Genomic DNA, 230686 nt, shown 5'->3' with positions numbered 1-230686 from the left:
TACACCCAGGTGCTGCCGCCGTCCATGCTCACCTGCACGAATTCACCCGCGCCCAGCTCTGCGCCGAGCGTTCCGTGCAGCGTGTACGAGGTCGAACTGGTCAGGAAGTCGTTATTGTCGAAGCCGGTATCCACGGTGATGTTATCCACGGTCACCGTAATCGCCGCATCCGGGGCGACCGTATCGACGGTCACCTGCTGATGGGCGCTGGCCCCCACGTTGCCCGCCGCATCCACCACGCGAACGTAGTAGTCATAGGTCTGGTTACCCAGCGTGCGGCTATCGACGTAGTACCAGCTGTTGCCTGTGACAATCACGTTCTGCCAGGTGACGCCGCCGTCGATGCTGATCTGGGCATATTCGCCGTCGGCCAGCGTCGCGCCGAGCGAGCCGTGCAGCGTCAGGGACGTATCGTTAGTAACAAAGTCGCTGCCGCTCAGGCCGGTATCGTCGCTGATGCTCTCGATGGCGATGGTTTTGCTCGCGTCCGGCGCAACCGTATCAATGGTCACCACCTGGCTGGCGGTGGCGCTGATATTGCCCGCGTCGTCAATCACGCGCAGCTGGTAGTTGTAATCCCCGTCGGCCAGCGTGCGGCCATCGACATAGGTCCAGCTCAGGCCGCTGACGCTGACGTCTGTCCAGGTAACGCCGCCGTCGAGGCTGATCTGCGCGTGGTCGCCGCTGCCCAGCGCCGCGCCGAGCGTCCCTTTCAGGCTGATCTGGTTATCGCTGGTGATAAAGTCGCTGCCGGACAGGCCCGTATCCTGCGTGATGGAATCCACCGTAATGGTCGTCGCCGCAGGCTTCGTCTGATCGATCACCACGTCCTGGCTGTCCGTCGCCCCCACGTTGCCCGCGTTATCGATAACGCGCACCTGGTACTGATACGTACCGTCCGTCAGGGTGCGGCCATCGGTGTAGCGCCAGGTGGTGCCGGTCACGGTCAGGTCAATCCAGGTGGTGCCGCCGTCGAGGCTGATCTGTGCCTTCTCGTTATTGCCGAGCTGCGCGGTCAGCGAGCCGTTGACCACCACCTGAGCGTCGTTGGTGATGAAATCACTCGCGCTGAGGCCGGTGTCGTTTTGCAGCGAATCAATGCTGATGCCCATCGACGGCGCGGTGAGATCCACGGTCACGGTGTGGTTATCGCTGCCGCTGTTGCCGATGGTGTTGCTGACCTGCGCGTTAATGACGTACGAACCGCCGTCCGCCAGCGCGGCCACGTCTGCGCTGCCCACCGTATAGCTCCAGCTGCCGTCATTCTGGACGGTCGCCGTGTAGGTTTTACCGTTCAGCGTGATGGTCACCGTCTGGCCCGCCGGGGCGTCGGTGGTACCGCTGACGACCAGCGGCGTACCGTGCTCGGCGGCGTTGACGATATCGTCCTGCGCAAAGGTGTTGATGGTGATGGTTGGGACATCGCCGTTCAGCGTCACGTCGTGCGTCGCGCTGCCCGGGTTGCCCGCCCTGTCGCTTACCGAAGCGGTGATGGTGTAATCCCCGTCGCTCAGGCCAAGGAAATCACGGCCCGGCACGAAGACCGACCACGAACCGTCCGCCCCGACGGTCGCCTGATAGCTGTGCCCGTTGAAGGAGACGGTCACCGTCTGGCCCTGTTCCGCCGTGGTGGTGCCGCTGATGGTCTGGCCCGCCAGCTGCTCCGCGTTGTTGACGATATCGTCATCGGCCACGGTGCTGATGGTCACGGTTGGCGCGACGGTGTCTACCGTTAAGGTGTGCGTGGTCTGGCCGTTATTACCCGCTTTATCGTCGACCGAGGCGGTCACCGTCAGCGCGCCCTGGCTCAGCGCAGCCAGATCGGCTGCAGGAACATCCAGCGTCCACGTCCCGTCATTCGCGACGGTGGCAGTGTAGGATTTGCCGCCCAGCGTCACGGTGACGGTCTGGCCCGCTTCCGCGCTGGAAGAGCCGTGCACGGTCAGCGGCTGCTGCGCTTCAAGCGCGTTCAGCATGTCGTCACCCGACAGCGTCGCAATGCTCACGACCGGCGCGGTGGTATCCACGCTGATGCCGTGCGTCGCCGACGCGCTGTTGCCCGCGCTGTCCTGTGCCGAGACGGACACCTGGTAGCTCGCGCCATCGGCCAGGGCGCCCACGTCGGCGGCCGGTACGGTGGTCGTCCAGCTGCCGTCGCTCTGGATGGTGGCCGTATAGCTCTTGCCGTTCAGCGTCACGGTGACCTGCGTCCCGCTGGCGAACTGGGCGCTGGAGCCGTTAATCACCAGTGGCGAACCGGCTTCAGCCGCGTTGATGACGTCATCGCCGCTGAGGGTATTGATGGTCAGCGCCACGGAGGCCGTGTTCACTACCATGTCGTGGGTCTGGGTGCTGCTGTTGCCCGCGCTGTCGGTAATCGTCGCGCTGAGGGTCACGGTGCCGTCGGTCAGCGCGGAAATCACGCTGGCCGGCACGCCCACGCTCCAGTTACCGCTGGCGTCAACGGTGGTGGTGTACTGGTTCGAACCGATGGTGATGACCAGCTTATCGCCGACGCTCGCGCCGGTTGCCGTGCCGCTGACGATCTGCGCCTGCCCGTGCTCCACGCTGTTGATGACGTCATCGCCCGCGACAGCGTTAAAGCTGACTGTCGGTGGCGTGGTATCAAGCGTAATCGCTTTGCCCGCGCTGCCCGGGTTACCCGCGGCGTCGCTCACGCTGACCTGCACGGTGTAGCCGTTATCCGCCAGCGCGGACAGGTCGGTGCCCGGCACGTTCACGCTCCAGATGCCGCCCTGCTGCACCTGCGCGGTATAGCTCTTACCGCCCAGCGTCACGGTGATCGTCTGACCGACTTCCGCCGTGGTGGTGCCGGAAATGGCCACGCCCGCAGCCGCTTCGCTGGCGTTAATCACGTTATCGCCTGCGACCGTATCGATGGTCACGGCTGGCGCGGTGGCGTCCACGCTGTACTCGCGGCCAGCCGAGGCGCTGTTGCCGTGCGCGTTGGTGACGCTCACCTGCACGCTGGCATCGCCGTCTTTAAGGCCCGCGAGATCCGCAGACGGCACGGTGGCCGTCCAGTTACCGTCGGCATCGACTTTCGCGGCGTACGTCTTGCCGCCGAAGGTGATGGTAACGGTCTGGTTTTCCTCCACGTTCGAGGTGCTGCCGGACAGCACCAGATCCGCGCCTTTCTCCGCCGCGTTAATGACGTCGTCGGTGGCAATCGCATCGATGCTGATAGCCACCGCCGACAGATCGACGGTCACGTCATGGCTGATGGTCACCGGGTTGCCCGCCGCGCTCTGGCCTGCAGCGGTCACCGTGACCGTGCCTGCATTCAGCGCGCTGACGTCCGCCGCCGGGATCGCCGCGCTCCATGTGCCGTCTGCCAGCACGGAGGCCGCATAGGTTTTGCCGTTGACGGTCACGGTGAGCGTGGTGCCTGCCGCCAGCCCGTCGCTGGAGCCGGTAACGATCAGGTTCTGCCCGTGCTCGATGCTGTTGATCACATCGTCGCCCGCCACGGTATCAATGCGCAGTCCCGGCAGGCTGGCGTCGATAGTGATTTCGCGCTCGCCCACGCCGGTATTGCCGTGGCCGTTGGTGACGGATGCTGACACCGTCAGGTCACCGTTGCCCAGCGCCGTCAGGACGGATTCCGGCACGTTCACGGACCAGGTCAGATCGCTCTGCACCGTTGCGGTGTAGCTGTTGCCGCCAATGGTGACGGTGACAGTATTGCCCGCTTCCGCGTTCGCTACCTTACCGCTGATGGTCTGACCCGCGGCCACTTCCGCCGCGTTGATGACGTTATCGCCCGCCACGGTATTGATGGTGACGGTCGGCAGCGCGGTGTCCACCAGCAGGGTCGCCGTATTACTGACGCTGTTGCCCACGCCGTTGGTTGCAGTCGCGCTCAGGGTGTAATTCGCTTCGCCCAGACCCGCCAGATCCGCTGCCGGAACGGTCAGGCTCCAGGTGCCGTCCGCCGCCGTCGTGGCCGCGTAGTTTTTGCCGTTGAGGGTTACGGTCACCACGGTGCCTTCCGCGAGGTTGGCGCTGGTGCCGCTGACGCTCAGATCCTGACCTTTTTCAACGGCGTTCAGCACGTTATCGCCGCTGATTGAGTTGAACGCCACGGATGGCAGGCCGGTATCGACGATCACGTTATGGCTGCCGGTGCCGGTGTTGCCCGCCGCGTCGGTGACTGACGCAGTCACGGTCACGGTGCCGTCGCTGAGGCCGGAAATCACGCTGGCCGGTACGCCCACGCTCCAGTTCCCCGCCGCGTCCAGCACGGTGGTGTAGGTCTGGCCGCCGATGGTCACGGTGACCTTATCGCCCGCTGCCGCGCCGGTGGCGGTGCCGCTGATGATGTGCGCCTGGCTGTGTTCTGCGAGGTTAATGACGTCATCGCCCGCCACGGTGTTGATGGTCACCGCAGGCACGGTCACGTCCACCGTCAGATTGCGATCCGCCGACGCCGGATTGCCCGCCTTGTCGCTGACGCTCGCCGTCACGGTGACGCTGCCGTCGCCGAGCGATGCCAGATCCGCCGCCGGAACGTTCAGCGTCCAGCTGCCGTGTGCGCCTGCGGTTGTGGTGTAGTCTTTGCCGTTCAGCGTCACGATCACGGTCTGGCCCGCTTCGGCGGTGGTGGTGCCGCATACGGTCAGATCGGACTGCGCTTCTGCGGCGTTCAGAATATCGTCAGCCGCAAGGGTGTTGATGGTCACGGACGGCGCGGTTGCATCCACGCTGTACTCGCGGCCCGCCGAGGCGCTGTTGCCGTTAACGTTGGTGACGCTAACCTGCACGCTGGCGTCGCCGTCCCTGAGGTGTGCCAGGTCCGCAGAGGGTACGGTGTAGGTCCAATTACCGCTGTCGTCTACTGTCGCGCTATAGATTTTGCCATTCAGGCTGATGGTCACGGTCTGCCCGGCTTCCACGTTGGTGGTCGCACCGGACAGCACCAGATCCGCGCCCTTCTCTGCCGCGTTAATTACGTCGTCGGTGGCGATGGCGTTGATGCTGATGGCAACGGTCGCCAGATCTACCGTCACGTCGTGGCTGATGGTAATCGGGTTGCCCGCAGAGCTGTCGCCGGTCACGCTGATTTTGACGGTGCCTTCCTGCCACGCGCTCACGTCGGTGGACGGGATCGCCGCGCTCCAGGTGCCGTCCGCCAGTACGGTCGCCGCATAGGTTTTACCGTTGACGGTGACGGTCAGCGCCGTGCCTGCCGCCAGCCCGTCGCTGGAGCCGGTGACGATCAGGTTCTGCGCGTGTTCGATGGTGTTGATCACGTCATCACCCGCGACGGTGTCGACGCGCAGGCCCGGCAGGTTAGCGTCGATAGCGATCTCGCGCTCGCCGGTGCCGGTATTGCCGTGGCCGTTGGTGACGGTCGCCGTTACGCTCAGGTTGCCGTTGCCCAGCGCGGTCAGCACGTCGGACGGCACGTTCACGGACCAGGTGAGGTCGTTCTGCACCGTTGCGGTGTAGCTGTTGCCGCCGATAGTCACGGTTACCGTGTTGCCCGCTTCGGCGTTCGCCACGGTGCCGCTCAGGGTCTGGCCTGCCGCCACTTCCGCCGCGTTGATGACGTTGTCGCCCGCCACGGTGTTGATGGTGACGGTCGGCAGCGCGGTGTCCACCAGCAGGTTCGCGGTGTTGCTCACGCTGTTGCCCACGCCGTTGGTGGCGGTCGCGTTCAGGATATAGTTGGCCTGGCCGAGACCGGCCAGATCCGCTGCCGGGACGGTCAGGCTCCAGGTGCCGTCCGCCGCCGTCGTGGCAGTATAGTTTTTGCCGTTGAGGGTCACGGTCACTACGGTGCCTTCCGCCAGGTTGGCGCTGGTGCCGCTGACGCTCAGATCCTGACCTTTTTCTACCGCGTTCAGTACGTTGTCATCGCTGATGGCGTTGAAGGCCACCGATGGCAGACCGGTATCGACGGTCACGTTATGCGTGCCGGTGCCGGTGTTGCCCGCCGCGTCGGTGACTGACGCCGTTACGGTTATGGTGCCGTCGCTGAGGCCGGAAATCACGCTGGCCGGTACGCCCACGCTCCAGTTCCCCGCCGCGTCCAGCACGGTGGTGTAGGTCTGGCCGCCGATGGTGACGGTCACCTTATCGCCCGCTGCCGCGCCGGTGGCGGTGCCGCTGATGATTTGCGCCTGGCCGTGTTCTGCGAGGTTAATAACATCGTCGCCCGCAACGGTATTGATGGTCACCGCAGGCGCGGTGATATCTACCGTCAGGTTGTGATCCACGGACGCCGGGTTACCCGCTTTATCGCTGACCGATGCGGTGACGGTCACGCTGCCGTCGGTTAATCCAGCCAGATCCGCCGCCGGGACGTTCAGCGTCCAGCTGCCGTCTGCGCTGACGGTTGTGGTGTAGTCTTTGCCGTTCAGCGATACGGTCACGGTCTGGCCCGCTTCGGCGGTGGTGGTGCCGGATACGGTCAGATCGGACTGCGCTTCAGCGGCGTTCAGAATATCGTCAGCCGCCAGGGTATTGATGGTCACGGACGGCGCGGTCGCATCCACGCTGTACTCGCGGCCCGCCGAGGCGCTGTTGCCGTTCACGTTGGTGACGCTCACCTGCACGCTGGCGTCGCCGTCTTTCAGCCCCGCCAGATCCGCAGACGGCACGGTTGCTGTCCATTTTCCGTCGGCGTCCACCGTGGCGGTGTAGTTCTTGCCGCCAAAGGTAATGGTAACGGTCTGGTTTGCTTCCACGTTCGAGGTGGTGCCGGAGAGCACCAGATCCGCGCCCTTCTCGGCCGCGTTAATCACGTCGTCGGTGGCGATGGCATCAATGCTGATGGCAACGCTCGCCAGATCCACCGTCACATCGTGGCTGATGGAAACCGGGTTACCGGCGCTGCTCTGGCCCGCAACGGTCACGGTAACCTTGCCTGCGGCCAGCGCACCCACGTCCGCCGCCGGGATCGCCGCGCTCCAGGTGCCGTCCGCCAGCACGGTTGCCGGATAGGTTTTGCCGTTGACGGTCACGGTCAGCGCCGCGCCAGCCGCCAGCCCGTCGCTGGAGCCGGTGATAATCAGGTTTTGAGTACGTTCGATGCTGTTGATCACGTCGTCACCCGCCACGGTGTCGACGCGCAGGCCCGGCAGGTTAGCGTCTATCACGATTTCGCGCTCGCCCGTTCCGCTATTGCCCACACCGTTCGTGACGCTGGCCGACACCGTTAAATCACCGTTGCCCAGCGCGGTCAGCACGGATTCCGGCACGTTAACGGACCAGGTGAGATCGCTCTGCACCGTGGCGGTGTAGCTGTTACCGCCAATCGTCACGGTCACGGTGTTGCCCGCTTCGGCATTCACCACCTTACCGCTGATGGTCTGGCCGGCTGCCAGCTCCGCCGCGTTAATCACGTCGTCGCCCGCAATGGTGTTGACGATCACGCCCGGCAGAACGGATTCCACGTTTACGGTGTGCGACGCGCTGGTATTATTGCCGACGCTGTCCGTTGCTGAGGCGGTGACGGTATAAAGCGCCTCGCCCAGCTGACCGACCTCGTTCGCCGGAACGGTAGTCGTCCATTTTCCGTTATCGTCCACCTGCGCGCTGTACGCTTTGCCGTTCAGCATCACGGTCACCACCGCGCCTGCCGCCAGGCCGGAAGCCGTACCGGAGATCGTCAGATCCTGGGTTTTCTCGGCGTTGTTGATCGCATCGTCACCGGAAACGGTGTCAATGGTCAGCACCGGCGCGGTCAGGTTCACCTCCACGCCGTGCGTGGCGCTGTTGCTGTTGCCCGCTTTATCGGTCAGCGCCGCGGTGATGGTGTAATCCCCTGCGGCTAGGGCGGTAACGTCCGCCGCAGGCACGCCCACGCTCCAGTTGCCTGAGGCATCCAGGGTGGCGGTGTACGATTTGCCGTTGAGGGTGACGGTGACCACATCGCCCGCCGCCGCACCGGTCACAGAACCCGTGACAATCAGTGCCTGCGCATGCTCGGCGCTGTTGATCACGTCGTCGTCAGAAACGGTGTGGATGGTCAGCTGCGGGACGGTGGTATCGACCAGCACGTCGCGATCCGCTGAGGCCGGGTTGCCCGCCTTATCAGACACGGCGGCGCTGATGGTGTAGTTGCCGTCGGTAATACCGCTCAGATCCGCGGACGGCACGGTCACGCTCCAGCTGCCGTTTGCCTGCACGGTGGTGGTGTAGTCCAGGCCGTTCAGCGTCACGGTGACGGTCTGGCCCGCTTCGGCGTTGGTCACGCCGTTAACGACCAGATCCTGCTGCGCTTCGGCGGCGTTGATGATGTTGTTGTCGCTGACGATCTCGATAGATACCGTCGGCGCGGTGGCGTCCACGCTGTACTCGCGGCCCGCCGACGCGCTGTTGCCGTTCACGTTGGTGACGCTCACCTGCACGCTGGCATCGCCGTCTTTCAGGCTGCCCAAATCGGCGGACGGTACGGTCGCCGTCCAGTTGCCGCTGGCATCGACCGTCGCGGTGTACGACTTGCCGCCGAAGGTAATGGTGACGGTCTGGTTTTCTTCCACGTTGGTGGTTGAGCCGGACAGCACCAGGTCCGCGCCTTTCTCAGCCGCGTTGATTACGTCGTCCGAGGCAATCGGGTTAATGCTGATGGCGACTGCCGCCAGATCCACCTTCACGTCGTGGCTGATGGAAACCGGATTGCCCGCCGCGCTCTGGCCTTCCACGGTCACGGCAATCGTGCCCGCATTCAGCGCGCTGACGTCTGCCGCCGGAATGGCCGCCGTCCAGGTGCCGTCTGCAAGCACGGTTGCGGCGTAGGTTTTGCCGTTGACGGTCACCGTTAACGCCGCGCCCGTTGCCAGGCCTTCGCTGGAGCCGGTGATAATCAGGTTCTGAGCGTGCTCAATGCTGTTGATGACATCGTCGCCCGCCACGGTGTCGACCCGCAGGCCAGGCAGGTTAGCGTCTATTACGATTTCGCGCTCGCCGGTGCCGGTGTTGCCGTGGCCGTTGGTGACGCTGGCTGACACGGTCAGATCGCCGTTCCCGATGGCGGTTAAGACCGTGGACGGCACGTTGACCGACCAGCTCAGATCGTCCTGAACCGTCGCGGTCCAGGTATTGCCGCCGATTGAAATCGTGACAGTGTCACCGCTCGCCGCGCCGCTCACTTTGCCGCTCAGGGTCTGCCCGGCAGCCACTTCCGCTGCGTTAATGACATCGTCCGTGGCGACAGGGTTGATGGTGACCTGCGGCAGCGCGCTGTCAACCAGCACGCTGTGGCCGGTGCTTGCGCTGTTGCCCGCCGCGTCGGTTACGCTCGCCGTCACGACGTAGCTTGCTTCGCCCAGCGCGGAGACATTTGCCGCCGGAACGGTGATGCTCCAGTTCCCGCTGGCGTCGGTGGTGGCCGTATAGCTGATACCGTTCAGGGTCACCGTAATGGTGGTTCCGTCCGGCTGGTTGCTGGTGCCGGACACCAGCAGATCCTGGCCTTTCTCGGTCGCGTTGATCACGTCGTCAGCCGCCAGGGTATTGATGGCAATCACCGGTGCGGTCAGGGAAACGTCAAACTCGTGCGTCGCGGTGGTGCTGTTACCGGCTTTATCGGTGAGGGTCGCGGAGATGGTCTGTTCGCCGTTAACCAGCGCGCCTACGTCCGTCGCCGGAACGCCCACGCTCCAGCTGCCGGACGCGTCCAGCATGGCGGTGTAGTCTTTGCCGTTCAGGGTCACGGTAATCACGTCACCCGCCTGCGCGCCCGTGACCTTGCCGGAGACGATCAGCGCCTGGCCGTGCTCGGCAATATTCACGACGTCGTCGCCCGCGACGATGTTGAACGAAATCTGCGGTACGGTGGTGTCGACCAGCACCGAGGAGCCCGCGCTGGCCGGGTTGCCTGCCTTATCGGACACGGTCGCCGTGACCGCCGCGCTGCCGTCGGCGATGCCTGCCATATCCGCCGCCGGAACGTCGAGCGTCCAGCTGCCGTCGGCCTGCACCTGCGCGGTGTACTGATTGCCGTTGAAGGTCACGGTGACCGTCTGGCCTGCTTCGGCAGTAGAGATGCCGCTCAGGGTCAGATCCTGCGCCGCCTCTGCCGCGTTCAGCATATTGTCATGGCTGATGGTGTTGATGGTCACCGTCGGCGCGGTAGTGTCGACGCTGAATTCCTGCGCCGAAGACGCCGCGTTGCCGTTCACGCTGGTGACGGTTACCTGCACGCTGGCGTCACCGTCTTTCAGGCCGCTCAAATCGGCTGCCGGAACGGTCCAGGTCCAGTCGCCGTTAGCATCCACCGTCGTGGTATAGGTTTTACCCGCAAAGGTGATGGTCACGGTCTGGCCCGCTTCCACGCTGGAGGTGGTACCGGAAAGCAGCAGATCCTGGCCTTTTTCCGCCGCGTTGAGCACGTTATCGTCGGTCACGCTGCCGATGGTGATGGCGACAGGCGCGAGATCGACGTCCACCACGGTGCCGATAGTCACCGGGTTGCCGGAAGCATCCTGCGCGCTTGCCTTGATATCCATCGAACCGTCCGCCCACTGGGACACGTCGGCCGCCGGTACCGCCGCCTGCCAGGTGCCGTCCGCCAGTACCGTTGCCGAATAGGTTTTGCCGTTGATGGTCACGGTCACGGCGCTGCCCGCCGCCAGATCGGTGCTGGTACCGGACACAATCAGGTTCTGAGCGTGTTCAATCACGTTGATCACGTCGTCACCCGCCACGGTATCAATACGCAGTCCCGGGAGCTGGGCGTCGATGGTGAAGTCGTGAGAAGAAGAGCCGGTATTGCCGTGCGCGTTAGTCACGCTGGCGGATGCGGTGAGGTCGCCGTTGCCGAGCGCGGTTAACTGGCTCTCGCTTAACGGCAGGCTCCAGGTCAGATCGTCCTGCACGGTAGCCGTGTACGTCTGGCCGCCAAGGATAATAGTGACAGTGTCACCTGGCGCCGCATTCGTCACCTTACCGGTCAGGGTTTGCCCTGCCGCCACTTCCGCTGCGTTAACGATATTGTCGCCCGCCAGGGTGTCGATCGTTACTACCGGCAGCGAGCTGTCCACCAGCACATCGTGCGAGGTTGAGGCGCTGTTGCCTGCGCTATCCGTGACGCTCGCCGTCACGGTGTAATGGGCTTCTCCCAGCGCGCTTACGGCGGAGGCCGGTACGGTCACGCTCCAGTTTCCGCTGGCGTCGGTGCTGGCGGTGTACTGAATGCCGTTCAGGGTCACCGCAATGGTCGTGCCTTCCGGCTGGTTGCTGGTGCCGGAGAGCAGCAGATCTTCGCCCTTCTCGGTCGCGTTGATCACGTCGTCCGCCGCCAGCGTGTTGATACCGATGACAGGCGGCACGGTATTCACCACCACATCCAGCGAACTGCTTCCGGTGTTGCCGGACCTGTCGGTCACGGAGACGTCGATAGTCCAGGTGCCGTCAGTCAGTCCCTGCACGACGGACGCCGGCAGGCCAAGGCTCCAGTTCCCCGCCGCATCCACCACGGTGGTGTAATCGACGCTGTTAATGGTGATGGTGACCAGGTCGCCCGCGGCCGCACCGGTGACGGAGCCGCTCAGGATCTGCGCCTGTGAATGGGCGAGCTGGTTAACGGTGTTGGTGTCGGTGACAAAGTCGTTAATGGTCACCTGCGGTACGGTGGCGTCCACCAGACCCACGCGCTCGGCGCTGCTGGCGTTACCCGCCACGTCGCTGACGGTGGCCGTCACGGTCACAATGCCGTCGTTAAGGTCACCGACGTCTGCCGCCGGGACGCTCAGCTGCCAGGTACCGTCCGTCTGGACCGTGGTCTGATACGTTTTGCCGTTCAGCGTCACGGTGACCGTCTGGCCCGGTTCCGCACTGCTGCTGCCGCTTAACAGTAAATCCTGCTGCGCTTCAGCGGCATTGATGATGTTGTCGGCGGTCAGGTTATCGAGCGTAATCGCCGGAGGCTGCGTATCCACCGTGACCACACGCGCGGCGTCGGCGCTGTTGCCGCTGACGTTAGTGACGCTGACGCTCACCTGCGCGCGCCCGTCGATCAGGGTTTCCATAGCGCTGGAGGGTACGGTCAGGCTCCAGGAGCCATCCTGCTGCACCAGCGCGGTGAAGGTCTGGTCGGCGAATTTCACCACCACGGTCTGCCCCGCCTCCACGCCCTGCGTCTGGCCGGAAAGAGTTAAATCACTGCCTTTTTCTGCCGCATTCAGCAGGTCATCGCCGGAGACGGTATCAATGGTGACCGCCACGGCGTTCAGATCGAGTTCAATCGGGTGTTCAGCCGCAACGGGATTGCCCCAGGCATCTACCGCGCTGACGCTAACCGTCATGCCGCCCGCCGTCCAGGCCTGCAGGTCCGCCGCCGGAACGCCGATCTGCCAGCTGCCGCTGGCGTTAACCGCGGTGACGTACTCCACATTGTTGATGGTGACGACAATCTGCGTGCCCGCGGCCAGATGGGTGCTGGAGCCGGTGACGCTCAGATCCTGCTGCTGTTCGATGGCGTTGATCACGTCATCGCCGGAAATGGTGTTCACGCGCAGGCCCGGCAGCTCCGCGTTGATGTTGATATCACGCTCGCCGGTGCCGGTATTGCCGTGCCCGTTGGTGATGGACGCGGTGAAGGTTAAATCCCCGTCGCCGAACGCCTGAAGATCCGCTGACGGGATTTTCACGCTCCAGGTCAGGTCGCTGCCAACCGTTGCGGTGTAGCTCTTGCCGCCTGCGGTGATGGAGACGGTATCGCCCGCCGCCGCGCCGGTAACGCGACCGCTGAGGGTTTGATCGACGCCCGCTTCGGCGTTATTAACCAGGTTGTCGCCCGCAAACGTATTGATAATGACCTGCGGAAGAACGGTATCCACCAGCAGATTCGCCTCGGCAGAACCGCTGTTACCCACGCTGTCGGTCCCGCTGACGCTGACGGTATAAAGCGTGTTCGCCAGATTCAGGACGTCGGAAACCGGCACCTGGACCGCCCAGATACCGTTTTCGACGGTGGCCTGATAGCTGACGTTGTTCAGCGTCACGGTGACGGTGGAGCCGTCCGGCAGGTTGCTGGTGCCGGTCAGGCTCAGCGGCTGCATCGCCTCCTGGGCATTAAGGACGTTATCCTGGCTGATGGCGTCAATCGTAAATTCCGGCGGGTGTCCGCTCAGCGTAATGCCGTGCGTGGCGCTGCCGGTGTTGCCTGCCGCGTCAGTGACGGAAACCGAAAGCGTGTGGTTGCCTTCACCCAGCGCGCCCAGCACGGACGCCGGAACGCCCACGCTCCAGCTGCCGTCCGCCAGCACCACGCCGGTGAAGGTCTGGCCGCCAAGCGTCACGGTGACCACATCGCCCGCGCCGGCACCGCTCGCCAGGCCGGAAATAATGTGCGCCTGGCCCTGCTCGCTGATATTGAGGATATCGTCGCCCGCCACGGTATGGATGGTGACGACCGGCGCGGCGGTATCCACCGTGAAATCTGCCGTTACGGACGAACCGTTGCCCGCTTTGTCGCTCACGTTAACCGTCAGGGTGTGATTACCCTCACTCAGCGCCTGCACGTTGTTCACATCAAGCGTGACGGACCAGGCGCCGTCGCTGCCCACGGTGGCGTTAAAGTTTTTACCGTTCAGGGTGACCGTGACGATCTGACCGGCTTCCGCATTCGTTTTACCGGTCAGGGTCAGCGGCTGATTGTGCTCAGCCGCATTAATGATGTTGTCCTGCGCGAGGGTATCGACAGAGAGGGTTGGCGCGGTGGTATCCACCCCAATCGTCTGGCTTCCGCTGACGGTGTTACCCGCCGCGTCTTTACCGCTCACGTTGACCGTCCAGGTACCGTCGCCCAGCGCCTGCGCGTCCGCCGCAGGCACGTTAACACTCCACGCGCCGTCTGCCCCGACTTCAGCCGCGTAGGTTTTGCCGTTCAGCGTCACGGTGAGTGCGGTACCCTGCGCCAGGTTTTTGCTGGCACCGGAAAGCGTAAAGCCCGCGGATTGCTCGCTGGCGTTCAGCACGTTATCGCCCGCCGTGGTGGCCAGCGTAATGGCGGCGTCGGCGGTAGAGACCGTCACGGTGATACTGCCCGCAGAGGTGGTTTTATTGCCGTCGATCTGCACGACGGACCAGGTGTGCTCCCCGTCCGTCTGGGTCGGTAATATTACCGTCCAGGTGCCGTCTTTACCGACCATGGCGCTGGCAATGGTGCTGCCGCTGCTGTCTTTGATCTGGATGGTCGCGCCCGGCTGACCGGTGCCGCTAAAGGTTGGGTTGCTGTCGTCCGTGATCTCATTTGCGCTCAGCACGCCCTGCTTGTCACCCGCTTTATCCGACAGCAAGAAGGTCGGCGTGGCGCTTTCAACTTCTTTTGTATTATCAATGACTTTTGTTTTAGTTTCGCCGTCACCGCCGTTTGCCAGCAGTGCCCCGATGGCACCGCCGCCTAACGCAGCCCCCGCAATCCAGCCCCACGGCGCGTCGCTTAAAACACTTTCCTGCTCGAGGAAAGGTTGAATGCTGCTAATCGGTGTGGCCTGCGCGGTTAACTCGGTCACCGCAGCGCCTGACGCTTCCCCGGCATCGGCAAAAGAAATATGCGTCAGTTCCTGACGGTCGTTGAACACCAGCTCTGACTGATTATGCGTTTCTGGATCTTCGACAAAATAGTTATTGCAGCGAATAACGCTGCCATCTTTCATATAAATGAGGAGATCTTTACCCTGGCGGACATAACGCGCCACATCCTGAGCAGAGCCCTGGATTTCAATCACGCTCGGCGATGAAATAGAAACCGACAGATTTCCTTCGCCGGTTAATTTCGTTTTCTCCGCCGTTTTGCGAATGATGACATCAACAACTTTCATGTTACTCATATTCTTCTCCTTGCAGGTGTACGGATTCCTGTGGATATGTCCACCAGACGGATGTAGCTATCCCTGGGAAAAAACACCCATTATTTTCAGTCTTACTTTGCGCAACACTGCGCGTCTTTTATTAACTCAAGTCGGGTAATTTTGCGGCAGCGTTTTTCTCTATTCCAATAAGCGGCATTAAATTATCAACCGCAGAAGCATAATTAATTGCCGAACTCCAGCCGTCATACTCGGCGATTATTTTCGCTGAAGTGGCCTGCCAGACATCCTGCTCAACGCTTAGCAGATCGTTAATGCTCCGCTTGCTCAGGGTGTATTCATTTTTATAAACATCGCGGGCCCGCAGCGCATTTTCCAGCTGTTGCTTCCCCGCCTCCATTCGTCCCCGCGCGCCGGTCCAGTCAGCCTGCGCGACGGAGGCCTTTTGCAGGACATCGAAACGCGCCTGATCGACCTGAGAGGAGGCCATGGCCCGTGCGCCTTCCGCCTGTCGAACGCGCGCGGAAACCGCGCCCCCCTGATACAGCGGCGCGTCGATATTGAGCTGTATCTGGTCGTCCCAGTAGGAACGGTTGTCCGATTCATAACGGGTGCGCCCCCCCTTCAGGCTTAGCGTCGGCCAGTGCTGGGACTTCGCCGTTTCCACGCCATACTGGGCCGAACGTTCCATGTTCTGCGCGGCCATCACCGCCGGTATCAGGGAATAATCGATGCGGTTGAGCGAGTCCGGCTCCACGGCAAGATTCGCGGGCACCGGCGAATAGGCCTCTGCCTGCATTCCGGTTAATACCGCAAGCCTGGCGCGCGCGCTGTTTAAGGCGGCGTGATACTGCGCGACCGTCGCCTGCATGCCGGCAATGCGCGTGCGGGTCTGAAGCTCATCGGACGTAGAACTCACGCCCGCGTCTGCGCGCAGCTTTGCCAGCTGCTCGACGTTCTTGAGCGCCTGTACGTTATCTTTTGCCGCCTGCAGCAGATCGGAATAGCGTTTGACCTCGACATAGCTCAGCGCCGTTTTTTCCGCCACGTCAGAAAGCGTGCCCATCAGCTGATAGCGGTAGCTATCGCGCTGGGCGGAGGACTGGCTGATGCTGTTATTGGTCTTGCCAAAATCGTACAGCAGCTGCGTCAGGCTCAGCCCCCAGGCGGCTGAATTCTTCAGCGACCCGCTGGAATCGGTGGTCTGGCTGTGCCCCGTACTTCCGTTCAATGATATTTGCGGCATCCAGCCGCTGCGCGCTTCATCTATTTGTGCCTGGCCAATACCTAATTGCGCGGCCTGCTGGCTAATTGACGGATCGCGATCGATCGCAAAAAGAATACTTTCTTTTAAGGTTGTGGTTGCCACCGGGGCAATACCCACCTGATTACTATTGGCGAAAGCCATATTTATGGCTAATGAAATGAATGCCAGTGCTGCTGTAAATCGGCGTAACATAGGCTTTCGTAATATCGTCATGTTATCTCCCTGACTCTGAGTGATACTCAAGCAAATACCCAAAAAGAGGTACAGATAATTAGACAAATATCTTATTTAGCTACCTTGCTGAATTTCAGGTAATACTCCCCATACCCATTTCCATCGGAGATGAGATCTGCCCGCATCTTATTTCAATTAAGAATTTACTTATTTCTTAAACTGGTTAGCAGCATAACAAAATGTGTTATACCCCACTACAGCCACAATGTTAATGTGGTGTTACAAGCAAGAAAAAATATGGGGTTTCTGGACAAAACTCTAAAAGTATCCTTTCAGATGAAACATATAAACTCTCTGTTATCTAAGGAAAATTCTTAATTCCCTCCGTGCACATTTTTGCGTTAATTTCAGAGCGAGTCAGACACAAAGATTTTCAAAGAAGTGTCAGTTTACGTAGCCAAAGGGATATATTTAAAATTAAAAACTATTAAAAAACCAATTAAAGCAATTAAAACCTGCATAATTTCAATTAAACAGCACTTAACACCACGCAATGGCGTTACGCTGGTTACATAACCCAAATCGTTAAATAAAACATAACAATAACATTGTGATTAACATTCAAAACGGCTTCCTTATACCTGCTTAATAAAATTTTAATAATCACCTATCTGAATTATCACGCCGCCGCACATCGTCCTGAGGACATTCCCCTTCTCTCTGCGTCAAAATGCTGTATTATGCAAACTATTGCGACATTTTGCAGGAATGTACCCCATGCACAAAACCGCTCGTCAACGCTACGTCCTGGATATCCTCAGCGAGCAAGGCCAGGCAAGCATCACCGACCTGGCTGAAAAGCTGCAGGTTTCGGCGGATACCATCCGTCGGGATCTGACCGACCTGGAAAACCAGGGCCTTGCGCAGAAGAACCACGGCGGCGCCATCGCGCTCAACCTCTCCGCCATGAACCGTCAGGGCCGCAATACGCTGCTGCCCGAGACCAAACAGCGCCTGGGTAAACAGGTCGCACAGCAGGTTCCACCGGGCTCCACCCTGTTTCTGGATGCCGGAAGCACGGTGATGGCCGTCGCCACCTTTCTTCAGGGGCCGCTCACCGTTATTACCCCCTCGCTGGATATCGCCCAGCATTTTAGCGACCGGGAAGACGTTGAGCTGATCCTGCTAGGCGGGAAATGGGACCACAAGCAGCGACTGTTTGCCGGCAGCGCCACGCTGTCTTTGCTGTCCCGTTATCGGGCAGATATCGCCATTCTTGGGGCGTGCGCCATTCATGCCGAACTCGGTTTGAGCGCCGGTAAAGAAGCGGATGCCGAGGTGAAACGCGCGATGCTGGACGCAAGCCATGCGCACTGGATTGTCGCCGACCACCTGAAAATTAACCGCTGCGAGCCGTATCTGGTTTCCGGGTTATCCAGCATTCAACAACTCTTTTTAGATCGTCCCTGGCCTGAGCTTGGGGACCATAGCGCACTGCAGGTTACGGTATGCGCGAATTAACGTGGAGAAGGTCATGAGTAAAGTTCAAACAATCAACATTGCGCTGATCGGGTATGGATTTGTCGGTAAAACCTTCCATGCCCCGCTGATCCAGTCGGTGGACGGGATTAAGCTGGCCGTGGTCTCTTCTCGTGATGAAGAGAAGGTTAAACGCGATCTGCCGGACGTACAGGTGGTGGCGACACCGGAAGAGGCTATTCAGCATCCTGATATCGATCTGGTGGTGATTGCCTCCCCCAACGCCACGCACGCCCCGCTGGCGACGCTGGCCCTGAACGCGGGTAAACACGTGGTCGTGGATAAGCCTTTTACCCTCGACATGCAGGAAGCCCGAGACCTGATTGCGCTGGCGGATGAAAAGCAGCTGCTGCTCTCCGTCTTCCACAACCGCCGCTGGGACAGCGATTTCCTCGGCATTAAGCAGATTATTGACCAAGGCACGCTCGGCAAGGTTAAACACCTGGAATCGCACATCGACCGCTTCCGCCCGGAAGTGCGCGTGCGCTGGCGCGAGCAGAACGTCCCCGGGAGCGGTCTGTGGTTTGATCTGGGCCCTCACCTGATTGACCAGACGCTACAGCTCTTTGGACTGCCGGAGTCGGTTCAGGGGAATATCGCGACGCTGCGCGACGGCGCAGAAATTAACGACTGGGCGCACGTGGTCTTAAACTACCCGGAGCATAAGGTCATTCTGCACGCCAGCATGCTGGTTGCTGGCGGTACGGCGCGCTTTACCGTCCACGGGGACAAGGGCAGCGTGGTGAAAGCCAGAATCGACCAGCAGGAAGCGCAGCTGCTCGCAGGAGTGATCCCCGGCAGTGAAACCTGGGGCGAAGACGGCGACAGCATGGTGTTCTTTGGGGCCGACGGCGCACCGCAGACGATCCCTACCCCGAAAGGCGATCAGCGCCAGTATTACGTCAACGTACGTGATGCGCTGCTCGGGAAAATCACCAACCCTGTCCACCCTGTTGAGGCACTGGCGGTCATGGCCGTGCTGGAAGCGGCGGTGAAGTCGTCGGAAACGGGGTCAACGCAGGCGCTGGCGTTAACTGCCGAAGAGCGTGCGCTGCTGGGTTAAAAAAACAAGCCGGGTGGCGCTGCGCCACCCGGCAAGCGTTAAAGACTACGAACGCTTTTTCGGCATCATGCGCAGAAGAGTATTATCTTTCCAGAAATAGTGATGCATCAGCGCCGCCGCCGCGTGCAGGCCAATCACAAAATAGCCCAGGTTCGCCAGCGTCTCGTGCCACTCTTTCAACATATCAACCAGGTCGAAATTGGACTCCGCCGCATGCGGCATCGCCATGCCAAAAGCAAACCAGTCGCTGCCCCGGTTGTACATCATCACAATGCCAATCAGCGGCAGCGCAATAAACAGCAGATACACCACCAGATGCCCAAGGTGGGACATCCCCGTCACCATCGCTTTTGGCTTCGGCTGAATCGGTGGCGCGCGGAATTTCAGGCGAACCAGCAGACGCGTCACCATCAGCACCAGGATACTGATACCGCACGAGACGTGGATCATATTGATCGCTGGACGCGCGGTGCGCGGGAAGAAACCTTTGAACTCCATGGCGCAGTAGGCGACGATGATTAACAGAAACACCAGCCAGTGGATGCCGATTTGCAGGCTTGTATATTTAGTGCGCATGTGATTTCCCGATTAAAAACAGTTACCGCGCCAACATAATCTCCTTTCCTTAAAAATTCATTAACTTTTCTGTATGGTTTTTCAAATACTTCCTCCCGCATGAAGCATCTTCAATTGCCGCCCTGCCCGTGATGGTCTAAGCCTGGATGAGTTCAAACTGTCGCATCGACACGTTTACAGGAGAACACCATGAGTAAAATTGGCATTAACGGCTTTGGACGCATTGGGCGCCTTGTACTGCGCCGCCTTCTTGAAACCCAGGACAGCAATACCGTCGTCGCCATCAACGACCTCACCTCACCGAAAGTGCTGGCCTACCTGCTCAGGCATGATTCCAACTACGGTGGCTTCCCGTGGAGCGTCGATTTCACCGAGGATGCGCTGATTGTCGACGGTAAAACCATTGCGGTGTACGCCGAAAAAGAGGCGAAGCACATTCCGTGGAAAGCCGCAGGCGTGGATATCGTCGTGGAGTGCACCGGCTTTTATACCTCTGAAGAGAAATCACGGGCGCACCTGGACGCCGGCGCGAAGAAAGTGCTGATCTCTGCGCCTGCGGGCGAGATGAAAACCATCGTCTACAGCGTGAATGACGACACCATTGACGCCAGTGACACCATTATTTCCGTCGCATCCTGCACCACCAACTGCCTCGCCCCGCTGGCGAAAGCCCTGAACGATGCGTTTGAAATAAAAGTGGGCACCATGACCACCATTCATGCCTATACCGGTACGCAGGCGCTGGTGGATGGCCCGCGCGGGAAAGACCTTCGCGCCTCGCGGGCGGCGGCAGAGAATATCATTCCCCACACCACCGGTGCCGCAAAGGCCATCGGTCTGGTGATCCCGGCGCTCAGCGGCAAGCTGAAGGGCCACGCGCAGCGCGTGCCGGTAAAGACGGGTTCAGTCACCGAGCTGGTGGCGATTCTGGGCAAGAAAGTGACCGTTGAGGAGATCAACGCCGCGCTGAAAAAGGCGACGCAGGGCAATAAATCGTTCGGGTATACCGACGAAGAGATTGTGTCGTCCGATGTGATTGGCTCGCATTATGGTTCGGTGTTTGACGCCACGCAGACGGAGGTGTCAGAAGCGGGAGAGCTGCAGCTGGTGAAAGCGGTAGCCTGGTATGACAACGAGTACGGTTTCGTGACGCAGCTGGTGCGGACGCTGGATAAGTTTGCGGCGCTGTGATTCTATGCCTTTATTCAGGGCTAATATGAGCAGTGAAGCATCCCCTCTCCCTGTGGGAGAGGGTTAGGGTGAGGGGAACATACGGGTGTGGTGGTCATTCCGTTCACTTTATGTTCCTTGCTACTCTTTAACGACATAACCGGTGAACGTGCCAGGGTGGCTCAATCGCCGCCACCCTGGCAACCCGGGCTCCCGGCGATATACAGCCGGACCAGGACATTGCTGTAAGCCAAAGGTTATTCTGAAGCGGTTGTTATCGCTTCTGATTACACCCTTAAATCGAGCGCCTGGACAACGCATCCGCGAGAACTGGGTCCTGCTGTAACTGTTCCCATGCGGCAATCACAGCATCCGGGAATTCAACGTGCGCGATAAAATCCCGCCCGGCCGGACCATAGCCGTTAACGTCATCATACAAACGCGGCAGCTCCCCCAGAACCAGTGACAGGTAGCGGTCAACGGGCCACAGTCCGCTATTGCCCGCACTAAACTCCACGCCCTCTTTGCCATTGTGCAGCACTGGCGTAAACCCGGGATGGCTTATCCACTGCGGTGACACGGGCTCATCCCGACAAACGCGGGCAAACGTCGCCATCGTACGGCGCTGCATCGTCGGATCCTGCACCACCAGCACCCGCCCGGTCGCTCGCTGATGCTGTTTCAGCATATTCCAGCTAAAACGCGCGTTCTCACCGCAGTTGGTGGATTGATCCTCAATCCACAGGCGCGTCTCGGGGATCTGCCAGAACTCCCGCGCAATGTCGGCAAGAATGCTCGCTTCCGCCCGCCCTTCGACGGGCAAGGTGTGATAACGCGGATGACTGCCGATAGCGGCATATAAAAACGCGGTTGAATGACCAATACCGCCGCTAATCAGGAGCGGGATATCTCTCTGCGCGGCAATACGGCAGGCCGCCTCAATGGTCGGGATCACCGCGTTTCCTGCCAGGATGACCGCATCGACGTCCGGGGGCTGGCGGCTGCCGCTCAGGTCGTCCTGCGCCAGCCATTCACCGACAGTATTGATGGCCGCCAGCGTGGCATCCGGCAGGATGGGAAAATGGGGCTGTTCCATGATGAACTCCTTCTCTCTATCCCTTCAGGGTAGCGACTTCAGGTTCTCAACACAACGGCGACATCGGGCCGCTCTTTTTCCTTAAACTTCCCTTCTACATTTGATTAACATGCGTAAATCATATTCACTTGAATTATCATTTGCGGCAGACGTAGAATCGCTAGCCCGCTAATTATTCAATTATTTCTAAGGTAAACGACGTTATGCGCCTGCCCGAACGCGACCCTTATGCTCCTCGCGAGTGGCAGCCACATGAGAAACCCGCCCTGCTGGGTTCGCCTTCCACACCCGAGCACAGTACGCCAAAACGCATTGCCTACGGCGTCGTTGGCCTGCTGGTGTGCCTGACGGGGGCGCTGGGAAATGCGGTGGTGACCGCCAACCTGCAAAACCTGCAGGGGACCTTTGGGGCCTGGTCGACCGAGATCGCCTGGCTTCCCGCGGTCTACGTCATGACCAACATCTCTATCAACCTGCTGCTGGTCAAGTTCCGCCAGCAGTACGGTCTGCGCGCCTTCACGGAAGGTTTTCTGGTGCTGTACGTGCTGGTGACCTTTTTCCACCTGTTCGTTAACGATCTCAGCTCGGCGCTGATGGTGCGCGCCGCGCACGGGATGGTGGCCGCCGCGCTCAGCTCGCTGGGGATTTACTATCAGATCCAGGCCTGGCCTGCGAAGCACCGCCTGAAGGCGCTCACCATCGGGATTACCGGCTCATCGCTCGCCATTCCTCTGGCCCGCCTGTTTTCCACCGAACTGCTGCAGCTGGACGAGTGGCGCGGGCTCTATTTCTTCGAGCTCGGGCTGGCGCTGATCTCCCTGGCCTGCGTGATAGCCTTAAAACTGCCCCCGGGCGATCGGCGAAAGGTCTTTGAGAAGAAAGACTTCATCACCTTCTTTTTAATGGCCCCCGGAATGGCCCTGCTCTGCGCCGTGCTCTCGTTGGGCCGCCTTGACTGGTGGTTCGAGGCGCCGTGGATCGGCTGGTCGCTGGCGCTATCGCTTGTATTAATTGTGGCTGCGATCGTCTTTGAACATAACCGCGCCAACCCGCTGCTGAACACCCGCTGGCTGTCGAGCGGCAGCATCGTCCGTCTGGGGCTCATCATGCTGCTGATCCGTATCGTGCTGGCAGAGCAAAACACCGGGGTCATCGGCTGGCTGCAGTACGTGGGGTTACAGAACGAGCAGATGACCCACCTGGCGTGGTCCATTTTCGCCGGGATCGTCTGCGGGATTGTCACCAGCTGCCTCACGATTAAGCCGACCAAACTGGCGTGGCCAATCATCACCTCCCTGGCACTGATGATTGTTGCCTCGCTGCTGGACAGCCAGTCCAACAACCTGACCCGGCCGGATCAGCTGATGCTAAGCCAGTTTCTGCTGGGCTTCGGCAGCGCCTTCTTCCTGGCGCCCGCCATGCTGGCCGCCATTGGCGGGGTGATCGCCGACCCGCGCAACCTGGTCAGCTTCTCGGTGATGTTCGGCATGAGTCAGAACCTCGGCGGCCTGCTGGGCTCCGCGATCCTCGGAACCTTCCAGACCTGGCGCGAAAAGTACCACTCCAGCCTGCTGGCGGACCAGCTCACCACGCTCAATCCGCTGGTCAACGAGCGTATCCAGATTTACACCCAGATGTACCGGAGCCTGATTGGCGACAGTTCGCTGCTTGGAACGCAGGCGATCACGCAGCTGCAAACGGTGACGACGCTTGAGGCGAATATTCTGGCTTACAACGATACTTATCTGCTGACGGCGGGCATCGCTGCCGCCACGCTGGTCTGGATTTTATGGCGCTTGCTGCGCCTGCGCATCACTGCCCGTATGGCGCTTAAGAACGCCACCGGCAACAAATAATTGAAATATTTCTGGAGAGTTTATGAGTCAGCAGGATGCCGCCAAAGAGCAGGCCAACACCCGCAAAAATGTGCGCATTGTTTCCGTTTTCACCGCCGCTGCCATCGGTATTGTCGGCGTGCTGGTGATCCTTTACGCGTGGCAGCTGCCGCCGTTCACCCGCCACGCGCAGTTTACCGACAACGCCTACGTGCGCGGTCAGACGACGTTCATCAGTCCCCAGGTGAATGGCTATATCACCGAGGTGAAGGTTCAGGACTTTGTACAGGTTAAAAAAGGCGACCTGCTGCTGCAGATTGATGACCGTATCTATCGTCAGCGCGTGCATCAGGCCGAGGCACAGCTGGCAATGAAAATTGCCGCGCTTAATAACAACCTGCAGCAGCGTAAAAGCGCCGAAGCGACGATCGCCAAAAACGACGCGGCGCTGAAAAATGCCCGCGCCCAGAGTCTGAAAACCCAGGCGGATTTAAAACGCGTGAAGGATTTGACGGCGGACGGCTCGCTTTCCATTCGCGAGCGCGACGCGGCGCTGGCCAGCGCGGCCCAGGGCAGCGCCGACATCGAGCAGGCCAAAGCCTTGCTTGAGATGTCGCGTCAGGATCTGCAGACGGTAATTGTGAACCGCGGCGCGCTGGAGGCGGATGTCGAAAACGCCAAAGCGGCGCTGGAGCTGGCGCAAATTGACCTGCAAAACACCCGCATCATCGCCCCGCGCGACGGCCAGCTCGGCCAGATTGCCGTGCGTCTCGGGGCGTACGTGACCGCCGGGACCCACCTCACCACGCTGGTTCCGCCGCAGCACTGGGTGATCGCCAATATTAAAGAGACCCAGCTCGCGGAGCTGCGCGTCGGCCAGCCTGTCAAATTCACCGTCGATGCGCTGAACGACAAAGCCTATCAGGGCCGCGTGGAGAGCATCTCGCCGGCAACCGGGGTTGAATTCAGCGCCATCACGCCGGACAACGCCACCGGCAACTTTGTCAAAATCGCCCAGCGTATTCCGGTGCGCATCGAGGTGCTCGGCAAGCCTGAGGAGTCCGCCCTGCTGCGCCCGGGCATGTCGGTGCAGGTGACGATTGATACGCGGGAGGGCAAACAATGACCCTTCGCCCGATAGCCGGTCTGGTGCTGGCGGTAATGCTCACCGGATGCCAGTCCGTCGACGTAAAACCGGCGCAGCCAACGCTGCAAATCCCTGCGCAGTGGCGCGCCGATTCCGGTCCTGCCAGCCCGGCGGAGCAGCTCTGGTGGCGCAATTTTCATGACAACAACCTCAACCGCTACGTGGATCGGGCGCTAAAGAACAACAGCGACGTGCTGATCGCCCGCGAACGGATTAACGAGTATCAGGCGCGGGTCTTTGCGGCCGACGGCAGCCTGTTTCCGTCGCTTGATGCGGGCGTAACGGGGACGCGCGCCCGTTCGCAATCCGCCGCGACCGGGCTGCCGGTCTACGGCACGCTGTACAGAGGTAGCCTGACGGCGAGCTACGATGTGGATATCTGGGGCGTCAACCGCAGCACGGCCAGTGCCGCCGAAGCCTCGCTGGAGGCGCAAAAAGCCGCCGCTGCCGCCGCGGATTTGACCGTCGCGTCCTCCGTTGCGTCCGGGTACGTCACCCTGCTCTCGCTTGACGAACAGCTGCGGGTGACCGAATCCACGCTGAAATCGCGCGAAGAGGCATTTAACCTCGCGAAACGTCAGTTTGAGACGGGCTACAGCTCGCGTCTGGAGCTGATGCAGTCGGATTCCGAACTCCGCTCGACGCGAGCGCAGGTTCCCGTGCTGCAGCATCAGATTGCACAGCAGGAGAACGCCCTCAGCCTGCTGCTGGGAAGCAATCCCGGCGCGGTAGCGCGCAGTGAAAGCTTTGAGGCGCTAACGCCGCTGAGGCTGCCGTCACAGCTGCCTTCTACGCTCCTGAACCGTCGCCCGGATATCGTTCAGGCCGAACGCCAGCTGGTTGCGGCCGACGCCTCGCTTGCCGCGTCGCGCGCGAGCCTGCTGCCGTCGATCAACCTGACCGCAACCGGATCGATACAGGATCGCACCCTGTCCGGCCTGCTGGACAACCCGCTTCAGCTCTGGAGCGTCGGGGGCAGTATTCTCGCCCCGCTGCTGAACCGCCAGGCGCTGAATGCGCAGGTGGATATTTCCCAGTCCCAGCGTAACCAGGCGCTGTACGCCTATGAAAAAACCGTGCGCAACGCGTTTGCCGAAGTGAACAACAGTCTTGATGCTATTACGCGCTATCAGGAACAGCTGACCGAGCTGCTTGCCCAGCAGGAGGTGGCGCAGGAGACGCTGCGCATTGCGCAGAACCGCAATCGCAACGGCTACTCCTCCTATCTGGACGTGCTGGACGCGCAGCGCACGCTGTACTCGGTTCAGACCAGCGTAGTGCAGGTGAAAAATAACCTGCTGCTGGCGCAGATCGATTTGTACAGGGCGCTGGGCGGCGGCTGGAAGAGCGCGTGAACCCCCTTGCGCGCTGATGCCCTCACCCCGACCCTCTCCCACAGGGAGAGGGAGAAAAACCCAAGGAGTCAATCTATGCATCAACAATGGTCTGCAGTAGATAATTACATGATTTCTTCGCTGATCCCTGACGATGACGTGCTTCATCAGGTGCTGGAAAACAACAAACGCGCCGGGCTACCCGAACACGATGTTGCGGCCAATCAGGGGCAACTGCTGGCGCTGTTCGTGCGCATGACCCAGGCAAGACGCATCCTTGAGATTGGTACGCTGGGCGCCTATAGCTCAATCTGGATGGCGCGAGCCCTGCCGCCGGACGGAAAGCTGATTACGCTCGAGGCTGACCCGACGCATGCCGATGTGGCCCGCCAGAATATTCACCTCGCGGGGCTGAACGAGCGCATTGAACTGATTGAAGGCCCGGCGCTGAGCTCACTGGAGAATTTCGGTGACGTTCCGCCGTTCGACCTGATCTTTATTGATGCCGATAAGCCGAACAATCCCGGCTATCTGGAGTGGGCGCTGCACTATTCACGTCCCGGCACGATAATCATTGGCGATAACGTGGTGCGCGATGGCGAAGTGATTAACGGGCAAAGCGACGACGCGCGCGTGCTGGGGGTGCGGCGTTTTATCGAAATGATTGGGGATAACCCGCGCCTAACCGCCACCGCGCTGCAAACGGTGGGGGTTAAGGGATGGGATGGGTTTACGCTGGCAATGGTGAACGGGTGAAAATTGTGCGGCCTGATGCCCTCACCCCGACCCTCTCCCACAGGGAGAGGGAGAAAACCGGGCAAGGATTTTAAGCGGAAATCTGCTCCATCGCCTGCAGAATACGTTTATCCGAAATCGGATACGGCGTACCGAGCTGCTGGGCAAAGAAGCTGACGCGCAGCTCCTCGATCATCCAGCGGATCGCCTGCACGTCTTCATCGTCGCGGCGCGCCGGCGGCAGCTTGTTTAGCCACTGCTGCCACGCCTGCTGCACGCTCTCCACTTTCAGCATCTGCGCGCGATCGCGGTGCGGGTCGATAGCCATTTTTTCCAGACGTTTTTCAATCGCCTGCAGATAGCGCAGCGTATCGCCCAGACGCTTAAAGCCGTTGCCGGTGACGAAGCCGCGATAGACCAGCCCCGCCATCTGCGCCTTCACGTCCGACAGCCCCAGCGCCATGGTCATATCCACGCGCCCCTTCAGGCGCTTGTTGATATTGAACACGGCGGTGAGGATCTGCTCGACCTGTTTGGCTATCTCCACCACGGTGTCGTTCAGCTCTGCGCGCACCTTTTCATGAAGCTGAGCAAAGCCCTCTTCCGTCCAGACCGGACCGCCCGCCTCGTGGATCAGCTTGTCCACGCCGCAGGAGATGCAGTCGTCAATCAGATCCAGCACCTTGCCGTACGGGTTAAAGTACAGCCCGAGCTTAGCCTTGTTCGGCAGCTTCTCGTGCAGATACTTGATCGGCGACGGGATGTTGAGCAGCAGCAGGCGACGCAGCCCGCGCCACATCATCTGCTGCTGTTCCTGCGGATTATCAAACAGTTTGATCGCCACGCTGTCGCGCTCGTCCACCAGCGCAGGCCAGGCTTTGACCTTATAGTTACCGCGCTTCTGTTCGTAGCTTTCCGGAAGCTGACCAAAGCTCCAGATATGCAGCCCGCTCTGCTCGATACCGTCGTCCGCCACCGCAGAAAGCGTCTCCTGAACTTTCCCTTTCAGCGACTCTTTCAGCTCGCTCAGCGAACGCCCTTCCAGCAGCTTTTTGTTTTTATCATCCACCACGCGGAAGCTGATTTTCAGGTGATCGGGCACCTGATCCCAGTTCCAGTCTTCGCGGTCGATGGTGGTGCCGGTCATGCGGCGGAACTCGCGCTCCAGCGCGTCCAGCAGCGGCAGCTCCAGCGGCGTGACGCGGCCTAAAAACGCTTCCGCATAGTTTGGCGCAGGCACAAAGTTGCGGCGCACCGGTTTCGGCAGGGATTTGATCAGCGCAATCACCAGCTCGCGGCGCAGGCCGGGAATTTGCCATTCAAAACCGCCCTCATCGACCTGGTTTAGCAGCGGCAGCGGAATATGAACGGTCACGCCGTCCGCGTCGGCACCCGGTTCAAACTGATACGTCAGACGCAGCTTGAGGTTGCCCTGATGCCAGAAGTTCGGGTAGTCGAGCTTGCTGACCGACTCCGCCCCCTCTTTAATCAGCATGCTCTTTTCAAAGTTGAGCAGGTCCGGCGTCTCTTTGCTGGCCTTCTTCCACCAGCTGTCGAAGTGGCGGGCGGAGATAACATCGTGGCTGATGCGCTGGTCGTAAAACTCAAACAGCGCCTCGTCGTCCACCAGAATGTCGCGGCGGCGGGACTTGTGCTCAAGCTCCTCCACTTCCGCGCGCAGCTTCAGGTTTTCGCGGAAGAAGGCGTGGCGCGTCTGCCAGTCACCCTCCACCAGCGCGTGACGGATAAACAGCTCGCGGCTGAGCGCCGGGTCAATCTGGCTGTAGTTGACCTTACGCGCGGCGACCACCGGCAGGCCGTAAACGGTCACCTTCTCGGTCGCCATCACCGCGCCCTGCGCGCGCTCCCAGTGCGGTTCGCTGTACGAGCGTTTCAGCAGGTGCTGCGCCACCGGCTCCACCCATTCCGGATCGATACGCGCGGCAATGCGCCCCCACAGGCGGCTGGTTTCCACCAGCTCGGCGACCATGGTCCATTTCGGCGGCTTCTTGAACAGGCCGGAACCGGGGAAGATGGAGAAACGGGCGTTGCGCGCGCCGGTATATTCCTGCTTTTCGGCGTCCTTCATCCCAATGTGGGACAGCAGGCCGGTCAGCAGCGCGATATGAATCTCGCGGTACTCCGCAGGCTCGCTGTTGACCGGAATGCCCAGCTCTTTCACCACCTGGCGCAGCTGGGTGTAGATATCCTGCCACTCGCGCACGCGCAGGTAGTTGAGGAAATCCACGCGGCACTGGCGGCGGAACTGGTTCGAGGAGAGCGCTTTCTGCTGCTCGCCGAGATAGTTCCACAGGTTCACGAAGGCGAGGAAGTCGGACTCTTTGTCGTGGAAGCGACGGTGCTTTTCGTCAGACGCCTGCTGCTTGTCCATCGGACGCTCGCGCGGATCCTGAATGGAGAGCGCCGAGGTAATGATCATCGCCTCGCGCACGCAGCCGTGCTTTTGCGCTTCCAGCACCATACGGGCCAGGCGCGGATCCACCGGCAGCTGGCTGAGCTGGCGGCCCAGCGGCGTTAGCTTGTAGACCGTCGCCTGCTCGTCGGTGGTAATGGCGCCGAGCTCTTCCAGCAGACGCACGCCGTCCTGAATGTTGCGTTTATCCGGCGCTTCGACGAACGGGAACGCCGCGATGTCGCCCAGCCCCAGCGCGGTCATCTGCAGGATAACGGACGCCAGGTTGGTGCGGAGAATTTCCGGGTCGGTAAACTCCGGACGCGACAGGAAATCATCTTCGGAATAGAGACGAATACAGATCCCTTCCGACACGCGGCCGCAGCGGCCCTTACGCTGGTTCGCGGACGCCTGGGAGACCGGCTCAATCGGCAGCCGCTGGACCTTCGTGCGGTAGCTGTAGCGGCTGATGCGCGCCGTGCCCGGGTCGATCACGTATTTGATACCCGGCACAGTCAGCGAGGTTTCCGCCACGTTGGTCGCCAGCACGATGCGTCGCCCGCCGTGCGGCTGGAATACGCGGTTCTGCTCGCTGTTTGACAGGCGCGCGTAAAGCGGCAGGATCTCCGTGTGGCGCAGGTCGCGCTTGCTGAGCGCATCGGCGGTGTCGCGGATTTCGCGCTCGCCGCTCATGAAGATCAGAATGTCGCCCGCGCTTTCGTTGCCCAGCTCGTCAACGGCGTCGAAGATGGCCTGCAGCTGGTCGCGCTCGGTATCGTCCGCCTCTTCCACAATCGGGCGATAGCGCACTTCCACCGGATACGTGCGTCCTGACACCTCGATAATCGGCGCATTGTTGAAATGCTTCGAGAAGCGCTCCGGGTCGATGGTCGCGGAGGTGATGATGATTTTCAGATCCGGGCGACGCGGCAGCAGCTCTTTCAGGTAGCCGAGCAGGAAGTCGATGTTCAGGCTGCGCTCGTGCGCTTCGTCAATGATGATGGTGTCGTACTGCATCAGCAGACGATCCTGCTGGATTTCCGCCAGCAGAATACCGTCGGTCATCAGCTTGACCATGGTGTTATCGCTAACGTGGTCGCTGAATCGCACCTTGTAACCGATGCAGCCGCCCGGCTCCGTCTGCAGCTCTTCGGCAATACGGTTCGCCACGGTGCGCGCCGCCAGTCGACGCGGCTGGGTGTGGCCAATCAGCCCTTTTAGCCCGCGTCCCAGCTCCATACAGATTTTCGGCAGCTGGGTGGTTTTCCCCGAGCCGGTTTCCCCCGCAACAATCACCACCTGGTGGTCGCGGACGGCCTCAAGGATGTCCTGTTTTTTCTGGCTGACGGGCAGGTTTTCCGGGTAGGTAATTGCCGGACGTGCGGCTTCGCGCAGCACAACTTTCCCTGCCGCCTGTTCAATCTCTTTCGCCATCTCCTGGTAAATGGCCTGTTGTGCATCAGGATTTTTAACCTTCTTCACGCCGTGCAGACGGCGGGCAAAGCGCTGTTTATCGCGCAGCATCAGAGAATCAAGCTGTTGCAGGAGCATCGGGAAGGTTAATTTTTGTTGTTCTGTCATAGCGTTAAAGGGCAGTACACGCCCTGATAAACTCTCTTTTTAATGATTGCTATAGAGTACCACATCGACGCCTTTCGCGCCTTATTCAAAAAATTCGAACATAGACTTCGATATATTGCGCTATCTCTGTGGCAGGATTGTGAATAGAGTGTCAACAAGCAACGGGGCAACCCCCTTCAATCAAATGCAACAACAGGAATCACCCATGAGCAAAGTATTAGTTTTGAAATCCAGTATTCTGGCAGGGTACTCTCAGTCTGGTCAGCTGTCTGATTACTTCGTTGAACAGTGGCGTGAACAGCATTCCGCTGACGAAATCACCGTGCGTGACCTGGCTGCAAACCCAATTCCTGTGCTGGACGGCGAGTTGGTTGGCGCGCTGCGCCCAAGCGATGCACCGCTGTCTCCACGTCAGCAGGAAGCCCTGGCCCTGTCCGACGAGCTGATTGCCGAGCTGCAGGCGCACGACGTTATCGTCATCAACGCCCCAATGTACAACTTCAACATCCCTACCCAGCTGAAGAACTACTTCGACCTGGTGGCGCGCGCTGGCGTAACCTTCCGTTACACCGAGAACGGCCCTGAAGGTCTGGTGAAAGGTAAACGTGCGATCGTCCTGACCAGCCGTGGCGGTATCCATAAAGATACCCCAACCGACCTGGTTGCGCCGTACCTGAGCCTGTTCCTGGGCTTCATCGGCATCACTGACGTGAACTTCGTGTTCGCTGAAGGTATCGCTTACGGTCCGGAAGTGGCGACCAAAGCGCAGACCGATGCGAAAGCCGCCATCGACAGCCTGGTAGCAGCCTAAGATTTTGCCCTCTCACCGCCTGGTGGGAGGGTTTTTCTTTTCCCCCGCATTTCGTTATCATCCGCTCCCACTCTCCAGTCGGGCGGCCTGATGTCTGCGATTATTGATTCTTTTATTGCCCCACCGTGTTACGACGACATTCAGATCCTCTGGCAGGATGAACATCTGCTGCTGATCGATAAGCCTTCCGGTCTGCTCAGCCTCTCGGGCAAAAATCCGCAAAACCTTGATTCCGTCCATTATCGTCTGGTCCAGACGTTCCCCGGCTGCACGCTGGTACACCGTCTGGATTTCGGCACGTCCGGGCTGATGGTGGTTGCGCGCAATAAGGCCATCAACGCGGCGCTGTGCCAGCAGTTCAGCCAGCGCAGCGTGGAGAAGGTCTACAGCGCCCTGCTTTGCGGCCATGTGGAAAACGACGAGGGAATAATAGACGCGCCAATTGCCAAAGACCCGGCGCTGTTCCCGCTGATGTCGATTTGCGCCATCAACGGAAAACCCGCCCGCTCCCGCTATCGGGTGGTGGAACGGTTTTATCAGGGTACGGGACTGCCGTTAACGCGGGTGATGCTTACGCCGGAGACCGGGCGAACCCATCAGCTGCGTATTCACTGTCAGCAGCTGGGGCACCCGATTCTGGGCTGCGATCTGTATGGCGGTCTTGAAGCGCCGGGGGCGGAGAAAACGCCCCGGCTGATGCTGCATGCCAGTGAGTTGAATTTTATTCATCCCGTGAGCGGAGAGCCGGTTAACGCCCGTCACGCCGCCCCGTTCTGAAGGCGGTTTACCACATCAAATCGTCAGGGATTTTGAAGTCCGCGTACGGATCGTCTTCGTCCTGCTCTTCCTGGCTGAGCGCGCTGTTTAACACGATGCTGTCGGCATCGCGCTGGGCAATTTTATCGGCCACCACCGCCGGAATAATCGCGTATTCACAGTCGCCGCTGGCGTTAATGACCAGACGGGCAATCGCCAGACGGCCGTTGATCAGCTGAGCCTGGGTTTGCTTGTCGACCTCGATTTTTTTGATCAGATTGCCGTCGGTGAAGTTAAAGGTGATGTTGCCCCTTGAAACGGTGATGCGGTTCATCTCAATCAGCTGCTTTACCTGTGCCTTAAACTCTTTCGCCAGCACGGTCTGCTTCTGCTGCTCGCTCAGCAGCTTGTCGCGCTCGATCTGTGCCTTTTTGTTCTCTTCTACCGCTTCCCGGGCCTCACGCGCCTGAACGCGTGATTTCTTTGCCGTGCGCTGCACTTTTGCCGCTTTTTTGCTGCTGACCAGGCCCGCTTTCAGCATCTGCTCTTGTAAGGTGAGTTTTGTCATGATTGTTTCTAAACCGGTTGGAAATTTTGGGGATTATAGCGGGAATTGCGGAGAGTGTGCCAGAGAAGTAGGCATGGCGCTTTGTCGCCTGAGCTTTGTTTATTATTTATTCAGCGTTTACTAACGTTACAGCCGCAAGAGTGATTAAAAATTGTCAGGTCATTTTCTTAAAAAAAATCAGCAACTCATAAATATGATGTGAGTTGAATATCTGTACCGGCTTCAGGCGTAGGCTGCTTTTCTCTTATTAAAAGAGTAAGGAGAAAATATGGCCTTAAAAGGAACAATGCTGCTTAACGATGCTGACTATGCGCCTTTTAACCTGCACGGCGTTGGTGTGTTTATGGCCCATTCCGGGCAGGGAATTTACAGAAACAATGGATTATGTGGTGCTGTTAAAGGCTCAGGTCCAATTCCCCCTGGGAAATACTGGATTGTTGACAGAGGGACTGGAGGTTTCTTTTCAGGTTTAAAAGCGAAGGTTCAGGATCGGTGGAACAAGGTTAGATCCGGGGCAGAATTTGGCCGCGATGAGTGGTTTGCTTTATACAAGGATGACTGGGGTATCGATGATGGCACCTGGATTGATAACGTCTATCGGGGTTTGTTTCGGCTGCATCCGGGTACGCTATCTGAGGGATGTATCACGATTGCCCATGATTCTGATTACGCATTGATCCGCAATGCTCTGATGAGTACGGAACTTATTCAGGTTCCCTGTATGCGTTCACTGATGGCACGCGGCTGGGTTGAGGTGATTGAAAGTGGCTACACCAACACTTGTCCGTAAATGGGGCATCAGGCTATTCAAAACGGTTTGGTTTCTATGCATCAGCATTATAGTAGGCCGCATATTGGGACCCGCTGAACGCTATCTTGATCATGATGTGGCCTCATCTATATGTGATTTTATTTATGGCGACGTGAATGCTGAAACAATATATGACACATATACCAATATCGATATTTTAATCGTACTGACCCTCGCCACGGTTATTTATCGCTTAACAACACTGCTACTCAAGAAAATAAGGAAATAAAGAATGCCAATTCCTCCCTACATGTGGCTAAAAGACGATGGTGGAGCAGATATTAAAGGTTCCGTTGATGTTCAGGACCGTGAAGGTAGCATTGAAATCATAGGGCTGAGTCATGGCCTTAACCTACCGGTAGACAGCGCTAACGGCAAGATCACCGGCACGCGTCAACACTCATCCATGCGGATTGAAAAGGAAGTTGATAGCTCCACGCCGTATCTCTATAAAGCAGCCTCTACCGGTCAGGCGCTTAAAAGCGCTGAAATCAAGTTCTATCATATCAATGATGCCGGACAGGAAGTCTGTTATTACACCGTCTTGATGGAGAACGTAAAGGTTACGGGTGTTAACTGCAGCGTGCCGAACGTGAAGATCGCTGCCAACAATAAAATGAACCATGTTGAAAGCGTAAGTCTCCAGTACGAAAAAATCACCTGGCGCATTGTCGACGGCAACATGATACACAGTGACGCCTGGAACGAACGTCCTACAGCATAACGCTAAGGGGCGCGATGCCCCTTACTCTTCCTATCCCAGCATGTGCGCGCAACACTGTTCATGAACTTCGCTCATGTTGCATTGAAATTAAGTCACTTCCCCTGCGCCGCGGGCTCAGGCATAAATTATGCATCGGTAACTTCTTAGCAACATGAACTTAGGATGCATAACCACAATGAGCAAAGCTTTCACATATACCCTTAAGCGCAGTTGCTTCGATGAGAATTACAACCCGTCAGAAAATACGCGTACGACCACCAACTTTGCGAACCTGGCGCGCGGGGAAAAACGTCAGGAAAACCTGCGCAATACGCTGGTGATGATCAACAACCGCTTTAACGCCCTGGCGCGCTGGGATAACCCAAACGCCGATCGCTACGCGGTTGAGCTGGAAATCATCTCTGTCGACTTGAACATTGGCGCGGAAAAACCGTTCCCGGCCATTGAGATATTGCAAACCACGATTGTCGACAAAAAAAATAACCTGCGTATCCCTGGCATCGTCGGGAATAACTTCTCTTCTTACGTGCGGGATTATGATTTCAGCGTGCGCCTGCTGGAACACAACAAGAACCAGCAGCACTTCAGCATTCCGGAAAAGTTTGGCGAACTGCACGGCAATATTTTCCGCCACTTTGTCAATTCGCCGGAATACAAAGAGAACTTCAGCAAGGGTCCGGTGATCTGCCTGAGCGTCTCCAGCAAAGACACCTATCGCCGCAACGGTAACCAGCACCCTGTGCTGGGCGTTGAGTATCAGCCGGATGGCGAGTCGCTGACGGAACAGTACTTCGCGAAGATGGGGCTGCAGGTTCGCTATTTCATGCCGGAAAACAGCGTGGCGCCTTTCGCGTTCTTTTTTACAGGGGATTTGCTGAGTGACTACACCGATCTGGAGCTGATTGCCACCATCAGCACGATGGAGACGTTCCAGAAAATCTATCGCCCGGAAATTTATAACGCAAACTCGGCGGCGGGACTGTGCTACCGACCGGATCTGAACCAGCAGGATCACTCCTTAACCAAAATTGTTTATGACCGGGAAGAGCGTAGCCGACTGGCGATTGAACAGGGTCGCTTTACCGAAGCGTACTTTATTAAGCCTTACCAACACATTCTTGAGCAGTGGTCTGATAACTACACGCTTTAATTCATCAAAAAAGGTCTTTTATTATGAAAACATTGCTCCCGACTTCTACGGCTGGCAGCCTGCCTAAGCCGACCTGGCTTGCACAACCTGAAACGCTGTGGTCACCCTGGAAATTACAGGATCAGGAACTCCTGGCGGGTAAACAGGACGCGCTGCGCCTGTCTCTGGATGAGCAGATCCGCGCGGGTATCGATATCGTCAGCGACGGAGAACAGACCCGCCAGCACTTCGTCACCACCTTTATTGAACACCTGAGCGGCGTGGATTTTGAAAATCGCCAGACGGTGCGCATTCGTAACCGCTACGACGCCAGCGTGCCGACCGTGGTTTCAGCCGTTGCGCGTCAGAAACCGGTATTCGTGGACGATGCGAAATACCTGCGTCAGCTCACGGACAAGCCGATCAAATGGGCCCTGCCCGGGCCGATGACCATGATCGACACCCTTTACGACGCGCACTATAAAAGCCGCGAAAAGCTGGCCTGGGAATTCGCCAAAATCCTCAATCAGGAAGCGCGTGAGTTAGAGGCCGCAGGCGTCGATATTATCCAGTTTGATGAACCGGCATTTAACGTCTTTTTTGACGAGGTGAACGACTGGGGTATCGCCGCGCTGGAGCGCGCCATTGAAGGGCTGAAGTGCGAAACCGCGGTACACATCTGCTACGGCTACGGCATCAAAGCCAATACCGACTGGAAAAAAACGCTCGGCTCAGAGTGGCGCCAGTACGAAGAGGCCTTCCCTAAGCTGCAGACCTCTAATATCGACATTATCTCCCTGGAGTGCCACAACTCCCGCGTGCCGATGGATCTGCTGGAGCTGATCCGCGGTAAAAAGGTGATGGTCGGCGCGATTGATGTGGCAACCAACGCCGTTGAAACGCCGGAGGAAGTCGCCGATACGCTGCGTAAAGCGCTTCAGTTCGTCGATGCCGACAAGCTTTACCCGTCAACCAACTGCGGCATGGCCCCGCTTTCACGCCAGGTGGCTAACGGCAAGCTGAAAGCGCTCAGCGCCGGCGCAAAGATTATCCGCAAGGAGCTTGGCGCGTAATCCCTTACGTTTGCCAGTAGAGCGGCGTACCGAAAAACGCCACGTAATAATCAATCACCGCCCTGACGTTCAGGGGCGGATGACGTGCGTTAGGATAGATCGCCGCAATATTGAGTTGCTCCGTGTTGATGGCGCACGCCATTTCCGGCAAAAGGGCGACCAGCTCCCCCCGCTTCAGCCTGTCGCCAATCAGCCAGTCCGGAAACAGGACGATCCCCATCCCACCCAGCGCGGCAATAAGCAGCGATTCCGCATTATTAGACGTCATCAGCGGCGCGACGGGATAATGCACCCAATTCTCCCCTTTGCGACGTACGAGCCAGCGGTTAGGCCCGGACGAACCGCGATAGACCAGACATTTGTGCTGGCTCAACTCGGTCGGGTCGGCCGGGACGCCGTGTTGACGCAGATACGCGGGCGATGCGGCGAGGTGGTAGCGCTGCTGCCCAAAAACACGGGCGTGGAACGTCGAATCCGTCAGCGTGCCGATGCGGAAGATGAGATCGGCGGCATCCCGATGCGGGTCGATAAAGTCATCGGTCAGCGTCAGCTCAATGGTTAACCGTGGATAACGCTCGGCCAGACCTGCCAGTCCGGGCGCAACGTGTCTCTGTCCAAAAAATACCGGCCCGTTTATGCGGACCGTGCCGGAGGGTTCGGTCGAACGTTCATCCAGCTCACGGCGCGCCTCTTCGAAGTTATCGACCATCGCCCGGGCATAGCGGATAAACAGATGCCCGCTTTCCGTGGGGATCACCGCCCGGGTATTGCGATAGAACAGCTGCTGGCCGAGCGCGTCTTCAAGCTGATGAACAATGCGCGACACCTGCGAGGCGGATATTCCCTCTCGTCGCGCGACGACGGAAAAGTTCTGCGTTTCATAGACGGCAATAAACAGCAGCAGTGAGCGAAGGTTCATGCTTCCGGCATCTGACATTAATGCATTTCCTGCAAAGGTGTTTCCTGCATTATGGCATTTTTCTCACGGGTCTACCGACGTAATCTTCTTCGCCTGAAAACGGAGGAAGCGTAATGCAGTTTGTTTTGATTTTACTGGTGATTGCCGGCGGGATGGGCCTCTCCGTCGAGGCGGGGCTACTGGGGCCATTAGGGGGAGAAGTGGGCGATTTATGGGCGACATTCAGCATTTTTGGCGTCGGCGCCGCGCTGACGTTTCTGCTGATGCTGTTTTTCAGCCCGCGCAGCAGCCCGTCGTTTTTCGCCCAGCCCGGCTGGCAGCTGCTCGGCGGCGTGCTTGGCCCTGTTTACGTGGTCATTCTGACGATCGCCACGCCGACCATCGGCATCGCTCTGACGATGATTGGCATTCTGGCTGGTCAGGTTTTTAAAAGCCTGATCATTGACCACTTTGGCCTGCTGGGTACGCCGCACAGGAAGATAAACGCAAAACGTATCGTGGCGCTGGTTTTTATTATTGCGGCACTGGTACTGGTCGCACAGGGGTGATGATATGACGCTGATAATGATTCTCCTGGCCGTCTGCGGCGGCGCAACGCTGAGCATTCAGGCCGCGATTAACGGGCAGCTCGGCAGCAATGTCGGGGTATTTAAAAGCGCGTTTCTGACGTTTTCCGTCGGCGCGCTGGTAACCGCCCTGCTCATTTTCTTCTTTGAACCGAAGCAGGCGGTCACGCTGCTGGACGTGCCGAAATGGCAGCTCATCGGGGCGATGTTCGGCGTGCCCTACATTGTGATCATGGTCGTGGCGGTGCAGCGCATCGGCACCGCCGTCGCCACGGTGGCGGTGATATTCGGCCAGCTCGCCATGAGTATGTTGATTGATAACTTTGGCTGGCTGGGGAATGCGGCCATTCCGTTTTCGACGAGCCGTCTGGGGGCAATTGTCTGCCTGGGGATTGCGCTTGTCTTTATTTACTCGGGTAGTAAAACCCGTTCTGCCGGGACATGACACCACACCTTGCGGACACAGCGTAGACACGAAACAGTTCCCTCGCCCCTTTGGGGAGAGGGTTAGGGTGAGGGGAACATAAGGCTGTAGTGGTGATTCCGTTCACTTTATGTTTCTTGCTACTCTGTTACGACATAACCTGTGAACGTGCCAGGGTGGCTCAGTCGCCACCACCCTGGCGACCCGGGCTCCCGGCGGTAAATCGCCGCTTCGCGGTCCCTTCGGCTTATTCCTTCCGGCTTATCGGGGACGGGCGGAGGTAACGTCCCTGTAAAGCCCGCCCTCTCGGCGCATCCATGCGCCTCGCCCCGGCCTGCAGGAAACGCCTCAGCGATTTACAGCCGGACCAGGTCATCGCTGCAAAATAATCATGTCATTTTAAAAAACCTGAATCGCTTCTGATTAAGAATTGAGTGGGATTCCTTATCCCTTGGTAAAGAACAGCGTCACCGTGGCGACGGTGACGCCCAGCTTCTTCATCTCGGTTTTATTAAATAGATGCTTCTCATCCTGCAAATACATCCAGTCGTCGAAGTTCAGTAGCCAGGTGCTGCCGTTGGCCTTCACGTTCATGCTGTAATGCCAGTTAAAGGCGTTGCCTGCAGCCTGCCCCGTGGCAACCCCTTCAATATCCCCTGCCGTTCCCTCGTAGCGATCGTTCCCCACGCGCCGGATGTGCCAGACCCGCTGCTGCTTCTCGCCATCGTCGTAGACAAAGTGCTCATTCAGCGTCAGCGTATCGCCGATAACGTCTCCGGCAATCTCAACGTGGAAACGGCGGATCTGCTTGCCGCTGCGATCCTGCACCATCCCCCACGCTTCGGTTTTGCCCTGGAAGTAGTGAAAGATATCAAGCCGCGGCTGCTGCTGGCGATACTCGGCCACCTCGGTGCTACAGCCCGCCAGCAGCATTGTGAATGCCAGCGCCATCATCAGGATACGTTTCATTTTTGGCCTCCGATTAACTGCTGACGCAGCTCAGGATATTGCGTTCGGGGATCGAGCCAGATGGCCAGAAAACGGGTGCTGAACGCTTCCGACTGGCGCGGTCCGAGTGGAATAAAGGATGTTTGCGCCGCTGACGCGCGATACCAGAACTGCCCCTGCTTATCGTTGAGAACAAACGCCAGCTGTGAGCCCGGGCGGACATCCGGCCACAGCGACCGGAGCATCCGCAGCCAGGCTTCGCTTTGCGGTTCCTGGGCCAGGATCCCCTGCGCCTGCCACTGGTCGCGGGTCGCCTCAACCAGTTCATCGCGATCGATGTCTCGCGCATAGGTAATAATCAGCGCCTGATCCTGATTATCCCGGCTATAACGGCCATCCGGGGTGCGTAGCTGGGAGGTATAGACGGTGAACGGCCCCCAGGTGAGCGTGGCGTCCCCCACCTTACTCCAGGCAAGCCAGTCGGCGGCCTGGGCGACAGGCACAACCAGCGTCAGCCAAAGCAGCAAGACTATAGATCTCATTTTTGTCTCCCTATCAGCAGGTGGAAAAACAGCATCAACACCAGCCAGCCCGGCGCCATCCAGCTGACGACGATAAAGGTCGGTTCCAGAAACGTGATGCCCCCCAGCCGCTCGCCGAACAGGTAGGCCACCGGTCCACCCACGGCGGCCAGCAGGGTCAGCAGCCAGCCGGGTAGCGTGGTGGTGCGCGTCAGCTGCGTCCAGACCGTGGCGAACATCAGCCATAGTGCCACCATCCATAACGGCATCAGGGACTCGCCCGTAAAGGCAATCAGCCCGGTCAGGGCCCAGAGTGCATCCAGCAAACTGCCCGCCGCGGCCAGCCCAATGGCGTAAAACCGGTAAGCAGGCGGCAAGAGCAGGCACGCCAGGATCGCCAGCGCGAGCCAGATAATCAGGCCCTGTTCGCGAAAGAGCACCACCAGCGCCCAGTAGAGGTCGAACGCGACGGCGAGCAGGAAGACCTGAAGGTAACGTCTCATACGCGCTCGGCGGTCAGCTGCACCACGCTGATGGTGCGAGCGTTAAACCCGGCTTCGCAGTAGCCAAAGTAGTACAGCCACATGCGGCGGAACCGTTCATCGAAGCCGAGCTTTTCGATCTCCTGCCAGGCATGGACAAACCGCTGCCGCCAGTGGGCCAGCGTGCGGGCGTAGTCGGGGCCCATGTCGAAAAGATTGCGCACCACGAAATCGGTGTGGCGCGTCATCAGCTCGTTCATCGCGGTGATGCTCGGCAGGAAGCCGCCGGGAAAAATGTAGCGCTGGATAAAATCGACGCTTTTGCTGTAGTCGCGATAGCGCTGGTCCTGAATGGTAATGGCCTGAATCGCCATCCGTCCTCCGGGGCGCAGCCGCGCCTGGCAGGTGCGGAAGAACGTGGGCAGATAGCGTTGCCCGACGGCTTCAATCATCTCAATTGAGACCAGCTTGTCGTACTGTCCGGTGAGGTCGCGATAGTCGCAGAGCAGTACCTCAACGCGATCCTGCAACCCGGCGCGGGCGATCCGCTCGGTCGCCCAGCTATATTGCTCCTGCGACAGCGTGGTGGTCGTCACCCGACAGCCGTAATGACGCGCCGCGTATTCCGCCATCGCGCCCCAGCCGGTGCCAATTTCCAGCAGGTGGTCACCCGGACTTAGCGCCAGCTGGTCACACAGGCGCGCCATTTTGGCCTGCTGGGCCGCCGTCAGATCCTGCTCGTCAGCGGTAAACAGCGCGCTGGAATAGAGCAGCTCTTGATCCAGAAAATGGGCGTAAAAGGTATTGCCCAGATCGTAATGGGCGGCAATATTTTCGCGCGCCTGCATGCGGGAGTTACGCCGCGTCCAGTGGCGTATCCGCTCCAGCGGCCTGCCGAGCAGACGGAACCCGTTTTCCAGACGGCCAAGCACCTCGCCGTTGAGCGCCAGCAGTTCCAGAAGCGGCGTAAGGTGCGCAGTTTCCCATTCACCGTCCATCCAGGCTTCTGCCGCAGCAAGGCTCCCGCCCGTTAAGACGCGCCAGTAGACGCCGGGCGTGAGGATCTGCACGTCGGCGTGCAGCGCGGAGGATGTCTCGCCAAAATGAAAGGTCTGCGCCCCTTCACGCAGCGTGAGCGAGCCGCCGCGGATACCGCTTAACAGACGAAACAGCAGCCATCGCGCGATGCGGACGTTGCGCGGAATATCGGGTTCTAACGCAAAGACGGGATCGGTCATGAGCGTTCACTCCTGCTGACGGGATGGTTATACAGCGGCACGCGCTTGAGCCACAGGCGCAGCGCCTGCCAGTAAATGGCAAAAACGGTTTTCAGGGTCATGAGCGGAATGCGCAGCAACAGCGAGCGCAGCGCGGAGCGCGTCAAAGGCTCCCGGCGCAGCGCCAGCGTGGCGTCAAAAACCTTCGCTTCCTGATGATTTTCAATGTGCATATGCAGCGTGTTATCCGGGTCGTTAAAGCGCCAGTGGTAGATCATGTCCATCGGGTTGAAGGGGGAAACGTGAAACGCTTTTTCCGTGGGCTGCGCATCCTGTCCATTGACGGCATAGTAATGACGTTCATTCCACGGCGTGTTGCGGACCTCTGCCAGCACCCAGCGCAGCGTCTCCTTCCCGTCGTAGCAGTAGTAAAAGTTGACCGGATTGAAATGAAAGCCGAAATAGCGCAGCTGCGTCAGGAGCATCACCCGCCCGTCCGGACGTTCCCCGGTCAGGCTCTCCAGCCTGCTGAGCACGTTCTCTTTAAGCGGCGCGCCGAGCGGATAGTCAGCGTCGTGGAACGAGGCGCCGGCAAAGCGATTGCGCCGCACGCCGACTGACGGCAGCAGCGGCAGTTCATCGAGATCCAGCCAGGCCATAAAGACGCTGTAGCTGAATTCATGGGTTTTCGGCTGAAGGCGGCGGTGGCGTAATACGCCGTGGTAGAGGCAGCTGTTCATCTCAGTTCCCCTCTCCGGCCGCTATCGCGTTGACCACGTCCAGCGCGCTGCGCACGCCATCTTCATGAAAGCCGTTGTACCACCAGGCACCGCAGTACCAGCTCCGGTTATGACCGTTGATCTCGCCGCGCCGCGCCTGCGCCCGCCAGCTTTGCGGGTTAAACAGCGGATGTTCATAGACAAAGCGTTGCAGAACGAAGCGTTCATCCACCGGCGCGTCCGGGTTGAGGGTGACGCAGAACAGCGGACTGCCCTCAGGCAGCCCCTGCAGGATGTTCATGTTGTAGGTGACGCAGGCGCTGGCCTGTTCCTGCGCGCTCAGGCGGTAGTTCCAGCTGGCCCACGCGCGCCGCCGCTCCGGCAGCCAGCGCGGGTCGCTGTGTAAAACGACCTCGTTGCGCTGCCAGCCGATATCGCCCAGCACCTCGCGCTCTGCGGGCGTCGGGTCATCAAGCATCGCCAGAGCGCTGGCGGAGTGGCAGGCAAAAATCACCCGATCGAAAGTATGACTGCCGTTTTCAAGCTGAAGCGTAACCCCGTGCTCGTGGCGGCTCACCCGCTGCACCGGAGAATTTAGATGCAGATTCAGACGGTCGCCCAGCTTGTCGAGCATGGCGCGGATATACTCCCGCGAGCCGCCCGGCACCACGTACCACTGCGGGCGCTGGGTGATATCCAGCAGCCCGTGGTTCTGGAAGAAACGTAAGAAAAGCGGCAGCGGGAAACGCTTCATCTCCTGCAGCGACGAGGACCAGATGGCGGCCCCCATCGGCAGAATGTAGTGGCGCGCAAAAAACGGCGTGAAGCCGTGCTGTTCCAGAAACGTTTGCAGCGTGGCGTTCGGGTCCACCTCCCCGTCCAGCGCCTGTTTCGCCAGACGATTGAAGCGGACGATCTCCCCGAGCAGCCGCCAGAATGCCGGATTCACCAGGTTTCGGCGCTGGGCAAACAGCGACGTCAGGGTGTGTCCGTTGTACTCCAGCCCCGTCGCCGGGTTGTGCACCGAAAAGCTCATCTGCGTTTTTTGTCCGCTGATGCCCAGCTCGCTGAGGAGGCCCATAAAGCGCGGATAGGTGCGATCGTTGTAAACGATAAACCCGGTATCGATCGCGTAGGTACCCTGTGGCGTCGGGACGTCAACCGTTGCGGTATGGCCGCCGGGCGTGGCGCCCGCTTCAAACAGGGTCACCTGATGGTGCCCGGCCAGGCGCCAGGCGCAGGTCAGCCCGGCGATGCCGCTGCCGATAATCGCAATGTTCATGAACGCACCATCCTGCGCAGCAGCGCGCGCTGAAGAAACGCAGGCAGCCCGGAGAGCAACCGCAAAATAAAGCCGAACCCGTCAGGAAACGCGATATGCATTTTCCCTGCCGCCAGCCCGGTACGGATCGCCTTGACCGCCTCGTCGACGCTCACCCTGCCCGGCATGGCAAAGTCGTTTTTGCGCGTCAGCGGCGTATCAACAAAGCCCGGGGAGACCACCGTGACGGCAATTCCTTTTGGCTCCCAGTCCAGGCGCAAACTCTCGGCAAACCAGCTCAGGGCCGCTTTGGACGCGCCGTAGGCTTCTGCCCGTGGGAAAGGCAGCCAGTGGGCCATGGAACTCACCAGCACTACGCGGTTGCCAGCCGTCAGCTGGGGCTGCAGCGCGTCAAGACAGTTCACCGGGCCGAGGAAATTTGTCGCCATAACCCGCTCCACCAGCGCCGCATCCACCACGCCTCCATCGAGATATTCGCAGGTACCGGCGCAGAGAATAATCAGATCGGCATAGCTGCCGGTCAGCGCCTGGCGACAGGCATCCCTGTCTGTCATATCGAACAGGCGAACGGTGAGATTGGGGCAGGTCTGATGCAGCGCTTCGAGGCGCGCCGGATCGCGTCCGCAGGCAATCACGTGGTAGCCGTCTGCGGCAAAGGATTTCGCCAGCCCGGCGCCAATGCCCGAGCTTGCTCCGGTGATCAGCACCGTTTTCATGATTTGACCCTCCGCTTCACGCCGCGTACCGCCCAGCCCAGCAGAGGAAGGTGTTCGTAGATCATCTCTCCCGCATCGTAGTAGTCGCGCTGGTGCGTGATGAGATCGTTTTCCGTGTCCACCACCGAACATCCCGGCAGTTCGAGCGGCTCTCCGCCGGCAATGCGCGGATGCGACCAGTGCATTACCCAGGTCACAGCAAACCGGTTCCCGCTGCACAGCGGCGTATCGATGGTAAAACGGCAATGCTCGACGTTGGCCAGCAGATGGGTGAAATAGCGCTGAAGCGCGAAAATCCCGTCATGCTCGCCAAACGGATCGATAAGCGTGGCATTCGAATGGTAAAGCCCCACCAGCGCGGACGGCGGCTGGCTATCCAGTGCGGCGTAGTACTCAATAAACCGACTCACGACAGAGGGCAAAGTGCTCATGGGTCACATCCTGGCTGTAAACAACGTGGCGTAATCGCATAATTAAAACTTACACAATTAACGTTATTTGTCCAAGTTTGTGATGATTTATTTTTTATTTTAACTATATATCAATAATTTAATAACAGTAAAAAAGTGAGTTTTGTAGACCGGGTAAGGAGTGGCCGCCACCCGACTTTAACTTTCAGGATTTCCTTAAGGCAAACTCGCCGGTCTTCTTCCAGGCTTATCCTTTTTATTCATAAGGATGCCTGCATGAAACGTTTCTTTCTCTCCCTATTCTCAAGCCCGGAATCCTTACTGCAGGTGATGAGCCAGCAGGAAATCATAGAAGCCGTCGAAGATGGCGATCGCATCATTATCGACCAGGACGGGAACGCCTCGGTGAACTACAAAAGCAACGAAGTGCGGCAGGATTTTCTGCGTCACGTCAATATGCTGAAGAGGGCCTGATATGGGAACGGCGATATTTATGGTGCTGATGGTATGCGGGTACTGGTACACCAGCCGCGACCTGTCGACACGCTTTAAAATCAAGCGTTCATTTGGCTGGGACGTCTATTTTCTTGTGGCGCTGTACGGCTGTATTTTCGTTCTTCAGGGCGTGATTGCCACCGGTCTGCTCTGGCTGCTCCTGCTCGCCCTTTCTGCGGCCAACAACGCTTTTCACTTTGCCTCGCCGAAATATACCGACTGGCAAATCGACTTTATGAACTGGAGCTTTTTAGGCATTCAGGCGCCGGTGGTTGTGATGCTGGCGTTTGCCATCCTGTTTTGTCTCTACCGCTCTAACTGGGCAGGCAGCGCCAGGCTGGACGGCGAAAGCCGGAAAAAGCTCTACAAACGTCTGGCGCAGTCGAGCGGTATTGAACAGCTGCTGTATCAGTGTATGGAGCAAGGGGAACTGGCGCAGGTCACGCTGCGGTCGAGGCGGATTTACGTCGGCATGATCCACACCGCGACGCTGGAATATGAAAAAACGGCCAATATCGTGCTGATTCCGATGTTAAGCGGGTACAGAGATGCGAAGACGATGAACTTTCGCATCGAGAATAACTACAGCAAATGGTATGCGGAGCATGACATCACGCTCGACTCCGAACCCCGCAGCGCCATGTCATTCCGGAAGGTGATTTTACTCAATCAGATTGAGAGCCTCTCGCTGTTCGATCCCGCCAGCGCCAGCGCGCTGTCGCTGGCACAGCGCGACGAGAGCTCTCGCTCTAAAGAGACGTCCCCATAATTCTGAGAATGCTCTGCTGTGAAGCGGTTTCGAAAAGGACGTTCTTAACGCAGAGCATGCCCTGCTTCTGGTAGAACCGGTACGCTCCCGCGTTCTGCTCAAGCACTTCCAGCCAGAGATAGTCTTTCCCCCTGCTCCGGGCCATGTCGGTGATGTTGTTGAACATCACCTGGCCATAGTTCTTGCCGGTCTCGGCGGGATCGAGGTAGAGCTTGTTGAGGAGAACGCCCTTCTTGTCCGTTTCCGGGAGCAGGGCTTCCCAGGTCACCTTCATGAATCCCACTGGCCGATCGGTCTCGGCAACATACCAGGAAACAGCGTTCTCTTTCAGGCTCTGTTCAAGTACGGAAAGCGCGTACTCGCCGTCAAGAAAATCCTTCATCTCTGCGTCTGACACCCACAGATGCTGAAAATGGGCGGGATAGATTCGGTATCCCAGCTCGCTTAAGAGCGCGGCATCGGCACGGGTGGCCTGTCGAATTCGAAGCGTCATGGAAAGTCTCCCTGGTAATCACCCACGTTGGACATTTTGGTAGAGATCCCAGCGGTTGCCGTAAATATCTTCAAACACCACTACCGTACCGTACTCTTCCTCACGAGGTTCTTCGCAGAAATGGACGCCTTTGTCTTTCATGGCAAGGTAATCGCGCCAAAAATCGTCCGTCTGAAGGAAGAGGAAAACTCTGCCGCCGCATTGATTGCCGATAAAGCTTTCCTGCCTCTCGTTAGAAGCGCGAGCCAGCAAAATATTGCAATCACTTTCCGGGTTGGGTGAGACGACCACCCAGCGTTTACCCGGTTGAGGCGTATCCTCTACGAGGGTAAACCCCAGCTTGTCTGTGTAGTATTCAATGGCGCGATCGTAGTCATCAACCACAATAGCCACGCAGCCGAGGCATCGCTTCTGTGTTCTCATTTTTCGTTTCCTTTGCATGAATGGGTACGGGCACGCTATCCCATTGCAGCGTGCTGGCCGCCGGGGTTACTGGCTTGCGTAAGCCTCGCGCTTTTCAGCCCATTTCAGCATGGCATCAAGCGCCGGACATAATGCCTGCCCCCAATCGGTGAGGCGATATTCCACTTTCGGTGGCACTTGCGGGTAGACCATCCGCGAAACGATACCATCGGATTCAAGTTGCCTGAGCTGCTGCGCCAGCATCTTCTGGGAAATACCGGGGATCAGTTTTTCGAAATCAGAGTAGCGCTGCACTTTTCCGTCGAAAAGATGAAAAAGAATGATTAATTTCCAGCGGCCTTCCAGCAGCCGTAACACTTGCTCCACGCCGCTCGCGGCAGATTCCGGACTATATAACTTACTCATAATTCAGTAGCTCACTTTTTCGTGCGTACTTGTCAATTTCTCAGTCTATGTTGAATATACCTGTACTGTAAATAACGGGAGTGCAAGGTCATGTCATTAGATATTGATTTTAAAGGCAAACGCGTGCTTGTTACCGCGGGCACGAAAGGGCTCGGAAAAGCGGTCGTCGGACTTTTAAAACAGCTCGGTGCAACGGTATTCACCACTGCGCGCCACGAGCCGGACGTAGATGTCGCAGATACTTTCGTCGCCGCTGACCTTACGACGGTCGCTGGATGTTCCGCTGTCGCATCTGCGGTTCAGGAGCAGATGGGAGGCGTCGACGTGATTATCCATGTTGCGGGCGGTTCAACCTCACCCGGTGGCGGTTTTGCTGCGCTTGGCGAGGAAGAGTGGCAGCAGGAGCTCAATCTTAATTTGTTGCCTGCAGTACGCTTAGATCGCGCCCTGCTTCCCGGAATGCTCGCGCAGGGAAATGGGGTGATTATTCACGTGACGTCTATTCAGCGCGAGCTGCCGTTACCGGAATCAACAACGGGTTATGCGGCGGCTAAAGCAGCCCTCTCAACCTACAGTAAAAGCCTTTCAAAGGAAGTCTCACCGAAGGGCGTTCGGGTGGTGCGCGTTGCGCCCGGCTGGATCGAAACTGAAGCGGCGGTTGCACTGGCGGAGAGGCTGGCAAAGCAGGCAGGTACAGACTACGAAGGCGGCAAGCAGATTATTATGAAGGCGCTAGGTGGAATACCGCTCGGACGCCCTGCCAGACCGATTGAGGTGGCCAACCTCATCGTCTTCCTCGCTTCATCGCATGCTGCGAGTATCACAGGTACTGAATTTGTGATTGATGGCGGCACCATTCCGACAGTGTAACGCGGGTGCTTAATCGGCTCGGTGCGAGAGTTGATTAAGCACCAGGGAATATCACTGTTCGGACAGTTTCTCCAGGCCCTTTTTTAACGCATGTCTTACCATTTCTGAATCCATGCCCATCTGTGCATGAATAATTGCGCCGTCAATGAGCAGCATGATTTCATTGACGACGCGCTCATCAGCACTCTTCGTCAGCAAGGCAATAATTTTCTTTGTTTCTGATTTATGACTGCGGCATATCTCTTTTATTTCGTTTTCAATATCTTCCGATTTCGCCTCTGCGCTGGCGTTAATAAACGCGCAGCCGTGGAACTCGGGCGAAATAAACCATTCGTAAAGCGTTGCGGATATCGCATCAGCAGGTATTTCGCCTTCATCGAGATGTCGACGCAGCGTGGTCTCAAACCAGTTAATCCATATTTCATGCCGGTAGTTCAAATAGGCAAGAATAAGCAAACTCTTGCTGGGAAAATGGCGATAGAACGTCACCTTGGTCACTTTAGACGCTTTAATCAGCGTATCCACCCCCGTCGCCCTGAAGCCCGTGGAATAAAACAGATCGTGCGCCGTGAGTAATATCTTATCTCTGACGCTAATTTTAGTATCGTTGTCTGCGGGTTCTGTTTTCACTTTTTGGTAGCCTCTAAAATAATGTTGACAGCGTTATTTTACAGGCATAGATTACCGCAAGTAGACAGACCTGTCTACATAATATAACACTGAGGTAATCGCCATGAACACACGTCCTCCTTTACCGCCCTTCACTCGTGAAAGCGCCATCGAAAAAGTCAGACTGGCAGAAGATGGCTGGAACAGCCGCGACCCGGCGAAAGTCGCGCTTGCCTATACGCTGGATACCCAATGGCGTAACCGCGCAGAGTTCGCCACCAACCGTGAAGAAGCCCAGGCGTTTCTGGAGCGGAAATGGAAAAAAGAGCTGGACTATCGTCTGATTAAAGAGCTCTGGGCATTTACGGAGAACCGGATCGCGGTGCGCTATGCCTATGAATGGCATGATGATTCCGGCAACTGGTTCCGCTCTTACGGCAATGAAAACTGGGAGTTTGAGCCGGACGGACTGATGAAGCGCCGCTTTGCCTGCGTAAACGATATGCCAATCAAAGCCTCTGAGCGTCTGTTCCACTGGCCGCTGGGCAGACGTCCGGACGATCACCCTTCGCTGAGCGATCTTGGCTTATAGGATTTTTGCATTACTCCGGGCCGCCCCGGAGTAATGAATTTACAGCGCGCCCAGCTGTTTCATCAGCGTCAGGTTGTCCTCAATATGCCAGTTAGCCACAATTTTACCGTCAGCAATCTTATAAAGATCCGTGGCGATGAAATCTATTTTCTGCCCCTGTCCTTTCAGCTTGCCAAATGTTCCGGTGAACGTGCCGTGAAAATGTAAATGCGAAACCACGCGATTGCCTGAAATAATCATTTGCTCAACGTCACAGCGCAAATCAGGCACGGCCGCGCGAAACGCGCGGGACGCTAAAATAGCGCCTTCCGGCCCCTGCTTACGCCCTTCCGGAGGCGTTTTATCAATAAAACCTGCCGCCAGGGCATCACGCGCCAGGTTTTCATTACCCGTGTTCCAGAATGAAGCATATTCTCTGGCAACGGCTTCATTCACCTTTAATTGCGCCTGCGGCAGGCTGTTGTCCACTATAAGCTGTTTCGGCTGCAGCCATTCCCCCTGCGCGGAAATCGCATTGCCCGACAGACCTGCAAAAATAACCATCGCTACCGCCGAATGAAAATACGTCGAATATTTCATGATATCTCTCAATAGAGTATTACATTACCCGCAGTCGATTTCCTGCAGTTCAAATCAGACAGGGTTAGTTAATTAACGCCCCGCCCTCAATATCAATGACCGACCCCGTGACAAAGGGATTATCAATGGCGAAAAGATATCCTTGCGCCACGTCCTCCGCCCTTCCCCAGGCTTTGGCTGGCAGGGTTTCCGCCGCGCCAGCGAGCATTTTTTCCCGCGCGGCGGCGTCCATGCCCGCATACGCTTCCGTGTCTGTCAGCCCCGGACTCACGACGTTGACGCGCAGCGGTGAAAGCTCTTTCGCCAGCACTTTTGTCGCGGCCTCGATGGCGGCATTCATCGTCGTTTTAACAATGGCGCCCGCCACGGTGCGACGCGCCACGAACCCGCTGGTGAACGTCAGCGTACCGCCGGGGGCGATGTTCCCGCAGAGATAGCGGGCGACATTGATGCTTCCCCAGAATTTTGTATCAAAAGCCAGCCTTGCCGCGCGGAGATCCAGCCCGGAAAGAAGCCCTCCCGGTGCCTGTGAACCCGCCGTAACGACGATATTATTGACCTCACCCAGCGTTTCACCGAGTGCGACAAGCTCTGCCTCACGGCTGATATCCAGCACGAGGGTATGAACAGACGCGGCGTGGGCGCTCAGCCGTTGCCGCGCAGCGTCCAGCTTCGCGCCGTCGCGGCCCGCGAGAATAATCTCCTCGCCGCGCCCGGCAAGCAGGCTGCCCACGGCGAAACCGATGCCGGAAGCGCCACCGATAATTAAGGTTTTACGGGTCATAACGTTTTCTCCTGCAGGGTGTAAATGGGGTAATCGGTATATCCCGTCGCGGTGCCGCCAAACAGCGTGGCGGGATCGCGCACCTGGGCCAGAGGCAGCTGGTGCGCCAGACGGTGGGGTAAATCCGGGTTGGCAATAAACGGCCGTCCGAAGGCAATCAAATCGGCATAGCCGGCAGCGAGGATCTTTTCCGCTTTTTCAAGGTCATAGTTCCCCGCGACGATAAGGGTTCCGCTAAATGTCTCGCGTAGCGATTGTCGGAACGGCTCAGGCACCTGCGGCGCATCGTCCCAGTCGGCTTCCGCCAGGTGGATGAACGCAATCCCTTCTTGTTCACACCAGGCCGCGAGAGCGAGTATGGCTTCCGTCACCTGCGGATCGTTCATCCCGCGCTGGGTAATAAACGGGGAAAGGCGAATGCCCGTACGCTCGCGGCCAATGGCCTCGGCAATGGCGCTTAACACCTCCTGAGCAAAGCGGATCCGGTTCGCCAGCGTGCCGCCGTACTCGTCCGTGCGTTTGTTGGAGGTTTGACGAAGAAACTGGTCGATCAGATAGCCGTTTCCGCCGTGAACCTCCACGCCGTCAAACCCGGCCTGAACGGCATTCAGTGCCGCCTGACGATAGTCCGCGATGATGCTGAGGATGTCCTTGCGCGAGAGGGTTCTCGGCTGTGGGCAGTCAACCATTTGGCCTTCGCCTTTTTCATTCACCACCCACACCTGCGCGTCCGGCGCCAGTGCTGACGGGGCGACCGGCTGACCATCCTGATGAAAGCTGGCGTGCGACATTCGCCCGACGTGCCAGAGCTGCGAAAAAATCACCCCGCCCGCCTGGTGCACGGCGCCCGTGGTGAGCTGCCATCCTGAAACCTGCTCAGGTGAATGGATGCCGGGCGTCCAGGAGTATCCCTGGCCCTGAGGCGAAATCTGGGTGGCTTCCGTGATGATTAATCCGGCGCTGGCCCGCTGCCGGTAATACTCCGCCATCAGCGCCGAGGGAATATTTCCCGGCTGAAGGGAGCGCGCGCGGGTCATCGGCGCCATGACGATACGGTTCTTCAGGTCTTGCTGACCCAGCCTGTAACGTTCAAAAAGTGAGGTACGTTGCATGTTTTCATCCCTTATGGTTTGGATGAAATCACTTTACAGTCGGCATCTGATTTTGATAATTACGCTAAAATCAGATGCACTTTTCGGAATATATGAATAATGGGTAAACTCGAAGACATGGCGTTACTGGTGGAAGTTGCCGAGGCCGGCGGTCTTTCTGCCGCCGGGCGACGCCTGTCGCTTTCTCCCGCCACCATGACGGCCAGGCTGAAGGCGATTGAGGAGCGTTACCAGACGCGCCTGTTTCACCGCTCAACGCGATCCATCACGCTGACCCGCGCCGGGGAAGAGTTTTACCATGCCGCGCTGCGCGTGCTGGAAGAAGTGCATCACGCCGAGTCGTTACTGACGCAAAAGGAAGGCGTGCTCAGCGGCAACATTCGCCTTTCTGCGCCCTCGGACTTTGGCAGACAGTATCTTAGCCCCGCCGTCGTGGAATTCTCCCGACGCCATCCCGACGTTAAATTTTTCATCTCGCTAAGAGAACACGTTGAGGATCTGGTCGCTAACCGGCTGGATATGAGCGTGCGTTTCGGCAACCTGCCGGACAGCAGCCTTGTCGTCAGAAATATCCGCCCGAACCATCGGGTGCTGGTCGCCTCCGGGGAGTATCTTAACGAACGCGGCATCCCCGCCACGTTTGCCGATTTAGCTCAGCACCGGTGCCTGGCGCTTGAGTCTCAGGGCGTGGTGATGAACGAATGGCGCTTTGAAAAAGATGGCGATGAAAGCGTCGTTCGCGTAGAGCCAGCCATGGTGTGCGACGACGGGGCTTTGCTTCGTCAGTGGGCACTCAGCGGGGCTGGCATTGCGGGGAAATCGTGGTGGGACGTCAAAGACGATGTTGAAACCGGAAGGCTCACGGTACTGTTTGCCGACAGCTTCACCGGCTTTAGCCGATACGATCGCAAAGATGTCGGCCTGCAGCTTGTTTACCCCCAGCGCAAACTGCAGCCGCTTCAGGTCACGGCGTTTAGCCAGTTTTTTCTCGACTGGCTAAAAAAACAGTAAAATTAAATCGCGTCAGGCATCTGCGGTTAATTTCTCGCCAAAATAAGAGATGGCGCGCATTTCGTTGACAACCTCAGGACTACTCTGTTTGCGGTTTTCAGGAGGTACAAAATATGAAAAAGCTTCTGATCTGTTGTTTGTTTGGTAATACCGCAAACTCTCTCGCAAAAAAAATGCAGTCTCTGGCAGAACGCGAAGGCTATCCGCTGATGATTAGCGCTGTTGGGCTGGATAACTTCGCCAGCGTCGCTCCCGCTTTCGATGGTTTCCTCATCGCGCCGCACATTCAGTACAAACTCGATGAGATAAAAGAAACGGTGGGCAATACGCGTTCAATCGCCATTATTGAGAGCCTGCCCTATGCCTCTCTCGACGCGAGGAACGTATTGAATTTCGTGAAGGAACAGATGCCTGAACTGGCTGCCTGACAGATAAGGCCGCATCGGTTTTGCGGCCTCCTCTCACCCGGCGATCAAAACGTGTCGACACAAGGCTGCCCGACCTTATTAAGGGCGTTTTTCAACCTGGCTCTGAGTTCAATTAACGCCGCTTCTTTCTCTTCAAGCTGCTGCAGCTTGCGGCGCAGAGACGCCTGTTTTTGCTCAGCGGTAAATTTGTCGTCAACCCAGACAGCCAAAACCTCTGAAATTTCAGCTAAGGTAAAACCCAGCATTTTGGCATGCTTGATCATGTTTAAACGCTGTAAATCGACGGCGGAATAGACTTTATAGTTATTGCTGCGATTGGGTTGCGGGATATTCTCTAACAGCCCCTGTCGCTCATAGTAACGCACCGTCTCTTTCGACAATCCCGTTTTCGCACACAGTTCACCAATTCGCATCGCGTCGCCCTCACCTTGTAAAAATCACGCTTGACCGTGTACCTAAGTGCACGGTTTATGCTGTGCAGCATACATTAGGGAAACGGGATTAAATATATGAACTCTTTTGATTATACCGGAAAAACAGCGCTGATTACCGGAGCGTCGTCGGGCATAGGCCGTGATTTTGCCCGGCAGCTCGCCGCCCGCGGCGTGGCCTTGATCCTGGTCGCCCGCTCCGAGCCAAAGCTGCAGGCGCTTGCCGTAGAGTTAGTCAGAAAGCACGGCGTCTCCATCACGATTATCGTGCAGGATTTAGTGAAGCCGGAAGCCATTCCCCACATTGTGGAACGGCTTGAAACCTTAAGACGCGTCCCCGACATTCTGATTAATTGCGCCGGCTTCGCCACCTACGGGCCATTCGAAAAGCTGTCGATCGACAGGCAGCGTGATGAGATAAACGTAAACTGCATCGCCCCCGTGGAGCTGACTCACGCCTTGCTGCCGGGAATGCTGCAGCAAGGTTCCGGGGTAATTATTAACGTTGCCTCAACGGCCGCGATGCAGCCGGATCCCTATATGGCGATTTATGGCGCAACCAAAGCCTTCCTGCTCTCGTTTTCGAACGCGCTGTGGGGAGAGTATCGCTCAAAGGGCATCCGCGTCCTGGCGCTTTGCCCCGGCGCAACGGATACGGCCTTTTTTGATGTGGTGAATGCTGAGGAAGCCTCGGTCGGTAAACGAATGCCCGCTGACAAGGTGGTCACCCTGGCGTTGAAGGCCGTGGAGAGTAACCGTAACTACCTGATTACCGGATGCGGTAACTGGCTTCTGGGGCAGCTACACCGGTTCGTGACGCGCAGGCGTCTGGTGCTTATCGTTGAAAAAATATTGCGTCCGCGCTCGGCCTAAGCAAAAACGGCTCTGTTCAGCGCAAGGGAGTTGCGCTGAAATCCTCGCTTATCGCAGGCAGATAGATGCCATAGTGCACGAAAAACAGTGATACACTTACCGCATCTGGTTGATCGTCCCGTCTGAACGGCGCATGATGAATGACGGTAACCAAATCTCAAAATGGTCACTCGTTGTTAATCGTAGCCCGTCACGCTAAGCTTAAATAATGACTAAAAATATGAATCCCCCATCATCACGTGGTCCCCTTGATCACGCTGTCAGAGAGCAAATCGTCGAAGCGGCTTTTGAGCACTTCGGCCACTACGGCTATGAAAAAACCACCGTCGCCGAACTGGCTAAATCCATTGGTTTTTCAAAGTCCTACATTTATAAGTTTTTCGATTCCAAACAGGCAATCGGCGAGGTGATCTGCGCTAACCGCCTGGAGCTGATCATGGCGGCAGTACTATCCGCCATCGAGGATGCGCCGTCGGCAAGCGAAAAATTACGCCGCCTTTTCAAAGCGCTCACCGAGGCGGGAAGCGAGCTGTTTTTCCACGACCGTAAGCTATACGACATCGCCGCCGTCGCCGCGCAGGAGCAGTGGCCTTCCACGCAAAAGTACAGCGAAAGCCTGATGAAGCTGATTGAGAGCATCATTATCGAAGGCAGGCAGGCCGGCGAGTTTGAAAGAAAAACGCCGCTGGATGAAGTCACCTGTGCCGTCTACATGGTGATGTGCCCTTACATTAATCCCGTTCAGCTACAGTACAACCTCGAAATGGCCCCCACGGCGGCAGTGCTACTCTCTTCACTGATTTTAAGAAGCCTGGCCCCCTAATTTGTGACCATTGACAATTTTGGTCACCAGTCAGAGAATGCGGATACCGTCCTGTTACGTCAAAAAGGTTTCCCATGCTCAGGCTCACTTCAGCCCGCGTTGCCGTTTGTCTCCTGCCGTTTGCCCTGGTGGCCTGCGGCGATATTTCAGCGAGTGACGATCCGCGCACCAAGCCACCGCTCGTCAGATCCGCCTCCGTCGAGCTTGCGAACAATACCGCCCGCGCCTTCACGGGCGTGGTGGTCGCAAGAACGCAAAGCGATTTAGGCTTCAGAGTTCAGGGAAAAATCCTTGAGCGACTGGTCGATACGGGCCAGACCGTCAAACAGGGCCAGCCCCTGCTGCGCCTGGATCCGGTTGACCTGAAGTTACAGGCTCAGGCGCAGCAGCGCACGGTAGATGCGGCCCAGGCGCGCGCGCGAAAAGCCACCAGCGATGAGGCGCGCTATCGCGGTCTTGTGGCGTCCGGCGCGGTGTCTGCCTCGGAGTATGACCAGATCAAAGCGGCGGCCGATACGGCCAGGGCCGATCTCAGCGCCGCCCGGGCGCAGGCCAGCGTGGCGCAAAACGCCACGGGGTATGCCGTACTGCTGGCGGATTCAGACGGCGTGGTCATGGAGACGCTCGCCGAGCCGGGTCAGGTCGTCAGCGCCGGACAGGTGGCGATCAGGCTCGCCAGAGCCGGACAGCGTGAAGCGCTCGTCCAGCTTCCGGAAACGCTGCGCCCTGCCGTCGGCAGCGAAGCGCAGGCCACGCTGTATGGCAATGAAAAACATCCTGTCACCGCAACGCTGCGCCTGCTGTCTGATTCGGCCGATGCCGCGACCCGCACGTATGAAGCCCGCTACGTGCTGGATGGACTGCTGGCTAACGCGCCGCTGGGGGCGACCGTCACGCTGAACGTTCAGGACAACAAAGCGGAAGGTCAGGTCATGCAGGTCCCGCTGGCTTCACTCTATGATGCAGGAAAAGGTCCCGGCGTCTGGCGCATTTCCGCCCAGCCGGCAAAGGTCGCATGGACGCCCGTCAGGGTGCTGAGCGTGGGTGAAGATGCGGCGCAGGTCACGGGCGGCGTGAAGCCCGGTGAGAAGATTGTTGCGTTAGGCGCCCATCTTCTGCACGAAGGTGAGGTCGTCAGGCTTGCTAAGCAGCGCAATGCCGCCCTGGCGGAGAACACGCCATGAGCGGAAGCCGCTTTAACCTGTCGGCGCTGGCCGTCCGTGAACGTTCCGTCACGCTGTTCCTGATCGTTCTGGTCACGATTGCCGGAATTTACGCCTTCTTTGGGCTCGGGCGGGCGGAAGATCCGCCCTTCACGGTAAAGCAAATGACGGTGATAACCGTCTGGCCGGGCGCCACCGCGCAGGAGATCCAGGATCAGGTCGCCGAGCCGCTGGAAAAGCGCCTGCAGGAACTCAAATGGTATGACCGTACCGAAACCTATACCCGCCCCGGCATGGCGTTTATCACGTTGTCATTGCAGGACAAGACCCCTCCAGCCGAAGTGCAGGAGGAGTTCTATCAGGCGCGTAAGAAGCTCGGAGATGAATCTCAGCGTCTGCCGGCGGGCGTCATCGGCCCGATGATCAATGACGAATTCTCGGATGTCACCTTTGCCCTCTTTGCCCTGAAAGCGAAAGGCGAACCGCAGCGGCAGCTGGTACGCGATGCCGAAGGCCTGCGCCAGCAGCTCCTGCACGTTCCCGGCGTGAAGAAAGTGAACATTATCGGCGAACAGGCCGAGCGGATTTACATCTCCTTCTCCCACGACCGTCTGGCGACGATAGGGCTCTCACCCCAGGACATTTTCAACGCCCTCAACAGCCAGAACGCGTTAGCCGCGGCGGGCTCCATTGAGACCCGAGGCGCGCAGATTTTTATCCGCCTGGACGGCGCGTTCGATGAACTGCAGAAAATCCGCGATACGCCTTTTGTGGCTCAGGGCAAAACGCTCAAGCTGTCCGATGTGGCAACGGTTGAGCGAGGCTACGAAGATCCCCCGGCGATGCTGATACGCAATCAGCATGAGCCCGCCCTTCTGCTGGGCATTGTGATGCGTGAAGGCTGGAACGGTCTGGCGCTGGGGAAAGCGCTGGATGCGGAAACGGCAAAAATAAATGATAGCCTGCCGCTGGGCATGTCCCTGACCAAAGTCACCGACCAGTCCGTGAATATTCGCTCGTCGGTCGATGAGTTCATGATCAAATTCTTCGTCGCCCTGCTTGTGGTCATGGTGGTGTGTTTTGTCAGCATGGGCTGGCGCGTGGGTGTTGTCGTTGCGGCGGCGGTACCGCTGACGCTGGCGGTCGTTTTCGTGGTGATGGAAGCCGCGGGGATAAACTTTGACCGCGTGACGCTGGGCTCCCTGATCCTCGCCCTCGGCCTGCTGGTTGATGATGCCATCATCGCCATCGAAATGATGGTGGTAAAAATGGAGGAAGGTTACGACAGAATCAAAGCCTCGGCCTTCGCCTGGAGCCATACCGCCGCGCCCATGCTGGCCGGTACCCTGGTGACGGCCATTGGATTTATGCCGAATGGTTTTGCCCAGTCGACCGCAGGGGAATACACCAGCAATATGTTCTGGATCGTCGGCCTCGCCCTGATTGCCTCGTGGTTTGTCGCGGTGGTGTTCACGCCCTATCTTGGGGTGAAGATCCTGCCGGCGATCCCCAAAGTCGAAGGGGGTCATGCCGCCATCTATAACACGCCTCGCTATAACCGTTTTCGCCGGCTGCTGGCCCGCGTTATCGCCAGAAAATGGCGGGTGGCCGGCTCGGTGGTCGCCATTTTCATCCTGGCCGTGCTCGGCATGGGGCTGGTTAAAAAACAATTCTTCCCGACCTCCGATCGCCCGGAAGTACTGGTTGAGGTGCAGATGCCCTACGGTACCTCGATTGAGCAAACCAGCGCCGCAACCGCAAAAATAGAAGCGTGGCTGGGCCAGCAGCCCGAAGCCAAAATTGTCACGGCCTATATTGGTCAGGGTTCACCCCGTTTTTATCTGGCGATGGCGCCAGAACTGCCCGACCCGTCTTTTGCGAAAATTGTGATCCTGACGGACAGCGAGACGTCACGCGAGGCGCTCAAGCTCCGGCTGAGAGAAGCGGTCGCCAACGGCCTTGCCCCTGAAGCGCGCGTGCGGGTAACGCAGCTGGTGTTTGGCCCGTACTCGCCCTTCCCGGTTGCCTGGCGCGTGTCGGGGCCGGATGTCGAACAGGTGCATGACATCGCTGACCGGGTGAAAGCCGTGCTTCAGGCGAGCCCGATGATGAGAACCGTCAACACCGACTGGGGGTCGCGCGTTCCCGTCCTGCATTTCACCCTCGATCAAAACCGCCTGCAGGCGACCGGCTTGACCTCCAGTGCCGTTGCCGATCAGCTTCAGTTTCTGCTCTCAGGCGTGCCCGTCACCTCCGTGCGGGAGGATATTCGCTCGGTGGAGGTTATTGGCCGCGCGGCGGGAGACATCCGTCTCGATCCGGCAAAAATCGAGGGTTTCACCCTTGTCGGCAATGCGGGACAGCGCGTTCCGCTGTCTCAAATCGGCAAGATTGAGATCGGTATGGAAGATCCGATCTTGCGCCGTCGCGATCGCACCCCGACGATTACCGTGCGGGGCGATATCGCTAACCATCTTCAGCCACCGGATGTGTCGGGCGCCGTCATGAAGCAGCTCCAGCCGATTGTTGACGCGCTGCCGGCCGGATACCGTATCGACATGGCGGGTTCGATTGAGGAATCGGGCAAAGCCACGCAGGCAATGATCCCGCTGTTTCCGATCATGATTGCCCTGACGCTGCTGATCATCATTTTGCAGGTGCGCTCAATCTCGGCGATGGTGATGGTGTTCTTAACCGCGCCGCTGGGGCTGATTGGCGTAGTGCCCGTGCTGTTGATTTTCAATCAGCCGTTTGGCATCAACGCGCTGGTCGGCTTGATCGCCCTTTCAGGCATTCTTATGCGCAATACGCTGATCCTGATCGGTCAAATCGATCATAACCAGAAGCAGGGCATCGAGCCGTTCCAGGCGGTGGTTGAAGCGACGGTCCAGCGCGCGCGCCCGGTCTTGCTGACCGCCATGGCCGCCGTGCTGGCGTTTATTCCCCTGACGCATTCGGTGTTCTGGGGCACGCTGGCTTACACGCTGATAGGCGGAACGCTGGGCGGGACGATCGTCACGCTCGTCTTCCTGCCCGCGATGTATGCGATATGGTTCCGGATCCGTCCTGCGGAACAACGGGTGCAGCACTCTGCATAAAACGTGTAAACTACCATGAGTAGATAACACTTCTGAGGAAAGCATGGTTGTTAAGCGCTTAAGAAAAGAGGACCGCCGCGTGCAGCTGCTGGAGGTTGCGCGCGGAATCGTTCGTCAGCAAGGCACGGAGGCGCTGACCCTTGGCTACCTGGCCGAGCGGGCCAACGTGACCAAGCCTATCCCCTACGATCACTTTGGCGATCGTGAAGGGCTGCTGATGGCGCTGTACCAGGATTATAGCGACCGGCAGCTGGCGAAGTTCCGCGAGACGCTGGCGGTCGACAGCAAAACGCTGGAGAAGACGATCCGCTTTTTCAGCGCCGCCTATATCGACTGCGCCATTAGTGCCGGGCCGGAGACCGGCCCAATCGCCGCGGCGCTGTCCGGATCCCACGCGCTGCAGACGTTTCGTGAGGCATGCGTGGCCGAATGCGCCGACTGCCTGCGTACCGCGCTTTCCCCGTTCGTCGCGCTGAAAGGCGTTCAGGGAGAAGCGGTACTGACGGCCATCATTGGCGCGGCGGACGCGCTCAGCACCGCCGCGGGCAACGGCGTGCTCGCCCGGAACGTGGCGGAAGATACGCTCAGCGGCGCCATGACCGGCGTGCTGGAGACCTACGTGAATAGCACAAAATGATCGCTGGGGGCGAATTGACACCTAAGTTACCAATAGTAATATAGGCATCAGTTCTCACCCATTCGAGGTCGCTATGTCTGCTACAAATGCCATTAATAACGCACTGATCGTGACGGCACATCCTGTCGACAATTCGTTATCCCATTCGCTGGCAGCCCGTATTGCCGGAAAATTACGCGAGCAAGGTACGCAGGTTGAGATTGCCGATCTGCATGCTGAAGGGTTTAATCCGGCGATGACCCGCGCCGATCTCGATTTGTATCACGGCGATCCGAGCGCCCTTCCCAACGATATTCTGCGCGAGCAGCAGCGCGTCGAGCGAGCGGATATGCTGGTGTTTGTCTTCCCCGTGTACTGGTGGTCGGTCCCCGCGCTGTTGAAAGGCTGGTTCGATCGCGTATTAACCCTGAACTGGGCGTATAAGGTGGCCGACGATGGCCGGATTGTGGGCAGCTTACGCGACGTTCCTGTCCGCCTGATCGCTACCGGCGGCAGCGATCTCACCGGATTCGACAAACACGGCTATTCGACGGCGATTCAGACGCAGATAATCGAAGGCGTGTTTGGCTTCTGCGGGTTGAAGAACGTTAAGCTCGATATCCTTTACCAGGCAGACACGGCGACGCCTGAGCAGGTAGAGGATTTCCTGCAGGGGCTAGAGAGTCTTAAATAATCCCGGCTATCCAGTCACAGCAAAGGCGCGCCTCCTTCGCCAGAAGGAAGCGCGTGTCTCGTTATCACCTACCACCGTCAGGGGCGATCTTTTAATCCTGCTGGCTAACCGGAACTCTCTTTCCAGCGATTATTCAAAAAATAACGAGAAAAGGCCAATCGCCATCACTACGCTCATAATCACCTGAATCAGAATAATAAAAAAAGCGACCCCACCCAAGACTGTGATTTTTCGACGCAGAATGAAAGTAATGCCGGAAAGTACAGCACTGAACAGAATGGCTTTAAGGATATAGGAAAGCGGAACCATTGCCGGGTGACCGGTATGCACTCCAGCAAGCCCAATGAGACCCAGCAGAAAACCTCCGCAGAATCCCCATCCCCAGAAAGTCATCGGTAAGCTCATCTGCCCCGCGACTAATCTTTTCAACATACGCACATCCTTTTTGTGATTATTTTTATCAAAATTCACCGGTTTACAGGGTAAAACCCCCGTCACCCACCTGCGCCTGGGCGTACCATTTCATCAGCTCCGCGCAACCGGGCGCGTTCTCAGCCGGTGACCATGGGGCGGTATCGTGCTCCGGAACAGGCTGATAGCCGCCGTGTTTTACCTCGAAAATGACGCCGCCTTTATCCAGCGACAGCACGGCATGCCAGGTACCGGCATCCATCTCCAGCACTTTGCAGTCTTCACCTAACACCACGCGCTGGGTCACGTTACCGCCGTCATCAAAATTCAACACCAGAAAGCGACCGCTCAGAGCCGTCAGCAGTTCAAACGTGTGCGGGTGGCGATGAGGGCGAACATAGGTCCCAGGCTCCATCGCGATAGCCAGGCGCTGTACCGGGTCGCTCAGCTCGGGATGTAAATTGCGGTGCGCGCGTAAGCGAGGAGAATTGGCAGCCTGCTCGCTTTGTTGCTGCAGGTCACTGAACGTAATTTGTTTCATATACACCTTTGTGAATGGAGTCAGCGGACGGCACCCCTTTAGCCGCACGACGTTATACCATTCTGGACGGTCGATGAGCGATGGCATTTGTGAAACAAATCGCTGCAGCGTGAGGATGCGTGCGATCGCCCCCAAAGCGCAACGTTGAGTAAAACTCACATTGATTCCCACTATTTATCGTTTTTAAAAAGTGACGCACCTGAAATACCATCCATTCACCCCTGGGATAGAAAAATAAATAATACTAAGCCTGTATGGAGCACCTATGACACTCGATGTTTTATTCCCTGTATTGAATATTATCTCGCCTCATAAATATAGCCCTGATGCAAATGTGCATGAGCTGATAACGTTACTTTCAGCAGAAAAGGAAAGCTCAGAAGCGCTATCATCTTTCATACATCGACTGCATCTTTTGGCTTTCGCCCAAAGCAATCCGGGTAACGCCGAAGAGTTGCTCTCAGCGCATTTACCAAAAGAGGATGGGATCCTTCCGCTGCTGGACTTTGCGGACTGGCCAAAGGTGCGTTACGCCGCGTCAGGCGAAGCTCAGACGCGTGAATCGCAGGAGTATTTCCGTGACATGACCTCGGCTGCCAATCTGTTACGCACTGCGCTGGTCGACGCCGAGCGAGCAAAGGGAACGCCTGCGCTTTATATTCTGGATAAATTACTCAACCTGAACAGCGCCCTGCCGGAGCGATATAAACAGATGGCGAATATTCCCTACGCGTAAATATGTTCTATATGCGGAATATCCTTCACTAAATATTCCGCTATTTATTAAACCCGATTTTCATTGTAATCAAGACAGACGATATCCAACGAAGGCAGCACCGGCGCATTAAGGTTAAGCCACGCCAGCAACCGTTCAATACTCTGTCTTCTGAGCGAATTTTTCGGCCAGACGAGGTAGTAGCCATCGCCGGTTGCGATAGCTTCCCTGAAGGGCAGCGCGAGCAGGCCGCTTTTCAGCGCGTCGAGCGTGAGGCGGAGGTCGGCCATCGCCACGCCGTGACCGTGCATGGCGGCCAGGCTTCCCTGCTCCAGGGTGTCGAACACGATTCCACGACTCACGTCGAGCCCGGGGAATGACCCGGTTCTTTTCAGCCATCGCTTCCAGTCCCGTCTGTCCGGAGAGGGATGGATAAGATCGCACTCTGGGAGCTGATGCCGGGCAGACTCAAGCAGCGACGGGGTACAAACCGGAATGAGCCATTCACTGAAGAGCAGCCGGCTTTCCGTAGACTCGCCGAAATAGCCATTACCGAGCAGGATCGCACAATCGTAGGGCTCACGGCTGAAGTCAACGGTGTCGAAGTCCATCCAGACGCTGGCAATTTCAATTTTTGGCTTCGCATGGTTCTCGCGAAAGGATTTAAGCACATTCAGCAGCCACCGCATCGTCAGGGTGCTGGGGGCTTTGAGGCGCAGAAGGTGGTTTTCGCTTCTGAATGCGCGACAGGCCCACTCAATATTCGAGAAACTTTCGCTGAGCTGTCCGGCCAGAATACGTCCGGCATCACTGACCTCCACTCGCGGCCCCTGGCGTTTAAAGAGCTCACAGTCGAACCACTGTTCAAGCGTCCGGACATGCCTGCTGACCGCGCCCGGCGTGATATTCAGTGCTTCAGCCGCTTTGCTGAAGGAGTTCAGCCGCGCGGCAACTTCAAAAGCGCGCAGCGCATACAGTGGTGGTAAAGACATACATTCCCTTTCTGTGAGGTTTAGCTATGCAGTTTTTGTATTATCGGCACTCGGTGACTTGTCGCTCAGGTCCTCAGACGGGAACGTCATCAGCAGCTCCCTGAGCAGGGACTCAAGCTGCGCGCGCTGCGCGTCAGATAAGTTGCTCAGCAGCGCATTTTGCGTTTGTGTATGGACGATCAGCGCCTGTTCGATGCGCTCCTGCCCGTGCGGTGTCAGGCTTACGAGGGTGCTGCGCTTGTCATCCGGATCGGCAATTCGCCTGATAAGCCCAAGCTGTTCGAGATGGCTGAGCCGGTTCGTCATCGCCCCTGAGGTTACCAACAGCGATTTATAGAGCTGCGTGGGTGAAAGGCAGTACGGCTCACCGGCGCGACGCAGCGTGGCGAGCACGTCAAACTCGCCCTCGCGAAAGCCAAACTGCGCCATCGCCTGCGCCCATTCTTTTCCCAGATGCTTCATCAGCCTGAGCATTCGGCCAAAAATTTTCATCGACGAGGCGTCCAGCGCCGGCATGGCGCGGCTCCACTGGCCGACAACGAAGTCTACGTGATCTTGCATTTTCACCCCTGATGGCGTGCGAATTTATCCTGTTGTGCGGTACATCTTACGCAAAAACATATTTTATCTTAACGTTAAGATAAATGCTCGTGGCAATTTGCCCGGGCCATTCACAACCGAAAAGGACTCCATGTTGAAACGCACGTCGCCTTTACTCTTCGCCGTTATCGCTTTTATCGTCGGGCTGAACCTGCGCCCCATTCTGGCTTCTGTCGGACCGCTGTTTTCCGTGCTGCAGCGCGAAGCGGGGCTGACCGCTACGCAATTCAGCCTGCTAACCACCCTGCCGGTCGCGATGATGGGGCTGGCCGCCCTGTGTGGCCCCTGGCTTTTAGCCCGAGTCGGCGCCGTACGAGGCATTATGCTCGGGCTCTTTATCCTGCTTGCGGCCTGTTTGCTGCGCGGTTTTAGTGCCTCACCGGAGAGTCTTATGGGCACCGCGTTACTGGGCGGGGCCAGCATAGGCACGATCCAGGCGTTAATGCCTGCCCTGATAAAAAAGGAATATACGCAAACGGCCAGCACGGTGATGTCGCTCTTCAGCACGGGCATTATGGCCGGAGCGGCAGTCGCCGCCGCCAGCGCAGAGCCGTTGTTCTCATGGCTCACGCTGAAGCCCGCGCTGGCAATGGCCGGGCTGTTAGCGCTGCTGGCGCTGATACTGTGGTTAACCCTGGTTAAGCATCCTCAGGAGGAAAAAACAGCACGCGAAACCGTTACGCTCTCGTCCTCCCGAACAGCGCAACTGCTGCTCTTTTTCGGCGTGGGAACGGGCGCCTACACGCTGGTATTGGCCTGGCTGCCCCCGCTCTATATTCAGGCGGGATGGTCCGCACGCAGCAGCGGCTACATGCTGGCCTGGCTGACGTTAACCGAGGTTGTCGCCGGGTTTGCCGTCTCCGCGCTGATCGGTAAATTCCCCGATCGTCGCGTACCGCTGATTGCCGTTTTGCTGTTGCTGCTGGCAGGATTACTGTGTCTGGTCTTTGCGCCGGGTACGACGCCTGTATTATCCACGTTGCTGCTTGGCACCGGGATCGGCGCCCTCTTCCCGCTGTCGCTCATCGTCACGTTCGATCATGCGCGAACGCCCGCCCAGGCCGGGAAGTTGCTGTCTAAAGTTCAGGGAGGCGGATACACGATCGCCGCGCTTATGCCGTTAATTGCGGGGATCGTTCGCGACAGTTCGGTCTCGTTGACCAGCGCATGGCTGATCATGAGTGCGGGAGTCGTGCTGCTGATCGTTATCGCGCTAAATTTTAATCCCGTCGTGGACGTGCAGGCACGGTGAACGCGATACCAGTTTTGAGAGTCGTATTTCCGCCGATCGTAAGATAAATTCAGGGTGAATTTCACCTCATTCAGGAGTGGATATGTCGCAGACGTTACCGGAAATTGATGTCTTGTTCGTCGCCGGGTTCGGGCCCATTTCGCGGGATACGGAGTCCAGCACCGCGTTTTATGTCCAGACACTCGGCCTTCCGCTTAAGCCGATGGAGGGGAATACCGATTATCTGCTCACTGAAGAGGGCCAGCTGGAAGGCGTGAAGCATTTCGCCGTCTGGCCGCTCGCACAGGCGGCAACGTCCTGTTTTGGAGAAGAACAGTGGCCAGTTGAGCACCCGATACCGCAGGGATGGGTTGAGTATGAGGTACAGGATTTGGACTCGGCTACACGCGTTCTGAGCGAAAAAGGCTATCGGATGCTGGTGGCTAACCGTTTGGAACCGTGGGGGCAAACCGTCACTCGCCTGCTCAGCCCGGAAGGCTTGCTTACCGGGCTGACGATTACGCCGTGGCTGCGGGGATAATGGGGTTTTGGAAAGCAGCATTGTGGTGGGAAACGCCTGCTTTGAGCGAACAGTGGGCGTACCCTTATGCTATTTACACCAACGTTGTGAGTCTATTTCTGGGTACTTCAGCCGGCACTGCGGGCAAGCTCATCTATTTTTGTGCCAAAAACCCGATGATAGTTAACACTCTTGATAACCTGAGCACCGAAAGACTCATAAAACTTTTGCGCCAGTGGGTCTGCTGCCACAGATAACCAATCGAGTTGTAAACACCCCCGCTCTTGAGCCCGGCTGGCTATAAAACTCATCAGCTTTCTACCCACTCCAGCCCTCCTGAAAGGTGCTGAAACAAAAAGCTCTTTGATAAACATTTGCCCGCTGAAACGTGGTGAAGGGTACATCACTGAGACACATGAAAACGCAGCTATTACTCCTTCACAAACCACTTTGTGAACTTCAGTATGAGAGTCGACTGCAAGGACCTTATCCCTCAGATATGCGGTCATGTCACTCCTGGACAAGCAAACATCCTGGTTATAATAGTTTTCCATCTCGATAAAAATATCAACCAAATCAGGATATTCGTCTGGTTTGCAGATGGTGATGTTCACGCATATCTCCTTAAGCAAATAGTACCAATTTAAATTAACACAAAAGCAATAAAGCTATATCAATAAAGGTTACTACCGCAAATTGTTAAATAACGCAGTTGTTTCATAGTTCCTGAAGCAGTTTTGAGCTCGGAGCGGACACTCAGTATATAAGTGAAAAAATTGCTGATTTTGCATTCAGGCCCTGTTAAGTTGAATGACGATGAAAACACACTCAGTCCTAACCTATTCAATGATTATTATCACCTGTCTGACTCAGGTGGGATAACGTTCGCCATTTTCCCGCCGGTAAGGCGGGCCTTACCGGTAACAATTCAGTGAGGTAAAGAATGGACACAAATGCAGTAACGACGCCTGAAAAACCTGTCTTGCACTTGTTATGTGGAAAAATTGCATCCGGAAAATCCACATTGTCAGCAAAATTAGGATCATCACCTGGGACTGTAATTGTCAGCGAGGATCGCTGGCTGGCTGCCCTCTTTACCAATGAAATGCAATCCATATCTGATTATGTGCAGTATTCATTAAGACTAAGAAATGCCATGAAGCCTCATCTGGTGTCACTACTCAACGCTGGTTTATCAGTGGTTCTTGATTTCCCGGCAAACACACAAACAAATCGTGAATGGATGATGAGCATTATTAAGGAGTCAGGTGCCAGTAATCAGCTGCACTATCTGAAAGTTTCTGATGAAGTATGTAAATCCCGCTTGCGCGCCCGTAATGCAGAAGGCGTGCATGAATTTTCTGCCTCAGATCAACAATTTGACATCATAACGCGCTATTTCGAAGAGCCAACGGCTGATGAAGGGTTTGATATTACCGAATACAGCTAAATTTACCTTCCTGCACAAAAGCCGCCAGTTGGCGGCTTCATTATTTTCCATCTCATACGGTTATAAACGGTACTACAGCTAACTAAAAGTCCGCTCCTGGCACAAAGCGGACATCGGGTATTCCGGAAGTGCCCGACTCATGGTTAATTCCATTCACCAAAACTCTCACCTCCCCAAAGCCTCCACAATCGCCCTCTCCATTTTCTCTGGCGTGGTCATCGGTGCAAAACGCTTGAGTGGTTTACCGTCGCGGCCGATCAGAAACTTAGTAAAGTTCCACTTGATCCGCCCTCCCAGCACGCCGGGCAATTCGTTTTTCAGATAACGAAACAGCGGGTGCGCTGCGTTACCGTTAACTTCTACCTTCTCAAACATCGGGAAGCTCACGCCGTAGTTGATGTGACAGGTTTTCGAGATTTCGTCGGCGCCGCCGGGTTCCTGTTTACCGAACTGGTTGCAGGGGAAGCCCAGCACCACTAGTCCTTGATCGGCGTATTTCTTGTATAGCGCTTCAAGGCCCGCATATTGCGGCGTAAAGCCACACTGGCTGGCGGTATTGACGACCAAAACCACCTTTCCCGCATAGTCGGCCATTGAGATAAGGCGGCCATCCAGGCGGGTGGCGGTAAGTTGATAAAAGCGAGTCATACTGAAATCCCTCAAGGCTGGCCGAAAAGTCACGGTGACCATCAACAGGGCCGCCGCCGTTTAGAAAGTTTACATTCAGGCAGGCTATTTGTGATACATTCCTGGCGCGCCAATGACCACCACACTCGCTATCAGGTATGCAGAACATAACAAAAAAAATTCGCTGGCTTCTGCTTACTCTCCCACTCCTCAGCGGTTGTGGCACGCTCTCACAGATGTCCTCCCCGGAAGGTACTCAGGAACTTCTCACCCATGATTCGCTGGATGGCGACGTTGACAGCGTGGTGCGTCACTATATGGCGCAAAAATCCGTTCCCGGGATGACGGTCGCGGTGATCCATAATCACGGCTCGCCGCAGTTTTACACATGGGGCGTAACCGATGCGGTCAATCGCTATCCGGTCAGGTCCGACACCCTGTTTGCGCTCGGCTCGCTCAGCAAAGGGATCACGGCGGAAGTGGTGGCTTGTCTGGTGAATGAAGGGCAACTGAACTGGAACGATAACCTGGCGACATTGCTACCGCCGGGGACGCCGCTTAGCGCGGATGCACAAAAAATCACCCTGCTTGAACTGGTAACCCACACCTCCGGCCTGCCGCGTCAGAATATGGATGTTCCGATGCTTGGGAAATTCATCGGCTATTTAAGCACGGGCGAAAATTTCTATAGCGAGCTGGACAGCGATAACGTGCTGCGCTACCTCGCCGACTGGCGGGCGCCAAAGAATAAAGTGCCGCAATATTCCAATACCGGCTACGCCCTGATCGGCTATATCCTGAAGCACAAGACCGGCGAAGATATCCAGAGTTTAGCCTCGCGCTATATTTTCCGTCCGCTGCAAATGGCTAACAGCAGCTTTATTCCCCAGCGGCTCAAAGGCTACCCGCAGCGTGCGCTCGGCCACGCGGGCGATCAGCCTAAATTCATCCCGCGCGGGCAGCTCACCCCGGACTGGCATTTTTCCAACAACATGGTGGCGGCAGCGAGCTTGTACAGCAACGCCGAAGATCTGGCGGCCTATGCCCGCTATCACGTCTCAACGACCCACAATCCCCTGCTGGACAATGTCTTTGCCGAAGTGAGAAATACCGATATTCAACGCCCTGACGGAGTGCAGGGTATTGCCTGGACCACCGACTTTATCGGTCTGGAAAAAATCACCTATCAGGTCGGCTATATCGGCGGTTACTCCAGCTTTATCGGCTATGACAAAGAAAAAGGCAATGCGGTGGTGGTGCTGCAAAATACCTTTAACTGGAGTAATTACATCGGCATCGCGCTGTTGATGGATATGGCGAAAAAAGACGGTCTGAGCCCTACACCGCCGACTTCGGCCTTAAGTTCTCATCAAACGCCAGCCGTTTCCGGTCAGGCTCAACGTCTCGCAGCGGCTCCACCTGGTGCATAGTTAGCTTGCAGCGCTCCACCAGCACCTGATACTCCCGCGTGCCCTGCTGCTTCCACGCCAGCTCCTGCTCGCTCAGCTCGCGAATCGCTTTGGCCGGGCTGCCGATGATCAAATGGTTGGCGGGCATCTCCGCTTTCGCCTTCACGAACGCCGCCGCGCCGACGATGCTGTTTTCACCGATGACCGCCCCGTCCATCACCACCGCGTTCATGCCCACCAGCGCATTGCGGCGGATCACGCAGCCGTGGAGAATAGCGCTGTGGCCGATATGCCCGTCCTCTTCCACCACCGTGTCCTGCTCCGGGAAGCCGTGCATCACACAGTTATCCTGAATGTTGGCACCGTCTTTCACCACGATACGGCCAAAATCACCGCGCAGGCTGGCGTTAGGACCGACGTAAACGCCTTTGCCCAGAATCACGTCGCCAATCAGCACCGCCGTCGGGTGAACATAGCTCTCGTCCGGCACGACCGGCGTCAGACCGTCAATTTGATAAACTGGCATCTTCGCTCCTTATGCGCTTGTAAGACCACCAAAGCGTTGATAGTAAAGCGTGCCGGGCACGGGCAGTTCGCCCACGGAGGTTTCGCCCTTCTCACTGACAAACGCCAGCGCCCCCGGCGCGACACGCTGATAGATGTTAATGCAGAGCTGTCGGGCGCTTTGCCCCGCCCAGTGCGCGGGCAGCAACTCTTCCGGCAGCAGCGGATCTTTCAGCACCACGCGACGATAAAAGTGAATCAGCAGCAGCTGGATCTGGAAACAGCGTTCCGGCGTCAGCTCCTCCGGCGCGGCCTCTTTCAACAGCGGCAGCAGCGGGCGGAATGAATCGATGAACGTCTCGTACATCGCGTTTTGCTCGGTTAGCTGCCAGCACTCCTCCACCCGCGAACGCAGCGCGGCACGGGAGAGCGCCAGCGGCGAGTGGGCTTCAAAGAAAATCACGTTTTCCGCCACGCCGGCATCGTGAAGCAGGGACTGCACATCCGCCAGATGCTGCGACGGCGAGGCCATCAGGCTCGGCGCCAGCGTGCCAAACCCCTGCCAGATCAGCTGTTTTTTGACGTCGGCAAGGGTGGTTTTATCCAGACCTTCGGAGAGCAGCAACAGCCATTTGCCGTCCCAGGCGGGCAGTTCCGCGCGGTAAATCTTATTCTCCGCGCGACGCGTCAGGCGAAGCCCTTTATCGCTCAGGCGGTAAAAGCTGCGACGCCCGATGCGGGAAACGTCCAGCCAGCCCTCTTTGTTGAGTCGAAACAGCGCGGTACGCACGAAGCGCTCGCCAAACCCCATGCCTTCCAGCAGGGCGGCCAGGCTGCCGAGCCAAATCTCACCGCCGCGATGGGAAAGCGCGTCACCGTATAACGAGGAGATAAGCGAGGTCCCGCTGACGGGAACGGAGCTGACCGCGTGCTGGATAAAGGCGTCGAGTTTATTCATGTGATTCATTCTGTTGTTATTTTTGTCCTGGATGAATCATAGCACAGGATTCTGAGGTTTCTCCCTCACCCTAACCCTCTCCCTTTGGGAGAGGGAACTGTTTACACCCTCTCCTTTTGGGAGAAGGAACTGTTTACACCCTCTCCTTTTGGGAGAAGGAACTGTTTACACCCTCTCCCTTTGGGAGAGGGCCGGGGTGAGGGAAAACTTAGCCGTTGGCCGCAGCTTTACGCAAGTCAAACACCCGGCAGGCTTTGCCCTCCGAGCGCGGGATGCTGCCGCAGTTAACGATCATTACGTCGGTGGAAATCCCCACCATCGACTTAATGCGGTGGCGAAGCTGGTGGCACACCTGGCAACGCTGCTCATGGGTCAGCGTGAGGCTACTCTCTTTCAGCTCCACCTTCACAGAAAGTGAATCAAGATGACCGCGACGGTTCACCTCCAGCTGATAGTGCGGAGAAAGGTGTTCGAACTTGACGATCTCCTCTTCCAGCTGCGACGGGAAGACGTTGACGCCGCGGATGATCAGCATATCGTCACTGCGCCCGCTGATGCGGTCCATGCGGCGCATGCTGCGCGCGGTGGCCGGGAGCAGGCGCGTCAGGTCGCGGGTGCGGTAGCGGATCACCGGCAGCGCCTCTTTGGTCAGCGTGGTGAACAGCAGTTCGCCCTGCTGCCCGTCATCCAGCGGCGTGCCGTCGTTCGGGTTGACGATCTCCGGGTAGAAGTGATCTTCCCAGATGGTCGGGCCGTCGACGGTTTCGATACACTCCATCGCCACGCCCGGCCCCATCACCTCGGAGAGGCCATAAATGTCCAGCGCCGTAATGCCTAAGCGTTTTTCAATTTCGCGCCGCATGGCCTGCGTCCACGGCTCGGCGCCGAAGACGCCCACGCGCAGGGAACAGCCGCTGGCATCGCCGCCCATCTGGCGCTCCAGCTCCTCAATCAGGTTGAGGCAGTAGGACGGCGTCACCATGATCATATCCGGCTGGAAATCACGGATCAGCTGCGCCTGTTTCTCCGTCTGGCCGCCGGACATCGGGATCACCGTCGCGCCTAAACGCTCGGCGCCATAGTGCGCCCCCAGCCCGCCGGTAAACAGGCCGTAGCCATACGCCACGTGAATTTTGTCCTTCGCGCTGCCGCCCGCGGCGCGCAGGGAGCGGGCCACCAGATTGGCCCAGTTGTCGATGTCGCCCTGCGTATAGCCGACAACGGTCGGTTTGCCGGTGGTGCCGGATGAGGCGTGAATACGCACCACCTGCTCCATCGGCACGGCAAAGGTATCGAACGGATAGTTATCCCGCAGGTCCTGCTTGGTGGTGCACGGGAATTTGCGGATATCCGCCAGCTCGTTGAAATCGTCAGGGTGAACGCCCGCGGCGTCAAACTTGCGTTTGTACATCGGCACGTTGTTGTAGGCGTGATGCAGCGTCCATTTCAGACGCTCGGTCTGCAGCGCCTGTAGCTCGTCAAGGGAGGCCGTTTCAATCGGATCAAGCTTTGTTGTATTTGTCATTGTAGGGTACTCACATTGTTTTTATGCTCAAACACGCTCAAGGATCATGGCAATGCCCTGACCCACACCGATGCACATCGTACACAGCGCGTAGCGCCCGCCGCGTCGGTGCAGTTCGTTGCTCGCGGCCAGCGCCAGTCTGGCACCGCTCATGCCCAGCGGGTGGCCCAGCGCAATCGCGCCACCGTTCGGGTTGACGTGCGCGGCATCATCCGGCAGGCCTAACTGACGCAGCACGCCCAGCGCCTGCGAGGCGAAAGCTTCGTTAAGCTCGACAACGTCCATATCGTTAATGCTGAGTCCGGCGCGTTCCAGCACCTTGCGGGTCGCAGGGACCGGGCCGAGCCCCATCAGACGAGGCTCCACGCCCGCCGTCGCCATCGCCACGATCCGCGTGCGCGGGACCAATCCCTGCGCCAGCGCCATCTTCTCGCTGGCGACGATCAGCGCCGCAGCGCCGTCGTTGACGCCGGAGGCATTCCCCGCCGTAACCACCCCGTTCTTACGAAACGGCGTTTTTAGCCCGGCGAGCTGTTCGAGCGTGGTGTCCGCGCGCGGATGTTCATCCACGCAGAACTCAGTGACCGCCCCTTTTTTGCCCGGCACCGGTACCGGCACGATCTCCTGCGCCAGAATGCCGTTCTGCTGCGCCTGCGCGGTACGCTGCTGGCTGCGCAGCGCGAACGCGTCCTGATCGGCACGGCTGATATTTAACAATTCAGCTACATTCTCTGCCGTTTCCGGCATACTGTCAGTTCCGAATTGCTGATGCATGAGCGGATTCACAAATCGCCAGCCGATGGTGGTATCAAAGATTTCCGCCTGACGCTGAAACGCGGCGGTGGCTTTGCCCATCACAAACGGCGCGCGCGACATCGACTCCACGCCGCCCGCAATCAGCAGCTCGCCATCGCCCGCCTTAATGGCGCGGGCAGCAAACCCAATCGCGTCCAGACCCGACCCGCACAGGCGGTTGATGGTGGTTCCGGACACCGTCTGCGGCAGCCCGGCGAGCAGGGACGACATGCGCGCCACGTTGCGGTTATCTTCCCCCGCCTGGTTGGCGCAGCCGAAAATCACGTCGTCAATCCGCTCGAGATCGAGCTGGGGATAGCGGGCCAGCAGCGCGCGCAGCGGCACGGCACCGAGATCGTCGGTCCGGACTGCGGCAAGCGCGCCGCCGTAGCGACCCACCGGGGTTCGAACGCCATCACAAATAAATGCGTCACGCATCAGGCCTCTCCTGTCACGCTGCCGCCGATGCGGTGAGATTTCCCGCGAAAAAGGGCGACGGTTTTCTGTTGTTGGTTCTGGATTTCAATGTCGTACACGCCGGTCAGCTTGCCCTGATGCATCACCCGCGCGGTGGCGGTGAGCGTGTCCCCGGCAAAGCCCGGACGCAGAAAATCAATCGAGCAGCCTGAGGCTACCGCCGCCAGCCCCTGGCTGTTGCAGGCGTAGGCAAAGGCGGTGTCTGCCAGCGAAAAAAGCTGTCCGCCGTGGCAGGTTTTATGGCCGTTAAGCATCTGCGGGGTGATGGTCATGGTCACCACCGCGTAGCCCTCGTCCATGTCGACAATGTCCATTCCCATCGCCTGCGCGCAGGCGTCCCGTTCGTACATCGCGCGGGCGTTATGCCAGGCGTTATGACTCATAGCTACTCTCCAGAAGCGCGCGCTGGCGCAGCAGGGAACAGGGGCGGTAGCGCTCTTCACCGTAATGACGCTGCAGGTTCTCCAGCAGCGTCAGCAGGCGCTGCCAGCCCAGCCGCTCGCCCCAGGCGATCGGCCCGCTCGGGTAGTTCACGCCCAGGCGCATGGCGGTATCGATGTCCTTCTCGCTGGCGACCCCTTTTTGCAGGGCATCCAGCGCTTCGTTGGCAATCATCGCCAGCGTGCGCCAGACCAGCAGGCCGGGATAATCGGCAATTTGCACCACCCGGTTACCCTGCTGTTGCAGGTAGCGGATGGCCTTTTGCGTCGCGGTGTGCGGGTTGCTGGCGGCCGCCGCAATCACCGCCACGTCGCGCTCAATGCGGTCCACCACCACCACCGGGCCGTTGAGCCGCAGCGCCAGCGCCTGAGCGGTTTCGCCCTGCGTTTCAATCAGGTACACATCATCAATTTCGGTGACACCGTCACGTCTTCTTTCCACGCGCATCGGGCTGTAGCTGTCGTTCACGGCCGGCACCCACTGCACGGCGGGTTTGTCACTCTGCCAGTCGTAGACGCCCTTCCCGCTCTTTTTGCCCAGCCTTCCCGCCAGCACCAGCTCCTGCTGAACCAGAGAAGGCAGAAAACGACGCTCCTGCCAGAAGGCGTTAAATACCGAGCAGGTCACCGCGAAATTCACGTCCTGACCAATCATGTCGGTCAGCTCCAGCGGCCCCATCGGGAAACCGCCGCCGTCGCGCAGGGCGGCATCAATCACCTCCGGCGGCGCGACCTGCTCTTCCAGCGCGCGCCAGGCTTCGGAATAAAACGGACGCGCGACGCGGTTGACGATGAACCCCGGCGTTGACTGGCAGCGAACGGGCTGTTTGCCCCAGTTCAGCGCCAGCTCGCACAGCGCGTCGGCCACTTCCGGAGAGGTCGCCAGCCCGCTGACCACCTCCACCAGCTTCATCACCGGCGCCGGGTTGAAGAAGTGCAGCCCTGCGACGCGCTCCGGGTGGTGGACGTCCGCCGCAATCGCCGTAACGGAGATGGATGAGGTATTGCTGGTCAGCACCGTTTGCGGCGGGCAGATCTCAGCCAACTGAGCAAACAGCGCCTTTTTCACCTCCAGACGCTCGGAGGCCGCTTCTATGACCAGATCGGCCGCGGCGAGCGCCTCGATATCGGTGACCGGAAGCAGCCGGGCGAGGATCTGGCTCCCGGCATCGGCGGAGAGTTTTCCGCGCGTCACCCGGGAGGCCAGACGCTGGCGGATCCCGTCGATGGCCCGCGATATCGCATCGCTGGAGATGTCGTAGATCAGCACCTGATGCCCATGGCTGGCCGCGACTTCGGCAATCCCTGCGCCCATCGTGCCGCTGCCAATCACGGCGACAGTCCGTATGTTCAGCATCTTATTTCCCCGCAAAGTTCGGCGCGCGCTTCGCCAGGAAGGCGCTAACGCCCTCGCGGTAGTCGTCGCTGCGCCCGGCCAGGCGCTGGTAGTCGCGCTCCAGATCGAGCTGGGCGTCCAGGGTGTTGGTTTCCGCGGCATTGATCGCCTGCTTGATCAGCCCCAGCCCGAAGGTCGGTTGAGACGCAAAGTGCAGCGCCATCTGCTGCGCCGTAGCGGAAAGCTGTTCGTCATCCACCACCTGCCAGATCATTCCCCACGCCTGCGCCTGTTCGGCGCTGAGCTTGTCGCCGAGCAGCGCCAGCCCCATGGCGCGGGCGCGTCCGGCCACGCGCGGCAGCAGCCAGGTGCCGCCGCAGTCCGGCACCAGGCCGAGCTTGCTGAAGGCCATCACGAAGTTGGCGGAACGAGCGGCAATGACCATGTCGCACCCCAGCGCCAGCGTGGCACCCGCGCCGGCCGCCACGCCGTTAACGGCACAAATGACCGGTTTCGGCAGCTTTGCCAGGCGACGCACCAGCGGGTTATAGAAGGTTTCAACGGACATCCCCAAATCCGGCGCCGTGCCGTTGGGGTCGACGTTGCGGTCGTTCAGATCCTGACCCGCGCAAAAGCCGCGTCCCGCCCCGGTGATCAGCAGGCAGCGAACGGTGTCATCACGCTCGGCCTGTTTCAGGCACTCGGCAAGCTGCTGGTGCATCACGTCGTTAAAGCTGTTCAGACGCTCCGGACGGTTCAGCGTAATGGTCATTACGCCCTGCTCAACATGACTGAGAATAAATTCCACAATTAGCGTCCTTTAAAGTCGGGGGTGCGTTTTTGTAAGAAGGCGTCGATGCCCTCCCGGCGATCCTCGGTGGCAGAAAGCAGCGTAAACAGCTGACGCTCCTGCGCGAGTCCGGCCTGGAGCGGCACCTCCTGAGACTGGCGCAGCGCCTGTTTCGCCGCCTGCAGCGCCAGCGGAGAGTTGCGCGCCATCAGCGCCGCCTGCTTCAGGGCATACTCCAGCGTCAGCGCTGGCGGGAAAACGTCGCTCACCAGCCCGGCGCTTAGCGCCTGCTGCGCGGAGATACTCTCGCCGGTCAGCACCATTTTGCTGGCAAGGGATTTACCGACGCTGCGGATAAGACGCTGGGTGCCACCCGCGCCGGGCATAATGCCCAGCGTAATTTCCGGCAGGCCAAAGCGGGCGTTATCGCCAGCAATGACTACGTCGCACAGCAGCGCCAGCTCGCAGCCTGCGCCCAGCGCGAAGCCGTTCACGGCGGCAATCAGCGGTTTAGGAAAAGCGTTGATGCGCGCCCACAGCTGCGGGCGGATATCGTTCAGCGTGGCGGGCAGATCTTTCTCCGCCATTTCGTTGAGATCGGCCCCGGCGGCAAAGCAGCGCTCGCTGCCGTAAATCACGCAGACGGCGATGTCGGCATCTGCTGCGGCGTCCTCAAGCTGCTCGGCAATCTGGGTTAACAGCGCGTTATTGAGGGCGTTGCGCGCCGCCGGACGGTTTAGCGTCAGCTGAAGCACGCGGCCATGGCGGGTAACAATCAGTTCGCTCATGCCATCCCCTTCGCGTCGAAGTCGACAATCACGTCGGCGGTTAACGGCAGCGACTGGCAGCTCAGCACGTATCCGGCGGCCAGCTCGTCCGGCTCCAGGCTGTAATTGGTCGCCATGTCCACCTTCCCACGCAGCACTTTGCATTTACAGGTGGCGCACACGCCGCCCTTGCAGGCATACGGGAGATCCGCCCCCTGACGCAGGGCGGCATCCAGGATGCTTTCATCGTCCGCCGTCAGGGTGATTTCGCGGTCGCGCCCGTCCTGGCGCACGGTCACTTTCTGTCCTTCCGCCTGGACATGCACCGCGCGTTTAGCGGTGGTTCCCGGGGTGTTGAAGCGCTCAAGGTGAATGGATTTGTCCGGCATCCCCAGCGCCTTCAGCGTCGCTTCGGCGTCGTCCATCATCGCCGACGGTCCGCAGATAAACGCCTCGTCGTACTGGCGGAAGTTAATCAGGGTTTTCGCCAGCGCCTGCAGCTTTTCCCCGTCGATGCGGCCATAAAGCAGATCGCTGTCCAGCCGCTCCTGGCTGAAGATGGAGACCAGCTGCAGCCGCTGCGTGTACTTGTCCTTCAGATCCGCCAGCGCCTGGCGGAACATCATGCTCTGGCTGCTGCGGTTGCCGTAGATCAGGGTGAAGTGGCTGTTGGGTTCGGTCGCCAGCGTAGCGGAGATAATCGCCAGCATCGGGGTGATCCCGGAGCCTGCCGCAATCGCCAGATAGTGGCCTTCACGTTCAGCCCGGGGCTGGTAGCCAAACTGTCCCTGAGGCACCATCACCTCCAGCGCCATGCCCGCTTTGATCTCATCCCGCGCATAGCGGGAAAAGCGCCCGCCGTCGATGGCTTTGACCGCCACGCTGATTTCGCCCGGGGCGGTACTCCGGCAGATGGAGTAGCAGCGGCGCAGCTCGTCCCCGCCAAGCTTCGTTTTTAACGTCAGGTGCTGGCCGGGGCGGAAGCGGTAGGCGTCCTGCAGCGCCTGCGGCACCGCGAACGTGATGGTCACCGCGTCGCGGGTTTCGGGTTCCACTTTTGCCACTGTTAATGAATGAAACGTTGTCATGGCAGCCTCAAATGCATTTGAAATAGTCGAAGGGCTCGCGGCAGGTGTTGCAGCGGTAGAGCGCTTTGCAGGCCGTCGAACCAAATTCACTAATAATGGAGGTGTCAGTGCTGGCGCAGCGCGGGCAGCTCACCTCCACAGGCGCGTGCGCGTGGCAGCTATGCCCCACGGGCGGGCTGATGCCGTACGCCCGCAGGCGCTCGCGCGCGTCGGCGGTCATCCAGTCGGTGGTCCAGGCGGGCTCAAGCTGGAGCACAATATGCACCGGGGTAAAGCCGTTCGCGGTCATCGCGTCGCGGATCGCCCCCAGCAGGTGCTCCGTTGCCGGGCAGCCCGAGTAGGTTGGCGTGAAGCCAATGACCCAGCCTTCCCCCTGCGCCTTCACGCTGCGCACCATGCCTAAATCGGTGATGGTTAATACCGGCACTTCCGGATCGGGGATCTGGCTTAACAGCGACCAGATCTGCGGGATTTGCGCGGGCGCGATGTCGACGAGGCGTTGCATAGCGTTCTCCTTTACCACTGCTGACCGGGATACGCGCGCTGGAGATACTGCATTTCCGCCAGCATCGGGCCCAGATGTTCGGTATGCAGCCCCCTCTTGCCCCCGGTGCGGTACGCCACCTCTGCGGGAACCTGCAGGCAGGCCTCATTGAGACCGGCAAAGACTTCGCTTTCCCACGGCTGGCGCAGGACGCGCGGGTCAACCGCCACGCCGGCGTCAATCAGGGCCAGCTCGACGTCATCGGCTTCAAACAGCTCCGCCGTAAAACGCCACAGGTTGTCGATAGCCTGCTGCATTTTTTGCGCGGACGTTTCGGTCCCGTCGCCCAGACGCACCAGCCAGCCGCGGCTGAAGCGCAGGTGGTAGCGCGCCTCTTTAATCGCTTTGGCGGCGATGGCCGCAAGCTGGCCGTCGCTGCTTTGAGTCAGCCGTTCGTACAGCGCCACGTTCCAGGCATCCATCAGGTACTGTCGGGCAATGGTGTCGGCGAAGCTGCCGTTCGGCTGCTCCACCAGCAGGACGTTGCGGAACTGGCGCTCGTCGCGGCCAAACGCCAGCGTGTCTTCATCGCCCTGGCCTTCCCGCTCCGCGGCATAGGTCAGGAAATTGCGCGCCTGCCCCAGCAGGTCGAGGCCGATATTGGCGAGCGCGAGGTCAATTTCCAGCTCCGGCGCGTGGCCGCACCAGGCGCCGAGACGCTGGGAGAGCACCAGACCGTTATCGCCCAGACGCAGGGCATAGGCAGTCACTGAATTCATTCTTTGCCTCACATATGCTCGATGCCGTCGGGGATGGTGTAGAACGTCGGATGGCGGTAAACCTTGCTTTCCGCCGGGTCGAAGAACTCACCGCTCTCTTCCGGCTGGGAGGCGACAATCTCACTCGCCTTAACCACCCAGATAGAACACCCTTCGCTGCGACGGGTGTAGGCATCGCGCGCATTTTCCAGCGCCATGCGATCGTCGGCGGCATGCAGACTGCCCACGTGACGGTGGGATAACCCTTGTTTGCTACGTACGAACACTTCGTACAGCGGCCAGTAGACGTTGCTCATCGTGATTCCTCTTAAGCCACTTTGCGGGCGTGTTGTTTTTCCGCGTGCGCCAGTGCGGCCTCGCGCACCCACGCCCCCTCTTCCCAGGCTTTACGTTTGGCGGCCAGGCGCTCGTGGTTGCAGATGCCGCGCCCGCTAATGACCTCGTCAAACTCATGCCAGTCGATCTCGCCGAAGCGATAATGACCGCTCTCTTCATCAAATCGCAGGTCGGGATCCGGCACCGTCATGCCCAGCATCTCCACCTGCGGCACCGTGTTGTCGACAAAGCGCTGGCGAAGTTCGTCATTGCCGAAGCGTTTGATTTTCCACGCCAGGCTGCGGGCGCTGTTCGGCGAGTTGTCGTCGTTCGGCCCGAACATCATTAGCGCTGGCCACCAGAAGCGGTTGATGGCGTCCTGCAGCATCTGGCGCTGGGCCTCGCTGCCCTGCGCCAGCGCCATGCAGGCCTCAAAGCCCTGGCGCTGGTGGAAGCTCTCTTCTTTACAGATTTTCACCATCGCGCGGGCATACGGACCGTAAGAGGTCCGGCACAGCGCCACCTGGTTGACGATAGCGGCGCCGTCCACCAGCCAGCCGATCACGCCGATATCGGCCCAGCTCAGGGTCGGATAGTTGAAGATGGAGGAGTATTTCATCCTGCCGTCGAGCATTTTCTGGTAGATGTCTTCCCGCGCGCAGCCCAGCGTTTCCGCCGCGCTGTAGAGATAGAGTCCGTGCCCGGCTTCGTCCTGCACTTTCGCCAGCAGGATCGCTTTTCGGCGCAGCGTCGGCGCGCGGGCGATCCAGTTCCCTTCCGGCAGCATGCCGACAATTTCGGAGTGCGCATGCTGACCAATCTGGCGGATCAACGTCTTACGGTAGGCGTCAGGCATCCAGTCCTGAGGCTCAATCGCCGTCTCCTGCGCTATGCGCTGCTCAAACCGTTGTTCTTGCGTCACGTCATCACCTTTATGATTCGTTAGTTTGCAAATTAAGGCGTAATGTTGAATCACTTTGTTTTTTAGAAGTTACACATAGGTTAAATATAACCCCAAGAATTGTTTCCTGGTTTTGTGATGCTGCTCGCAAGGCTTTTGCATCAGGCCTTTCAGAAAGCGTCTTCAAGCGATGCGATTCATCCAGCCAGATCACAACGTTAACAATTCATTAAAAACTCAGCTTGATTTTTATGATTCACGATCAAACTATTAATGAGTAAATCACGTAACATTTGGAGATAAGCGATGCAGCAGTTAGCCAGCTTCTTATCCGGTACCTGGCAGTCTGGCCGGGGCCGCGAGCGCACTATTCATCACGCCATCAGTGGCGAAGCCCTGTGGAGCGTGACCAGCGAAGGTCTGGACATGGCGGCCGCCCGTCGCTATGCGATTGAGCGCGGCGGGGAAGCGCTTCACGAGATGACCTTTATCGAACGTGCTGCCATGCTGAAGGCGGTGGCAAAGCACCTGCTTAGCGAGAAAGAGACGTTTTATGCCCTGTCGGCCCAGACCGGGGCGACGAAGGCGGACAGCTGGGTGGATATTGAAGGCGGCATCGGCACCCTCTTCACTTACGCCAGCCTGGGCAGCCGCGAGCTGCCGGATGACACCCTGTGGCCGGAAGACGAGTTAATCCCACTGTCGAAAGAAGGCGGCTTTGCGGCGCGCCACGTCCTCACCTCCAAATCCGGCGTGGCAGTTCACATCAACGCCTTTAACTTCCCCTGCTGGGGGATGCTGGAAAAGCTGGCGCCGACCTGGCTTGCCGGGATGCCCGCCATCATCAAACCCGCTACCGCTACCGCACAGGTGACGCAGGCGATGGTGAAATCCATCGTCGACAGCGGGCTGGTGCCGGACGGCGCCATCAGCCTGATCTGCGGCGGCGCGGGGGATCTGCTCGACCAGCTCGACAGCCAGGACGTCGTGACCTTTACCGGCTCCGCCAGCACCGGGCAAAGCCTGCGCGTGCACCCGAATATCGTGGCGAATTCGATTCCGTTCACGATGGAGGCCGACTCCCTGAACTGCTGCGTGCTGGGGGAAGACGTTACGCCGGACCAGCCGGAGTTTGCCCTGTTCATCCGGGAAGTGGTCCGCGAGATGACCGCCAAAGCCGGGCAAAAATGTACGGCCATTCGCCGGATTATCGTCCCACAAAACCAGATTGACGCGGTGAGCCAGGCGCTGATTGCCCGTCTGGAAAAAGTGGTGGTGGGCAACCCGGCGCAGGAAGGGGTGAAGATGGGGGCGCTGGTCAACGCCGAACAGCGCGCGGACGTGCAGGAGAAGGTGGATCAGCTGATCGCTGCAGGCTGCCAGATCCGTCTGGGCGGCAAAGCGGATTTGCAGGCCGCGGGCGCGTTCTTCCCGCCGACCCTGCTGTTCTGCCCGCAGCCGGATGAAACCCCGGCGGTGCACTCCACCGAAGCCTTCGGCCCGGTTGCGACGCTGATGCCGTATCGCAACGCGCGCCACGCGATGCAGCTTGCCCGCGCGGGCGGCGGCAGCCTGGCCGGTACGCTGGTCACCGCCGATTCGGCGATTGCCCGCCAGTTTATTGCCGGCGCGGCTCGCGCCCACGGTCGCATTCAGATCCTTAACGAGGAATCATCAAAAGAGTCTACCGGCCACGGCTCCCCGCTGCCTCAGCTGGTGCACGGCGGCCCGGGCCGCGCGGGCGGCGGCGAAGAGCTGGGCGGCCTGCGCGCGGTGAAGCACTATCTGCAGCGCACCGCGATTCAGGGCAGCCCGACGATGCTGGCGGCCATTGGCAAACAGTGGGTGCGTGGCGCAGCGGTGCAGGAAGACCGCGTGCATCCGTTCCGCAAATACTTTGAGGAGCTGCAGCCGGGCGACAGCCTGCTGACGCCGCGCCGCACCCTCACGGAAGCGGACATCGTGAACTTTGCCTGCCTGAGCGGGGACCACTTCTACGCCCATATGGACAAGATCGGCGCGGCGGAGTCGATCTTTGGCGAGCGCGTGGTGCACGGCTACTTCCTGATCTCCGCCGCGGCGGGACTGTTTGTTGATGCGGGCGTCGGGCCGGTTATTGCCAACTACGGCATGGAAAACCTGCGCTTCATCGAGCCGGTTAAGCCGGGCGATACCATTCAGGTGCGTCTGACCTGCAAGCGTAAAACGCTGAAGAAACAGCGTACCGCCGAGGAAAAACCGACCGGCGTGGTGGAATGGGCGGTTGAGATCTTCAACCAGCACCAGCAGGCCGTGGCGCTCTACTCCATCCTGACGCTGGTAGCGCGCCAGCAGGGTGATTTCAGCTAACGCCCCTTTCCCTTTACCACAATGGCTGGTGGCTCCCGGTAATTTGACGCTGCTTACAGATTCACTGGGGGCCTTTAGCAAGGCCCTCAACATAAAGTGAAGGGAATGACCACCACAGCCGTATGTTCCCCCTCACCCCAGCCCTCTCCCTCAAGGGAGAGGGGGCCGTCTGTGCTGACATCATTTGTGGGGTTACCTCAGCCTCAATGGGGAGAGGAAATGGCCCGGCCTGTGATTTATCCCCGCTCTTTTTTTAACCTGGCAAGGCTGACAAATAATCTGGCAGATGCAGGCAAACGCTTTTCTCAGGCGCCTGTCAGGATAAGGCTGTCACAACACAATATCCCCTAAATAATTCGAGTTGCAGGAAGGCGGCAAGGGAACGAATCCCCGGGAGCGTACATAAGTACGTGACTGGGGTGAGAGAGTGCAGCCAACGCACCTGCAACTTGAAGTATGACGGGTATAAACACAACAAGATGAGGTCTACGATGGGAAGCAATTCTTCTTTTTCTGCCCGTAGAACGGCGCTGGCCATGGCCGTTGCGCTGTGTTGCGCCTGGCAATCCCCTGTTTTCGCCCACGGCAGTGAGGCGCATATGGTCCCGATGGACAAAACGCTGCAGGACTTTGGTGCGGACGTTCAGTGGGATGATTACGCACAGATGTTCACCATTGCGAAAGACGGTGCCTTTGTGAAGGTCAAGCCGGGCGCAAAAACCGCCATCGTCAACGGTAAAACCCTCAGGCTTGAGGTGCCGGTGGTGATGAAAGGCAAGAAAGCCTTTATTTCCGATACCTTCATCAACGATGTTTTCCAGTCCGGCCTTGACCAGACCTTCCAGGTTGAAAAACGCCCTCACCCGTTAAACGCGCTAACGGCGGACGAAATTAAGCAGGCCGTTGAGATTGTGAAAGCCTCGGCGGACTTTAAGCCAAATACCCGCTTTACCCAGATCGCCCTGGCAGAGCCTGAGAAAGCCAAAGTGTGGGACTTTGTGCTCAACGGTACGGCAGTGGATGCCCCTCGTCAGGCGAAGATCGTCATGCTCGACGGCAAGCACGTTATCGAAAGCGTGGTGGACCTGAAGGATAAAAAAATCCTGCGCTGGGAACCGGTAAAAGACGCGCACGGCATGGTGCTGCTGGATGATTTCACCGCGGTTCAGCAGATCATCAACGAAAGTACCGAGTTCGCCGAGGTGCTTAAAAAACACGGCATCACCGACCCGAAAAAAGTGATTACCACGCCGCTGACCGTCGGCTATTTCGACGGTAAAGACGGCCTGAAGCAGGAAGATCGCCTGCTGAAGGTGGTGAGCTATCTGGACGTGGGCGACGGCAATTACTGGGCGCACCCGATTGAGAACCTGGTGGCCGTGGTCGATCTTGAACAGAAAAAGATCCAGAAGATTGAAGAAGGCGCCGTGGTTCCGGTTCCCATGACCCCGCGTCCCTATGATGGCCGCGACCGCATAGAGACGCCGAAAAAACCGCTCAACATCACTGAACCGGAAGGCAAGAACTACACCATCACCGGGGATATGGTGCACTGGCAGAACTGGGATTTCCACCTGAGCCTGGATTCCCGCGTCGGCCCGATGATTTCAACCGTCACCTATAACGACAACGGCAAAAAGCGCCAGGTGATGTATCAGGGGTCGCTCGGCGGCATGATCGTCCCTTACGGCGATCCGGACGTGGGCTGGTACTTTAAAGCCTATCTCGACTCCGGCGACTACGGTATGGGCACCCTGACCTCACCGCTGGTGCGCGGTAAAGACGTGCCGTCCAACGCCGTGATGCTCAATGAAACTATCCCGGATTACACCGGCGCGCCGATGGAGATCCCGCGCGCGATCGCCATTTTCGAACGCTACGCCGGGCCGGAATACAAACACCAGGAGATGGGTCAGCCAAACGTCAGCACCGAGCGCCGCGAGCTGGTGGTGCGCTGGGTGAGTACCGTGGGCAACTACGATTACATCTTCGACTGGGTGTTCCATGAAAATGGCACCATCGGCATTGATGCCGGCGCGACGGGTATCGAAGCGGTGAAAGGCGTTCAGGCGAAAACCATGCACGACGCCACCGCCAAAGACGACACCAAATACGGCACGCTGATCGACCATAACATCGTCGGCACCACGCACCAGCACATCTACAACTTCCGTCTTGATATGGACGTGGACGGCATCAACAACAAGCTGGTGGCGATGGATCCGGAAGTGAAGCCGAATACCGCCGGGGGCCCGCGGACCAGCACCATGCAGATCAATCAGTATGATATTGATACCGAGCAGCAGGCGGCGCAGAAATTCGACCCGGGCACCATTCGTCTGCTGAGCAACACCAGTAAAGAGAACCGCATGGGCAACCCGGTCTCATACCAGATTATCCCTTACGCGGGCGGTACGCACCCGGTAGCGACCGGCGCGAAATTTGCCCCGGACGAGTGGATCTACCATCGCCTGAGCTTTATGGACAAACAGCTGTGGGTGACCCGCTACCACCCGGATGAACTCTATCCGGAAGGCAAATTCCCGAACCGCTCCATCCACGACACGGGCCTGGGGCAGTACAGCAAGGATAACGAGTCGCTCAACGGTCAGGATGACGTGGTCTGGATGACCACCGGCACTACCCACGTCGCCCGCGCGGAGGAGTGGCCGATCATGCCGACGGAATGGGTACATACCCTGCTTAAGCCGTGGAACTTCTTCGACGAGACGCCAACGCTAGGGAAAAAGAAAGAGGAACAGAAATAAATAACGTACCGGGCGCAATGCCCGGTTTTTTTTGCCTCTGCATTTGAGGATCGTCCTGGCTTGCTTATAGTTACTGATATCTCACCTGCATGATTTATCCCCCGGACGGGAAAGGGCTTTATGGAAAAAAGAAAAAAACCGACACTTGAACGGGCAACCTGGCCAACGCGCCATGCTATGGTTATGCACGGGCTGGCGATGAACCTGCCGTGGCTGGCCTTCGTGAATATCAGCTTCGCGGTGATGATTCTGCTGCGACACGTTTTGCTTAATACCAGCGATCCCCTGTATCCCCATTCGCCGCAGCTGACGAGAATAGTTGATGCCTCCATGCTCGGCATTATCATCCTCTCCGCTGCGCTGATCCTGATGGCCTGGCGGCGCATCGCCGGCATCAGCGTGGTGTTGTTTATCTGCAGCGCCATCTGGTCGGTCTCCTGCTTCTGGTTTATCACCCAGCTGCTGCTCCCGCACGTCTGGCCGCTGTGCGTCATTTTATTACTCGCCGGCTTAACGGCGCTCTATTTTTATCCTGAAGGGCTACTCGCCTTTGTGCTCCCGCTCTGGATCACCCTGCCGGTAGCAAGCTGGATACGGAACGATGGCCTCAACCTTCACTTCATTGTTATCTGGAGCGTCTTTACGCTGATTCTGATTTGCGGACGTTTCATCCTGCTGAGCTGGTTTGACGAGGCCTGGCGACGTAACCAGCAAAATCAGCTATTGATCTCCAGGCTGGATGCGCTGGCGCATCAGGATCCGTTAACCAAAACCGCCAATCGCCGGAAAATGGAAGTGGTGCTGGAGAACGCGGTTGAGCAGAAAAAAACCTTCTCGGTGATTATGCTGGATATCGACTATTTCAAACGCTACAACGACACCTACGGGCACCAGGCGGGTGACGACTGCCTGACCCGCGTGGCGCGGGTGCTGAAGCAGTCGGTGCGCACGCCTGACGATGTGGTGTCACGCTACGGCGGCGAGGAGTTCGTGGTGATCCTGTTTAACTGCCCGGAAAACATTGCGGAAAAGGTGGCCTTACGCATTCAGGACGGCCTGCGTACAGAAGCTATACCGCACAGTGCGTCAACCGTTAGCGATCGTGTCACCGTGAGCATGGGGATTGCGAGCATGGCGGAGGGGTTAGCGGGCACCGAGATCATCGCCCGCGCCGATGCGGCGCTGTATCGGGCGAAGGAGGCCGGGCGGGATCGGTGGTCGCTGTAAACATGTCGGGTGGCGGCTACGCCTTACCCGGCCTACAAAATTCGCCCGGTGCAGCCTGATGCCCTCACCCTGACCCTCTCCCACGGGAGAGGGAACAAACACAAAAAAGGCAACCTCCAGGTTGCCTTTTGCTTTTACTAGTAGCGCACGCACACCGATTTGGTTTCACACCAGCCGTCCAGCCAGTCCGGACCAAAGTCACGCCCGGTGCCGGACTGCTTCATGCCGCCGAACGGCAGGTTGGCGTCAATCAGCGTATGGCTGTTCACCCAGACGGTGCCCGCCCGCAGCCGGTCGGTGTACTCCAGCGCCTTGCTGATATTCTGCGTCCAGACGCTGGCCGTCAGGCCATACTCGCTGTCGTTTGCCAGCTGGAGCGCCTCTTCCCCGTCGGCGACGCGTACGAGGTTGACCACCGGGCCAAACACCTCTTCGCGGGTCAGGCGCAGTGAGGCATCCGGGTTCACCACCAGCGTAGGCGAAACGTAATAGCCTTTGCCTTCCGGCCCCCGGTTACCGACGATCAGCTCCGCGTTGCGCGACTTCGCTTCGTCAAGGAAGGTCTGCACCTTGTCGCAGTGCGCGCGCGACACCAGCGGGTTGATAAACGCCTCCGGCGACATGCCCGGCCCGACGCTCAGGGATTTCACCGCCTGCTCAAACCCGCTGACAAGCGTGTCAAACAGCGGCGCTTCAATATAGATGCGCGAGCTCGCCGCGCACACCTGCCCCTGGTTCAGGAAGCTGCCGGTCATCAGGCCTTCGATCACCCACGCCGGGTCTGCGTCTTTTAGTACGATGGCCGGGTTTTTCCCGCCCAGTTCCAGAGTCACCCCGGTTAGCGTGTCCGCCGCCGCGCGGGCAATTTGCTTACCCGTCGCCGTTGAGCCGGTAAAGCTCACCTTTGCAATATGCGGATGCGAGGTCAGCGCTGCGCCGCACACCGCGCCGCTCCCGGTGACCACGTTGAACACTCCGTCCGGAATGCCCGCTTCGCTGGCCAGTTCCGCCACGCGCAGCATGGTCAGCGGCGTGGTCTCTGACGGCTTGATGACAATAGAGCAGCCCGCGGCCAGCGCAGGCATCACTTTCCACATCCCGATCATCAGCGGGAAGTTCCAGGGCACAATCCCGGCCACCACGCCAACCGGCTCCTTACGCGTCCACGCCTGATAGCGTGCGCCCTGCGGCAGCGGGATGGAAAGGTCGAGAGTCTTACCCGAAATTTTGGTGGTCAGCCCGGCGGTATAGCGCATCCAGTTCAGGGTGCAGCCGACTTCAAACATGCGGGAAATGTTGATGGATTTGCCCTGCTCCAGCGTTTCAAGCTGGGCCAGCTCCTCGCTGTGCTGTTCGACCAGATCGGCGAAATGAAGCAGGATCCGCTCGCGCTCCGCCGGCAGTTTTCCGGCCCAGCTGCGGGCGACAAACGCGCGCCAGCCGGACATGACGGCACGATCAACGTCATCGACGCTGGCATCGGCAGTCGAGGCAATGACCTCGCCCGTGGCCGGGTTGAAGACGTTCAGCCGTTTTTCACTGTCCGACGCGGCCTGACGCCCTTCAATCCACAGGCCATGCTGTCGGTCTAAAAATTGTTGTACGGCAGGCTGAATGGCCACCAGTGATTCAGACATAGGATACTCCTTCGTTATTCTTCGCAGGGTGTCCATCCAGTCTAAGTGGGGTTTTGCGTTCGCGCTTTTGTCTCTGTGACATTCGCTTTGCCACCTGTGACAGGCTCCGCAAATCGCGATAATTGCCGCTTATATCGCTGTTACCGGTGAGTGTTCTTTCCTATAGTCAGCCTCATAGCTCTGACAAAATGCAACACAAATGCAACAATGCAAAAACGTTGACGGTGCAGTGAGAGAAACGATGGCGTGTGCAAGCGAGCAGGAACAGTATCAGCAGTGGCTGGCGCAAATTAACCAGGTTTGCGGGCGTTTTAACGCGCAGCCCACCGGGGGGAAATTCTTCGGCGAGCTGGAGACCAGCTATGCGCGCAGCCTGAAGCTCAGCACCGTGACCGCAGGCGGCGTCAACCTGTTCCGCTCCCGTCAGGAGATCGCTCAGAGTAATGATGCCTGGTTCTATACCGTGTTCCAGCTCGAAGGCAGCGCGGAAATTGAGCAGGATGACCGTCGCGCGCTGCTCAGAACCGGTGATATCACGCTGATTGACGCGTCACGTCCCTGCTCGATCAACTGGCGGGAAAAATCCCGCCAGATTTCGCTGCTGGTTCCCCGTCAGATTATTGAGCAGCAGTGTCGTTTCCAGGAGATAAGCTGCGCGACCGCCCTTTCCCGCACCTTGCCCACGGTACAGCTGAGCCATCGCCTGCTGATGGAGAGCATGAGCAATGCCGACCTGAGTGACCGGGAGAGCGAAGCGGCGCTCGAGGCGATGATCTGCCTGCTGCGCCCCGCTTTCCAGCAGCGTGAAATCATTCAGCCGCGCAAGGAGCGCCAGTTCCAGCATGTGGTGGCGCTGATTGACGATCATATTCAGTCTGAATCGCTGCGCCCGGAATGGATTGCCGCCGAGAGCGGCATGTCCGTGCGCAGCCTTTACCGCATGTTTGCCGAGAAGGGGCTGGTGGTGGCGCAGTACATCAAAAACCGTCGTCTGGATCTCTGCGCGCAGGCACTGCAATCTACCGGTGATGATGAAAAGCTGGCGGGCATTGGCTACAGCTGGGGCTTTACCGACCATAGCCATTTTTCAACGGCGTTTAAGCAGCGTTTTGGCGTCTCGCCGGGTGAATACCGCAGGCGCTACCGCTAACTACTTTTTGAGCCATTTTCCGTTAATGCCCTTCACGTATTCGCCCGGCTGCGCGCGGGCAACCAGTTTCTGACCGGCCATTTTAGCCACTTCATCGACCGGCAAATTATTGCTGTCGGCCAGCTTCTGGTAGTTTTCCGTGCGCGCCGCATTGATACGATTGACCAGCGCCAGCGTTTCCGCGTCCTGTTGAATCGGGGCAAGATAGCCGCTGAGGGTTTCCCCCACGCGCCCCTGCGCCCGGGCATCGTTTAAGGTCAGCGCTGCCGCCTGCACGTTCATCCCCAGCGCCAGTAAAATGAGAGCTAATCGTTTCATGGCATCCTCAGAACAGATCGCTGCGCGATTTCAGCAGGGTTTCAACGTCTTTATCGACCTTAATATGGATCTCATGTTCGATTTTGACATTCATATTAATTGTAATCGGCTCCTTTGGCGCAGCGACTTCAATGCGCGGCGTACAGCCGGTCAGTAGCGCGGCAACGGCAACGGTGAGCACACCAGCCATCTTTTTCATTGTTGTTCCTCACTTTCCTTGCCAGTCGAACTGCGGGGAGCAGGTATCGCCGCATGTTGCTCAAACCAGGTTTGCAGGTTGTCCCCAAAGCGCAGGCTGCGCCAGAGGGTAAAGACATTCTCATCATGGGTATAGTTCAGGTTGACGGAGCTGCTTTTGCCATCCACCCGGCTGGTCCCCTTGATGGTCGCCTGCATGGTTAATTCACCCAGATTATCTAAATTGATTCTCGTCCACGAACGCGAAATTTCCATATAGCGGAGCCAGTTAATCGCGGCGCCCGCCACCATATTATCTTTCACGATGGCGTCTGCCGTATCTTTGTCGATGCGCAGCGTCATTGGCCCCGGGTTGGTCAGCCAGCCATCTTTAATGATCCATTTTTCATTGTCCAGCCAGAACGGCAGCGCCCCGCTCACCGGCCCTGACATGGCAAACTGTTTCGGATTAACGGCGCTGATCAGCTCGCTCGAAGAGATATTGTCCACGCGCAGCAGGGCCGGATCGTGCTGCGGCATCCGCAGCTGCTGCATGGTGATCTTCCCGCCGAGGGTTTCCACCTTCACGTTGGTGAGGAGCAGCGGATTGTCCTCCGTCCACGGATAATCCCCCTGTAGATCGGCGGTAATGTTGCGCGCGGTCACCAGGTTTTCCACTTCGCCTATGCGCAACGTGACCGGACCGCGCGTGCCGAGAGACCAGGTACCCTCGCTGAAGCGGAACGGCAGCACAAAATCGACGCCATTAATCTGGTTATCCGGCATCCAGGCGCTGCCGGATTTCAGCACGCCGTGCCCACCGGCCTCAAAGCCCTGATCGGCCGCCGCCGAGAAGGCGACCTGCGCGTAAAGCTCCCCGTCGCGCAGCGTCATTTTCCAGTCCGGCGGGATCAGCGGCTGGAAGACGGTGAGCGACTGTTTTGGCCACCAGGCCTGCCCGCGAAGGCGCACGCCATCCCAGCGTCCGTTCACCTGTACCGGGCCGATTTTGTCCGCATGGAGGTCGCCCCTGAACTGAAAAATGGTCGGGTCGGTGCCGTCGACGCTGAAGGTCAGGACCGAGGGCGGCAACGCGCTGCCGCCGGAGAAACGGGTTTGCCCGGCGTTGAGCGACAGCGCGCCGCTGAAGGCCGGTTTTTCGGGGTCACGCAGCCAACGCACCGGTTGATCCAGCACCAGACGCGGCTTGCTGACCTCCATCGTGCCGTACTGGAGTTTGTCAAAACCGGTGGAGAGCGCCGTCAGCTCAATAAGATTGTCGCGCCACTCGCCTTTCCCGGCGACATCCCAGCGGGCATGCATCGGCGTAAAACCGCCTTTCCCCCAGTAGCGCCACTGCCACAGGCCGTTATCAGGTAAAAAGTCGTTGGCCTGACCGTCCAGATGGAGTTCAAAATCGCCCATCTCGTTTTCATGAGCGCGCAGAATCGCCTGTAAACGACCGTCCACGCCCTTCTGCGTCAGCTTCACGCCCGCCAGCGGCCAGCGGATTTCATCGATATCGAGTGAGTCGATGATGCGCCCGCGCGAGCGGAGCAGCGCGCCCGGGTCAAAGGCCAGCTGCGGTTCATACAGGCTGCCGGTCAGCGTGGCGGGCAATTTGGCGTAAAGAATAAGATCGTTTTGCTTCGCCTCGCCGCTCAGATGCAGGGGCATGTCGCTGTTTTCCATGCTGAGTCTGCCGGGCCCAATGTTCAGTACCGCGTTGCCTTTCCCCGCGTCACCCTGGGTAAGCACATTCAGCCGTCCGGTCAGGGTGGTTTTATCCAGCCCCTGCTGCCAGTTGTCGGCGCGAAGGGATACCCGCCCGCTCAGCGGCATACCCGAGAGATCCCAGTTCCAGCGCCCGTCGCTGATGTTCAGCTGCTGCGCGGTGATCTGCCACGGCAGGTCGAGCAGCGGATCGGGATTATCCCGCGCCATCACCACCAGCTGACCCTGATTGTCTTCCCAGTCCAGATCGGCATCGACCAGAGACGTCAACTGTGGCACGTTAAAGGTCGCGACCGCGTGGCCCTTCACCGGCACGCCATCCGGTACCAGCGGCAAGGTAAACTCGCCCACCAGCTTAATCGGCTGCGGCTGGTCCGGGAGCTGGACATCGAACTGGCTGACCGAGAGCGTCTGACCGCGAAGCGTGCCTTTAATGCTGACCTGCTCGCCTTTATAGGCGATCTCCTGAATGGACGGCGTCAGCGACGCATGCAGCTCGCCCTGCCACTGCTGCCAGGGCGACAGCGTCAGACGGTGAACCGTGATCCAGGTATTCGGTAATACCGCCTGCCACTGTGCCAGCGTTTTGGGGGCGACCGTTGAGGGCGCAGACTGGGGAATTTTGCTCAGACAGACGGAGTTAAGATCCAGCGCACCGATATCCAGCTTCCAGCGGCTCGGATGTGACAGCGTCACGTTATCGATGCGGGCAATTTCGCAGTCTTCAACCAGATAGCGAAGATCGGGGATCACCAGCGCGTGGCGGGTAAGTTTCGGACTCTCTTCGAAAGCGATGCGCGTCCCGACGGGCAGCCAAATCCCGGCGAGCGTCGGTACCCACTGGGCGAGCGTCATCAGCAGCGTCAGCGGCAACAATATGAACAGCAGTAAAAGCGCAAGAGCGGCTTTGTATTTACCCTTCATGGGCAGTTAATATCCTGATTTAGCGAAAGATTTAAGCCGGCAGTGCCGACTATTGTCGCATGTTTAGCGGTTGAGTTGAAGTTGACGCCAAGTTAAGAATAGATGCTGTAATAGTAATCGGTAATTTTTTTGCTATGCGTAACCTAAAGAATATAGTTTCGGTTCAATTGGTTACGCATAAGTTCAAGAATAATCGCAGAGCAGATTTGCGACATTAATACCTATTCCGTGGCATTGCCAGCAGGTAAAGCATGGCGAATATCAATGACCCCCAATACACCGAGTCGTACCGCCAGGGATCAAAATCAATATGTAAAAAACCGCTAACAAACTCATAGCCGTTGGCAAAAACGTTAATTTGAATGGCTGCGATGGCTATCACAAATAGCGTATAGGCAATGAACAGAGGATATTTATGAAGCCTGTTGACCTTGAGTTTCCCGAGATACAACAAGAAAAAAATGACAATAGATACAATAAAATAGCATACGGCAGGTAGAATCGGTGGGGTTAATGACAACTCGAATTGTTCCGACATAATTAATTCTCTTTAGCTATCTGGTACATCTGCCAACCTGTGACGCTTCCACTGGTTATATCCAGAGCCATCGCTGTTTTAGAAGCCTCTTGCCATCCTCTGATATAATCAGATTCGATGTTGCGAAACAGACTCCAGGATTTTTCTCTGGGAGCCAGTACTCTCCTGCCCGCGCCATAGGCTGATAAAGAGATATCAACTACTCCATAGACAATATCAGCTTCATTATTCCCATAGCCGAGTTTCGCTGCTGCGTAACGATAAGCATCTCTTAGCGTGCCAGACCGATCTTCACGATAAAGAAGATAGTATCCATTTTCATACATGTTGTTTAGCCCATGAGTAATCATAGGTGCACCATACGCAGCACAGGCCAGACCCAGCGAACCGACGCATAAACTAGCGCCCCCATACACTTGCGCACCACCGGCAACGAAACCGATCTGTTTAAGCGCTAAAGTCGTCGTTGTTGTCCGGTTTTTTTCAACAACAATAAATAACTTAGCTCTATTGAAGGTGAGTAAATCATCCTGTTCCTTAAGATGATGTATCTGTTCATCAAGTAATTGAATCCCGCCTGACCAGGTCAAGCAATGCGACTCGATCTCCCTTCTCAGGTGAGCAACAAGTTGTTGAGTTTCAAAAAACATACCAGCGGTACCATAAAGCAAATGCTTTGTGGCAATTCGCTGCGCAAGATTTTCAATCTCTAAGACTTTCTCTTCGAAATGACTTTTGTCCCGATTATGGTTGTACATTCGGTCTCCCTGTCATTTTAATATGATAGTAATAATACTACCTTCAATGTTAGGACATTCAAAGAGCTACGTAATTTTAACAGCTAAAGGTAGTCATATTTTCAAGCATTGGGAAACCACTTACCAAAACATACGCACTTGTTGTGACTTTAGTCTCCCCCATAGCCCCCTTAGAGTAAACAAGCAGACATGTCGCTGGTGTCAGTCCCGCTTAAGAAATCGGTGGATATGAATATCATGGAGTTAGGGTGCACATATGCTCTAGAATAATTGATAGAACTTATTGAATTCAATAATATTTTAGAAATTGTAAGATAATTTTAATCATGCTAACGTGAATGCAAAATCACTGGAGAAAGTCTTATGAAACTCTCGGTATATAGCACAAAGCAGTACGACAAAAAGTATCTGCAACATGTTAACGAGGCTTACGGGTTTGAGCTTGAATTTTTCGACTTTCTGCTGTCCGAAAAAACCGCCAAAACGGCGCACGGTTGTGAAGGCGTCTGCATTTTTGTTAACGACGACGGCAGTCGTCCGGTGCTGGAAGAGTTGAAAAAACAGGGCGTGAAGTATATCGCCCTGCGCTGCGCGGGCTTTAATAACGTGGACCTCGACGCGGCGAAAGAGCTGGGTCTGAGGGTGGTGCGCGTCCCGGCGTACTCCCCGGAAGCGGTCGCGGAACATGCAATTGGCATGATGATGTCGCTCAACCGTCGTATTCACCGCGCTTATCAGCGTACCCGTGATGCCAACTTCTCTCTGGAAGGGCTGACCGGCTTTACCATGTACGGCAAAACCGCGGGCGTGATCGGCACCGGTAAAATTGGCGTCGCCGCCCTGCGCATTCTGAAAGGCTTCGGCATGCGTCTGCTGGCGTTCGATCCGTACCCGAGCGCCGCTGCGCTGGAGCTGGGCGTGGAATACGTCGACCTGCCGACCCTGTTCTCCCAGTCTGACGTGATCTCCCTGCACTGCCCGCTGACGCCGGAGAACTACCACCTGCTTAACCAGGCGGCGTTTGACCAGATGAAAGATGGCGTGATGATCATCAACACCAGCCGCGGCGGGCTCGTTGACTCTCAGGCCGCTATCGAAGCGCTGAAAACCCAGAAAATTGGCGCGCTGGGAATGGACGTGTACGAGAACGAACGCGATCTGTTCTTTGAAGACAAGTCGAATGATGTGATCCAGGACGACGTGTTCCGCCGCCTGTCAGCCTGTCATAACGTGCTGTTTACCGGACACCAGGCGTTTCTGACTGCCGAAGCGCTGATCAGCATTTCAGAAACCACGCTGGGTAACCTGCAGCAGCTTGAAAAGGGCGAAGCGTGCCCTAACGAACTGGCGTAAGCGTGACGCCGGGTGGCGGCTATGCCCCACCCGGCGTACTGTCTGTTTCCCAGGTCCGGTGCGCAAAGCACCACCAGAGCAGGACGGCTACCAGCGCAATCGCGCTCAGAACACTGAATGCCGTGGCAAATGAGTAATGACCGGCAATCGTGCCGGTTAACGCCGGGCTCATGGATGCCCCAACCCCCTGCATCAGCATCACCACACTTTGCCCGGCATTGACGTGCCCGCTCCCGCGCAACAGCACCACGATAAACGACGGCACCGCGACGCCCAGGATCCCTGCGGCCAGCCCGTCGAGAATTTGTACCGGGATCATCATGAGCGGCGCGTCCGTCGACGCCGCCAGCGCTGCGCGCACCGGCATCACCAGCAGCGCCAGCATAATTAAGCGCCAGTAGCCGTAGCGGTCTATTCGGTGGGCGACCCAGATGGCGACGGGGATCATCACGGCCTGAGAGATGATAACGGTGCCCGCCGCGTACAAACCGGGATTGATCGAGGCGGGCGCGGCGGCCACCCTCATGCTCAGCATCGGCAGCAGCGCGGCGTTCGCCAGGTGAAAGAGCAGCAGCGTCAGCCCGGTCACTAACAGCGCCCGGTTTTTAATCAGCACGGCAAAGCCGGGAACCGGCAGGCTCGCTGAAGAAGAGAGCCCCCTCGCCGCGTCGTTATCGATATCCCCGTGGCGAATGGCAAGCAGCGCACAGAGCGTTAACAGCGTCGTACAGGTCATCAGCAGGAAAATCCCGCCGACGCCCCAGTACCACGCAATGCCCCCTGCAATCAGTGCGGTAACAAAGTTGCCGCCGTGATTGAACGCCTCATTTTTGCCCATCTGCGCGCTGAACCCGCTCTGGCCGGTCAGCCCCAGGGTAATCCCGGCGATCAGCGGCCCAACAAACGCCGCGCAGATGCCGGAGACAATTTGCGAAACGGCGACAACAGCGCTCTGCTGGCTAAACCAGAGCAGGAGCGTGCTAAGGGTGATGAGCAGGCACACCAGCGCCAGCACGGTCCGCTTGCTGCGTGAGGTGTCGGTGATGAATCCCGCCGGCAGCGTGGCCAGTAATCCCGCCAGCCCACCGGCCGTCATCAGGATGCCGATATCATCGGGAGCCCAGTGGCGTTCGGTCAGAAAAATACCGAGAAAAGGACCGAGGCCATCGCGGACATCCGCGATGAAAAAACTTGTCAGGCATAATGCCCGCAGCGAACGAAGAGACATACTTCCTGCCTTTGTCTGTTATCGCCTGTAAAAAAGGAAATGTAGTATAGCGGGTATTTTTTAAAATCAGATGACGTCTTAAAAAATATGCCTTGCGAACTTAAACAATTCATAACGGAGGCTGTTTTTTCGCTTTACTCATTATCGACCCTGACTATACTGGCAATAAATTTTCACAGGAGTCCTTCGTTGGAAAGTTATTTTATTGTTGATACGAAGGTAAGCTAGCGCGATTTCCTCGCTGCTTACCTGAAACGGTGGGCAGCAATCCTCTTTAAGCGATTGTATCCCGAAATAGTAAAACCACTCAATTTGTGGGGCATCGCATGTTCATGTTTACACATTCACTCTTTCCGCCACCGTCGTCCTGACACGTTTAGCATTTAAACGGCGTTATGATGTGCTTAGCAAAGCACTGACGCTTATTATTTAATAACGTTAACAGGCGACAGGCTGATGTTCCCTTATATCTCTCATCTGCTCGCAGCGATGCTGCTGGGCGCAATTATTGGCGCGGAAAGACAGTGGCGCCAGCGTATGGCCGGACTTCGTACTAATGCACTGGTTGCCACGGGTGCGGCAGTGTTCATTTTAAGTTCGGTATCGACTTCTCCTGATAGCCCGGGGCGTATCGCAGCGCAGATCGTCTCCGGAATCGGCTTTCTTGGCGCTGGCGTCATTATGCGTGAAGGAATGAATATTCGTGGTTTGAACACCGCCGCAACGCTGTGGTGCTCGGCCGGAATTGGCGTACTGTGCGGATTAGGCCAGTTCTGGAATGCCGCCATGGCCAGCCTAATTATTCTCTGCGCTAACATATTGCTTCGCGAAGCCGCGCAGCGAATTAATCAACTGCCTGTGCTCCATGAAGGCGAAAAATGCTATGTACTTAAAATCACCTGCAATGATGAGCATGAAGATGCGGTGCGGCAGAGCGTCGTAAATATGGCGAAAGAGTTGACGTTAAGTCTGAAAGCGATTTATTCCGCTACGGCGCAAGCAGAAGGTAAAACCGAAATTCGGGCGGAGGTGATGACCCGGGAGGAATACCGAAAATTACTCGATCTGATTATGGGGAATATGGGCGGGAATAAAATTATCGCGTCCGTCAGCTGTCACGCAATATGAACAAGGTACCGGGCATTGCGCCCGGTTGAGGCTTTGGCGTTTTGAAGAAAACGGACCGTGACGCGGAGAGATTCATCCCCGAATGCCCCTGTTCGTTGTCACGCCACGTTGACGAGATCAGGGCTGGTTCGACTGTACGCCTATCACATAACCGAAATTTGTCCCCGTTATGACAGCTTGCTCTCTGTTTTCCTGAAATTAACGGTCTACCCTGAATTGTGTGAAAAACACTCAGGAGGGACAAATGTATAACTCAATTTTGGTTCCAATTGACATTTCGGAGGATAGCCTGACGCACATGGTTATCCCCTTCGTTCAGGCACATACAGCACTTAACACAGCTAAAGTTCACTTTCTTACCGTCATTCCATCGCTTCCGTATTATTCATCATTAGGTTTGGCCTATTCGGTTGAAATGCCGAAGCTGAAAGAGTTCCAGCACGCGGCCTTAGCGAAGCTGGATGAAATCGTTAAGCAATTCAAAATTCCTCCAGACAAGATACAGACTCACGCCGTGACGGGCTCTCCAAAAGATCAAATCCTTAAGCTCGCTGACACGATCGATGCCGACCTGATTATCATCGCTTCCCACAAACCTGACATATCGACGTATCTGTTGGGTTCGAACGCTGCAGCAGTGGTTCGGCATGCGAAATGCCCTGTCCTGGTCGTAAGATAGAAAGCGGCGTTTACGATCGTGGATACGAACGGAGAGCGGATAACAAAAACCGGGCGAGAAGCCCGGTTTTTCATTTGCGCTTTCCTGAGTGAAAGCGCGATTTAGAGATTTACTCTGTTGGCGTTTAAATTTAAGTCCGTAATGGCGGCCGGTTTTCCAAGCAGGTAGCCCTGAACTTCATCACATTTATTTTTTTTCAGAAAAGACAGCTGTTCGACGGTCTCCACCCCTTCTGCGGTTACCGCCATGGAATAGGCTTTCCCCAGGTCGATAATTTTCTCCACGACTGACTGGTTCTGCGGCGAGTCACCGAGGGTAAAAATAAAGCTCTTGTCGAGCTTAAGCCCGTCAAACTGAAACTTCCGCAGATAGCTCAGGGAGGCATAGCCGGTACCGAAATCGTCAATCAGAATGCGGACGCCCATTTTTTTGAGAGACTTCATGGTCTGCAAGGTTTTTTCCGGGTCAGAAAGCGTTACGTTTTCAGTCACTTCAATTTCCAGCCGGTTGGGTTCAAGCCCCGTTTCGTGAAGGATCTCTTTTATTCTTTCGGCAAGATCGCTTGCCTGGAATTCGATAGCAGAAATATTGACGGAGACCGATAATCCCGGCAATTTGTCTTTCGTCTCCGTACAGGCTTTGCGTATGACCCAGTTGCTCAGGCTAATAATCAGCCCGGTTTCTTCTGCCAGCGGGATAAACTGATCGGGCATTATGGTCCCCCGAGCCGGGTGCTGCCAGCGTACCAGCGCTTCGACGGCCTCAATTTTAGAATACCGGAGGTTATAACGCGGCTGGTAAACCAGGTAGAGCTGTTCTTCGCGAATCGCGGTCTTGAGTTCTAATTCCAGTTTCCTGCGTTCGGTCAACTTTTCCGACATATCCGGGCGATAATAGACCCATCGGTTTCTGCCGGATTGTTTCGCCTGATACAGCGCAATATCCGCGTAGCGCAGAAGATCGTTTGCGCTGCTGCTATCCCGGGGAGCCAGCGCAATGCCCATGCTTACGCCTATCGCCACATCATTGCCCTCAATGGCGAAAGGACGGTTAAGTTCGTGCACGATACGACGACACACCTCCTCAATCTGGTCTTGCTGGCTGGTGTTGCCGAGGAGAAGCATAAATTCATCCCCTCCCTGCCGTGCGACAAAATCACCCCGACGAACGCAATTTTTAAGACGTGAAGCGACCTCGCCAAGCAGGGCATCGCCGGTGGAGTGCCCGAAAATATCATTGACGGGTTTAAACTTGTCTAAATCAAGGCAAATCATGGCAAACGGATAACGGTTAAGGTCTTCTTTCGCCAACTGGCCAGCCAGAAATTCCTTAATATGATACCGGTTCGGCAGACCGGTTAATTCATCATGGCGTGACAGGAACTCCACGCGTTTTGTTGCTTCCACTTCCTGAGAGACGTCGGTTGCCGCGCCTCGCAACACCACCGTTCCATCAGGCTGAGCAGAAAACTTTGCCAGAAGCGTGCAATATGACGTGGTTTGTTGCGCGTGAGTATAAGGACAGTTTTTAAATTCAAAGCGTTCGGTTAAATCCCGCTGCCCGGCGCAGTCATGTGATAATCCGCCTGTCGCCGGAAAGAGTTCATCCAACCTACGGCCTATCCATTTGCTATTTTCATATCCCGTTATTGTAGAAAAACGACCCGATAGCCACGTTATCCTTAACGATAAATCTGTTTCCCAGAACCAGTCGCTGGTTGTTTCACTGACGTCCCGGAATCTTTTTTCACTCGTAATAAGATTCAACCGCGCCTGCTCGAGGAGAAACGTATTTTCGTCAAGCATTCTCGCCTTGTGCATAATATGGCGCATTAATATCACCGTCATCGATACCGTCAGAACGACGGAGAGAATGAGTAATGGCAAAAAATAAATTATTAACGCCTGGCCGGGATTTTCACCGTCCCAGATAATTTGCACATCCCCATTTTGGGTGCTTAAGGTAAATTCCGTCTGATTATTTATTTGAGAAGTGGCTGTATCAGGTGAAGTACGAACGTTCTGGATGCCGTCATCCTGCCCAATCGTGAGGAGTTTTTTAGCCGTTAACTTGTCTATAAACACCATTGTCGACGGTTTTCCGGGCATGGTTTGCACGCTCGCATCATCGCCCGTCGTTATCCATTGCGCAGAAACAATGGCCGGCACGGAATCGATAAGCGCTAGCACAGAAACCGGCACTCCCTTTTTTATACTCAACTCATGGAGTAAACGGTCTTTGGTTGATTTGTCTAACCAGCGTTCCAGCTCCTGAAGCTTCAGCTTCCCGTCAACGACGCTGTATCGCGTACTCCCTTCCGGAGAGAGAACAAACACCCCTTCGTAGCCAAAGTTGTCATACAGGGACTTACCCAGGTTCTGCTTATCCCACGCCCAGTGAACGTCATTGTTCAGATGAAGATGTTTGTAGGCATCTCCCCACTCGGCATTATCTTTCAAATGACTTCGCATGCTCTCCTGGCGGGTCTCCAGGGCTTTCCTTAACAAAAATTCATCGTGCGTGTCGCTGATTTCATTCACATTATCTTTTATTATTAGCAGGGAAATTATTGCCGCAATAAAAATACTTATTAACAACGTTACAATATAGGTAAAGGTTTTATTTATCAGGCCTTTAGAAGGCTCGGTGTCCGTGAAGCCCGGATTGTTCAGAGGTAGGGTCATCTTTCGCCTTCTTAACTGCTACTGCGTCGATTTTTATTCCACTTTCATTTATCGGCACAAAATAACAAAAATTTATAGCTAAAAATCCGAAGCTAAAGGTTTTTATTTTTACAATCCAGAACAAACTATTAACCATTAATTCATTTAAAGCCTAATCTTGGCTAATTAAATATACTGTTCGAAGTAAGTTTTAATCTCACCTGTTTTATTTATAAAGAAAACATATTAAAACTGTTTTTGCAGAAGACGTTACAAGCACGTTGGAGCCTATAAAAAAACCGGGCGTAAAGCCCGGTTCTTTTTTCTGACGAGACTGGCTCTATTCGCTCAACCCGCGATTTTCCAGCATCGGTTCAATCTTCGGATCGTGCCCGCGCCAGTTGCGATACAGTTCAGCCAGATCCGTGCTGTTACCACGGGACAAAATCGCCTCGCGGAATTTTTGTCCGTTTTCACGAGTCAGACCGCCCTGTTCGACAAACCACTGATAGCCATCGTCCGCCAGCATTTGCGTCCACAGGTAGGCGTAATATCCCGCCGCGTAGCCGCCGCCGAAAATATGGGCAAAATAGCTGCTGCGATAGCGCGGCGGTACGGCGGGCAGATCCAGCCCCTCTTTTTTCAGTGCTGCCGCTTCAAACGCGTCTACGCTCGAAACGGCTTCGCTGATCCCGTGCCAGTTCATGTCCAGCAGCGCGGCAGCCAGCAGCTCCGTCATGTCATAACCCTTGTTGAAATGGGTCGCGTTGAGCATGCTTTCCCGCAGCGCGTCCGGCATCGGTTCACCGGTTTCGTAATGGCGGGCGTAGTGGGTAAATACCTGTGGATGGCTGGCCCAGTGTTCGTTGATCTGCGACGGGAATTCAACGAAATCACGCGGCGTATTGGTCCCGGAGAGCGTGGCGAAACGCTGGCTGGCAAACAGACCGTGCAGCGTATGGCCAAACTCGTGGAACAGGGTGATCACGTCATCCCAGGAGAGAAGCGCGACGCCGCCGTTAGCCGGTTTTTGGTAATTACAGACGTTGTAGATCACCGGACGGGCGGCAAGCTCGAAGGATTGCTCGACGAAATTCCCCATCCAGGCCCCGCCCTGCTTGGAATCGCGGGCAAAAAAGTCGCCGTAAAACAGCGCCATGCCCTCACCGGTGTGGTCGAAAATTTCCCAGACGCGGACGTCCGGGTGATACACCGGAATATCGAAGCGCTCCACAAAGCGGATGCCAAACAGCTGGCTTGCGGCCCAGAATACGCCATCGTGCAATACGGTATTGAGCGCAAAATAGGGTTTGATTTGCGATTCATCGAGGGCATATTTTGCCTGACGCACGCGCTCGGCATAAAAGGCCCAGTCCCAGGCCTGCGCGGTGAAACCGCCCTGCTCGTCATCAATCACTTTCTGAATATCGGCCTGCTCGCGCTCTGCCCGGGCGCGGGCGGCGGGCACAATGCCGCGCATAAATTCCAGCGCGGCGTCCGGGGTTTTCGCCATCTGGTCGGCGATACTCCAGCTGGCGTAATCGTCAAATCCCAGCAGGCGGGCCTGCCGGGCGCGCAGCGCCGTAAGGCGGAGGATCAGCTCGCGAGTGTCGTTTTCATCCCCTTTCTGGGTGCGCGTCCAGCCTGCGTTGAACAGGTTTTCGCGGGTCTGACGATTGCGCAGTGCGGAAAGCGCGGGCTGCTGAGTCGTGTTCAGAAGCGGGATCAGCCAGCGGTCGTTTAACCCTCGATCCGCGGCAGCCTGCGCCGCGTCGGCGATCTCGCTGGCGCTGAGCCCATCAAGCTGGTGCGCGTAATCCACCACCAGCCCACCCGTCTTATCGGCAGCCAGCAGACGCTGATTGAACTGGCTGGTCAGGGTCGCCGCCTCGGTATTCAGCGCCTTCAGCTCGGCTTTTTCCGTTTCATTGAGACGCGCGCCGGCCAGAATAAACTGCTGATACGTCTCCTCGACCAGCCGACGGGATTCGGCGTCCAGCGCGGCACGGTCCTGCCAGACGCTCTCCACGCGGGCGAAAAGGGTGTCATTCAGCCAGATGTCGTTTGCCAGCGCGGCAAGCTCGGTGGAGAACTGCTCCTCAAGCTCCTGCAGATACGCATTGGTGTGTGCGGAGGTCATAGCGAAGAACACGCTGCTGACGCGCGAGAGCAAAGCGCCGCTTTTCTCCAGCGCCAGCACGGTGTTGGTGAAGTCCGGCGCAGCGGTTTGGGACACAATGGCGTCTACGTCCGCCCGCTTCTGGCGAAGCGCTTCATCAAAGGCCGGGCGATAGTGGCTATCGTTGATTTCATCAAAATGGGGGGCCTGGTAAGGCAGCAGGCTGATGTCAAAAAAGGGATTCGTGGCCGTCATCTTTCGCTCCTGAGTACGGGTATCCTCCCAGAGTAGGCCAGGCCGCCATCCCCTGCAACGCCGTCATACAAATGTTGCCTTAACGCACCCTCTGCGGCCGTGCTATGTTAGTACAACACAAAAAGCGTTGAGGAACAGTGAGATGATTATTTTAGTTACCGGGGCAACGGCAGGTTTTGGTGAAAGCATCACGCGTCGCTTCGTCGCCAACGGGCACAAGGTTATTGCCACGGGCCGTCGTCAGGAGCGCCTTCAGGAGCTGAAGGACGAATTAGGCGACAGCATCCTGACCGCGCAGCTGGACGTGCGTAACCGCGCGGCCATTGAAGAGATGATTGCCAACCTGCCCGCCGAGTGGCGCGCCATCGACGTGCTGGTCAACAATGCCGGTCTGGCGCTGGGCATGGAGCCCGCCCACAAAGCCAGCGTGGAAGACTGGGAAAACATGATCGACACCAACAACAAAGGGCTGGTCTATATGACCCGCGCGGTGCTGCCGGGCATGGTCGAGCGCAACCGCGGCCACATTATCAACATCGGCTCCACCGCCGGAAGCTGGCCTTACGCGGGCGGCAACGTCTATGGCGCAACGAAGGCGTTTGTGCGCCAGTTCAGCCTTAACCTGCGTACCGACCTGCACGGCACCGCCATTCGCGTTACCGATATCGAGCCGGGCCTGGTGGGCGGCACCGAGTTTTCCAACGTGCGTTTCAAAGGCGATGACGCGAAAGCGGGCAAAACCTACGAAAATGCGAACGCGCTGACGCCGGAAGATGTGACCGAAACGGTCTGGTGGGTGGCGACGCTGCCAAAACACGTCAACATCAATACCGTGGAAATGATGCCCGTCAGCCAGAGTTTTGCCGGACTTAGCGTCCATCGTGGCTAACTCTGCCCTTCCCGGCCTGCGGGCCGGGTCTGTTTCGGGTTATAAAAGAATGGTAGTATGTTCAGGCTAACTCTCTGAGAAATGACAACTCATGGCCGCTGAATCGCAACTCAATCCCACCCAGCCCGTTAACCAGCAAATCTATCGCATTTTGCGACGTGATATTGTCCATTGCCTGATCCCACCGGGAACGCCGCTTTCTGAAAAAGAGGTGTCCGTGCGTTTTGACGTTTCCCGTCAGCCGGTACGTGAAGCGTTTATTAAGCTTGCTGAAAACGGACTAATTCAGATCCGCCCGCAGCGCGGCAGCTACGTGAACAAAATTTCACTCTCTCAGGTACGCAACGGCTGTTTCGTTCGCCAGGCCATTGAATGCGCGGTGGCGCGCCGCGCCGCAACGCTTATCAACGACAACCAGTGTTACCAGCTGGAGCAGAACCTGCACCAGCAGCGTATTGCGATTGACCGTAAGCAGCTCAATGATTTCTTCCAGCTTGACGATGAATTCCACCAGAAGCTGGCGCAAATCGCGGATTGTCAGCTGGCCTGGGACACCATCGAGAACATCAAGGCCACCATTGACCGCGTGCGCTATATGAGCCTCGATCACGTCTCCCCGCCGGAAATGCTGCTCCGACAGCATCATGATATTTTCAGCGCGCTGGAAAAACGCGACCCGGACGGTGTGGAAAAAGCGATGACGCTGCATCTGCAGGAAATTAGCGAATCCGTGCAGCTTATTCGTCAGGAAAATAGCGAGTGGTTTAGCGAAGAGTAATATGCGCCGCCCCTTTCGGGTGCGGCGAGGTGATTAGCGAACGACTAACACCGGGATCGTAGCGTAGCGCAGAATAGATTCCGCATTTGAACCCAGCAGATGCGTGGAGATGCTCGGATTTTTCGACCCGATGACAATCGCATCATATTTCCCCTCCTTGCTCAGCTTGATAATTTCATCCCGGACGTTGCCAAAACGCACCATGCTGTGAATATTTTCAGGGGCAATATCGAACAGTCTTTTTAACTCGTTCATTTTCTTCCCGGATTCTGCGGTCATATACTCTTCAAACTTTTTTATATCGGCGTTGAAACCGCGCAGCAGAGACCGGCTGCTGGCAGGCAGAATATTGACCAAGGTAATCGACGCGCCCTCAGCCTTCGCAAGGCTTGCCGCGTGGCGAACCGCTTTGTCGCTCAAATCCATTTCAAACACGTCTACAGGCATCAAAATGTTCTTATACATAAGCCTGACTCCTTATTCCAATGAAAGGGTTATTTCCTGCACACAGGATGACATCCGGAATATAAACCAACCCTCAACGCTTCCCTGTCGAAACTATCAATTAATGAAAATAACGGTCCACTTTGTAAATTACCGTCCTGAACCGTCAGCGCTCGACGAAATAAAGAAAAAAGTGTGAGTTTGATCAAAAACAAAAACATGAAGCGCGGACAGGCGTATTTATATGCCCCGTGAACGGCATAACCCGAAATAGCGCCGTAACGAACAGGTTAGAGAGGAGAAAATACCATGATGACATACGACCGTAACCGCAATGCAATCACCACCGGCAGCCGCGTCATGATTAGCGGCACGGGCAAAACTGGCGTGATTAAAGCGATCCACAGCGACGGGCTGGATGCCGCGCAGGTGCGCCGCAGCAAAACGGTTGAAGTGGAAGGATGCGAAGGTAAGTTCGAACCGATTGAGCTGATTCGCCTGGGAATGCACTAAGCTGTGCGCAGACATGCCGCCGCGCACGGCGGCATGTGCTGAACTACCGTTGAGACGCGTACTGCGCGACGGTCGCTTTCGCGCCTTTTTGCAGCAACGACCGGTACGCGGCCATCACCGCAGCCACAAAGCGCGGCTCCTGCGGTAACTCGTTACCAAAGATGGCCTCAATGCCGAGAAGCGCATTGACCCGGCTTTCGCCTTCCGCACTTCCGTTCACCGCCGCCTGAATCACCGCCAGCTGCGGATCGCTCACGTCGATGGCGTTACCCTGCTCGTCAATGCCGCCGACATAACGCATCCAGCCAGCCACCCCCAGCGCCAGCAGCGGGAAAGGCGTCTGGTGCACCAGGTGCCAGCGCACGGAGTCCAGCATACGCTGCGGGAGCTTCTGGCTGCCGTCCATCGCGATTTGCCATGTCCTGTGGCGCAGGGCCGGGTTGCTGTAGCGAGCTATCAGGAGATCGGCATAGCGACCTAAATCAACGCCCTTCACTTTCAGCGTGGGCGCCTGCTCGTTAAGCATCAGCGCGCGCGCGGCGAGGCGGTAGTTCTCATCTTCCATACAGTCGTTTATATGCTGGTAGCCGGCCAGATAGCCCAGGTACGCCAGGAACGAGTGGCTGCCGTTGAGCATGCGCAGCTTCATTTCTTCAAACGGGATCACGTCTGACACCAGCTCGGCTCCGGCCTTTTCCCACTCGGGACGTCCTGCCACAAAGTTATCTTCGATCACCCACTGGCGGAACGGTTCACAGGCGACTGCCGCCGGGTCACGCACGCCGGTCAGCTGCTCAATTTTATCCAGCGTATCGGGCGTGACCGCCGGCACGATGCGATCCACCATGGTTGACGGGAAGGTGACGTTAGCCTCGATCCAGTCCGCCAGCTCGCCGTCTACGGCCCGGGCGTACGCGCAGGTCACATTGCGCATCACGTGTCCGTTCTCCGGCATGTTGTCGCAGGACATCACGCTAAACGCGGGCAGACCCGCCGCTTTGCGACGCGCCAGCGCTTCCACCACCACGCCCGGCGCGGATTTCGGCTGGTGCGGGTTTTGCAGGTCGGCGACGATAAACGGGTGATCGAGCATCAGTTGTCCTGTCGCCGGTGAATGGCAGTACCCTTTCTCGGTGATGGTCAGCGAGACAATCGCCACCTGCGGTTCGCACATCGCCGCCAGCACGCTTTCCAGCCCGTCAACCTGCGCATGCAGCGCTTTTTTAACCACGCCAACCACGCGGGATGTCCATGCGTCGGCAGACATCTCCGCCACGGTGTAGAGGTTATCCTGCGCCTTCAGATCGGCAATCTGCTGCTCGCCGCCAATCAGGTTAACCTCACAGTAGCCCCAGTCGCTGCCGTGCTCAGCGGCGAGGATGTCGGCGTATACCGCCTGGTGCGCCCGGTGAAAGGCGCCAAAACCCAGATGAACAATCCGTGGTTGAAGGCTGTCGCGATCGTACTGAGGCAGCGTCGCGTTGGCCTGTAATAAGGTGTTTTCCATGATTAAGACTCGTTAATTTGAAAGCCGTGGACCGCTGCCGCTCCTCTGAAGCGGCAGCGCCTGCTGACTACACCAACTAGAATGGCAGCCGGGGTAAAAAAATAACTGCCATCAACCATACTGATACTGCCGTTTGAGATTTTGATTTATATTAACTTTTGCTCATGTGGTGTGACATAAAGTCAGAGTTGTGTGACAGGTCACGTAAGTTATGAACCACTAGCGCCGCGAGGAGACCGCGCCGTAACCCACGCTCTCTTCTGGCGCGGATTCCGCTGCGTCTTGCGCCGCGCTCAAATCACGGTCGCGCACTTCCGGCATCAGGATCGCCGAGACCAGCCCAATCACGGAATAAGCCACCAGCATGGCGACGATCGGCCACCAGGAGCCGGTCATGTTGCAGAAGATCCCCGCCAGCACCGGACCAAAGCCCACCGCCACCAGACCGCCCGCCTCTTTCGAGATAGCCATGCGAGTAAAGCGATTTCGCGAGCCAAACATCTCAGCCATGGTGATATTTTCCAGCGCAAACAGCCCCAGTACGGCGAAGTTATGGATAACGATGATAGAGAGCATAATCGTCCCCGGCGCATAGCTCTTATCGACGATGATCGACAGCATCGGGTACGCGAGAAGAATGGCGGAGATATTGAGGATAATGTACGGCAGACGGCGCCCTACTTTATCGGAAAGCCAGCCCAGCAGCGGAATGGAGATAAACCCGAGAATGGAGCTTATCATCAGCGCATCGGTCGGGATGGCTTTATCGAACAGCAGCGTCTGGACCAGATATCCGGCGAGGAACGTCTGGATCAGGCCCGAGTTGCCCGCCTGACCAAACCGCAGGCCGGTCGCCAGCCAGAAGGATTTACTTTTCACCATTGAACCCAGCGAGGTGTCCGGCTGTACGGTTTGGGCATCGTTCACTTTCTCAAAGACCGGGCTCTCTTTCAGGTTCATTCGCAGCCAGATGGCGAAAATCATCACCACGACGCTGGCGAGGAACGGCACGCGCCAGCCCCAGGCAATCAGCTCTTCACGGTCGAGGGCAAAGAACATCACCGCCCAGATCGCCGTGGCGCTCAGCGTCCCGCAGTTAGTGCCCATCGCCACCAGCGAGGAGATAATGCCGCGTTTGCCTTTCGGCGCGTACTCCGCCAGCATGGTCCCGGCCCCGGAGATCTCAGCCCCGGCCCCCAGGCCCTGGATGATACGCAGCGTCACCAGCAGAACGGGAGCAAAAATCCCGATCTGCGCGTAGGTCGGCAGGACGCCAATCAGCGTGGTGCAGATCCCCATCATGGTGATGGTGATAAACAGCACCTTCTTACGACCAATGCTGTCGCCCATTCTTCCAAAGATAAAGGCGCCGACAATGCGTGCGATATAGCCTGCGCCGTAGGTCCCCATCGCGAGGATCAGCGCCATCGCGGCTGACTGTTCCGGGAAAAAGATCTCGTGAAAGACCAGGGCTGCCCCCAGCGAGTAAAGCTGAAAGTCCATAAACTCCAGGGCGGTGCCCAGCCAGCCGGAAACGGCGGCTTTCACCAGATCGGAGGTGGTTCTTTGAGGTTGTGCTTGCGTCATAATGGCTATCTCTGAAGGGTAAGATGCGTACCACATAGAGCCTGTCTGCGCAGGCTCTTAACCGCGTAAAGGATTATTGCCCGAACGTGAGCAAGACTTTGCAGCACTGCCGCTGGTCTTTCTCAAACAGTTCAATGGCGTCTGTTACATGGTGATAGTCAAAGGCATGAGTGATCAGTTTTTCCGGGTCGATCAGCCCTTTTTTCAGCCAGTCGATGACGACCGGGAATTTGTTGGCATTGAGGCGCGAGGAGAAGATCGCCAGCTCTTTGCCGGTGATGCCCTGCTGGACAATCTGGCTCGGCTCGCTGGAGAACCCCATCAGCACGATGCGCGCCGCCGGAGAGGCCAGGGTAATCGCCTCCTGCAAAATCGCCGGATGACAGGCGGCATCAATGATTAACGTCGGTTTGATCCCCCTTTCCTCCAGTGCGGCCTGCAGCGACTGCTCGCCGTTATTCAACACCCAGTCCGCGCCGCTGCGCTGGGCCATTTTCAGGCGTTCGTCGATGCGATCAACCACGATAACCTGCTTCACCTTATAGACGCCCTTCAGCGCCTGCACGGTGACCAGCCCCATCGGCCCTGCGCCATAAACCAGTGCGACGTCCTGCTCGATGGGGTTGGCCTGCCCCGTTACGTTGGCGGCGATGGTGAAAGGTTCCACCATAACGGCGTGTTTATCCGGAATGTCATCGGGGATAGGCCAGGCATTTTTAGCGGGTACCGCCGCGTATTCGCTGAAGCCCCCGTCGCGGTGTACGCCCAGCACCACCAGCGAGGTACAGACGTTCGGTTTTCCGACGGAACACGGATAGCAGTGTCCGCAGCTGATCACCGGATCGACCGAGACGCGCTGGCCCAGACGTGCACTGTCGACCCCCTCGCCTACGGCGTCAATCACGCCAAAGAACTCATGGCCGATGACGCGTGGATATTTCGCAAACGGGTTATGGCCGCGATAGATGTGGCTATCCGAACCGCAGATCCCCGCCAGCGTGATTTTGACGCGAACTTCACCTGCACCTGGCGCCGGGAGTGGCCGCTCTTCAATCACCAGTTCGTTCGGCTGTTGAATCACTACGCTTTTCATCGTTCGCTCCTCGTTTACCAGTTCCACAGCGTGCCGTCTTCAAGACGGGCCACCGGCAGATAGGCCGGATCGTAGGGGTATTTCGCCGCCAGTTTTTCATCAAACTCGATACCCAGCCCCGGCTTGTCGCCCGGATGCATATAGCCGTTATCAAAGCGCCAGCTGTGCGGGAAGACTTCCAGCATCTGTTCGGAATAGCCCATATATTCCTGGACGCCAAAGTTTGGCACCCACAGGTCGAAATGCAGCGCGGCGGCGTGGCATACCGGCGAGAGATCCGACGGGCCGTGCGAACCGGTTCGCACCTGATAGAGCGAGGCGAAGTCCGCGATGCGACGCATCCCGGTGATCCCGCCCGCGTGGGTAATGGTGGTGCGGATATAGTCGATGAGCTGCTCTTCGATGAGCTGCTTGCAGTCCCAGATGCTGTTAAACACTTCGCCCACGGCAATTGGCGTGACGGTGTGCTGGCGAATGAGGCGGAAGCAGGCCTGGTTTTCCGCAGGCGTTGGATCTTCCATCCAGAACATGCGGAATTCCTCGATGCTCTTGCCGAAGCGCGCCGCTTCGATTGGCGTCAGGCGGTGATGCATATCATGCAGGAGATGCTCATTGAAGCCGAATTTACTGCGCACCGCGTCGAACAGCTTCGGTGTGAAATCGAGGTATTTTTCGGTGGACCAGAGCTGCTCTTCCGGCCAGTCGCCTTTGGTCGCAGGCTCGTAGGCAAGTCCCTTCCCTTTGGCCATGCCGTAGGTGGTTTTCATACCCGGCACCCCGCACTGCACGCGGATTGCCTTGAAGCCCATCTCTTTATGGCGGGCGTAATCTTCCAGCACGTCGTCAATCGTGTGGCCGGTCGTGTGGCAATAGACCATCACCCCTTCGCGGGATGCGCCGCCCAGCAGCTGGTAGAGCGGCATGTTGGCCGCTTTGGCTTTGATGTCCCACAGCGCCATGTCCACGGCGGAGATGGCCGACATAGTGACCGGGCCGCGACGCCAGTAGGCGCCCTTATAGAAAAACTGCCAGATGTCTTCGATACGGTGCGCATCGCGGCCAATCAGCTGCGGGCAGAGATGGTCTTTCAGGTAGGAAGCCACGGAGAGTTCACGCCCGTTCAGCGTAGCGTCACCGAGGCCGACAATCCCCTCATCGGTGGTGATTTTAAGGGTGACAAAGTTCCGCCCCGGGCAGGTAACATACACGTCAGCCGCGACAATCTTCATAATTCCTTTCCTTACATCATTCGTTGTGATGCTGGAAACTTACCCACTAACCAGACTACCATACAAGTATAATGATCATAAAATCCGCTAACGATCACAAAACCGGGGCCTCAGGCCCGCCCCCATCCCGCCACAATAATCAGCATTCCGCACAGGGCAATCAGCGCGCCGGCCCAGTCGTACGCGCTGAGCTTGACGCCGTCCACCACGCGTAGCCACAGCAGCGCGGTACAGACATAGACACCACCGTAAGCGGCGTAGACGCGGCCGCTCGCGGCCGGATGCAGCGTTAACAGCCAGACAAACAGGGCCAGCGCGACGCTTGCCGGGATGAGAAGCAATACGGATCCCCCCTTCTTCAACCAGAGCCAGGGCAGGAAGCAGCCGATGATTTCGCATAGCGCGGTGGCAAAAAAAAGCAGCGTCGTTTTGAGCATATTTCACGTCAGGTGAGGATTTATTTAGACATCATACCTGATGATATCCTTTACTTTCCCATACTTGCACCGCGGGTATGCCGTCTTTTCGCTTTGGTGTAGAATCTGTTCAGGGTAACTTGATTATCTGCACCCGTTTAAAAGGAAACGCTATGACCACATTAAGCAAACGCCTTTGTCTGACAGCCCTGCTGGCGCTGTCATCGTTCGCCTTTGCCGCCTCTGCGACAGCGGAAACCAGCAAGCTCATTATTGAGTCTGGTGACAGCGCGCAAAGCCGCCAGAACGCCGCTATGGACAAAGAACAATGGAATGACACCCGCAGCCTTCGCCACAAGGTCAACAAACGTGCTGAGAAAGAGTGGGACAAAGAAGATGTCGCTTTTGACGCGCGCGATAAGTGTCAGCAAAGTGCAAACGTCAACGCCTACTGGGAGCCAAACACCCTGCGCTGCCTGGATCGCCGCACTGGCCGTACGGTAGCCCCGTAATGTCGGCGCCCTGCGACGTTAAGCTTCGCCCGCTGGAGCGTGAAGACCTGCGCTTCGTCCACCAGCTCGACAATAACGCCAGCGTAATGCGCTACTGGTTCGAAGAGCCGTACGAGGCCTTTGTTGAGCTGTCCGATCTCTACGATAAGCACATTCACGATCAGAGTGAACGTCGTTTTGTGGTGGAGTGTGAAGGCGAAAAAGCCGGTCTTGTGGAGCTGGTTGAAATCAACCATGTTCACCGTCGGGCGGAGTTTCAGATCATTATTTCCCCTGAGCATCAGGGAAAAGGCCTTGCCTCACGGGCAGCGAAGCTGGCAATGGATTACGGATTCAACGTTCTGAATCTCTACAAGCTTTACCTGATTGTGGATAAAGAGAACGAGAAAGCGATCCATATCTACCGCAAGCTGGGCTTTATGGTGGAAGGCGAGCTGATTCACGAATTCTTTATCAACGGCGAATACCGCAATACCATTCGCATGTGCATCTTCCAGCATCAGCACCTGGCCGGACACAAGCCGTCAGGCGCCAGCCTGCTGAAACCGACCGCGCAGTAACCTGCGCGGTTTTACTCTCAGTAGTATTCAATCGTGTTTTTGATGGTGTATTTGTGCTCAACGGCAGGTTTGACGCTATCGTCCGTGATCGTCAGGTCGCAGCTCACCGGATTATTGTGTCGATCGTAGTCGCAGCTCTGCTTCACGTTGCCCAGCGGCTTGTCATTCAACATGCTCACTGCCGAGTAATCCATTCTTTTGCGAACGTCTTTAGACGGCGTCGACTGGACGGACAGGTGCTGATCCCCCGAGACGGTGGTTTTGCCCAGCGGGTAGCCATCCGCATCGTAGCGATACTTCACTTCCATCTCTTTGCCGTGCGCCGCCACCACAAAACCGTTGTCGTCGGTATCCCACGTTATCCCGGCTGACGGCAGTTCGGCCAGCTGGCATTTCCCCTGCAGCTTCACTTTGCGCTGCTGGGTTTCCGCATCAAGGTAGTAATTGGCATCCAGCACCAGCGCCACGCCGGTATTGGCCTCCAGGTCGTGCAGTTCCAGGGTATCGAAACACCCTTCCGCCGACACGGTGCCAGTCACCCGTTTGGACACTTCGCCCTTCTCGTTGAGCAGCGTCTGGGTGAAGTCTTTCACCGGGCCGCGCAGCGGATCAAAATCAAATTCGTTCGAGAAACTCGCCATCTCGGGCGTAAACGACAGCGGCGCGGAGCTGTTGTCGCACCCCACCAGTGTTGCTGCCAGTAGCGTTATCGCTGCGTATTTCTTCACATTTATTACCGTACAGGGAGATTATTCCCAATCATATTAGCAAATACAGTTGTTTACACGAAGCCTGCTAAAATTAATCTCTACACAGAGAAAAGGAGCTAGAGATGAAACGGTTACCCTGGATTACCGCCCTGCTGTTAATGAGTGCCTCAACGGCCGCGCTGGCGGCACCGGATTCCTGCGAGCGCGTGAAAAGCGACATTCAGCAGAAAATTATCAACAACGGCGTGCCTGAATCAGGTTTTACGCTGAGCATTGTGCCGAACGATCAGGCTGACCAGGCGGGCACGCAGGTGGTAGGCCACTGCGCCAACGACACCTTTAAAATTTTGTACACCCGTACAGGCAACGGGGCTTCTGAAGCGCAGTAATTTACCCTCAATCCCCTTTGATTTGATGAGGATTAAGATTTAATACCCCCAAATCAGTAACACTCACCCCATCATTAGCCCGGTTATCATTTCGGGAAAAATAATACGTAATTATAATGATGGGGTGAGCCATGTCCGATACTGAACATCACGGCGGAATTAGCCGTCGAACTCTCGTGAAATCCACGGCAATAGGTTCTCTGGCGCTGGCCGCCGGCGGGATCTCGCTTCCTTTCGGCTTAAAAAGCGCCGCCGCGGCGGTGAAGAACGCCGTCCAGCCTGCTGAAGATAACGTGGTATGGGGCGCCTGCTCGGTCAACTGCGGCAGCCGCTGCGCGCTGCGTCTGCACGTCCGCGACGACGAAGTGTACTGGGTCGAAACCGATAACACCGGTGAAGATATTTACGGTAACCATCAGGTGCGCGCCTGCCTGCGCGGTCGTTCTATTCGCCGTCGGATCAATCATCCCGATCGTCTCAACTACCCTATGAAACGCGTGGGCAAACGCGGAGAAGGCAAGTTCGAGCGCATCACGTGGGATGAAGCGCTTGACGCCATCACCGCCAGCCTGAAAGACGTGGTCGACAAATACGGCAACGAAGCGGTGTATATCAACTACTCCTCCGGGATTGTCGGCGGCAATATCACCCGCTCCTCCCCTTACGCTTCGCTGGTGGCGCGCCTGATGAACTGCTACGGCGGTTTCCTGAGCCACTACGGCACCTACAGCACGGCGCAAATCGCCTGCGCGATGCCCTACACCTACGGCAGCAACGATGGCAACAGCACCTCGGATATTGAAAACAGCAAACTGGTGGTGATGTTCGGCAATAACCCGGCGGAAACCCGCATGAGCGGCGGCGGGATTACCTATTATCTGGAGCAGGCCCGCAAGCGATCCAATGCGCGCATGATCGTCATCGACCCGCGCTATACCGATACGGCAGCCGGACGCGAAGATGAATGGATCCCAATCCGTCCGGGTACCGATGCCGCGCTGGTGGCGGGTATTGCCTGGGTATTGATCGACGAAAACCTGGTCGACCAGCCGTTTCTGGATAAATACTGCGTTGGCTACGACGAAAAAACGCAGCCGGAAGGCGCGCCCGCTAACGGCCACTACAAAGCGTACATTCTCGGCCAGGGCGATGACCGCACGGCGAAAACGCCGGAGTGGGCCTCACGCATCACCGGCATTCCCGCGGATCGCATCATCAAGCTTGCTCGTGAAATCGGCTCCGCGAAACCGGCCTATATCTGCCAGGGCTGGGGGCCACAGCGCCAGGCGAACGGCGAGCTGACGTCGCGCGCCATCGCCATGCTGCCGATCCTCACCGGAAACGTAGGAATCAACGGCGGTAACAGCGGCGCGCGCGAGTCGACCTACACCATTACCATCGAACGTATGCCGATACCGGATAACCCGGTCAAAACGCAAATCTCCTGCTTCAGCTGGACGGACGCCATCGCCCGCGGGCCGGAGATGACCGCCCTGCGCGACGGCGTGCGCGGTAAGGATAAGCTGGACGTGCCGATTAAGTTCATCTGGAACTATGCGGGCAACACCATCATCAACCAGCACTCCGATATCAATAAAACCCACGATATCCTGCAGGACGAAAGTAAATGCGAAATGATTGTCGTCATCGACAACTTCATGACCTCGTCAGCGAAGTACGCCGATATTATTTTGCCGGACCTGATGACCGTCGAGCAGGAAGACATTATTCCTAACGATTATGCCGGCAACATGGGCTACCTGATTTTCCTCCAGCCCGTGACCGCGCCGAAGTTCGAGCGTAAGCCGATCTACTGGATGATGAGCGAAGTGGCGAAACGCCTCGGGCCGGATATCCATCAGAAATTCACCGAAGGACGCACGCAGGAACAGTGGCTGCAGTATCTGTATGCCAAAATGCTGGAAAAAGATCCTAAACTGCCGTCCTATGACGAGCTGAAAAAAATGGGCATTTATAAGCGTAAAGATCCGAACGGACACTTTGTGGCCTATAAAAAATTCCGCGAGAACCCGGAAGCCAATCCGCTGAAAACGCCCTCGGGCAAGATTGAAATTTACTCCAGCAAGCTGGCGGAGATTGCGGCTACCTGGGAGCTGGCAAAAGATGAGACCATCAGCCCTCTGCCCGTCTACGCGTCGACCTTTGACGGCTGGGATGCGCCCGAGCGCTCGCAGTTCCCGCTGCAGCTGTTCGGCTTCCACTTCAAGGCCCGTACCCACTCGAGCTACGGTAACGTCGACGTGCTGAAAGCGGCCTGTCGCCAGGAGGTGTGGCTTAATCCTGTCGATGCTGCAAAACGCGGCATCAAGAACGGCGATACGGTGCGCGTATTTAACGATCGCGGCGAGGTGCGAATTGAAGCGAAAGTCACGCCACGCATCATGCCCGGCGTGAGCGCCATGGGCCAGGGAGCGTGGCATGATGCCAATATGAATGGCGATCGTATCGATCACGGCTCATGCATCAATACGCTGACGACCCATCGACCTTCTCCGCTGGCAAAAGGCAACCCGCAGCACACCAATCTGGTGCAGATTGAGAAGGTGTAGAGGGTGAAACGCGAGACCCTGGTTTATTCTGTGGTCACTATTATCGGTTAACACAGTCGCGCGGGCGTCATCCGCGCGAGCAAGGAAAGTTTAATGAAAGACGTCTCACATCATGAATCGTTCGCGTTCAGCGCCCGGGTGCTGGGCGCGCTGTTTTATTTCGCTCCCGACAGCGAGCAGGCCGCGCCGCTGGTGAAAGCGCTCACCGCTGGCGAATGGGTTCAGGACTGGCCCCTGCCTTCGGAAACGCTGCAGCCCGTTGCCGATACGTTTGCTTCATCTTCCGATGAGCCGCTGGCGGACGCCTGGCAACGGCTGTTTATTGGTCCGTATGCCCTACCCGCTCCGCCGTGGGGTTCCGTCTGGCTGGACCGTGAATCCGTATTGTTTGGCGACTCGACCCTCGCGCTGCGCCAATGGATGCGGGAGAACAATATCGCGTTTGAGATGCAGCAGAATGAGCCGGAAGATCATTTCGGTACGTTGCTGCTGCTGGCGGCGTGGCTGGCCGAGAACGGCCGCGAGCCGGAGTGCAATCAGCTTCTGGCGTGGCACCTGCTGCCGTGGAGCACCCGCTTCCTGTCGGTGTTTGTCGACAACGCCGGGCATCCGTTTTATACCGCGCTGGGCAGGCTTGCGCAGCTGACGCTCGCGGACTGGCGATCCGGGCTGCTTATTCCGGTTACGGAAAAGACGCTGTATCGCTAAGGGTGTGGCTTGCTCGCGGGTGGCGGGCAAGCCTTTAGCTTATACCTCGCCACCTGATTCACTCGCACTCTCCTTGCTTTGAATGAACCGAAGTGCCAGATAGAGGTCTGGCGCCAGAATCATGTCATCATCATTCATCGTTGGCCGGCTATCTTTAAACCAGCGCGTTAATTCCGTTTTTCTGCCCGCAAGGATTAACGTAATCTCTCGACCTTTCAGATCGCGCTTTAACTCATTTATGGTTGCCAGAACGCTGATATCTGAATAGGTGAAGCAAGCAACGGCATCAATGACCACCCATTTAGGCTGTACTGCTGCACCATCAACCAGGTTCAATACCCGGCGTTTAAAATAAGCCACGTTAAAATAGGTCAACGGGGAGTTAAATCGATACATCAGCACGCCCGGAACCATTTTAATATCGGTTGTATTCCCTAATGAGTGAATCATTCCATTTTCGTCAGTTCCCAGTAAATGCTCGGAGGGACGAAACACCGTACGCAGGAACTGTAACAGGCCAAGCAATACCGCAAGGCCGATCCCCTGGATAACGCCGATAATTAACACACAGCCAAACGTGAAGAAGGCCAGGCGAAATGCCTGTTTATTTCTTCGCCTCAGATTCCATAACCCGCGCAGATCAATTAATGACCAGGATGCGTACATCAGAACAATACCTAATGCAGATACCGGAATAAATTGTAATGGCTGAGTGAAAAACACCACCACGATACCGATGAGTAAGGCTGCGACGATGGAAACCAGCTGGCTTTTCCCACCCACTGAATCATTAACCGCGGTGCGGGAATCGGCACCACTGATAGCAAACCCCTGAGATAACCCAGACATAATGTTCGCAATACCCAGCGCTCTGAACTCTGCATCAGCATTAATTTCATAGCCATTTTTCGCGGCGAAACTGCGGGCGGTCAGCATCAGGCTGACAAAACTGACCAACGCCAGGTTCAGCGCCGGGATCACTAAATCACGCATCGGACCGGGCTGGAACGCGCCCCAGTTAACGACGGGTAAACCAGGCTGGAAGCCTTCCCCCCCAATAGTGGCAATACCGTACTGTTGTGCAGATGTCGCCCATACCAGTAGCGTTGTCATCACAATGGCAATCAACGGTGCTGGCCAGTGGCTGCGATACGTTTTGATCGCCATTAAAATAATTAACGTTAAAAGCGATATGCCAACGGTTAATAAATGGCTGTCTGAAAGACGGCCTGGCAAGGCCATTATTTTCTCAATAACCTGCGCTTCGTCGAGTTTTATCCCCAACACCTTGCCTAATTGCCCGACAATAATCGTCACGGCAACGCCATTAAGCAAACCCGTGAGGATGGGATGAGAAAGTAAATCGGCAAGTGCGCCCAGACGAAATTTACTGGCAAGCAGGCACCATCCGCCCATCATCAACGTCATGATGATGGTCAGCTGCCAGTGCAGTTCGGAATTACCTGCAGAAAGAGGAAACACGACGGCCGCAATCACCGCGCAGGTCGTGGCATCAGGCCCCACAATAAGCTGACGTGAAGAACCAAAGAGTGCATACGCTATCATCGGTAAAACGCAGGAATAGAGCCCCACTATTGCCCCAACACCTGCCAATTCAGCATAAGCAATAGCCACGGGTAGCGCGACAGCCGCAACGGATAAGCCAGCTTTAACATCATGTTTTAGCCAGCTTTTATCGTAGGCTAACAAAGTTTGTAAACCTGGCATGTAGTTTAACAATTGTTCTCCGAACACATTGTTCTCCGGATAGGGATATTAGCCACATCATGCTGGCACACTTCTCAGTGAGGTTCTGGTTTTCAAATGCTCCGGATTAAGGCGCCACTGTTCAGAATCTAATAACAGTTGAACTATTTATTATTCTGACTGGTGTTAAACATAGTTCAAAAACGACCGCTTGTGACTATTCTTCGTCCGGGAACGTATCGGCTTCAGGAGAATAATGCTGAAAAACGCATGCCAGCTTATGCCCGTCAGGATCGCGTAGATAGGCAACATAAAAATCGGGGCCGTATGCGGTTCGTGTCCCTGGCATGCCTTCACTCCTCCCTCCCGCAAGAAGGCCTGCGGCATGGAAACGTCTGACTAGCTCCGCATTAGCTGCACGGAATGCGAACATTGTCCCGTTTCCCGCCGTTGCGGGTTGTCGGTCAAACGGAGGACAAATACAGAAGCTAAACCCCTCATCTGGATTATTTTCATCTCCCCACATTGCCCAGTCCTCGGTCCAGGCAGGCAAACGTGAATAGCCAAGCACGTTAAAAATCGCGTCATAAAACGCCGCGGCGCGCTGAAGATCCTTTGTACCTATAGTGATATAAGTCAGCATCTTGTCACATCCTCTTTGCCGTTTTCTGAACAGCGATTATACCTCAGAGGCTATGATTTTAGCGGCGGCAAAAGGCTGATTTTCGCTCCTGTAAGCGCGTGGGGTAAGGGTTCTCAGAACATGTCCTATCGTAATTTCAGCCCCCAATCCGTGACGTGAATATCTCGAGTTTTGGTATGTATGCTAAAATTTATCCAGCTGAAGACCGAAAACAGTCCTTATAATTTCAGTACGTTAGCCAAAGTGAGCGAATATGGATAATATTCCACATAAGCAGACAGATCGGAAAAGATGCCCCACATGGCTGTGGTGCGGAAGTTTTTATCTTTTTACGTTGCATTGCTCTGCAGATGAAATAAATCTGTATTCAATAAACACCGGCTCATACGTTTATCATCTGACCCATAATCGAGGACAATACACGGAGAACTTTGAAAATAAGTTCATATCCGTGGAGAGGAAATTCTCGGATACGTCGAAATACAGTCTTGTGCTAGGGACAATGAAAAACAGCTTTAATGACAGATGCCTGGCTGCCGGCGTAAGAAGAGACTGGGCTGGATGGGATAACGGTTGGGTTTTTAAAGGAATCTATGGATATGTAGGTGAATTTTTCTTTGATACTTTCGATGATTGTGGTGACCATGGTTCATACCATGATTTTAAAAAAGCAACGGGGATAGGATTTTCGCCCTATATATATCATGGGTTCCAGTATAATTTTACGTCTTATTTTGGAATGGATGTGGGTATTATCATACCTTCCGTGTTTGTCATTACGGCACAATGGAGCTTTAGATAAATCCGTCAACCACGTCTGCAGTGCTGTAACTTTCTGCAAAGGGAACCGCCCCGCCATCTCAACCGGAGCGGCTTTAATTACCGCAAGTGCCTGCTCAAAACGTTAAGCCACCGCAGCCCACAATCAAAAACTGTACGTCACCTTCAAACTCCCCGTGGGCGATGTTTTGCGTTGCACAATGGGACTATCACTCGCATCCCCCGTCAGCTGCGTAACGCCCGCTGAGGCAAGGACGCTCCAGCGCGAGGTGAGCCTGTGGGTCCAGTCAAGATTCATCGAGTAGCCATAAATTCCCGCCCCGGCGTCATGTCGGGCAAAGCCCGATGCGCTCGACTGAGCGGCGCTGACCCCGTAGTAGGTCTGCATGTACTTGTCGGATCCCCAGCTGCCGGTCAGCGCCAGCGTCACCTCATTTTTTGGTGAGGTATAGAACGGGCTGGAAATGCCGAAATGCACCGCTTCACCGTTGTCCCTCTCAGAAACCGGAACCTCTGCCTGCAGCTGCAGGTGAAGCCAGTCGGTCACCCTGTACTCAAGCCCGGGCACAACGATTGCCGAGCCTTTTATCTCGCCCATTCCCCGCAGCTCGTCGCTGCCGGAGCTGATGGAATCGCTGCTCACGTCTTTATCTTTACGCCCAACTCGATAGCTCAGCGCGGCGCTGTAATCCAGGTTGCCAAAGTTGTTGCCGTAACCGATCCCTCGCGTGGTGCCGATAAAGAAGCCGTTTGCCATGGCGTACTCCACCACCTGAGCTGCGGAAACGCGGGTTTTATCTGAACCCGAGTAGCGCGGCGCGACGTCCACGCCGCCCCCCAGGGTTAAGACGTTACCCTGGCTCTGTTCTGCCGCCAGTACGGGCGTAGCCAGTAACGCCAGAACGACGCCCGGCACGATGTTTTTCAGGCTGCGGCCCGGAAGTAAATGGGGGAATGTATGACGCAGTTCGATGTTTCTCATTAAAGAAGCCCTTCTGGATTCAAATGATGACGATGCATGCGGTTAACCGCCAGAACGCCCATTTTGAATACCGACCCTAAGGTTCTTATGAGCCGAACATGAAGAAACACTGAAGCGCGAGCCGACGCTGTAAACCGGGCAGGTTTCCTGATACCGTTTTTTTCTTAAGAAGTTCTTCATTCACGGTTGATACAGTTACCAGTGTGAAAATTCTACTAATCGAAGACGACCTGGATCTCGGCAACGGCGTACGTATCGCCCTCTCCGATCAAGGGTTTGACGTCATATGGGTTCGCCGCAAAGAGGATGCGCTGCATCAGCTGGACGTCTGCGTGCCGGAACTTATTTTGCTCGACCTGGGGCTGCCCGACGGCGACGGCATGAGCCTGATGGCGCGTTTGCGTCAGCAGCTCAAGGGGATCCCGGTCATCATTCTGACGGCGCGAGGTACGCTGCAGGACCGGCTGTGCGGGCTGGATGCCGGTGCGGACGACTATCTCGTCAAGCCATTTATTCTCGCCGAGCTGCTGGCGCGGGTGAGAGCCCTGGCGCGGCGCAGCTACGGTTTCGAAAATGAGGCGATAGAAATCCGAGGCTTATCGCTTCATGTTCCGACGCGCCGCGTGACGGTGAGCGCGCGCCACGTAGACCTGACGGCGAGTGAATATGCGCTGCTGGAAACGCTGATGCTGCGCGCTGACCGCGTGATTACGCGACGGTTTCTGGAAGAACGGATATTCGGCAACAAAGAGAACCTCAGCAATGCGCTCGACGTGCATATGGGAAATTTGCGGCGAAAAATCGGCGATGGCTATGTGCGAACGGTGCGGGGCGTCGGGTATGTCATTGATACCGTTTCAGTCCAGAAGGTGACAGGGTAATGCAAAACGTCTGGTACCACCTGAGACGCCCAACGCTGGTACGGCGAATTATTATCGCCCAGCTGCTGCTGCTTACCCTGCTGTGGTGTCTATTTTTAACCTTTATTCTGTGGGAGGACCTGCGCAGCCCTCCCATCCTTACGGGCAGTCATACCTACGACACCCTTTTTACCCTGGTCGAGCGGATGGACGAACACCCGCAGGATCGCACCGCGGTGCTGGAAGCCTTTAGCAAGGCGCTCCGTGAGGGCTATGGCGGCGGCGAAGATCCCGCGCTGTCAATCAACTTCATCGTGCGCAAAAATAACGCGATTATTTTTTCATCGCCTGATGCTCCAACGGGGGTAACCAACACCCGGTTTGGGGAAATGCAGCGTGTTCAGAGCGATGGTCGTACCTGGACCAGCCGAACCCTTAAATCCGCTCATTCCGACGTGGAGGTTACCCTTTTCACCCCGGCCGGCGGCTGGAACTTCTTTATCTACCTGAACTCGCGCGGCTACTACATCATGCCGCTGCTGGTCTGCTTCCCTTTTCTTCTGTTTCCCGCGTGGCTGTCAATCCGCATTGCGATGCGCCCCTGGAACAAGGTGGTCAATGAAATTACGCTACGCACGCCTGACGATCTCTCCCCTTTAAAAGCCGTTCCCGGACACAGGGAGCTTCGCCAGATGGTGGATGCGATCAATGACTTCCTTGCCAGGGTGCGTGAAAGCGCGGAAAGGGAACGTGTTTTCATTGCGGATGCCGCGCACGAGCTGCGTACGCCCCTCGCGGCGATGCGCATCAACGTGGAAGCGCTGCAGTCCTGGGTCATTAGCGAGAGCCAGCAGGAACTGCTTGCGGGGGTGATTCGCAGCAACAGCCGGGCAGCGCGTCTCGTCAACCAGCTGCTGCTGATGATGCACAGCGAAGCGCGCATTGATACGGAAATGGAGACCGTGCCGCTGACGACGCTCATCCAGGAGCGAATGGCCGAGCTGGAACCGCTGGCGTCTGCGCGCAGGATTGAGCTGGAATTCTTCGCCGAGGATGACATCTGGATCCCCGGCGTCAGGGAACGCCTGGTATCGCTTATTGATAACCTCATTGAGAACGCCGTGAAGTACAGTCCCGAGGGCGGGCGAATTCAGGTCGATGTCTGCATAGCAGATGGCTTCGCGCGGCTTCGCGTTTCAGATGCAGGGCCCGGTATTCCGGTTGAACTGCGCGAGCGCGTGTTCGACCGGTTTTTCCGCGATCCCAATCAGGTGCAAAGCGGGAGCGGGCTGGGGCTTGCCATCGTCAAAGCGGTGGCGCAGCAACACAACAGCAGCGTAAACCTGAGTACTTCCGCTGAAGGTGGCCTGATGGTGACGGTTGACTTCCCGAACCGCACGTTTTGCTAAATCAGAACAGGGAGTTCGATCGCAAATGCCGCAGATTGCTTCAAAATAATTACCGTATTTGTTATATTGTTGTTTATTGCTTATTCACCTCTGCGGTGCCAAAAAGAACAAGATTCACCGCAACCCAGGACAGAGAAATGTTAGATTACCGCTTCCCGACAGCTTTGCAGATGGTTCTCAGCGTAGCGATGGCGGAGCAATTGGGTGAACGTTCCACGAGTGCGATTCTGGCCTACGGCCTGGAAGCGAACCCGAGCTTCATCCGCAAATTGATGGTTCCGCTGACGCGTGACGGCATTATCGTCTCAACGCTTGGCCGTAACGGCTCAATTCATCTTGGTCGCCCGCCGGAAGAGATCACCCTGCGCGACATCTACCTTTCGGTCATCGAAGATAAAAAGCTGTGGGCCTCGCGCCCTGACGTGCCGGCCCGCTGCGTGGTCAGCGCTAACGCCTGCTGGTACTTCAAATCGATATCCGAAGAAGCCGAGGAGGCTTCGTTAGCGGTACTGGCCCGCCATACCGTGGCAAGCGCCCTGGAAGCGGTTAAAAACGCCGATAGCAGCGGATGGGATCCCCTCCCGGACCTTATTGCCCAGTATCAAAAAACGTCTTAACGATCTTGCCGGGTGGCGCTGCGCTAACCCGGCCTGCATTCAGATGTAAAAAAACCGCCTTCACAATGAAGGCGGTTTTTTATTATCTGCAGCGTCCCTATGCGGGCAGAACGTCCCTTTCCTCTTTTTTCCCGCGCGTCACGAACTTACGCAGCGTCACGTAAAACACCGGCGTCAGGAACAGACCAAACAGCGTCACGCCCAGCATCCCGGAGAAGACCGTGATCCCGGTGACGCCGCGCACTTCTGCGCCCGCGCCGTGGCCGAGGATCAGCGGAATGGTCCCGGCAATAAAGGCGATGGAGGTCATCACAATCGGACGTAAACGCAGGCGGCACGCCTCCAGCGCGGCTTCCATAATGCCTTTACCCTGAATTTCCAGCTCGCGGGCAAACTCCACGATAAGAATCGCGTTTTTACACGCCAGCCCCATCAGCACCACCAGCCCCACCTGCACGAAGACGTTGTTATCGCCACCGGTCAGCCAGACGCCAAACAGCGCGGAGAGCATGGTCATCGGCACGATGAGGATCACCGCCAGCGGCAGCGTCCAGCTTTCATACAGCGCCGCCAGGACCAGGAACGCCAGCAGCACCGCGACCGGGAAGACGATCAGCGCCGTGTTGCCCTGCGTCGCCTGCTGGAAGCTCAGGTCCGTCCATTCAATGTTCATCCCGTTTGGCAGGATCTGCTTAGACATGGCATCCAGCTGCGTCATCGCCTGTGAAGACGAGAGCACGCGCGGGTCGGCATCGCCAATCAGATCCGCCGCCGGGTAGCCATTGTAGCGGATCACCGGATCCGGGCCGTAGGTGGTCGTGATTTTCACCATACTGCCAATCGGCACCATTTCGCCCTGACTATTACGGGTGCGCAAATTCGCAATATCTTCAACGCTGTCGCGGAACTGCCCGTCGGCCTGCGCCATCACGCGCCAGGTACGGCCGAACTGGTTGAAGTCATTCACGTACGACGAGCCAAGATAGGTTTGCAGCGTACCGAAAAGATCGGTCAGCGACACGCCCTGCGCTTTCGCCTTGTCACGGTCGACCTGCACGTCCAGCTGCGGAACGTTAGCCTGGTAGGTTGAGATCGGGAAGTGCATTCCCGGGGTCTGCATAATCGCGCCGGACATGGTGTTCACCGCGTTTTGCAGCGCGCCATACCCCAGACCGCCGCGATCCTGGATGTACAGAGAATAGCCCGACCCCTGACCCAGCCCTAAAATCGGCGGCGGCAGAATGGAGAAGCCAAAGCCTTCCTGAATTTGCGCGATTTTCGCGTTAATCTCCGCGTTTATTTCCGCCGCAGTATGTTTGCGCTGGTCGAACGGCTTCAGGCCAAAGAAGACCGTCCCGGTATTCGGCGTATTGGTGAACTGCAGCGCGTTCAGCCCCGGGAACGCCACCGCGTAGTCCACGCCTTCGGTATTCATCCCGATTTCGCTCATTTTGCGGATCACCGCGTCGGTGCGCGCCAGCGACGAACCTTCCGGCATCTTCACGCCGCCAATCAGGTACAGCTTATCCTGCGTCGGAATAAACCCGCCGGGCACCGCTTTAAACATCACGCCAGCGGCACAGAGCAGCAGCAGATACACCACAAATACCGAGCCGCGTCGTCCCAGCGTTTTGCCCACCAGCCCCTGATAGCCGTTCGAGCTGCGGTGGAAAAAGCGGTTAAACGGACGGAAAATCCAGCCGAACAGACGATCGATAAGCCGGGTCGGGAAATCTTTCGGCGCGCCGTGCGGTTTTAACAGCAGTGCCGCCAGCGCCGGAGAGAGCGTCAGCGAGTTAATGGCGGAGATGACCGTGGAAATCGCGATCGTCACCGCAAACTGCTTGTAGAACTGACCGGTAACGCCCGAGAGAAACGCCATCGGCACAAACACCGCGCACAGCACCAGCGCAATCGCGATAATCGGCCCGGACACTTCGCGCATCGCCTGATGCGCCGCCGCAAGCGGAGCAAGCCCCTCTTCTATGTTTCGCTCGACGTTTTCCACCACCACGATGGCGTCGTCCACCACGATGCCGATGGCCAGCACCAGCCCGAACAAGCTCAGGGTATTCAGCGAGAAGCCGAGCAGGTAGAGAATGCTGAAGGTACCCACCACCGAAACCGGCACCGCGATCAGCGGAATGATCGACGCGCGCCAGGTTTGCAGGAACAGGATCACCACCAGCACTACCAGCACCACCGCTTCCAGCAGCGTTTGCACCACCGCACGGATGGAGTCGCGCACGAATACGGTCGGATCGTAAGGTGCCGCCCACTTCATGTCAGCCGGGAAGCGCGTGGACAGTTCGTCCATTTTCGCGCGCACCGCGTTAGACAAATCAATGGCGTTCGCCCCAGGCGACTGGAAGATACCAATCCCGACCGCGTCTTTGTTGTTCAGCTGGGAACGCAGCGCATAGCTGCCGGACCCCATTTCGATACGCGCCACGTCGCGCAGGCGGACCACCGTACCGTCCTGCGTCGTTTTCAGGACAATATTGCCGAACTCTTCTTCAGTATGCAGACGGCCCTGGGCGTTAATGGAGATCAGGAAATCGCTCTCTTTCGGCAGCGGCTCGGCGCCAAGCTGCCCGGCGGATACCTGCACGTTCTGCTCCTGCATCGCCGTCACCACGTCCGACGCGGTCAGCCCGCGGGCCGCCACCTTGTTGGGATCCAGCCAGACGCGCATCGCGTACTCACCCGAGCCGAAAATCTGGATCTGGCCGACGCCCGGCAGGCGCGCCAGCTCGTCCTTCACCTTCAGCGTGGCGTAGTTACGCATATACAGGGAGTCGTACTTACCGTTGGGCGAAAACAGATGCACCACCAGCGTCAGCGTCGGGGACTGTTTCTGGGTGGTAATGCCCAGGCGCCGCACGTCTTCCGGCAGACGCGCTTCGGCCTGCGCGACGCGGTTTTGCACCTGCACCTGCGCCTGATCCGGGTCGGTACCCGGACGGAAGGTGACAGTGGTGACCAGCACGCCGTCGGAGCCCGCGACGGACTTCATGTACATCATGTTCTCAACGCCGTTGATCGCCTCTTCCAGCGGCGTTGCCACCGTCTCGGCAATCACTTTCGGGTTGGCGCCCGGGTACTCCGCGCGCACCTGCACGCTTGGCGGCACGACGTCAGGATATTCGCTCACCGGCAGGAGCGGAATGGCGATTAACCCTGTGATAAAAATCAGAATCGACAGCACCGCGGCAAAGATCGGCCTGTCGATGAAAAAGCGGGAAAAGTCCATGGATGGATTCTCAGGTCAAGGGATCAGTTGAGGGCGCTGGTGGCGGTCATGGCAACGGTTTTCGCGTTAACCGGCATCCCCGGCATAAACACTTTTTGTAAACCCTCGACGATGACTTTATCGCCAGGGTTCAGCCCCTGCCGCACGATGCGTAAACCGTCTGCCAGACGGCCCGGCGTAATGTCACGGCGCTGCGCTTTCCCCTCTTTATCGACGATATACACGTATTTACGATCCTGATCGGTCAGCACCGCTTTGTCGTCGATAAGCGTGGCTTTGAACTCCGCGCTGCCCGGCAGGCGGACGCGGGCAAAAAGTCCCGGCGTGAACTGACGCTGGGCGTTATCCAGCAGCGCGCGCATGCGGATGGTGCCGGTACTCGGCGTCAGCTGATTATCAAGGAAGTCCACTTTGCCCTGATGGGGATAGCCCTCCTCGCCCGTCAGGCCAATCTCAACCGGAAGCGCCGTGTGATTGCTGGACGCCCCCTGCCCGCTGCGGGCCAGATTCTGGTAGTGAAGGTAGGTCGACTCGTCCACGTCAAAGTAGACATAAACCGTCTTCTGCGAGACCAGCGTGGTGAGAACGCTGGCGGTGTCGCCCGCAGTCACCAGATTGCCGCTGGTGATCAGCGCCCGGCTGGCGCGACCGTCGATAGGCGCGGTGACTTTGGTGAAGTCCAGGTTGAGCTGCGCGGCGTCAACTGCCGCCTGCGCGGCGCGAATATCGGCCTGCGCCTGAGTGGCGGCCGAACGACGCTGCTCCCACTCTTCACGGGAGACAACGTTGGTATTGACCAGCTTATCGGTACGGTTAGCCTCACTCTGCGCCAGGCTGGCCTGCGTTTTAGCTCTCGCCAGGTTCGCCTGCGCCTGTTCCAGCGCCGCGCGATAGGTTCGGTCATCAATCGTGAACAGCACCTCGCCCTTCTTCACTTCCTGACCGTCGGTGTAATTCACTTTATCAATGTAGCCGGACACGCGCGGACGGAGCTGAACGCTCTCCACCGCCTCAATCCGGCCGTTAAAGCTATCCCACTGGCTAATGGATTTCACCACCACGTCAGCAGCGCTGACGGCGGGCGCAGGCGGCGCGGCGTTTTGCGCGACGCTGTTGTCGCATCCGACGAGCAGCACGGAGAGCAACATGACCCCCAGCGCGTTCAGATGAAAGTTACCCCAGGTTTTTTGCAGGCTCATTATTTTTATTCCGGTAATTGTCGCCGCCGGGCAAGACGCAGCAGGAGGCACTGCGCCACTTCCTTTGTCCGGTGGCTGTCTTAAGGCCATTTGTGTCGTTCATCGCCACAAAACTGTAACAGTTGCGAATACACTATCGCGGCGATTGTAGGAAGGCGCTTAACTAAGTGCAAGAATAATTGTTGCACTTTATGTGCTATTTGAGCGGATGTGAAAAGACCCGTTACGGTCAGGGATTTAAATGCAACAATAAAACTTGCAATTAATACAAAAACGCGCCACCTTTTAATGCAACAGATAAAGATACCTTTTGACAGACCGCGTGGGGGTAACCCGATGAACACTGGCGCATTTATGCATGATTTACTCGACTGGATCGACAACAACCTGGATAGCCGTCTGGACATTGAGTCCGTTGCCAGGCGATCCGGCTACTCAAAATGGCACCTCCAGCGCCTGTTCAAAGAGCATACGGGCTATCCCCTGGCCGGGTATATCCGCGCGCAAAAGCTGCAAAAATCGGTTGAGCGCTTAACCCGCAGCGATGAACCGATTCTGAACGTGGCGATCGCGCTGGGCTTCGACTCCCAGCAGTCCTTCAACCGCAGCTTTAAGCGTCAGTATGGTCAGGCGCCCGGGGCGTGGCGGCGGAGTATGGGGCGCCCGGAATCGCAGCAGCTTTGCCAGTGATGCATATTTTGCTGCAACGTCGATCGGTAGCTGCTATACTGTATATAAATACAGTATAGCGAGGTGCACGATGGCTGTTGAAACAAAATTTGTTGTCGTAAGAAAAGGTGAAGAGAAAATGACATTTGCCAGTAAGAAAGAGGCTGACGCTCACGACAAGCTGCTCGATATGGCAGACGCGTTCACCGACTGGCTGTTGCAAAGCGGAATGCAGATGGATGAAACGCAGGCTGAAAATCTTGGCCTGTATCTCGCCGAGCAGAAAGAGACGGTGCAGCATATTCTGCGTACCAGCAAGCTTCCCGATCTCAATGCTCCAGCTGCAACGGATAAAACAGAATCCGATGCGGCTGACATGAAAAAAATCAGGGCCGTGAAAGCGGCCTGATTGTCAGAAAAATCATCTCCGATCCCGGCGCCGTAAGCAGATAACTGCTTACGGCTTTTTTAGCTGTCTGCAGGGTTCCGCTGCTGGTTGAGAGTAACGATGTCATTGTTTCATATTCAGAACATAAATAAGGAGATGACGTGCGCCAGGAAATGAAGGCGAAAATCATCAGGATCTGTGATTCAAAAATTGCCTCCAAGGGAAGCCACGTTGGGCTTTCGTTTTATGCTTTTTTTGCTAATAAAAATGACGATCCAGAACTGCTTATGGAAGTTGCGCACTGGTGGATTATGGAAATGAAACTCGATCATTTTGAAAAGGCAGAAAAGATCAGAAACCTCGTCTCAGCTCTGTAACACGCTAAAGCGGGATGGCCGGTGAGGACAGGACGCCAGCTTACACGTCAACTTTTCGTTCAAAGCAGACATTTTTTCTGCTGATGTACGCTTTGCACTGTGTGTTCAATCGCTTAATGAGATCGCCCGGCGTTTAGCGCGTTCGGTGTCGAATCAGCTCTATCGCACCTGTCCAGGTTAATAATACAACCTGTTATGCGCTCCGTAATAACAGATGCCGTTCAGTTTATTCTGAACGGCATTTTTCTTTTTATTTTCGTTTTATTAAAGAAAAATTAACATCATTTTCGTATTAGAGTGCAAACCTGTTATCAGGCAAAAGCCAGGGTAATAACGCCTCAAAAAAACTCTATCCTATCAGTCGATTGCAACACCCGCCTGATGCCTGGGGATAAAAGTACTAAAGAGGACTATATTTTCGGAGTTTTTCTTCTTAAGTGAAAGTAAAATTTCTGAACTTTCTAGTCGGCCGCAATTAAAATTGCTCGCCGCAATATATCGATTCATTTTTATGGCAAACCACACTCTATGGTGCAATATGGCAGACGCAATGAAACAGTCTAATTGTTTTAAACTTAAACCTAATCCAGTTAATATTTTTGTACTGGGCGTTCTCTATTCGACAGGTCTTTTTTCGACACAGGCCGTAGGTAGTACAACGGATATTACCGGACAAACCATCACCGACGGAGTGTTAGTAGATACCCCTGACGATATTGTTAATATTAATGGCGGCAGCAAAATAAGTAATGCACCCGATAAAGCTGGTGTAACTATTAATGTTACAGATCCTACAAAAAGCGCAACACTGAATGTCAGCGGCGCAGGGACCACTATTTCTGGTGGGAAAATTGGTATAGATGTTGCCAACTCCACAGGGGCTAAGGTTAACATCACGGATAACGCGTATGTTGAAGGCGTGGAAACCGGCTTATTTGTCCGTAATAATGTTAATGGTCAGGCTAACGCAAATCTGAAGGTTGAAAACTCGACAGTCAAGGGTGGGAAAAACGGAATCTACGTCTGGGAAGCCACGGGGAAAAGTGGCAGTAATATTGATATCTCTAATTCCTTGATTGAGGCTAATGGTGGCGGTTCTGGCGACGCGGCCGTGTTTATGAGCGAAGGGAATAGCGTTGTCCATATCACTAACAGCACGATTAAATCGGACGATCGCGGCATCTCGTCCAATGGTGGTTATTCCGGTATAATGGATATCACGGACTCCACTATTTCAGCTCAGTATGGCTTAAGATTAACACAAAATAACGGAAGCGCTTATAACATTTCTAACACAACTATAAATGGCGATGATACTGGCGTTTATTATACAACAACCGCTAGTAAAAATACCAATGTAACGCTGTCTAATGGCACCACTGTATTCGGGGCTAAAAATGGGATCGCCACTGAGGATTCTGGTAATGAAAATAATATTATCAGTATTGATGGCTCCACCGTTCGTTCGTCGACCGGCAATGGTATTTCAATGGGCGGCGGTTTCACGTTAAATTCGAGCGCCGGGTCAACCATCGAAGGTGATAATGCCATTATCCTTAAAGGGGATACCACTGGCAGCACCGTCAACGTGAAAGATTCCACGGTGACCGGCAAAACCAATCTGCTGCAGATCTCCGGTACCAGCGCAGTGGATACGGTCGGTTTCAGCGGCTCTACCCTTTCCGGCGCCATCACCACCTCTTCAGGTGCTGACCAGTCGGTGAATATCGACAGCTCAGCCTGGACCGGCAGCGCCGGGAAAACCGGTACCGGCGCGCTGGCGCTGAATATCAGCAACGGCTCAACCTGGATCAACAACGCGGCCACGGATGTCGATGCCATCAGCCTGACCGGTGGCAGCACCATCGTGATGGACGGCGGGAATATCCACACCGCAAGTCTTTCCGACACCGCACCGACCACGCTGCTGGCGGCGGCCAGCCCGACGGCGTCCACCATTTACTCCACGTATAACGCGGAAACCGGTTCAGCCTTCGTGCTCACGGCCGACAAGGCCACCGGCAGCTTTAATGCCGGCGTTACCTCCAGCTCCAGCGGTGCGGCGGGCGATATGACCGGCAACACCATTGTGCAGGTGACGGACGGTTCCGGTGCAACCTTCAACTCCATGCAGAGCGATGTCGGGGTTTACCGTTACGAATCACGCAGCGTGGCTAACGCAGACGGGTCAACCAGCGTGATCCTCGATAACATTACGCCAGAACCGACGCCAGACCCGAACCCGAACCCGGATTCACGCACGCTCTCAACCGCCGCGCAGGCTGTGGTGAATACCCGTGCGGCAGCGATGAGCATCTGGAGCGACGAACAGGATGTGCTGAACCGCCGTCTGGATAACGAGCGCCTCACCGGCAGCAGCGACGGCACGGTGAACGCCTGGGGCAGCTACTACGGCGGCTACCACCGTCAGCAGGTCGAGCAGACCAGTTCTGCCTACGATCAGACCAACAACGGCTTTATGTTAGGTGCTGACAAGCGTGTCGATATCGCGCCGGGCAACCTGCTGTTCGGTTTTGCCGCCGCCCGCGGGTATTCGGATGTGAACATGCATGACGGCGGCAGTGCAGGTACAGATGTCGACAGCTACGGCGCCTCACTGTATACCTCACTGCGCCTGAACAACGGTCTGTTCTTTGATGCCAGCATCAAGGGCACGCACCTGAAAAACGACATCAGCGTGACGTCTCTGGACGGCGGTCATACCACCGGAGACTATAACAACAATGGCTTCGGCGGAGCTTTCAAAACGGGCTACCACAAGCAGTTTAATGCCTGGTATATCGAACCTTATGCCCAGATTTCTTATGCCCGCTATAACAGCGTCGACTACAAGCTGAAAAATGGCCTGCACACGAAAGATGACGGCAGCACCTCACTGGGTCTGGAAGGCGGTGTGAATGTCGGTACGGCGATGGCGCTGAACAATGGCACCGAGGTCCGTCCGTATGTGCATCTGGCCGTTGCGGGTGAAACCGATAACAGCAACACCATGGACATCAACGGCGAAAAAATCAACGACAGCACCGACGGTTCACGCGGCATCGTTGGCCTGGGCGCGGATGTAAAACTCAGCAAAAACCTGAGCGGATGGGCCGGGGCGAACTATGCCAAAGGTCAGGATCACTACGAGTCTCCATGGCAGCTGAATGCCGGTGTCAGCTACACCTGGTAATTTAATGGCAGGAGCGAAAACCGGGCATAATGTTATGCCCGGTTTTTTTTACGAAAAGCCTGCAAGGATAACTTCATATTACAAAGGCTTTAGCATGGCACAAAAGGTAACGCGTTTCTGCGCAGTCAGCTTTCTCCCCCGCCCCTGCCGCCCTCACCTCAGAAACCCATTGCAATCCAGCAACCAAAGAGCCCTGCCTGCAGATACATCAGGTTGGTTCATAAACACGGTTCTATGATAATAGTGGACAAATAAAGAAATTTTGTCTGATGTAACAATTAGAACACAATCCTTTTAAGGACTTACAAAAAAAGACTTTTTTTATCTTCGCCAGTATCATCTTTTAAGATCTGCAAGGAGCTCCAGATAATAATATTACGGAGTTTGTTTCAATTAATTATTGTGGAGTCAGGATTGAAAGCCACATTACCTATATTAACTGGCTGCGTTGCAATTGCCCTCATTCATAATACCTCCGACACTGTCAATTTCCGCGGCACCCGTTTTTTAGATAAAGCAGCAAAAAAAGAAGTTTCAGTAATCGTGCGCAACCCGTTCAGTGCACCGTATTTAATTGAGGCGGTAGTGAAAAATCTTAACAACGACGTGCACAAATCCCCCCACCTCATCATTCTTCCCTTCTGTCACCAGGAAGGCGGTAAAGAGAACCTAAAGCGCCTTGTTATTGCAGGCACGCTTTCCCAGGTTAAAGAGTCGATGTACAGGCTTCGCGTCAAGGCGATTCCGTTTGCGTCTAAGGAAAATAAGACGCTACAGATTGCCGCCGCGACCAGTATCAAACCCATCTATCGCCCTGACGCGCTAAAAGATGCCCACGTTGAAAAACAGAGCGATAAACTCAAGTGGCATGTTACAGGCGAGCGGTTTGAAGGACTTTCTTATGAGGCCTACAGCGGCGGGAGAACAGGGATTATCGATACTGCCTCAGCAGTTGGCACGCCGACCTTTAAAATTCATACACATACTGTGAGTATGGCCTCTGGCAACATACCCGGTACAATCAGTCCTGTTAATACCATGTCATTTGCATACAACTGAGGACGAGCTGCGTACGCAAAACCGCTATCGGAAGGCGGTTTCATGTTTGTTTTTTCTCACAAGGATGTCCAGATGAAGCTAATCCTCCAACCCCATATTCTGTTCAGAGCCTTATCAACCTCCTGACTGATTGTATCGATACGTTCTGATTCGGAATTTTTATCATCTTTTCAACAAACTCTTCTATCATACATTAACAATTATAATTTTTTTGGTAGCCATAAGTATGAAACCTGAAACACATTTCAATACCCTGATCGAGGCAGCCTCTGACACCAGGCGGATCCAGAGCGGTAAGCCACGCCAGCTCATTTCGCTGGAGAAGAAAACCGAGCCAGTAACGTTTATCCTGCATGAGGGAGTCGTTGCGATATACCGAAGCAGCGATCGGCTTCTAATCAAATACATCAAAGCCCCAATGATTACTGGCATGAACGAATTAATTGACACCAACGCCGACATTTTTATAAAGGCCTACAGAAATGTTAGCTATGAGATCCTGCCCACAAAAGAGATGCTTGACGTCATCAGTACGAAGGGATTATGGAAAGAGGCCGCATACTGTTATATGTATGCCGTCCGGCAACTGCTGGTCGCCCACTACTCATCCGTCGGGCTCTCCACCTATGAGTTGATACGACTGAATTTGATTGCCCTGATGAATGAAGATGAAGCGCTGAGTGGTCATGTCAACGTCAGTGATTATATTCTCGAAAAAACCCGACTTTCACGCAGTCGTGTTATGAAAATACTGGGCGATTTGCGTATCGGTGGTTATATTGAGATCAATCGAGGTATTCTGATAAAAATTAATAAATTGCCTGAAAAATATTAAGCGCTTTTAACGGATAATTAACACAGGTCCGTTACATCTGACAAACAATACCGGGGGATAAATTACCTGACGTAAGTACAGCTGCCGCATCACAGCGGCGGCTGGAGCTTTTGTATCGCTTTGCGCAGTTGCAGATCATTCTTGACCCCCAGCTTAAACATAATCTTTCGCTTATGGGTACTGATCGTTTTCTGACTTCGAAACATTTCACGTGATAATTCAATCCCGGTTTTACCGCTTTTCAGGCCAATAAGTACTTTTTTTTCTGCATCGGTAAAAACCATACCGTCGGTTATATTATTTTCCTGCTCCTGCAGTCGCAGGAAGTGAGCACTGATATAACGTTGTTTTTTCATACTGTGTTTTATTAGCTCACGCAGTTCAAGCAGACGTTCATCCACACAAAGCAGTGAACACCGGTATGACCTCATGAGCTGATGCGCCAGCTTCTCCTGACATGCAGAGAGCATAACCAGAGCAGTTCCTTCACCTGGCCGGCAGAGACTTTCGTACTCCGCGGCGGAGATATCAGTAAGCGTGTCATATGCGGTGAAATCAAGCAAAGTCAGGTGCGCGTTATCATGCCGTGTAAGTTCATATTTCCAGTCAGGGTTTTGTTCGCGAAAAGCCTTCAGGCTGGATATAAACCCGTTCAGTAGAGTCGGATGAACCACACGGGAACAAACAGTAAAAGTAAACATAGTTCTCCAGATGTTCAGACTGAATAAATCTGATCCAAACGGTTAAGCAGATCCAGCCAACTGGCTGACTTTTGCAGGCTCAGACGTAACCGGATGTTTTGTTTATGGGTGAAGACCGTTTTATATCCCATATGGCGCAGACTGGCGATCTCATAGGCACTCAGACCTCGGGCGCAGTCGATAAGAATATTCAGTTCAGAGTGTGTGAGCCTATTTTTTCTATTCATGTTATTTATTAGCGGGGAGCGTAAAGGCAAATATCCTGAACTGAAATTTTTGGATAACATGCGCTGAGAGAGTTCTTCTTCCAAATAATTTTCGCAGAGTAGCGTCTGTACACCAAGCTCGTACATCAGTCTGATAAGCAGGTCATCCCGTTTTGCGACCCAGACGATAATTTCTTTTCCCTGCATTATCAGATGATGAATTATCCGCAATAGAGAATATATTTCTTCACCGGCACCACTAACGCCTGCAGCGAATAAAGACGTTTGATCATTAAAGGGGGTACCTCCTCTATTAGCGCGTCTGGTTCAATCACTAACAGAGAGCCATTGACGGCCTGGATGCTGTTTTTGGCCGCATTGCGAAACAGTGGCCGAGGTTCATAAAGTATAATTTCTGTTATTTTTTGCTGTAACATCGTATCATTTATAAATATAAGTCAATATAGATAATATTAGATAAACATGCTGCAATATTGGAGTGGTTTTGTGTCCAATAAAGGATGTCAATTGCAGATAATTATTTTCCAGGGGATTCCCGGGGCGGAATTTATTTTTTTCGGCAGGAAAACGATGATCGCTGGCTTTGTACCATCGACAACTCCTGCGGTACGAGCGCGGCGCAGTTGTCTGAGACAGCAAAAAGATAGGCATCCGCCGGAAGGGGTCGATTGGGCAAGACAGTACATCCCACTAAATTTTGCCCCAACCTTCCCCGTTCAACTGGTGTATTGTTTTTAGACAATTCATTCCTCTAAAGGACACCTGCGCAATGATCACCATCCTCGGCAAAACCACCTCCATTAACGTTCGTAAAGTGCTCTGGACCTGCGAAGAAGCAGGCCTCGAATATCTACAGGAAGATTACGGCAGCGGTTTTGCCTCAACGGAAACGGAGGCCTTCCGCGCGCTGAATCCCAACGCCATGGTGCCGGTGCTGATCGATGACGATTTCGTGCTGTGGGAATCTAACGCCATCTGCCGTTACCTGGCGCGCAAGGCCGGACGTCACGATCTGCTGCCCGCAGAACCGCAGGCCTGCGCCAACGTCGAGCGCTGGATGGACTGGCAGGCGACCGAATTTAACAACGCCTGGCGCTATGTCTTCCCGGCGCTGGGGCGTAAAAACCCGGACTTTAACGATCCTGAACGTATTGCGGCGGGAATAAAAGAGTGGAACCACTGCATCACCATCCTGGAAATCCAGCTGCAGCGCACCGGCGCCTTTGCGGCGGGCGAGACGTTTACCCTTGCGGACGTGGTGCTTGGGCTGTCGGTGAATCGCTGGAAAATGACGCCCTTTGATAAGCCCGACGTGCCCGCGATTGAGGCCTGGTTTGAACGCCTTAACCAGCGACCGGCGTTTTTGCGTCACGGAAATAACGGCATGATTTAAAGTATTATCGACCCCATTTTGAGTAAGGATATTTTAATTAATTACTAAACCCTGAAAGTCGTCAGAGGGAATAATAATTAAGCCATATCCTGGACAGCCCGTTGCGCCGCTTTGCTAGCCTGAATATTCAGGCAAAGCTCAATCTGGAGGTATTCTTGCTGATTAGACTCAAGAAAGAACGAACGCATAAGGAGGATCGCCGGCTTGCTCTCTGGCTGGCGACCTCGGCAGGTTTGCTGAATGCCATCGCTCTCGGGGCATTTGGTTTTTTCCCCTCACACATGACCGGCAACACCTCCCAGTTATCCAGCGAAGTCTCTTCCACCGATCTGAGCGATATGATTTTCTTCGGCTCGATTATTCTCTCTTTTGTCGCAGGCGCCATTGTTGCGCGCATGATTGTGATATGGGGAATTATCCATAACGTCAGGCTGGTTTTTTGCCAGATCCTGTTTGTCGAAGGGTTATTACTGACCGGCGTCTCCTTCTACGAGATGTATTTTCATGCCCTCACCAGCAACCGCGTGATTATTCTTTTTCTGTGCGGACTAATGGGCATTCATAACTCCACCTCCACGCAGCTTTCCGGCGGGCGGGTGAGATCAACGCACATTACCGGCACGCTGACGGACGCGGGGATATCCCTGGCCTCGGTACTGGTGGCTATGCTGCGCAGGGACTACTCCAAAGATACGGCGGCGCAAAAAAGCCAGCTGACAACCCACTTAACCACCCTTTTCTCGTTTATTTCGGGCGGTATCGCGGGGCTGCTGCTGTTCAGATGGATCGGGTTTAACGCCATGCTGGCGCTCGGGTTGATGCTCGCCGTGGTCGCTATCGTTTCAATTATCACCGTCTCGACGCGGGTTCGACGGGTTCGTGCCTCTCTTTGAAGTTAATGACCAATATCCGGCGTATGAGCTCTTTAGATGTGACACCGTCACATCTAAAAATTCGCTTTAGGACTATTCTGCCTGACCCTCAATCAGCCCTTATGCCATAAGGCTTAACCCAAGGTTGTCACTGTTTTCATAGGGTTACTGATTTTACCCCTTCGCTGGAACCCTTCCCAAACGCTTGCTATAGGTGAAATACCCCTGCCGAAACATGGCATAACAACAGGCAACCGGTGGTTGCTATAACGCATGCGCACAGGGAGACACACCGCAATGCACCCATTACTCAAACGTTCGCTGCTGTTTGTCGGCGCCATTATCGTGGTCCTCGCCCTCCTCGTCTGGGGCATCGGGCTGGAAACGATAAGGGAGCGCCAGGTTGACCTGGTTTATCTCGGGCAACAGCACATGATTCTGGTTTTCTCATCGATGTTTTTTGCCCTGCTGGTCGGTATTCCAGCCGGTATTCTGCTGAGCCGCCCGGCCGCGCGGGGGATCGCCGAATATGTGATGCAAATCTTCAACGTCGGCAACACGCTCCCGCCGCTGGCCGTGCTGGCGCTGGCGATGGTGGTGATTGGCATTGGCGATACGCCCGCCATCATCGCCCTGTTCCTCGCCTCGCTGCTGCCGATCGTGCGCAATACCTACGCCGGGCTGTGCTCGGTACCGCCGTCGCTGCTGGAAGCGGCAAACGGCATCGGGATGACCAAATGGCAGCGTCTGCGTCAGGTTGAGCTGCCAGCCGCCTGGCCGGTCATGCTCTCGGGGATCCGCATCGCCACCGCCATAAACGTCGGTACCGCGCCGCTGGCGTTCCTGATTGGCGCCAGCAGCTACGGCGAGCTGATTTTCCCCGGCATTTACCTGAACGATTTCCCGACCCTGATCCTCGGCGCGGCGGCCACCGCCCTGTTCGCCCTGATCCTCGATACCCTGCTGGCGGCGCTGGGTCGCGTAATGAGTCCCCATCTCGCTCGATAACTATAACAAGGAGCTTTTATGAGACTGTTTTCCGGCCTGACGGCGCTGTGTGCCGCGGCGCTGTTCACCAGCCAGGCGATGGCGGCCCCGCTGATTCTGGCGACCAAGAGCTTTACCGAGCAGCATATTCTCTCGGCGATGACCGTGCAGTACCTGCAAAAGAAAGGTTTTCAGGTCCAGCCGCAAACCAACATTGCCACGGTGATCTCCCGCAACGCGATGATCAACAAGCAGATTGATATGACCTGGGAGTACACTGGCACGTCGCTGATCATCTTTAACCACATCAACAAGCGCATGTCGCCGCAGGAGTCTTATGAGACGGTGAAACGCCTGGACGCGAAGCACGGTCTGGTCTGGCTCAAGCCCGCCGACATGAACAACACCTACGCTTTCGCCATGCAGCGCAAGCGCGCCGAGGCGGAACACATCAACACCATGTCAGAGATGGTGGCGAAGATTGAGCAGATCCGTAAAACCAACCCGGACAAAAACTGGCTGCTGGGATTAGACCTGGAGTTTGCCGGGCGCAGCGACGGCATGAAGCCGCTGCAGGCGGCCTACAAGATGGATCTGGACCGCCCGCAAATCCGTCAGATGGACCCCGGTCTGGTCTATAACGCGGTGCGCGACGGCTTCGTTGACGCCGGTCTGATTTACACCACCGACGGGCGCGTAAAAGGCTTCGACCTCAAGGTGCTGGAAGATGATAAAGGCTTCTTCCCGAGCTACGCGGTGACGCCGGTGGTGCGTAAGGACACGCTGGAGGCGAACCCCGGTCTGGAAGAGGCGCTCAACACCCTCTCGGCGCAGCTCAACAACGACGTTATCACCGAGCTGAATAAGAAGGTGGATATCGACCATCAGTCACCGCAGCAGGTCGCCCGCGATTTCCTGCGTAGCAAACAGCTGCTGTAGGAGGCGCTATGGAGACGATTCACTACATTCTCGACAACTGGGATTACCTCTTAACCCTCACCCTTCAGCACCTGTGGCTGGTGGCGCTGGCCGTAGGTTTAGCCATCATCATCGGCGTACCGCTGGGGATTCTGATTGTCCGCCATAAGTGGCTGGCAACGCCGGTGCTGGGGATTGCTACCATCGTGCTGACCATTCCGTCCATCGCCCTGTTTGGCCTGATGATCCCGCTGTTTTCGCTGATCGGTCAGGGTATTGGCGCCCTGCCCGCAATTACGGCGGTATTTCTCTACTCGCTGCTGCCGATTGTGCGTAATACCCATACGGCGCTCGACAGCCTGCCGCCGGGCCTGCGCGAAGCCGGACGCGGCATCGGCATGACCTTCTGGCAGCGGCTGCGCTGGGTTGAAATCCCGATGGCGCTGCCGGTGATTTTCGGCGGGATCCGCACCGCCGTGGTGATGAATATCGGCGTGATGGCGATTGCCGCCGTGATCGGCGCGGGCGGTCTGGGCCTGCTGCTGCTCAACGGCATTGGCGGAAGCGATATTCGCATGTTGATTGCGGGCGCGCTGATGATTTGTCTTTTAGCGATTGTGCTCGACTGGCTGCTGCACCGTCTGCAGGTGGTTCTGACTCCAAAGGGGATTCGATAATGATAAAACTGGAAAACCTCACCAAACAATTTTCACAGAAGCACGGCCAGACCTTTAAGGCCGTCGACAACGTCAACCTGACCGTGCCCGAAGGGGAAATGTGCGTCCTGCTCGGCCCGTCCGGCTGCGGGAAGACCACCACCCTGAAGATGATTAACCGCCTCATTACCCCGAGCAGCGGGACGATCCTGATCAACGGTGAAGACACCAGCGGGATGGACACCGTCACCCTGCGCCGCAACATTGGCTACGTTATCCAGCAGATTGGCCTGTTCCCGAACATGACCATCGAAGAGAACATCACCGTCGTGCCGCGCATGCTGGGCTGGGATAAAGCGCGCTGCAAAACCCGCGCCGAAGAGCTGATGGATATGGTGGCGATGGATCCGCATAAGTTCCTCAACCGCTACCCGCGCGAGATGTCCGGCGGCCAGCAGCAGCGTATCGGCGTGATCCGCGCCCTGGCGGCGGATCCTCCGGTACTGCTGATGGATGAACCCTTCGGCGCGGTGGACCCGATCAACCGCGAGGTGATCCAGAACCAGTTCCTGGAGATGCAGCGCAAGCTGAAAAAAACCGTCATGCTGGTGAGCCACGATATCGACGAAGCTCTGAAGCTCGGAGACCGTATTGCGGTGTTCCGTCAGGGGAAAATCGTGCAGTGCGCCAGCCCGGATGAACTGCTGGCGAAACCGGCGAATGAGTTTGTCGGCTCGTTCGTCGGTCAGGACCGGACGCTGAAGCGCCTGCTGCTGGTATCGGCGGGCGACGTCACCGACCAGCAGCCGACCATTACGGTACGGGGCTCTACTCCGCTTCCCGACGCCTTTGCGACCATGGATGATAACGATATTCGCGCGATTACCGTCGTCGACGAGCACGGCAAACCGCTGGGCTTTGTGAAGCGTCGCGAAGCGCGCAACGCCAGCGGTACCTGCGCCGACATCCTGCACCCGTTCCGCATGACCGGCAAGGCGGAAGACAACCTGCGCGTGGTGCTTTCACGTCTGTATGAGAGCAATACCAGCTGGATGCCGATCGTGGATGAGGACGGTCGCTACAACGGCGAGATTTCGCAGGACTATATTGCCGAGTACCTGAGCTCCGGGCGTACGCGCCGGGCGCTGAATATTCATAGCGACAGCTAACCTTTCTGGCCGGGCATCGCCCGGCTTTTTCGCACGCATACCTTTTGCTAACCCCGCGATTTGCCGCCACAATATCGTATCGTCCCCGTTTAATCGCGACTCATGCAACGTCTTCATACCTACCCCGACATCCGCGCGATGTTTCGCCGACTGCTGATTGCTACCGTCACCGGCGTGCTGGCCGCGCTGGCCGTGGCGGTATTCCGCCACAGCATGTACCTGCTGGAGTGGCTGCTTCTCAGCAACGACAGCGGCAGCCTGGTGAATGCGGCCGCGTCGCTCTCGCCCTGGCGGCGCGCGCTGACGCCAGCGCTGGGTGGGCTGGCTGCCGGACTGCTGCTCTGGGGATGGCAGCGTCTGACCGCGCAGCGGCCTCATGCCCCCACCGATTACATGGAAGCGCTGGAGACCGGAGACGGCCAGTTTGACTACGGCGCCAGCCTTGTGAAATCCCTTGCCTCGCTGCTGGTTGTGGCCAGCGGAAGCGCCATCGGGCGTGAAGGGGCGATGATCCTGCTTGCCGCCCTCGCCGCCTCCCTTTTCGCCCGGCGCTTTACGCCCAAATCCGAATGGAAATTATGGATAGCCTGTGGTGCCGCCGCCGGGATGGCCAGCGCCTATCACGCGCCCTTAGCAGGAAGTCTGTTCATCGCGGAAATTCTGTTTGGCACGCTGATGCTGGCCTCGCTCGGCCCCGTGGTGATCGCGGCGGTGGTGGCGCTTCTCACCACTCAGCTCCTGGCACCGGGCGCGGGTACGCTCTACGCGGTCCATCTGAGCGGCATCCTCACCGCGGCCGATTATGCTCTTCTCGTCGCGATGGGGCTGGTGGCGGGCCTCTGCGGACCGCTGCTGATGTGGCTGATGGACGTCAGCCACGGGCTTTTCCTGCGCCTCAAGCTTTCGCCGCCGTGGCAGCTGGCGCTGGGCGGTGCGATCGTCGGGCTGCTGTCTCTTCTCACGCCGAAGGTGTGGGGGAATGGCTACAGTGTGGTTCAGGCTTTTCTGCTCGCCCCGCCGCTGCTGTCGGTGATTGCCGGGGTGTTCATCTGTAAACTGCTGGCGGTACTGGCGAGCAGCGGATCGGGCGCGCCCGGAGGGGTGTTTACGCCTACGCTGTTTGTCGGTATGGCAACAGGAATGCTGTTCGCGCAGCTTTTCGCGCTGTGGCTACCGGGCTCTGAGACGGCGATTTTGCTGGGGCTGGCGGGGATGGCAACGCTACTTGCCGCGACCACGCATGCGCCCATTATGTCGGCGCTGATGGTCTGTGAAATGACCGGGCAGTATTTTTTACTGCCCGGCCTGCTGGTCGCCTGCGTGGTGGCGTCCGTGCTGTCGCGGACGTTACGCCACGACTCGGTCTACGGTCAACACGCCACCGAGGGCAGAGAGATCGATGTACTGCGCTAGCTCGCGCTGCTCGGCACGGGGCAGATAAGGCAGCTCGCCCACCAGCGGCCCGGGCAGCTTTTTGCTCAGCACGTCGATGATCTCCGCGTAGTGCGCCAGGCCCGGGTTGATGCGGTTTGCCACCCAGCCAATCAGCGGCAGGCCGTCATTGGCGATCGCCTGCGCCGTCAGCAGCGCGTGGTTGATGCACCCTTCCTGGATACCCACCACCATTACCACCGGAAGCTGCTCCTGTACGACCCATTCAGACAGCGGGCGCAAATCATTCATCAGGCTGCGCCAGCCGCCCGTCCCTTCCACCACCACGTGGTCCACCTTTTCGCTCAGGTTCGCCAGGCCGTCGGACAACAGGGGATAATTAATCAGGCCGCTGTGCGCTACGCTGCTCTCCTCTTCGCTTAACGCAATGGGATTGACCGCGTGATAAGGCAGTTCCAGTGACGAGACGCTTTGCAGCACCAGGGCGTCTTTATTACGCAATCCCTCTGGCGTCTCTTTACTCCCTTTTGCGACCGGTTTGTATCCTGCCACGCGTTTACCGCTTGCTGCCAGCGCCTGCAGCAATGCGCGGGATACGACGGTCTTGCCGACAGAGGTATCTGTACCAGTAACAAAGAAACGCTTAAGCATGACTCACTCCACCTCTTGGGTATGCTTCGAAAATATAAACCAGGTAAATAATTCAGTGGAGGAAGTCTACGGGATGCGTGCGCTACCCGGCTTGAGATAGCGCAATTTTTCTTACATCTGCGGAAAAGAGTTAACCCTGCAGCAGGCGGATCAACAGCGAGCCGTTATACATGGCATCTTTGACCAGCGCCGCGCCGGCCATGGTTCCCTGGTTGGAAAACTGGGTGCTTTCTACCGCAATATTTTTGCTGTAGGCGGGAAGCGACTGCTGATGGATGCAGGCCGAAATCGCCGGGAAGAGGATCTCCGCCGCCTGGCTCAGCGGTGAGCCAATAAGGATTTTTTGCGGATTGAAGAGGTTCACCATAATGGCCAGTATGCGGCCAACGTTATTCCCCACGCCGGTAATAATGTCCTTCGCCAGCAGATCGCCCTGGCGCGCGGCGGCGCAGAGGGAATCCACCGTCAGGGGTTGGCCGTGCAGCGAGGAGCTCATGGACTGGCTGAGCCGGACCTGCGCCAGCTCCAGCACGCTTTCCACGCTGGCAATGGTCTCCAGACAGCCGTGGTTTCCGCAGTAGCAGCGCTTGCCGTACGGGTCGACCTGGGTATGACCGATTTCCACCAGGCTACTGCTCCCGGCGTGGAGAAGACGTCCGTCGGTAATCACGCCCGCCCCGACGTTATGGTCAATAACCACCTGAATCACATCCCGCGCGCCGCGCGACGCGCCAAACAGCGCTTCCGCCATTGTCCAGGCGCTGATGTCATGCTGGATATAGACCGGTACGCCGGTATGGTTTTTCAGCACCTCGCCCAGCGGCATCTCTTTGACATCGTCGTAAAACGGCATGCGGTGAACAATCCCGTTTTCGGTATCAATAATGCCCGGCATGGTGATGGCAATCGCCGTTAAGCGTTCCAGCCGCTGCTGATGGCGGATAAAGAAGTGATCGATATGCGAGACAATCGCGTCGAGGAGCGGTTCCTCCGCATTGAGCGGCAGTTCAAGCCGGTCTTCCACCACCAGCTTGCTGCTCAGGTCGCGCAGCGCAAGGAAGATCTCCCCCCGGCTGATGCGCAGTGACAGGTAGTGCCAGGCTTCCGTTTCAACCACCAGCCCGACAGCAGGACGACCGCGGCTGCCCGGCTCCTGAATTTCCGTCTCCTGAACCAGGTGCGCTTCCAGCATCTCGCGGACAATCTTGGTGATACTGGCAGGTGCCAGTTGTGCCAGGCGCGAAAGATCGATACGCGAAACCGGACCAAGCTGATCAATCAGGCGATACACCGCGCCAGCGTTGGTCTGCTTAATCTGATCGATATGCCCTGGCTGGCTATCAGCAACCACCTCGTACTCCCTTATTTTCGAGCTTCGAAATAAACTATTTGCTATGGTGAAGCACTTGCATGGCCGTCGTCAAATATTTACTTAGCCATGTGATTTACCGCACATTTTTACCCTCTTTTGCGTGAAAATGCCGCCCGGCAGAGGCGCTCATTAGCTGCTGTTTGAAGCGCTGTGCGGCATGGCTCTGTTCACGGTGTTTTGACCACACCAGCCACATTTCGGAAACGGCATCCTCTTCGGCGATGGTCACCCAGCGCATTTCGCGCAGTTGCACCCGCTTAAAGGAGGCCGGAAGAATAGATACGCCCAGACCGGCCGCGACCAGGCCGATAATGGTCATCGCTTCCCCTACCTCCTGAGTGATGACCGGGGCAAGATCGTAGCGGCGCATCAGCCCCAGGATATCGTCATACAGACCCGTCCCGACCTGTGGGTCAAAAAAGACAAACGGCTCTTTTGCCAGCTCTGCCAGCGAGACCTCCGGACGCGACGCCAGCGGGTGATCGTGCGGGATCATAGCCATCAGCGGTTCGCGCAGGATAACCTCCCACGCCAGCGTGTCCGGCAGCTGGGTGTTACGCATCAGCCCCAGATCCAGCGAACCCTCATTCAGCGGCGCAATCTGCTCGCGAGTGTTGATTTCGCGCGTCTGAATGTGAACATCCGGAAAGTGGCGACGAAATGACGAAAGGGTCTCCGAGACGGCGCTGATAAACGGCGCGGACGAGGTAAACCCGATCCGAAGCTCTCCGGCTTCCCCGAGATAGAGCCGTTCTGCACGGGCGGCGGCGTCATCGACCATGCTCAGAATTTGTCGGCTGTCGATCAGGAACTGTTTACCCGCCGCCGTCAGGCTCACGCTGCGGTTGGTGCGGGCCAGAAGGCGCGCCCCGACCTGCTGCTCCAGGATCTGAATCTGCTGGCTTAACGGTGGCTGAGAGATATTCAGCCGTGCCGCCGCGCGGCCAAAATGCAGCTCCTCGGCGACGGCGACAAAGTAGCGAAGATGACGCAGCTCGACATTCATATTTTTAAAGTATCATTTGAGATTATTAATATATTAGACAGAATATTTACATTTTCCTACCCTGAACAGGTGGTCATACCCGTCACCAGAAATCACGGGGATGTTTAAGCAAGGAAATTGTGTGAGCCGTACAACGACTATTGATATCGATCCGGCAAGAGATATCGATGATTTACCCGCAGCACCGCAGCCGGTCCAGTTCATTAAACGTGGTACCCCCCAATTTATGCGCGTCACGCTGGCGCTCTTTTCCGCCGGTCTGGCGACCTTCGCCCTGCTCTATTGCGTTCAGCCGATCCTGCCCGTTCTCTCACATGAGTTTGGCGTATCGCCTGCCAGCAGCAGCGTTTCGCTCTCTGTTTCTACCGGCATGCTGGCGATTGGCCTGCTCTTTACCGGACCGCTGTCCGACGCCATTGGCCGTAAACCGGTGATGGTAACCGCGCTGATGCTGGCGTCGGTCTGTACGTTACTCTCGACCATGATGACCAGCTGGCACGGTATTCTGGTGATGCGCGCGCTGATTGGGCTCTCGCTCAGCGGCGTGGCGGCGGTCGGGATGACCTACCTCAGCGAGGAGATCCACCCGAGCTTTGTTGCTTTCTCCATGGGGCTTTACATCAGCGGGAACTCGATTGGCGGAATGAGCGGCCGCCTGCTGAGCGGGGTGTTTACGGACTTCTTTAACTGGCGTATTGCGCTGGCGGTAATCGGATGTTTTGCGCTGGCATCAGCGCTGATGTTCTGGAAAATTCTGCCGGAATCGCGTCATTTCCGCCCGACATCGCTGCGCCCGAAAACGCTGTTTATCAACTTCCGCCTGCACTGGCGCGACAAAGGGCTCCCGCGACTGTTTCTGATGGGATTCCTGCTGATGGGTGCCTTCGTCACGCTGTTTAACTATATTGGCTACCGCCTGATGCTCTCGCCGTGGCATCTGAATCAGGCCGTTGTCGGTTTGCTTTCTGTGGCCTATCTCACCGGCACGTGGAGCTCGCCGAAAGCCGGGGCGATGACCGCACGCTATGGACGCGGGCCGGTACTGCTGGTCTTCACGGGCGTGATGTTACTCGGCCTGCTGCTGACGCTATTATCCTCGCTGTGGTTCATCTTTGCCGGGATGCTGCTCTTCTCCGCCGGGTTCTTCGCCGCCCACTCGGTCGCCAGCAGCTGGATTGGCCCGCGCGCGCGTCGCGCCAAAGGCCAGGCATCATCGCTGTATCTGTTCAGCTATTACCTGGGCTCCAGCATCGCCGGGACCCTCGGCGGCGTGTTCTGGCATAACTACGGCTGGAACGGCGTGGGCGGGTTTATCGCGCTGATGCTGTGCGCGGCGCTGCTGGTGGGCACCAGTTTGCATAAACGTCTGCATTAACATTCCAGCGCCTTCGTGTTTAAATTAAGCCGATGCTAATTTTTGTCATCGGCGGATTCAGACACGAGGACTTCATGAAAAACAATAACTACCAACAACTCACCCGCACCTTCCAGCGTCTCTCCCGCTTCTCCCACCTCTCCTCCATCGCCAGCTGGGATATGTTCACGATGATGCCGCCGGGCGGCAGCGCCGCGCGCGGTGAAGCACTCGCGGAGATGAGCGTCCTGCAACATCAGATCCTGACCGATAAAAAAGTCGGCGACCTGTTAGCGGCGGCGGCAGGTGAAGATCTGAATGATGTCGAACAGGCCAACCTGCGCGAAATGACGCGCCACTACCAGCAGGCCACTCTGCTGCCGGAATCGCTGGTGGAAGCCAAATCCCTGGCGGGCAGCAAGTGTGAACACGCCTGGCGTACTCAGCGCCCCGCTAACGACTGGCAGGGTTTTTCCGCCAACCTGAAAGAGGTGGTCAAACTCAGCCGCGAAGAGGCTCGCCTGCGGGCCGAAGCCAAAGGCTGTACGCCGTACGACGCGCTGCTGGACATTTTTGAACCCGACATGACCAGCGCGCGTCTGGACGTTCTGTTCGGCGATATGAAGTCCTGGCTCCCGGACCTGCTGGCAAACGTGGTGGAAAAGCAGGCTCAACGGTCGTTTATTCCGCCGCAAGGCCCCTTCCCGACGGCAACACAGCGTGAGCTGGGTCTGGAAGCCATGAAGATGCTTGGCTTCGATTTTAACGGCGGTCGCCTGGACGTGAGCGCGCACCCGTTCTGCGGCGGCGTCCCGGAAGACGTGCGCATCACCACGCGCTATGACGAAGATGAGCTGCTCAGCGCGCTGTTTGGCGTGATCCACGAAACCGGACACGCCCGCTACGAACAAAACCTGCCGCGCGCGTGGGCAGGACAGCCGGTTGCCCTGGCGCGCTCAACCGCGATCCATGAGTCACAGAGCCTGTTCTTTGAAATGCAGCTGGGGCGCAGTGAAGCCTTCCTCAGGCATCTTCTCCCTGCGGTACACGCCCGCTTTGGCAGCCAGGCGGCGTTCAGCGAAGAGAACTTTATTGCCTGGAACCAGCGCGTGAAGCCTAGCTACATCCGCGTCGATGCGGACGAAGTGAGCTACCCGGCACACGTGGTGCTGCGCTATGAGATTGAGCGTGCGCTGATCAACGGCGAGATCGAGGTGGACGATATTCCCGCCCTGTGGGACGAGAAAATGCAGGCCTGGCTCGGATTATCCACCAAAGACAACTACCGCAACGGCTGTATGCAGGATATCCACTGGACCGACGGCGGTTTTGGTTACTTCCCGTCATACACCCTTGGCGCTATGTACGCCGCGCAGCTGTTCCATGCCGCCCGAACCGCACTGCCGGGTCTGCAGACCTCCATCGCTGAAGGCGATTTTTCCGCACTCTTTGAGTGGCTGCGTCAGAACATCTGGCAGCACGGCAGCCGCTTCAGCACGTCGCAATTAATCACCCAGGCGACGGGCGAAGATCTGAATATCCGTTACTTCCGCGAACATCTGACCTCCCGTTATCTTTAATCCCTCTGCCGGAGCCTGCTCCGGCACTCTTCTCACCCTTTTAATAACCATATGATTTAGCACATGTTGTCATGATTGCGTCGGGTGTATGAATGCGTGTCCTAACGTCACAATTAAACGGCTACAGGTCAGGATTAAAAAATAAAGGGATGACCACAAAAGGTTAAATTGTCGATAGTCAGGCGACCCTTTCTTTGTTAGTCATATTTTTCCGTTTCCATTTGCGGCTTTTTTGTTCCTCAATTCTACTGGTAGGTGAGGTTTAACGTTGCAGTTGCATTTGCCTTGCCGGGTCTAATCTGGTCTTTATCTTTTGTCTGATAGTAACGAGCTTCTATCGGGAATATCTCCTGACCTCCGGTGGAGCGTTTAAGGTTCAGCATTTCATTTAATTTAATGGGTATATTATTATAAAGCAATTGTACACCGACCCCTTGTGCAACGCCCGGTTGCCCCTGATTACTTAGTGCCAACACACTTTGCTCTGAACAATCAGGATGTTGATTTCCAGCGAGCGTGATGTTGATATTAGCATTATTGTCACAACTCAGGTTTAAATTCTGCACAGACGTTTTAGCAGGCGCGTATCCACTTTGTGCGTCGAAATCGGTTATGCTGACATTCCCAATGTCAAATGACATGTTATTATTATTTATTGTACATTTATCCGAGAGGACATTGATCGAAGATGAAATAGTTATACCATCTAACGGATATGTAAACGCAGAGCTATTATATACTGTTTGTGTATTTATCATACCTGGAGTTGACGTAACTGTACCAGAGGTTATTAAGGGACTTGTTTTTACTAATTTCGCCCTGATAAGACTTGTAACTCTCTCAGAAGGCGTATCATCAAGCCAGTGGCATATCAAACCTATATACGACCCGTTCGTTCTTATATATTCCTCACTATTTTCCCTGCGGCAGTAGGTAAAGCCATAAAATTCCTTAACATCATAGTAAAATCTTATCCCAACGCCCTCTACATTCGTTTTAAACACCCCCGGCATCCCACCTTCACTCTCACCGCTGGCAGAAAATTGATAATATACATCTCTATCAGTTATGCCGTCCTTATCGCTGATTAATGCGCAGGTCATACTTTGTTGAATATCCGGGGTTAGATATTCGCTTTCCGTTCCTACCGGAGAATCACGCTGAAAATGCGCTGTACCAGATAACGAGACTGACACAGGTGTGGAAGTACATGATTTCAGCTCCTCTCCCGGCAAAGCATCTTGAGCATGAGCTGATAATGAAAATAACGCTAAAAAAATCAAACTAAACTCTTTCATACTGCCACACTATATTTAGGTAATAGAATGGCTAGAATGTATATTGTTTATACAAACTTTTGAAATCCAATTTTAGCTCGCTTTCTTCTTGATTTATCTTTTTTTCTGTGCCGAATATTTTTATTACAGGTTCATCGAAAATAATATACACTTATACCGATCTATTCAATATAAATCGATCGGTTAAAACTATCATGTAAGTTTGAATATGTTATATTGTCTCGACATGATGGATTTGGGATCGGGTTTCCGGGTAGCCCTGCCTTTCACACGCTATGCATCCCGTTAGATCCAGGCATGGGGCAGCATAGAGACGCTTGTCAGCGATCGGGGGAATTTGTAAAAGATGAAAAGCATAATGAAAACGATGTTAGCCATTCTGTGTGCGACCAGTTTAAGTACTTTCGCAGCCACGGATAATACCCCGCAAGACGCGTTCAACGATATTACCCGCTCTCTTGCGGACCTCCAGCCCATCACGTTTCAGGCTCCTGCTGAAAAATATAAGCTGCTGGTGTTTATTGATAACCAGTGCATTTACTGCAGCAACGTAGTGAAAAGCGTTAAGCAATATACGGATGCCGGTTTGACGATGTCGTTTCTGACCGTTGCGCCCAACGCCATTCGCGACTCGGTAATTGAAGATATGGGGCGCGTCTGGTGTTCAACCGATAAGGTCAAAAGCCTGCAACAAGCGATGGCGGGATTTTTACCGGATAACGACACCACCACAGCCTGTTCCGATCTGATCGCGCGGCAATCTGCCCTGGCAGAACGTTTGGGCATTAGCATCACCCCGGTAATGGTGGTGATCGAGCCTGAATCACGGACGATTATAGGCAGTCAGTCTCCGGCGGCTATTCTGGCCACACTGAACAAATAACAGAGGCCCGTACGAGCAGCTGCGTTTGGCCTGTTCGTACACTTTTCTCCCCGCTGTACATTCCGTTACACGCCGATACCAATCACTCACGGAAACCTCGAATTTACAGGGATATAGTTATTTCAACGGCCCCGCAGTGGGGTTAAATGAAAAACCAAATTCGAGGGTATGAGAATGAATAAAGTATTAGCTCTGGTTGTTGCCGCTGCTATGGGTCTGTCTTCTGCTGCGTTTGCTGCTGACACTGCTGCACCGGCTGCGGCGCCTGCTGCAACCACCACCGCTGCGCCAGCAAAAGCGGTTCACCATAAGAAACATCACAAAGCTGCAGCGAAAAAAGAAGCCGCTGCACCAGCAACCGCAGCACCAACCGAGCAGAAAGCTCAGGCTGCCAAAAAGCACCACAAAAAAGCCGCTAAACCAGCGGTAGAACAGAAAGCTCAGGCTGCTAAAAAGCACCACAAAAAAGCAACCAAACCGGCTGTAGAACAGAAAGCGCAGGCTGCTAAAAAGCACCACAAAAAAGCAACCAAACCGGCTGTAGAACAGAAAGCTCAGGCTGCTAAAAAGCATCACAAAAAAGCAGTAAAACACGAAGCTGCTAAACCAGCTGCACAGCCAGCTGCGTAAGAGTACAAGCTTAACCGTGCCCTTCGGGGCACGTTGGTAAACCGGCGCTGAACCGGAACAGGTTCCGCGCCGTTTTTTTATTTCCGGAGGGCGTATGCTGCGACGCTATCGGTTTGAGCTGATTCTTATCCTGCTTATTTTATGCGCGCTCATCGCCAGCCATTTTTATCTTTCCTGATTGTAGCACGCTGATTTTACTCCCACTTTAGCGCTGTCCCGTCTATAGTATTTTCATAGGGTTCACTTTTAATAATCATAATTACCCCCACCAGAGTGTGATATGCGTAAATCTGTTGTGTTGTTACTGGGAACGTTTGGTCTTTTTTCTGGATTCTCACATGCGGATGATGGCGGTGATGACACCATTAGCGCGAAAGAGCTAAAGACGCTTTTTTTCGGTCATGACGATCGTACGCGCGTCGCCGATCCCACCCAGGCCCCCTGGGATGCTATAGGTCAACTGGAAACCGCCAGCGGTAACTTATGCACCGCGACGCTGATCACCCCGCAGCTTGCCCTGACGGCAGGTCACTGCCTGTTAACGCCGCCAAACGGCAAGCCGGATAAAGCGGTTGCCTTGCGGTTTGTGTCGCAAAAAGGGACCTGGCGCTATGAAATCCACGGCATTGAAGGACGGGTCGAACCGTCTCTCGGCAAACGCCTGAAGCCGGATGGTGACGGCTGGATCGTGCCACCGGCAGCCGCCTCATGGGATTTTGGCCTGATCGTTTTACGCTACCCGCCTTCGGGTATTACGCCGCTGCCGTTATTTGACGGCGACAAGGCCGCCCTCACCGCCGCGCTGAAAGCCGCCGACCGAAAGGTGACGCAGTCAGGCTATCCTGTCGATCATCTGGATACGCTTTATACGCACAGCGACTGTATTGTGACGGGCTGGGCGCAAACCAGCGTACTCTCGCATCAGTGCGATACGTTGCCGGGTGACAGCGGTTCGCCGCTGATGCTGAAAACCGACAATGGCTGGCAGTTGATTGGTGTCCAGAGCTCTGCCCCGGCGGCAAAAGACCGGTGGCGCGCCGATAACCGCGCCTTGTCCGTTACCGGTTTCCGCGACCAGCTGGAAGCGCTGGCGCAGCAGTAAATCAGCAGCGTCTGACCTTACGTAACGCTTTGATTGACTCAATTGGCATCGGCTGGCTGAACCAAAAACCCTGCAGTTGATCGCAGCCAGCCAGCCGCAGCAGTTTCATTTGCTTCTCGGTTTCCACCCCTTCTGCCACCACCGCCATGCCCAGCGCATTGGCGATCCGCACCGTACCGCTCACCAGCGCGGCCGCCTGTTCATCGTTATCCACCAGCCCGGCCAGGGATTTATCGATTTTGATGGTGTCGAAGTTAAAACGCCGCAAATAGCCAATGCTGGAATAGCCGGTGCCAAAGTCATCCAGCGCCACCGCCGTACCCAGCGCTTTAAGATTCGCTATCGCCATGCGGGCTCGCTCCGGATTTTCCAGTACATACGACTCCGTAACCTCAAGCTGCAGCCGGTTGGCCGGGAAACGGGTGCTCTCCAGCACGCTGGCCACTTTTTCTTCGAAGGCAGGATCGCGAAATTGCGCGGGGGAGATATTCACGGAGAGCTTTAATTCACCGTACGGCTGCAGATCCTCACAGGCCCGCTGCAACACAAATTGACCCAGCTTGTAAATCAGACCGCTGGTCTCCGCAATGGCGATAAAGGTATCCGGACCCAGCGGCCCCTCCGGGCGACGTGGCCAGCGGACCAGCGCTTCGACGCTGCTCATTGTCTGACTGCGGGCGTCAACGATCGGCTGATACCAGACCTCAAACTCATCGCGCTCCAGGCCGCTGCGGATCTGATTTTCAATCGCCAGCTTGCGTTCCCGGACGCTGTTCAGCTCCGCGTCGTAGTGGGTAATACGCCCTTTCCCGCTCATTTTGGCGTGATACATGGCAATATCGGCACGGCGAAACAGTTCGGAACTGTTGCATTCCGTCAGGGTTCCGCTGGCGATGCCGATGCTGGCACCGATATGGATGGTGCGTTCCCCCAGCTGAACCGGGGTAGTGAGAAAATCCAGCACGGAAACGGCAAAGGCGGTAGCCTGCGCCTCTGCATCATCTCCACCGATGGTCATGGCAAACTCATCCCCGCCCATGCGCGCCAGCATCCCGCCCGGCGGCACGCGTTCATTCAGCGTTTTCGCTATCGCCACGATGAGGTCGTCCCCCACGCTGTGGCCGTAGATGTCATTCACATCTTTAAAACCGTCCAGATCGATAAACACCACGCTTTTGACGTCGGTATCGCCGCGTAAACGCACCCGATCAAGCGTCTCGATAAGCGCGCGCCGGTTCGGCAGATGGCTTAGCCAGTCCGTTCTTGCAACCAGACGCGCCTGGCTTTCGCCGCGCGCGAGTTTGTACAGCCCCACGCTGCTCACCAGAATGAAGAGCAGAATCAGCCCCGACACCAGCACCACAATCTGCCTGATATCAGACGATGCCGCCCGGGCGGCCTGTGCGCCCGGGAGCCGCGCCTGCCAGTTCAGATATCCGACCAACTCCCCTGCCGCACTGTGCAGCGGCATACTGCGATCGTTGATTTTGCCTGGGGTAAAATGGAGGTTATCGATCTGAAAGGTGCCGCCCAGGTCGGATAATATTCTGGCGTTCAGATGGCGGGTAATCACCAGATAGCGGCGCGTTCCGTCGTGGACCTGTAAGCTGCCGACCATCGGGCGAATCAGCCCAATGCCGACAAAGGCCACGCCGTTGCGCGTCTGGCTGATCCCCGCATAGATATTTTTTTCGCCCGCAAGCTCGCGCCCGTGCTGGTCGATAAGCGCTTTGAGGCCTTTACCAAAGAAGTCGAGGTTTTTTTCGTTAAAGGGCCGGCTTTGAAACGATCCCCAGAGGACGTTGAAATGCTCATCCAGCACGAAGGTGCCGTCATAGAGGTTATTGATTTTAAAGCCAGTACCCCAGGTGTTGTACAGCCAGTCGGTATCGAGCGTGGGACGGTAGGCCTCCCGCACCGCATCGTCCCAGACGGCGTTATCAAGCACCAGAGAGGAGACGCGGTTAACCGATGTCTGAATAGACCCCTGCACGGAAAGCGCCGTGCGGTGTTCATCAATTTCATTGGTTTTCGTGCTGATAAGATGCAGGGATAGATAGAGCAGTGCGACGATGGAGATGATTAAGCCGATGCCCGCCATGAAGACCAGGGCAAACAACGTTCTCGCATTGGGAATATTGCGCCAGCTTAATGTGCGATACATCAGCCATCCTCTTCATGTTTTGCTTTTCTAAGCGTAATACAGGCAGCGAATTTCGCTGCCTGTAAATCATGGCGAGAGGTCTGTCAGGCGAGTTTTATCATGATCATGCCGGCAAGCAGCAAGATGAGCCCCATCCAGCCCTTGTTGTTTAAGCGCTGGCCGAAGAGTACCCAGCCAGCGGCCAGGGTAGCGGCGATACCAAAACCGCCCCACAGCGCATAGGCCACCGAAAGATCGATCCCTTTTACCGCCTGGGACAGCGCGCTGAACGCCCCCAGAACCGCGGCAATCGACATCAGGCCGTAGAGTTTACGGCGAAAACCATCCGAGAATTTCAGCAGAACGTTCGCCAGGATCTCCAGCACGATGGCGAGCCCCAGCCAGGCCGCATGAACCCACTCAAACTGTTGCATGGTTCTGCTCCTTCTGCTGTTTGCCAGGCTTACGGGTACCCGATTTAATCAGCACAATACCCGCGACCAGCGTCGTTAATCCGGCGACCTTCATTGTTGTTAATGTTTCGTCAAATATCAGCACGCTGAACAGCGTAATCAACAAAATACCGATCCCTTCCCACAGTGCATACGCGACGCCCAGCGCAATTTTTTTCACCGCAAACGAGAGGAAAATATAAGAAAGTGAAATCATCACCAGCATCAAAATAAAACCGGTGTTGCCATCGCTGACGCTTGCCCATTTCATAGACAGCGTGCCGGTAATTTCAGCGATGATAGCCAGCGCTAATAGGATCCAGTAAAACATGTTTTTCTCCTGCTTGAGAATATAATCCATCATGGCTCGCTGCGTGCAGCAAACCCAAAAAAAACGAATTGAAATCAGAAAGCTAAGCGCTTAGCGCCAGCTCAGGCAGAAGACGTGACTATAGTGCGGTGCGCCAGTGTTGCTCACCAGAAAGCAGGCAGAAAGAAGTGGAGTAGACAGCGGTATTGTTTGAAGAGTACGTCCTGAACATATTGTCCATAAAATTACAATTATCCGCGTTGTTGCTTCTCGTCTTTGCGGATGAAAATTGTCCTCAGTAGTTAAACACACCAGATTTGTACCATAAGCCAGGATTTTACTCAAAGTCTTTGCAATTCTTTACCCATACCGTTTGATTTTGGTTAGTTTATTGCAACGCCTTTCACCTTTATTATAAATATAAAGAAAAATTCGGAGTCACCATGGCTAAACCCATTATTACCCTGAACGGGTTAAAAATTGTCATCATGCTGGGCATGCTGGTGATCATACTGACAGGCGTTCGTTTTGCCGCCGACATTATTGTGCCTTTTATTCTGGCCCTGTTTGTTGCGGTGATCCTTAATCCGCTGGTACAGCGCATGACGCGGCTACGCATTCCGCGCGTGCTGGCCATCACGCTGCTTATCAGCATCATTATTGTGGGGATGGTCTTGCTGGTGGCGTATCTGGGGACCTCGCTCAATGAGCTGGCGCGAACGCTGCCGAAATACCGCTCTTCGCTGGCGATACCGCTGCTCCAGCTGGAACCCTGGCTGCAGCGCGCGGGTATCGAAGTCTCGGTTGAGGAGCTCCTGAAATATATCGACCCCAACGCGGCCATGACGATCGTCACCAGCCTGCTGGCGCAGCTTTCCAATGCCATGACCTCCATTTTCCTGCTGTTTTTAACGGTGGTGTTTATGCTGCTGGAGGTGCCGCAGCTGCCGGCAAAGCTGCAGCAGATGATGGTCCGTCCGGTTGAAGGAATGGGAGCGATTCAACGCGCGCTGGACAGCGTCTCCCGCTATCTGGTGCTGAAAACGGCGATTAGCCTGGTCACGGGCGGTGTTGTCTGGGGAATGCTTCTTGCGCTGGACGTTCGCTTTGCGTTTGTCTGGGGGTTACTGGCGTTTGCGCTTAACTATATTCCCAACATCGGCTCCGTGCTGGCGGCGATCCCCCCTATCCTCCAGGTGCTGGTTTTCAGCGGGCTTTATGACGCGCTGATCCTGCTGGCCGGCTATCTGGTCATCAACCTGGTATTCGGTAATATTCTTGAGCCACGCATGATGGGACGAGGGCTGGGACTCTCCACGCTGGTGGTCTTTTTGTCCCTGATTTTCTGGGGCTGGCTTCTCGGGCCCGTTGGGATGCTGCTCTCCGTCCCGCTGACCATTATCGTCAAGATTGGTCTGGAACAGACGGCGGGCGGGCAAACTATCGCCGTGCTGCTGAGCGATATGAGCCATAAATAGCGCTGACAGGAGGGACGTATTGCCCCTCCTGTCTTCGCGATAAGCGCCCGGATAGTTACAGATTGAGAATCACGCCACGCGCTATCCCTGCGTGCCAACTACTCGCGCCAGCCCATTGCCGGTGCGACGTGTTTGAGAATAGACTCAATCACGTGCGCATTGTAATCCACACCGAGCTGGTTCGGCACGGTCAGTAATAACGTATCGGCTTCGGCAATCGCGTCGTCCTTTTTCAGCTGTTCAATCAGCTTGTCCGGCTCCGCCGCATAGCTGCGCCCGAAGATGGCGCGCGTTTTCTCATCAAGGTAGCCCACGCTATCGCTGTCGTTGCGGCTGGCACCGAAATACATCCGGTCGCGGTCGTCCATTAGCGCAAAAATGCTGCGGCTGACCGACACCCGCGGCTGGCGCGTATGCCCTGCCTCTTTCCAGGCCTGACGGTACGCGCGGATCTGTTTTGCCTGCTGAATATGGAACGGCTCGCCGGTTTCATCGTCCTTCAGGGTTGAACTTTGCAGGTTCATTCCCAGCTTTGCGGCCCATACGGCCGTCGCATTCGAACCGGCGCCCCACCAGATACGCTCGCGCAGCCCTTCAGAATACGGCTCCAGGCGCAGCAGCCCCGGCGGATTCGGGAACATAGGCTGCGGATTGGGTTTGGCAAACCCTTCACCGCGCAGCACCTCAAGCAGCACCTCGGTATGACGGCGCGCCATATCCGATTCGTCTTCCCCTTCCTGCGGGACATAGCCGAAATGGCGCCAGCCATCAATGACCTGCTCCGGCGAGCCGCGGCTGATGCCAAGCTGCAAACGACCGCCGGAAATTAGATCCGCCGCGCCCGCGTCTTCGGCCATGTACATCGGGTTTTCATAGCGCATGTCAATTACGCCGGTACCGATTTCGATGGTTTTCGTTTTTGCGCCAATGGCCGCCAGCAGAGGGAATGGCGAGCTAAGCTGTCGGGCAAAGTGGTGCACGCGGAAATAGGCGCCGTCTGCCCCCAGCTCTTCAGCCGCCACGGCTAAATCAATGGACTGCAGCAGCGTGTCTGCCGCCGAGCGCGTGCCGGACTGCGGTGAAGGCGTCCAGTGACCAAAGGATAAAAACCCGATCTTTTTCATAACCATGTGTCCTGAGAATGCTTTGCGTTCTATACACTTTACGCATTACCCGGTAAGAATAAATGCCGTTTATTTAACGGAAAGCATCAAATAAATTGACTGAATAGCGGGGTTCGTCATTCCACTCCATAATGCGATATAATCTTCCCCTCTCTTTTCATGGCAGGTAAAACCGGCAATGGCTTTGATCCCCAAAAACTACGCGCGGCTGGAAAGCGGCTATCGCGAAAAAGCATTAAAAATCTATCCCTGGGTCTGCGGACGCTGCTCGCGCGAGTTTGTCTATTCCAATCTGCGCGAACTCACGGTGCACCATATCGATCACGACCATACCAACAACCCGGAGGATGGCAGCAACTGGGAGCTGCTGTGCCTGTTTTGCCACGACCACGAACATTCGAAATACACCGAAGCGGATCAGTACGGCACCACCGTGGTTGCCGGGGAAGACGCGCAAAAAGACGTGGGCGTCGCCACGTTTAACCCGTTTGCCGATTTAAAAGCGATGATGGATAAGAAGAAATAATCGTTTACCGCCCATACCTGCCGTATGGGCGGCTCAGGAAAGGATAAAGGCCATGGACACCCTCCGCTGCTACTGGGATATGTTTTATACCGCCTACGGTTTACTTTTCACGAGAATACTTTGCCTCATACTTCTGGTCTGGCTGTGCAATGATTTTCTGCGCCGCCCAGGGAAAAAAGCTGCTGATGCCGCTGGCCCGATTGCAGAAGCCGATGCCCGGGAGCGATATCAATGGCGTTTTCAGCTGTGGTCATTGCGAACGGTACAACTCCTCTGCGTGCTCTCACTTTTCTGGATGCTTATTAAGGGACTCTTTGACTGACCCTCTCCCTGGTTAAAATGTCCAGGTGATAGCGGCGGTTGCAGCCCCCTCATTGCGCCGCATCACGATCGGGCTGTTATTCGCATGGTCGCCCAGCCAGGTATAGTCCGCGCTCAGAACCGTTCCCCAGTGGGCATCGAACTGATGGCTCCAGGTCAGGCTGGTGTCGACGCCATAGAATCCTCCCGGCGCAGCATAGCGGCGATAGCCGGTGCGGCGGCTCTGCTGCTCGCTGACCCCATACCAGGTATTCAGATAACGGCTGTCGCCAAACAGGGCCGCAGACTGAAAGGCGACCGTGTCCTGATTATTTTGTACCGGGATCAGCGTAACGGAAGCCTGATAGCTTGCCCCCTGGCTGTCCGTTAACGGCAGCGTCGCTTTGCCTTCCATACTCAGCCATGGCGCGGCCTGCCAGCCGACGGCAAGGCCGGTATTCAGGGTGGCATCAATGTCCCCCATCCCTTTCAGATTGTTTGCGCCCTCACGCCAGCCAGAATTTTTATCAGCCCTTCCGAAGTCGTAGCCCAGCGAGTGTTCGAAATACCAGCCGCTGTCGTTTTGCAGGTCATATCCCACCCCTTTTTGCGCATCAATAAAGAAAGCGCCTTTACGACCCTGCAGCACCGGAACCACCTGCCACACCTGCTTGTCTGAGCCTGAGTAACGTGGGGCATACTGTCCCCCCAGCCCGACGGTTAAGGAATCGGACGCGGAGCCATCATCCGCCTGCGCGCCAGAACTCACGGCCATCAGAAGCGGGACGGACATATACAGGACTTTTTTTATCGCTATCATACTGCTCTCCATACGGACGCTGGCGCCTCCTGATACGGGGGCGGCCACACAATGTTGGCGCAGTATGATTTGGCTGAATCAATGAATCGTCGGGATAGTGTTAAGAAATGGTCAAGGTGAACGGATGTTGTCCAGAAGAGTGCTGATTATTGAAGATGACGCCGATGCGGCCGGCGTGCTCGAGGCCTATTTACGGCGGGAAAATTACGACGTGACCATTACCGGAGACGGTCATTCCGGACTGGATATGGCGCAGCGGTGGAAGCCCGACCTCATCCTGCTGGACGTGATGCTGCCGGGGCTTAACGGCACCGAGGTGCTGGCTGGCCTGCGTCGTAAAAGCGATGTGCCGGTGATCATGGTCACGGCCATGGGGGATACCCCGGACCGCATTGGTGCCCTGCGGTACGGTGCGGATGATTACGTTGTGAAGCCTTATCATCCGGGCGAAGTGGTGGCTCGGGTGCAGGCGGTGCTGCGGCGCAGCAGTAAAAAAGAGACGGACGAAGCGATCCTTCGCTGGCAAACGCTCGAGGTGGACGTTGCCGCCATTGTGGCGAGCGTGGATAACGGCGGCGACGCGCCCGTGATGCTCGATCTTACGCCAACGGAATTCTCGCTTCTGGCAACGCTGCTGCGTTCTCCGGCGCACCCGTTCTCCCGCCAGTATTTACTGGAGCACTGTTTGCCGGAAAGCGAGGCGCTGGAGCGCGTGGTGGACACCCATATTTATAACCTGCGTAAAAAACTGGAAGCGGCGGGGATCTCCGGCGTGCTGATCAACGTTCGCGGCGTGGGTTACAGGTTCAGACAGCCATGATTAAAAATCAGCACTCCTCTCTGTGGCGCTGGATTTGCGCGCGCATCCTGGCGCTGGCTATCGGCAGCGTGATCGTCATTGCCACCTGCATGTGGCTGCGCTATGCGGTTCAGAACTACTGGATAATGGGCAAAATGCCAGCGGCGGTCCGGCAGGAGTTTCTGACGCTCAGCCAGAACCCGCAGGCCAATCCGGCCCGCTTCCACTCGATTGTGGACACCTGGTGGGGCCTGAGCTATTCCACGCCGTCTATCGCCTCAGCCGACTGGGCCACGGTGGCCCTGCTGGTGCTGGTGATGATCCCGTTTATCGTGGTGATGGGGCTCAAACACGCCCGGCCGCTGGCGCTGCAGTTCAGCCGCCTTCGCGATGCGGCAAAGGATGTCGCCGACGGGGAGTTTGGCCGCCAGGCGGAACTTATTAAGGATGCGCCGGCTGAAATGGTCAGCTTTGCGACCGACTTTAACTCCATGACGGGACAGCTCGCCCGCTATGAAAAAGAGCTCCGCGCCTCGCACGTCGCGATGGCGCACGAGCTGCGCTCGCCCCTGACGGCCGCCATCGGGCGTCTGCAGGGCATGTTAGACGGCGTGTTTGACGCCAGCCCTGCGCAGCTCGGCATGGTGATGAAACAGCTCCAGCACCTCAACCGCCTCACCGATGAGCTTCACCTTCTCTCGCTCGCCGACGCGGGTAACCTCGTGCTGGAGGACCAGCCGTTTTGTCTGGATGAGCTGATTCAGGAGCGGGCTGCCTGGATCATGCCCCAGGCTGACGCGCATCATTTCCGGATAACGCTTCGCAACCCGCGCCCCAGCCCCTTCAGAGGCGATGCGTTCCGTCTTGGACAGGTCGTTACGATCCTCATGGAAAATGCGCTACGTTACGGACGCGAGGGCGGCCACCTCGAGGTGGCGCTGCATTACGCCATCGGGCGCTACACCCTCGAATTTACCGATGACGGGCCGGGGGTATCGCCCCAGTTCTTACCGGAAATGTTTAAACGCTTTAGCCGCGAGGAGCAGTCCCGCGCGCGGCATTCCGGCGGCAGCGGCCTCGGTTTATCCATCGCCCGGGCGATTTGCGAGGCGCATGGGGGTGAGATTAGCGCGTCATTACCGGAAACCGGCGGCCTCGCCGTGCGCATTTTATTGCCCTGGCATCCGTCCGGTAATGAAAATCTTCACTCTTGATAAAGCCTTGACAGAACATCGAATCTTTCTCGACGTAGCGCGCATTTAATAACGCCATTCCCTTTATGGAGCGGCGTTATGTCAGACGAATTTTTTCTCTCCCTCCGCCACTGCCTGCATCATTTGTACGGCGTGGCGCGCACCCTTTCCTGGCTGCATTTTCTTCCCCTGGCCCTGCTTGCGCTGGCGATTTTTCCGCTGACCGGCTGCGGTGATAAACATGAAAATAAGCCCGATCCTGCGCGAGCGGTACGCTACGTCGTCGTCGGGGCCGCCCAAACCCTTCCCACGCTGGAAAGAACCGGTGAGATCCGTGCCCGCGATGAAACGACCCTGAGCTTTCGGACCGGGGGCCGGATACTGACGCGCAGCGTTGATATTGGCGACCGGGTCACTGCCGGACAGCTGCTGGCCACGCTTGACAACACGACCGGGCAAAACCAGCTCGACAGCGCGGCGGCCGACTATGAAGGTGCTAAAGCCTCGGCGCAGGTCGCCGCGCTTAACGTCAGTCGAATGCAAAAGCTCATGCCAACGGGCGCGATAGCCCGCACGCAGCTCGACAGCGCCCGTGCGGACTGGCTTGTCGCCCGCGCGCGCTTAAAAAGCAGCGAGGCCGCGTGGCGAAATGCCCGCGAAAGCCTCGGCTGGACGCGCCTGATCGCGCCGCAGGCGGGCGTCATCACGGCCGTGAACGCTTCTGCGGGGCAGGTTGTCAGCGACGGTCAGTCCGTGCTGATGCTGGCAACGGGTGAAGCCCGCGACGTGGCGTTTGATATTGCCACTCCGGATGCGATCCCGCCTCTGGATAAGGCGGAGTTGCGGGTTTCACTCCTCAGCGACCCGTCGGTACAGGCGTCTGCCGTGCTGCGGGATATCACCCCGCAGGCCGATCCTCAGACCCGCACCTGGCGCGTCAGGGCCATCCTGCAAAACCCGCCGGCGGCCATGGCGCTGGGCGCCAGCGTTACCGTCACGTTGCCATCGTCTGCCCCGCGCGGCTACACCCTTCCCGCCTCGGCGCTGACCCGCGTCGGCGACAAACCGGCCGTTTTTGTGATTACCCCGCAGTCGCGGGCGCAGCTGCGCGCGGTGGTGCCCGCGAGCTATACGGCCACCTCCGTCATGATTGCCTCCGGCCTTGAGCCGGGCGACAGGGTGATTACGGCGGGCGTGAGCACATTACGATCCGGCGAGCCGGTGGTTGTCGGAGAGGTTCAGCCATGAACACAGTACCGGAAGCCAAATTTAACCTCTCCGCCTGGGCGCTGAAGAACCAGCAGATGGTCAGCTTTTTCATGCTGCTGGTGATTGCGATGGGCGTGTTTTGCTATGAGAAGCTGCCGCGTAATGAAGATCCGGCTTTTACCATTAAAACGGCCGTCGTCTCCGCGCAGTGGCCGGGAGCCTCCGTGGCGGATACCACCCGCCTGCTGACCGATACGCTTGAAAAAAAGCTGCAGGAAACGCCCTGGCTGGACTATCTCGAAAGTGAAACCCGGGCCGGACGCACCGTTATCCACGTCAACCTCCGTGACGATACGCCCCCGCAACGCGTGCCGGATATCTGGTATCAGGTTCGCAAAAAAATGCAGGACATCGCGCCGTCCCTGCCCGAAGGGGTGCAGGGCCCTGCCGTGGACGACGAATTTGACGACACGTTCGGCACAATTTACGCCTTTATTCCCGAAGGTTTTACCCTGCGGGAGGTGCGGGATCGCGCAGAGACAATACGGCGCGAGCTGATGTCCCTGCCGGATATAGGCAAAACCACCCTGCTGGGCGAACAGCAGGAGCAGTGGGTTCTCGCCTTTTCTCCGGCGCGCCTGGCCGGGATGGGGCTCGATATTCAGGAGGTTGCCGACGCCCTCCGGGCGCAAAATGCGGTTGTCCCGGCAGGCACGATGCGTACCGAAAAAGAGAACATGGCGATCAAGGTCAGCGGAGCGCTCACGACCGAGGAGAGCTTACGCGCCGTCACGCTGCACGTGAACAATCGCTATATTCCGCTGACCGACATTGCCACCGTCACCCGGGAAATCGCCGAGCCACCGGCCCCGGCCTACCGGGTGAACGGCAAACCGGCTATCGGGCTGGCGGTGTCGATGGCGCCAACGGGCAACATGCTGCGTTTCGGCGCTGCGCTGAATGCCAGAATGGCGGCCCTCAGCGCCGGGCTGCCGCACGGTATCGAGATGGTGAAAGTTGCCGATCAGTCAGCGGTGGTCAGTGACGCGGTAAGCGGGTTTATCCGGGTGCTTATCGAAGCCGTTGTTATCGTGCTGGCGGTTTCATTTGTCTCGCTGGGGTTACGGGCCGGACTGGTGGTGGCGACGGCCATTCCGCTGGTGCTCGCCATGACGTTTGCCGGCATGATGCTCGCCGGCATCGGCCTTCAGCGTATCTCGCTCGGGGCGCTGATCATTGCCCTGGGCCTGCTGGTGGATGACGCCATGATCGCCGTCGAAACGATGGTCTCCCGGCTGGAAGCGGGGGATTCCCGTCGGCACGCGGCCACGCATGCGTTCAAAACGACGGCCTTCCCGATGCTCACCGGTACTCTGGTGATGATTGCCGGCTTTATTCCCGTTGGTTTTGCGGCCTCCAGCGCCGGTGAATACTGTTTTTCCCTGTTTGCGGTGGTGCTCATTGCCCTGCTCTGCTCCTGGGCTGTCGCGATCCTGTTTTCGCCGCTGACGGGCACGTGGCTGCTGCCGGAAAAAGTCAGACATCACGCGGCAGGCCCCGGCAGGATCGCGCGCGGGTACGGACGGCTTTTACGCCTGGCACTGCGCCACCGGCTCGCTACCGTGCTGATTGCGCTTGCCGCGCTGGGGCTGTCAGCGTACGGCACAACGTTTATGCAGGGCGAGTTTTTCCCCGCTTCGGACCGGCCAGAGCTGCTGGTCAGCCTGACGCTTCCGGCCAACGCGTCGCAGCCGGAAACGTTAAGAGAGGTAGAAAAGCTGGAAAAGGCGCTGGCAGGCAACGGCAACATCGATCGCTATTCGACGTACGTCGGGTCGGGCGCCATCCGTTTTTACCTGCCGATGGACGTGCTGCTGGAAAATGAAAACATCGCCCAGATGGTCGTGGTGGCTAAGGATCTTGAGGCGCGGGATCGTCTGCATGCCCGGCTCAACAGGATCCTGGCGACGCAGTTTAGCGACATCATCACGCGCGTGTCGCCCCTTGAGCTGGGGCCGCCCGTCGGCTGGCCCATCAAATACCGGGTGAGCGGGCCAGATTATCTGCAGGTTCGGGCGTTGGCGAACCGTCTCACGGACGCGATTGGACAGTCCCCGTTCTCACGCGACGTTAACCAGACGGCCGGAGAGCCGGAGAGGGTCATCACCCTTAAGGTGAATCAGACGGCGGCCAGAGCGGCGGGAATATCGTCAGAAAGCCTCGCCCGCACGCTGAACACCGTCTGGTCCGGCAGCGTTGTCACCTCCATCAGGGATAATGACCGCCTTGTCGACGTGGTGCTGCGGGCCACGGACGATGCGCGTCACAGCACCGCCACCCTCTCCTCGCTCACGATTCAGGGGAATGACGGTAAAAAAATTCCGCTCAGCGCCGTTGCGACGCCGGTCTGGGGCGTGGACGATCCGGTCGTCTGGCGTCGGCAGCGCGTGCCCTTCATCACGGTGCAAACGGACCTTGCCCCGGGGCTGAAGGCTGAAGCGGTATCCGCGGCGCTGCGTCCGGCGGTCGACAAGCTGCGCGCGAGCCTGCCCGCAGGTTACAGCATTGAAGAAGGCGGCGCGGTTGCCGAATCGGACAAGGGGAACAGCTCCGTCTTTAGCGTTCTTCCGGTAACGCTGGTCCTCATGCTGTTGCTGCTGATGCTTCAGCTGCGGCGTTATTCCCGGATGCTGCTGGCCCTCCTGATGGCCCCGTTTGGCCTGCCGGGGATCGTGCTGGCTATGCTGCCCGGCGGCACGCCGATGGGGTTTGTCGCGCTGCTGGGCGTCATCGCTCTGGCGGGAATGATCGTGCGCAACGCGGTGATACTGATTAGCGAGGTTGACAGCAATCTTGCTCAGGGGATGGCAAACGATGCCGCAATTATGGCGGCCGCGGAGCACCGGGCCAGACCCATCTGCCTGACCGCCTGCGCCGCCATTCTGGGCATGATCCCGATCTCTCATCAGGTCTTCTGGGGGCCAATGGCCTATGCGATTATCGGCGGGCTGCTGGTCGCGACGCTGGTGACGCTGACCGTATTACCCGCGTCGTTTAGCCTGCTGTTACAGTGGGGAACTCAGCGCAAAGCCGCAGAAGACGGACTGCGCTGAGGCCCCCCTCGTTCCCCGATAGATTACGCGGCGGTCAGCGCAAAACGGTCCTTCAGGACATGGCGGATTTCATCCTCCGCCAGTTTCCGCGTTTCTGTGCCGTTCGCCGTGATGGTTTTCAGCATATCGCCCAGCAAAATCTGGCGTCCCTCCGGGCTGTGCTGCACCACCACCCGCTTCTGCACAAAGATGGCATCCGGGTGCGTGGAGTTAAGGTAGTTGGCCGGAACGAAATCAATCCATTCCTGAGGGGTGAGATCAAAGCCGTACTGCCAGGCCCACTCTCCCTCAACCTTCGCCTCAAGCAGATACTCACCCTCCGCGCTGCGGCTTAGCCGAAACGTGTCGAAATCCTGCGTGATATCCACATCAAGCGTGTCCAGCGCCATCGGCGCACGAATGCCGTAGCTGCCGAACCCGAGATCGCAAAGCCACTGTCGGCTATCTACCTCAGCGACGATCGCCATGTGGGTTTTCGGCCGCCGCGCGGGGTAGAACATCGGGCGCGCCGCCACGAAGCGGTAAGGAATTCCCAACGCCTCCAGCGCCATGGCAAAAAGCCCGTTTACCTCATAGCAGTAGCCGCCGCGCGCCTGCGTTAACACCTTATCGGCAATATCGTCTGGCGCCAGCGAGACAACTTTGCCCGCCTGAACGTCCAGATTTTCAAAGGGAACGGAAAAGAGCTGATGGCGCATGAGCGCATGCAGGGTGGCCGTATTGGCACCCGCCGGTCCGGTGTAGTTTATGCGGTTGAAATAGGTGGAAATGTTGAAGTTATCACTGTGCATAATGCCTCCTTGTCCTGAACATGCCGGACACTATAGATGGCGCGCATCAATGGCTGTATAGTCAGTTTTATCGAAAATTAGCCTGAACAGTTACCCATGTCTGCCCCGTCCCAGTCCTCTCCTCACTATCGCCGTATTGCGGATATGCTGCGTCTTACCATTACGTCCGGCGCGCTGCGCGCCGGTGACAGGATGATCTCCGCGCGCAAACTGGCCGAACGCGAGCGCGTTAGCCTTCCGACGGCGCTGGAGGCCCTTCGCTGCCTGGAGGCTGAAGGGCTGATCGTTGCGCGCCCGCGTTCAGGCTATTACATCCGTCAGACCAGCCAGCCTGCGCGCGCGGAGCCCGCGCGTTCCACGCCGGACCCGGTCCCCGTCACAATGTCCGCCGTGGCCCGGTCGCTGTTCAGCAGTGCAGAAGCCCGGCTGATCCCGCTGGGCGCCGCCCTGCCCGATCCCGCGTGGCTGCCGGGAGATGCCCTGCAGCGGGCGTTGCACTCTGCGGGCCGTCGTCTGGACGCGCATGGACAGAGCTACAGCCTGCCTCCGGGAAGGCGGGATTTGCGAAGCAAGATTGCCGCGCGCTCTGCCCAGTGGGGAGCCCGGTTCGGCGCGGACGATCTCATTATTACCGCAGGCGCGACGCAGGCGCTGCGCCTGGCCCTTCGGGCCGTGTGCCAGCCGGGTGACGTCGTGGCGATTGAGCAGCCAGCCTACTTTGGCACGCTCCTGCTGCTGGAGGATTTAGGCCTGAAGGCCTTAGCGATCCCCACCGACCCTGGGGAAGGCCTGCTGCTGGAACCGCTGGCGGACGCTATTCGCAGCCACCGCCCCGCGGCCGTTCTGGCCTCGCCCACCGTGCAAAACCCTTTGGGTGCCAGCATGCCCGTCGCGCGCAAGCAGGAACTGGTTGCCCTGCTTGAAGAGGCTGAAATTCCTTTGATTGAGGACGATGTTTACGGTGACCTGGTCGGCGAGGGGCAACGCCCTCCGGCCTGCAAGGCGTTCGACCAGAGCGGGAATGTGATTTACTGCAGTTCCCTGTCCAAAACGCTTGCGCCCGGATGGCGAATCGGCTGGATCGCCGCCGGACGCTACTCCCCGCAGGTCTTACAGGCCCGCATGGCCGGAGAATGGGCTGGCGCCCCGCTGCTGGAAGCGGCGACGAGCGAGGTTCTGGCGAGCGGCGACTACGATCGCCATCTGCGGCGGCTGAAGCGCCGGATCGCAGAGGGCGTTCGCGCCGTCGTGGCGCAGGTCAAGGCGAGCTTTCCCCCCGGTACGCGCGTTAACGTGCCCGCTGCCGGTTTCCTGCTGTGGGTTGAACTGCCTCAGCGGGTCAACGCGCTGGAGGTGCACCGTCGCGCGCTGGCGCTGGGTATTGGCGTCAGCCCTGGCCCTCTGTTTTCACCTGCCGCAGAGTTAACGCACTTTCTGCGGCTGAACTGCGCAAACGAACCCACGCCCCGCCTGCTGAACGCCGTAGAACAGATTGGCGCGCTGTGTCACGAGCTGGCCGCTTTCACACCAGACTCTCCAGCCACTCGGTAAAGACCCGCACCTTGCGGGAGAGGTGGCGGTGTGGATAGAGCAGTGACAGCTTGCGGTCCGGCGAGCGATAGTCCGGCAGGACTTCAACCAGAAGACCGCGGTCAATGTAAGGCTGGAGAAAGAGATTCATCCCCTGCATTAACCCCAGTCCGGCCAGACCTGCCGCGATGTAGGCTTCGGAGTTATCCACGACAAGCTTACCGGGCAGGGTAATTTCCGCGATGCCTTCTGGCGTGGTAAACGTCCACGGATGAATTTGTCTGCTGCGGTTATTAATCCAGTTGATGGCCTGATGTTTGCGTAAATCATCCGGCGTTTCTGGCGTACCGTGCTTTGCCAGCCAGGCCGGGCTGGCGCAGGTCGTGATTTTGATGTTCCCGATTTTACGCGCGATATACTCGCCGTCCTCCAGCTCTCCCACGCGCAGCACGCAGTCCAGGCCATCCCGCAGCATATCCCGACGGCGGTCAGAGCTGCTCAGAATGATGTCGATCTCAGGATGCTGACGATAAAAATCAGGCAGATTAGGTATCACCCGCTGCGTGGCAAAAGAGACCGGCATATCCACACGCAGCTGGCCGTGTATTGCCCGGTCCGTACCAAACGACTCCAGCAATTCGTCCGCCTGCGCCAGCAGGGGTTTACTCCGGCGATAAAAGGCTTCCCCATCCGGGGTCAGGCTAATCCGACGCGTTGTGCGCTGCAGTAGCCGGGTGCCGCTGTGCTGCTCCAGAAGCTGTAACGCTTTGGTGACTGCCGGACGATGGATCTGCAGATTCTCCGCCGCCTGGCTAAGACTGCCTGACTCAACAATTTCAATAAAAATTCGAATAGATTCAAAGAGGTTTATTTGCATAAGGAATGCTTTTGCCGCGAGCAGAATAATATTATTGTTATTACTTTTATAACAGTGATGAATCTTTTTGGCTATTTTTCCTAACAATACTCCGCCCTACACTCTTCCCCATTCAAACGTGAGGGAGAGTCTGCTATGAAAAATAACCGTATTTGCCAGATCCTGGGCATCGAAAAACCTGTTATTCAGGGGCCGTTATCCTGGCTCACCGATGCCCGCTTGGTCGCAGCGGTCAGCAATGCCGGAGGGCTCGGCGTGCTGGGGCCCAATGCCGGTTTAACCGCCGACACCGCGGTCTCCACGCCGGAAGAAACCGCCGAAAAAATGCGCGAAGAAATTCGTAAGACCAAACGGCTGACCGAGAAACCCTTTGGCGTGAACCTGATCCCCACGGCCGTTAATGACGTATGGACAGGGCCTATTCTTCAGGTGGTGAAAGACGAAGGCGTCAGGGCCGTGGTGTATACGGGCTACGGGGAAGGCAGCATTATTCCCGCGCTGTTCCGCGAGTTAAAAGAGGCGGGTATCGCCATTATCTACCGCGATATCAACCCAACGCCTGAGAACACCCGCCTCGCAGAAGAAATGGGGGCCGACATTATCGTCGCCACCGGTTTTGATGAGGGCGGGACGTTACCCGCTACGGTGCTTGGCACCTTTTCCATCGTGCCGCTGATTGCCGATGCCGTGAAGCACATCCCGGTGATGGCCGCGGGCGGCATTACCGACAGTCGCACCGCCAGAGCGGCCCATGCATTGGGTGCGGAAGGCGTGTTTGCCGGGTCGGTCTTTATCAGCACGGAAGAAAGCCGCGTGCCGCAGGGGGTCAAAGAGAAAATCGTTGCCGCCAACGGTCTCGATTTGCTGCTTTTCCGCACCGTGCCCCATTACTACCGCGCTCTTCCCGGCAAGCTGGCGGAAAAACTGGCGGCGATGGATAAAGCAGGCGCAAGCAACGACGCGCTGGGCAAGGCGATGGGAGGATTACGGGGCCTGCGCCTGGGCATGCTGGAAGATAATACCGATGAAGGCTATATCGCGCTCGGCACGGGGATTGGGAATATCCGCAGCGTGAAAAGCGTGGCTGAGGTTGTGAATGCGTTAACGGTTGAGTAAGTGCCCAGCGTCCTGGCTTGCCCCAGGACGCCCGGCTCATCAGGGAATAATCCGCGCGGCTCTCAGCTGCGCGAACAGGCTGAAAAACATCTCATCGGTCGCCTGCATTTGCGTAAAGCCCGCCCTGCGCAGCTTGCTCCCGTCACCAAACATGTCGTAATTCCAGCCAAAGACAAAATCGGCAAAATGGCCGTCGCTCAGCTGCAAAATATCCGCTTCCGCCAGCCGCTCTTCGGCAAGCTCGCGCCATACGCCGCGATAGTCGTTAAACAGCTGATGAAATGACAGCCTCACCGGCGGCGCAGAGTCCAGTTCAAACCAGCGTGCGATGCGCGGCCACAGCTCGCTCCAGCGCCAGATATCGCCATTGTTCACGTTGAACGCCTGATTCTGTGCCGCAGGTGACGCGGCGGCCCACACCGTGGCCTCGGCCAGCAGCCCGGCGTCGGTATGGTCAACGATGCTGTGCCAGGCCTGTTCCGAACCGGGAAAACGCAGCGGTAAACCCTGCGCCCTGCACAGGGAGGCGTACAGGGCGATGCTCAGCGCAAGGTTCATGGGATTGCCCGGTACCGGGCTCCCCACCACGCCCGGCCTGATGGCATTCCAGTGCCAGCCTTTCCCCCGCTGAAACTGGCTGAGCCACGCGAGCTGCGCGGCGTTAAATTCGGCACCCGGCACGCCGGGATCGCTTTCCCGCGCCGGGGTTTTAAACGGCCCCAGATGCGCACCATAGACTTTGTATCCCTGCATCAGGCTGACCATCTGCAAAGGTGCCGTTTTTTCGAGGGTGCTGACCAGATTGCGCAGCATGGTGACGTTCGGCTCAACCATGTCCGTCCAGTTCGCCGCGTTCGCCCAGGCGCTGTAAAAGATGTGGGTAACACCGTTCAGGGCGTGCAGCGCCCTTGCGGTATCCTGCGCATCCAGTAAATCGACGTTCACCATGGGAATGCCGTCCGGATGGGTTACCTCGCGGCGACTGAGGCCAATCACTTCCCACTGATGGTGCAGGAGCGTGTTGACCAGCTGTCTGCCGACAATGCCGCTGGCACCCGCGACCAGGGCGACGTTATGTTGCTGCATCTTATTCATGGTGTTTCTCCGCAAAGGGTGACAGACGCAGTGTGATCTATTATTTTTTCTGGAGATATCCCCTGAAACCGATGGCACTTATAAGCAGAATCATTAAATGAATAATAAGCTCACCGCCATTTCTACCTTTCTACGCGTCGCTGAAGCGGGCTCGTTTTCAGCGGCCGCCCGTCAGACCGGCATTAAGCAGTCCGCCGTCAGTCAACAGATCGCGGCGCTTGAGGATGAGCTTGGCGTGGTGCTGCTGCACCGTACGACGCGTACGATGAAGCTGACCGAACAGGGTGAACGTTACCGGCGTGATATGCAGCTTGTGCTGGACGCCATGGGGGAAGCGGAGAGGCGTTTACATCCTGCCGACCATCGCGTTCAGGGACGCGTCCATGTCCAGTTGCCGAGCGGCCTGGGGCAGATCATTTTGCCGCATCTGCTGGCGCTACAGCGCCTGCATCCCGAACTGCAGCTGATGATTTCCCTGGATGACCGCCTTGCCGATCTGGTGACGGAGGGCGTGGATGTCGCGATACGGCTGAGCAGCGAGCCTCCGCAGGCGCACGCGGCTCGCGTGCTGGCGCGTATTGAAGCCGCGCTGTTCGCCGCTCCCGGTTTTCAGGCGGTACACGCCGTCAGCGAGCTGGCGACGCTGCCACACGTACGGTTCAGCGGTATTCCGCTGGATGCCCCCCTGCGCCTGATGTCCGACGAGGAAACGGTCGAGATCAACGTGAATACCGTTTTCCGAGCCAACACCAGCGACGCGCTGCTGCAGGCGCTGGAATCCGGCATGGGTATCGGCGGCATGCAGCGACCGCTCGTGGCCAGGGCGCTGCAGGCGGGCACGCTGGTACCGGTGCTGCCCGACTGGCGGTTACCCGATCGCTTCCTCTATGCCGTCTACCCTGACGCCCGCTTTATTCCGCAGCGCGTCAGAAAGGTCGTCAGCGTAATCGAGCAGTTACTGCCTGAAATAATAAAGAAAAATTGATTATTTCCGCCGTAAATCACGTGCATTTTTTAACCGCCAGGAATAGAGTGTTTTTACCGTATCCTCCTCTTTCTGGAGCACTTATGCCGGATTACCGTTTTTTCCAAAAAGGCCCGAACCTCATTGCGATCGAGAGCGCAAACACCGATGCGGCCGCTCAGCTCATCGCTCAGGGGTTTGAAAAACAGTTTGAGGAGATTGGCGCCGCGGATGAAAAAGAGGCGCTTACCCGCCTTGCCGATATCCGTAAAAATAACGAGATCGATCGCCATAACTTCCTGGCCGGAGCGGGCCAAATGCCGTGGATTGGCGTGCTGACGGCTGCGGCAACCTGGTTGACGCAAAAGAAATAACGCAACCATCTTCTACTTCGCCACCGGCAAATCGGCGTACCGCGTCGTATAGGCCGGTGACAGCATCTCACGCTTCATCGCCCAGGATTTCTCAATACCCTGCCCGGCAAACCATATCTTCCCTTTGCCGGAATGATTCAGGCTGTCGATCGTTTCCATCAGCGCCGCGCTGTTGGCGCGCAGGCGATTATCGTCAAACAAGTTAAGCTGGGCGACGCCGCTGCTGAAAAAGTCCGCAAGCATGACCCCGGCTTTCATATAGCGATAGCCGTCGAGCCATATACGCCCCAGCGCCTCCGTGGCGGCGCGGATGATATCCCGTGAGTCATTGGTAGGCGTCATCAGGGTGACGGAAGCCTGATTGCCGTAATAAATTTCGTTATCCGCGTGCGGGCTGGTGCGCACAAACACGCTGATAAAACAACAGTATTGATGCTCGCCGCGCAGTTTTTCCGCAGCGCGTTCCGCGTAGGCGCAAATGGCCTGGTGCATCTCTTCATATTGGGTAATACGGTGTCCAAACGAACGGCTACAGATGATTTGCTGCTTGGTGGGGGTGAACTCCTCCAGATCAAGACAGGGCTCACCGCGCAGCTCGCGGGCCGTCCGCTCCAGTACCACGTTGAAATGTTTGCGGATGACCCAGGACGACGCTTCCGCCAGCTCCAGCGCCGTGGTAATGCCCATAGCGTTGAGCTTTTTCGTGATGCGCCGCCCTACGCCCCACACCTCCTCTACCGGAACCTTTTCCAGCAGCTTACGCTGCCGCTCGCGGCCTGAGAGATCGACCACGCCGCCCGTGCTGGCCCAGCGTTTCGCCGCATAGTTGGCCAGCTTTGCAAGGGTTTTGGTCGGGGCAATACCGACGCCAACGGTTAGGCCCGTATTTTTAAAGACCTCTGTGCGCATCTGGTGACCGAACGCTTCCAGCGACAGGCAGTGGCTGACCCCTGAAACGTTCACGAACGCTTCATCGATGGAGTAAATCTCTATTGCCGGGGCGAGATCGGTCAGCGTCTGCATGACCCGACTGCTGAGATCGGCATACAGCGCATAGTTCGAGCTAAAGACGTAAACTTTTGACGGATATGGCTTTTCTTTGAATTTAAAATACGGCTCACCCATTTTTATGCCGAACTGCTTTGCCTCCCGCGACAGCGAAATAATGCAGCCGTCGTTATTGGACACCACCACGATGGGTTTCCCCTGCAGATCGGGGCGGAATACCCGCTCGCAGGAGGCGTAAAAGCTATTCACATCAACCAGCGCGAACATGTTTATGCGTTTTGAGCGTGTGGGTGACGACGCCGAAGATCTGCAGCTCCTCTTCGGACTGAAAGGTAATCGGCTGATAGCGGGCATTATGCGGCAGAAGTCTCAGAACCGGACGGGTCTGTAGCTCTTTCACCGTAAACTCACCGGCGACCGACGCCACGACGATATCACCGTGTTCGGCATTTAACGAACGATCGACCACCAGCAGATCGCCATCGCCGATCCCCGCCCCAATCATGGAGTCTCCGCTCACCTTGATAAAATAGGTCGCACTGGGGTGTCTGACTGCCAGCCGGTTAAGATCGAGACGATCCTCCACATAATCCTGCGCCGGGCTGGGAAAACCACAGGCCACGCGTTCTAAAAAAAAAGGTAATTCAATGTCTTGTTTTGGGTGATAAGAAAAGAGAGTGTCCATAATGCCTTTCTCGCCAGATACTGTATATAAATACAGTATTACGGATTATGAACAAGGATCAAGGTCATTTCCAAAGGCGAACCCAAACGCGTTGAAGTTTGAGCGGTTTTAATTTAGCAACGTTGCCCGCCGTTAACAGGCCTGACAGCAGAAGTCATATAAAAGTCATCTGGTTTATGACTTATAAAAAATAACATCACTATGCAATAACTACACAGTGACTTTTAAGTCAGATAAAAGCATATTTTACCGAACGAATTAACAAGACTTACTGGAGAATATTTTCAATGCCAGCCCGTGACTATCCAGACAAGCGTGTTGCACGCGGTCTGGCAAAGGAGGCCGATCTCAGGATGTTGAGCGCCCGCATCGATCCCGATCTGATGGAGTACATCAGAACCACCGCCTTTGAGACGCGTAAGAGCAAGCAGGAGATTGTGGCGGAAGCGTTAGCGCTGCACAGGCAGAAAAGTCAGACAGGAGCCTAAGCGCGCAAAGCCGGAAGCATCCTTCAGGCTTTGCGCGTGTCACTTTTAATCCCTCAGCGAATTCAGCGTTTCCAGTGCTTCAGGCGGCAAACGCAGCTCCCCCGCCGCGAGGTTTTGCCGCAGATGTGCCACGGAAGAGGTGCCAGGAATCAGCAGAATATTCGGGGAACGTTGCAGCAGCCATGCCAGCGCAACCTGCATTGGCGTGGCGCCCAGTGAATCCGCGACGGCCTTCAGCCCGGAAGATTGCAGTGGCGTAAAGCCTCCCAATGGGAAGAACGGTACATACGCGATCCTCTGCTGCGCCAGCAGATCCACCAGCGCGTCGTCACCCCGGTTCACAATGTTGTACATGTTCTGCACGCACACCACCGGAACCATTTTCTGGGCTTCCGCAACCTGGGTGGCCGTGACGTTGCTCAGGCCAATATGACGCACCAGACCCTGCTGCTGTAATTCGGCCAGGGTGGAGAGCGGTTCAGCAATTGACCCTTCCGCCGGCCCGTGCGCGCTAAACATGATTCTGAGATTCACCACGTCCAGCACGTCCAGCTGCAGATTACGCAGGTTGTCATGCACCGCCTGGGTCAGTTCCTGCGCGGAAAAGGCCGGCAGCCAGGCACCTTTGTCGTTGCGACGGGCGCCAATCTTGGTGACGAGCGTTAGATCGTCCCGATAAGGGTGAAGCGCCTCGCGGATCAGCTGGTTAGTGACATGAGGACCATAAAAATCACTGGTATCAATGTGGTTCACCCCCGCCGCCACCGCTTCGCGCAGCACGTCCAGCGCGGCCTGCTTATCCTTCGGTGGACCAAAGACGCCCGGCCCGGCGAGCTGCATCGCACCGTAGCCCAGTCGTTTTACCGTCCGCGTCCCGAGCGCGTACGTCCCGCTTTTATCAATGCTGCTCATGTTAACCTTCCTCATAAAAATGATCCGGATTTACAACAGGTTCCTCACCGGAGCCCTTAGTTAAGCGCGAGTTAAATTAAAGTTTAAATTCTATACGACGATAGTATTGGTGTACCTCTGCATCCTTTCTAACGGACGACCGCTATGCTGAAAAATTTGCACGTGATTACCGGTATTATCTTTGCCCTCACCATATTCTGTCTGTTGCAAGTTGTCACGGGAGGGTTGTTCTACTCTGCCGTCAGCAACGATCGCCATAACTTCCAGAATTCCGGCGTGCTCAATGCCCAGCAGGAAAGCCTGAGCGACAGCGTGAACACGCTGGTGAAAACACGCGTCACCGTCACCCGCGTGGCGATCCGCTACCTGAAAAACCAGCGCGATCCGGCTTCCCTTGCGGCGATCAATAAACTGCTTGGCACCGCAGCCGACTCGCTGGCAAAAGCCGAAACCTATAACAAAGAGTGGCAGAAGCTGCCGCAGGTTAACGGCCAGGAGGCAGCATTAACCGACGAGATGCAGAAGTCCTGGAACCAGATGCACGAAGTGATGCGCCTATCGATTGAGTATCTGCGTGCCGACAACTACCAGGCCTATGGCGATCTGGACGCCCAGCAGGCGCAGGACGAGATGGAGGCGGTCTATAACCGCTGGCGTGCCGAAAACAACACCCTGCTGAAGGCCGCAACCGAAGAGAACCAGAGCAGCTTCACGCAGATGCAGTGGACGCTGGCGGCTATTCTGCTGGCCGTTATCGCGGTTCTGGTGGTCATCTGGCAGGGTTTACAACACCTGCTGTTAAAACCCCTCCACTCCATTATGAACCATATTCGCGCCATTGCAGGGGGTGACCTGACGCAGGAGATCGCTATCTCCGGTCGCAATGAGATGGGTCAGCTGGCCGCGGGCCTGCATGAGATGCAGCAGTCGCTGGTGACCACCGTCAGCGCCGTACGGGGAAGTACGGATTCCATCTACACCGGCGCAGGCGAAATTGCCGCAGGGAGCAACGATCTTTCCGCCCGCACCGAGCAGCAGGCCGCCTCGCTCGAAGAGACCGCCGCCAGCATGGAAGAGCTGACCGCGACGGTTAAGCAGAACTCCGATAACGCCCGTCAGGCCACGCTGCTGGCGAAAAACGCCTCTGAAACGGCCGCGCGCGGCGGTCACGTCGTGGATAACGTGGTTCGCACCATGAACGAAATCGCCGACAGTTCGCAGCAAATTGCGCATATTACCGGCGTGATCGACAGCATCGCGTTCCAGACCAACATTCTGGCGCTTAACGCCGCGGTGGAAGCGGCACGCGCCGGGGAACAGGGCCGTGGTTTTGCGGTTGTTGCAGGTGAAGTCCGTACGCTGGCGAGCCGCAGCGCGCAGGCGGCGAAAGAGATCAAAGGGCTTATCGAGAACTCCGTCAGCCGGGTGAATACCGGTTCTGAGCAGGTTAGCGAGGCTGGCACCACCATGAAGGAAATTGTCGCCGCCGTCACCCGCGTGACTGATATCATGGGTGAGATTTCATCAGCCTCTGACGAGCAGAGCCGCGGTATTGAGCAGGTGAGTCTGGCCGTTTCGCAGATGGACAGCGTGACGCAGCAAAACGCCGCGCTGGTACAGGAGTCCGCCACGGCGGCTGCGGCACTGGAAGATCAGTCCGAGCAGCTGCGCCAGGCGGTAGCCGCGTTTCGCCTGAACGGCAAAGAAAAAGCGGTCGCCCCGCGCCCGGCCAGTCTGAAAACGCCACAGCTGCTGCGCCCGGCAACGACAACCGCCTCCACCGACAGCAACTGGGAAACGTTCTGAGTCACCGGCGGGCGAGGAGATCGCCCGCTAGCGGCTGCGCTTGGCGTGCCGCTCCCAGTTTTCCCGTTTTGCCTCATCCGATTTTCGCAGTGAAACATAACATGCCCCGCTGCCGCCGTGATGCGGCAGCGCCGCGCAGAAGGCCTGCACTTCCTCGAACTCGGTTAACCAGCGCGCCAGATAGCTGCGCACCACGTTGGGATGCGAGTTCTGCTCGCGCCCTTTCCCGTGAATGATGATCAGATTGCGTAACCCGTCGCGTCCGGCCTGGCGAATAAAAGAATAGAGCATCTGACGGCAGCGTTCGGCGGGCTGGCGCAGGAGGTTTAAGCTGGCCTGGCGGGCATATTTCCCCGAGCGCAGCTTATCGATAACGCCCTGCTGTACCCCTTCGCGCTGGAACGCCAGCGGTTCTTCCAGGGGAAGCATGTCAAGAAAATCCAGCGTCAGGAAGTTATCCAGCTGTTCGCTATCCACCTCCTCGCGCGTCCGCGTATTGCGGCTGGGCTGCCAGTGAATATCCGCGCAGCGCTTCAGGGGCTGGACATCTTCCATGGCGTCAAGAAAAAATGATTTGTCGTCAGGGTTCATGGACATCCTCCGGCTGCATCTGAGGACTGTACTATACCTGCGCCAGGGACCGGCCTCAATCACCGTTACGGGGCAATGCGCGGCAATAATATTAACCTGATGAATATATATAGTAATTATTAAATAGATTTAAATCAGACTTAACTAAAATTTCAGCAAAGGTAAAATACGTGATTTATGTTAAAATTTCGTGAAATCAATCACTCGCCCGCCTTTCATTTTTCAGAAAAGGTGTTATACCTAAATATACCTGCCTCATGGAAATAATACCCAGGATTGGCGAAAGGACGCACTGCTGTGTGTACTATAGGGTCTGTCTGATGTCGGGCAGATCCTGTTTTTTTTTAATCTGCATTTCACGCGACGATTATTTTTCTCGCTTCCCTTCTGAACTGCGTAATTAATGACTCAGCAAGGGGCGTCTGACGTGAATCACGGCGCTGAATTAAATAATAGGTTGCTTTAGGAAGCGATTCGACAACCGGCAGCATGACCAGACGGTGTGCCAGCAGCGGGTCACAGCCTAGCTCCTGCGGCAATATGCTTAAAAAATCACTTTGCGCGACCAGGCTAATACAGGAAGAAAATGTTTCGCAAACCACACCAATTCGCGGTATTTGCGAACGATGACTAAATACCTCCTCTAATTGCTTATAATAACTTCCCCGCGGCGTCGGCATTGTCCAGTTATAATGCAGGAGCTCATTAATTGACGTTGCCCCCATTGCCGGATGCCCCTCCCGACAAAATACCGCAAACGGTTTTTCGAAGAGCTTTTCAAACGTAAATTCCTGGTCGTAAGGTCCCTGATAATAGGTGTTGATGGTGAAGTCCAGCTCGCCCTGGCGTAATTCATTGATCATCGATACCAGCTGCCCTTCCATAATCCGCACCTTGACCTGCGGATGCTGCGCATGAAAGCGGGTGATAACGGCGGGCATCAGCGTGCGTGAAACGCTGGCCCCCATCCCGATGTTGATCTGCCCGGCCAGCTCACCCTGCCGCTGACGGATGTCATCCTGCGCCGCGCGCAGCTCTTCCAGAATCAACCTGGCGCGCTGGTAAAAACCCTCACCGCATTCGGTCAACGCGACGCCCTTACTCCTGCGCACGAAAAGCTGCGCCGCCATGCCCTCCTCCAGCTCTTTGATGGATTTGGTCAGCGCCGGCTGGGAAAGATTCAGCGTCCTGCTGGCACCGCGAATACTGCCCTGACGCGCAACCTCAACAAACGCCCGGATTTGATGAAATTTAATCTGGAATGTCATAGCCCGACCGATAACCGTTGTTTATCAGAGTAAAGAAACTGTCATCTACTTTAATGGAAAGGGATGTGCGAGGGTAATTCCTGAACGGTTAAAACTGTGAAAAATCGGTTAGTGATAAGTAAAATCTATCACAGCGTGAAGCAGTTCACATATTTTAATGATGACAGGAACAGATATGGACACACTGGCGCAGTACATCCAGACACTATCCCCGCAGCTGAGCGCATGGCGTCGCGATTTTCACCATTTCGCGGAATCCGGCTGGGTAGAGTTTCGAACGGCCGCGAAAGTCGCGGAAATCCTCGACTCGCTGGGCTACGAACTGGCGATGGGCCGCGACGTCGTCGATGCCGAAAGCCGGATGGGGCTGCCCGATGCCGCTACCCTGGCGCAAGAGTTTGCCCGCGCGCGGGCGCAGGGCGCGCCTGAGAAATGGCTGGCGCCGTTTGAAGGCGGGTTTACCGGCATTGTGGCGACCCTCAATACCGGCCGCCCTGGACCGACCCTGGCGTTTCGCGTCGACATGGATGCCCTTGACTTAAGCGAAGCGCTGGATGAAAGCCATCGCCCGTTCCGCGACGGGTTTGCCTCCTGCAACGCGGGCATGATGCACGCCTGCGCGCACGACGGCCACACCGCTATTGGTCTAGGGCTGGCGCAGGTGCTTAAGCAGAATGACGCACAGCTCAACGGCACCATCAAGCTGATCTTCCAGCCAGCCGAAGAAGGCACCCGCGGGGCGCGCGCCATGGTTGCCGCCGGGGCGCTGGACGACGTGGACTATTTTACGGCCATCCATATTGGTACCGGCGTCCCTGCCGGAACGGTGATTTGCGGCAGCGATAACTTTATGGCCACCACCAAGTTCGACGTGAACTTTACCGGCGTTGCCGCACACGCGGGCGGTAAGCCGGAGGACGGACGTAACGCCCTGCTCGCCGCCGCGCAGGCCGCCCTCGCCCTGCACAGCATCGCCCCGCACAGCGACGGCGCCTCCCGGGTGAACGTCGGGGTGATGCAGGCGGGCAGCGGACGCAACGTGGTGCCCGCGAATGCTCTGATAAAGGTTGAAACCCGCGGTGAAAGCGAAGCGATTAATCAGTACGTCTTTGAGCGCGCGCAGGCGGTCATTACCGGCGCAGCGGCGCTCTACGGCGTGCGCGCTGAGATGCGCCTGATGGGTGCCGCGACGTCCAGCGCGCCGACACCGGCGTGGGTTGATTACCTGCGCGAACAGGCGAGCCAGGTTTCCGGGGTTATTCACGCCATCGACAAGGTGAAAGCGCCAGCGGGTTCCGAAGACGCCACGCTGATGATGGCCCGCGTGCAGGAGAACGGCGGCATGGCGTCCTATATGGTGTTCGGCACGGATTTGAGCGCCGGACATCACAACGAAAAATTCGACTTCGATGAGCAGGTCATGGCGATTGCCATTGAAACGCTGGCGCGAACTGCGCTCAATTTCCCGTGGACGCGAGGTGTGTAATGCAGGAGAACTACGCTTTTATTGCCGATGCGATCGACACGCGATGTCGGACGTTAACCGATATTGCCGACGCGATCTGGGATCGTCCTGAAACCCGCTTTGAAGAGTTCTGGTCCGCCGAGCGGCTGGCCAGCGAGCTTGAGGCCGAGGGCTTCACGCTGACGCGCGAGGCCGGCGGTATTCCAAATGCCTTTATCGCCAGCTTCGGCAGCGGGAAACCGGTCATCGCCCTGCTGGGCGAATACGACGCGCTGGCCGGGCTAAGCCAGCAGGCGCACTGCGCGACGGCGCAATCCGCCACGCCGGGAGCCAACGGCCACGGCTGCGGGCATAACCTCTTAGGCACCGCGGCGCTTGCGGGCGCGGTGGCGGTGAAAAGCTGGCTGGAGCAGCACGGCGGCAGCGGAACGGTGCGTTTTTATGGCTGTCCCGGCGAGGAAGGTGGCTCCGGGAAAACCTTTATGGTGCGCGAAGGCCTGTTTGATGACGTCGATGCCGCCGTCACCTGGCATCCGGAAGCCTTCGCCGGGATGTTTAACGTCAGCACGCTGGCGAATATTCAGGCCGCCTGGCGTTTTCACGGCGTGGCGGCACACGCGGCCAACTCCCCCCATCTGGGACGCAGCGCGCTTGACGCCGTGACGCTGATGACCACCGGCACCAACTTCCTCAACGAACACATCATTGAGAAAGCGCGCGTCCATTACGCCATCACCGACACCGGCGGGATTTCGCCCAACGTGGTGCAGGCGCAGGCGGAGGTGCTGTACCTGATCCGCGCCCCGGAGATGGCCGATGCGCAGCAGATCTACGAACGCATCGAAAAAATCGCCCAGGGCGCGGCGATGATGACCGAAACCACCGTCGAGTGCCGCTTTGATAAAGCCTGCTCCAGCTACCTGCCGAACCGCACGCTTGAAGCGGCGATGTATCGCGCGTTGCAGCACTACGGCACGCCGCTCTGGACGGAGGAAGAACGCGCCTTCGCCCGCGAGATCCGCGCCACCCTGACGCCCAACGATCTGCAAAACAGCCTGAAAAATATTGCCGCGACGGGCGGTGACGCGGGTAAAGCCTTTGCCCGGCGCCATCAGGAGACGCTGCTGGTGGATGAAGTCGCGCCCTATGCCATCACCGACAACGTGCTGGCGGGTTCAACCGACGTGGGCGACGTCAGCTGGAAAATGCCGGTCGCCCAGTGCTTCAGCCCCTGCTTTACCGTCGGCACGCCGCTGCACACCTGGCAACTGGTGGCGCAGGGCCGTACCTCCATTGCCCACAAAGGCATGCTGCTGGCCGGAAAAGTGATGGGGGCGACCGCACTCAATCTGCTGCAGGACGCGGCGCTGCTGAAAAAATGCCGTGAAGAGTTCGAACAACAAATACAAGAAAAACCGTACGTGTGTCCGATCCCACAGGGCGTGACACCGTCACCTTTAAAATAAAAAAACACAACACAACAACACAACACTCCCGAGGAACGCCCATGAGTATGTCATCCATACCTTCGCATTCCCCATCCGGTAAGCTCTATGGCTGGGTTGAAAGGATCGGCAATAAAGTGCCGCACCCTTTCCTGCTGTTTATCTATCTGATTGTGATTTTAATGGTCGCCACCGCCGTGCTCTCCGCCTTTGACGTGAGCGTGCGCAGCCCGGCCGACGGCAGCCTGGTGGCGGTGAAAAACCTGCTCAGCGTTGACGGGCTGCACTGGTTTTTACCCAACGTGATTAAGAACTTCAGCGGCTTCGCCCCGCTGGGCGCCATTCTGGCGCTGGTGCTGGGCGCCGGGCTGGCTGAACGCGTGGGCTTGCTGCCCGCATTAATGGTGAAGATGGCTTCTCACGTCAGCGCGCGTTACGCCAGCTATATGGTGCTGTTTATCGCCTTCTTCAGCCATATCTCCTCCGACGCCGCGCTGGTGATCATGCCGCCTATGGGGGCGCTGATTTTCCTCGCCGTCGGGCGTCATCCCGTGGCGGGCCTGCTGTCGGCGATTGCGGGCGTGGGCTGCGGATTTACCGCTAACCTGCTGATCGTCACCACTGACGTGCTGCTCTCTGGCATCAGCACGGAGGCGGCAAAGACCATTGATGCGGCCATGCACGTCAGCGTGATCGACAACTGGTACTTTATGGCAAGCTCAGTGATTGTCCTGACGATTGTCGGCGGGCTGATTACCGATAAAATCATCGAGCCGCGGCTGGGTAAATGGGAAGGCCGTAGCGATGAAAAGCTGGAAACCCTGAGCAAGGAGCAGCGCTTCGGCCTGCGCGTGGCGGGCGTTGTCTCGCTGGCCTTCATCGCGCTGGTGGCGCTGATGGTGGTGCCGGAAAACGGCATCTTGCGCGATCCGGTTAAACATACCGTCCTGCCGTCGCCGTTTATTCAGGGCATCGTGCCGCTGATTATCCTCTTCTTCTTTGTCGTTTCGCTCGCCTACGGTATCGCGACCGGTAAGATCCGCCGTCAGGGCGATCTGCCGCAGCTGATGATCGAGCCGATGAAAGAGATGGCGGGATTTATCGTGATGGTGTTCCCGCTGGCGCAGTTTGTGGCGATGTTTAACTGGAGCAACATGGGCAAGTTTATGGCCGTGGGCCTGACCGACGCGCTGGAGGCTGCCGGGCTAAGCGGCGTACCGGCGTTTGTCGGCCTGGCGCTGCTGTCATCCCTGCTGTGCATGTTTATCGCCAGCGGCTCCGCCATCTGGTCGATTCTGGCCCCGATCTTCGTACCAATGTTTATGATGCTGGGTTTTCATCCTGCGTTTGCCCAGATCCTGTTCCGCATCGCGGACTCCTCGGTGATTCCGCTGGCGCCGGTTTCGCCGTTTGTTCCGCTGTTTTTAGGCTTCCTGCAGCGCTATAAACCCGAGGCCAAACTGGGTACCTACTATTCGCTGGTTTTACCCTACCCGCTTATCTTTTTAGGGGTATGGCTGGTGATGCTGGTGGCATGGTATCTTGTCGGCCTGCCGATTGGGCCGGGGATTTACCCGAGGCTGAACTAAAGGAATGAGGATGCTGAGATTACTCGAAGATAAGATTGCGACGCCGCTCGGGCCGCTGTGGGTGATCGCGGACGAGCAGTTCTGCCTGCGCGCCGTCGAATGGGAAGAGCACAGCGACCGGATGGAAGAACTGCTCCATGTTCACTACCGCTCGCAGGGATATGAACGTATCCGCGCCACCAACCCGGGCGGGCTGAGCGACAAGCTTGCGGCCTACTTCGAAGGCGATCTCAGCATCATCGATACTCTGCCGACCGCCACGGCAGGCACGCCTTTTCAGCGCCAAGTGTGGCAGGCGCTGCGGTCCATTCCCTGCGGGCAGGTCATGCATTACGGCCAGCTCGCGGAACAGCTAGGGCGCGCAGGCGCCGCACGCGCGGTGGGTGCCGCTAACGGCTCTAACCCGGTCAGCATCGTGGTGCCGTGCCATCGCGTCATTGGCCGCAACGGCACCATGACAGGCTATGCCGGCGGCGTGCAGCGAAAAGAGTGGTTGCTGCGTCACGAAGGGTATCTCCTGCTCTAGCTCCCAGGCTTTTTGTGCTTAATTTTCTACCGGTTAGGCTAAAAATCCATAATCAAGCTGTGGAATTTCAAGAAGATGGCGACACGTTGCCGTCTCTTGTCCTTATTGAGGGTTTGTCAGGCTTACGTACTTACCAAAAAGATGTTAAAATTGACCAATATCAATTAAGGCTTGAGCAAACCTATGATCCCGGAAAAGCGAATTATACGACGCATTCAGTCTGGCGGTTGTGCTATCCATTGCCAGGATTGCAGCATCAGCCAGCTCTGTATCCCGTTTACCCTGAATGAGCATGAACTCGATCAGCTTGATAATATCATCGAGCGCAAAAAGCCTATTCAGAAAGGGCAGACGCTGTTTAAAGCGGGAGACGAACTGAAATCGCTCTATGCTATCCGTTCTGGCACCATCAAGAGCTACACCATCACCGAACAGGGTGATGAGCAGATCACCGGCTTCCATCTGGCGGGCGACCTGGTGGGCTTTGACGCCATCGGCACGGGCCATCATCCGAGCTTTGCTCAGGCACTCGAAACCTCAATGGTTTGCGAAATCCCGTTTGAAACCCTGGACGATCTGTCCGGTAAGATGCCTAACCTGCGTCAGCAGATGATGCGTCTGATGAGCGGTGAGATCAAAGGCGATCAGGACATGATTCTGCTGCTTTCTAAAAAGAACGCAGAAGAGCGCCTGGCCGCGTTTATCTACAACCTCTCCCGCCGCTTCGCCGAGCGTGGCTTCTCGCCGCGTGAATTCCGTCTGACGATGACGCGTGGCGATATCGGCAACTACCTGGGTCTGACCGTGGAAACCATCAGCCGTCTGTTGGGCCGTTTCCAGAAAAGCGGGATGCTGGCCGTTAAAGGTAAATACATCACTATCGAAAACGGTGAAGCGCTTGCCGTTCTTGCCGGGCACGCCCGCAACGTGGCGTAACTCTCCGCATGTTGATGACCAGACCATAAATTCTAGTGATTTATTGGTCTGGTATAATCACTTCTGTTTCAAGAAATTTTCACCGTAGCACGTCCCCACACAGCGCCCGAAAGGTTCTCGTTGAGGTTATGAATTGAGAGAAAGTTTGTTTTTCGTTTCAGTCGTGATTGCCTCTGTGACCTTTATCTTCATCTGGATCATGCTTGTCGGTCCGATGAAGGGGGAAGAAAAAACCTACGTCCAGGATTCCACGACCTTTGCGATAGCGGTGATGGTGCTGTTGTTTATTGCGTTTATCGCGGTGACGACGACGGTACTTTTCCTCTGATAAATTTTCATGAATTATTGATCTGGCAAAACCTCCCCTCTGTTTCATTCAGGATATATAGGTTACTCTTTTAATTACAGACTGTGGTGACAGTAGTAAGGAGACCTGTATGGCCAAGTATCAAAACATGCTGGTAGCTATCGATCCGAATCAGGACGATCAGCCGGCATTACGACGTGCTGTGTATTTACATCAACGGATTGGTGGCAAAATCAAAGCGTTTTTGCCGATCTATGACTTCTCGTATGAGATGACCACCCTTCTGTCGCCTGACGAGCGCACCGCTATGCGTCAGGGCGTCATCAGCCAGCGTACCGCGTGGATCCGTGAACAGGCGAAGTATTACCTGGAAGCGGGCGTGCCCATTGATATTAAAGTGGTCTGGCATAACCGACCTTTCGAAGCCATCATCCAGGAAATTGTCGCCGGTGGGCACGACCTCCTGCTGAAGATGGCGCACCAGCACGACAAGCTGGAATCCGTGATCTTCACTCCGACCGACTGGCACTTGCTGCGCAAATGTCCTTGCCCGGTCTGGATGGTGAAAGACCAGCCGTGGCCTGAAGGCGGGAAAGCCGTTGTGGCGGTAAACCTCGCGAGCGAAGAGGATTACCACAATTCGCTGAACGAGAAGCTGGTGAAGGAGACCATCCAGCTTGCCGATCAGGTCAATCATACCGAAGTGCATCTGGTAGGCGCCTATCCGGTCACCCCGATTAACATTGCCATTGAGCTCCCTGAATTTGACCCGAGCGTGTACAACGACGCGATCCGCGGTCAGCATCTGCTGGCCATGAAAGCGCTGCGCCAGAAATTCAGCATCGATGAGAAAATGACTCACGTGGAAAAAGGCCTGCCTGAAGAGGTGATCCCGGACCTGGCGGAACACCTGCAGGCGGGGATTGTGGTGCTGGGCACCATTGGCCGAACCGGTATTTCTGCCGCCTTCCTTGGCAATACCGCCGAACAGGTGATCGACCATCTGCGCTGCGACCTGCTGGTCATTAAGCCGGATGAGTATCAGACGCCGGTTGAGCTGGACGATCCTGAAGACGATTAACGCCTGACGCCCGGCGGCGCAGGCTTGCCGGGCCTACAAAACCGTAGGCCGGGTAAGCGTCAGCGCCACCCGGCAATAAAAAAACCGCCGAATTCGGCGGTTTTTTCGTTTCAACGCAACTTACAGTGATTTCAGAATCGCATCCACGCTGGCTTTAGCATCGCCGAACAGCATGTGGGTGTTCTCTTTGAAGAACAGCGGGTTCTGAACCCCGGCATAGCCGGTATTCATGGAGCGTTTGAAGACGATCACGTTCTGCGCCTTCCACACTTCCAGAACAGGCATACCGGCGATTGGACTACCCGGGTCGTCCTGTGCAGCAGGGTTAACGGTATCGTTAGCACCAATAACCAGCACGGTGTCGGTGTCGGCGAAATCATCGTTGATCTCATCCATTTCCAGCACGATGTCGTAAGGCACTTTCGCTTCCGCCAGCAGCACGTTCATATGGCCAGGCAGACGCCCTGCCACCGGGTGAATACCAAAGCGAACCTTGATGCCCCGCGCGCGCAGCTTCTCGGTGATTTCCGCAACCGGATACTGCGCCTGCGCCACCGCCATGCCGTAGCCCGGAGTGATGATCACGGAGTGCGAGTTTTTCAGCATGTCTGCGGTATCTTCCGCAGAAATTTCGCGGTGCTCACCCACTTCTTCATCCGCACTGGAAGAAGACCCATCGGTCCCGAAACCACCGGCGATGACGCTGATGAACGAGCGGTTCATCGCCTTACACATGATGTAAGACAGGATCGCACCGGAAGAACCCACCAGCGCACCGGTGACGATCAGCAGGTCGTTGCTCAGCATAAAGCCTGCCGCCGCTGCCGCCCAACCGGAGTAGGAGTTCAGCATCGAGACAACCACCGGCATATCCGCACCGCCGATGGACGCCACAAGGTGCCAGCCAAACGCCAGCGCGATGATGGTCATTACCAGCAACGCCAGTACCTGCAGGCCGACGCTTTCGGTACGCACGAAGACCACCAGCAATACAAACGACACCACCAGCGCCGCCAGATTCAGCTTATGACGGTTTGGCAGCATCAGCGGTTTAGAGGAGATCTTCCCGCGCAGCTTGCCGAACGCCACAATGGAGCCGGTGAAGGTCACCGCACCGATGAAGATACCGAGGAACACTTCCGTCAGGTGAATGTTCACCAGAATCGGTTCCAGACCCGGTTCGTGATACAGGTAGCTGTTGAAGCCCACCAGCACCGCCGCCAGACCCACGAAGCTGTGCAGAATGGCAACCAGCTCCGGCATCTCGGTCATTTCAACGCGTTTTGCCAGTCGAATACCAATCGCGCCGCCGATGATCATCGCCACCAGGATCCACGCCACGTTGCCGGTATCCGGCCCGAAGATGGTGGCAATCAGCGCAATCGCCATCCCGGCGATACCAAAGTTATTCCCCTGCTGAGACGTTTCGTGTTTGGAAAGCCCCGCCAGACTGAAAATAAACAGGATTGCAGCAACAATATATGCAGCTGTCACTAATCCTCCAGACATATGCTACCCCTTAGCCTTTACGAAACATTTTCAGCATGCGCTGAGTCACGGTGAAACCACCGAAAATATTGATACTGGCGATCAGCACCGCGATAAAGCTCAGGAAGCTGATCCAGCCGCCGTGACCAATCTGCAGTAACGCCCCCACCACGATGATCCCGGAGATGGCGTTGGTTACCGACATCAGCGGCGTATGCAGCGCATGGGAGACGTTCCACACCACGTAGTAGCCCACGACGCAGGAGAGCGCGAAGACGGTAAAGTGGCCGAGAAACTCTTTTGGCGCAACGTCAGCCAGCCAGCCGAACAGAATAATCACCAGCGCCATGATCGCGTATTTGCGCCATGGAGAAGCGGGTTTGGCGGGTTCTTTTGGCTCAGGTGCCGCTTTCGTTGCCGCCTGAGGCTGAGCAGAAACCTGAATAGGCGGCGCAGGCCAGGTAATTTCACCTTCACGGACCACCGTGACGCCGCGCACCACCACATCGTCGAAATCAACCGTGACGTTGCCGTCTTTCTCTTTGCAAAGCAGCTTCAGCAGGTTAACGAGGTTAGTGCCGTAGAGCTGAGAAGACTGCGTTGGCAGACGGCCCGGCAGATCGGTATAGCCGATCACCTTCACGCCGTTAGCGGTCGTGGTTACCTGATTTGGAACGGTATATTCACAGTTACCGCCGTTTTGGGCGGCCAGGTCGACAATCACGCTGCCCGGCTTCATGGAGTCAACCATCTCACGGGTGATCAGCTTCGGCGCCGGTTTACCCGGGATAAGCGCGGTGGTGACAATAATGTCGACATCTTTCGCCTGAGCGGCGAAGAGTTCCATTTCGGCTTTGATGAAGGCTTCGGACATTACCTTCGCGTAACCATCGCCGCTGCCTGCTTCTTCCTTGAAGTCCAGCTCAAGGAATTCGGCGCCCATACTCTGGACCTGTTCTTTTACTTCAGGACGGGTGTCAAAGGCGCGTACGATAGCGCCCAGGCTGTTTGCCGCACCGATTGCGGCAAGGCCCGCCACGCCTGCGCCAATCACCATCACTTTCGCCGGAGGGACTTTACCCGCGGCGGTGATTTGACCGGTAAAGAAGCGACCAAACTCGTGGGCCGCTTCAACAATGGCGCGGTAGCCAGCAATGTTTGCCATGGAGCTTAAGGCATCCAGCGACTGCGCGCGCGAAATGCGCGGCACGGAGTCCATTGCCATCACGGTCACGCCACGGGCCGCCAGCTTCTCCATCAGCTCCGGGTTTTGCGCAGGCCAGATGAAGCTCACCAGGGTCGTTCCCGGATTCAGCAGCGCAATCTCACTCTCTTCCGGTGCGTTGACCTTCAGAATCACCGGCGACTGCCAGACGTCAGCACCGTCGACCACTTCCGCGCCAGCCTGGATAAAGGCCTCGTCATCGAAACTCGCCAGTTTGCCCGCGCCGCTTTCAACCGCGACCGTAAAACCCAGTTTAAGCAGTTGCTCCACCGTTTTCGGTGTTGCCGCTACGCGGGTTTCATTGGCTAACCGTTCTTTTGGTACCCCAATACGCATAGTTTTCCCTTCCATCGGTTTTTGATGATGGTTTATCGATAAATGCCCGCGGTTTGTATCAATTTTCGCCATCGCGCGAGCGACGAGAGATGATTAACCCCGGAAAATAAAACAGTAACAAACTGTCTATAACCTACTGAAAATAGCGCCCGCGATCTACCGCCAGAAAACACTATTTCTTACTTTATCTGTGAAAAATAAGCGATCGGCGTCACTGACAGTGATATTTACCTTAAATTCACTGCCAGAACCGATAAATCGCGCAAGCGAAGCGGTAAAAACATGATATAGCGCCATAACAGAACAACTTGTTAACATTAAATTAACTTGTAAAAGTCATATGCTTTATCAGTTTTACTTGTCAAACGCGTGTTTTTTCAACATATCACTAAATGTTATCGAATTCGGTGATTCAGTAAGCACAGGCAGTGAAAAATGGCGCAGACAGCGACGGGTTTTAAATGCAATAATCGGGACCGTCTCAAATTAACAACAATACCAGTACATGGTTTGCGCAAGGCGAAGGATCATTTTTATGAAGCTTAAGAACACACTCCTGGCGTCCGCACTTCTTTCCGCGACCGCCCTGTCTGCGAATGCCGCAACAGAGTTAACGCCGGAGCAAGCGGCAGCGTTAAAACCTTTTGACCATACGGTCATTGTGGGTCGTTATAATTCTATTGGCGACGCCGTCGCCGCTGCATCAAAAGCCGCTGATAAAAACGGGGCGGCCTCGTTTTATGTCGTTGACCAGTCCGATTACGGCAACAGCGGTAACCTGCGCGTGACCATCGCGCTGTTCAAAGACAATGCGCCAAAAGCTGACGCACCGAAAAACCGCGTGATCAACGGTGTTGTTGAACTGCCGAAAGATCAGGCGATTGAGCTGGAACCTTACGACACCGTCACCGTTCAGGGCTTCTATCGCAGCCAGCCTGAAGTGAACGATGCCATCACCAAAGCCGCGAAAGAGAAAGGGGCCTACTCTTTCTTCATCGTGCGTCAGGTCGATGCTAACCAGGGTGGCAATCAGCGTATTACCGCGTTCATCTATAAAAAAGATGCGAAAAAACGTGTTCTGCAGAGCCCGGATGCCATCCCGGCAAATTCAGAAGCAGGTCGCGCGGCGATAGCGAAAGGCGGCGAAGCAGCGAAGAAAGTTGAAATTCCAGGCGTAGCAACGACGGCTGCCCCAAGCGCTGAAGTGGGCCGTTTCTTCGAAACGCAGTCCACGAAAGGTGGTCGTTACTCCGTTACGCTGCCTGACGGTACCAAAATTGAAGAGCTGAACAACGCCACTGCAGCGCAGATGGTGCCGTTCGACAGCATCAAGTTTACCGGCAACTACGGCAACATGACGGAAGTCTCTTACCAGGTCGCGAAGCGTGCGGCGAAGAAAGGGGCGAAGTACTACCACATCACCCGCCAGTGGCAGGAACGTGGTAACAACGTGACCATCAGCGCCGATCTGTACAAGTAACAAAATCGTTGACCAAAGGCGGCGCAATGCCGCCTTTTTTTGTTACTTTTTTTGAATTTCTGCCTCACGTCATTGCATGCATTCGTTACACTCCGTAAAATCCCGCGCCTTAGTGTGATCCACCATTTTTATGCGCCTGAGCGAAATAATTATTCTGGATTTTGACCTTTCATAACAGGAAGCCAATGGAAAAGAAACTTGGCCTGAGTGCTCTGACTGCACTCGTTTTAAGCTCAATGCTGGGTGCAGGCGTATTCAGTTTGCCGCAAAATATGGCGGCCGTTGCCAGCCCATCCGCGCTCATCATTGGCTGGGGCATTACGGGTGTCGGCATACTGCTGCTGGCCTTCGCCATGCTCCTGCTCACCCGCATTCGTCCGGATCTGGACGGCGGCATTTTCACCTATGCGCGTGAGGGTTTCGGCGAGCTGATTGGCTTCTGTTCCGCGTGGGGATACTGGCTATGTGCCGTTATCGCCAACGTCTCCTACCTGGTGATCGTCTTCTCGGCGCTCAGTTTCTTTACCGATACGCCTGAGCTGCGCCTCTTTGGCGACGGAAATACCTGGCAGTCTATTGTGGGCGCCTCGGTGTTATTGTGGTTCGTCCACTGGCTGGTGTTACGTGGCGTACAAACGGCCGCCAGCATCAACCTGGTGGCGACGCTGGCGAAACTGGTTCCGCTCGGCCTGTTTATCGTTCTGGCCTTTATTGCGTTCCGTATGGACATCTTTAAGCTCGATTTCACCGGTATCGCGCTGGGCGTGCCCGTCTGGGAGCAGGTGAAAAACACGATGCTGATTACCCTGTGGGTGTTCATCGGCGTTGAAGGCGCGGTCGTGGTTTCTGCCCGGGCCAGGAATAAACGCGATGTGGGCCGCGCCACGCTGCTGGCAGTTCTGGCCGCGCTGGGGGTCTATCTGCTGGTCACGCTGCTGTCGCTGGGCGTGGTGGCGCGTCCTGAACTGGCTGAAATGCGTAACCCGTCAATGGCGGGCCTGATGGTGAAAATGCTCGGCCCCTGGGGCGACGTGGTGATTGCCGCAGGGCTGATCGTCTCCGTCTGCGGCGCTTACCTGAGCTGGACCATCATGGCGGCTGAAGTGCCGTTCCTGGCCGCGACGCACAAGGCGTTTCCACGCCTGTTCGCCCGTCAAAACCAAAACAGCGCGCCGTCGGCATCGCTCTGGCTGACCAACATCAGCGTTCAGGTCTGTCTGGTGCTGATCTGGCTCACAGGTTCAGACTATAACACCCTGCTGACCATCGCCTCGGAGATGATTCTGGTACCCTATTTCCTAGTGGGTGCGTATCTGTTAAAAATTGCCACACGCCCGGCGCATTATGTCGTGGGTGTCGGAGCCTGTATTTACGGCCTGTGGTTGTTGTATGCTTCCGGGCCTATGCATCTGCTGCTGTCGGTAGTGCTGTACGCACCGGGTCTGCTGGTGTTTATCTACGCCCGCCGCACGCATCAGCTGGAGAACGCGCTGAAGCGCCGTGAAATGGCATTAATTGGACTGTTACTGGTTGCTGCCCTACCGGCAACCTGGATGTTAATGGGATAGCATCGCCTTTCCCATTGTTGAACTGTAAAGGAGAATACGATGGGAAATGCACCGCTTCGCCCAATACTGATTACCGGTGGAGGCCGCCGTATCGGCCTCGCCCTCGCCCATCACTTTCTCAACCTTCGCCATCCGGTCATTGTCAGCTACCGTACGGAATACCCGTCGATTGAAGGGTTACGCAAAGCCGGGGCGGTCTGCATTCAGGCTGATTTTTCGACCGATGAAGGCATTCTGGCTTTCACGGAAAAGGTAAAAGCCACCACGACGGGACTGCGCGCCGTGATCCATAACGCCAGCGCATGGCGAGCCGAAAAACCCGGTACGTCACTCAGCGAAACGCTCTCCGCCATGCTGCAGATCCACGTCAATGCCCCTTATCTGCTTAACCACGCTCTGCAGGATTTGCTGCGCGGCCATGGGCACGCGGCGGGCGATATTATTCACTTCACCGATTATGTGGTGGAGCGCGGCAGCGACAAGCACATCGCCTACGCGGCCAGTAAAGCCGCACTGGATAATATGACGCGCTCGTTTGCCCGCAAGCTCGCGCCCGAGGTGAAGGTAAACGCCATCGCCCCGGCGATGATTTTGTTTAACGAAAACGATGATGCGGAGTATCGCCAGCAGGCGCTGAATAAGTCGCTCATGAAAATCGCGCCGGGCGAGAAAGAGGTAATCGACCTCGTGGATTACCTGCTCACCAGCTGCTACGTCACGGGCAGAACCTTTGCCGTGGACGGCGGCCGCCCGCTGCGCTAGTGAAAACGGCTCCAGAAGAAAATTAGCACCCAGGCGCTGAGTCCCCAGCAGACCACCGCCCCGCTCAGCGCCAGGGGAAGACGCAGAAAACCGGTGAAATACCACAGCGAAAGCAGGTAGAGAAAATACGGAATGATAGACCACATGCCAAACACGATGGTCGTGCGTAACGCTTCCGTACCCCGCTCAGAAGCCACAATATAGTGAGCAATTAGCGCAAAGGTCGGGAACAGCGGGATTAGCCCGGCAATGTAGTAGTTTTTCGTTTTTGCCAGAATGCCAATCAGTAACACCACCAGCGCGCCCAGTGCGGCTTTGATCACCAGCCCCATACTTTTCCCTATAACAATCAAATAACAATATGAGCGAGAATAACGGAACCGGCGTTAATTTTGAAAGATTAATGGAAGGTTAAGGTTCCGCGGTGTATGTTGGCTTTTTTCACGAAAACAGACGCTGTATGAATAAGATTGTTTATGTTGAAGACGAACCCGAGGTCGGGCAACTGATCGCCGCCTATCTGGGTAAACATGATATGGACGTCATTGTTGAACCTCGCGGCGATCGTGCCGAAGAGGTGGTCGTCCGTGAAAACCCGGATCTGGTACTGCTGGATATTATGTTGCCAGGCAAAGACGGCATGACGCTCTGCCGTGACCTGCGCGCCCGGTGGGAGGGCCCTATCGTCCTGCTCACCTCACTGGACAGCGATATGAACCACATTTTGTCGCTGGAGATGGGCGCCAATGACTACATTCTGAAAACCACACCGCCTGCCGTCCTGCTTGCCCGCCTGCGCCTGCATTTGCGCCAGCACGCCAGCATCGAACGCGAAGCGCCCGCGCCGTCTCTGACGCCGCACAAAGCGATGCGCTTCGGTACGCTGTCTATTGACCCCATTAACCGCCAGGTGCTGCTCTCCGGCGAGCTTATCGCCCTCTCCACCGCAGACTTTGACCTGCTGTGGGAGCTGGCAACGCACGCCGGGCAAATCATGGACCGCGACGCGCTGCTGAAAAACCTGCGTGGCGTGAGCTATGACGGAATGGACCGCAGCGTTGACGTGGCGATTTCGCGCCTGCGCAAAAAGCTGCAGGATAACGCTACCGAGCCCTACCGCATTAAAACCGTGCGTAACAAGGGTTATCTGTTTGCCCCACATGCGTGGGAAACCTGATCCCATATCCCGATAAAATAACCTGCGCGAAATGAAGGCATTGCGCGACGATGCCCTTCTTTCGCGCGTTTACTTTTACGTTTGCGCAACAATTAACTTGCTAAGCACGCAAACTATCCCATAATTAAATCTTCATCCATCCTTTCTACAGCCAGCTCAGCCCCGGCGACATGCAGACTCTTTTTTCACCGTGAAGCTCTCACGATACCTCTCCCATAAAATCTTGAAATGAGGATTTAAGCCCATGAAATATGTATAGCTACAGTCAGGTAGAAGCCATCAAAACCAATCTTGAATGGATTGTTAATCAGGCAGCGCTTAGCCATTCCTCCCCTTCACGCGCCGATCAAAAAGCGCTCTTTGATCTCCTTGAGCTCATCCAGACTTACGAAATACTTCTGGATTTAATTAACGAATTCGGTACCGATGTGATTGATATGCACATTGCGGAAGGACTGGCCGTAACGGAAACACTCATCGCCAAGGTAAAAAACAGCGCAATTGCCATGTAACGCGCTCCACAGACATGAAAATATCGACGGGTTTTCATGTATATTCTGCACAAAGCGTTTCTTCGGTGAGATCCAATGAAAAAGCTGTTTGTGCAGTTTTAGTGTGCAGAAAAACCCCAACTCATTGAAATGGACATACTTATTATGTTTTCAATAAGTTAGCCCGAAACGTTTAACGGACATCTACGGACATTCACGGTCTTTTTTGTGCCCCTTTTGGTGTCCCTCCTTCAAAATGCCCCCAAATTTGCCCCCAAAATCCCCCTATTTTGCATAGCTCCTTCCAGTTTCGTAACACACCGCTGTACGAACTCCATTCTCTTCAGGAGAATCGCCCCGAATACGTTTGTAAGACTTAACCAGCGCGCTACTTTTTCTCCCTGCCCTATTGACTAACTGGAGGTTTCTATGTGTGGACGTTTTGCACAAGCACAAACACGTGAAGAATATCTGGCTTACCTGGCCGACGAAGCCGATCGTGACATTGCCTATGACCCGGAACCTATTGGCCGGTACAACGTGGCGCCAGGTACTAAAGTCCTGCTGCTGAGCGAACGCGACGAGCAATTACACCTCGATCCGATATTCTGGGGCTATGCGCCCGGGTGGTGGGATAAGCCCGCGCGCGTCGAAACTGCGGCCACAAGTCGAATGCTTAAACTTTTGTGGGAACATGGCCGAGCGATCTGCTTTGCCGATGGGTGGTTTGAATGGAAGAAAGAAGGCGACAAGAAACAGCCCTACTTCATTCACCGGGCAGACGGTCAGCCTATTTTCATGGCTGCAATCGGCAGCACGCCGTTCGAGCGCGGCGATGAATCGGAAGGTTTCCTAATAGTGACATCTGCAGCTGACAAAGACCTGGTGGATATTCATGACCGCCGGCCACTGGTTTTGTCAGCAGTAGCAGCAAGGGAATGGATGCGTCAGGACGCTGGAGGGAAAGAAGCTCAAGAGATAGCGGCCGACGGCGCTGTACCAACCGACAAGTTTATCTGGCATGCTGTGGCCCGTGATGTTGGAAATGGAAAAAATCAGGGGAGAAAATTGATAGAACAAACAGATATATAATCTGCAGTGCTTTTGATGCGCACTTTATATTTGGTTCAATATTATCTTACTTTAAGAAAGAAATATATTTGCAGCCATCGGACCACTAAGTCCATTTATACGATAAAATTCAACACGAACACCTGGCTTTAACGTTTGGCTTTCACTATTACTTAATGCAGAAACATGCAAAAAAACATCTTTTCTGCCATCTGATGGGATAATCAATCCCTTTCCGCTCTTGAAGTCAAAACTTTTGACAATTCCTGTCATTTTACGAGACAAATATTTTCCTAATGGTAATCCAGATTTCACTATACAGGATCAGTTAATAATAGCTAACACTATTTTAACGGCCTTCTAGAAGGCTAAGATAAAATTTGCTTAATCATTCAACACGTGCCTTAATGGTTTGGCTGATTCGGTGCGATGATGAATCTAACTTTTCCAAAAGCCGTTCTCATAACTAGGTGTTATCTCTGATATCCCTCCTCTTGAGTCCATACATATACCAGCATACGTTTCTTATCATGAGCTTGCTTGTCAGTTTGAAATGTTCAAACGGAGTTTGTATGTCATCTAAAATCATAGGTCTTGTTAAGTGGTTTAACGAAGATAAGGGGTTTGGCTTTATCTCCCCACTCGATGGAAGTAAAGATGTTCTTGTTCACACTTCTTCCCTGCTGGGAAAAACATTTAATACTCTTTTTGAAGGACAAAAAGTCAAATTCGCTATCATAGCTGGAACTAAAGGTCCAATCGCTGCCAATGTAACACTTTGCGATAGATAATTTTTAGATGGTTTGCTTAAGCCAGCATGACTTTATCAGTGAAAGGTGATGTTCGGTTACTCACATCATTACAACAGGCCAGCATATTTACTTACCATCAAGTTTGCTGACCGATGTGATGAAATGCAGGACTGCTGCATGAACAGTCTCAAAGCAGAAGCTAACTGCTTATAAAATACTAAAGTGCGTAAGAGGTTAGGCAGCCTCCAAAAGCATCACTTCTTATTTTTTTAATAATTTTTTTAGAAGCGCTGGGAAGATTTGAACAAAGCACTGCAGTATGGGCACACCAACTGAGCCCCCTTTTGTACACGATTGTAACTATGTTCGGAATCTTTTGAGCAGTTTGGACAAGGACATTTTACTAAATAATTTCGGCGGAATTGAGTGTTTTTACGTGCAGACATAGACTTCTCCAGTTCAAATGGACCGTTACAGTACACGTTAAGAAAGTATAATGCTTGTTTTAATTTCGAAAGAGGCAAAAAAAAATGAACAAACAGAACCCTTTCGACCACCTGCAGGGGCTAGAAACCCGCAAAATACATGGTGATATATGAAAAAAGTAATCATTTTTTTTAATGGTAAGCCAAGTAAAGTTATCACTGTGCTTAAAGGTGTGACATCAATACGCGAAGAATATCCTAATGGAGAAGTGATAAACCTTCAGATAATGTCAGCAGGTTTTCCCTCTTTAACAGGTGACCATGAAGTGGTCCATGTGGCATCAGATCGAGAACTTACCTCTCAGGAAATATTAGATGCGGCGCAGAAGTATCTTTGACGCTAGGGATTCAACGCCGACATTCATGAAATCATTATTATAACTACGTTTAATTATTATAGCCTGCTTAACGCAGGTTTTTTTACCCCCACACAAAAATTTATAATTAAGACATGTACATCCAGCACCATGGCAATATGACTTTATTGCTGAGGCAACCATAAGGCTTCCATGAAAATCCTGCATTACACAGTATTAATAGTTCTTGAAGCCCCATTCTCAGATAATAATATCAACCCTCTTATCTTGGGTCTCTTACATGACCGGAACTATTCAAGTAAGTCAAACCGAGGTGTCAAACTTCCATCCCATGCATTCATTGGTTCAGAGGGTCAGGCAGTTTTAGAGTGGGAGTCTGAAAAAGATGGAGCAGAAAAACTAAAAAAAAGACTCTACCAGATGCTGCATGGAATTACACGTTTAGAAAAATCTCCCACAGCAATTTTTCTAATGATTTGCCCAGAAGATAAAACCTTAACCTTTGTCTCAAGACTTAAAGTAAAAAAATGAACATCGATATTTTAACCTTCACCATCTGAAAATTCCGTGACCGTGAAAACCGCGAAAGAAAATCATGAGGCACATCAGTAAATATTGTATCATTTGCTAAGCATTGCTGTTACATTCGGTTTAATGATGAATCCTCCTCAGCGGCAGGGCTAATTAACCTGATGATTTGTATATCCAGCGGCTCATCGTGAATTTCTGAAGCAGCGAGTCACGAGTGGTTAGTTCAATGACTCACCGGGAGGCACCCGGCATCATACCCATAAGCCCCTGTATAATTGCAGGGGCTTATTTACATTACAAAAGCATAGTAGTAGACATATTAATCTTAATACTCATAGCCGATAATTAGGTTCGAATGAATATACCGTTTAAAGGATCATCTAACTTTTATTAGGTCTGAATACCTCGTAGTATATCGTGGAGATAACATATCCCGTTTCATCTGCCACTGCTGCTGTATGCCCTGCCCGGCAAAATAAAGCGTTCCCTTTCCATCTTTCCCGTTCAGATAATCCAGAACTTCCATCAGCCTCTCGCTACCAGCACGCGGCGCGTTCTCATCGAACAGGTTGAGCTGGGCCACGCCTTGGCTGAAAAAATCCCCAAGCATGATCCCTGCCTTCTGGTACCGGTGGCCATCCTTCCAGATTTTGTCCAGGCACTTTACAGCGGCGTTGATGATGTCGCGTGAATCCTGAGTGGGGGTAAGAAGCTTCATGGACGCACTGTTACCGTAATACGGCTCGTTAAACGCAAAGGGAGAGGTTTTCACGAACGCAGAGATAAAGCGGCAATTTCGCCGTTTCGTTTCTAAGTTTATATGCAGCTTCGAATTATGAGTTTTGTAAATTTTATGGCCGTAACTCAGTGTGAACAGATTTAAGCCGATTTTGAAACTGGGAATTTTTTATACAGCGTGCACACCGCCACATCATAGATGATTGCCACCTTCTTCCTGTCCACGCCGTTCGCTATCAGTCGACCCGCCTGCGCCCATTGTTCCTGGGTGAGCTTTGGCCTCCTCCCACCGATTCGTCCTTTCTCACGAGCTGCGGCCAACCCTGCCCGGGTGCGCTCCACTATCAACTCCCTCTCCATTTCTGCCAGCGCTGACATGATATGAAAGATGAAGCGCCCCATCGGGCTTGATGTGTCGATGCTGTCCGTGAGGCTCTTAAAGTGGATGCCGCGCTGCCGGAGTTCGTCCACCAGCAGCACCAGATTCCGCATGCTGCGACCGAGTCGATCCAGTTTCCAGACCACCAAGGTATCCCCCTCATTTAATGCCCTGAGAAGCCTTTTAAGTGCTGGCCGGTTCGCTACCGTTCCGCTCATTTTTTCTTCGAAAATTTGTTCACATCCTGCGCGTTCGAGCGCTTGCCGCTGAAGATCCGTATTTTGTTCATTTGTTGACACCCTTACATAGCCAATTTGCATATTTTTCACCCAGTTATTTCTGCAAAAAAATCAGGTGAAGTTATCGGCCAGGCCGCTCGAGAGCAATCTATAAAACGTCGGTTTAGGAAACAGCGCAATCAGGGACGTCGGCGCAGCGGCGGGAACGGTCGCAGCCGGCGATGATTCGCGCTTAAATACTGTCGATCAGAAAGCGGGTGGGAAAATTACGAGCCCAATTACAGTCCAGCCAGGGATTAACGGTAACCCCGGATTTGCCGTCAATTCTGGGGATAATGGTGGCGGTGGATTGATGAATAATGGCATCAGCCTGGTCGTGGCCAGTGGCTATAACCCAAATACAGGTAATTACGTCAACCTCATCAAAGGTACCTGGTATACAGGAGAATGGTCTTTCGGGGGAGCCCGTGGTGGCGGGGCTAATTTTGATAATGTCACACTAAACCTGAAAGGGTCGAATCAGGAAGGGATGGTCACTTGGGTTTTCCATTCCAATGGCGCTGCCACAGGCAATTGGGTAACGGCATCTGATGAGCGTATCAAAGAAAATGTAACGGTAATCGCTGATCCACTTATGAAAATGCAGCAGCTTCGAGGCGTTGAATGGGACCGCCTCGACACTCCTGCGCATGGGTATGGCTTCATAGCTCAGGAAGTTGAGAAGGCTTTTCCTGACGCTGTGAAATCTTATGGGAAAACAACCTTACGAAATGGAACAGAGATTGAGGATGTAAAATCTGTTGATACGTTTGGTGTTGCCGCGGCTCTTCACCATGAGGCGATCCTTGCTTTAATGGTGAAAGTTGAAAACCTTGAGCGTCAACTAGGAATATCTTAACGCGACCTGTCTTCGATTTTGTCGTTAAGTTCTTTAATGGCCTGGATGCAAAGTGCGATAACACCTGCATATTCCACCGTATAGCTGCGCTTACTGTCATCTCTTTTTCTTGTCAGTTGCTGGGTGATTGTCACCTCACCAGCCTCATTAACTTCTTCAACTGACTCATAATGATCATGATCTTCAAATACTGACCCGACAGCCTCCGGCAGAACTTTGATGAGTTCCTGGGCAATAACCCCAGCAGATGGAAGACCGCTCTCCTTCCAGTTGAATGTCACTCCACTTAAGCTCATTACTTTGTCGAGTGCGTTCTCGATGGCTTTGACATCGTCTTTTTTATCCGCATCTGAAGTCTGTGTCAGTGATGCGCAGGTGATATTTCCAGGGGTAATAAATCTATCTCCCCGCATTGCGAAATATTTTTCTGTACCGGGTTTGGCTGCCTGGGTTGTGACAAATACCAGATCACCATAATTTTCGCAGAAGGAGTAGGACATACTATCCAGAGAGCCCGGATACTTGAACGCAAACACTCCGAAACTGCTGGACTGAGTAAGGACATTTATTGAACCAGTGGCATTTAAAGCTGATGAAATCGTGCCTCCTGATTTTCCGTTCACTGTACCCAGGCGTGAATCATCGCCGGCTGCGACCGTTCCCGCCGCTGCGCCGACATCCCTGATTGCGCTGTTTCCTAAACCGAGGTTTGTGCGAGCGCCTGATTCGGTTGTCGATCCGGTACCGCCCTGATTAACAGGTACGGCTCCGCCGCTCTTAGTCGCCATATTGTCAGACAGGTATTTCCATGACGGGCCGGTGAAGGTAGTGCCGTCTGGCAGCTTCACTGTGATGTTTCCAGCGGCACTGTAAACCTGCTGCCAGTTCTGTTTGTCGTAATTCAGCCCACGCAGCGCTTCAGCACTTTGCGCCACCAGCGCAGCAGTTACCATGTTCAGCGCCACGCGCGGGACCGCTGACCAGGCCGCACCGGCTTGTGTCGGACCGGTGAAGCTGATTACAAGCGTCAGTTGGGTATCACTGTCTACCGATTTTACTGGCAATGTGTACGGAACGCCGCCCACAGTAGAGACAATGAAGTCACCTGCAGAGAGTTCAGTTGTAAATGCAGTTCCGGAACCGCCAACAATGGCGGAACCGTTCGTCAGGGTGATGGTACCTGCTGACATGATGGACTCCTGAGTTCAGATAATAAAAAACCCGCCGAAGCGGGTTCTTGTTTTGTTCATTTTGAACAGGTCGACCTGGTGAAGTTGTTTTTGCTCACCCATCGCCAATTGAAGGGGTAGCCTGCCCTATATTCTGTCTGATTAGCTACTTTACGCACGCCGTAAATCTGCACCGACTCTTCCTTTCCCCCGATCAATGCGGTGGCTTCGCAAACGGGATTTTGTTTCTCGATAAGGGGTGACGAGCAAGCGGCAAGGAGACAGCATATAAGTGCACAGCCAATTAAAGGTTTCATCATTCATCCCTGAGAAAAATAAACGCTCTAAAACGTTAACTTAGAGGAAAAAACAATGAAAATAGATTTTATAGATCAATATTTTTAGATTGATCGTTTTGAACGATCGTTTAATCGTAAGCAGTTGTATTGATGGCAGTTAAAGACATCCCCGTATTGGTACCACCGCCTGGTGAGCCTGTCCCGGTAGATGTCCCACCTGCGTTTATTCTTGTACTGCCTCCGTTAAATCTGCACGATGAATACGCGTTGATCGTATAAATGGTCGGAGGCTTGGTCGCGTTATTGGTGATAATTGTCTGACCAAGCTGTGCAGGAGCTACAGCCCAAGATCCAGACAATGTCTGGTCTATGTTTATGCCTCCGTTTGCACCTGCAGTGCCCACTGTTTGCAGATCAGAAAGAACCCTTGATTCGTTTGTCAGAACAAGTTTTCCCGTAGCATCCCAGATTGCAAATCCCCACGCTGGTAGTGTTTGCGGGAATATTGCAAAGACATAGGCAGTAAGCGTAAAGCTCTGGTTATACGGGTTCACACCACCAATATAAACATTTCCTCCGAGTCGATATGACACGACTGGTGTCGGTTGCGCCGTATCAGTAGTTTTGATAAACACCATTACCGGATAATCTGCAGGTATAGAAAGATATTGCGTCACCTGCTGTGAACTGCCGTTAGGTGAGGAGCTAAAGGTGTATTTACCGTAGAGGCAGAATGGAGTTGATTGCGGCGTAACGAAGGGATTTCCATTATCCATCAATATCATCGCACCATAATCAGCCATTATGCTTTCTCCATAAAAATAATCAGCTCGCATTTAGATGCCGGATAATTGCCCAAGCCCGTTTCTGATGCGGGTGTCACAGCAATGGTGTTCCCGCTCGCTACAATTCTGCGTCCGACACTGTTTCCCCCCTCGTCAAGAGAAACAACAAACCCCACTTTAAACCCCTGAGGTAGGCTAAAGCTCCATGCCCCTGAGTTCTGCCCTGCCGCTAGTGGAATACGTCCAACAACCGAAACTGGCTTAATGCCATAGTTATTTGGACTTCCACTCGCATCCCATGTTTGTATACCCCATGACATCAGAACACTCCTGTCAGTTTGCCAATCTGTACGCGGAGGACACCGTTCGCATCCCTGATGCTGTCAGTAACGTTCGTGGTCTTTCTTGCACCCTGGCCGTCACTACCGTAGTTTTCCCAGGTACCACCTTTATCCAGTTTCCATCCGGATTGTCCAGCAACGTAATTATTGGACTGGATGAAATTGCCAATTTTGGCATTTGTGATCGTGCCATCCTGAATAAATGCTGAGCTCATAAAGACCTGACCATTAACCACCGCGAACGGTGAATACTGCGCGTCACCACTGCCACTCATAAGTACAAACTGATTAGCGTTGAACCCAATACGGGTAACTACCGGTTTCCCGGCCTCAGCAAGCACAGCAATCGACATCCCGGCGTTGTACATCACCCCGTTTATCCTCACGCCTGTTTTGAGGGTGTAGATTGCCGAAGCACCGGAGGCATCGACGACGGCTGTGAGCTTGTCTTCCAGGGAAGCGGTGACGTTGTCGATCTGCGCCTGCACCTGTGTCGACATTTCGGCCATTGCCCTATCTACCTCAGCAATAGTCGTTTTCACAACCAGGATATCGGCACGTACTTCTCCGTATTGCGCCCATTGATGTTCAACTGTTCCATGGTTGGCCAGCGCGTTCTGCATTGCAGCTTCGAGATTGGTATCAATATCGCTGGTCAGACGGTCGCCGTCGGCCGAGGTAAGGAAATCGTCTGCGATTTCACCCAGATAATCATCAGCATTATCGTTAGACATTCCCCTGATCCAGTCGGTATAGCCGGACTCGTTACCCGTTCTGTCAACCAGCTGCGCGCGATACCAGAATTCCTGCCCGGCTTTCAGCCCGAGCTGGGTATATTCAGCAGATGGATAAGGTACGTCCGATAGCAGCAACGGATCGGAAAAGTCACTGTTAGCGGTGTACTGAATTTCCGTTTTAAGCGTATCGCCGGTGTTTGCCGGGAAGCCCCAGTTCAGACGAATACCCCAGTTGATGGCCGTAGCCATAAAGCCCACTGGCTTGGGCGGATTGCCCACTTTGCCGGTCAACGTCTTCTCTTCTGAATATCCCCACCCGGAAGAAATTTCCGCTGCGTTGATAGCACGCACGCGCACCAGGTACCGTCCGGCGTAAATCCCCGGGACGTCGAATGACGTGGTGGAGCTGCGCGGCACGTTAACCCAGTTCCCGTCATTGCGGCGCCATTGCGCCTCATAGGCGATGGCATTTTGTGCCTGGTCCCAGCTTACACGCATGGTTTCGACGCTGATATTTTGCTGAATCACCGAAAACGAGCTGATCGCGATGTTGACTGGCGGCGACTGATTACCTGGAGGGATGACACTTACCGGCCGCTGATCTATAACGGCACCTGTATCGATACGGGCATATTTATCCGGATCGTGATTTGCCCCCGTGATGGTATATGTCCCGTCATTGTTATCGGTGACACTAATTACCCTGTACTGCTGCGCATAGAGTTCATCAGATTCAATAACCCATACAGCCTCAGCCTGCGGAAGTTCACTAAAGGCAGTTGTCACGGTAACCATTTCGCCGGACAGGGACTGAATCGTCCGGGATTGGGTAATGCCCGATGGCAGGTTTACCATTATCCTGTCACCGGCCTTAGCACTTGGCACCCGGTCAAGTTTGATTACACGACCATTAACCGCGGATAATCGACCACCTAAATCTCTCCCTGAAAGATTTCGGTCAGAAACAGCAATTATGTAGCCCGGCTGAGGAATATTGCCGTCCAGACCAACGTCAAACGTTACAACCCTGTCTTTATTGTTGGTCAGGATCCCCCAGCGCCCTTTCCTGTTTGCCTCAGACTGTCGGGTGCACCCGATGGCGGTGATCTCAAGCTGGTTGAAACCATAGCGCGCCACCAGAGCCTGCTCGAAGACGGGCTCCATTGCATCAGCATACCCATTTTCCGGATCAGACCAAGATACAAGAGCGTTTGTGTAGCGACTTTTGGTTGTGCTGCTGGAATATACGAATTTGCCGTCGACAACGTTAGCATGCGTGTAGGTAAAATCGACATCTCTGGGCATGTCCGCAAGGGCAACAATCTGATCGTCTCCCCAGTAGGTCATGCCTCGAAAAATGGCGGCGAAGTCACGCAGGACGGTGTAAGCGTCATTTCGATCCTGAATGTATACGTTGCAGGTGTAACGAGGTTCAGTTCCGCTACCACCCTTACCATCCGGTACCGGTTGATCACAATATTGAGCGACCTGATAAAGCGTCCATTTGTCGATATTGGCTGCCGTTAGCCGATTACCAAGGCCGAAGCGGTCAGTGACCACCAGATCGTAAAATATCCACGCAGGGTTATCTGTCCATGCCCACTTAAAAGCGCCCGTCCAGATGCCGCTGTACGTTCGTGTTTCTGGGTCATAGTTATCGGGCACACGGATAACACGTCCGCGAGGCTCGCAGGATATTTGCGGTATCGAGCCATTGAACTGGCTCGAGTCAAATTCAATGAACAAAAGCGCAGTGTTCGGATATCGAAGTTTGGCGTCGATTACTTCTGTGAAGCTTTGCAGCATCATCGTGTCGCCAATCTTCGCGCTATTGGCATCGGCTGTAATTTTGCGCAGCCTGATGGTCCAAGTGCTACCCGCCTGAGGTAAATCAATACGGTGGCTGCGCTCGTAACCTGACGTCGTTTTCCCGGTCACGCTGGTATTCAGCACTGTCTGCCAGGAGCCGCCATCTGTCTGAAGGTCAATTGCATAGTTGACCGAATAGCCAACCAGATCGCCATCATCCTCCTGTTTGAAGAGAGAAGGCCATTTTAGACGCAGGCGAACAGCTGAAAGCTGCGTATTGGTGAACGTGCGCGTCCACGCTGTAGAGCTGGAAACTTCGGAGCCTACATTGATTTCATTTTCGGTACCCAGGATTCCTTGAATGTATTTTTGCGCCTGAGTTCCAGAACGAAACTCCCACGCCACACCGCTGAAGTTCTGTGAACCATCTGCGTTCTCAAGTGCGGTGCCATCGAGATAAATATCGCGCGCAGTAAGGCCACCAGCAAACTCCCCCTCTCCCAGCGCGAGAAGGATTTTTGCCTTGGCTACTGACTGCAGATCGTCTGGCTGTTCTGTAGGAGTTCTTGAGCTTGAACTGCCGCCCTTGCGGCCTTTAATAGCGGTTGCTATAGCCATATTGCGCCCATAAAAAAAGCCACCCAGAGGTGACCATGATTAGAACAATGTTGAATTAAATATTATTTGATAAGCAAACCAAAATAATAGTGTTCATCGAAAATACGGAGAAAGCGAATTGCACAATTACGAACGTACTCTAATTGTTTCGAGCGAGGAATGTCACCGTGTCGCGGATAGTTCAGGTAATAATACCCAACCTCATATTCATAATTATTTGTAAAATCATCATGCAATGCGCTCCAGTACGTCATTACTCTATATAAAAGGCCATTTGGCAAGTCATACCATTTAACAAAAGTTCTAGTTAATTCACTCCAGACATCATCCTCAAGTTCAGAATAGGCGAGCTTTTTGAATGTTAGTCTCATTGCCAATATGAACGCGACTCGTTCAGTTGGCATCACTTCTCCAATCTCATCAACGTAGCCATCAAAATAGCGAAACACCTCATCTTTCGAGATTTCCTTATCTAATCCCAAAGATGCCAAAATCAAAAGATTTGAAGACTCATTGCCAGCAGAAATCTGGTTTTCAGCCCAGTCTGTGAACGCCCTTCTGTCCAAACCAGGCTCGTTTAATTTTCTTAATCCAAGCAAATCTTGAAAGTCTATAGCATAACCATCCATAAGCATTTCCAGTCTTATAATGCGTTCTTTCAAGAAGATACTCTTAGTTTGGCACTATAGCTACTGCTGATCGTCAACATAAATGCCAGCAGAAATGATCGCTCCACCGATGCGGCGCTTGCCGTAAAGGAGCGGCACAGGATTACCCTGGGCTGTCGTATTGGTTACTCCCCCAAAGGCATAACTGGCCTTGTTGTCTGCCGATTGCTTGCTGGCAAGTCCGGTTGTCTGTGGAGAGAGCATTTGTACGACACCGCCAAGGGCCATCGCAGCGCCAAATTGCATTAGAGGAACGCCGACAGCACCACCGCCAAAGTATGACGCCACAGCACCAACTGCGACCAAAGCCACGCCTAAGATGGTCTGGAATACTCCACCACGTTTACTCCCGAGGATAACCGGCGCAATACGGATGTCAGCTGTACTCTGATCCATAGAGAGCTCATCATCGTTCAGGTTACGCTTACCGCTGAAAACAGCGTAGGTTAGGCCGCGCTGCTTGCTGGTATTCAAAAAACGCTCGAAGCCTGGCACGATAACGCACAATGCGCGGATGGCTTCTTTTGGTGAGGCTACCGAAAGTTGGAATTCGCGGCCAAACGTAGTACCCAAAACACCATATAAACGAACAGTACGGACGGATTCGCACATTATCCCTCCTGCATGATTAGGCTTTTATGCCTGACAATTTTCATGGTTCTCTCCATCCAGTACCCTCCATATGGCACACGTTGACTGAGGTGACCATAAAGATGATGGAGAAGCATATTCCCCTCCAGCAAGATCCCTGAATGGTTCCACTTATTCGATTCCACCTGCATGATGATCAAATCGCCCGGCATCGGTGATCCACTGAATTCGCGGAAACCACATTCGTACCAGCAATCCTGATAGAAATTATCCAGATAGGATTCCTCCCACCACGGATAATCAACACGGTAATCCTTAAGTTCGACATCAAGCTCCTGCCGGAAATAGCTCATCACCAGCCCCCAACAGTCGTAGTGTCCGAGCACAAACGGGCGCCCGAGCAGCGGCAATTCACCGCGGGGAGTAATGGTACGAAAGTCTCCTTCCGGCCAACTGACAATATGCCAGGGCAGCAACGTTGCATCGCATTGAGCCTTGTCCAGTTCGCTTGGTTGGGTCGTCGCGTCGGGGTGGCTATGTACGATTCCCGTTATCGTCCCCCAGTCTTCAGCAGCAGCGTAATCCTCTGGCGAAAGGTGAAACTGTTCCGTTGGTTCGGCAGCCAGATTACGGCATGGGAAATAGCGTTCCACCCGGCTTTTCTGCGCTATCACGCCGCAGCATTCGTGGGGATAGTCTTTCGCAGCATGCGCCAGGATGTCCTGAATTGTTTTCTGACGCATGTTAACTCCTGATCAAAGATGTTCCTGGAAAACCACCGAAAGGAAGTTCATTGTGTTCACCAAACCGAAGCTTGCAGGCGGTGAGCGTACCGTTGCATTCATCCAATGAGGGATCGCTTACCGGATTGTTGTTTCTGTCGAAGTAAAGCGTGCCGGCATAATCGCACCCATCGCCGGTGCGGTACTTGTTCCGGATGCACCATGTGCAAAGGGAATGCAACTGTCTGGTCGGGATCATCAACCCCTGCAGATCCATCGGGCTGGTAAGAACAAACTCGATACTTTCACCGGGAAGCTCGCTATTTTTACCGTCGATATAGAAAACCCGCTTTCTCACCTGCAAGGGATCTGCTGTTGGATTTCCATCCGGGAAATTGCGCGCATCCAGGTAATGCGCAAAAGTGTCATGAATCGTAACTTTGGCCTGCAGCATATCGTCATAGGCCAGACAGAGCGCTGTGATAGAGCTGTCAATGTTGGCAACGGTGAGCGTCGGCTGGGCGCTACTGCCATCGGTTGACGCTTCCAGTCCCTCGAGCTTATATGGCCAGGCACCATACTCTTCTCCCTGCCACCAGATACTCTTCGCCTTTAACTTTGATTCGTCGCCACCAGTAGCCGCAATCTCTTCTTCAGTATGCGGGAGGTTATAAGCGTGAAAGCGCAGAACGTCGTCCAGACCAAACGGAGAACCGTCGACCTCAAGAAGACGTATTTTTTCACCCGGTTCGAGGCGTTGATAATCTTCAGTAATCATGGTGCGTATGCCTGTTTGAAGGTTGCTTTTATGGTCATCACTTTGCTGGATAGCGGCTGGGCTTTAATGGAATCAGCTTCAATCCGGTATAAACCGGTTTCGCCAACAGGAGACGTCCAGATAAAGGATTTTGTGATGTGCTTGCGGCAAAAACTCAGCGCATCGAGCATCTCTGCCTTTTTTCCCGTTAAGGTCATTTGCCATGACTGTTTTCCAGGATTGATGCCTTCACCGGCGATCTGTTCAAAGCCGTCTCCGAAGGATGCAGAGCGTGTTGCGTAAGTGAACTCCCCTTCCATTCCCGCTTGAATCTGGGTTCGCCAGGTAAATGTTTCGATCGCCACCTTTCCTCCGGGCATAAAAAAACCCAGCGAAGGCTGGGTTAATCACGTGAGATCCTATTTATTATTAAAACGATTCCACAGTCGAGATTCGGTAGACATAAGGCCCACGTTGCGATCCGTTCTCGTCAATTTCGTTGTATGTAATGATGCCGTCAACATTTAGAGGGACATCCAATACATCAATTGTGGCTATGTTTTTGTGGATTGTTGACCCCCAATCAAGAAGGGCTAAACCTTTCCCAAATTCTTCCATTACAAATGGGTATCGTTCGACTCCCCATGTCTCGTAGTTTTCTACAACGCCAAAACCGAAGGAAGCATTGTCATAATTGAGTTTTTTGTCATTCAGAACTGGAGAAACGAATGAAATACTCGATTTTTCATCCCCGACCCATAGAGCCGTCACCTTAACTGAAGCCATTTCGTGTCCCTTAAGCCATTAATTTCAGTGACATAATCATACCAGTCAAAATGCCCGGATGGTGGTTATTTATGGCACGATTACCAAAAAGGGATATAACAAATAACGGTCACTATTCATCATCTCGATCTCGTCGCATTCCAGATTAGACCACCAGGCTGAAGCTGTTTGGCAATTCCAGTACGAACAGACTGATCGATGGTCTGTTTGTAAGCCCGAGAAATAGCATCGTTATTGCCGGAAGTCTGCTGGTGAGTGTTCTGGTTTTGAACGACCACGGAAGTTTGAACGGTTACGCCGCCAGCTGCATTCGATTGCAGCCCATACATTGGGGCTGTGCCAACATAACCACCGTTTGCATACCCCTGAGCTCCACGCATAAGCGCATAGAGATTGCCAACACCTAATGCACTTGTCGCTTCCTTCGTAAACACAAACTCACCGCCGTGTACAACGCCTTTCGGTTGGTATTTACCGCCATCTCCCGTGTAGCCGCCTCCATCAAAACCGGGGACCAAACCACCACCTGAGAAACCAAAGAACGCGCCGATACCGGTTCCACCAAACGCTGACTTCATTCCATTAACCAGAGCCAGTTGGGTCAGCATCTGGGCGATGCCCTTGAGGAAAGTGGAAAGGAAATCTGAGAAGTTAGATTTACCTGTTGTGAAGAAATCAGTCAGGGTGCTGGCCATGCCGGTGAATGCGTTGCTGGTAACCGTCTGCACCTGGGAGTAGACATTGGTCGCGCTGTCTTCGAAATCAGCCCAGCCCTTTTTCGCGCCGGTCAACCAGTCGCCACGCAACCTGTCCTCTGCATCATAGTAATCATTCGCCGCTTTAAGCTGCTTCTTATATCCGCCATCATCCAGCGAACCACCTGAATTTTTCCAGCCGGCGGCGAGCTGGCTCTTTGCCAGCTCTCGCTGCGCCTGGCGGTCACTCATCCCCGCGCCACCCAGTAATGCGGCCTGTTTCTCAGCCATCTGCGTGACGTATTTCTGCGAGGTATCCATGCGCTTGTTCAGCAGTTCCTGCGCGGAAATCTGATCACCCAACAGGGCTTTCTGCCGCGCTAACTGCAGCGCCTGGTCTTTACTCGCCAGCAGGGATTGTTCCTGCTTTGTCAGTGAACGTGAACGCAAGGCCTCCTCCAGCACCTGAAATTTCGCTTCAGTCGTCCACAGATCTTTGCGCTGCTGGCTGATGGTGTCGTTCAACCCTTTATGCTGCTGCAGCGCGCGTAACTGTGCCTGAAGCGCCAGTAACTCGGCCTGAGCAGCATCCGTGCTGCGATCGCCAGCCGATATAGTGCCCTGCTTTCCGGTTTTCGACTTTTTGCCAAAAGCAGCGACTTCTTCTCGATCCTTCTGTGTGGTCGCGGTTTTTATCTTGCGGGTGGTATCAAGGTATTTACTTGCACTAATGTCTGCGGCATCCCAGTCTTTTTTCAGCTGAGAAACGCTGTCGCCATAAGCACCGGCCATTTGTTCGTTATAGTCCTGCCATCCCTGCAGAGTATCTGTTTTCGCCCAGTCAGGAACGAGATTAATCGCGGCAGCGATAGAGGAAGAAATGATCTGGTTCAGTTTCTGGAAAACTATCGCAACGCTGTAATAAATTGCGTTGAATTCCTTCAGTGTGTTTGATGCCAGCTCAGCTACCCACTGACCGATATTCTGCATGGCCTCAGACGCCCAGTCTTTGATATCCAGCCACAGGCGACCAAACGGTGTCAGCGAGTCGTAAGCCTGCTCTCCACGTTCTGCCATCGTATCGCCAAACAGGTCCATAGCCTGTGTAACGGCCGCGGTCTGGTCCTTCTGTTTCACCAGCTCATCAATGTGCTTAAGCTGCGAAACAGTCAGGAAATTGTATTGTTCGTTTAGACTCTGAAGGGCTTTAACCGGATCCTTTTCTATATCCTGATATGCCTTGGTGATGTCCTGCGCCGAAACAATACCGGTTTGAACTGCTAGTGCCGTAGAGCCTGCCACTTTTTCAAGCTGCTGCTGTGTAAGCGATCCCATGCTAATCAGTTCAGTCATCAGACTTTGAACGGTTTCTACAGTAGCGCCAGTAGAGGCAGCAATCGACTGGGAGGAAGCCATTATCTGGAGCGCTGACGTGCCTGCAATGTTGCCAGTCCTGATAATGGCCTTGTTAATTTCGTCGTAGGCTGTGAAGTAGTCCGCTCCCGCTTTTGCAGCAATCAGAACAGCACCGGCCAGGCCACCAATGGCCACTCGGGCAGGAGTCACCATCGATAACATCGCTTTCAGAGCATTGCCTACACCGCCAAACGAATCGCGCAGCTGGCCACCCTGCTGAATGGCTACCATATAAACCGGCATACCGGACGCCAATGAAGTTACGATGTCGGTCATTTGCATTGGTAGATAACGCATCGCGTTGCGGTATTGCCCCGCGCTGATCGCTCCTGACTTCCACGCTTCCTCCTGCTCTTTCAGTCGGGCGATCATCGGTGCAGCACGATCGGACACGCCAAGTTGGGCTGCTTTTAGCTCTAACAGTTCTGCGCGCGTTTTTCCGATTGCTGTGACCTGCTCTTCCAGCGAATCGATAAAGGTTTTGCCCGCCGCCGCTGCACGCTGCGCTGCCTGTGCCTGTTCAATGCGAGCCCGCCCCTCTGCGGTCTCAGACTCCATGACCTGCGCCAGTTTAGCTCGGGTCGTCTCAAGCACGCTGTTGTAGCGAGTAAAGTCCTCGTCTCCCACCAGCCCTTTACCGCGAAACTTCGCCAGGCTCTCCTGGATCGTGTCCAGTTCATCCAGCGCCTTGTTGACCGGGCTGATTTTATTCAACAGGTTCTGCAGCTCCTGGCGCTGTTGCTTCAGGCTTTCGCTGTTCTTCTTCTGGTTGTCGATACCGGTGCGGAACGTACTGTTCAGGTCATCCGCTTTACCTGCCGCGGCGGACGCGGTCTCCTGAAAGCGATCCAGTGCCTGATTACCGCGCTCCAGCTCACTGGTATTTACACGCAGGGAAATCGTGGCGATATCGTTACTCATTACGCCCTCTCTTTATGCATAATTTTTAGCGCAGCACTTTCCATCACCCGGATGTCCGAAAGCGCGGTTGCCTCGTCGTCGACGTTGTGCAGACGCATTACCCAAGGCAAAACGTTATAGTCGAGCCCGGACGCGCCGCCCATTCCCGTTCGCCATTGCGTGCTGACAGCCTGAAATACCAGGAATGAAGGCCAGATATCGGGCCAGACATCTACGAAATTATCGTCATAGTCATCCGGCGTAAGCCCGTAAGGCGCCAGATCTGCCGCGGTGGGTTCAGGCGTATAGAACGCAGAGGCAACCGCTATCAGTTTTTTTCGCGCTGCCCCATCAGCTCGCGGTAGTAGGTTTCCGGGATGGCCTTCATCGCCGCCGGATAGTTCTCCAGCAGCACCGACAGGTTTTCCGCGTTGAATGCGTCGGGAAGTGCCCAGCCAGCAATGATTTCCATCAGAAAATCAGTGGCGGTTTTGCCATCCATTTTCTCCAGATCCGCAAGTTCTTTGAGTGGCTTGTGATTAAACGTGAAGGTCAGCACACCATCCTCATCGCCGGCTCGGGGGATCGAGACATTGGCTTTAAATGTTGGTTTGGGCTGAAGAGTGAATTTGGTCGCCATCGATACCTCTTAACTGAAAAAAGCCTCCACAATGGGAGGCATGGAATAGTGAAAGCTCTGACGGCTAGGCGGCAGCGTCAGTCACCTTGTAGAACGTCATCGCCGGTGACTGCAGGTTTAGCACCACACTCACTGTCTCTACCTCGTTAACTGCAGTAGTTGGCGTATCGTCAAAGGACGCCGTGGCCGCCCAGTAACGGTTTTCCTTCGCCTTCGGCACGTACATGTAAGCCGCAATCGTCTCTTCGTCTTCGTCCAGTTGGCGCAGCAACGGATATACCGGGAGAGTTGAGTCGTGAGCAATCGAGTAGGTCTGAGAGACTGCGGATTTATAGGTATTCAGGTTTCGCTGGCGGTCGTCGCTCAGGAACTGAATCTGTGTGGTGTTCTGATCGCCACCAGATTTCGACACCTCAGTAATTTGCGGCAGCTCGGTCCATTCAAGAACCTTGCGGATCGAACCGGTACCGCCACCAGCGGCATATTTGTTTTTGTTGGTGGTATTGATATTGCGAAGAGTTACGGCGCTTTCGGCAATCGCATCAATTTTTGCAATGACGTTATCAACACCGGACCAGTTGCAGTTCACATGAACAATATCACCCACCTTGAGTGCGTCCGCTTCACTCACGGTGATCACCATATTTTCGGCGTTCGTCGCCCCGGTGAAAGATATGGCTGGGCCATAGCCCGATGCCAGATAGACGTGGGCGCCATTAGGCAATGCAAAGCCCATATTGGTTACTCCTTTAGAAACGGGAAAACCGGCAAAGAGCCGGTCAGGTTTAGTAGGTTGTGAGGATTAGCTGGAGATATCAGCTCGATAATTGAGACTAACGGGAACGGTATAAGAGACAGATGTAGTGATCCCGCGGAAAACACCAGGCGTTTGATCTATCCAGCATGTAAAACCCCTGCCTTCAATCTCCTGCCCCTCGGGGAACAATTCAGCCACGCGGTCAGCCAGAGCAACGACGGAGGTACGGCCGGAGCCGGCTGGCGCCACGACATTAATCTGGTACACGCCTGAATAAGTCCGGCAGCGCAATCCGAGATCGATTGTTCGCGGCGTAACGGGCATATCGTGAACGGCCAGGTACATCTCGTTAGCAGGAGGTGTGAACGGCACGTTCTCCCATGCAACCGAAATGCCCTCGGCATCGGCCCAGGCACCCAATCTGGCGGCCAGTGCAGATGCAATATCAGGAATCACTTAGTCACCTCCCTGACAGCTTCCTCAAAGAAGCGTTGAAACTCAGCTGCAGTTATGCGGACCATACCGCCCGGAGCCTGTGTGGAATGCCCCATTTCAAGCGGGTAGGCATAGGGCACGTTGTTGCAGAAATAAATGGCCTTCATCCCGACTTTGAAGAGCGACAGCGTGTAATTCCCTGCGGCTTTTGTCAGATTTCCGGTTTTATCTACACGTCCCATTTCATCTGTGGTCGGTGCATCAAAAGACACCTGCCAGTTACCGCGAAAGCGTCCGCCCGTATACCCCGGCGGTGCTTTGATATCCATCCCATCAACCAGTCGAGCTTTCTTCTTAAGCCGTCCGGTTTTAGTCAGGTTGGCAGGGTCCGATTTTTGCGCTTCGTTATGGTCGTATACCGCCTGATTGTAAGAGGCTGCCGTCTGGTTGATGCCCCAGAGTTCGGGGTTGCCGACAGGTGACATCATCACCAGTTGATTAAGGATCCGAATGCCGACAGCACGTACGACCGCTTCCTGATTCGCTTTGGCTTTGTCCACGAACGCGGTGATGGCAGCCGTGAACGCCTTATTATCGTCCATGTTATGCCCTCAACTGAGCTTTGTAGCAGAGCACCATAGCGCCCGGTTTCACGGGGTTTGGTTTAACTACGCGGTGGCTTACGCCGTCCACGTCGATCAGATCGCCGGTTTTAATGTCCTTCTCAGCACTGAAGACAATCCGAACATCGCCGTTTTCAATGACGGTTCCGTCAATTTCACCTGGCGAGTAATCCGTCTTCACTCCTGTGGCGGTGAACTGGATATCATCGGAACGATGCTCTACACCACCGATGACGATTAACGTGCCCTTACGCGTGACGTTGTATGCAATGCCGTTCTGCTTGAGCATACGAGTCGTTGTCGTCTGCATTCGCTGATAGTTGATGGTCATTACGCGCGCTCCGCGAAAGTATTGATTGCATATCCACGCCCACCAGCCAGGTCGCCGAGAATAGCCATTACCGCCGGGTAAGTTGGCGTAAACACCTCACCGTCGGCAACCGCATAAGTCATGGTTACGGCACCTTCGACACGTTCGGTTTTCACAGCGGCTTCGCGCACGCTGGAGAGTAAATCGCCGTCGATTGCCTCTACCGCCAGCATGCACTGCGCGGTTATAACCTGCCGTGGTACTTCATCCGGCGGGAAATCATGTTCATCCAGAACGACATTCACGCGTGGCCATGCCAGCGGCTGTCGAGGGGCTGCTTTGGAACCTACCCAATCAAGCCCTTCCAGGTAGTCCATCGCCTTAATCAGTAACGGTGCGAGATTTTCAGGCAGCTCAATCCCTCTCAGCGCGGCAAATGACGCCAGTTCATCTTCGCTGGCGTAACTGTTAACGTCAGCGGCGGTGATATCATTATTAATCATCTGAGCATCCGGTGAATGGGGCTTACGCCCCATCGATTAGCCAGCTGCAGGTGCGGTGAAGGTGATTTCCTCACTCGATTTAGCAATACCATCAACAGTACCAGTGACTGTGAAAGTACCTGCCGTATCAGAGGTGAGTTTGACCGTCGCCCCACCAGCAGAGCCGGTTTGAGAACTGGCAGTGCTGAGCGTGCCGCCGGTTGAATTCCAGGCAACGGTTTTGCCGGAAACACCTGCGCCGTTTAGGGTGTACTTCAGGGAAATGGTGACCGCATCGGTGCTGTCAGCGGTTGCGGAGGTTTTATCCGCTGACAGCGTTACTCCCCCGCTGCGGATCCCAGTTTAATGAGCACGCCAGCCGTAGATTTGTTGCTGGTGAAGTGCTTCTTCCAGTTACCTGCAGTGCCGATTTTGGTCAGGTCCGGGTTATCACCTTTTGAGGTATCCCAGCTGTAACCCAGCAGGTCGACATTCACCACGCCTTCAGCACGGTACCCGATCGCCAGGTTTTCCTGATCGTTGATGTCGTAGGAACGGAACCCCGGCGCCTGCGACTCGGTGACGGTGACCGCTCCGGCCACCAGCCCAAGAATCGCATCCGCGTCCATGGTATCGGTCACCAGCACAGGTTTACCCAGCGTGCCCGGCTGCCCGCCGTAAACCACCACGCCAGCTTCTTCGTAGATTTTGTTGGCGATCGCCTCATCCACGATGTCGAAGTAAGTGGCGGAGTGCATAACGAAGAGCACAACACGGTTGAACTTGTCGCCGTACTTACGCAGGCCGCGCGTCAGGGTCTTCTTACCATCTGTTTCGATATCGGCGGTAACCACCATGTCCGCGTTGGCGCCAATAGCTGCCGTCAGCGCCTTCAGGCCATATTTCACATAGCCTTCCAGCGTCGCGTCAGCCACATCAGTGCCGATCACTTCGGAAAACTCGTCTACAGAGCGGCCGCGGCGTTTGAACGCTTCTTCGGTTGTTTCGTATGGACCGTATTTCCACGGCGCTTTGACGGATACGGCTTCACCGGCGCCAATCTTCTTACCCGTCACTTTTTCGGTGGAGTTAACGTCACGCGATTCGATAGAACCGCCCACTTTGTAGAAGGCTCGCTTGCGGAAATCGCCTTCAATCAGCTCGTTATCCAGCAGGATCGCACCGTTGGAGGACGCGTTGAAAATAGCCAGGTTGTCCTGGCGGCGCTCAAGGAAAGCGGTCTGCGCCAGGTCGTCATAAATGATCAGGTCACTATTAACAGTGGTAGACATGGGTTAATCCCTTATTTCGGAAGTTTGAGGAAGGCCTGCTGGCCATGCTTGCGGATGTAGTCCGCTTTGTCGCTGGCGCTCATTTCGGAACGTTTCAGGCTGCCACCACCGTTTGGTTTGTGTCCGCCCGCGCCGGTGCCTTCCGCGCGTGGGAACAGATGCGGAGCCGTCTCCTTAAGAGACTCCGCCCACTCAAGCGGGCTTAGTGGGGTTTTGCCGTCTTTACCGAACAGAACATCGCCATTTGCATCAACTGCTACGGCCTCGCCTTCGTCGTTGAGCTGGAATGTGCCTTTGGCACGCAGAATCAGATCGTCGGATGCTTCCGGCAGCGCGCCAGCTTTTGAGGCTGCTGCACGGATTGCATCGCCCAGGACTCGATCCCGGAATTTGTTGGAGAACGCTTCGGCTTTGTCGGCGCGTTCATTTGCGGCTTTAATCTGCTTATCAACGTCAGCACGCAGACGCTCGGTGCGCTTATCGAGCACCTCATCGATTTTCCCGGCGGCAATCAGCTTTGCCTCTTCGTCGTCGGAAAAACGCTGCAGGATCCCGCGCACTGCATCAGGGTCGATACCATCGAAGCGAGACAGGTTTTCTTTTTGCTGCTTGATGGTCCCCAGCAGCTCAGAGTTTTTTGATTTTAGGCCAGTGACTTCGCTGGTCACGCGCTCATCAATCAGCTTCTGGATTTCTGGGGTGATTTCGATACCACCGCCACTGCTGCCCTCACCGCCGCTTTCAGGTGCGTAAAATTTCAGAAGCATGTTTCGAATTAACATAATTTCCCCTTGGGATTTTGCCGGGCCTCGCCCATAAAAAAGCCCCGGCGGATGCCAGGGCGTGATGTATGAAATGGTTGTTAGATATCAGTGCCTGAGAGCTGCTTCAGACGTTCGAGGCTTATCCATTCCCCTTTGTCAGTGAACATATCAGCCAGGTTGATTTCACCCGCACGGAACAGACGGCCACGCTCGGCACCCAGAACCCGATCCTGGCGTAGTGCCGGCTGGCGCGCGAGCCATTCCAGATACGTGGTGTTACCTGGTACCTGCCCATCCATGCTGGCACGAGTGCCCTCGTCAATGTCGTCGATATCAATGCCGAGTTCGCGCCAGGACTTGAGAATTAGGGTTTCAGTAGAACGGCAGCAGAAATGAATCTTCCCGGGTCCCTGTAGGTAAGGCACCTTATGCCCGACCGGTTTATTATCCAGGGTATAGCGCAGCAGGTCACGAATAACGCAGTCGTGGCTGGTTTTATTGTCCAACGTAGACAGCCACTGTTTGCCTTTCACGATATCGCTGTTGGCACTGGTGAAGCTGTTGCGTGCTGTGGCAGCCAGATGATTTACGACTGTTTTAGCGATGCTGGCGGCATTTGCCCTGCTCATCTGCAGCGCGCCGTCGCGATAGTCTTTGTTGGCGTGGCCACGAACATTGCGGGCTATAGTTTCTACCGTGTCGCCGGCAAGATAACCCCGGCGGACGGCATTCACGATACGCGCCAGCCTGTCCGACTCCAGATTCTCCGCCCATTCACTCAACAGTCGACCCTGGAAGGGTTGCGCCATCGCCGCGGCATACACCATGTCGGCTGTAATGCCCTGCAGCGGATATCGCGCTAGCACCTGAGATGGAAGAAGGGAACCGAACAGGCTCAGCTGATAACTGGCTTCGTTCTTTGCCAGCGCCACCAGCTCATTCTCGAGCCCTGCCTGCATGGACGCTACGGCTTGATGGTTAAGCTCGCGCACGCTGCCCAGTAAACTCTGCAGACGATTAACGGTGAAGCTCTCCGGAGGCAATCTGTCCAGCGCATCCAGCAGGCGTGCTGACAGTTCTGCGTCCGTCTCGTTGAGCAACTTCACCATCCGGTTTGCCACTCCAGTGGCGTAGCGGCTTAACCAAACGGAATGTGCGATAGATTCATCACGTAGGCTTTCGTTAATGGTGGGCATATCAGCCTCCCGTCAACGTTGGTGCCTGATTGCGAAGCACATCAATAACCTCGTCCGGACTGTCCGCCGGGTCTATAAGGTCAAGCTTCTGCAGTGCGCGAATCATATCGCTATCGCGCAGCGCACCGGACTGCCAGGCGTTGACGATTGCCGTCACCATGCCCGACTCAGCAACCTTCGCGATGAATTCCTGATTGATGGTGTAACTCGTCGTTTCGCCCTTAACGCCGAGGTATTTCGCACACCAGCCAAGCGCCAGCGTGTAGGCCTCGGAAACGTTTGAAACGCAGATACCGAGCACGGATGTGGAAGATGTTTGCTCACCACTCGCCTGGGTTGCTGTCTTCGCCGTGGCGTTCTGTTCAATCAATCGGGCGCCCAGTTGCACCATGTATTCGCGCTTACTGTCCATGGCCTCTTTAGCAAGCATGTTCGGCTGCGCCTGGGCATAACCAAACGAGCCTTCTTTGGGAAGCAAAAGCGGTGATCGGGAACCAATTTTCACGCCCTTCTTCTCGAGGTGATCGCGCCATCCGGTGTCGAGCCCAGTCATGTACGGCTGCACCTGGCCACAGAACCACACGCTGTCTTCATAATCAGCACTGTTACGGTAATGCCCATGGTTTATCTCTACCAGCGCGGCCAGCGGTGAATCATCGATAGTTGGATCGTTGTTCTGGGCCCCGACGAATGTGAACGGGATTTCATCCCAGTAGTCCTTTCCTTTCGGCTTAGGGTGGTACTCACTGTCAACGGTGTAGGTTCCGCTTGCAGTGCCACCAGCCCGGCGCCATACCCGGCAGATGAACCGCCCTTCTTCCAGCGCCAGCTCGCGGTACTGGATTTCATCCTTGTAAGCGTAACCATCCGGCTCTTCTACGCATTCGCGCAGGACCACAAGCACCAGCTGATCGCGCCCGTTAATTCGCTTTGTTCGCCAATTAATGATGTTCTCTGCCGGGTAGCGGAGGATGATCGCCTCATCGGATTCTTCAGCGTAATCGACGTAAATGCCCTCTCGCGCAACCTCCAGCACGTTCTCAGCCACCAGCTGTGACTGCTGATAGATGCTTGTACCGGCCCCGTCAGCATTGTCCAACAGGTATTTCAGCTTTTCAGGACCGTTAAACGTGGGGTCCTTGCGATACGCCATCCCAAGCATGCCGATCTTCGTATTACCGGCAATCGCATAGAACACCGCGCGGCTCAGATAGTCCTCATTACGCTTACGGTTGCGCGTGGATTTATCAGTTGGGTCGAGATAAGGCAGGTACTTATTACCCGCAGCCTTTACGGCCTCAGCGCCTTTGCAAAAGTCCCTGTATTTCCGCCAGGCAGCAGAAGCCGCCCGGTGTTCTGGCCGAACCCAGGTGATGTCGTCGTTTGCCATATCAGAAAGTGGTGTCCATGGTGATTGAGTATGCCGGTTTCACGATCGGGTAATCCTTCACGATGAAGTACCCACCAGCATCATTGGGGTGATCGTTATCAGCTGATTTGTCCGGTTCGCCATTAGGCGCCCAGATTTGCTGCTCGAGGCTCTCGGTGTAAACCGGGCAGTTCTGAACGTTCACCAGATAGCGGCGTTCTCCGTTGGCGTTGCAGAACATGGCGTTCATTGAGTTGATACGGTCCTTAACCGGCGGGTTGGCATCATCAACAATGACACTGAATCCTGCATCGTTGAGCTGAGCGATATCGGTCTTGCTGGCGTTCTGAGATTTGCGTGAATCCCCTGATGCATCCGGATAGATGTAAATCTCCCGGTTTTTAACGTAGCGACCATCCTCGTAGCGCCAGAACTCTTCCTGAATGCGCTTAATCATCGCCGGCGTGTCATAGATCTTAACCAGCTCACGAACCGCACGCGGCAGGCCATTACGCTTAACGTGAACAATCGCGGCCATTTTTCCCACGTTGAAGTCCATACCAATGAACAGCGGATCCCCATCCTGAATCTCGTCAGAACAGTTATTTAGCTTACGGTTGAAGGTGTGGTAAATGGTCCCGCTGTTAAGGTTGGTGAACTTCCCGCGCAGATAGGCCTGAATCAGTTCGTCAGGGTAAGAGCTCAGCAGCGATGGGATGTAATCAGGCGGTAGATTCTTCGCATTGTCGAACGTGCTGGCCTGAATCAGTCCGTATAGAGCCGCAAGCTCTGGCTTTTCACGCACAGCCTTCACGAACTGCTGGTAGACGAATTTGAACCCCTCCGGCGTGGTCGTGACGTCAATACCGTTACGCAGCCCATCAACCTTGTAACGCATACGGGCGATGATTTTTCGCCAGGCCTGCTGCGCTTTAGCAGCCGCCATGACGTCCAGCTCATCAACCATCGCGTTACCGATTTTGAAACCGACTATCGATCCGGGCTTCTCCATTGAACGGCAGATTGTGGTCCCGCGGTATCGTCGCCCCTCGTAGAAGTGAACCTCTTTGTTCCCCTCATTGATTATGACGCTCAGCCCCCAGTCAAAGGCGACCTCTTCAATCGTCGGGTAGAAGATGTCACGGATCTGCGGGTACGTCGGCGCGAAATAACCCTGGTTGATTTTAGGATGCTCCCACATCCCCTTACAGATGCCGCCACAACCCACCCATGTTTTACCGGAACCGAACCCGGCAACGTAAGCCTTGAACTTGTGTTGCATTGCGAGGAAGCGCGCCTGAGGAATGTTAAGTGTCGGGCTGATCCCCATCGTCCGCCCTCGCGTCCACTACGTTGATATTGATCTGCACTGGAGTTGGTTCATCGTTCTCACCATCACCCGCCAGCTCTTTACGGAGTTTCTCGACCTCAAGCTGCCGGCGCTCGATTTCAATCTGCTGCAGGCGCTGCGCGAACTCACTATCGGCCAGGCCCAGGCGTTTCATGACCGCTTCGAACATCCGCTCGCGGCTGATAGCTGTGATTTCGACGCCGTTTTTGCCAACCTTCACGCCGGAGTAAGCGAGCCGAGAAGCTGCCGCGAGTTTGCGAGTGTCAGGGAAGTAAGGCTGCCCAATGCCGTCACCATTGCAGCGCGGGCATTCTGGGTTAGGCTCTCTGTTGTGGTCATAGCCGTAACCGCCAGAATCTTCGGGTTCACGTCTGTCACGCTCAACAGCCTCGAGTCTTTTCTCTTCGAACTCCACGGCATCACGCCACTGATACTGGTGATCGAAGCCCCAGCAGTAACGGCACGCGCCGCGGCGGTATTGTGAAAGTTGGTTTGCATCGAAAGTGGCGAGCTGCCACATCTGCGCAAGGACTTCATCGGCACTGCCCAGCGTGCGCGCAATAGAGGCTTTTTGCTGCTGCGCAATGGCCTGCGCAACGTTAGGATTCGCTATGAGCTGACGACCGTAGTTTGGGTCACTATAACCAGCACGTGCAGCGGCAGCGGTGGCGTTGTTGTCCTTCAGGTACTCCGCTACAAATAAGCGCTGCTGAGCGGTAAGCCCATCATCATCCACCAGCTCATTTGCGCTTTTATCCTTTTGCGCAGTGCGCATTTTTTTCTGCGCAGGTTTTTGCACAATTTGCGCAGTAGGCTTTTTGATGTATCGGCGGGCAGTCGCATAATTCAGTCCCTGCGCTTCACACCACTCTTTCGGTGATACGCCGGTTGCGGCATGTTCGGACAGGAACCGTTGCTGAAGCTCGCCCCAGTCCGGTTTTGCCATATTTTTTCCTTGCGTCACTCACTTTCAAATAGCAATAAAAAAGGCCGCATGAGCGACCTTGTTTTGTGAAGTTACGATTAAAGGAGTTTGATTTTGACCTCGTACCCTTCAAGACCTGTCATCGCTTCACGAGCGATAAACTCAATTTCGGAAACTTCATGGCCTGTTTTTTTTCGTAACTCTGAAATTTTTTTTGATATGAGGGCAGAAATTTCTTCCTCTGCCTTGTGCGTCAGTTCTTCAATTTTCATTATTACCTCTTTTGGCCGTTTACTATTTCCACTATCAAGTAAGGCGACAGTTATAGATAAGCTGCCTTTAACCTAACTGTATGTAAATAGTAGACTACCTGTGTTACAGATGCTGAATGGGCTAACGTTCAGCTTGTCCCCTATGGGGTCCCAAGCGTCAGTGATGCCCCAAATAATGATAAAAAAAGCTCCTTCATCATTACAAGAGCTTTTGCCACATGGTGCAGGGTACATCCTTGTGAATCGTCGCTTAGTCACCGGAAGCCCGCAGCCTCATTTGTTCAAAATTGGCGCATGACAAGAAGAACAATCAGACACATCACTGCCGCTATGAACAGGGCAATTCAAAACCTTCCGCTACAGTGAAGCCAGCTATTAATGATTGCCGTTTCCGCCTGAGATTGATAGCGCAAGATGAGGGGCTTCACGTTATTGCATTTAAAAGTGCATTTAATTTGCAATATCTGAGTGAGATGTTATTTTGCCAAAGCCTTAGAGCAAGAAGCACATAAACATAACAAAAGATTCAACTCATAATTGCCCCTCACAAGGGGCATTTTTTATGGCAGAACGCAGTTCTACCCATTCCTATTTGTGCATGTAATTTCGAGTAAAAATCAATCTGATTATTGGGAATATCATGTGAAGCATATGCAACAGGTAAGTACTATTAAAGGCTGCCAGCCTGAGGAAATTCCTAATACTTTTCGCTTACGCTTGTTGATTATTGGTTAACTGCCAGGCTATCCAAGACTCTGATGCGGAGAATGCCAACTCCAGGGAATCATCGATAAAAAGAGCATGTGAAACTGAGACTCCTGTAGCCCTCCTTGTGGGGGCTTTTTTTGGAATTGATGCGCTTCCCTTGTGAAATATTGAGTCTTTTCTAGAATTTAAAGGTGCTTTGCTATGTCAGGTAAAGCCGTCGTTAAGAAATACCCGTGTGCTCAAGGATGAGCCATCCCTAGTTTTTCCTTTCCAGCTCTATCTGCCGTATACCAGCCAGGTTATTGTTGCCCTTCTCAATCACGGCCAGCAGCGGCTTGATCCAGAGCACTGCCTGGCAGTACGTCATTGAGCTGGCGGCAGCGGCACGATCATCGGCTGTGTCAGGTCTGTGGGTATCGGAGTACAAGGCGCTGGCACGTAAACGGTGCGCGTATTCGAGCAACCCACCAGCAATGTCAGCAGGAACAGGCAGATTACAGGTTTTTTCACGACGGAGAATCTCCCGGTATTCGATTATGGTTTCTTCTGTACTGATGTCGATCAGGGAATTCAGCCTGTTGGCTTGTTCCGCAACCTGATTGAACCGGTTGAAGTTGAATGCTTGGGTGGCGATTATCTGCTCCTGCAGAGCATTGTCACTGCGCAGAACCTCGTTATCACGCTGCAGGCCGTTGGCGTCTGAGCAACTTTTAACGAGTGCGACTGAGAGACCAGCAATAACCACAACCGCGATTGGTAAAAGATTAAAGTTCACTGGTCTATCCCCCAGCACGCCAACGCACTTTCCTGGTCTCGCCGTTCTACCTGACCGTAGCAGCCGTTCTTCTGGCCTTTAGTCAGGCGGCAGTCGCGGCCACCGTCTCTAATCCACCAGCGAATTGCCTCGCATGCTCCGCGGCGGTCACCGGCATTAATGCGCTTATAAAAGGAGGACGGGAAGCACTTACCCGGCCCGATGTTGTACGGACAGAAAGAGGCGATCCCAGCTTTCTGCGGTTCGGTAAGCGGTACCGAAATATTGCGGTCAACCCATGCCAGAGCCTTATTGCGTTCGATAGCATTCACCTGATTGCATTTGGCCTGTGTCAATTTCATGCCCTGCACAACCGGTTTACCATCAACCATCGTTGCGCCTCGGCAAATAGTCCAAATACCACCGCCATCTTTGTAGGCCGTGAGGCTGTTACCCTCTTTCTCATTCAGAAATTGATCGAGAATTACGGATGCAGGAGCACCAGCCAGTACCAGCCCCAGAACTGTAGTACTCAGCTTTGCTCTGGATCCCATCACTCACCTTCCTTTTGTAATGCCTCAACGACCACGCTTGCAGCAGCAGGACGCTCGTGAAGGGGTTTATCACCAACGCCTTTCAGGTAGTCATTGACCATTTTTGTTCGAATCTCATCCTCTCTACGCCTACGGTTTGCATCCACTCGCCCGTTAATGTAGGAGGCAAGCGAGATAAGCAGACCAGCAGCGCCAAAGAACATGAACACCAGATCCTGAGTAGTAAATCCAATTGCTGACGCCAGAGCTGCTACCCACGCGAAAAACTGCGTGAAGATGTTCCCTGAATCATTCATTTTCATGGTCTCTCACCTCGCTTTGTGCGGGTGCTGTTACTAGAAATAAAAAAGGCCGCCAAACGGCCGCCTTGTGAGGGTTGTAACCTGCTGTAGCTTCCTTCTTCTGAGGAATGCAAAAAATTAAATAATCCTTAAGAAGAACTATTTAAAGCTTTAAAATAATTAACTATTCGCATAGTTTTTAGATGTTATCATTTGCGTTAAGTTAAAAACTTATCCTCATAGGGATATAAAAGATACAAGCGGGTAGCAATGGCATTATTAATGCGGAGAAGATTGATGTCGTTCTCCGCACTTTTTTTTGTGCACTGAGCTAGCTAACAAATGTCCACCAGCCATTACATTAGTGCCAGAAACATGATCAGACACTTAGCCCCCTCTTACTTTGGCTACCCCATTCAGAAAATTTGAATGGAGAGATAAAAAAAAGCCCGCTCTTTTGAAGCGGGCCAATGAGTTGACTATTTGTAAGGTAGGTGTGATTGAAACCAATGACTCAGTAGTGAAGCTGTATCGGCTGATTCACATAAGGTTCAGGAGAACCACCGAGCATTCAGTAACTTCTCACGACTTAAAGCGTAGCAGTAGTTTTCCAAGTCATAAAAAAAGGCCTGCGTTTTATGGCAGGCTCTCAAGGAATTTGAAACTTGTGTTGTTGTTTTCATGGTGCCGGGTGCCTCCCGGTGACTCTACCCCAGTCAGCAAAGACGCGCGCATACCTGCAGACAGCAGTTGACTGGTACGCCCTTTCGCATAGAAAGGATTCACCACGTGAATAAATTACGATGAATTCATTCGCATGGTCAATATGTCATTGCTATGGGCACTCTTAAAACGAGGGATAACAAAAAAAGCCGCCGATAGGCAGCTTTGAAAAATGTTTGGCTCAGTTTTCATCAGGAAAGAAGATAGTTTGTTGCACCGGGTGCCTCCCGGTGAGAATGACTCCAGTAAACATTCCCGCGTCTGAGAGGTTTCCTTTTCAGGTAACTACTGGAACGCCCCACCGCAGAGGGGGATTCGCAACACTCACAGTATAGACATAGAAATTTAAAAAGCCCCACGGGGTTAACCGCAGGGCTTTAAACGAAGGCAATAACCCATCGTTAGAGGAAAACTACCACAGATTCGGGAAAAGTAAATAGCTCACGATAAAATAATGCCCTATTTTGTTATCTGCTTAAGCTGCGCATCAGCCCAAGCCTCTTCGATATCAAACTTGGTGATTAGCTGATCGTAAAATGGCTTAACAGACTTTTTCCAAGTATCGAGGCTGATTGCATCCGTTATCTGACACACCGCGGCGTAAGCCTCAGTTGATGGAATTCTTTCATACCCCCGCCCACTGCAGCGTTTGCAATCAGCCAGAACCGGAACGCCCTGCTGTTTTGTAAGAGCCTGATTAATGGCTTTCCCGCGTCCATGACAGTCATTACAGGCACAACTAACGACCCTCTTCCCCTTACACTGTGGACATAGAACTCGAGTGACTTCCCTAACCTGCCTGTGCACCTCATAGTCGGAAGGACGAATATCTTCGATGCCCATTTGCAAAGACATCTTCACGAACCTCTTCTCTCTTGCCGGAGTGTGAGACTTCATGCTGAATACCTCAGCGTCAATAAACCCTTCCCCATTGCAGCCATCGCACTGCTTCACGCTGGCGGCGCTGCGGGAATAGTCCTCAAACGCGAAGGTGGCCAGCTGGTGCATCACTAATGGCTTAACCCTGGCATCCAGTTTGCGAAGTGCAGCAACCCGATCGCACTTAGTCAACGCGTACTGGGCCAGCAATTCGATCGCCCTCTCCCGGTCATTGTTGCTGATACCCATCTTCCCGAGAAAGGCGCTGTATCCCAATGCTGCCCGTTCTTGTGTCATACCCATAGCGGCCATGATATCCGTCCCGGTTAATGAGTCTGACGCAGTAGCACGCGGAGAGTCGCTAATCATTGTCGATTTGGCGAAGTGATATTTGAGGGTATTTTCAAGATTCATGCGGTCTCCAGCTCGGTAATGGTGAGTTCTAATTTCCCGCCGTTAACGACAGGCATTTTCACAACGCGATAGTCGACAACCTGGCAGTCATCCATCCAGAACCCCGCCTTGGTTAAAGCGTCAAAAGCTGCCTTCTGCAGGTTATCCAGATCACGGCGCCGGCGGTCGGGCATGTGACATTCAATTCGGATTTTGAGTGGTGCAGCCGTTCGGATATTAAGCCGGGCGCTTCGAATGACACTTGCAACCGCGTAGCGGTACGCGACGCCATCGGCGCTAATGTGAGTTCGCCCGCGGTTGTGCCGGTAATACCGGTTGTTGCTCGGCGGCCAGGGTAAAGTGATTTGATATGTCTTCACGTTCACCCCCACATCCGGTTTCGCCAGCGGCTGTCCGGGCGCGCTGGTGTATTTGAGGTCGGCAAGAATGCACTGACAGTCCAAGTCACGTAATCCGGGTTAAGGCTGCGCTCAACCCGAACGCCGCGCGCTTTGTAACGCTTAACCAGTTCGTCAGCCTGTTCGGTGCTGCAGTCGGTATGATGGAACCATGTCTTCTTCATTCCATCACCCCGCGAAGCCAAGCAGCTGCGCGGCGACATTCTCAGCCTCATCACGACTGCGGAATGAACGGGACAAGACCCAGCGCCATAGAACATCGAGCGCAGCTCTATAGAGCTGCTGAAACTCGAGCTCGTCCATGTTGGCAAACGAGATGCTTCGAGGATGTTTTTTGAGTGTTCCGTCTGGCAGTTGAATGGCATCAAAGTGCCCCGCCTCAACGATCACCCAGGAGCGGTAAGCGTCAAAGGATTTGCACAGACTAATGCCATTCGTGACGCGCCGGTAAGCAACCTGCTCAAGATACTGCTCAGCAGCATCGATCAGCGCGCCCTCATTCCCGCCATAAGAAGCAAGGAATTTTGCGTAGCCGGTTATCAGCTTCCGCTCGTTACTTGAGATGGCCCCGCCGGTTGGTTCCCAGTATTCAAAACCGAGATTGAGTAGCGCGAAAAAGCGCCGATGGAACGCCGGGTTACGTACCCGCCTGAACTCGGCAACAAGAATATCGCCGAGCCGGGTTTTTGATTGCAGGATATCGCTGGTCTCGGGCGTAGCCGGGATCAGTATTCCTGAGTGGTGTTTTATAAGTTGTAATTCTAGCGCCATGGTTCTCTCCGTGGCGCATCAGGTATAGGTTGTTCAGGCCTATGAAAGAATAATATCAGACGGTGGTGTAACTCGGTACCCCAGTCGTTTTGCAAATTGCATAAACCCGTTGAGAGTGAATATTTCTTCCTCTTCGAGTAACGGTCGTATTGAAACTATTCCATTTACTCGATAAACCAGATATCTCCCTTCCGCCGGGAAGCTATAGATAACTGCTTTATCGGCCCTTCTGACCACGTCGTACCATTGATCATCTGAATTAAAGGCATCTGCACTACACACTATTTCCCCCAGAGCGACTTATTGACTCGGTAAACAGTAATCGGGAACAGCCAGGGGAACGCAAACAGCGATACTCTTTGAAACTGCTCCAGTGAAATTCACGCGATTAATAAAACCACTCGTCCGCGCTTTCCCAGGTCTCCTGCACGATATGTTCGACCTCTTTCTTGT

At 55.9% G+C, this 230686-nt stretch carries 223 protein-coding genes (2 of these 223 running past the window's edge); 99 read left to right on the top strand and 124 right to left on the bottom strand.

Features of this window, described 5'->3' with window-relative positions; all coding sequences use genetic code 11:
* Positions 1–14804 carry the 5' portion of an Ig-like domain-containing protein gene (locus USF70_RS06425; RefSeq protein WP_320735418.1) on the bottom strand. It extends 3202 nt beyond the left edge of the window, so the window shows 14804 of its 18006 coding nt (coding positions 1–14804); the start codon lies at positions 14802–14804; the stop codon falls past the left edge of the window.
* A gap of 121 nt (positions 14805–14925) precedes the next feature.
* On the bottom strand, positions 14926–16263 hold the full coding sequence (locus USF70_RS06420; protein ID WP_182383524.1) for a TolC family outer membrane protein: 1338 nt from the start codon (positions 16261–16263) through the stop codon (positions 14926–14928).
* 738 nt (positions 16264–17001) lie between these two features.
* On the opposite strand from USF70_RS06420, the gene USF70_RS06415 reads away from it, so the two are divergent.
* Together USF70_RS06415 and USF70_RS06410 are read left to right on the top strand one after the other, a co-directional pair.
* On the top strand, positions 17002–17745 hold the full coding sequence (locus USF70_RS06415; protein WP_047061832.1) for a DeoR/GlpR family DNA-binding transcription regulator: 744 nt from the start codon (positions 17002–17004) through the stop codon (positions 17743–17745).
* A gap of 13 nt (positions 17746–17758) precedes the next feature.
* A complete protein-coding gene (locus USF70_RS06410; protein ID WP_320735417.1) occupies positions 17759–18826 on the top strand; it encodes an oxidoreductase in 1068 nt (355 codons plus the stop codon).
* A 45-nt stretch (positions 18827–18871) separates the two neighbouring features.
* Here the strand turns inward: USF70_RS06410 and cybB are convergent, their stop codons facing one another.
* Positions 18872–19402, bottom strand: a complete 531-nt coding sequence (gene cybB / locus USF70_RS06405; RefSeq protein WP_320735416.1) for a cytochrome b561 — start codon at positions 19400–19402, stop codon at positions 18872–18874.
* Between the two features lie 189 nt (positions 19403–19591).
* Here cybB and gap point away from each other — a divergent pair, with 189 nt between their 5' ends.
* Positions 19592–20593, top strand: a complete 1002-nt coding sequence (gene gap, locus USF70_RS06400; protein ID WP_029740556.1) for a type I glyceraldehyde-3-phosphate dehydrogenase — start codon at positions 19592–19594, stop codon at positions 20591–20593.
* Positions 20594–20867: 274 nt separating this feature from the next.
* On the opposite strand, the gene USF70_RS06395 is transcribed toward gap, so the two are convergent.
* Positions 20868–21668: a YdcF family protein gene (locus tag USF70_RS06395; RefSeq protein WP_320735415.1), complete on the bottom strand. Its 801-nt coding sequence runs from the start codon at positions 21666–21668 to the stop codon at positions 20868–20870.
* Positions 21669–21871: 203 nt separating this feature from the next.
* Here USF70_RS06395 and USF70_RS06390 point away from each other — a divergent pair, with 203 nt between their 5' ends.
* From USF70_RS06390 to USF70_RS06375, 4 genes are all read left to right on the top strand, one after another.
* The gene (locus tag USF70_RS06390) at positions 21872–23524 is read left to right on the top strand and encodes an MFS transporter (protein WP_047061824.1); all 1653 of its coding nucleotides are present in this window, start codon (positions 21872–21874) and stop codon (positions 23522–23524) included.
* 22 nt (positions 23525–23546) lie between these two features.
* Positions 23547–24629 (top strand): HlyD family secretion protein, encoded by a 1083-nt coding sequence (locus USF70_RS06385; protein ID WP_069302792.1) that lies wholly within the window; start codon positions 23547–23549, stop codon positions 24627–24629.
* Complete coding sequence (locus USF70_RS06380) at positions 24626–26005, top strand: efflux transporter outer membrane subunit (protein ID WP_069302791.1); 1380 nt, start codon at positions 24626–24628, stop codon at positions 26003–26005. The genes USF70_RS06385 and USF70_RS06380 overlap by 4 nt, the downstream gene beginning before the upstream one ends.
* A gap of 75 nt (positions 26006–26080) precedes the next feature.
* Positions 26081–26740 carry an O-methyltransferase gene (locus USF70_RS06375; protein WP_069302790.1) on the top strand — a complete coding sequence of 220 codons (660 nt, stop codon included), beginning with the start codon at positions 26081–26083 and terminating at the stop codon, positions 26738–26740.
* 70 nt (positions 26741–26810) lie between these two features.
* On the opposite strand, the gene hrpA is transcribed toward USF70_RS06375, so the two are convergent.
* On the bottom strand, positions 26811–30713 hold the full coding sequence (gene hrpA, locus USF70_RS06370; RefSeq protein ID WP_039262562.1) for an ATP-dependent RNA helicase HrpA: 3903 nt from the start codon (positions 30711–30713) through the stop codon (positions 26811–26813).
* Between the two features lie 205 nt (positions 30714–30918).
* On the opposite strand from hrpA, the gene azoR reads away from it, so the two are divergent.
* Together azoR and USF70_RS06360 are read left to right on the top strand one after the other, a co-directional pair.
* Entirely contained in the window at positions 30919–31524 is a 606-nt protein-coding gene (gene azoR / locus USF70_RS06365; RefSeq protein WP_008502313.1) for an FMN-dependent NADH-azoreductase, read from the top strand.
* A gap of 90 nt (positions 31525–31614) precedes the next feature.
* Positions 31615–32301 (top strand): RluA family pseudouridine synthase, encoded by a 687-nt coding sequence (locus USF70_RS06360; RefSeq protein WP_232938102.1) that lies wholly within the window; start codon positions 31615–31617, stop codon positions 32299–32301.
* Between the two features lie 7 nt (positions 32302–32308).
* Here the strand turns inward: USF70_RS06360 and USF70_RS06355 are convergent, their stop codons facing one another.
* Positions 32309–32848 (bottom strand): DUF2058 domain-containing protein, encoded by a 540-nt coding sequence (locus USF70_RS06355; protein WP_213787379.1) that lies wholly within the window; start codon positions 32846–32848, stop codon positions 32309–32311.
* 268 nt (positions 32849–33116) lie between these two features.
* Here USF70_RS06355 and USF70_RS06350 point away from each other — a divergent pair, with 268 nt between their 5' ends.
* The 4 genes from USF70_RS06350 to USF70_RS06335 all read left to right on the top strand — a co-directional run bounded on the left by USF70_RS06350 (position 33117) and on the right by USF70_RS06335 (position 36585).
* Positions 33117–33638, top strand: coding sequence for a DUF2778 domain-containing protein (locus tag USF70_RS06350; protein WP_033145468.1), 522 nt, complete (start codon positions 33117–33119; stop codon positions 33636–33638).
* 253 nt (positions 33639–33891) lie between these two features.
* Entirely contained in the window at positions 33892–34383 is a 492-nt protein-coding gene (locus USF70_RS06345; protein ID WP_232938103.1) for an Hcp family type VI secretion system effector, read from the top strand.
* A gap of 175 nt (positions 34384–34558) precedes the next feature.
* Positions 34559–35533, top strand: coding sequence for a DUF1852 domain-containing protein (locus USF70_RS06340; RefSeq protein WP_032657287.1), 975 nt, complete (start codon positions 34559–34561; stop codon positions 35531–35533).
* Positions 35534–35556: 23 nt separating this feature from the next.
* Entirely contained in the window at positions 35557–36585 is a 1029-nt protein-coding gene (locus USF70_RS06335) for a methionine synthase (protein WP_045888576.1), read from the top strand.
* A 4-nt stretch (positions 36586–36589) separates the two neighbouring features.
* On the opposite strand, the gene USF70_RS06330 is transcribed toward USF70_RS06335, so the two are convergent.
* Positions 36590–37522, bottom strand: coding sequence for a LysR family transcriptional regulator (locus tag USF70_RS06330; protein ID WP_048981087.1), 933 nt, complete (start codon positions 37520–37522; stop codon positions 36590–36592).
* 95 nt (positions 37523–37617) lie between these two features.
* Between USF70_RS06330 and USF70_RS06325 the strand changes: the two genes are divergently transcribed.
* Entirely contained in the window at positions 37618–38052 is a 435-nt protein-coding gene (locus USF70_RS06325) for a DMT family transporter (protein WP_047647834.1), read from the top strand.
* A gap of 4 nt (positions 38053–38056) precedes the next feature.
* Positions 38057–38515, top strand: a complete 459-nt coding sequence (locus USF70_RS06320; RefSeq protein WP_045888574.1) for a DMT family transporter — start codon at positions 38057–38059, stop codon at positions 38513–38515.
* Positions 38516–38938: 423 nt separating this feature from the next.
* Here the strand turns inward: USF70_RS06320 and USF70_RS06315 are convergent, their stop codons facing one another.
* Genes USF70_RS06315 through USF70_RS06280 form a run of 8 tightly spaced genes read right to left on the bottom strand, consistent with a single transcriptional unit; the run spans position 38939 to position 44810 of the window.
* Positions 38939–39463 carry a DUF3833 domain-containing protein gene (locus USF70_RS06315; protein ID WP_320735414.1) on the bottom strand — a complete coding sequence of 175 codons (525 nt, stop codon included), beginning with the start codon at positions 39461–39463 and terminating at the stop codon, positions 38939–38941.
* Complete coding sequence (locus tag USF70_RS06310) at positions 39460–39984, bottom strand: hypothetical protein (RefSeq protein WP_320735413.1); 525 nt, start codon at positions 39982–39984, stop codon at positions 39460–39462. The genes USF70_RS06315 and USF70_RS06310 overlap by 4 nt, the downstream gene beginning before the upstream one ends.
* Complete coding sequence (locus USF70_RS06305) at positions 39981–40466, bottom strand: DUF2878 domain-containing protein (RefSeq protein ID WP_320735412.1); 486 nt, start codon at positions 40464–40466, stop codon at positions 39981–39983. Before USF70_RS06305 ends, USF70_RS06310 begins: the two co-directional genes overlap by 4 nt.
* On the bottom strand, positions 40463–41683 hold the full coding sequence (locus USF70_RS06300) for an SAM-dependent methyltransferase (RefSeq protein WP_214579903.1): 1221 nt from the start codon (positions 41681–41683) through the stop codon (positions 40463–40465). Before USF70_RS06300 ends, USF70_RS06305 begins: the two co-directional genes overlap by 4 nt.
* The gene (locus USF70_RS06295) at positions 41680–42402 is read right to left on the bottom strand and encodes a DUF1365 domain-containing protein (protein ID WP_320735411.1); all 723 of its coding nucleotides are present in this window, start codon (positions 42400–42402) and stop codon (positions 41680–41682) included. The genes USF70_RS06300 and USF70_RS06295 overlap by 4 nt, the downstream gene beginning before the upstream one ends.
* Before the next feature lies 1 nt (position 42403).
* Positions 42404–43663, bottom strand: coding sequence for an NAD(P)/FAD-dependent oxidoreductase (locus tag USF70_RS06290; protein WP_167819230.1), 1260 nt, complete (start codon positions 43661–43663; stop codon positions 42404–42406).
* Positions 43660–44379, bottom strand: a complete 720-nt coding sequence (locus USF70_RS06285) for an SDR family NAD(P)-dependent oxidoreductase (protein ID WP_032657315.1) — start codon at positions 44377–44379, stop codon at positions 43660–43662. Before USF70_RS06285 ends, USF70_RS06290 begins: the two co-directional genes overlap by 4 nt.
* Positions 44376–44810 carry a nuclear transport factor 2 family protein gene (locus USF70_RS06280; RefSeq protein WP_232938118.1) on the bottom strand — a complete coding sequence of 145 codons (435 nt, stop codon included), beginning with the start codon at positions 44808–44810 and terminating at the stop codon, positions 44376–44378. The genes USF70_RS06285 and USF70_RS06280 overlap by 4 nt, the downstream gene beginning before the upstream one ends.
* Positions 44811–45065: 255 nt before the next feature.
* On the opposite strand from USF70_RS06280, the gene USF70_RS06275 reads away from it, so the two are divergent.
* Both USF70_RS06275 and USF70_RS06270 read left to right on the top strand, forming a co-directional pair.
* Positions 45066–45263 carry a hypothetical protein gene (locus USF70_RS06275; protein ID WP_023311615.1) on the top strand — a complete coding sequence of 66 codons (198 nt, stop codon included), beginning with the start codon at positions 45066–45068 and terminating at the stop codon, positions 45261–45263.
* A 1-nt stretch (position 45264) separates the two neighbouring features.
* Positions 45265–46053, top strand: coding sequence for a hypothetical protein (locus tag USF70_RS06270; RefSeq protein ID WP_032657321.1), 789 nt, complete (start codon positions 45265–45267; stop codon positions 46051–46053).
* On the opposite strand, the gene USF70_RS06265 is transcribed toward USF70_RS06270, so the two are convergent.
* The 3 genes from USF70_RS06265 to USF70_RS06255 all read right to left on the bottom strand — a co-directional run bounded on the left by USF70_RS06265 (position 46034) and on the right by USF70_RS06255 (position 47374).
* Entirely contained in the window at positions 46034–46546 is a 513-nt protein-coding gene (locus USF70_RS06265) for a GNAT family N-acetyltransferase (protein WP_320735410.1), read from the bottom strand. The genes USF70_RS06270 and USF70_RS06265 overlap by 20 nt on opposite strands.
* A gap of 18 nt (positions 46547–46564) precedes the next feature.
* Positions 46565–46969, bottom strand: a complete 405-nt coding sequence (locus tag USF70_RS06260) for a VOC family protein (protein WP_320735409.1) — start codon at positions 46967–46969, stop codon at positions 46565–46567.
* A 66-nt stretch (positions 46970–47035) separates the two neighbouring features.
* On the bottom strand, positions 47036–47374 hold the full coding sequence (locus tag USF70_RS06255; protein ID WP_023311611.1) for a winged helix-turn-helix transcriptional regulator: 339 nt from the start codon (positions 47372–47374) through the stop codon (positions 47036–47038).
* Between the two features lie 90 nt (positions 47375–47464).
* Between USF70_RS06255 and USF70_RS06250 the strand changes: the two genes are divergently transcribed.
* Entirely contained in the window at positions 47465–48244 is a 780-nt protein-coding gene (locus tag USF70_RS06250; protein ID WP_320735408.1) for an SDR family oxidoreductase, read from the top strand.
* Between the two features lie 51 nt (positions 48245–48295).
* Here the strand turns inward: USF70_RS06250 and USF70_RS06245 are convergent, their stop codons facing one another.
* A complete protein-coding gene (locus USF70_RS06245) occupies positions 48296–48874 on the bottom strand; it encodes a TetR/AcrR family transcriptional regulator (protein ID WP_248232843.1) in 579 nt (192 codons plus the stop codon).
* A gap of 103 nt (positions 48875–48977) precedes the next feature.
* On the opposite strand from USF70_RS06245, the gene USF70_RS06240 reads away from it, so the two are divergent.
* A complete protein-coding gene (locus tag USF70_RS06240) occupies positions 48978–49445 on the top strand; it encodes a DUF1348 family protein (RefSeq protein ID WP_023311608.1) in 468 nt (155 codons plus the stop codon).
* 39 nt (positions 49446–49484) lie between these two features.
* On the opposite strand, the gene USF70_RS06235 is transcribed toward USF70_RS06240, so the two are convergent.
* The 3 genes from USF70_RS06235 to USF70_RS06225 form a co-directional block, all read right to left on the bottom strand.
* Positions 49485–50024 (bottom strand): ester cyclase, encoded by a 540-nt coding sequence (locus USF70_RS06235; RefSeq protein WP_320735407.1) that lies wholly within the window; start codon positions 50022–50024, stop codon positions 49485–49487.
* 64 nt (positions 50025–50088) lie between these two features.
* The gene (locus USF70_RS06230) at positions 50089–50808 is read right to left on the bottom strand and encodes an SDR family oxidoreductase (protein ID WP_033145452.1); all 720 of its coding nucleotides are present in this window, start codon (positions 50806–50808) and stop codon (positions 50089–50091) included.
* Positions 50805–51920 carry an alkene reductase gene (locus USF70_RS06225; RefSeq protein WP_320735406.1) on the bottom strand — a complete coding sequence of 372 codons (1116 nt, stop codon included), beginning with the start codon at positions 51918–51920 and terminating at the stop codon, positions 50805–50807. The genes USF70_RS06230 and USF70_RS06225 overlap by 4 nt, the downstream gene beginning before the upstream one ends.
* A 99-nt stretch (positions 51921–52019) precedes the next feature.
* Between USF70_RS06225 and USF70_RS06220 the strand changes: the two genes are divergently transcribed.
* Both USF70_RS06220 and USF70_RS06215 read left to right on the top strand, forming a co-directional pair.
* Positions 52020–52931 (top strand): LysR family transcriptional regulator, encoded by a 912-nt coding sequence (locus USF70_RS06220; RefSeq protein ID WP_048977860.1) that lies wholly within the window; start codon positions 52020–52022, stop codon positions 52929–52931.
* Positions 52932–53044: 113 nt separating this feature from the next.
* Positions 53045–53359: a PTS sugar transporter subunit IIB gene (locus USF70_RS06215; RefSeq protein WP_032639262.1), complete on the top strand. Its 315-nt coding sequence runs from the start codon at positions 53045–53047 to the stop codon at positions 53357–53359.
* A gap of 44 nt (positions 53360–53403) precedes the next feature.
* On the opposite strand, the gene USF70_RS06210 is transcribed toward USF70_RS06215, so the two are convergent.
* Complete coding sequence (locus USF70_RS06210; protein ID WP_048981118.1) at positions 53404–53772, bottom strand: MerR family transcriptional regulator; 369 nt, start codon at positions 53770–53772, stop codon at positions 53404–53406.
* 96 nt (positions 53773–53868) lie between these two features.
* Here USF70_RS06210 and USF70_RS06205 point away from each other — a divergent pair, with 96 nt between their 5' ends.
* The 6 genes from USF70_RS06205 to USF70_RS06180 all read left to right on the top strand — a co-directional run bounded on the left by USF70_RS06205 (position 53869) and on the right by USF70_RS06180 (position 61057).
* Positions 53869–54663: an SDR family oxidoreductase gene (locus tag USF70_RS06205; protein ID WP_320735405.1), complete on the top strand. Its 795-nt coding sequence runs from the start codon at positions 53869–53871 to the stop codon at positions 54661–54663.
* Between the two features lie 208 nt (positions 54664–54871).
* Positions 54872–55486 (top strand): TetR/AcrR family transcriptional regulator, encoded by a 615-nt coding sequence (locus USF70_RS06200; protein ID WP_087822516.1) that lies wholly within the window; start codon positions 54872–54874, stop codon positions 55484–55486.
* 74 nt (positions 55487–55560) lie between these two features.
* Positions 55561–56670, top strand: a complete 1110-nt coding sequence (locus USF70_RS06195) for an efflux RND transporter periplasmic adaptor subunit (RefSeq protein ID WP_320735404.1) — start codon at positions 55561–55563, stop codon at positions 56668–56670.
* Positions 56667–59747 (top strand): efflux RND transporter permease subunit, encoded by a 3081-nt coding sequence (locus USF70_RS06190; RefSeq protein WP_320735403.1) that lies wholly within the window; start codon positions 56667–56669, stop codon positions 59745–59747. The genes USF70_RS06195 and USF70_RS06190 overlap by 4 nt, the downstream gene beginning before the upstream one ends.
* 43 nt (positions 59748–59790) lie before the next feature.
* On the top strand, positions 59791–60384 hold the full coding sequence (locus USF70_RS06185; RefSeq protein WP_023335591.1) for a TetR/AcrR family transcriptional regulator: 594 nt from the start codon (positions 59791–59793) through the stop codon (positions 60382–60384).
* 73 nt (positions 60385–60457) lie between these two features.
* The gene (locus USF70_RS06180) at positions 60458–61057 is read left to right on the top strand and encodes an NAD(P)H-dependent oxidoreductase (protein WP_224978850.1); all 600 of its coding nucleotides are present in this window, start codon (positions 60458–60460) and stop codon (positions 61055–61057) included.
* A gap of 129 nt (positions 61058–61186) precedes the next feature.
* Here USF70_RS06180 and USF70_RS06175 read toward each other — a convergent pair whose 3' ends face one another.
* Positions 61187–61489 carry a hypothetical protein gene (locus USF70_RS06175; RefSeq protein WP_033145442.1) on the bottom strand — a complete coding sequence of 101 codons (303 nt, stop codon included), beginning with the start codon at positions 61487–61489 and terminating at the stop codon, positions 61187–61189.
* Between the two features lie 43 nt (positions 61490–61532).
* Complete coding sequence (locus tag USF70_RS06170; RefSeq protein ID WP_182383498.1) at positions 61533–62009, bottom strand: WbuC family cupin fold metalloprotein; 477 nt, start codon at positions 62007–62009, stop codon at positions 61533–61535.
* A gap of 265 nt (positions 62010–62274) precedes the next feature.
* Here USF70_RS06170 and USF70_RS06165 point away from each other — a divergent pair, with 265 nt between their 5' ends.
* A complete protein-coding gene (locus USF70_RS06165) occupies positions 62275–62745 on the top strand; it encodes a hypothetical protein (RefSeq protein ID WP_320735402.1) in 471 nt (156 codons plus the stop codon).
* 47 nt (positions 62746–62792) lie between these two features.
* On the opposite strand, the gene USF70_RS06160 is transcribed toward USF70_RS06165, so the two are convergent.
* Together USF70_RS06160 and USF70_RS06155 are read right to left on the bottom strand one after the other, a co-directional pair.
* Positions 62793–63716 (bottom strand): LysR substrate-binding domain-containing protein, encoded by a 924-nt coding sequence (locus USF70_RS06160; protein ID WP_232938131.1) that lies wholly within the window; start codon positions 63714–63716, stop codon positions 62793–62795.
* 24 nt (positions 63717–63740) lie between these two features.
* The gene (locus USF70_RS06155; protein WP_320735401.1) at positions 63741–64277 is read right to left on the bottom strand and encodes a MarR family transcriptional regulator; all 537 of its coding nucleotides are present in this window, start codon (positions 64275–64277) and stop codon (positions 63741–63743) included.
* Positions 64278–64407: 130 nt separating this feature from the next.
* Here USF70_RS06155 and USF70_RS06150 point away from each other — a divergent pair, with 130 nt between their 5' ends.
* Positions 64408–65568 (top strand): MFS transporter, encoded by a 1161-nt coding sequence (locus USF70_RS06150; protein WP_320735400.1) that lies wholly within the window; start codon positions 64408–64410, stop codon positions 65566–65568.
* 82 nt (positions 65569–65650) lie between these two features.
* Entirely contained in the window at positions 65651–66088 is a 438-nt protein-coding gene (locus USF70_RS06145) for a VOC family protein (protein WP_219939590.1), read from the top strand.
* A 107-nt stretch (positions 66089–66195) separates the two neighbouring features.
* Here USF70_RS06145 and USF70_RS06140 read toward each other — a convergent pair whose 3' ends face one another.
* Positions 66196–66681, bottom strand: coding sequence for a GNAT family N-acetyltransferase (locus tag USF70_RS06140; protein WP_193139202.1), 486 nt, complete (start codon positions 66679–66681; stop codon positions 66196–66198).
* A gap of 329 nt (positions 66682–67010) precedes the next feature.
* Between USF70_RS06140 and USF70_RS06135 the strand changes: the two genes are divergently transcribed.
* Entirely contained in the window at positions 67011–67517 is a 507-nt protein-coding gene (locus USF70_RS06135) for an AAA family ATPase (RefSeq protein ID WP_248232823.1), read from the top strand.
* Between the two features lie 165 nt (positions 67518–67682).
* Here USF70_RS06135 and USF70_RS06130 read toward each other — a convergent pair whose 3' ends face one another.
* Entirely contained in the window at positions 67683–68165 is a 483-nt protein-coding gene (locus USF70_RS06130; RefSeq protein ID WP_221702410.1) for a glutathione peroxidase, read from the bottom strand.
* A 137-nt stretch (positions 68166–68302) separates the two neighbouring features.
* On the opposite strand from USF70_RS06130, the gene USF70_RS06125 reads away from it, so the two are divergent.
* Positions 68303–69574 (top strand): serine hydrolase domain-containing protein, encoded by a 1272-nt coding sequence (locus USF70_RS06125; RefSeq protein ID WP_320735399.1) that lies wholly within the window; start codon positions 68303–68305, stop codon positions 69572–69574.
* Here the strand turns inward: USF70_RS06125 and paaY are convergent.
* The 13 genes from paaY to paaA form a co-directional block, all read right to left on the bottom strand.
* Positions 69483–70079: a phenylacetic acid degradation protein PaaY gene (paaY, locus tag USF70_RS06120; protein ID WP_045888537.1), complete on the bottom strand. Its 597-nt coding sequence runs from the start codon at positions 70077–70079 to the stop codon at positions 69483–69485. The genes USF70_RS06125 and paaY overlap by 92 nt on opposite strands.
* Positions 70080–70088: 9 nt before the next feature.
* Positions 70089–71024 carry a phenylacetic acid degradation operon negative regulatory protein PaaX gene (paaX, locus tag USF70_RS06115; RefSeq protein WP_033145431.1) on the bottom strand — a complete coding sequence of 312 codons (936 nt, stop codon included), beginning with the start codon at positions 71022–71024 and terminating at the stop codon, positions 70089–70091.
* A gap of 199 nt (positions 71025–71223) precedes the next feature.
* Entirely contained in the window at positions 71224–72540 is a 1317-nt protein-coding gene (gene paaK, locus USF70_RS06110) for a phenylacetate--CoA ligase PaaK (protein WP_045888536.1), read from the bottom strand.
* Between the two features lie 27 nt (positions 72541–72567).
* Positions 72568–73773 carry a 3-oxoadipyl-CoA thiolase gene (gene pcaF, locus USF70_RS06105; RefSeq protein ID WP_198885366.1) on the bottom strand — a complete coding sequence of 402 codons (1206 nt, stop codon included), beginning with the start codon at positions 73771–73773 and terminating at the stop codon, positions 72568–72570.
* A complete protein-coding gene (gene paaI / locus USF70_RS06100) occupies positions 73773–74195 on the bottom strand; it encodes a hydroxyphenylacetyl-CoA thioesterase PaaI (RefSeq protein WP_223563358.1) in 423 nt (140 codons plus the stop codon). Before paaI ends, pcaF begins: the two co-directional genes overlap by 1 nt.
* Positions 74185–75609, bottom strand: coding sequence for a 3-hydroxyacyl-CoA dehydrogenase PaaH (gene paaH, locus USF70_RS06095; RefSeq protein ID WP_320735398.1), 1425 nt, complete (start codon positions 75607–75609; stop codon positions 74185–74187). Before paaH ends, paaI begins: the two co-directional genes overlap by 11 nt.
* Before the next feature lies 1 nt (position 75610).
* On the bottom strand, positions 75611–76399 hold the full coding sequence (gene paaG / locus USF70_RS06090) for a 2-(1,2-epoxy-1,2-dihydrophenyl)acetyl-CoA isomerase PaaG (RefSeq protein ID WP_320735599.1): 789 nt from the start codon (positions 76397–76399) through the stop codon (positions 75611–75613).
* Positions 76399–77166 carry a 2,3-dehydroadipyl-CoA hydratase PaaF gene (gene paaF, locus USF70_RS06085; protein WP_320735397.1) on the bottom strand — a complete coding sequence of 256 codons (768 nt, stop codon included), beginning with the start codon at positions 77164–77166 and terminating at the stop codon, positions 76399–76401. Before paaF ends, paaG begins: the two co-directional genes overlap by 1 nt.
* Complete coding sequence (gene paaE / locus USF70_RS06080; RefSeq protein ID WP_039262617.1) at positions 77163–78233, bottom strand: 1,2-phenylacetyl-CoA epoxidase subunit PaaE; 1071 nt, start codon at positions 78231–78233, stop codon at positions 77163–77165. The genes paaF and paaE overlap by 4 nt, the downstream gene beginning before the upstream one ends.
* A gap of 7 nt (positions 78234–78240) precedes the next feature.
* The gene (gene paaD, locus USF70_RS06075) at positions 78241–78738 is read right to left on the bottom strand and encodes a 1,2-phenylacetyl-CoA epoxidase subunit PaaD (RefSeq protein ID WP_221702413.1); all 498 of its coding nucleotides are present in this window, start codon (positions 78736–78738) and stop codon (positions 78241–78243) included.
* Between the two features lie 11 nt (positions 78739–78749).
* Positions 78750–79496: a 1,2-phenylacetyl-CoA epoxidase subunit PaaC gene (gene paaC, locus USF70_RS06070; protein WP_033145423.1), complete on the bottom strand. Its 747-nt coding sequence runs from the start codon at positions 79494–79496 to the stop codon at positions 78750–78752.
* Positions 79497–79504: 8 nt separating this feature from the next.
* Entirely contained in the window at positions 79505–79792 is a 288-nt protein-coding gene (paaB, locus tag USF70_RS06065; protein ID WP_003857353.1) for a 1,2-phenylacetyl-CoA epoxidase subunit PaaB, read from the bottom strand.
* A gap of 11 nt (positions 79793–79803) precedes the next feature.
* Positions 79804–80733, bottom strand: a complete 930-nt coding sequence (paaA, locus tag USF70_RS06060) for a 1,2-phenylacetyl-CoA epoxidase subunit PaaA (RefSeq protein WP_047651376.1) — start codon at positions 80731–80733, stop codon at positions 79804–79806.
* Between the two features lie 285 nt (positions 80734–81018).
* Here paaA and paaZ point away from each other — a divergent pair, with 285 nt between their 5' ends.
* From paaZ to USF70_RS06045, 3 genes are all read left to right on the top strand, one after another.
* Positions 81019–83061: a phenylacetic acid degradation bifunctional protein PaaZ gene (gene paaZ, locus USF70_RS06055; protein WP_320735396.1), complete on the top strand. Its 2043-nt coding sequence runs from the start codon at positions 81019–81021 to the stop codon at positions 83059–83061.
* A gap of 491 nt (positions 83062–83552) precedes the next feature.
* The gene (gene tynA / locus USF70_RS06050) at positions 83553–85829 is read left to right on the top strand and encodes a primary-amine oxidase (RefSeq protein ID WP_320735395.1); all 2277 of its coding nucleotides are present in this window, start codon (positions 83553–83555) and stop codon (positions 85827–85829) included.
* A 120-nt stretch (positions 85830–85949) separates the two neighbouring features.
* Positions 85950–87056, top strand: coding sequence for a GGDEF domain-containing protein (locus USF70_RS06045; RefSeq protein WP_058840684.1), 1107 nt, complete (start codon positions 85950–85952; stop codon positions 87054–87056).
* Between the two features lie 137 nt (positions 87057–87193).
* Here USF70_RS06045 and USF70_RS06040 read toward each other — a convergent pair whose 3' ends face one another.
* Entirely contained in the window at positions 87194–88693 is a 1500-nt protein-coding gene (locus tag USF70_RS06040; RefSeq protein ID WP_320735394.1) for an aldehyde dehydrogenase family protein, read from the bottom strand.
* A gap of 241 nt (positions 88694–88934) precedes the next feature.
* Here USF70_RS06040 and feaR point away from each other — a divergent pair, with 241 nt between their 5' ends.
* The gene (feaR, locus tag USF70_RS06035) at positions 88935–89843 is read left to right on the top strand and encodes a transcriptional regulator FeaR (RefSeq protein WP_033145415.1); all 909 of its coding nucleotides are present in this window, start codon (positions 88935–88937) and stop codon (positions 89841–89843) included.
* Here feaR and USF70_RS06030 read toward each other — a convergent pair whose 3' ends face one another.
* The 5 genes from USF70_RS06030 to USF70_RS06010 form a co-directional block, all read right to left on the bottom strand.
* The gene (locus tag USF70_RS06030) at positions 89844–90161 is read right to left on the bottom strand and encodes a YdbL family protein (RefSeq protein WP_028017556.1); all 318 of its coding nucleotides are present in this window, start codon (positions 90159–90161) and stop codon (positions 89844–89846) included.
* Between the two features lie 7 nt (positions 90162–90168).
* Positions 90169–90360 (bottom strand): YnbE family lipoprotein, encoded by a 192-nt coding sequence (locus USF70_RS06025; RefSeq protein ID WP_014169918.1) that lies wholly within the window; start codon positions 90358–90360, stop codon positions 90169–90171.
* On the bottom strand, positions 90357–92996 hold the full coding sequence (locus USF70_RS06020) for a YdbH family protein (RefSeq protein WP_320735393.1): 2640 nt from the start codon (positions 92994–92996) through the stop codon (positions 90357–90359). Before USF70_RS06020 ends, USF70_RS06025 begins: the two co-directional genes overlap by 4 nt.
* A gap of 214 nt (positions 92997–93210) precedes the next feature.
* Positions 93211–93534, bottom strand: a complete 324-nt coding sequence (locus USF70_RS06015; RefSeq protein ID WP_033145413.1) for a hypothetical protein — start codon at positions 93532–93534, stop codon at positions 93211–93213.
* A gap of 2 nt (positions 93535–93536) precedes the next feature.
* Positions 93537–94292: a DUF4225 domain-containing protein gene (locus USF70_RS06010; protein WP_033145412.1), complete on the bottom strand. Its 756-nt coding sequence runs from the start codon at positions 94290–94292 to the stop codon at positions 93537–93539.
* 363 nt (positions 94293–94655) lie between these two features.
* On the opposite strand from USF70_RS06010, the gene USF70_RS06005 reads away from it, so the two are divergent.
* The gene (locus USF70_RS06005) at positions 94656–95645 is read left to right on the top strand and encodes a 2-hydroxyacid dehydrogenase (RefSeq protein WP_320735392.1); all 990 of its coding nucleotides are present in this window, start codon (positions 94656–94658) and stop codon (positions 95643–95645) included.
* A gap of 19 nt (positions 95646–95664) precedes the next feature.
* On the opposite strand, the gene USF70_RS06000 is transcribed toward USF70_RS06005, so the two are convergent.
* Entirely contained in the window at positions 95665–96873 is a 1209-nt protein-coding gene (locus tag USF70_RS06000; protein WP_210867242.1) for an MFS transporter, read from the bottom strand.
* 456 nt (positions 96874–97329) lie between these two features.
* Between USF70_RS06000 and USF70_RS05995 the strand changes: the two genes are divergently transcribed.
* Both USF70_RS05995 and uspF read left to right on the top strand, forming a co-directional pair.
* Positions 97330–98001 carry an MgtC family protein gene (locus USF70_RS05995; RefSeq protein WP_033145409.1) on the top strand — a complete coding sequence of 224 codons (672 nt, stop codon included), beginning with the start codon at positions 97330–97332 and terminating at the stop codon, positions 97999–98001.
* Between the two features lie 244 nt (positions 98002–98245).
* Positions 98246–98680 (top strand): universal stress protein UspF, encoded by a 435-nt coding sequence (gene uspF, locus USF70_RS05990; RefSeq protein ID WP_023292544.1) that lies wholly within the window; start codon positions 98246–98248, stop codon positions 98678–98680.
* Between the two features lie 101 nt (positions 98681–98781).
* On the opposite strand, the gene USF70_RS05985 is transcribed toward uspF, so the two are convergent.
* A complete protein-coding gene (locus USF70_RS05985; protein ID WP_320735391.1) occupies positions 98782–101364 on the bottom strand; it encodes an EAL domain-containing protein in 2583 nt (860 codons plus the stop codon).
* Positions 101365–101683: 319 nt separating this feature from the next.
* Positions 101684–103717 carry a peptidyl-dipeptidase Dcp gene (gene dcp / locus USF70_RS05980; RefSeq protein ID WP_214538362.1) on the bottom strand — a complete coding sequence of 678 codons (2034 nt, stop codon included), beginning with the start codon at positions 103715–103717 and terminating at the stop codon, positions 101684–101686.
* 142 nt (positions 103718–103859) lie between these two features.
* Between dcp and ydfG the strand changes: the two genes are divergently transcribed.
* Together ydfG and USF70_RS05970 are read left to right on the top strand one after the other, a co-directional pair.
* Positions 103860–104606 (top strand): bifunctional NADP-dependent 3-hydroxy acid dehydrogenase/3-hydroxypropionate dehydrogenase YdfG, encoded by a 747-nt coding sequence (gene ydfG / locus USF70_RS05975; protein ID WP_023311558.1) that lies wholly within the window; start codon positions 103860–103862, stop codon positions 104604–104606.
* Between the two features lie 91 nt (positions 104607–104697).
* Positions 104698–105384, top strand: a complete 687-nt coding sequence (locus tag USF70_RS05970) for a GntR family transcriptional regulator (protein ID WP_023311557.1) — start codon at positions 104698–104700, stop codon at positions 105382–105384.
* Positions 105385–105417: 33 nt separating this feature from the next.
* On the opposite strand, the gene USF70_RS05965 is transcribed toward USF70_RS05970, so the two are convergent.
* On the bottom strand, positions 105418–105849 hold the full coding sequence (locus USF70_RS05965) for a universal stress protein (RefSeq protein ID WP_033145406.1): 432 nt from the start codon (positions 105847–105849) through the stop codon (positions 105418–105420).
* Positions 105850–106137: 288 nt separating this feature from the next.
* Between USF70_RS05965 and ydfZ the strand changes: the two genes are divergently transcribed.
* The gene (gene ydfZ, locus USF70_RS05960; protein ID WP_014883679.1) at positions 106138–106341 is read left to right on the top strand and encodes a putative selenium delivery protein YdfZ; all 204 of its coding nucleotides are present in this window, start codon (positions 106138–106140) and stop codon (positions 106339–106341) included.
* Between the two features lie 43 nt (positions 106342–106384).
* Here the strand turns inward: ydfZ and USF70_RS05955 are convergent, their stop codons facing one another.
* The 5 genes from USF70_RS05955 to USF70_RS05935 form a co-directional block, all read right to left on the bottom strand.
* Positions 106385–107848 (bottom strand): mannitol dehydrogenase family protein, encoded by a 1464-nt coding sequence (locus USF70_RS05955; protein WP_320735390.1) that lies wholly within the window; start codon positions 107846–107848, stop codon positions 106385–106387.
* Between the two features lie 219 nt (positions 107849–108067).
* Positions 108068–109435 carry an MFS transporter gene (locus tag USF70_RS05950; protein ID WP_214538359.1) on the bottom strand — a complete coding sequence of 456 codons (1368 nt, stop codon included), beginning with the start codon at positions 109433–109435 and terminating at the stop codon, positions 108068–108070.
* A gap of 73 nt (positions 109436–109508) precedes the next feature.
* On the bottom strand, positions 109509–110528 hold the full coding sequence (locus tag USF70_RS05945; protein ID WP_033145403.1) for a Zn-dependent oxidoreductase: 1020 nt from the start codon (positions 110526–110528) through the stop codon (positions 109509–109511).
* A 14-nt stretch (positions 110529–110542) separates the two neighbouring features.
* Positions 110543–111757 carry a D-mannonate dehydratase ManD gene (gene manD / locus USF70_RS05940; protein WP_232938162.1) on the bottom strand — a complete coding sequence of 405 codons (1215 nt, stop codon included), beginning with the start codon at positions 111755–111757 and terminating at the stop codon, positions 110543–110545.
* Between the two features lie 110 nt (positions 111758–111867).
* Positions 111868–112194 (bottom strand): YnfA family protein, encoded by a 327-nt coding sequence (locus tag USF70_RS05935; RefSeq protein ID WP_021241222.1) that lies wholly within the window; start codon positions 112192–112194, stop codon positions 111868–111870.
* A 152-nt stretch (positions 112195–112346) separates the two neighbouring features.
* Here USF70_RS05935 and USF70_RS05930 point away from each other — a divergent pair, with 152 nt between their 5' ends.
* Positions 112347–112685: a DUF1283 family protein gene (locus tag USF70_RS05930; protein WP_023311550.1), complete on the top strand. Its 339-nt coding sequence runs from the start codon at positions 112347–112349 to the stop codon at positions 112683–112685.
* On the top strand, positions 112685–113245 hold the full coding sequence (gene speG, locus USF70_RS05925) for a spermidine N1-acetyltransferase (protein ID WP_023311549.1): 561 nt from the start codon (positions 112685–112687) through the stop codon (positions 113243–113245). Before USF70_RS05930 ends, speG begins: the two co-directional genes overlap by 1 nt.
* Before the next feature lie 17 nt (positions 113246–113262).
* On the opposite strand, the gene USF70_RS05920 is transcribed toward speG, so the two are convergent.
* Complete coding sequence (locus USF70_RS05920) at positions 113263–113973, bottom strand: YnfC family lipoprotein (protein ID WP_033145401.1); 711 nt, start codon at positions 113971–113973, stop codon at positions 113263–113265.
* A gap of 104 nt (positions 113974–114077) precedes the next feature.
* On the opposite strand from USF70_RS05920, the gene USF70_RS05915 reads away from it, so the two are divergent.
* The 3 genes from USF70_RS05915 (at position 114078) to dmsD (ending at position 117622) form a co-directional block, all read left to right on the top strand.
* Positions 114078–114344, top strand: coding sequence for a DUF1161 domain-containing protein (locus USF70_RS05915; RefSeq protein WP_320735389.1), 267 nt, complete (start codon positions 114078–114080; stop codon positions 114342–114344).
* A gap of 131 nt (positions 114345–114475) precedes the next feature.
* The gene (gene ynfE / locus USF70_RS05910; protein WP_320735388.1) at positions 114476–116914 is read left to right on the top strand and encodes a selenate/tellurate reductase subunit YnfE; all 2439 of its coding nucleotides are present in this window, start codon (positions 114476–114478) and stop codon (positions 116912–116914) included.
* 93 nt (positions 116915–117007) lie between these two features.
* A complete protein-coding gene (gene dmsD, locus USF70_RS05905) occupies positions 117008–117622 on the top strand; it encodes a Tat proofreading chaperone DmsD (RefSeq protein WP_320735387.1) in 615 nt (204 codons plus the stop codon).
* A 39-nt stretch (positions 117623–117661) separates the two neighbouring features.
* Here dmsD and USF70_RS05900 read toward each other — a convergent pair whose 3' ends face one another.
* Entirely contained in the window at positions 117662–119377 is a 1716-nt protein-coding gene (locus USF70_RS05900; protein ID WP_320735386.1) for a SulP family inorganic anion transporter, read from the bottom strand.
* 169 nt (positions 119378–119546) lie between these two features.
* Positions 119547–119972, bottom strand: a complete 426-nt coding sequence (locus USF70_RS05895) for a VOC family protein (RefSeq protein WP_219939570.1) — start codon at positions 119970–119972, stop codon at positions 119547–119549.
* A gap of 253 nt (positions 119973–120225) precedes the next feature.
* Between USF70_RS05895 and USF70_RS05890 the strand changes: the two genes are divergently transcribed.
* Positions 120226–120774, top strand: a complete 549-nt coding sequence (locus USF70_RS05890) for a hypothetical protein (protein ID WP_320735385.1) — start codon at positions 120226–120228, stop codon at positions 120772–120774.
* Positions 120775–120897: 123 nt separating this feature from the next.
* On the opposite strand, the gene USF70_RS05885 is transcribed toward USF70_RS05890, so the two are convergent.
* Complete coding sequence (locus tag USF70_RS05885; RefSeq protein WP_320735384.1) at positions 120898–121734, bottom strand: MipA/OmpV family protein; 837 nt, start codon at positions 121732–121734, stop codon at positions 120898–120900.
* A 203-nt stretch (positions 121735–121937) separates the two neighbouring features.
* Here USF70_RS05885 and USF70_RS05880 point away from each other — a divergent pair, with 203 nt between their 5' ends.
* The 3 genes from USF70_RS05880 to USF70_RS05870 all read left to right on the top strand — a co-directional run bounded on the left by USF70_RS05880 (position 121938) and on the right by USF70_RS05870 (position 124620).
* Positions 121938–122615, top strand: coding sequence for a response regulator transcription factor (locus USF70_RS05880; protein WP_048980503.1), 678 nt, complete (start codon positions 121938–121940; stop codon positions 122613–122615).
* On the top strand, positions 122615–124003 hold the full coding sequence (locus tag USF70_RS05875) for a sensor histidine kinase (protein ID WP_047061713.1): 1389 nt from the start codon (positions 122615–122617) through the stop codon (positions 124001–124003). Before USF70_RS05880 ends, USF70_RS05875 begins: the two co-directional genes overlap by 1 nt.
* Positions 124004–124140: 137 nt before the next feature.
* A complete protein-coding gene (locus tag USF70_RS05870; RefSeq protein ID WP_029739386.1) occupies positions 124141–124620 on the top strand; it encodes an RrF2 family transcriptional regulator in 480 nt (159 codons plus the stop codon).
* Positions 124621–124717: 97 nt separating this feature from the next.
* On the opposite strand, the gene oqxB is transcribed toward USF70_RS05870, so the two are convergent.
* Positions 124718–127873, bottom strand: coding sequence for a multidrug efflux RND transporter permease subunit OqxB (gene oqxB, locus USF70_RS05865; protein ID WP_047061712.1), 3156 nt, complete (start codon positions 127871–127873; stop codon positions 124718–124720).
* Positions 127874–127896: 23 nt separating this feature from the next.
* On the bottom strand, positions 127897–129072 hold the full coding sequence (locus USF70_RS05860) for an efflux RND transporter periplasmic adaptor subunit (protein WP_023335530.1): 1176 nt from the start codon (positions 129070–129072) through the stop codon (positions 127897–127899).
* Positions 129073–129408: 336 nt separating this feature from the next.
* Between USF70_RS05860 and USF70_RS05855 the strand changes: the two genes are divergently transcribed.
* The 6 genes from USF70_RS05855 (at position 129409) to USF70_RS05830 (ending at position 135593) form a co-directional block, all read left to right on the top strand.
* On the top strand, positions 129409–129762 hold the full coding sequence (locus tag USF70_RS05855) for a helix-turn-helix domain-containing protein (protein WP_064672405.1): 354 nt from the start codon (positions 129409–129411) through the stop codon (positions 129760–129762).
* 70 nt (positions 129763–129832) lie between these two features.
* Entirely contained in the window at positions 129833–130150 is a 318-nt protein-coding gene (locus tag USF70_RS05850) for a YebG family protein (RefSeq protein ID WP_064672404.1), read from the top strand.
* Between the two features lie 140 nt (positions 130151–130290).
* Positions 130291–130506 carry a DUF6500 family protein gene (locus USF70_RS05845; RefSeq protein WP_039262681.1) on the top strand — a complete coding sequence of 72 codons (216 nt, stop codon included), beginning with the start codon at positions 130291–130293 and terminating at the stop codon, positions 130504–130506.
* A 1489-nt stretch (positions 130507–131995) separates the two neighbouring features.
* Positions 131996–133699, top strand: a complete 1704-nt coding sequence (locus tag USF70_RS05840) for an autotransporter outer membrane beta-barrel domain-containing protein (RefSeq protein ID WP_320735383.1) — start codon at positions 131996–131998, stop codon at positions 133697–133699.
* A 414-nt stretch (positions 133700–134113) separates the two neighbouring features.
* A complete protein-coding gene (locus tag USF70_RS05835; RefSeq protein ID WP_320735382.1) occupies positions 134114–134758 on the top strand; it encodes a molecular chaperone in 645 nt (214 codons plus the stop codon).
* A gap of 226 nt (positions 134759–134984) precedes the next feature.
* Positions 134985–135593: a helix-turn-helix domain-containing protein gene (locus USF70_RS05830; protein ID WP_050595278.1), complete on the top strand. Its 609-nt coding sequence runs from the start codon at positions 134985–134987 to the stop codon at positions 135591–135593.
* A gap of 89 nt (positions 135594–135682) precedes the next feature.
* On the opposite strand, the gene USF70_RS05825 is transcribed toward USF70_RS05830, so the two are convergent.
* Complete coding sequence (locus USF70_RS05825) at positions 135683–136294, bottom strand: helix-turn-helix domain-containing protein (RefSeq protein ID WP_167818832.1); 612 nt, start codon at positions 136292–136294, stop codon at positions 135683–135685.
* 14 nt (positions 136295–136308) lie between these two features.
* Positions 136309–136707, bottom strand: a complete 399-nt coding sequence (locus tag USF70_RS05820; protein WP_320735381.1) for a hypothetical protein — start codon at positions 136705–136707, stop codon at positions 136309–136311.
* A 583-nt stretch (positions 136708–137290) separates the two neighbouring features.
* Here USF70_RS05820 and USF70_RS05815 point away from each other — a divergent pair.
* The 7 genes from USF70_RS05815 (at position 137291) to clcB (ending at position 143929) form a co-directional block, all read left to right on the top strand.
* Positions 137291–137914, top strand: coding sequence for a glutathione S-transferase family protein (locus USF70_RS05815; protein ID WP_064672400.1), 624 nt, complete (start codon positions 137291–137293; stop codon positions 137912–137914).
* A gap of 155 nt (positions 137915–138069) precedes the next feature.
* Complete coding sequence (locus USF70_RS05810) at positions 138070–138807, top strand: YoaK family protein (protein ID WP_094935374.1); 738 nt, start codon at positions 138070–138072, stop codon at positions 138805–138807.
* A 276-nt stretch (positions 138808–139083) separates the two neighbouring features.
* The gene (gene osmY, locus USF70_RS05805) at positions 139084–139794 is read left to right on the top strand and encodes an osmoprotectant ABC transporter permease OsmY (protein ID WP_167818829.1); all 711 of its coding nucleotides are present in this window, start codon (positions 139084–139086) and stop codon (positions 139792–139794) included.
* 18 nt (positions 139795–139812) lie between these two features.
* Positions 139813–140712, top strand: a complete 900-nt coding sequence (gene osmX, locus USF70_RS05800) for an osmoprotectant ABC transporter substrate-binding protein OsmX (RefSeq protein ID WP_023327329.1) — start codon at positions 139813–139815, stop codon at positions 140710–140712.
* 8 nt (positions 140713–140720) lie between these two features.
* Positions 140721–141368: an osmoprotectant ABC transporter permease OsmW gene (gene osmW / locus USF70_RS05795; RefSeq protein ID WP_006808875.1), complete on the top strand. Its 648-nt coding sequence runs from the start codon at positions 140721–140723 to the stop codon at positions 141366–141368.
* Positions 141368–142516, top strand: a complete 1149-nt coding sequence (gene osmV, locus USF70_RS05790; RefSeq protein ID WP_320735380.1) for an osmoprotectant ABC transporter ATP-binding protein OsmV — start codon at positions 141368–141370, stop codon at positions 142514–142516. The genes osmW and osmV overlap by 1 nt, the downstream gene beginning before the upstream one ends.
* Before the next feature lie 102 nt (positions 142517–142618).
* Positions 142619–143929, top strand: a complete 1311-nt coding sequence (gene clcB, locus USF70_RS05785) for a voltage-gated ClC-type chloride channel ClcB (protein WP_033145380.1) — start codon at positions 142619–142621, stop codon at positions 143927–143929.
* Here the strand turns inward: clcB and bioD are convergent.
* The 3 genes from bioD to USF70_RS05770 all read right to left on the bottom strand — a co-directional run bounded on the left by bioD (position 143864) and on the right by USF70_RS05770 (position 146937).
* Positions 143864–144559, bottom strand: a complete 696-nt coding sequence (bioD, locus tag USF70_RS05780) for a dethiobiotin synthase (protein ID WP_023311511.1) — start codon at positions 144557–144559, stop codon at positions 143864–143866. The genes clcB and bioD overlap by 66 nt on opposite strands.
* A gap of 130 nt (positions 144560–144689) precedes the next feature.
* Positions 144690–145910, bottom strand: a complete 1221-nt coding sequence (gene mlc / locus USF70_RS05775) for a sugar metabolism global transcriptional regulator Mlc (protein WP_023311510.1) — start codon at positions 145908–145910, stop codon at positions 144690–144692.
* Positions 145911–146004: 94 nt separating this feature from the next.
* Positions 146005–146937: a LysR family transcriptional regulator gene (locus USF70_RS05770; RefSeq protein ID WP_320735379.1), complete on the bottom strand. Its 933-nt coding sequence runs from the start codon at positions 146935–146937 to the stop codon at positions 146005–146007.
* Positions 146938–147058: 121 nt separating this feature from the next.
* Here USF70_RS05770 and USF70_RS05765 point away from each other — a divergent pair, with 121 nt between their 5' ends.
* The gene (locus USF70_RS05765) at positions 147059–148312 is read left to right on the top strand and encodes an MFS transporter (protein WP_320735378.1); all 1254 of its coding nucleotides are present in this window, start codon (positions 147059–147061) and stop codon (positions 148310–148312) included.
* Between the two features lie 74 nt (positions 148313–148386).
* Positions 148387–149871 (top strand): carboxypeptidase M32, encoded by a 1485-nt coding sequence (locus USF70_RS05760; RefSeq protein ID WP_320735377.1) that lies wholly within the window; start codon positions 148387–148389, stop codon positions 149869–149871.
* A gap of 245 nt (positions 149872–150116) precedes the next feature.
* Here USF70_RS05760 and USF70_RS05755 read toward each other — a convergent pair whose 3' ends face one another.
* A complete protein-coding gene (locus tag USF70_RS05755) occupies positions 150117–151169 on the bottom strand; it encodes a fimbrial protein (protein WP_320735376.1) in 1053 nt (350 codons plus the stop codon).
* 358 nt (positions 151170–151527) lie between these two features.
* Between USF70_RS05755 and USF70_RS05750 the strand changes: the two genes are divergently transcribed.
* The 3 genes from USF70_RS05750 to USF70_RS05740 all read left to right on the top strand — a co-directional run bounded on the left by USF70_RS05750 (position 151528) and on the right by USF70_RS05740 (position 153784).
* A complete protein-coding gene (locus USF70_RS05750) occupies positions 151528–152052 on the top strand; it encodes a thioredoxin fold domain-containing protein (protein ID WP_232960369.1) in 525 nt (174 codons plus the stop codon).
* A 174-nt stretch (positions 152053–152226) separates the two neighbouring features.
* On the top strand, positions 152227–152682 hold the full coding sequence (gene asr / locus USF70_RS05745; protein ID WP_320735375.1) for an acid resistance repetitive basic protein Asr: 456 nt from the start codon (positions 152227–152229) through the stop codon (positions 152680–152682).
* A 280-nt stretch (positions 152683–152962) separates the two neighbouring features.
* Positions 152963–153784: a serine protease gene (locus USF70_RS05740; protein WP_320735374.1), complete on the top strand. Its 822-nt coding sequence runs from the start codon at positions 152963–152965 to the stop codon at positions 153782–153784.
* Between the two features lies 1 nt (position 153785).
* Here USF70_RS05740 and USF70_RS05735 read toward each other — a convergent pair whose 3' ends face one another.
* The 3 genes from USF70_RS05735 to mdtJ all read right to left on the bottom strand — a co-directional run bounded on the left by USF70_RS05735 (position 153786) and on the right by mdtJ (position 156710).
* Complete coding sequence (locus tag USF70_RS05735; RefSeq protein WP_039262697.1) at positions 153786–155948, bottom strand: bifunctional diguanylate cyclase/phosphodiesterase; 2163 nt, start codon at positions 155946–155948, stop codon at positions 153786–153788.
* Between the two features lie 83 nt (positions 155949–156031).
* Entirely contained in the window at positions 156032–156361 is a 330-nt protein-coding gene (mdtI, locus tag USF70_RS05730; protein WP_024909144.1) for a multidrug/spermidine efflux SMR transporter subunit MdtI, read from the bottom strand.
* Positions 156348–156710: a multidrug/spermidine efflux SMR transporter subunit MdtJ gene (gene mdtJ / locus USF70_RS05725; protein WP_029739354.1), complete on the bottom strand. Its 363-nt coding sequence runs from the start codon at positions 156708–156710 to the stop codon at positions 156348–156350. Before mdtJ ends, mdtI begins: the two co-directional genes overlap by 14 nt.
* A gap of 422 nt (positions 156711–157132) precedes the next feature.
* Here mdtJ and USF70_RS05720 point away from each other — a divergent pair, with 422 nt between their 5' ends.
* The gene (locus USF70_RS05720) at positions 157133–158167 is read left to right on the top strand and encodes an AI-2E family transporter (RefSeq protein WP_320735373.1); all 1035 of its coding nucleotides are present in this window, start codon (positions 157133–157135) and stop codon (positions 158165–158167) included.
* A 98-nt stretch (positions 158168–158265) separates the two neighbouring features.
* Here the strand turns inward: USF70_RS05720 and USF70_RS05715 are convergent, their stop codons facing one another.
* Positions 158266–159291, bottom strand: coding sequence for an LLM class flavin-dependent oxidoreductase (locus USF70_RS05715; RefSeq protein WP_032657621.1), 1026 nt, complete (start codon positions 159289–159291; stop codon positions 158266–158268).
* 178 nt (positions 159292–159469) lie between these two features.
* On the opposite strand from USF70_RS05715, the gene yajD reads away from it, so the two are divergent.
* Together yajD and USF70_RS05705 are read left to right on the top strand one after the other, a co-directional pair.
* On the top strand, positions 159470–159817 hold the full coding sequence (yajD, locus tag USF70_RS05710) for an HNH nuclease YajD (RefSeq protein ID WP_003857471.1): 348 nt from the start codon (positions 159470–159472) through the stop codon (positions 159815–159817).
* 52 nt (positions 159818–159869) lie between these two features.
* Positions 159870–160139 (top strand): hypothetical protein, encoded by a 270-nt coding sequence (locus tag USF70_RS05705; protein ID WP_320735372.1) that lies wholly within the window; start codon positions 159870–159872, stop codon positions 160137–160139.
* A gap of 12 nt (positions 160140–160151) precedes the next feature.
* On the opposite strand, the gene USF70_RS05700 is transcribed toward USF70_RS05705, so the two are convergent.
* Complete coding sequence (locus tag USF70_RS05700) at positions 160152–160937, bottom strand: MipA/OmpV family protein (protein ID WP_320735371.1); 786 nt, start codon at positions 160935–160937, stop codon at positions 160152–160154.
* A gap of 124 nt (positions 160938–161061) precedes the next feature.
* Here USF70_RS05700 and USF70_RS05695 point away from each other — a divergent pair, with 124 nt between their 5' ends.
* The 4 genes from USF70_RS05695 (at position 161062) to USF70_RS05680 (ending at position 167251) form a co-directional block, all read left to right on the top strand.
* Positions 161062–161757: a response regulator gene (locus USF70_RS05695; RefSeq protein WP_029739347.1), complete on the top strand. Its 696-nt coding sequence runs from the start codon at positions 161062–161064 to the stop codon at positions 161755–161757.
* Entirely contained in the window at positions 161754–162950 is a 1197-nt protein-coding gene (locus USF70_RS05690) for a sensor histidine kinase (protein WP_320735370.1), read from the top strand. The genes USF70_RS05695 and USF70_RS05690 overlap by 4 nt, the downstream gene beginning before the upstream one ends.
* 78 nt (positions 162951–163028) lie before the next feature.
* Positions 163029–164177, top strand: coding sequence for an efflux RND transporter periplasmic adaptor subunit (locus tag USF70_RS05685; protein WP_320735369.1), 1149 nt, complete (start codon positions 163029–163031; stop codon positions 164175–164177).
* Positions 164174–167251 (top strand): efflux RND transporter permease subunit, encoded by a 3078-nt coding sequence (locus USF70_RS05680; protein ID WP_320735368.1) that lies wholly within the window; start codon positions 164174–164176, stop codon positions 167249–167251. The genes USF70_RS05685 and USF70_RS05680 overlap by 4 nt, the downstream gene beginning before the upstream one ends.
* Before the next feature lie 23 nt (positions 167252–167274).
* On the opposite strand, the gene USF70_RS05675 is transcribed toward USF70_RS05680, so the two are convergent.
* A complete protein-coding gene (locus USF70_RS05675; RefSeq protein WP_320735367.1) occupies positions 167275–168042 on the bottom strand; it encodes an arylamine N-acetyltransferase family protein in 768 nt (255 codons plus the stop codon).
* 96 nt (positions 168043–168138) lie between these two features.
* On the opposite strand from USF70_RS05675, the gene USF70_RS05670 reads away from it, so the two are divergent.
* Positions 168139–169593 carry a PLP-dependent aminotransferase family protein gene (locus USF70_RS05670; RefSeq protein WP_320735366.1) on the top strand — a complete coding sequence of 485 codons (1455 nt, stop codon included), beginning with the start codon at positions 168139–168141 and terminating at the stop codon, positions 169591–169593.
* Here USF70_RS05670 and USF70_RS05665 read toward each other — a convergent pair.
* The gene (locus USF70_RS05665) at positions 169565–170449 is read right to left on the bottom strand and encodes a LysR family transcriptional regulator (RefSeq protein WP_320735365.1); all 885 of its coding nucleotides are present in this window, start codon (positions 170447–170449) and stop codon (positions 169565–169567) included. The genes USF70_RS05670 and USF70_RS05665 overlap by 29 nt on opposite strands.
* 135 nt (positions 170450–170584) lie before the next feature.
* On the opposite strand from USF70_RS05665, the gene USF70_RS05660 reads away from it, so the two are divergent.
* Positions 170585–171565 (top strand): NAD(P)H-dependent flavin oxidoreductase, encoded by a 981-nt coding sequence (locus USF70_RS05660; RefSeq protein ID WP_087822461.1) that lies wholly within the window; start codon positions 170585–170587, stop codon positions 171563–171565.
* 39 nt (positions 171566–171604) lie between these two features.
* On the opposite strand, the gene USF70_RS05655 is transcribed toward USF70_RS05660, so the two are convergent.
* Positions 171605–172660 (bottom strand): SDR family oxidoreductase, encoded by a 1056-nt coding sequence (locus tag USF70_RS05655; RefSeq protein ID WP_320735364.1) that lies wholly within the window; start codon positions 172658–172660, stop codon positions 171605–171607.
* Between the two features lie 97 nt (positions 172661–172757).
* Between USF70_RS05655 and USF70_RS05650 the strand changes: the two genes are divergently transcribed.
* Together USF70_RS05650 and USF70_RS05645 are read left to right on the top strand one after the other, a co-directional pair.
* Positions 172758–173645 carry a LysR family transcriptional regulator gene (locus USF70_RS05650; protein ID WP_320735363.1) on the top strand — a complete coding sequence of 296 codons (888 nt, stop codon included), beginning with the start codon at positions 172758–172760 and terminating at the stop codon, positions 173643–173645.
* 83 nt (positions 173646–173728) lie between these two features.
* Positions 173729–173998, top strand: coding sequence for a hypothetical protein (locus USF70_RS05645; RefSeq protein WP_033145359.1), 270 nt, complete (start codon positions 173729–173731; stop codon positions 173996–173998).
* Between the two features lie 12 nt (positions 173999–174010).
* Here the strand turns inward: USF70_RS05645 and umuC are convergent, their stop codons facing one another.
* Positions 174011–175273: a translesion error-prone DNA polymerase V subunit UmuC gene (gene umuC, locus USF70_RS05640; RefSeq protein ID WP_232938189.1), complete on the bottom strand. Its 1263-nt coding sequence runs from the start codon at positions 175271–175273 to the stop codon at positions 174011–174013.
* Positions 175257–175691 carry a translesion error-prone DNA polymerase V autoproteolytic subunit gene (gene umuD / locus USF70_RS05635; protein WP_232938190.1) on the bottom strand — a complete coding sequence of 145 codons (435 nt, stop codon included), beginning with the start codon at positions 175689–175691 and terminating at the stop codon, positions 175257–175259. The genes umuC and umuD overlap by 17 nt, the downstream gene beginning before the upstream one ends.
* A 287-nt stretch (positions 175692–175978) precedes the next feature.
* On the opposite strand from umuD, the gene USF70_RS05630 reads away from it, so the two are divergent.
* Complete coding sequence (locus tag USF70_RS05630) at positions 175979–176179, top strand: hypothetical protein (protein ID WP_023311485.1); 201 nt, start codon at positions 175979–175981, stop codon at positions 176177–176179.
* Between the two features lie 45 nt (positions 176180–176224).
* Here the strand turns inward: USF70_RS05630 and USF70_RS05625 are convergent, their stop codons facing one another.
* Positions 176225–177091, bottom strand: coding sequence for an aldo/keto reductase family oxidoreductase (locus USF70_RS05625; protein ID WP_232938191.1), 867 nt, complete (start codon positions 177089–177091; stop codon positions 176225–176227).
* Positions 177092–177235: 144 nt separating this feature from the next.
* Here USF70_RS05625 and tcp point away from each other — a divergent pair, with 144 nt between their 5' ends.
* Positions 177236–178897, top strand: coding sequence for a methyl-accepting chemotaxis citrate transducer (tcp, locus tag USF70_RS05620; RefSeq protein ID WP_069302722.1), 1662 nt, complete (start codon positions 177236–177238; stop codon positions 178895–178897).
* 27 nt (positions 178898–178924) lie between these two features.
* On the opposite strand, the gene smrA is transcribed toward tcp, so the two are convergent.
* Together smrA and USF70_RS05610 are read right to left on the bottom strand one after the other, a co-directional pair.
* Positions 178925–179488, bottom strand: a complete 564-nt coding sequence (smrA, locus tag USF70_RS05615) for a DNA endonuclease SmrA (protein ID WP_094935359.1) — start codon at positions 179486–179488, stop codon at positions 178925–178927.
* 356 nt (positions 179489–179844) lie between these two features.
* Complete coding sequence (locus tag USF70_RS05610) at positions 179845–180756, bottom strand: LysR family transcriptional regulator (protein WP_069302720.1); 912 nt, start codon at positions 180754–180756, stop codon at positions 179845–179847.
* Positions 180757–180931: 175 nt separating this feature from the next.
* Here USF70_RS05610 and USF70_RS05605 point away from each other — a divergent pair, with 175 nt between their 5' ends.
* The 7 genes from USF70_RS05605 to uspE all read left to right on the top strand — a co-directional run bounded on the left by USF70_RS05605 (position 180932) and on the right by uspE (position 188105).
* Positions 180932–182242: a M20 family metallo-hydrolase gene (locus USF70_RS05605; RefSeq protein WP_094935360.1), complete on the top strand. Its 1311-nt coding sequence runs from the start codon at positions 180932–180934 to the stop codon at positions 182240–182242.
* On the top strand, positions 182242–183687 hold the full coding sequence (locus USF70_RS05600; RefSeq protein WP_045888968.1) for a M20 family metallopeptidase: 1446 nt from the start codon (positions 182242–182244) through the stop codon (positions 183685–183687). Before USF70_RS05605 ends, USF70_RS05600 begins: the two co-directional genes overlap by 1 nt.
* A 41-nt stretch (positions 183688–183728) precedes the next feature.
* Positions 183729–185255, top strand: a complete 1527-nt coding sequence (gene abgT, locus USF70_RS05595) for a p-aminobenzoyl-glutamate transporter (protein WP_029740288.1) — start codon at positions 183729–183731, stop codon at positions 185253–185255.
* Between the two features lie 10 nt (positions 185256–185265).
* Complete coding sequence (gene ogt, locus USF70_RS05590) at positions 185266–185781, top strand: methylated-DNA--[protein]-cysteine S-methyltransferase (RefSeq protein ID WP_063440044.1); 516 nt, start codon at positions 185266–185268, stop codon at positions 185779–185781.
* A gap of 183 nt (positions 185782–185964) precedes the next feature.
* Positions 185965–186717 (top strand): fumarate/nitrate reduction transcriptional regulator Fnr, encoded by a 753-nt coding sequence (gene fnr, locus USF70_RS05585; RefSeq protein ID WP_006174991.1) that lies wholly within the window; start codon positions 185965–185967, stop codon positions 186715–186717.
* 145 nt (positions 186718–186862) lie between these two features.
* Complete coding sequence (locus USF70_RS05580) at positions 186863–187045, top strand: hypothetical protein (protein ID WP_014883604.1); 183 nt, start codon at positions 186863–186865, stop codon at positions 187043–187045.
* Between the two features lie 109 nt (positions 187046–187154).
* Complete coding sequence (uspE, locus tag USF70_RS05575; RefSeq protein WP_023335478.1) at positions 187155–188105, top strand: universal stress protein UspE; 951 nt, start codon at positions 187155–187157, stop codon at positions 188103–188105.
* Positions 188106–188225: 120 nt separating this feature from the next.
* Here uspE and pntB read toward each other — a convergent pair whose 3' ends face one another.
* Together pntB and pntA are read right to left on the bottom strand one after the other, a co-directional pair.
* Positions 188226–189614: a Re/Si-specific NAD(P)(+) transhydrogenase subunit beta gene (gene pntB / locus USF70_RS05570; protein ID WP_024909329.1), complete on the bottom strand. Its 1389-nt coding sequence runs from the start codon at positions 189612–189614 to the stop codon at positions 188226–188228.
* A gap of 10 nt (positions 189615–189624) precedes the next feature.
* Entirely contained in the window at positions 189625–191154 is a 1530-nt protein-coding gene (pntA, locus tag USF70_RS05565) for a Re/Si-specific NAD(P)(+) transhydrogenase subunit alpha (RefSeq protein ID WP_023311474.1), read from the bottom strand.
* 535 nt (positions 191155–191689) lie between these two features.
* On the opposite strand from pntA, the gene ydgH reads away from it, so the two are divergent.
* From ydgH to folM, 3 genes are all read left to right on the top strand, one after another.
* Positions 191690–192634 (top strand): DUF1471 family protein YdgH, encoded by a 945-nt coding sequence (gene ydgH, locus USF70_RS05560; protein ID WP_033145347.1) that lies wholly within the window; start codon positions 191690–191692, stop codon positions 192632–192634.
* Positions 192635–192819: 185 nt separating this feature from the next.
* Positions 192820–194202, top strand: coding sequence for an amino acid permease (locus tag USF70_RS05555; RefSeq protein WP_048980409.1), 1383 nt, complete (start codon positions 192820–192822; stop codon positions 194200–194202).
* A 39-nt stretch (positions 194203–194241) separates the two neighbouring features.
* Positions 194242–194964 carry a dihydromonapterin reductase gene (gene folM, locus USF70_RS05550; protein ID WP_064672368.1) on the top strand — a complete coding sequence of 241 codons (723 nt, stop codon included), beginning with the start codon at positions 194242–194244 and terminating at the stop codon, positions 194962–194964.
* Here the strand turns inward: folM and USF70_RS05545 are convergent.
* On the bottom strand, positions 194961–195296 hold the full coding sequence (locus tag USF70_RS05545) for a GlpM family protein (protein ID WP_028017326.1): 336 nt from the start codon (positions 195294–195296) through the stop codon (positions 194961–194963). The genes folM and USF70_RS05545 overlap by 4 nt on opposite strands.
* A gap of 128 nt (positions 195297–195424) precedes the next feature.
* Between USF70_RS05545 and rstA the strand changes: the two genes are divergently transcribed.
* The 3 genes from rstA to USF70_RS05530 all read left to right on the top strand — a co-directional run bounded on the left by rstA (position 195425) and on the right by USF70_RS05530 (position 197724).
* Positions 195425–196141: a two-component system response regulator RstA gene (gene rstA, locus USF70_RS05540; RefSeq protein WP_021241154.1), complete on the top strand. Its 717-nt coding sequence runs from the start codon at positions 195425–195427 to the stop codon at positions 196139–196141.
* Between the two features lie 251 nt (positions 196142–196392).
* Complete coding sequence (locus USF70_RS05535; RefSeq protein WP_033145345.1) at positions 196393–196653, top strand: hypothetical protein; 261 nt, start codon at positions 196393–196395, stop codon at positions 196651–196653.
* A 408-nt stretch (positions 196654–197061) separates the two neighbouring features.
* On the top strand, positions 197062–197724 hold the full coding sequence (locus USF70_RS05530) for an SOS response-associated peptidase (RefSeq protein WP_320735362.1): 663 nt from the start codon (positions 197062–197064) through the stop codon (positions 197722–197724).
* A 51-nt stretch (positions 197725–197775) separates the two neighbouring features.
* Here the strand turns inward: USF70_RS05530 and cspF are convergent, their stop codons facing one another.
* Positions 197776–197988, bottom strand: a complete 213-nt coding sequence (gene cspF, locus USF70_RS05525) for a cold shock-like protein CspF (RefSeq protein ID WP_072058474.1) — start codon at positions 197986–197988, stop codon at positions 197776–197778.
* Positions 197989–198275: 287 nt separating this feature from the next.
* On the opposite strand from cspF, the gene USF70_RS05520 reads away from it, so the two are divergent.
* Positions 198276–198494 carry a cold shock domain-containing protein gene (locus USF70_RS05520; RefSeq protein ID WP_096150505.1) on the top strand — a complete coding sequence of 73 codons (219 nt, stop codon included), beginning with the start codon at positions 198276–198278 and terminating at the stop codon, positions 198492–198494.
* 242 nt (positions 198495–198736) lie between these two features.
* Here USF70_RS05520 and USF70_RS05515 read toward each other — a convergent pair whose 3' ends face one another.
* Positions 198737–198901: a YnfU family zinc-binding protein gene (locus USF70_RS05515; protein ID WP_320735361.1), complete on the bottom strand. Its 165-nt coding sequence runs from the start codon at positions 198899–198901 to the stop codon at positions 198737–198739.
* 149 nt (positions 198902–199050) lie between these two features.
* Here USF70_RS05515 and USF70_RS05510 point away from each other — a divergent pair, with 149 nt between their 5' ends.
* Both USF70_RS05510 and USF70_RS05505 read left to right on the top strand, forming a co-directional pair.
* Positions 199051–199278 carry a phage protein gene (locus tag USF70_RS05510; RefSeq protein WP_047652164.1) on the top strand — a complete coding sequence of 76 codons (228 nt, stop codon included), beginning with the start codon at positions 199051–199053 and terminating at the stop codon, positions 199276–199278.
* 171 nt (positions 199279–199449) lie between these two features.
* On the top strand, positions 199450–199788 hold the full coding sequence (locus USF70_RS05505; RefSeq protein WP_126327659.1) for a hypothetical protein: 339 nt from the start codon (positions 199450–199452) through the stop codon (positions 199786–199788).
* Positions 199789–200164: 376 nt separating this feature from the next.
* Here USF70_RS05505 and USF70_RS05500 read toward each other — a convergent pair whose 3' ends face one another.
* Together USF70_RS05500 and USF70_RS05495 are read right to left on the bottom strand one after the other, a co-directional pair.
* Positions 200165–200656, bottom strand: coding sequence for a DUF4113 domain-containing protein (locus USF70_RS05500; protein WP_414464675.1), 492 nt, complete (start codon positions 200654–200656; stop codon positions 200165–200167).
* A gap of 11 nt (positions 200657–200667) precedes the next feature.
* Positions 200668–201225 (bottom strand): recombinase family protein, encoded by a 558-nt coding sequence (locus USF70_RS05495; RefSeq protein WP_265460926.1) that lies wholly within the window; start codon positions 201223–201225, stop codon positions 200668–200670.
* A gap of 271 nt (positions 201226–201496) precedes the next feature.
* Here USF70_RS05495 and USF70_RS05490 point away from each other — a divergent pair, with 271 nt between their 5' ends.
* Positions 201497–202042, top strand: a complete 546-nt coding sequence (locus tag USF70_RS05490; RefSeq protein ID WP_240609101.1) for a tail fiber domain-containing protein — start codon at positions 201497–201499, stop codon at positions 202040–202042.
* Here USF70_RS05490 and USF70_RS05485 read toward each other — a convergent pair.
* The 35 genes from USF70_RS05485 to USF70_RS05315 all read right to left on the bottom strand — a co-directional run.
* A complete protein-coding gene (locus USF70_RS05485; protein WP_320735360.1) occupies positions 202039–203232 on the bottom strand; it encodes a tail fiber domain-containing protein in 1194 nt (397 codons plus the stop codon). The two genes, USF70_RS05490 and USF70_RS05485, sit on opposite strands and share 4 nt — an antisense overlap.
* A 56-nt stretch (positions 203233–203288) precedes the next feature.
* Positions 203289–203528, bottom strand: a complete 240-nt coding sequence (cor, locus tag USF70_RS05480; RefSeq protein ID WP_320735598.1) for a phage exclusion lipoprotein Cor — start codon at positions 203526–203528, stop codon at positions 203289–203291.
* Between the two features lie 110 nt (positions 203529–203638).
* Positions 203639–204313, bottom strand: a complete 675-nt coding sequence (locus USF70_RS05475; protein WP_168979325.1) for a hypothetical protein — start codon at positions 204311–204313, stop codon at positions 203639–203641.
* Entirely contained in the window at positions 204313–204615 is a 303-nt protein-coding gene (locus USF70_RS05470) for a hypothetical protein (RefSeq protein ID WP_073001239.1), read from the bottom strand. Before USF70_RS05470 ends, USF70_RS05475 begins: the two co-directional genes overlap by 1 nt.
* Positions 204615–207800 (bottom strand): host specificity protein J, encoded by a 3186-nt coding sequence (locus USF70_RS05465; RefSeq protein ID WP_320735359.1) that lies wholly within the window; start codon positions 207798–207800, stop codon positions 204615–204617. The genes USF70_RS05470 and USF70_RS05465 overlap by 1 nt, the downstream gene beginning before the upstream one ends.
* Before the next feature lie 62 nt (positions 207801–207862).
* On the bottom strand, positions 207863–208429 hold the full coding sequence (locus USF70_RS05460; RefSeq protein WP_052194043.1) for a hypothetical protein: 567 nt from the start codon (positions 208427–208429) through the stop codon (positions 207863–207865).
* Positions 208430–208489: 60 nt separating this feature from the next.
* On the bottom strand, positions 208490–209080 hold the full coding sequence (locus USF70_RS05455; RefSeq protein ID WP_265460931.1) for a tail assembly protein: 591 nt from the start codon (positions 209078–209080) through the stop codon (positions 208490–208492).
* Positions 209080–209802: a C40 family peptidase gene (locus USF70_RS05450; RefSeq protein WP_320735358.1), complete on the bottom strand. Its 723-nt coding sequence runs from the start codon at positions 209800–209802 to the stop codon at positions 209080–209082. The genes USF70_RS05455 and USF70_RS05450 overlap by 1 nt, the downstream gene beginning before the upstream one ends.
* A gap of 1 nt (position 209803) precedes the next feature.
* Positions 209804–210559: a phage minor tail protein L gene (locus USF70_RS05445; protein ID WP_320735357.1), complete on the bottom strand. Its 756-nt coding sequence runs from the start codon at positions 210557–210559 to the stop codon at positions 209804–209806.
* Positions 210556–210903 carry a phage tail protein gene (locus tag USF70_RS05440; protein ID WP_316379559.1) on the bottom strand — a complete coding sequence of 116 codons (348 nt, stop codon included), beginning with the start codon at positions 210901–210903 and terminating at the stop codon, positions 210556–210558. Before USF70_RS05440 ends, USF70_RS05445 begins: the two co-directional genes overlap by 4 nt.
* Before the next feature lie 64 nt (positions 210904–210967).
* Positions 210968–211324, bottom strand: a complete 357-nt coding sequence (locus USF70_RS05435) for a hypothetical protein (protein WP_275019017.1) — start codon at positions 211322–211324, stop codon at positions 210968–210970.
* Between the two features lie 119 nt (positions 211325–211443).
* Positions 211444–214356 carry a phage tail tape measure protein gene (locus USF70_RS05430; RefSeq protein ID WP_143347124.1) on the bottom strand — a complete coding sequence of 971 codons (2913 nt, stop codon included), beginning with the start codon at positions 214354–214356 and terminating at the stop codon, positions 211444–211446.
* Entirely contained in the window at positions 214356–214616 is a 261-nt protein-coding gene (locus USF70_RS05425) for a DUF1799 domain-containing protein (RefSeq protein WP_069719119.1), read from the bottom strand. Before USF70_RS05425 ends, USF70_RS05430 begins: the two co-directional genes overlap by 1 nt.
* Positions 214617–214663: 47 nt before the next feature.
* On the bottom strand, positions 214664–214975 hold the full coding sequence (locus USF70_RS05420; RefSeq protein WP_143347125.1) for a phage tail assembly chaperone: 312 nt from the start codon (positions 214973–214975) through the stop codon (positions 214664–214666).
* 64 nt (positions 214976–215039) lie between these two features.
* On the bottom strand, positions 215040–215711 hold the full coding sequence (locus USF70_RS05415; protein WP_143347127.1) for a phage tail protein: 672 nt from the start codon (positions 215709–215711) through the stop codon (positions 215040–215042).
* 66 nt (positions 215712–215777) lie between these two features.
* On the bottom strand, positions 215778–216188 hold the full coding sequence (locus USF70_RS05410; protein ID WP_143347128.1) for a DUF4128 domain-containing protein: 411 nt from the start codon (positions 216186–216188) through the stop codon (positions 215778–215780).
* Positions 216185–216769, bottom strand: coding sequence for a hypothetical protein (locus tag USF70_RS05405; RefSeq protein WP_143347129.1), 585 nt, complete (start codon positions 216767–216769; stop codon positions 216185–216187). Before USF70_RS05405 ends, USF70_RS05410 begins: the two co-directional genes overlap by 4 nt.
* 1 nt (position 216770) lies before the next feature.
* The gene (locus USF70_RS05400; protein ID WP_320735356.1) at positions 216771–217121 is read right to left on the bottom strand and encodes a hypothetical protein; all 351 of its coding nucleotides are present in this window, start codon (positions 217119–217121) and stop codon (positions 216771–216773) included.
* Positions 217121–217603, bottom strand: a complete 483-nt coding sequence (locus USF70_RS05395) for a DnaT-like ssDNA-binding protein (RefSeq protein WP_143347132.1) — start codon at positions 217601–217603, stop codon at positions 217121–217123. The genes USF70_RS05400 and USF70_RS05395 overlap by 1 nt, the downstream gene beginning before the upstream one ends.
* A gap of 36 nt (positions 217604–217639) precedes the next feature.
* Positions 217640–217867 carry an Ig-like domain-containing protein gene (locus USF70_RS21735; protein WP_407057495.1) on the bottom strand — a complete coding sequence of 76 codons (228 nt, stop codon included), beginning with the start codon at positions 217865–217867 and terminating at the stop codon, positions 217640–217642.
* 53 nt (positions 217868–217920) lie between these two features.
* Complete coding sequence (locus USF70_RS05390; RefSeq protein WP_046092056.1) at positions 217921–218874, bottom strand: major capsid protein; 954 nt, start codon at positions 218872–218874, stop codon at positions 217921–217923.
* Between the two features lie 11 nt (positions 218875–218885).
* Positions 218886–219656, bottom strand: coding sequence for a hypothetical protein (locus USF70_RS05385; RefSeq protein WP_143347133.1), 771 nt, complete (start codon positions 219654–219656; stop codon positions 218886–218888).
* Positions 219657–219736: 80 nt separating this feature from the next.
* Entirely contained in the window at positions 219737–220834 is a 1098-nt protein-coding gene (locus tag USF70_RS05380; protein WP_143347134.1) for a hypothetical protein, read from the bottom strand.
* 1 nt (position 220835) lies between these two features.
* A complete protein-coding gene (locus USF70_RS05375; protein ID WP_320735355.1) occupies positions 220836–222224 on the bottom strand; it encodes a DUF4055 domain-containing protein in 1389 nt (462 codons plus the stop codon).
* Position 222225: 1 nt separating this feature from the next.
* A complete protein-coding gene (locus USF70_RS05370; RefSeq protein WP_073001200.1) occupies positions 222226–223533 on the bottom strand; it encodes a terminase large subunit domain-containing protein in 1308 nt (435 codons plus the stop codon).
* Complete coding sequence (locus tag USF70_RS05365; RefSeq protein WP_320735354.1) at positions 223511–224500, bottom strand: terminase small subunit; 990 nt, start codon at positions 224498–224500, stop codon at positions 223511–223513. The genes USF70_RS05370 and USF70_RS05365 overlap by 23 nt, the downstream gene beginning before the upstream one ends.
* Before the next feature lie 77 nt (positions 224501–224577).
* On the bottom strand, positions 224578–224751 hold the full coding sequence (locus USF70_RS05360) for a GnsA/GnsB family addiction module toxin (RefSeq protein WP_065419808.1): 174 nt from the start codon (positions 224749–224751) through the stop codon (positions 224578–224580).
* Between the two features lie 964 nt (positions 224752–225715).
* A complete protein-coding gene (locus USF70_RS05355; protein WP_096150909.1) occupies positions 225716–226234 on the bottom strand; it encodes a hypothetical protein in 519 nt (172 codons plus the stop codon).
* A complete protein-coding gene (locus tag USF70_RS05350) occupies positions 226231–226767 on the bottom strand; it encodes a lysozyme (RefSeq protein ID WP_320735597.1) in 537 nt (178 codons plus the stop codon). Before USF70_RS05350 ends, USF70_RS05355 begins: the two co-directional genes overlap by 4 nt.
* Positions 226767–227069, bottom strand: coding sequence for a hypothetical protein (locus USF70_RS05345; RefSeq protein ID WP_048223534.1), 303 nt, complete (start codon positions 227067–227069; stop codon positions 226767–226769). Before USF70_RS05345 ends, USF70_RS05350 begins: the two co-directional genes overlap by 1 nt.
* A gap of 1161 nt (positions 227070–228230) precedes the next feature.
* On the bottom strand, positions 228231–229064 hold the full coding sequence (locus USF70_RS05340; RefSeq protein WP_274828899.1) for an antitermination protein: 834 nt from the start codon (positions 229062–229064) through the stop codon (positions 228231–228233).
* Complete coding sequence (gene rusA, locus USF70_RS05335) at positions 229061–229423, bottom strand: crossover junction endodeoxyribonuclease RusA (RefSeq protein WP_096151619.1); 363 nt, start codon at positions 229421–229423, stop codon at positions 229061–229063. Before rusA ends, USF70_RS05340 begins: the two co-directional genes overlap by 4 nt.
* 2 nt (positions 229424–229425) lie before the next feature.
* Positions 229426–229626 carry a hypothetical protein gene (locus USF70_RS05330; protein WP_048223539.1) on the bottom strand — a complete coding sequence of 67 codons (201 nt, stop codon included), beginning with the start codon at positions 229624–229626 and terminating at the stop codon, positions 229426–229428.
* A 4-nt stretch (positions 229627–229630) separates the two neighbouring features.
* A complete protein-coding gene (locus USF70_RS05325; RefSeq protein WP_320735353.1) occupies positions 229631–230233 on the bottom strand; it encodes a DUF1367 family protein in 603 nt (200 codons plus the stop codon).
* 388 nt (positions 230234–230621) lie between these two features.
* Positions 230622–230686: the 3' end of a DinI family protein gene (locus tag USF70_RS05315; RefSeq protein ID WP_172425317.1), read on the bottom strand. The gene runs 160 nt beyond the window's last position; the window shows 65 of its 225 coding nt (coding positions 161–225); its start codon lies beyond the right edge, outside the window; its stop codon occupies positions 230622–230624.

Source organism: Enterobacter sp. 237C8 (genome assembly GCF_034106865.1).
In the GTDB taxonomy this organism is placed as follows: Bacteria; Pseudomonadota; Gammaproteobacteria; order Enterobacterales; family Enterobacteriaceae; genus Enterobacter; species Enterobacter asburiae_B.
This window is presented reverse-complemented; position numbering and strand designations above follow the sequence as displayed.

Excerpts from the sequence above, each read along its gene's own strand:
- paaF (WP_320735397.1), bottom strand. The coding sequence starts at position 77,166 with ATGAGCGAACTGATTGTTACCCGCCATGGCCGCGTGCTTCAGCTGACG.
- USF70_RS05740 (WP_320735374.1), top strand. The coding sequence starts at position 152,963 with ATGCGTAAATCTGTTGTGTTGTTACTGGGAACGTTTGGTCTTTTTTCT.
- USF70_RS06280 (WP_232938118.1), bottom strand. The coding sequence starts at position 44,810 with ATGAGCACTTTGCCCTCTGTCGTGAGTCGGTTTATTGAGTACTACGCC.
- azoR (WP_008502313.1), top strand. The coding sequence starts at position 30,919 with ATGAGCAAAGTATTAGTTTTGAAATCCAGTATTCTGGCAGGGTACTCT.
- USF70_RS06185 (WP_023335591.1), top strand. The coding sequence starts at position 59,791 with ATGGTTGTTAAGCGCTTAAGAAAAGAGGACCGCCGCGTGCAGCTGCTG.
- paaI (WP_223563358.1), bottom strand. The coding sequence starts at position 74,195 with ATGAGTCATAACGCCTGGCATAACGCCCGCGCGATGTACGAACGGGAC.
- smrA (WP_094935359.1), bottom strand. The coding sequence starts at position 179,488 with ATGAACCCTGACGACAAATCATTTTTTCTTGACGCCATGGAAGATGTC.
- osmV (WP_320735380.1), top strand. The coding sequence starts at position 141,368 with ATGATAAAACTGGAAAACCTCACCAAACAATTTTCACAGAAGCACGGC.
- USF70_RS05690 (WP_320735370.1), top strand. The coding sequence starts at position 161,754 with ATGATTAAAAATCAGCACTCCTCTCTGTGGCGCTGGATTTGCGCGCGC.
- USF70_RS05850 (WP_064672404.1), top strand. The coding sequence starts at position 129,833 with ATGGCTGTTGAAACAAAATTTGTTGTCGTAAGAAAAGGTGAAGAGAAA.
- USF70_RS06180 (WP_224978850.1), top strand. The coding sequence starts at position 60,458 with ATGTCTGCTACAAATGCCATTAATAACGCACTGATCGTGACGGCACAT.
- USF70_RS05840 (WP_320735383.1), top strand. The coding sequence starts at position 131,996 with ATGGGCGGCGGTTTCACGTTAAATTCGAGCGCCGGGTCAACCATCGAA.
- USF70_RS05390 (WP_046092056.1), bottom strand. The coding sequence starts at position 218,874 with ATGTCTACCACTGTTAATAGTGACCTGATCATTTATGACGACCTGGCG.
- yajD (WP_003857471.1), top strand. The coding sequence starts at position 159,470 with ATGGCTTTGATCCCCAAAAACTACGCGCGGCTGGAAAGCGGCTATCGC.
- USF70_RS05545 (WP_028017326.1), bottom strand. The coding sequence starts at position 195,296 with ATGGGGCTGGTGATCAAAGCCGCACTGGGCGCGCTGGTGGTGTTACTG.
- USF70_RS06420 (WP_182383524.1), bottom strand. The coding sequence starts at position 16,263 with ATGACGATATTACGAAAGCCTATGTTACGCCGATTTACAGCAGCACTG.
- USF70_RS06040 (WP_320735394.1), bottom strand. The coding sequence starts at position 88,693 with ATGTCTGAATCACTGGTGGCCATTCAGCCTGCCGTACAACAATTTTTA.
- USF70_RS05720 (WP_320735373.1), top strand. The coding sequence starts at position 157,133 with ATGGCTAAACCCATTATTACCCTGAACGGGTTAAAAATTGTCATCATG.
- USF70_RS05680 (WP_320735368.1), top strand. The coding sequence starts at position 164,174 with ATGAACACAGTACCGGAAGCCAAATTTAACCTCTCCGCCTGGGCGCTG.
- USF70_RS06320 (WP_045888574.1), top strand. The coding sequence starts at position 38,057 with ATGACGCTGATAATGATTCTCCTGGCCGTCTGCGGCGGCGCAACGCTG.
- paaH (WP_320735398.1), bottom strand. The coding sequence starts at position 75,609 with ATGCTGAACATACGGACTGTCGCCGTGATTGGCAGCGGCACGATGGGC.
- USF70_RS05395 (WP_143347132.1), bottom strand. The coding sequence starts at position 217,603 with ATGATTAATAATGATATCACCGCCGCTGACGTTAACAGTTACGCCAGC.
- USF70_RS05860 (WP_023335530.1), bottom strand. The coding sequence starts at position 129,072 with ATGAGCCTGCAAAAAACCTGGGGTAACTTTCATCTGAACGCGCTGGGG.
- USF70_RS05760 (WP_320735377.1), top strand. The coding sequence starts at position 148,387 with ATGAAAAACAATAACTACCAACAACTCACCCGCACCTTCCAGCGTCTC.
- USF70_RS06160 (WP_232938131.1), bottom strand. The coding sequence starts at position 63,716 with ATGTCTTTACCACCACTGTATGCGCTGCGCGCTTTTGAAGTTGCCGCG.
- USF70_RS05750 (WP_232960369.1), top strand. The coding sequence starts at position 151,528 with ATGAAAACGATGTTAGCCATTCTGTGTGCGACCAGTTTAAGTACTTTC.
- USF70_RS06025 (WP_014169918.1), bottom strand. The coding sequence starts at position 90,360 with ATGAAAAAGATGGCTGGTGTGCTCACCGTTGCCGTTGCCGCGCTACTG.
- USF70_RS06155 (WP_320735401.1), bottom strand. The coding sequence starts at position 64,277 with ATGCAAGATCACGTAGACTTCGTTGTCGGCCAGTGGAGCCGCGCCATG.
- USF70_RS05460 (WP_052194043.1), bottom strand. The coding sequence starts at position 208,429 with ATGGATGGTTATGCTATAGACTTTCAAGATTTGCTTGGATTAAGAAAA.
- USF70_RS06375 (WP_069302790.1), top strand. The coding sequence starts at position 26,081 with ATGCATCAACAATGGTCTGCAGTAGATAATTACATGATTTCTTCGCTG.
- USF70_RS05375 (WP_320735355.1), bottom strand. The coding sequence starts at position 222,224 with ATGGCAAACGACGACATCACCTGGGTTCGGCCAGAACACCGGGCGGCT.
- USF70_RS05325 (WP_320735353.1), bottom strand. The coding sequence starts at position 230,233 with ATGGCGCTAGAATTACAACTTATAAAACACCACTCAGGAATACTGATC.
- USF70_RS06125 (WP_320735399.1), top strand. The coding sequence starts at position 68,303 with ATGCAGAACATAACAAAAAAAATTCGCTGGCTTCTGCTTACTCTCCCA.
- USF70_RS05405 (WP_143347129.1), bottom strand. The coding sequence starts at position 216,769 with ATGGACGATAATAAGGCGTTCACGGCTGCCATCACCGCGTTCGTGGAC.
- USF70_RS05365 (WP_320735354.1), bottom strand. The coding sequence starts at position 224,500 with ATGGCAAAACCGGACTGGGGCGAGCTTCAGCAACGGTTCCTGTCCGAA.
- USF70_RS05455 (WP_265460931.1), bottom strand. The coding sequence starts at position 209,080 with ATGTGCGAATCCGTCCGTACTGTTCGTTTATATGGTGTTTTGGGTACT.
- USF70_RS06260 (WP_320735409.1), bottom strand. The coding sequence starts at position 46,969 with ATGAGAACACAGAAGCGATGCCTCGGCTGCGTGGCTATTGTGGTTGAT.
- USF70_RS06235 (WP_320735407.1), bottom strand. The coding sequence starts at position 50,024 with ATGAAATATTCGACGTATTTTCATTCGGCGGTAGCGATGGTTATTTTT.
- uspF (WP_023292544.1), top strand. The coding sequence starts at position 98,246 with ATGTATAACTCAATTTTGGTTCCAATTGACATTTCGGAGGATAGCCTG.
- paaX (WP_033145431.1), bottom strand. The coding sequence starts at position 71,024 with ATGAATCACATGAATAAACTCGACGCCTTTATCCAGCACGCGGTCAGC.
- USF70_RS05965 (WP_033145406.1), bottom strand. The coding sequence starts at position 105,849 with ATGTATAAGAACATTTTGATGCCTGTAGACGTGTTTGAAATGGATTTG.
- USF70_RS06360 (WP_232938102.1), top strand. The coding sequence starts at position 31,615 with ATGTCTGCGATTATTGATTCTTTTATTGCCCCACCGTGTTACGACGAC.
- USF70_RS05645 (WP_033145359.1), top strand. The coding sequence starts at position 173,729 with ATGCCGGATTACCGTTTTTTCCAAAAAGGCCCGAACCTCATTGCGATC.
- USF70_RS05715 (WP_032657621.1), bottom strand. The coding sequence starts at position 159,291 with ATGAAAAAGATCGGGTTTTTATCCTTTGGTCACTGGACGCCTTCACCG.
- USF70_RS06295 (WP_320735411.1), bottom strand. The coding sequence starts at position 42,402 with ATGAACAGCTGCCTCTACCACGGCGTATTACGCCACCGCCGCCTTCAG.
- mdtJ (WP_029739354.1), bottom strand. The coding sequence starts at position 156,710 with ATGTTTTACTGGATCCTATTAGCGCTGGCTATCATCGCTGAAATTACC.
- hrpA (WP_039262562.1), bottom strand. The coding sequence starts at position 30,713 with ATGACAGAACAACAAAAATTAACCTTCCCGATGCTCCTGCAACAGCTT.
- USF70_RS05360 (WP_065419808.1), bottom strand. The coding sequence starts at position 224,751 with ATGAAAATTGAAGAACTGACGCACAAGGCAGAGGAAGAAATTTCTGCC.
- USF70_RS05610 (WP_069302720.1), bottom strand. The coding sequence starts at position 180,756 with ATGACATTCCAGATTAAATTTCATCAAATCCGGGCGTTTGTTGAGGTT.
- USF70_RS05600 (WP_045888968.1), top strand. The coding sequence starts at position 182,242 with ATGCAGGAGAACTACGCTTTTATTGCCGATGCGATCGACACGCGATGT.
- USF70_RS06270 (WP_032657321.1), top strand. The coding sequence starts at position 45,265 with ATGGGAACGGCGATATTTATGGTGCTGATGGTATGCGGGTACTGGTAC.
- umuC (WP_232938189.1), bottom strand. The coding sequence starts at position 175,273 with ATGTTCGCGCTGGTTGATGTGAATAGCTTTTACGCCTCCTGCGAGCGG.
- speG (WP_023311549.1), top strand. The coding sequence starts at position 112,685 with ATGTCGGCGCCCTGCGACGTTAAGCTTCGCCCGCTGGAGCGTGAAGAC.
- USF70_RS05650 (WP_320735363.1), top strand. The coding sequence starts at position 172,758 with ATGAATAATAAGCTCACCGCCATTTCTACCTTTCTACGCGTCGCTGAA.
- ydfZ (WP_014883679.1), top strand. The coding sequence starts at position 106,138 with ATGATGACATACGACCGTAACCGCAATGCAATCACCACCGGCAGCCGC.
- USF70_RS06275 (WP_023311615.1), top strand. The coding sequence starts at position 45,066 with ATGAAACGTTTCTTTCTCTCCCTATTCTCAAGCCCGGAATCCTTACTG.
- USF70_RS05465 (WP_320735359.1), bottom strand. The coding sequence starts at position 207,800 with ATGGCTATAGCAACCGCTATTAAAGGCCGCAAGGGCGGCAGTTCAAGC.
- USF70_RS06150 (WP_320735400.1), top strand. The coding sequence starts at position 64,408 with ATGTTGAAACGCACGTCGCCTTTACTCTTCGCCGTTATCGCTTTTATC.
- USF70_RS05985 (WP_320735391.1), bottom strand. The coding sequence starts at position 101,364 with ATGACCCTACCTCTGAACAATCCGGGCTTCACGGACACCGAGCCTTCT.
- USF70_RS05380 (WP_143347134.1), bottom strand. The coding sequence starts at position 220,834 with ATGCCCACCATTAACGAAAGCCTACGTGATGAATCTATCGCACATTCC.
- manD (WP_232938162.1), bottom strand. The coding sequence starts at position 111,757 with ATGAAGATTGTCGCGGCTGACGTGTATGTTACCTGCCCGGGGCGGAAC.
- USF70_RS05555 (WP_048980409.1), top strand. The coding sequence starts at position 192,820 with ATGGAAAAGAAACTTGGCCTGAGTGCTCTGACTGCACTCGTTTTAAGC.
- USF70_RS05340 (WP_274828899.1), bottom strand. The coding sequence starts at position 229,064 with ATGAATCTTGAAAATACCCTCAAATATCACTTCGCCAAATCGACAATG.
- USF70_RS06255 (WP_023311611.1), bottom strand. The coding sequence starts at position 47,374 with ATGAGTAAGTTATATAGTCCGGAATCTGCCGCGAGCGGCGTGGAGCAA.
- USF70_RS06395 (WP_320735415.1), bottom strand. The coding sequence starts at position 21,668 with ATGGAACAGCCCCATTTTCCCATCCTGCCGGATGCCACGCTGGCGGCC.
- USF70_RS06310 (WP_320735413.1), bottom strand. The coding sequence starts at position 39,984 with ATGAGATCTATAGTCTTGCTGCTTTGGCTGACGCTGGTTGTGCCTGTC.
- USF70_RS06315 (WP_320735414.1), bottom strand. The coding sequence starts at position 39,463 with ATGAAACGTATCCTGATGATGGCGCTGGCATTCACAATGCTGCTGGCG.
- USF70_RS05875 (WP_047061713.1), top strand. The coding sequence starts at position 122,615 with ATGCAAAACGTCTGGTACCACCTGAGACGCCCAACGCTGGTACGGCGA.
- USF70_RS05895 (WP_219939570.1), bottom strand. The coding sequence starts at position 119,972 with ATGCTGACTTATATCACTATAGGTACAAAGGATCTTCAGCGCGCCGCG.
- uspE (WP_023335478.1), top strand. The coding sequence starts at position 187,155 with ATGGCCAAGTATCAAAACATGCTGGTAGCTATCGATCCGAATCAGGAC.
- USF70_RS05530 (WP_320735362.1), top strand. The coding sequence starts at position 197,062 with ATGTGTGGACGTTTTGCACAAGCACAAACACGTGAAGAATATCTGGCT.
- USF70_RS06340 (WP_032657287.1), top strand. The coding sequence starts at position 34,559 with ATGAGCAAAGCTTTCACATATACCCTTAAGCGCAGTTGCTTCGATGAG.
- abgT (WP_029740288.1), top strand. The coding sequence starts at position 183,729 with ATGAGTATGTCATCCATACCTTCGCATTCCCCATCCGGTAAGCTCTAT.
- USF70_RS05695 (WP_029739347.1), top strand. The coding sequence starts at position 161,062 with ATGTTGTCCAGAAGAGTGCTGATTATTGAAGATGACGCCGATGCGGCC.
- USF70_RS05345 (WP_048223534.1), bottom strand. The coding sequence starts at position 227,069 with ATGAAAATGAATGATTCAGGGAACATCTTCACGCAGTTTTTCGCGTGG.
- USF70_RS06170 (WP_182383498.1), bottom strand. The coding sequence starts at position 62,009 with ATGAAACAAATTACGTTCAGTGACCTGCAGCAACAAAGCGAGCAGGCT.
- USF70_RS06030 (WP_028017556.1), bottom strand. The coding sequence starts at position 90,161 with ATGAAACGATTAGCTCTCATTTTACTGGCGCTGGGGATGAACGTGCAG.
- USF70_RS05955 (WP_320735390.1), bottom strand. The coding sequence starts at position 107,848 with ATGGAAAACACCTTATTACAGGCCAACGCGACGCTGCCTCAGTACGAT.
- cybB (WP_320735416.1), bottom strand. The coding sequence starts at position 19,402 with ATGCGCACTAAATATACAAGCCTGCAAATCGGCATCCACTGGCTGGTG.
- USF70_RS05450 (WP_320735358.1), bottom strand. The coding sequence starts at position 209,802 with ATGCGTCAGAAAACAATTCAGGACATCCTGGCGCATGCTGCGAAAGAC.
- USF70_RS05505 (WP_126327659.1), top strand. The coding sequence starts at position 199,450 with ATGAAAATCCTGCATTACACAGTATTAATAGTTCTTGAAGCCCCATTC.
- ogt (WP_063440044.1), top strand. The coding sequence starts at position 185,266 with ATGCTGAGATTACTCGAAGATAAGATTGCGACGCCGCTCGGGCCGCTG.
- pntA (WP_023311474.1), bottom strand. The coding sequence starts at position 191,154 with ATGCGTATTGGGGTACCAAAAGAACGGTTAGCCAATGAAACCCGCGTA.
- USF70_RS05630 (WP_023311485.1), top strand. The coding sequence starts at position 175,979 with ATGCCAGCCCGTGACTATCCAGACAAGCGTGTTGCACGCGGTCTGGCA.
- USF70_RS06175 (WP_033145442.1), bottom strand. The coding sequence starts at position 61,489 with ATGTTGAAAAGATTAGTCGCGGGGCAGATGAGCTTACCGATGACTTTC.
- USF70_RS06220 (WP_048977860.1), top strand. The coding sequence starts at position 52,020 with ATGGGTAAACTCGAAGACATGGCGTTACTGGTGGAAGTTGCCGAGGCC.
- USF70_RS06345 (WP_232938103.1), top strand. The coding sequence starts at position 33,892 with ATGCCAATTCCTCCCTACATGTGGCTAAAAGACGATGGTGGAGCAGAT.
- USF70_RS05995 (WP_033145409.1), top strand. The coding sequence starts at position 97,330 with ATGTTCCCTTATATCTCTCATCTGCTCGCAGCGATGCTGCTGGGCGCA.
- USF70_RS05945 (WP_033145403.1), bottom strand. The coding sequence starts at position 110,528 with ATGAAAAGCGTAGTGATTCAACAGCCGAACGAACTGGTGATTGAAGAG.
- USF70_RS06230 (WP_033145452.1), bottom strand. The coding sequence starts at position 50,808 with ATGACCCGTAAAACCTTAATTATCGGTGGCGCTTCCGGCATCGGTTTC.
- USF70_RS05605 (WP_094935360.1), top strand. The coding sequence starts at position 180,932 with ATGGACACACTGGCGCAGTACATCCAGACACTATCCCCGCAGCTGAGC.
- paaY (WP_045888537.1), bottom strand. The coding sequence starts at position 70,079 with ATGCCAGTTTATCAAATTGACGGTCTGACGCCGGTCGTGCCGGACGAG.
- USF70_RS06015 (WP_033145413.1), bottom strand. The coding sequence starts at position 93,534 with ATGTCGGAACAATTCGAGTTGTCATTAACCCCACCGATTCTACCTGCC.
- paaB (WP_003857353.1), bottom strand. The coding sequence starts at position 79,792 with ATGAGCAACGTCTACTGGCCGCTGTACGAAGTGTTCGTACGTAGCAAA.
- fnr (WP_006174991.1), top strand. The coding sequence starts at position 185,965 with ATGATCCCGGAAAAGCGAATTATACGACGCATTCAGTCTGGCGGTTGT.
- USF70_RS06135 (WP_248232823.1), top strand. The coding sequence starts at position 67,011 with ATGGACACAAATGCAGTAACGACGCCTGAAAAACCTGTCTTGCACTTG.
- paaC (WP_033145423.1), bottom strand. The coding sequence starts at position 79,496 with ATGAATTCAGTGACTGCCTATGCCCTGCGTCTGGGCGATAACGGTCTG.
- USF70_RS05330 (WP_048223539.1), bottom strand. The coding sequence starts at position 229,626 with ATGAAGAAGACATGGTTCCATCATACCGACTGCAGCACCGAACAGGCT.
- USF70_RS05670 (WP_320735366.1), top strand. The coding sequence starts at position 168,139 with ATGTCTGCCCCGTCCCAGTCCTCTCCTCACTATCGCCGTATTGCGGAT.
- USF70_RS05400 (WP_320735356.1), bottom strand. The coding sequence starts at position 217,121 with ATGACCATCAACTATCAGCGAATGCAGACGACAACGACTCGTATGCTC.
- USF70_RS06225 (WP_320735406.1), bottom strand. The coding sequence starts at position 51,920 with ATGCAACGTACCTCACTTTTTGAACGTTACAGGCTGGGTCAGCAAGAC.
- USF70_RS06290 (WP_167819230.1), bottom strand. The coding sequence starts at position 43,663 with ATGAACATTGCGATTATCGGCAGCGGCATCGCCGGGCTGACCTGCGCC.
- USF70_RS05535 (WP_033145345.1), top strand. The coding sequence starts at position 196,393 with ATGTATAGCTACAGTCAGGTAGAAGCCATCAAAACCAATCTTGAATGG.
- USF70_RS05435 (WP_275019017.1), bottom strand. The coding sequence starts at position 211,324 with ATGGCTTCAGTTAAGGTGACGGCTCTATGGGTCGGGGATGAAAAATCG.
- USF70_RS06145 (WP_219939590.1), top strand. The coding sequence starts at position 65,651 with ATGTCGCAGACGTTACCGGAAATTGATGTCTTGTTCGTCGCCGGGTTC.
- USF70_RS05445 (WP_320735357.1), bottom strand. The coding sequence starts at position 210,559 with ATGATTACTGAAGATTATCAACGCCTCGAACCGGGTGAAAAAATACGT.
- gap (WP_029740556.1), top strand. The coding sequence starts at position 19,592 with ATGAGTAAAATTGGCATTAACGGCTTTGGACGCATTGGGCGCCTTGTA.
- USF70_RS05655 (WP_320735364.1), bottom strand. The coding sequence starts at position 172,660 with ATGAATAAGATGCAGCAACATAACGTCGCCCTGGTCGCGGGTGCCAGC.
- bioD (WP_023311511.1), bottom strand. The coding sequence starts at position 144,559 with ATGCTTAAGCGTTTCTTTGTTACTGGTACAGATACCTCTGTCGGCAAG.
- USF70_RS06005 (WP_320735392.1), top strand. The coding sequence starts at position 94,656 with ATGAAACTCTCGGTATATAGCACAAAGCAGTACGACAAAAAGTATCTG.
- dcp (WP_214538362.1), bottom strand. The coding sequence starts at position 103,717 with ATGACGGCCACGAATCCCTTTTTTGACATCAGCCTGCTGCCTTACCAG.
- USF70_RS05350 (WP_320735597.1), bottom strand. The coding sequence starts at position 226,767 with ATGGGATCCAGAGCAAAGCTGAGTACTACAGTTCTGGGGCTGGTACTG.
- USF70_RS06265 (WP_320735410.1), bottom strand. The coding sequence starts at position 46,546 with ATGACGCTTCGAATTCGACAGGCCACCCGTGCCGATGCCGCGCTCTTA.
- USF70_RS06210 (WP_048981118.1), bottom strand. The coding sequence starts at position 53,772 with ATGCGAATTGGTGAACTGTGTGCGAAAACGGGATTGTCGAAAGAGACG.
- USF70_RS05915 (WP_320735389.1), top strand. The coding sequence starts at position 114,078 with ATGAAACGGTTACCCTGGATTACCGCCCTGCTGTTAATGAGTGCCTCA.
- USF70_RS05475 (WP_168979325.1), bottom strand. The coding sequence starts at position 204,313 with ATGGCTGATTATGGTGCGATGATATTGATGGATAATGGAAATCCCTTC.
- USF70_RS05705 (WP_320735372.1), top strand. The coding sequence starts at position 159,870 with ATGGACACCCTCCGCTGCTACTGGGATATGTTTTATACCGCCTACGGT.
- USF70_RS06195 (WP_320735404.1), top strand. The coding sequence starts at position 55,561 with ATGCTCAGGCTCACTTCAGCCCGCGTTGCCGTTTGTCTCCTGCCGTTT.
- USF70_RS05665 (WP_320735365.1), bottom strand. The coding sequence starts at position 170,449 with ATGCAAATAAACCTCTTTGAATCTATTCGAATTTTTATTGAAATTGTT.
- USF70_RS05490 (WP_240609101.1), top strand. The coding sequence starts at position 201,497 with ATGAATAATGGCATCAGCCTGGTCGTGGCCAGTGGCTATAACCCAAAT.
- paaZ (WP_320735396.1), top strand. The coding sequence starts at position 81,019 with ATGCAGCAGTTAGCCAGCTTCTTATCCGGTACCTGGCAGTCTGGCCGG.
- USF70_RS06305 (WP_320735412.1), bottom strand. The coding sequence starts at position 40,466 with ATGAGACGTTACCTTCAGGTCTTCCTGCTCGCCGTCGCGTTCGACCTC.
- USF70_RS05815 (WP_064672400.1), top strand. The coding sequence starts at position 137,291 with ATGATCACCATCCTCGGCAAAACCACCTCCATTAACGTTCGTAAAGTG.
- USF70_RS05510 (WP_047652164.1), top strand. The coding sequence starts at position 199,051 with ATGAAAAAAGTAATCATTTTTTTTAATGGTAAGCCAAGTAAAGTTATC.
- ydgH (WP_033145347.1), top strand. The coding sequence starts at position 191,690 with ATGAAGCTTAAGAACACACTCCTGGCGTCCGCACTTCTTTCCGCGACC.
- USF70_RS06215 (WP_032639262.1), top strand. The coding sequence starts at position 53,045 with ATGAAAAAGCTTCTGATCTGTTGTTTGTTTGGTAATACCGCAAACTCT.
- USF70_RS06000 (WP_210867242.1), bottom strand. The coding sequence starts at position 96,873 with ATGTCTCTTCGTTCGCTGCGGGCATTATGCCTGACAAGTTTTTTCATC.
- USF70_RS06165 (WP_320735402.1), top strand. The coding sequence starts at position 62,275 with ATGACACTCGATGTTTTATTCCCTGTATTGAATATTATCTCGCCTCAT.
- USF70_RS06415 (WP_047061832.1), top strand. The coding sequence starts at position 17,002 with ATGCACAAAACCGCTCGTCAACGCTACGTCCTGGATATCCTCAGCGAG.
- USF70_RS05660 (WP_087822461.1), top strand. The coding sequence starts at position 170,585 with ATGAAAAATAACCGTATTTGCCAGATCCTGGGCATCGAAAAACCTGTT.
- USF70_RS06240 (WP_023311608.1), top strand. The coding sequence starts at position 48,978 with ATGAACACACGTCCTCCTTTACCGCCCTTCACTCGTGAAAGCGCCATC.
- paaK (WP_045888536.1), bottom strand. The coding sequence starts at position 72,540 with ATGACAAATACAACAAAGCTTGATCCGATTGAAACGGCCTCCCTTGAC.
- USF70_RS06130 (WP_221702410.1), bottom strand. The coding sequence starts at position 68,165 with ATGACTCGCTTTTATCAACTTACCGCCACCCGCCTGGATGGCCGCCTT.
- USF70_RS05970 (WP_023311557.1), top strand. The coding sequence starts at position 104,698 with ATGGCCGCTGAATCGCAACTCAATCCCACCCAGCCCGTTAACCAGCAA.
- USF70_RS06350 (WP_033145468.1), top strand. The coding sequence starts at position 33,117 with ATGGCCTTAAAAGGAACAATGCTGCTTAACGATGCTGACTATGCGCCT.
- USF70_RS06385 (WP_069302792.1), top strand. The coding sequence starts at position 23,547 with ATGAGTCAGCAGGATGCCGCCAAAGAGCAGGCCAACACCCGCAAAAAT.
- osmW (WP_006808875.1), top strand. The coding sequence starts at position 140,721 with ATGGAGACGATTCACTACATTCTCGACAACTGGGATTACCTCTTAACC.
- USF70_RS05520 (WP_096150505.1), top strand. The coding sequence starts at position 198,276 with ATGTCATCTAAAATCATAGGTCTTGTTAAGTGGTTTAACGAAGATAAG.
- USF70_RS06300 (WP_214579903.1), bottom strand. The coding sequence starts at position 41,683 with ATGACCGATCCCGTCTTTGCGTTAGAACCCGATATTCCGCGCAACGTC.
- USF70_RS06200 (WP_087822516.1), top strand. The coding sequence starts at position 54,872 with ATGACTAAAAATATGAATCCCCCATCATCACGTGGTCCCCTTGATCAC.
- osmX (WP_023327329.1), top strand. The coding sequence starts at position 139,813 with ATGAGACTGTTTTCCGGCCTGACGGCGCTGTGTGCCGCGGCGCTGTTC.
- USF70_RS05930 (WP_023311550.1), top strand. The coding sequence starts at position 112,347 with ATGACCACATTAAGCAAACGCCTTTGTCTGACAGCCCTGCTGGCGCTG.
- USF70_RS06190 (WP_320735403.1), top strand. The coding sequence starts at position 56,667 with ATGAGCGGAAGCCGCTTTAACCTGTCGGCGCTGGCCGTCCGTGAACGT.
- USF70_RS05515 (WP_320735361.1), bottom strand. The coding sequence starts at position 198,901 with ATGTCTGCACGTAAAAACACTCAATTCCGCCGAAATTATTTAGTAAAA.
- USF70_RS05885 (WP_320735384.1), bottom strand. The coding sequence starts at position 121,734 with ATGAGAAACATCGAACTGCGTCATACATTCCCCCATTTACTTCCGGGC.
- USF70_RS05950 (WP_214538359.1), bottom strand. The coding sequence starts at position 109,435 with ATGACGCAAGCACAACCTCAAAGAACCACCTCCGATCTGGTGAAAGCC.
- paaE (WP_039262617.1), bottom strand. The coding sequence starts at position 78,233 with ATGACAACGTTTCATTCATTAACAGTGGCAAAAGTGGAACCCGAAACC.
- USF70_RS06020 (WP_320735393.1), bottom strand. The coding sequence starts at position 92,996 with ATGAAGGGTAAATACAAAGCCGCTCTTGCGCTTTTACTGCTGTTCATA.
- USF70_RS06335 (WP_045888576.1), top strand. The coding sequence starts at position 35,557 with ATGAAAACATTGCTCCCGACTTCTACGGCTGGCAGCCTGCCTAAGCCG.
- mdtI (WP_024909144.1), bottom strand. The coding sequence starts at position 156,361 with ATGCAACAGTTTGAGTGGGTTCATGCGGCCTGGCTGGGGCTCGCCATC.
- USF70_RS06325 (WP_047647834.1), top strand. The coding sequence starts at position 37,618 with ATGCAGTTTGTTTTGATTTTACTGGTGATTGCCGGCGGGATGGGCCTC.
- USF70_RS06285 (WP_032657315.1), bottom strand. The coding sequence starts at position 44,379 with ATGAAAACGGTGCTGATCACCGGAGCAAGCTCGGGCATTGGCGCCGGG.
- USF70_RS05700 (WP_320735371.1), bottom strand. The coding sequence starts at position 160,937 with ATGATAGCGATAAAAAAAGTCCTGTATATGTCCGTCCCGCTTCTGATG.
- USF70_RS06410 (WP_320735417.1), top strand. The coding sequence starts at position 17,759 with ATGAGTAAAGTTCAAACAATCAACATTGCGCTGATCGGGTATGGATTT.
- USF70_RS05385 (WP_143347133.1), bottom strand. The coding sequence starts at position 219,656 with ATGTTAATTCGAAACATGCTTCTGAAATTTTACGCACCTGAAAGCGGC.
- oqxB (WP_047061712.1), bottom strand. The coding sequence starts at position 127,873 with ATGGACTTTTCCCGCTTTTTCATCGACAGGCCGATCTTTGCCGCGGTG.
- USF70_RS05830 (WP_050595278.1), top strand. The coding sequence starts at position 134,985 with ATGAAACCTGAAACACATTTCAATACCCTGATCGAGGCAGCCTCTGAC.
- USF70_RS05855 (WP_064672405.1), top strand. The coding sequence starts at position 129,409 with ATGAACACTGGCGCATTTATGCATGATTTACTCGACTGGATCGACAAC.
- tcp (WP_069302722.1), top strand. The coding sequence starts at position 177,236 with ATGCTGAAAAATTTGCACGTGATTACCGGTATTATCTTTGCCCTCACC.
- osmY (WP_167818829.1), top strand. The coding sequence starts at position 139,084 with ATGCACCCATTACTCAAACGTTCGCTGCTGTTTGTCGGCGCCATTATC.
- USF70_RS05485 (WP_320735360.1), bottom strand. The coding sequence starts at position 203,232 with ATGTCAGCAGGTACCATCACCCTGACGAACGGTTCCGCCATTGTTGGC.
- USF70_RS05870 (WP_029739386.1), top strand. The coding sequence starts at position 124,141 with ATGTTAGATTACCGCTTCCCGACAGCTTTGCAGATGGTTCTCAGCGTA.
- USF70_RS05820 (WP_320735381.1), bottom strand. The coding sequence starts at position 136,707 with ATGCAGGGAAAAGAAATTATCGTCTGGGTCGCAAAACGGGATGACCTG.
- USF70_RS05420 (WP_143347125.1), bottom strand. The coding sequence starts at position 214,975 with ATGGCGACCAAATTCACTCTTCAGCCCAAACCAACATTTAAAGCCAAT.
- USF70_RS06205 (WP_320735405.1), top strand. The coding sequence starts at position 53,869 with ATGAACTCTTTTGATTATACCGGAAAAACAGCGCTGATTACCGGAGCG.
- USF70_RS06390 (WP_047061824.1), top strand. The coding sequence starts at position 21,872 with ATGCGCCTGCCCGAACGCGACCCTTATGCTCCTCGCGAGTGGCAGCCA.
- clcB (WP_033145380.1), top strand. The coding sequence starts at position 142,619 with ATGCAACGTCTTCATACCTACCCCGACATCCGCGCGATGTTTCGCCGA.
- USF70_RS05415 (WP_143347127.1), bottom strand. The coding sequence starts at position 215,711 with ATGGGCTTTGCATTGCCTAATGGCGCCCACGTCTATCTGGCATCGGGC.
- USF70_RS06380 (WP_069302791.1), top strand. The coding sequence starts at position 24,626 with ATGACCCTTCGCCCGATAGCCGGTCTGGTGCTGGCGGTAATGCTCACC.
- asr (WP_320735375.1), top strand. The coding sequence starts at position 152,227 with ATGAATAAAGTATTAGCTCTGGTTGTTGCCGCTGCTATGGGTCTGTCT.
- USF70_RS06010 (WP_033145412.1), bottom strand. The coding sequence starts at position 94,292 with ATGTACAACCATAATCGGGACAAAAGTCATTTCGAAGAGAAAGTCTTA.
- USF70_RS05470 (WP_073001239.1), bottom strand. The coding sequence starts at position 204,615 with ATGTCATGGGGTATACAAACATGGGATGCGAGTGGAAGTCCAAATAAC.
- USF70_RS05370 (WP_073001200.1), bottom strand. The coding sequence starts at position 223,533 with ATGGGGATCAGCCCGACACTTAACATTCCTCAGGCGCGCTTCCTCGCA.
- USF70_RS05770 (WP_320735379.1), bottom strand. The coding sequence starts at position 146,937 with ATGAATGTCGAGCTGCGTCATCTTCGCTACTTTGTCGCCGTCGCCGAG.
- cor (WP_320735598.1), bottom strand. The coding sequence starts at position 203,528 with ATGAAACCTTTAATTGGCTGTGCACTTATATGCTGTCTCCTTGCCGCT.
- folM (WP_064672368.1), top strand. The coding sequence starts at position 194,242 with ATGGGAAATGCACCGCTTCGCCCAATACTGATTACCGGTGGAGGCCGC.
- ynfE (WP_320735388.1), top strand. The coding sequence starts at position 114,476 with ATGTCCGATACTGAACATCACGGCGGAATTAGCCGTCGAACTCTCGTG.
- pntB (WP_024909329.1), bottom strand. The coding sequence starts at position 189,614 with ATGTCTGGAGGATTAGTGACAGCTGCATATATTGTTGCTGCAATCCTG.
- USF70_RS05825 (WP_167818832.1), bottom strand. The coding sequence starts at position 136,294 with ATGTTTACTTTTACTGTTTGTTCCCGTGTGGTTCATCCGACTCTACTG.
- USF70_RS05755 (WP_320735376.1), bottom strand. The coding sequence starts at position 151,169 with ATGAAAGAGTTTAGTTTGATTTTTTTAGCGTTATTTTCATTATCAGCT.
- ydfG (WP_023311558.1), top strand. The coding sequence starts at position 103,860 with ATGATTATTTTAGTTACCGGGGCAACGGCAGGTTTTGGTGAAAGCATC.
- paaD (WP_221702413.1), bottom strand. The coding sequence starts at position 78,738 with ATGCAACGCCTCGTCGACATCGCGCCCGCGCAAATCCCGCAGATCTGG.
- umuD (WP_232938190.1), bottom strand. The coding sequence starts at position 175,691 with ATGGACACTCTCTTTTCTTATCACCCAAAACAAGACATTGAATTACCT.
- USF70_RS06250 (WP_320735408.1), top strand. The coding sequence starts at position 47,465 with ATGTCATTAGATATTGATTTTAAAGGCAAACGCGTGCTTGTTACCGCG.
- USF70_RS05890 (WP_320735385.1), top strand. The coding sequence starts at position 120,226 with ATGGATAATATTCCACATAAGCAGACAGATCGGAAAAGATGCCCCACA.
- USF70_RS06355 (WP_213787379.1), bottom strand. The coding sequence starts at position 32,848 with ATGACAAAACTCACCTTACAAGAGCAGATGCTGAAAGCGGGCCTGGTC.
- feaR (WP_033145415.1), top strand. The coding sequence starts at position 88,935 with ATGGCGTGTGCAAGCGAGCAGGAACAGTATCAGCAGTGGCTGGCGCAA.
- USF70_RS05495 (WP_265460926.1), bottom strand. The coding sequence starts at position 201,225 with ATGCAAATTGGCTATGTAAGGGTGTCAACAAATGAACAAAATACGGAT.
- USF70_RS05735 (WP_039262697.1), bottom strand. The coding sequence starts at position 155,948 with ATGTATCGCACATTAAGCTGGCGCAATATTCCCAATGCGAGAACGTTG.
- USF70_RS05625 (WP_232938191.1), bottom strand. The coding sequence starts at position 177,091 with ATGAGCAGCATTGATAAAAGCGGGACGTACGCGCTCGGGACGCGGACG.
- pcaF (WP_198885366.1), bottom strand. The coding sequence starts at position 73,773 with ATGCGTGACGCATTTATTTGTGATGGCGTTCGAACCCCGGTGGGTCGC.
- tynA (WP_320735395.1), top strand. The coding sequence starts at position 83,553 with ATGGGAAGCAATTCTTCTTTTTCTGCCCGTAGAACGGCGCTGGCCATG.
- dmsD (WP_320735387.1), top strand. The coding sequence starts at position 117,008 with ATGAAAGACGTCTCACATCATGAATCGTTCGCGTTCAGCGCCCGGGTG.
- rstA (WP_021241154.1), top strand. The coding sequence starts at position 195,425 with ATGAATAAGATTGTTTATGTTGAAGACGAACCCGAGGTCGGGCAACTG.
- USF70_RS05685 (WP_320735369.1), top strand. The coding sequence starts at position 163,029 with ATGTCAGACGAATTTTTTCTCTCCCTCCGCCACTGCCTGCATCATTTG.
- USF70_RS06045 (WP_058840684.1), top strand. The coding sequence starts at position 85,950 with ATGGAAAAAAGAAAAAAACCGACACTTGAACGGGCAACCTGGCCAACG.
- USF70_RS06330 (WP_048981087.1), bottom strand. The coding sequence starts at position 37,522 with ATGTCAGATGCCGGAAGCATGAACCTTCGCTCACTGCTGCTGTTTATT.
- USF70_RS05675 (WP_320735367.1), bottom strand. The coding sequence starts at position 168,042 with ATGCACAGTGATAACTTCAACATTTCCACCTATTTCAACCGCATAAAC.
- USF70_RS05430 (WP_143347124.1), bottom strand. The coding sequence starts at position 214,356 with ATGAGTAACGATATCGCCACGATTTCCCTGCGTGTAAATACCAGTGAG.
- USF70_RS05935 (WP_021241222.1), bottom strand. The coding sequence starts at position 112,194 with ATGCTCAAAACGACGCTGCTTTTTTTTGCCACCGCGCTATGCGAAATC.